The following is a 228,503-nucleotide window of genomic DNA, read 5'->3' as shown; positions in this document are numbered from 1 at the left end:
CCGGTATTCTGACGTTGGGCGGACTGGAGGTTCCGAACGAAGACTGGGATCGGATCTGGACGATCAATGTCATGTCCCATGTTTGGGCAGCGCGGCACTTGGTGCCACGTATGATTGCACGCGGCGGCGGATACTTCTTGATTACAGCATCAGCCGCCGGAGTGCTGAACCAACCCGGTGCTGCTCCTTACGGAGTTACCAAGCATGCCGCTGTCGGGTTCGCAGAATGGCTTTCCTTGACCTATGGCCACAAGGGATTGCGCGTTTCAGTTCTGTGTCCGCAAGCTGTGCGGTCTGAAATGACTCGCGACCATGAGACCTCGGTCGCAGCGATTGACGGTATGCTTGAACCCGAGGATGTTGCCGAAACCTGTGTTCAAGCCATCCGATCCGAACAGTTTTTAATACTTCCGCATCCGCAAGTTCTGGACTACATGCAACTCAAAGCTGGTGACTATGATCGCTGGCTGGCAGGAATACGAAAGTTAAATCAAAAGTTTATCGAAGATATCTAAGGTATCTTCCGCGCTTTGCGCATAAGGCCTTCTTGCGCTACAGATGCGATCAAAGTCCCGTCTTCGGCATAGATGGACCCGCGATTGAAATTGCGTCCCTGCCCGCTCCATGGCGAGTCCATCGAATACAGGTGCCAGTTTTCGAATTGAACCGGTGCGTGAAACCACAAAGCGTGGTCGAGGCTGGCACCATTGATCTCTCCGGTAAACCAACTTAGCCCATGCGGACGCATTCCTGACGACATCAGATACATGTCGGACGCGTAAGCCAGAATTAGGTGTTGCGTTATCGGGTTGGCGCCGGCCGCGCCTGGCATTCGGAACCAAATCTGGTTCCGATCATCTGATTTTGCGGGGTTGAATGGGTTCAGATGATCCACTTCACGCACTTCAATTGGCCTTTCGCGCATGAGCTCACCACGAAGTTTTTCCGGAACCTTATCCTTATATTTCTTCCGCAATTCTTCTCGTGCTGGATAGTGTTCCGGCGCTTTGGTCTGCGGCATGGCGTGGTGATGATCCCAGCCTTCATCCTTTACATGAAACGATGCCGACATGTTCAGGATTTGCTGTCCATGCTGAATCGCAACCACACGCCGCGTTGTCATGGAACCTCCATCTCGGGCTCTATCAACCTGATATATAACCGGAATAGACGGATCACCTGCACGGATAAAATAGGCATGCAGCGAATGACACAGCCGATCATCCACCGTGCGGTATGCTGCTGCCAAAGCCTGCGCGATGACCTGTCCACCAAAGATGCGCGTCGGTGTTTCCCCGCCAGAGCCCGTCCCGCGAAACAGATCAACCTCAAGCCTTTCGATGTTCAAAAGGTTCAGAAGAACACGTTCCGCTGCGGTCATGTTTTGGTCTCCGGGTTTGTATGAGAGATTTGGTATCAGCGCTCAACGCGTCATTCAATCATTGCCCCGAGGACAAGCGCCTTGAGTTCGGCGCGTGACGGGTATGAGCTGGACGGCGACAACTGCGTAAAAAAGACAGAAGTCATGTTATTGACCCGGTCGATCCAAAAAAATGTCGAAGCCATGCCGCCCCAACTAAAGTCACCCAAAGACCCCGGAACACGCACTAGACCCGGGTTAGTAACAATGGCACCTCCTAGTCCGAAACCTGTTCCTTCCATGGGTTGTTCAGCAAAGCTTTGCGGTCCCATTGAGGCAATTTCGCCTGGTAAGTGATTGATTAACATATATTCAATGGTTTTTGGGCTCAACAATCGGTGTCCATTGCCCTGCCCCCGGTTTCTAAGCATCTCAGCGAACTGGGAATAGTCGTCGATTGTTCCGACCAATCCGCCACCACCGGAAAACGTGGTCGTCTTTTCAAACGGAGATCTCCCAGCATGATCCACCAGTCGCAGCGTCTCAGTGCCGGTTTGCGCGGAATTCAAGGCCATCGCGTTTCCTTCCAACGGTGTGTAAAGCGAAGCAAACCGATCCCCTGCCCCTGATGGAACCGTGAAATCCGTCTCGTGCATTCCAAGCGGTTCCAAGACCTCTTGAGCAAGAAACTTGTCCAGAGATTTACCGGAGACGACCTCAATAACGCGCCCCACAACATCTATGCCAACCGAATACTCCCATCGTGAGCCAGGTTGGAACGCCAATGGCAGTGCAGCAAGGTCGTATACGCGATCAGCCAAAAGCCCCTGGTCAGGTTTGAACACCAGGTCTTGGGCATCCATCAGTTCGGGCAAAATTCCAGGGTTGAACGGGTAGCTGAAACCACTTGTGTGCGTTAGCAACTGATGCAGTGTCGGTGTTGGGGCCTTTTCCGTCTGATCTGCGCTCACGGCACCAGGAACCAAGGCCTGCATATCAGAGAATTCTGGAAGAAATTCAGATAGCTGCGCGTCGAGGTGAAACAAGCCGCGTTCCGCCAGCATCATCAACGCAACTGTGGTCACCGGTTTAGTCATTGAATAGATGCGGACGAGTGTATCGCGTCGGAATGGCAGATCGTTCTCAATGCTCCTTTTACCGTAGGCGTTGAAAAAAACTTCCTCTCCATTGTGTTTTATCAACAGGGAGCTGCCTGCGTATTTTCGCTCGTCCACGTAACGCTTCATCCAGTCGCTAATACGGTTCAGGCGCGACGGCTCGAACTTGGTCATCTTTGTTTGTCCCCCGTTTCTTGCGGCGATACTGCGTGCCTGCGGCCGGAGTTGAAAGCGAATTCCAAAAGATTTCTCCGCGAAGATTCAGCAGCCTGTTACACTCGGTTTGTAGCGGTTTCGCTTGTCACGAGTTGGAGCAGTAAAAATTGTCGCCATTTCGGAGGAGCATCATGACGCAGCATATCGATTTCGTGTATGATTTCTGTAGCCCCAACGCCTTTCTCGCGTACAAAACCCTGCCCGACGTTGCAGACAGGCATGGTGCTCGGGTGACCTACGCGCCGGTTCTGCTTTCGATAGTTTTCAAGGTTACCAACAACCAAAACCCGTTCCAGGCGTTTTCGGAAAATCGCCAAAAAACGGCGTATCTGAGCCACGATCTTCATCGGTTTGCGCGCATGCGCGGTTTAGGCTTTCACATGAGCCCTCACTTTCCAGTCAATACCAAGCTGGCCATGCGGGGTGCCGTTTTTGCCTCCGGTAAATCGTGGGAGAACAAATATATAAAGGCAGTATTTGAAGCAATTAGGGTGCACGGTCAGAAGGTTGACGATTTGGGTGTCCTGTCCGAAATTCTGCAAGAAAACGAACTGCCCGTGCGCAAGATACGCGAGGCAATGTTCAGTTCTGAGATCAAGCAGCACCTGAAGGATCAGACGAAAGCAGGGGTCAAGCGCGGCGTTTTTGGCGTGCCAAGTATGTTTGTCGGGTCCGAGATGTTTTTCGGGAAAAACAGCATGGCAGATTTGGCGTTGGAGCTATCGAAAACATCCTAGTGTTCTAACGCTTGCAGCCCATGCTTTGCGAACATCGGAACATATGACCCCAAGATCTTGGCGCGTTCTGGGTCAGAGGCATTACCATCTTCCGCGCGTTTAAAAACGCCTTGCAAAATGCTGCCCATACGAAAGAAATTGAAGGCAAGGTAAAAGCCAAAATTCTCAATTTCCGGCAAACGACGGCGCTGACAATATTGGTCGATAAAAGCCTGATCGGACGGCAAGCCTAGACTGGCGCGATCAATGCCGGCAAGCCCTCGACCCTCGGTGCCTGGTGGCATGCGCCACTGCATGATCACGGCTGCTAAATCGGCATAGGGATGCCCGATGGTTGAAAGTTCCCAATCCAACACGCCAATGCAGCGGGTTCCATCTTTTTCGAACATCAAGTTGTCGATCCGGTAGTCGCCGTGAACCAGTGTTCGTTGACCATCGTCCTGTGGCACCGAACCTTCAAGCGCGTCAATCAGGGCGTCCATCTCGGGGATATGAGTCGTTTCCGAAGCGCGGTACTGCTTAATCCAGCGCGTAATCTGACGCTCAAAGTAATTGCCGGGTGGTCCAAAATCGGACAGACCTACAGCCGCGATATCCACGTCGTGCAAATCGGCCAGGACACGATTCATTTCATCCAGAACTGCGGTGCGTGTTTCGTTGCTTTCGCCGCGCATTGTGGGTTCAAGAAATATCCGACCGTCAAGATGCTCCATCACGTAAAAATCCGAACCGATGACAGTTTTGTCTTCACACAGCAGGTACATCTTAGGCACAGGAACAGCAGTGTTGGCCAAGGCAGTCTGAACGCGAAACTCCCTGTCGACTGCATGAGCGGATTTAAGAAGTGTTCCCGGTGGCTTGCGTCGTAAAACGTATGTGCTTTTTGGGGTCGTCAAAAGGAAAGTCGGGTTCGACTGTCCTATTTCGAATTTGGTCGCTTCAATCGGCCCTTGATACCCGGGTAGATGGCGACTGAGATAGGTGTCAACCGCTGACAGATCCATTTGTGTACTGTTCATCTTTCACCTTCGTAATCACATGGCTTCGGCGAAGATATTGCCGGCTGTTTCTACGTTGATACCACCGGACACCGGAATAACCGCCCCGGTAACATAGCTGCCTCCTCGTCCGCACAGAAATAACATGCAGCCCGCAATATCCTCATCGCGTCCGACGCGCCCCAATGGCACCGTACTTCCCACCCGCTCTCGGGTCTCTTCGTCGGCGGTGGCAAAGGCGGTCATCTTTGAAACGAATGGTCCGGGTGCCAGAGCGTTTACGGTGATATGATGGGGCGAGAACTCTTTCGCCATGATTTTAGTCAGGTGCAGAACGGCCGCTTTTGAGGCTGCGTAACTATAGGCACCATCCCCCATTGGTACCTCTCCCATCACAGAGCCGACGTTCACGATGCGTGCCGGATCATCGGCCGAGCCCGATTTCATCAGCGTCGGAAGTAGTTTCTGCGTTAGCTCGAATAGCCCGGCCACATTTACGGACATCACATTGTCCCACGCATCATATGGGAACTGACCCATCGGGGCACCCCATGTCACGCCTGCATTATTCATAAGAATATCAAGATTTTCCGTCCGCTTGCTTACCTCAGATACGAGCGCGCCGACCCCGCTTTGCGTTGCGACATCACCGCCAAATCCTTCCGCGTGGCCCGAGGCGCCCAGTGCGTTCAGTTCAGAAGCAACCGCCTCGCAGGCCTCGACCTTGCGCGACGCAATCAGTACCCGCGCTCCCGCCCGCACCAGTGCCTCGGCCGCCATTCGGCCAATACCGGTCGCTCCTCCGGTGACAAGCGCTGTTTTGCCCTGCAATGAGAATAGCGTTTCAGGGGTCATGGTCTGCTCCTTGGTATTTGGATCGCTACCAGGCAGTTTGTCGTGGAAACCTTTGATTTCTTGACAACACCTGCTGTGACGACAAAGTTCGTTCTGACTGAATAACATGGACAACAGGGCGAATATGCAAGCTTTACTCAGCGTCGTACCAGGAGGTCCTGAAACTTTGGAGTTGAAGACCCTGCCCGATCCTACACCGGGTAAGGGGGAGCTTCTGGTTGGTATCAGGGCGGCAGGCGTGAACTTCCCGGATACATTGATCATAAAAGACCTCTATCAGATCAAGCCGCCGCGCCCTTTTTCACCGGGTGGAGAAATTGCGGGAGAAGTCCTGGCAATTGGTGAGGGCGTGACTGGTTTCACAATCGGAGACCGCGTTTTGGCGCTTACCGTTTATGGTGGGTTTGCCACGCACGTGACACTCCCCGCAGCAACAGCCGTTAAATTTCCGGAAACAATGTCCTTTGAAGATGCCGCTTGTTTCGTTTTTACATACGGTACGTCCTATCACGCCTTGAAAGACCGTGCTGCCTTGCAGTCTGGCGAAACACTTCTGGTGCTTGGTGCCGCCGGAGGGGTTGGCTCGGCAGCGATCGAGTTGGGCAAAGCGATGGGTGCACGGGTTATTGCGGCAGTATCCTCAGAGGACAAAGCTGCTTTTTGTCGAAACCTTGGCGCGGATGAAGCGATTATCTATGCAAATGAAATGGACAAGTCGGCGCAAAAGGCATTTTCGTCTGAAATCAAGGCTCTGGCGGGGCCTTCGGGCGTGAATGTAGTTTATGACGCCGTGGGGGGTGACTACGCCGAACCTGCGTTGCGCAGTATGGGTTGGGCCGGGCGATATCTGGTGGTTGGTTTCCCGGCCGGAATTCCCAGAATCCCGCTGAATCTGCCCCTTCTGAAAAGCTGTCAGATCGTCGGCGTTTTTTGGGGAGCCTCTGTCTTGCGCGACCCCAAAGGCCATGCTGAAAACGTAAAAGATTTGTTTCGGTTATATGTCGAAGCTCGTATAAAACCAAAGATTAGCGCTAGATTTCCACTAAATCGCGCGCCCGAAGCGTTGGCCCATCTCTCTAGCCGATCGGCGTTTGGGAAGATCGTAGTCATCATGCCCGACCAGTCGGAGCATGACTGAAACAGAATGTCATACTCGCCGTAAGCGAGAATTTGGCGGTGGACACTACCACCCATCCGCGTCTAAGAACCTGTAATGGGGACAGTGAAGTAATGCTAAAAACCTTGATTTTAAACGGCCCAAATCTGAATCTTTTAGGAACTAGGCAGCCCGAGGTTTACGGAAGCACAACGCTTGAGATGGTTGAAGACCTTTGTAGAACCCATGGATCTTCAATTGGTTTTGAGGTGACTTGTTTTCAATCCAACCTCGAAGGCGCGTTGATTGACGCCATTCATTCCGCGAAGGGCCAACAGGACGGGCTCATTCTGAACGCCGGCGCGTATACGCATACATCGATCGCCTTGATGGATGCGATTGCATCGGTCGAGCTGCCGGTGGTTGAGGTACATTTGTCAAACATCCACGCGCGCGAAGATTTTCGGCATGTGTCCTATATTGCGAAGGTTGCGATTGGACAGATTTGTGGCTTTGGCCCGCAAGGATACACGTTGGCTCTGGATGCTCTGTCCGCACATCTGAAAAACAGGCAAGCTCAATGAAACTGAGCGAATACCTGCACTTTCTGAGCTATACTAAAACCCTGGAAGAGCTTTGGGATGCCCATTGCCGTCAGATGGCGAAGTTCGGGTTCGATAGGCTAATTTATGGCCACACACAGTTTCGAACGGAAACCTCGCTGGGCGACCCCGAGGATTTCCTGGTTCTTACCAACCATGAAAAATCATATTTGGATGGGTTCCTGCGCGACGGGCGTTACTTTCATGCCCCCATGCTGAAGTGGGCGCTGAACAACGAAGGTGCAGCAAGTTGGAGTATGGCGCAGGAAATGGCAGCCAAAGGAAAGCTGACAAAAGAAGAGCTGGACGTTCTCAACTTCAACAGAATGCATGGTGTGTCATTTGGATATACGGTCAGTTTCACATCGGTGTCGATGCGGTCTAAGGGGGCAATTTCATTGTCCGCGGGTGAGGCAAACTCTCAGAAAGAGGTTGATGCGCTTTGGAAAGATTGCGGTGACGATATCTTGTTGATGAACAATGTCGCGCACCTGAAGATCCTTACCCTGCCCTATCACGCGCCGAACCGGGCCCTGACCAAGCGTCAGCGCGAAGCTTTGCAATGGGTCGGAGACGGAAAAACCACCCAGGATATCGCTTTACTGATGGGTCTGACCTCTGCGACGGTTGAGAAACATCTGAGGCTGGCGCGCGAGGCACTTTCAGTGGAAACAACGGCCCAAGCTGTACTGAAGGCTTCATTGCAAAATCAGATGTTCATTATGGAGGTGTAGACTGGATTTTGACGCCTTATTGCGTCAATTTACCTTAGGTAAGGAAATCATTACTTTCCGAATCTTGGCTATTAGTTGCAAAGTGATATCGTTCCGTGAGTGGTGGCTTTAGCCAGGGAACATTTGGTTGGATCTTTGCAATACCAAGGCGCTCCATCCGCTCTGACAACCAGGCGTCTATTTGTACGCGTCTGTGTGTCGGAATTTTGAGGGGCCCCGACCATCCCCATCTTGCGGGGTCCCTCAATTACCCCGCAAAAAAAGGGCGCCTTCGCGCCCTTTTCTATTTCTAGCGTCTTCGCCTGAAGTGACCCCCGCAGTACGCGGCTGGTTTTTTGAGTGCGCCCAGAATTTATTCATCTGGGCACATTCACTTAACCTTGGGCGGCCTTTGCGACTTCGGCTGCGAAGTCTTCTTTTTCGACAACGATGCCTTCGCCAACTTCCAGACGGATAAAGCCAGTGATGGTGGCGCCTGCCTCTTTTGCCGCTGCTTCAACGGTCAGGTCAGGGTTCACGACGAATTGCTGGTTCAGCAGAGTGGATTCGGCGACGAATTTCTTCATGCGTCCTTCGATCATCTTCTCGATCACCTGCTCCGGCTTTCCGGATTCGCGGGCGATGTCCATCTGAACCTGCTTTTCTTTCTCGACAACTGCCGGGTCCATGTCCGCCTCGGACAGAGCGGCCGGGTTCACAGCCGCAATGTGCATTGCAACCTGCTTGCCGATCGCTTCGTCGCCACCGGTCAGGGCAACCAGAACGCCGATTTTACCCATACCATTGGTCGCCGCGTTATGGACGTAAGACACGACGGTGTCGCCCGACAGTTTCGCCATACGGCGCACCGACATGTTCTCGCCGATGGTGGCGATCTTGTCGGTCAGGGTGTCGGCAACGCTTTTGCTGCCCAGATCAGCTGCCAGCAGCGCCTCGACATTGTCGACGTTTTTGGCAGCGGAGGCGATCTTGCCAACCATTTCCTGGAACTCGGCGTTCTTCGCAACGAAGTCGGTTTCCGAATTCACTTCGACCGCGACACCGTTGCCACCGTCGACATGGACAGCAACCAGACCTTCTGCTGCAGTACGGCCTGATTTCTTGGCCGCTTTAGCCAGACCTTTGGTGCGCAGCCAGTCAACGGCTTCGTCCATGTTGCCGCCGGTTTCAGTCAGCGCCTTTTTTGCGTCCATCATGCCTGCGCCGGTCGAGTCGCGCAGTTCTTTAACCATTGCTGCTGTGATTGCCATCTCTTGGCTCTCCTCAATTCAAACGGATTTGGGGCAGGTCGTACCCTGCCCCATATGTCATTTACGTGACGGGCAGCTTACGCTTCGGCTTTGGCTTCCGGAGCGGCTTCATCCGCCGGGGCTTCGTCAGCAACGGCTTCTTCAACCGGAGCTTCTTCGAATGCTCCAAGGTCAACGCCTGCTGCACCCATCTGAGCGGTCATGCCGTCCAGAGCGGCGCGCGAGGCCAGATCGCAGTACAATGAGATTGCGCGGGCTGCGTCGTCGTTGCCTGGAATGATATAGTCAACACCGTCGGGCGAGCAGTTGGTGTCAACTACAGCCACAACCGGGATACCCAACTTGTTGGCTTCGGCAATGGCCAGTGCTTCTTTCTTGACGTCGATGACGAACAGCAGGTCGGGAACGCCGCCCATTTCACGGATACCGCCCAGCGACGCCTGTAGCTTGGCTTGGTCACGTTCCATGCCCAAACGCTCTTTCTTGGTCAGACCTTCGGCGCCTGATTCCATGGCTTCGTCAATCTGGTTCAGACGGTTGATCGACTGTGAAACGGTTTTCCAGTTGGTCAGAGTGCCGCCCAGCCAGCGGTGGTTCATGTAATACTGAGCCGACTTTTCAGCTGCTTCGGCGATCGGGCCGGCGGCCTGACGCTTGGTACCAACGAACAGAACGCGGCCACCTTTTGCGACGGTGTCACGAACGGCCTGCAGAGCCTGATCCAGCATCGGAACGGTTTGGGTAAGGTCCATGATGTGGATACCATTGCGCGAGCCGTAGATGAACGGGCCCATGCGGGGATTCCAACGCTGTGTCTGGTGACCAAAGTGAACGCCAGCTTCCAACAGCTGACGCATGGAGAACTCGGGAAGAGCCATGCTATTTTCCTTTTCCGGTTTACGCCTTGGCAGGGGTGAAAGAAGCGGATGCTCCAACCGGCGGTCTTGATGAGGATGTCTCCCTCAAGAAGCCCAAACCCCGCCTGCGGGTTTGAATGGCGCGCGTATAAGGTAGGATTGAACGTTGCGCAAGGGGTATTCACCCTTATTTTTCAAGCCGTGCCAAGCTATGAGCGTGGCGCACCGCCTCTTCACAATGCGCGGCCAGTGCTTTGCGGTCTTCAAAGTCGCTAACCTTGGCCGGGGCGTGATAAATCAGCTCAACAACACCCTGTCGGCGCGCGCCCAGCGTTTTGATCAGATGTGGACCAAAATCCATCTCGCCCCACCAGCCATAGAACCTTTCTGGCTGGCCTTTGGGCGCGTGGAATACAACCGACACCGGCTGGACGTACATGAACTCTCGCAACTCATCTGCGAAGAACGCGGCAAAGAGCGTTGTTTTAAAAGGTAAAACGCGCAAACCATCTGTGGACGTCCCTTCCGGGAAAAACAGAAGTTTGTGGCCAGCCTTCAGGCGGGCTTCAAAGACTTTGGTTTGTTCCTTTGCCTTCTTTCGGTCGCGCACAATGAAGACCGTTCCGGTCGCGCGGGCCAACCAACCGATAACGGGCCATTTTGCAACCTCGGCTTTTGAAACGAAGTACACGCGTTTCTTGGCATTCAATGCGAAGATGTCCAACCAACTTGTGTGGTTGGCCACCACAGCCCCGCGCTGCTGCATCAATTCGCCGGATGTCATAAAACCGATACCCAGAATCCGGAACGCGTTGCGACAGACGAATTGCGGGATGAACGGAGTGATCGGACGGCGCACGCCAAACAGCGGGTACTCGAACAGGCGAATGAGGACAAGAACGGCCAGTCCACCGAACACCAGCAAAGCCAAAGGCACGCCACGTAAGACAACCAAAACCCAGCCCACCGGGCCAAGGTCAACCGATTCTGGCGCATCCTCGCTGTTCCAGATCGGCTCACTCACTGCGTTGGACCCCGCCATAGATGCGCCTTTGACGTGAGTTCATGCGGGCAGTGTCGAGGATCAGACAAACATCCGTTGTGTTGAATGCTTGGTCGATAAAGGCACCCTCACCAACGAACCCCCCAAGCCGCAGGTAGGCCTTGATAAGAGCCGGTACCTGCACCATTGCGGCCCGACGATCCAGATCTTGCGGCGCGACAAGATCCATTGATTCAAACTGTCCCGGTTGCGCCCTTACCCGAAGATCCGGGGGCGCCAGGTGGTTGTGATACAACATCGATAAGGGCTGCGCCAATTTCTGAACGTCGGTTCCATGAAAGCTGGCGACACCGAATAAAACCTCGATCTTGCGCTCGTTGACATAGGCCGCAAGCCCGTTCCAAAGATGGTACATTGCCGTGCCGCCGCGATAGTCGGGGTGCAGGCATGACCGTCCCAACTCCAACAGCTTCCGTCCACTTTGCTTGAGGACGCTAAGATCGTATTCGTCTTCTGAATAAAACTGCCCAAGTTTTGCAGCACATTCGCCGGGTAACAACCTGTAAACGCCGATAACTTCGCCCGTCAGGTTGTCAATCGCCAGCATGTGGTCAAAGTAAGGATCGAACTTGTCCTGCTCTAACCTGGCCTCGTGATCGACCATTTCTCCGCCACCGCCAAGTTCACGAACAAAAACGTCATATCGCAACCGCTGAGCCGCACGTAACTCGGCCTTGGTTTCCGCTAGTCTGACCGTAAAGGAAGAGCCCGCATCCGGCATTGGTGGTTCCGTTTTTGTTTGCGCGCTGATACCGCAATTTTCAGGGGTATGGCAACATAAGCAGATATGCGAGAAAGTTAACCTTTCCTAAACCAGTTTCACGGATCAAAGACTGGCATCAGGGCGATACGCGTTCCGTCAATCACCACTTTCCCTTGTTCGCGGAAGTTTACGGTGATTTTTCCACCGATGTTGGACTGTACCTGTCCAACGCCCCAATCGGGGAAATCGGGGTGGCGAACATACATGCCCGGTGCAAGAATGGCATTCAGGTCTGTCATCAGGGGCTCCCGGTCCGGCGGCAGATGCATCAGGAGGTACGCATGAGTGACACCACAGTCAACCTGGCGGAATTGATCGGTTCCAGAATATGTCACGATCTGATCAGCCCAATTGGCGCGATCACAAATGGGCTGGAACTGCTTGAGATGGTTGGTTCGATTCATGGCCCCGAGATGGAGTTGATCTCGGGCAGTGTTGGCAGTGCAGGCGCGCGCATACGGTTTTTTCGGGTCGCATTCGGTTCGGCCGGTAATCATCCGCTGGGGCGCGCCGAAGTATCAGAGTTGCTGAAGGATATCGAACGCGCAGGGCGCTTGCGCGTGAATTGGCACCTGACCGATGCAACTCCGCGCAACCAGGTCAAACTGGTCTTCCTCGCCTTGATGTGCTGCGAAAGCGCAATGCCGTTTGGCGGCGAGGTCACAGTGGAAAAAGTGGGTGAAGGTTGGACGATAACCGGTTCTGCTGACAAACTGAATGTAGAGGCGGACCTGTGGAAAAACCTGACGACGGGGCGGTTCGCAAACAAGCTAACGCCAGCGCGGGTGCAATTTCTTCTTCTGCCTGAGACTGCCGCGTCAATGGGGCGGCGGGTGGTGGCCGAAACCACCTCAACCCGTTTGGAAATCCGGTTTTAGGACCGTGTCGTTCCGTCTCCGCGAACAAGATATTTGAAGCTGGTCAACTGCGCAGCACCCACCGGACCGCGCGCATGCATCTTTCCTGTTGCGATCCCGATCTCGGCGCCCATACCAAATTCGCCACCATCGGCGAACTGCGTCGATGTGTTGTGCATCAGGATCGCACTGTCCAGCCGCTCAAAGAACCGTGCGGCGGCGTCTGCGTCTTCTGTCATGATACAGTCGGTGTGGTTTGAGCCATATTGACGGATATGGGCAATGGCCGCGTCGATATCGGTCACGGGTTTAGCAGCGATGATACTGTCGAGGTATTCTTTGCCCCAATCCTCATCGTTGGCAGCAACCGTTCCATCGATGGCCAGATCGCCCTCGGCATGCACTTCTACACCTGCAGCTTGCAAAGCGGCGATGACGTCCCTGCCCAGCGTTTCAGCCACGTCTTCGTGGATCAACAGACACTCCGCTGCACCGCAGATACCCGTACGCCGGGTTTTAGCGTTTAGAACGACATCCAGTGTTTTCTTAGGATCAGCAGCTTTGTCGATGTAGATATGCACAATGCCCTCAAGGTGGGCAAAGACGGGCACGCGGGCTTCTTGCTGAACCAGGCCAACCAGTCCCTTGCCCCCGCGCGGTACGATGACGTCAACGTAATCCGTTAAGGTTAGAAGCTCCTGAACGGCGGCACGGTCCCGGGTTGGGACTAACTGGATGGCGTCTTCGGGCAGATTGGCGGCTTTTAACCCGTCAACGAGACAGGCGTGAATAGCGCCTGAGGAATAAAAGCTTTCCGACCCGCCCCGCAGTATCACCGCGTTGCCGGATTTCAGGCACAGCGCACCTGCGTCCGCAGTGACATTTGGACGGCTTTCATAGATCACACCAATCACGCCTAAAGGAGTGCGCACGCGCTGGATGTTCAGGCCCGACGGCATATCCCACTCCGTAAGCACTTCGCCTACAGGGTCAGCCTGATCAGCGACAGTGCGAAGCCCGTCAACCATGCCCTGAATGCGGGTCTCGTCCAGCATCAAGCGATCCATCATAGCCGGGCTCAGCCCCTTTTCGCGCCCGAACTCAAGGTCTTTCTTGTTTGCCGCGATGATGTCGGCCCGGTTGGCCCAAACCGCATCCGCGGCAGCGACAAGCGCTGCGTGCTTACGTTCGGCGTTGGCAAAGGCCAATTCGGACGAGGCCGCCTTTGCGCGTTTTCCGAGATCGGCCATCAGTGTGGGAATGCTGTCCAAATCCTTCATCTCATGTGCCCTTCGATCATGTGCGTAGTGTTTCTTCATGGCGCTTCTACAGCGCCAAATCGTCTCGGTGGATCAGGACCGCCCGTCCTGGATAACCAAGAATGGCCTCAATTTCCGAAGACTTGCGCCCTTTAATTGCGTCGGCTTCTTGCGCGGTGTATCGGCTGAGACCTTGCGCCAAGCGGCGGGCTACCGGATCCAGAATAGCCACCGGATCACCGCGGCCAAAATCTCCGGTCACTTCAACGATGCCAGCGGGAAGCAGACTTTTCCCATTGCCAAGCGCGCGGGCGGCACCGGCGTCAACCACGATTTCACCGCGTGGCTTCATCGCAGAAATCCAGCGTTTCCGCGCCGCATGCGGGTCCAAGGTCGCCGTGAACCACGTGCAATTTGCCCCATTCTCAAGCGTCTTCAAGGGGTTCAGAGGCGATCCTTCAGTAATTGCCATATCACATCCCGCAGCCGTCGCCATCTTGGCCGCCAACAGCTTGGTCTTCATCCCGCCTTTGGACAAGCCTGATCCGGCATCCCCCGCCATGTTTTCAATCTCAGAGGTGATTTCTTCGATCACGTCGAAACGCGTGGCCGTGGCGTCATCATTCGGATTTCCAGTATAGAATCCGTCCACGTCCGACAACAGGATGAGCTGATCCGCGCCCACCGTGACCGCGATCTGCGCCGCCAACCGGTCATTGTCACCATAGCGGATCTCATCGGTCGCCACCGTGTCGTTTTCGTTAACAATCGGAACGACGCCCAAGCTGAGCAATGTTTCCAGCGTCGCGCGAGAGTTCAGGTATCTGCGACGGTCGGTGCTATCTTCGAGCGTGACCAGAACTTGCCCGGTCTTAATCTTATGTGGCGTCAGCGCCTCTTCATAAGCGCGCGCTAGCCGGATTTGTCCAACAGCAGCCGCGGCCTGAGATTTTTCGAGCGCCAATGTTTCCATCGGCAAACCCAGCACCCCGCGCCCTAGGGCAATTGAGCCGGATGAAACCAGAATGACATCCGTACTCTGCCCCTTTAGCCAAGCCACGTCCTTTGCCAATGAATGCAGCCACTCCGACCGCAACAAACCCGAGCTCCGATCCACCAGCAAAGCAGACCCGATTTTGACCACCAGTCGTTTGGCAGAGGTCAGGGTTGCCACGTCCTCGCCTCCTCAGCGGGCTTTTGCCGTAAGCGGTTCTCGTCAATCTGTGCCCGTAATGCGCGCAGTACGTCGGTTACACCCAGATGGGCCACACCTGACATGGTCATCACCGGGCCGCCCACCGCCTCTTCCAATTCAGTTTTGGCAAGATCGCGTTCTTCGCTGTCCAGCGCGTCGACCTTGTTCAGTACCGTAATCCGGGGCTTTTCGGCTAATTCACCGCCATAGGCCTCAAGCTCGTTAATGATTGTTCGGTAGTCTTCGGCAACCGTTTCGGACGTTCCATCAACAAGATGTAGCAGAACGGCGCAGCGTTCGACGTGGCCAAGAAACCGATCGCCGATACCCCTGCCCTCATGCGCGCCTTCGATCAGGCCGGGGATGTCGGCCACCACGAATTCGACATTGTCGACACCGACGACGCCGAGGTTGGGGTGCAGGGTGGTGAACGGATAATCGGCAATCTTCGGGCGTGCGTTCGAAGTGGCGGCTAGAAAGGTCGACTTGCCCGCGTTGGGCATGCCAAGAAGACCCACATCGGCAATCAGTTTCAGCCGCAGCCAGATCGTGCGCTCGACTCCAGCCTGCCCCGGATTGGCCCTACGCGGCGCCTGGTTGGTAGAGGACTTAAAGTGCAGGTTGCCAAAGCCGCCATTTCCACCTTGGGCCAGCAGAAACCTCTGGCCCACTTCTGTTAGATCGCAGATAACCGTTTCTTCGTCCTCGTCCAGAATTTCGGTGCCGACAGGCACGCGCAGAACGATGTCATCACCATCCTTGCCCGTGCGCTGTTGCCCGCGACCCGGCTGGCCGTTTTTGGCGAAGAAATGCTGCTGATAGCGGAAGTCGATCAGGGTATTCAGCCCATCCACGACCTCAACCCAGACCGAGCCACCTTTTCCGCCGTCCCCGCCATCGGGTCCGCCGTATTCGATGTATTTTTCGCGTCGGAAGCTGACGCAGCCGCTACCACCGGCCCCGGACCGGATGTAGACCTTTGCAAGATCGAGAAATTTCATGACTGTCCCCTACTGCAAAGGCCCCATCGGCCACAAGTCAGAGTTTTTTACTATACGTCCACGTGGGCACATTTGCATCGCGCGCCACGGAATAGCTTTCGGCATCGCCAAGATACTGGAACCCGCAATGGGTCAGCACACGGGCCGAGGCCGGATTATCCTGAAACACACTGGCGAACATGGTCGCATTCCCCAACGGATTTGCGTTGACCAACGTCTCCACTGCGAGCGACGCAATGCCCGTGTTCCAATAAAGCGGGGCCACCCAATAACCCACTTCGGTCTGATTGCGATCCAACCGCGTCAACGAAATCAGGCCGATCAGCTCAGGCCCGTCATCCTTGGTCGCGTCCATGGCCCAAACATCTTCTTCCCGGTCTTCAGCCATCGCGCGGGTGACAAAGGCCTCGCTCGACCCCGGCGGTAAAGGATGCGGGATCGACGTTGTCATGCGCGCCACGCGCTCATCACCGGCGTAATGTTCGATGAGACCCATATCCGACCGACGCAACGGGCGAAGGTCGAACCGTTCGGTTTCTATGACCGGTTGGTTAATGATTGTCTCCAGCTTCATCTGTGCGTTCCTCCTCCGAACACAACGTAAATTCTGACGCGACTCTAAATCTTATATGCGCCAACATTGGATATCCGTTCCCCGGCGATCATTAGCAGCGCGTGTAACCGGGCCGTTTAAACGGACAGGTATGTAGCTTGCTGAACAGGTCATCGGGGCGATTCATCAAAACTGCGTTAAAACGAGAAAAGGGACCGGCATCTTCTGCCGGTCCCCCATGAATTTTCAAAAACCTTCTGGGTTTCGGCTTACTCTGCGGCCTCCGCCACTGGCAGGACCGAAATAAAGGTGCGGTTCTTTAGTCCCTTGTGGAACTTCACGGCGCCATCAACAGTTGCAAAGATGGTATGATCTTTGCCCATGCCTACGCCTTCACCCGGCCAGAACTTAGTGCCGCGCTGACGTACGATGATGTTGCCTGCGATAGCCGCCTGACCACCATACAGTTTCACGCCAAGGCGACGACCTGCTGAGTCGCGACCGTTACGGGAGGAACCGCCAGCTTTTTTATGTGCCATTCTCTCTCTCCTTAGCCTTGAGCCAGTTCTTTGGCCTGCTCAACCCATTCGGGTTTCACTTTGATGGTGTCGATAGCAGCAATCTGGTCGTCCGACAAGGCGGCCAGAGCGGCAAAGCTCTCGATACCGGCCTCATTCAGCTTTTTGGCAGCGGCAGGACCGACACCGTTCAACAGAGTCAGATCGTCAGCGGCAGCAGCGACGGGTGCCTCTGCTTTGGCGTCTGCTTTCTTGGCAGGCTTTGCAGCAGGTGCCGCTTCGCCAGCCGGAGCAGACCCGGTTGCAGCTTTGATGCCCGACTTGTCAGCGCCCGACGACAGGATGTCGGTGATTTTGACCAGTGTCAGCTTCTGACGGTGGCCAACGGTACGCTTCGAGCTGTGCTTACGACGGCGCTTGACGAACTTGATGACCTTGTCACCTTTGATCTGTTCGATCACTTCGGCCTGAACGCCTGCGCCTTCAACGAAAGGTGCACCAACAACCGGGGCGTCGCCGCCCAGCATGAGAACATCGTTGAATTGAACTTTTTCACCTGCGTCGGCAGCCAGTTTTTCAACACGGAGCATATCGCCCGCCTGAACCTTGTACTGCTTGCCGCCAGTCTTGAGGACCGCAAACATGCGTCTTTCCTTTTTCAAACCGCGTTCTGTGGTCCCCGGCTGGGTGTTTTGGCTTTCGCCACCTCGAACAGCGCGCCCTTTTCGGGCTGTGTGAAGACCCAGGGGAAAGCCCGTTGGGTCAATAATAACGAGACCCGGCGCGGAGAAACCGGCCGGGATGCGCGCTTATCCATATTGTAGGAAGGAAAGTCAACAAAAAATGCGGGCCTAAAGATCTGATCCTTTGAGTACCTGTGCGACCGCCTCACCCAACTGAAAATAGATCGCATCGAACATCTGATCAAAGCTCTCAAAAAGGGCTGTATTGACGGCCTTTCCCGTCTCGGTCCGCGAAAACGCGATATTCTCGCGCATCTGGGCGTCGCTCAGCGGTTTGTAGGCCAACAGGAAAAAGGAATAAAGCCAGGTGCGGGTTTCTTCGGTGGTACTGTCCTTTTGTTCAAGAAGCTGCGTCAGCAGTTCCGCTTCGTTCTGACCTGCACCAATGCTCAGTCCGCGGAAAAAATTGTAGTCTGCGCTGATCGAATTTTGAACGTTCTCTTCGATCAGATTGTTGACTTGAATGTACTCATCCACCAGCCGATACAGATCCGCGTCACGGTCCGCGTTTTTGTAGTTATCCTGCGCCATCTCTTCGATCGTTTCGTCCGACAACGCCACACGGGCCGATAGTTCGAGTGACACAAGGGTCTGACCAAGCTCGCTTTCGAAGAACAGGATTGCTTGGTCCAGCTGTTTGTCAGAAAGCGTTTCATCAAACACCTCTTCGACATACAGGCGCATTTTGTCGGCGTCATAAATCCGGGCAACCTGATCAAGAAAGACCGGACCGCCCTTATTGTCCAGAAACGTTTCTTGCAGGTTTTGCCCCAGTATTTCACCTTCGTCGCGTAGGATGTCGATGACTTCGTCCAGTTGTAAAGCGTGCAACAACCGGTCAACTCTTTCCTCCGCCTGCAGCGGAAAGGCTGATACAAAAAATGTCAGTACGACCGCAATCAGGCGCATCAGATATCCTGAGCGGGATGTAAGTCCGCCATCCTCGCAGCGAGATCTTCGAATTTCATCGCCATAATCTCATACTGAACGGCGTTGAGCAGCTCATAGACTTCTTGCATCAATGGCTGCTCCAGGGCGTCAGCATATGCGACAACATCCGCGTCAGAAAAATCCTGATAGGTGTAGGCTGCTCCTGCAAGCGCAGACATCTGCAACGCTTGGCGCATGCCGGTTTCGTTCTGTCGCATCATTTCGCGTAGTTCATCTGCGCTCAATTGCAGATCGATTACGCCCGAAGCACTTGCGGCCAGCAGAAACCGCAATTGGATTTCCTGCAGTGCGCGCAGGGCTGTCCCGCTGGAATCAATTGCCGTGTTCATGCGTTTGAGGTTTTCAACCCGGCTTGAACCCTCTTTGATAAGATTGGCTACGATTTCCTGCCCCTCTTGTTGCTTGGCGTCTTCGTCCTCGCGCAAGTGGGACGCGTTTTCCGCCTCGACCAACCGCTGACCCAAATCCGAAGCATAAAACTCAACCGCATGGTTCAGCGCCTCATCTCTCAGCGTTTGTTCCAAAATCGATACGGCAGTTTCATGCATACCTTCGATGTTGAACACGTCTTCGGTAAGCCGCTTCCAATCGGAACCGAACCCGTCGGGGTCGATTCCCAGCATCTGTGGCGCTGATGCGGACGACAAAGCAATGCTCTCCAAAGCTACGTCAAACCCCGTTGTGGTCAGAAACGCTTCTATCCTGTCGCGTCCGGCGGCGAAGGTCTGCGCCGGCAACAAGGCGGACGTCAGAAGTATGAACGAAGTAATCAGGGCGGTGCGGCGAAGCAGATAGGTCATACCACAGAGCCTAGGTGATTTAATCCCTGTGGCAATGGAAAATCCCGTGATGATGAGATTCGGGAATTTTCTGCTTGCACCCCTGCGCGTTCCTCACTAAATCCCCCCCTCACAGACCCCCGCGGAGAGGTGCCGGAGTGGTCGAACGGGGCGGTCTCGAAAACCGTTGTGGGTGCAAGCCCACCCAGGGTTCGAATCCCTGTCTCTCCGCCACAAAGCCCCGTCTCAGTTGTGCACTTTTGCTTGAGCCAACTTTCTCCCGTATTTCCGGGGACTAACGGGACATCGTGCATCCAGAGACTGTTATTTGGCGCGGCATATGGGCCGTTTTCTCTAAAAGTCTCAGAGACCGGTTTCCAGAGTGGACTTAGCGATGCTGGTAAGGATCAGATTTGCGCGAGGATGCGCTCCTGCTCGGCCCAGGGCATGGGCAGGCCGTGACGTCGGAGCCAGTTGATTGTCAGCGCGGATGGCTGGCGACCTTCAAGAATGGCCCGGACGAGCTTGGGCGCGAGGAAGGCAAAGGACAGCATCTCGCCGAGATATTTGACGGTGATGCCGTCGCGGGCGGCGATGGAGGCGAGATCGTCCCCGTTGCAAAGGGCAGACCGCCATTGCTCTGCCCGCGCGATATTGGCGATCAGGATGTCATCTTTGGCGGGTTGGTTGGTGCCGATGATCAACCGGCTTTCCACGCCACGACGACGTTGGCTGAAGGGACGGCCGAACGACAAAACCTCTGATGCGATGCAGTTCGGCGCTATCGAGAGCAGATCGGCAACCTTGCCCGCATACAAATCGACTCTGAGCAAGCCGTTACCAAGCCGCACCGTGTCGACGCAATCCAGCACGCCATCGCCAAGGGCCTCGACATGGCTTCGAAGCCGCGCGATCGACCCTGCATCGGCTACACCAATGTTCCCGCGTTCGACACTTGTGATCAGGTGCTCTCGAACGGCGCGCCCGAGGTTGCGTTCCAGCCGGTCCGCCGGAAGTCGCCAACCGAGGCCGGCGTCGCCTCCACCCCCGGCGATAAGACGTCTGGAGATGTAGTACCGGTATCGCTTGCTAGCCTTCGAGGCATGCGAGGGTGTCAGTCGATCGCCGGTCTCGTCGAAGAGTTTGCCCGCCAGCGGTGAGGGATGGGTGGCTGCAGGTTTGCTTCGTGGCTTGGCCGACTTGTCCATCAGTTGGGCCTGGATAGTATCAAACCGCGTTGGGTCTATGATCGGGTCATGCTGGCCCTCGTGGACAAGGTCCTTGTGACGAATGCGCCCGGCATAAACCGGGTTGGAAAGAACATGATGAATCTGTCCTCGGCCCATGATCGACCCGCCGCGTTTCGTGCTATCTCGCCCCGCTCGACGTTTCGACCTGAGCCCAAGCTTGGCCGCCTGCCTTGTGACCGCCGTGACCGTTCCAAGCTGTTCATAGAGATCAAAGAGGGTTCTGACAGTTTCGGCTTCCTCAGGCACGATGCGCAGTGTCCTGTTCTCAGCCTCGTAGCCGAGCGGCACATTGCCGCCCATCCAGAGGCCCTTCGCCTTTGAGGCCGCGATTTTGTCTCGGATGCGCTCGGCCGTCACCTCACGTTCGAACTGGGCGAATGAGAGAAGAACGTTCAGCGTGAGACGCCCCATGCTGGTGGCTGTATTGAAGGACTGGGTGACCGAGACGAACGACGCCCCTGCCCCGTCAAGCCGCTCAACTAGCTTGGCAAAGTCAGTCAGAGACCGTGTCAGACGGTCGATCTTGTAGACAACAATCCGATTGACGCGCCCGGCCTCGACATCGTCCATGAGGCGTTGCAGTGCGAGACGGTCGAGATGACTGCCTGAGATGCCGCCATCATCGTAGCGCTCTTTCACCAATACCCAGCCCTCGTGTCGCTGGCTGGCAACATAGGACGCACAGGCCTCGTATTGTGCATCCAGCGAGTTGAAGTCCTGGTCCAGTCCCTCCTCGCTCGACTTGCGGGTATAGATGGCGCAGCGGGTTCTGCTCATGCCGAGCGCTTTCCTGTCAGCCCAAAGAACCGCGGCCCTGACCAGGCGGTGCCCGTGATCCGCTTCGCAATGGCCGATAACGAGGCATAGGTTGTACCATCTAGCACATAACCGGTTTCGGTGACTTCGACTCGGTAGGTCCGCCCATTCCAATCCCGAACGAGGTACGTGCCGGGGGATGCGACACCGGCATCCCTGCCCGCCTTCCCAGTTGCGACGGCCCGGAGCGTTCTGCGCTCCTGCGCTGTCAGGCCGCCAAGGGTGCGCGCTTGTGTCTCATAAGCCAGGAGCCGCCGTAGGGTCTCTGCCCGCAAGCGCGGCGGCACGGTGATCCCTGCCAGAGCCGCAAGCGCTTCTGCGCAGGCCGCGCGATCCATCGCCGCGATCTCCTCAAGGCGCTCCGGAAGAGCTTCAATGTCCACTGCTGTCATGACCCGCTGTCGATCCGGTAGGTGGGTGTCCGGACGCTCCGGTCGAGCGTCACGACCGCGCCCGCCTTACGCAGCCGTGAGATCGCGGCCCGCACCGTGTGCGGCTGCCAGCCAAGCCCATTCTCCAGCTGCTTCTGCGTCGCGCCCTTCGGGCGGCGCAGCATCGCTTCGAGGCGCGCAGACTTCGGTAGCTTCGCCGCAGCGCCTGTTCTCCTGGCGCTTCTCGGCTCGATGCTTGCGGTTGGTTGTTGGTCACTCATCTCGGTCTCCTTCGGTTCAGGGCACCGGACCATTCCAGCGCCTGTACCGACAAAAGCCCGGAGGTCCGGGCGGAGACCCGCGGCACATGTGCGCCGCGACACGGACACTGACGCTCGAACGCCGCGCGAAGTCCAGTGGAGAATGCCAATTTCAACACTGAAGGCGGCTACTTCGGCGCATCCCAACCGGCGCTAACCTCGAAACAGCGGCCGTTGGTACCCGACGCGGCGAATGTCTGCTCCGAGCCCAGAGCCGCCGGATTGAAGTCGCGGCTTTCGCTGATGCGGCAACAAAATCGACCAAAGCAAACAATTGCATCGCAGCAAGGAAAGCGGACCTTCGTCGTTGGTGCAGGGAAATCTATGGAGCCTACGACTGAGTTGCGGACTTTACCGACGTTCTCGATTTCGCTTAAATTTTTTGAGGTCTAGTCACTCAAACAGTGTTGACCTAATGCTCTCACCTTCGGTCATTCGACTATGAAGGTACTCATTCCAGTAGGGTGTCCAAGAAACAAGCGCCTTGCCTGTGCCCTCGTACAACCTGAGCCTTTGCTGGCCGGATATTAGGTTTCGGGGGAAGCTGGCTGGTCGAACCGACCTAAATTTCAGACCAGATGTACGACCTAGAACAAGGCGGCCTTGAACCTTTAATTCTCCGTTTGTAACGTGGACTTCCTCAACTGGCCCCGGGGCGTTAATCGCGACCTTACCCTTGCCACTTACCGTCGTTTTCCACGCGAAAAAACCATCTCCTGCCCAAAAGCTGGACATAAACGGATCACGGTGCAGACCTAAATCGACCGAAGCCTCGCTAGCCCAATATTCTCCCGGCTCAAGGATCCAGGTCTCGCCCAATTCGACGTCAAAAACGTGGAACCCCGCAACGGAGGGCTGCAGCAGTATAGACCCTGTGCCGGAATAGAATGGTCTTACCCGCGACTCACGTGCGAAAAAACTCCGGAACACATCGCCTAAAGCTGGCAGTGTTGGTGTGAAAGATATTGAACCTGAGAAGTTGGACAGAGCGCCCCTGGCCGCGCGTACGGTTTCATCATGCATATCGATCCGAACCTGCCGCATTCCCTCTATGTTTCGAACTTGAAAGTCAGCCATGTCAGAAGCGTTCTCCTTCAGGTTCGTCCCAGATCATTGCTCTGGCCCACAAAGTTTCGAATGGCTCCGGTGGAAGTGCGGCTTCGCCGCGCAGAGGGCGGTCGAGTGTGGTTATGACGAACAGGATAACACCCAGAAACAGTGCTGTAATGCTACCCAGCACGATATGTTGCAGTATGCGAATGCGCAGTATTGTCATCAGAAGGATACTGATCCCAGCCCCTACCAATACAGCTTGCCATAAGACAATGGGGATGGCGGTCACCACGCCCGCCAGACGCCGTTGCCTTGCATCCGCAAAATCATGAAACGACGAAATGACCTCTGTGTGAACAATCCTCTCGCCAGCCGTCTGCGGTTCGAACGTTGCCAAATTGCGCCGGATAGCTTCCGCGCGGCCATATCCGCCATCCAGAATTTCACCTTTTCTGTGGGCGGGCCATTCCTTGTAAATGGTAAAGAGCGTGTAATCTCGGAGCTGCCATTTTACATCGCTCCTGAATGGTTCCGGGTAGACGTTTAGCTGTGCGTACAGCGATCCCAGACTTGTTGCCTCATTTAAGATGCTTTCTTTGACGCGTTCAGAGTTCTGGTATGCTGCAACAGTAAGAAGGCCGAGCAACAATCCATAAAACAAGCTGAACCCTGACGTGACGTAGTTAATTGACGCATTAAAATTCGGACCCGTCCCGAGAAGTATTCTGAGTACCGGCTTGATAACAAATAATCCAACCAAGACCGCAAAAAGCGATACAATAACAAACCATATCGCCAGAGAGTTTGTTGGGATGTCATACACAAATTCAGGCATGGTGATCGTAGTCCGCTATGTCGGAAAGAGCGAGTATGGATCGGTAAAATGAAAAAGTACTTACAGAGCATCTTAGTCATACTTTGTCTTTGTTGTCAGCAACACGCAGCTGCACAACCGGTCACTTTATTCAGCATAGGCTCCGGCGACATATCGGGAAATTACTATCCAGTTGCCCAGTCTCTCTGCGAAGCTTTCAACCGGTTTGACGACTCCCGACGCCGGTGCAGCCCCGAGCCATCGACGGGCTCAATCTACAATCTAAAGGCATTGCGCGACGGCGCTTTGGAGTTTGCAATCGTTCAGTCGGATTGGCAAAGCGCCGCTTTCAGTGGAACTGGCCCATTTAAAGGCTTGCCGCCAATGAACGACCTAAGGGTTGTAACTGCGTTGTTCCCAGAGACCGTCACTATACTCGTTTCGCAGGAATCCGATATTTCAAGCGCAGTTGATCTATTGGGAAAAACCGTCGACATAGGCCGCCCTGCTTCAGGGAGGAATGCTACGGTAAAACACTTGATGGACGCGCTTGATTTCTCTTTGGATGAATTCGGAGATTTACAGGAACTACGCCCAGCGGCCGCGGTAGATGAACTTTGCGAGGGTACAATCGACGCGACAATTCTGGTCGTGGGACATCCCAGTGCGTTGGTTACAGATGCTATTCAGCGATGTGGAGCAAGGATCGTTAGCTTTGATGGACCGGTAATACGCGAGCTACTTGACCAAGGCGCCACATATCAAAGGGCCTTTATTGATCTCTCGCTGTATGGAACACCTAACAAGAAAGTCCCAAGCCTGTCTGTTGTTGCAACATTGGTCACACGAACAATCGTGGATGATGAGCTGGTTGAAGACTTTTTGTCGGCAATTGAGTCAACCGCACTGCAATTGAGCGATGATTTGCCAGTATTGAGAGACCTGCCCGAAACACTTGGCTTGAGGACGCCATTGGGGGTTCCTTTTCATGACGCCGGTGATAGCGACCGCTAGGCTAAGCCCCGAGTGTGATCCTAATTAGTTGTTAACTCCTTTAGGGAACCATCAATGCTTGCGAAATGACCTATGCCGTCATTCACCCAAGTTTTGCGAGTCAGTGCTTCGCAGAGAAGGCGCAACATCATGGGCAAGCGGATAACCTCTGGAGGGCTTTGTCAGAAAGATTCCGGTTGAGACGGTCACGGTTGCCCAATAGCGTCATGACATGACCAAATCTGACCCGTTTAAGGGCTTTCAAAGCAGCCCGGAAATCATTCGACTGGCGGTGATGCTGTACGTCCGGTTTCCCTTGTCGCTCCGCAACGTGGAAGATTTTTTGCACGAGCGAGGTGTCGAAATCAGCCATGAAACGGTTCGGTTTTGGTGGCGCCGTTTCGGTCCAATGTTTGCCTCGGAGATCCGGAAGCGCAGGATTGAAAGCATGCGATCCAGTCAATGGCGTTGGCATCTGGACGAAATGTTCGTGAAGATCAATGGCGAACGCCACTACCTGTGGCGGGCCGTCGATCATGAAGGCGAGGTGCTTGAAAGCTTCGTTACCAAGACGTGCGACAAGAAAGCGGCATTGAAATTTCTCAGGAAATTAGTGAAGCGGCATGGCCGTCCACACGTATTCGTCACGGACAAGTTGCGTTCCTACGGTGCGGCTCTGAAGGAAATCGGGGCGGCGGATCGTCAGGAAACCGGTCGCTGGCTGAACAACCGAGCAGAGAATTCGCACCTGCCGTTCCGACGAAGAGAGCGGGCGATGCTCCGCTTCCGGCGCATGCGAAGTTTGCAGAAATTCGCCTCAGTCCATTCCTCAGTGCACAACCATTTCAATCAGGAACGCCACCTTTACTCACGAGAAAACTTTAAGCTGAATCGAAGCGCCGCTCTTGCCGAGTGGCGCGAACTTGGCGCGGGATAAAGGACAGCGTTAATGGCCTAACAGAGACGAGTTCGAATCCGTCTGACAGTATCTTCACACAGCCTCGGCTCGGAGCCGTCGTTCGCCGCACTCTGGCGGAGTGTCCGCTTAGGCTGCGCAAGCCGTCACTCGGGAGCAGGTCGACCCTATTAACGCGTCATGAGGCCCCTTCCCTGCTCGGTTAGTTTTCTTCCCTGTTCTGCCGAATTATTTCTCTGTTCCTCGCAACAAATTCCCTGTTCTTTAAAGAGCAGGGAATTGCTCAATAACACGTTGTAATCGCTCTATAAAAATCGGAAAAATACTCAAGAAACAGGCCAAATCGACGAAAAACTGCAAATATACCCTTTAAATTCCCTGTTAGCAGGGAATTTCGACCTGAGACTGGTTCACTCTGGACTGCGTCCACCGCCACTTGCCAGGTAACGCAAGCTGACCTGACAATCCAAGAAGGTTCTCCGCATAACAGCCAAAGCGCTAGCGGCATGAAATCGCCGTCACTCGATGACGGATCGGCGCAGCATGGCCCAATCCAAGTTTCGAACAGAGTTTTCGGGATTTCTGAATAGGCAATCGCTAATTTTGGATCAGCTTTGAGACACATTTTCAAAGGAGAGAGTTATGTCGCGTACACTTCTCGTGATTGTAGTTATCGTCGCAACAGCTGCCGGGGTTTACTATTTCGCAGCACAACCTGAACCCACCCCAGCTGAGCAAGTCCAGGCCGCGACTGAGGATGCAGGCGAGGCAGTCAGCGAAACGGCCGACGCTGCTAGCGAAACCGCAGACGCCGTGGCTGAGGAAACAAATGAAGCCGCTTCTTCCATTACTGAACAGGCGACTGAAGCGGCGGACCAGGCCGGGCAAGCGGCCAGTGATTTGGTCAATCAGGCCGGAGAGGATGTCGCTGCACTGGCTAACCAGGGTCAAGACCTCTTGAATTCGTGGATTGAGGAAGGCGCGCTTACCCTCGAAAATTTTGACTACGACACCATCGTCGCGTCGGTTCAGGAAAGCAATTTGGCACAGGACCTGAAAACACAAGCCATTAAGATTCTGGATGACATACAGGCGTCGCCTGAGTTGATAGCGACCAAGATCCAAGAGCTTCGCGACCTTCTGACAGGACAGTAAAGCAAACGGGTTGTTCTTTTGGGCTGCCCGTCTTTTGTGACACTTTCAAAGCTCCATCAACGTCAGGCTGCCGGTCGATTGACGTGCCCCATAGCATTTGATTGGTTGCGAAGCAGTCGAGGGTAAACTCATACCTTCGCTAGCTATACTGTTGCCGCCGTGGTTTGCCCTGGTAAGGCTTCGCCGGCCAAGCTGATCTGCACAAGAACAAGGAACAAACATGACCACCCTGCCCAAAAGCATGTTCGCAACCGTGCTGCTACATGACGGTTTCACAGGGTCGCCCACCGGCCCATACATCGACGATGCTGCGGAGTGGTTGGCTGAGGCCGAGCTGCCGGTACCTGAACCCGGCCCCGGGCAGGTTCTGATCAAACTTCGCGCGGCTTCGGTCAACCCATCCGATATTCATTTCATCAAGGGTGAGTATGGACAACCACGCGTCAAAGGCGCTGCTGCCGGGTTTGAGGGCTGCGGTGATGTTGTGGTCACCGGCAAAGGGGCCGAGGCGTTGCAGGGTCAACGCGTCGCTTTCATCACCGCGGGTTCCGGTGCGTGGGCAGAGTACGTGCTGGCCCCGGCAATGATGTGCATCCCGCTTCGCCCCGAGATCTCCGACGAAGACGGCGCCGCACAGATCGTGAACCCGCTGACGGCAATGGCGATGGTCGATATAGCGCGAGCGTCCGGGGATGCTTTCGTTCTTTCGGCGGCCACCAGTCAATTGGGAAAGCTCATGTGCAGTCTTGGCCGCGATCTTGGCCTGAAGCCAATTGCGCTGGTCCGGCGACCGGAAACGAGGAAGACGTTGAAAGAGCTTGGGGCGGCAGAAGTGTTAGTGACAACGCACCCCAACATTGTGCAGGACTTCAGTCAGGTTTGCAAAGATCTGAAACCCCGTGTTTTTCTGGATGCCGTGGTTGATCAACTGTCTGAACAGGTGTTCTGCGCCATGCCTAACCGCGCGCGCTGGATCTGCTATGGAAAACTCAGCGCCGAGGCTCCAACCCTGACCCAGAGTGGACAATTGATCTTTATGGGCAAACAGATTGAAGGGTTCTGGCTGACCAACTGGGTTACATCCACGCCGCCGGAAGATCAGGCGCGCGTGGTAGCCGAGGTGCAAGCCCGCTTTGCCGATGGGCGATGGAAAACCGATATCTCTGAACGGCTTTCACTAAAGGCTTTGGTGCCAAATCTGGCGTCTGCGCTGAAAAAGAGCGGTGGGAAGGTGATTATTACTGCATAGAAGATCAACATCTCGCATATGGTGAGATTTTTTTAAAGCACTTTACGCCTGATTACACGAGGTCGGATCGGCTGTTCTTCAATTTGCCGCAAATCGAAGTCTTTATACTAGATCTGACCAATTATTTTCCTCTGGGTGAGCTTGGGTAAGCCTATTGCATGTTCAAGGCAAAAAGCGCGGCGCTGGCTCAGTTTGTGTCATCACAAGAATGTTATAGTTTTCTGGCATGAAGACTTTTCGAATCGAAAACCAATTAAAGTTGAAAAACTCTCAGGTGATTTCTCAGGGTAACCGTCAATTTGTTTATCAGCATCCGGACGACCCGAATACACTTCTAAAAGTACCACAGCCACATACGACGAATGGTCAGGCTAGCCTCGTGACGGACTCGTGGTTTGATCGCAAATTTCGGCGATCTACAGTTTATAAAGGTTTCCTGCGAGAGTTTCACGAATCATTTGACCTTATGGTTCGTTTTCAAAACAGGAGTGATCCCATTCCTGTTTGCGAGGTTAGAGGTGTAGTGCAAACCGATATCGGTATTGCCCTTGTATACGAACGGATTTCCGATCCCGACGGGCAATTGTCGCCCAGCCTTCAGGAGTTGGCCGAAAGCGGACGCCTCACGCCACATCATTTGGATTGTCTGGACAAACATTTTGATGAACTTATTGAGGAGAAAGTCCTCATCAGCAACAAAAATACCAGAAATATTGTTTTTCAGACTTTTCCTGACGAATCTGGCCGTTGGGTTTGGATCGACAGCTTTGGAAGCAAGCAGATATTCCCCGTTCGCCGCTGGTTTCAGTTTTTGAACCGGCGCAAGATCAATCAGATCAGAGAAAAATTCATGGGCGTCGCAGAGGACGCCTTGCGTAGGATTTCAGAGCGCGGATCTTAGTCTCCAGTTCTACGTATCAGTTATTAAATGAAAAACTGTAGACCAAAAGAAAACGGCCGCAATTCCTTGCGACCGTTTGAAATTCGAAACCCGTAGCGATCAACGCTTCGAGAACTGGAACGAACGACGCGCTTTGCGCTTACCGTATTTCTTGCGTTCCACAACGCGGCTATCGCGGGTCAGGAAGCCAGCGGCTTTCAGGGCGCCACGCAGGTTCGGATCGTACAGTTGCAGCGCTTTTGAGATGCCGTGCTTGACCGCACCGGCCTGACCGGTCAGGCCACCGCCTTTGACGGTTGCAACAACGTCGAACTCACCTTCAACACCAGCAACTTGGAACGGCTGGCGCAGGATTAGCTGCAGAACCGGACGCGCGAAGTACTTGTCCTGGTCTTTGCCGTTCACGGTGACCTTGCCGGATCCCGGCTTGATCCAAACGCGGGCAACAGCGTCTTTACGCTTGCCGGTGGCGTAGGAGCGGCCCAGTTCGTCGCGCACGGGTTCACGCGCGATGACTTCTTCGGCCACGGTTTCAACGCCTGCGACGGCGCTCAGCTCTTCGAGAGTATTGATCTGATCAGCCATCGGTCATTAGCTCCGGGTGTTTTTCTTGTTCATGGACTTAACATCCAGAACTTCGGGGGCCTGGGCTTCGTGCGGGTGCTCGGCACCGGCATATACGCGCAGGTTGGTCATTTGCTGACGCGCCAGACGGTTGCCCGGCAGCATGCGCTTGACCGCTTGGGTCACAACGCGTTCAGGATGGGCACCCTCAAGAATCTGCTGCTTTGTGCGCGATTTGATGCCGCCCGGGTGGCCAGTGTGCCAGTAGAAGTTTTCTTCGCGCTTCTTGCCGGTCATCTGGATTTTGTCAGCGTTGATCACGATGACGTTGTCGCCCATGTCCATGTTCGGGGTGAACGACGCTTTGTGCTTGCCACGCAGACGCATGGCGACGATCGAAGCAAGACGGCCCAGAACAACGCCCTCGGCGTCGATCAGGATCCATTTCTTGTCGATGTCTGCAGGAGTTGCAGAAAAGGTTTTCATGGCAGGATAGTCCTGTTTGATGTGAAAGACCGCCCCACGACAGAGCGGCCCGAATTCGATGAAGCGTATGTAGAGGCGCGCGCGATGCAGGTCAATAACGCTTGGCGCTTTAAAAATGTTCTATTTCAATAGCTTGCAAAATAGGTATTATTTTACCCCAACATCAGACACTGATTTGCTCTGGCGGGTTATCCAGCAACTTACGCAGTCGCTGCATCGCGTCTTCGAACCTGTCCAGTGATACATGCCCGTTCATTGCGATGCGTACTGCATTCGGCGCGCGCCCGTCGCGAAGGGCGAACTCATCGGCTGAACGTAGTTGGATCCCTTCACGCTCGGCTGCACGGCTGAAGGCGGCCGCGCGCCAACCGGATGGTAAATGAAGCCAAACAAAAGGAACGTCCGGCGCCCAGTTGAGTTCAAATCCCCCCAAAGCATTGACCGCGACACGGACGTATTCCCCCATCTTTGCACGAACGTCCTTTGCTATCTGGCGCGTTCTGGGGTCGGACAGCAACAGGCGGGTCAGCTCAGCCAACGGCTGGGCCAGCCCGAAATATCCGTATTCGGCGGAGCGCCGCAAATCTCCGCTTCTTTCCCGTGGCGCGATGGCGAACCCGACGCGCAATGCTGGCGTCAGTGTTTTGGAGATAGATGTCACATGCCACCCCCGCTCGGGCGCAAGGGCGCGATAGCTCGGCGCGCGCGCGCCGCCCATGCGATAACAATCGTCCTCGACAATCTGCAGATCAAAGCGGCGGGCCACCTGCACAATTTCTTGACGACGTTCAAGTGGCGTGTGCACCCCTGTGGGATTCTGCACCTCTGGTGAAACGCAGACAGCTTGAGCCTGAGTTTGGCGAAGAACGCGCTCCATATCGGTCGGATCGATGCCCCATCTATCCATTTTTACACCGACAACATCAGCGCGCATCAACTCACCGGCCCGGCGGAATCCGGCATACGACAGATCTTCGATCAGAATCAGGGGCTTGGTGCCGCGCAAGATGGTCTGAAAAACAAGGCACAACCCGTTTTGACCACCGTGGGTCAGAACGATGTCATCATGCGAGAGCGCACCCAGAGGAAGGTCTGACAGCCAGTCAACCACGGTCTGCCGCATCGGTTGATACGCGTCTCGGGTTGGATAGTTCAGGAATAGGCCAGGATCAGCTTTGGAAACCTTTTGCAAGCATTCGCGGATCAAAGCCACCTGCCCCACATCTGCCAAACGCGGACTGAACAGGCTGACATTGGCGTTGTACTTGTCATCGCGCAGGTGAAGCTGCCGGGCCCAGACATCATCCAAGATCGGAGATTTTGGCGGGGCTACGAATGTACCACGTCCAACCTCAGCTTGTAGCAATCCTTCGTCCGTCAGAATGGTATAAGCCCGCGCGACAGTTCCCGGAGTGATCTGCAACCGATACGCCAACTCTCGCACCGGAGGAAGCTTTGCTCCGACCTCCAGCATCTTGTTATCGATGGCCTTTCGGATGGTGTCAGCGACCAGTGTGTATTTCGGCCCTTTGGATGCCGGCAGTGCTTCGGGCCAAATTGTATCCATTACAATTCTTCCTTTGCTTTTGACACAATCCGGAATGTATCACGTTAATGTACTAAGCGTATTAGCTTTGTGTCAATACAATTTTGAAAGGATACCCATATGGCACGCGCAATGCAAAACCCCGCCCTCATGCTGCTTAACGACAGTCCTCGGCTGCCGCTGATCGCCGCGCTGGCTGTGCGGTTTGCTGCGGTCGTCACAAAATGGGAACGCCAACGCCGCAGTCGACTCAATTTGTCAAAACTGGATGACAGACTTTTGAAGGATGTTGGTCTGACGCGGGATAAGGCACGCAAAGAATACACCCGACCATTCTGGCAGGGCTGAGTTTCCCCAGTCCCACGATGGGACCTCTTCCTGGCCGGGCACTGCCCGGCCTTTTTTTATCCAAACGCAGCCGCGGCTGATCCTTCAGGTGGAAGCGAATACGTCATAGTGGCCCGCGCGACAGGCTTGTCGGACCCTTCGGAAAACATAAGCACGTCCCCAACGGCAAGACTGCGACCGAGTTTCAGCATGCGGCAATGGGCGATCATGTCCTTGCCACCCAAGGGCTTACGCAGAAAATCTAAAGAACTGTTGGTCGTTACAGCCAGAGAAAGCCGTCCTTTGCGCGCAAGGATCAATGCATACACGCTCACATCAGCCAAACCGAACATGGACGGGCCCGACACTGTCCCCCCTGGCCTCAGATGTCTGTCTTCGACAACCAGCCGCATCACGATTGAGTCTTCATGGAGCTCTTCAATGACAAAATCCCGATGCACCTGCGGAAATATCTGCGCCATATATTCCGTCAGATCGTTCCGACTCATTGCCAATGACATGCTTTCCCTCCTCGACTTGCCGACCTAGAGTTGGCCCAACATCGCAACGGAGAGCAAGATGGCAATTCTGGAACGTAACGACACTGGCGCGGTCGCCACTCTAAAGCTAAACGCGCCTGACCGGCTGAACGCGCTGAGCGACGAAATGCTCGCCGCTCTTCAGGCCGAGTTTGACGCTCTCAGCAGTGATTCCTCTGTACGGGCAGTGATCATAAAGGGGGAAGGTAAGGCGTTCTGCGCAGGCCATGACCTTAAACAAATGACGGCAGGTCGTCAGGCCGAGGACGGTGGCAAGGCCTATTTTCAGGATCTGTTCGGCAGATGCGCACGCATGATGCTGTCGATTCGATCCCTGCCCCAGCCGGTCATCGCGCAGGTCCATGGCATCGCGACGGCTGCGGGATGCCAATTGGTTGCCACGTGTGATCTGGCAGTCGCGGCTGAAGGGACGCGGTTTGGTGTGAATGGCGTGAATATTGGCCTGTTCTGCTCGACCCCGATGGTTGCGCTCAGTCGCAACATTCCTCGCAAACGAGCGTTCGAGATGCTGACAACTGGTGAGTTCATCTCAGCCGAAACCGCCGTCGAGCTAGGCTTGCTCAATCGCGTCGTGCCGGAAATGCTGCTGGAGCATGAAACTGTGACGCTTGCAAATCAGCTTGCGGACAAGCTGGGCTCTGCCGTCAAAATCGGGAAGCAGGCCTTTTATCAGCAATTAGAAATGCCGATTGAACAAGCCTACGATTACACCGGAGACGTAATGGCGCAGAATATGCTGCATCGAGATACCGAAGAAGGTATATCTGCATTTATCGAAAAAAGACCGCCAAACTGGCATCAATAAGGCGATTATTGTCAACAATTTTTAGCATTGTTCGCAATTTAGCACTTTTCAAAAGGGCGACACTGTGGCAATGCTGGGACAGAGCTTAGGCTCTGGAGACACTTTTGGGTCGCCGTGGGCGGAAGGTCCCTCCAAGCTGGTTTCTCTCACCGGCGTAGACATTCCCGCAGCGGCGACTCCAAGATCCCCTAAAATACTAACGCTATTTGGTCTTTGTTGCGTTGTGCTTTGGACTGCCCTATGTGGCAGCGCATGACACAGAAATTGTATATCGTGGGCGGCGGCATGGCCGGGTCCGAGGCCGCTTGGCAGGCGGCGGAAATGGGCGTGGACGTAGTGATCCACGAAATGCGGCCCAAAGTGGGCACTTTTGCACACCAAACTGGCAATCTGGCCGAGATGGTATGCTCAAACTCTTTCCGGTCCGATGACGACGAACAGAATGCGGTTGGTTTGCTGCATTGGGAAATGCGGGCGGCAAATGGGTTGATCATGAAGACAGCCGATGCGCACCGCCTTCCCGCCGGTGGCGCGCTGGCCGTCGATCGTGATCCCTTCGCCGAAGCCGTCACTGCGAAACTGCGCAGCCATCCAAGAATTGAGATCACTGGCGACGAGGTGACCACCCTACCCGACGATGGCCATTGGATTTTCGCAACGGGTCCTTTGACCTCGGCTACGTTGGGCGAAGCTATTCGTGCCGAGACCGGCGCCGAATCCCTGGCCTTCTTCGACGCAATCGCCCCCATCGTTTATGCCGACAGCATCGACATGAGCAAAGCCTGGATGCAATCACGTTATGATAAAGGCGAAACCGAGGAAGAACGGACCGCCTATTTGAACTGTCCGATGGACAAGGATCAGTATGAGGCATTCATCGATGCGTTGCTGGCCGCCGATAAGGCCGAATTCCATGAGGGCGAAACCGCGGGTTACTTTGACGGTTGTCTACCGATCGAGGTGATGTCTGAGCGAGGCCGCGAAACGCTGCGCCATGGCCCAATGAAACCGGTTGGTCTTACCAATCCGCACCAGCCGGACGTCAAACCACATGCCGTGGTACAGTTGCGCCGCGACAACGCTCTTGGGACGTTGTTCAACATCGTGGGTTTTCAAACCAAGATGAAATACGGTGCGCAGACCGAGGTTTTCCGAATGATCCCCGGGCTCGAAAACGCCAGTTTTGCACGGCTTGGCGGGATCCATCGCAATACTTTTATCAACTCGCCCACGCTTCTGGATGCGCAGATGCGTTTGAAATCCAAACCGAACATTCGGTTTGCTGGGCAGATCACCGGGGTTGAGGGCTATGTCGAAAGTGCGGCGATGGGTCTTTTGGCTGGCCGGCTGGCCGCGGCCGAAATTCTGGGTCTGGACCTGCCCGAGATACCGAAAGACAGCGCGATGGGTGCCCTGATCCACCATATTACCGGCGGAGCTGAGGCCAAGACTTTTCAACCTATGAACGTCAATTTCGGTCTATTCCGCCCCGTGGACGGCTTGAAAGGTGGACGTCGCGGTCGCAAGGACCGCTACAAGGCCTATACAGATCGGGCCAAAGCCGAGTGGACGCGCTGGTTGGAGCAAAGCTGACTGGACGCACCGGGGCTATCGCGCTTAACATCAGTCTATGAGCGATAAGTATCTCAAGGACACTTACGGCCTGGACACTCCGCAAGCCACGCACGCACATTATCAGAAATGGGCATCCTCCTATGATTCCGAGGTGGCCGCGCAAGGATATGCAACCCCCGGTCGCGTGGCCGAGGCATTGTGGTCAAAACTGCCCCAGCCGCAGACGCCCATTCTGGACTACGGATGCGGAACTGGCCTGTCAGGTGTAGCCTTAAGCGCAGTAGGTTTTGAGGTCATTGACGGCGTTGATCCATCCCCCAAGATGTTGGAGGGTGCGGCAGCTAAAGGCGTTTATCGCAAGCTCTCTTCTTTCGAGATCACGGACCCAAACCCTCTGGATCAAGATGCTTACAAGGCAATTGCCGCAATCGGCGTTATCGGCACCGGCGCAGCTCCGCCTGCGGTATTCGACGTATTGATGCGGGCCCTGCCCAAAGATGGACTGCTTGCGTTTTCCTTTAATGATCATACGCTTGACGACATCTCTTATACCTCTCGCCTAAATGACTGGCTGGACACAGGCGCGGCACGTTTGCTATTTCGCGAGTATGGCCCGCACCTTCCGGGGATGGACCTTAAGTCTGACGTATATGTTGTTCAAAAAACGTGATATTTAGAACCCGATTTGCACCTTCACCCAGTGGTCCTTTGCATTTGGGGCATGCTTACTCGGCGCTTTTGGCCCATGATCTGGCAGTGGCTGAGAACGGTCAATTCCTTCTGAGAATTGAAGATATTGACCGCGCGCGTTCTCGTTTAAGCTGGGAAGATCAAATCTACAGGGATTTGCGCTGGATTGGTCTCAACTGGCCTGAACCCGTGATGCGGCAATCCGACCGATTGGGCGTCTATACCGCAGCGCTTGACAGGTTATGGGGCCGCGGTTTGCTTTACCCGTGTACGTGCAACCGCAAAGATATTGCTTCAGCGGCCAGTGCGCCGCAAGAAGGCCGTCCGCTTCATGGGCCGGATGGCATCATTTATCCGGGTACGTGCCGAGATAAGTTCCGACCATCCGCAGCAGAGGGACCGCGCCCCAAGGACATTCCGCTTCGGTTGAATATGGCGGCTGCCTGCCGGGTGCTTTCCGGATCAAACGATCCTGGCGCTCAGATCGGTTCCTTTCTGGAAACCGGTGCCGGACCAAATGGTGAGACAGGATCGATCGCGTTTTCGATGGAAGAGTTGACGAACACGATCGGAGACGTGGTTCTGTCGCGTCGTGATATGGGAACGTCCTACCACTTGTCGGTAGTTCTGGATGACGCCGCGCAACAGATTTCCCATGTCGTGCGCGGACAGGACCTGTTCGAGGCCACGAGAATTCATGTCGTTTTGCAGCGCCTGTTGGGATTGCCAACACCATCGTACCTTCATCACCGGCTGATCCGCGACGAGGCCGGCAAGCGGTTGGCCAAACGCGATGACGCGCGTGCGCTTTCAAAATACCGGGCGGACGGTGCCGCCGCAGAGGATATCCGGGCCTTGGTCGGTTTGTGACAGGGTCAAACCATTGGTGGCATCAGCTCAACCTCTTTCCCGTCACGCACGGCAGTGTAGAAGCAGGTCCTGCGGTTCGTGTGGCAGGCGGGGCCGGTTTGACGGACCAGAACCAGCAAGCAATCGCGGTCGCAATCGTGCCGGAAATCCACAAGTTCCTGCACGTGACCTGACGTTTCACCCTTGATCCAGAATGACTGGCGAGACCGCGACCAATACGTGACGCGACCGGTTTCCAACGTTTTTTCTACGGCTTGCGCGTTCATCCAGGCCATCATCAGCACCTCGCCCGAGCTTTCGTCTTGGGCTATGGCAGGGATCAGACCGGCTTCGTTGTACTTCAAAGATGATGGATCAAACGCGACAGTCGTGGACATGAGAAAAACCTTTTGCATCCCCGTGGAGGCTGACTATGTATGGGGGACAGGCAAAGAGGTAAAGCCATGTCCGGTGAAAATGACCTTATCAAACTCTATTCTAGCCGCATCTTGTCGCTGGCAGCAGACATTCCGCATCTGGACCGGCTTGATCATCCTGATGCCACGGTAAAAAAGCGGTCACCTCTTTGTGGATCAACCATAACCGTTGATTTGAATGTTCAGGACGGCAAAGTCTCGGATTTTGGGCAGGACGTCAAAGCTTGTGCTTTGGGTCAGGCGTCTGCTTCGGTTGTTGGCAGCGCGATCATCGGCGCAACACGCGCGCAAGTGGAGACAGCGCGCGATCAACTGGCAGCCATGTTGAAAAAGGTTGGCCCTGCCCCGGATGCTCCGTTTAACGGTTTGGAAGTTCTGATTCCGGCACGAGATTACAAGAACCGCCATGCGTCGATTATGCTAGCGCTTGAGGCTACTGCCGAAGCCTTTGAAAAGGCTGAACAGGCTAATTGTGCTTAAAACACCTTTTTTTGTAATTCGTCAGCGCGCAAGACGTAGACCAGTTCAGACCAATTAAACTGATTCCTGTTTGAGGTTCTGGATCGGGATTGCCCTAAACTATTGATTACGTGTTTGCAGCGGTGCGCCAGAAAGCTGTTCGCTCTCCCGCGTTAATCAAGGCCGATTATCTAAAGGTATTGATTTATTTTCAATGACCTATCACTTAGGCACGTCGTTTACGTATCAAGATAATGTAGTGCCGTTAAGGCACTCTGTTGTTCTCTCTTCAGGCGCTCCAAGGTTGAAGCGAAGCTTGCGTGCATGCAAACTGGAAAGTTTTAAGAAAAAACCGCCGCGCCTTTCGGGCGGAAAGGGCGGCGGCAGGTTGTGCGTGTCTCGCGTAGGGTCCGGATAGCCGTACGAGGCCGAGGCAGGCCTCTCAAGAGGATTGGGACAGGTTGGTCACCCTTGACTGAAATGGGGATAACAGCACGGTAACGCCGGCACGAGATCGCAGGCAGAAAGGGTCAGAAAACTCCGGGAAGGTGTAGGGCAACCATCAACATAACCAACAAAGACAAGGCCCCTGCAACGTCTTGCAAAATCGTCGACTGCGATCGGCTCAAAGTTGTCTTGATCTGGGTCAGCATGGTCTCACCTCCGGATAGCATCCTTATGTTGATCTTTTGTTCTCATATTTCGGCGAGTCGGTAAAGAACTTTTTAGGAACAAATGTGAACAAATTGGAACTATAACTTTAACCCACTGAAATTAAACGGATTGCCTGATCCTGCTTCATGAGCCACAGAAGAACGCGCGCGGCCTGTCCCCGGTCAGACCGCAGCGACGGGTCAGCGGTCAACAATGCACGGGCATCGGTTTGGGCGGTAGCCATAAGTCCGGCCTGACGTTCAAGGTCTGCTATCCGAAACTTTGGCAACCCGGATTGGGCCGTTCCAATCAAATCGCCTGCACCACGCATCTGAAGGTCTGTCTCTGATATCCGAAATCCGTCTTCGGTTTCGCGTAAAACCTCTAACCTTTTTCGACCGCCCTCGCTGAGCGGAGGTTGATACATCATGAGGCAGGTCGAATCCGCCTGGCCACGCCCGACACGGCCACGCAGTTGGTGCAGTTGCGCTAGTCCGAAAATCTCGGCCCGTTCGATGACCATGATGGATGCGTTGGGAACATTGACCCCAACCTCGATCACGGTCGTGGCGACCAACACCTTTGTGTGACCCTCCTGAAAGGCTTTCATTGCAGCGTCTTTTTCAGCCGATGGCATCTGGCCGTGTACCAATCCAACCGCCCCTTCGCCAAGAATGGCCCGTAACCGCTTGAACCTTTCCTCAGCCGCCGTCAAATCTGAAACTTCCGACTCGTCGACCAGCGGGCAAACCCAATAGCATTGGCGTCCTTCAGCGATCGCGCGGCGCAGATGCGAAACAACCTCATCCATGCGTTCGGTGCTCACGATTGCCGTCTTGACGGGTTTTCGTCCGGGCGGCTTTTCGTCCAACACAGATACGTCCATATCGCCGTATTGCGCCAACGCTAGGCTGCGCGGGATCGGAGTGGCCGTCATCACCAAAACGTCCGCGCCCTGCCCTTTCTCGGACAGCTCCATCCGTTGACGCACGCCGAACCTGTGCTGTTCGTCAACAATTGCCAAACGCAGCGCTTTGAACTCCACATCATTTTGAAATACGGCATGTGTGCCGACCAGAATGTGAATGTCGCCGCTTTTCAAAGCCGCCAGTTTGGAGCGACGTTCCGCGCTTTTGTCGCGTCCAGTCAGGATTTCCAGAACAATGCCAGCGTCTTCGGCCAAGGGGCGCAGACCTTCCAAGTGTTGGCGTGCAAGAATTTCGGTTGGCGCCATCATGACACCCTGCCCGCCCGCTTCGACGGCGATAAGCAAGGCCATGAACGCCACGAATGTTTTTCCTGCGCCTACATCACCTTGCAACAAACGGTTCATACGAGCAGCCGACGCCATGTCGCTTGCGATGTCATCAATGGCCCGAAGTTGAGCGCCGGTTGGTTTGTACGGCAGACTGGCAAGAACTTTGCTTTGCAAAACACCTGTACCAACACTCACAATGCCACGCGCTTTCCGCTCGCGTTGCCGAGCTAGCGCCAGCGTCAATTGATGCGCGAAAAGCTCGTCATACGCCAACCGTTCCCGCGCCGGGGCATGGGCTGCTGCATCATCGGCCCCTTGCGGATTGTGCGCCGCAGCAACGGCCGCGGCCCAATCGGGCCACCCTTGTTTTGCGATCAAAGCCGCATCAATCCATTCATTTAGAACAGGCGCGCGCGCCAAGGCGCTGCGGGCGGCTTTGTAAGCCATCTTTTGCGTGATCCCCTGCGTCAAATGATATACGGGTTCAAACTCTGGGATGTCCTTGGCGTCTTCTAACGGCAGCATGTAATCAGGGTGGACCATCTGCGCCATCCCGTCGAACAGTTCAAGCTTGCCCGAGATGACACGACGCGCCCCCTGCGGAAGAACCTTTTTCAGGTACTCCCCGCGTGCATGGAAAAAGACCAATTGGAAATCTGCCTGGCTATCCTCGACGTGAACCCTGTAGGCTCCACCCTTGTTGCGGGGTGGCCGATGGACGCCGACAGTCACCTCGACCGTCAGCGTGGCAGGAAGATCAACATCCCGGATCGTGTCGCGACGGCGGCGGTCGATCACGGCGTATGGCAGGTTGAAGAGAACGTCACGTGGGGACTCCGTTCCCGCTTGTATCAAGATCTGGGCTGTCTTTGGCCCGACCCCATCCAGAGTTTCCAAGCTGGCAAACAGCGGGAACAAGCTTTCTGGGCGACCGCTCATGCAGAACCGATCAGCTGCAGCCAACCATCCTCGTCCAGTGTTTCAATGCCAAGATCAGCGGCTTTTTTCGCCTTTGAGCCTGCACCAGGACCCGCCACCAGAAGATCAGTCTTTTTGCTGACAGACCCCGACACCTTGGCGCCAAGCGCCTCAGCCCTGGCCTTGGCTTCGGCGCGGGTCATCTTTTCCAATGTCCCGGTGAAAACGACAGTCTTTCCGGCGACTGGGCTGCCAGCGGTATCTGGTCGTTTGGCGGCTTGCACGTCCAACTGAGCGACCAGAGCATCTATGCTGGCCCGCTCTGCGTCTTGCCCAAAAGCAGACACAAGCGCCCGGGCCATGACTTCACCAACTCCATCGACGCTGAGCAGGTCATCCCACTCTGGCCCATTAAAATCTGCCGCCGCAGTAATCGCACGTTCGAATTCGGGCCAGCCGCCATAATGGGTCGCGATTAGGTTAGACGCCGCCTCGCCCATATGCCGAATACCCAGCGCAAATAGCAGCCGACCAAACGGAATCTGGCGTTTTTCGTCAATCGCCTCCCAGAGATTCCTGGCACTCTGCGCACCCCAGCCTTTTCGATTGGCCAGTTTTGTCAAATTTGCACTGTCTCGGTCATGAAGGGTAAATATATCTACCGGAGTTTTAATCGGAAGATCAGGGTCGCTGTAGAACATTTCTATCTGCTTGGCACCCAGACCTTCGATGTCAAACGCCTTGCGAGAAACGAAATGTTTCAATTTTTCAATTGCTTGTGCAGGGCATATTACACCGCCCGTACAGCGGCGCACGGCGTCACCCTCTTCGCGGATGGCATCGCTGCCGCATTCAGGGCAGGTCGTGGGAAATTCGAAAGGCGTGGCACCTTCTGGCCGTTTTGAAATGTCCACATCCGAGATTTTAGGAATTACATCGCCCGCGCGGTAAACTTGAACCCAGTCGCCGACGCGAATGTCTTTGCCGTTTCGGATCGTGCCGCCCTTGGCGTCCCGGCCCGCGATATAGTCTTCATTGTGCAATGTGGCATTTGAAACCACGACCCCGCCTACCGTGACCGGATGCAACCGAGCAACCGGGCTTAGCGCACCTGTGCGCCCCACCTGAATGTCGATCGCTTCCAGACGGGTCCAGGCTAGCTGAGCCGGAAATTTATGCGCAATCGCCCAACGGGGGGTCGTGGAGCGGAACCCAAGCCGACCCTGCAAAGACAGGTCGTTCACCTTGTAAACAACTCCGTCAATGTCATAACCGAGCGTGGATCGCTGGACCTCGATATCGCGGTAGTGCTCAAGCATCTGAGCGGTTGTTTCGCAGAGCCTTGTCAGTGGATTCGTCGCAAACCCCAGATCATGCAGCCGCTCAATTGCGGCCATCTGTGTGTTTGCCAACGGTTCCGACAATTCACCCCAAGCATAGGCAAAGAATTTCAGTGGGCGTGCGCGTGTGACGGACGCATCCAGTTGGCGCAATGAACCCGCGGCCGCGTTTCTTGGATTGGCAAAGGTCTTTTCGCCGGCCTCTTCTTGCGATGCATTCAGCCTTTCGAAGTCTTCATGCGACATGTAGACCTCACCCCGGACTTCCAGCACTTTTGGCGCATTTTTCAGGACCTGAGGGATGTCTGAAATTGTCCGGGCGTTTGCTGTGACGTTTTCCCCCACCTCTCCGTCGCCGCGTGTGGCAGCCTGCACCAGCCTGCCATTTTCATATCGCAATGAAAGGGACAGGCCGTCGATCTTGGGTTCTGCAGTAAACGACAGCGGTGTTGCAGCATCCAGCCCAAGGTACTTTCGGACAGATCGGTCAAAATCCTGAATGTCTTCATCGTCGAACGCATTACCCAGCGACATCATTCGAACCGCATGGGTTACTTTTGAAAACCCTCCAGCGGGTCGCGCTCCGATCTGGTCCGAGGGACTGTCGGCGCGTTTCAGATTCGGAAACCTTGCCTCAATCTCAGCATTTCGACGCTTGAGCGCATCGTAGGCTGCATCAGATATCTCTGGCGCGTCTTCACCGTGATAGAGTTTATCTGCTCGCAACAATTGCGCTGCCAATTGCGCCAACTCTTCGCGGGCGGCCTCCTCAGTCAGGTCAGCTACCGGAATCAATTTACTCATGGCCTCGCCCTGTCACGTCATCTTGGGCCTCAGTGATAGGGCGAGGTCATGGCCAGGTCCAGATGCGCTGTATAGTCAGCGCGCAGGATCACCCCGGACTTTGGGCGACCGTGTTCTGTTCACGCCCCTACGGCCATCCGCGTTTCATCAACGGTTTTGCTTTGCGGATCACGCAGGACATATCCCCGGCCCCAAACAGTCTCGATATAGTTATCACCGCCTGTTGCGTTGCTTAGCTTCTTGCGTAGCTTGCAAATGAATACGTCGATGATCTTCAACTCGGGCTCATCCATGCCGCCATATAGATGGTTCAGGAACATCTCTTTAGTCAGCGTCGTACCTTTCCGCAGGCTTAGCAGTTCGAGCATCTGGTATTCTTTGCCTGTCAGATGAACCGTTTTTCCTTCCACTTCAACTGTCTTGGCGTCCAGGTTCACAGCGACCTGACCAGTGTGGATGATGGATTGCGAATGCCCCTTTGATCGCCGAATAATTGCGTGAATCCGGGCCACCAATTCCTCACGATGGAATGGTTTGGTCATGTAGTCATCTGCACCAAAGCCAAACCCTTTGATCTTGTTCTCGGTATCATCCGCGCCGGACAAAATCAGGATTGGCGTCTCGACACGGGCGATGCGCAGCTGACGCAGCACTTCGTGACCGTTCATGTCCGGAAGGTTCAAATCCAGCAGGATAAGATCATAGTCATAGAGTTTCGCAAGATCGATGCCTTCCTCACCCAGGTCCGTTGCGTAGACATTTAGGTTTGCATGCGTCAGCATCAATTCAATGCTTTTTGACGTGGTTGGATCATCCTCGACAAGAAGTATTCGCATTCACCGCTCCAATTCGGGTCAATTTACCAATTTCAAATTCACCCTGCTCAAAAATGGTTAATCTGACGTTACCGTTGAAACCCTTATTCACTTTCGCCTTTAAGTTGTCGATATTTTTTTAATGCGGTGACCTTCAAAGCGTCAGTTCCGTGTTCGGCGACCGCTTTAACCCATGAATTGAATTCTTCATCGCTTAATCCATATCGCTTTTTAGCGTCGGAGAGTGTTATCAGCCCGTATAAAACGCCGCGCACCACGATCACTTTCCGCGAAGCAACCCAGCGCGTCGTGTTTTCTGGCGGTAAATCTGCACGCGATAAAATTGAACCATCCGGAAGGGTTACAGATCTGGGACCCTCGACTTTCTGTAATAGCATTTTTTGACCCTCTTCGTGCTGCAGCAACGCTGACACCAGCGTACTTAATGACGAGTGAAACCGCCCCTTGAGAGTGTGTAGAATTTTCCTATATTCTGCCGGTCTTTCTTAACCCGTAATGGAATCGTCATGGCCCTGGATACCGAGACACCGCTGAACTCGCTTGGCTTTGCCAAACCCCCGTCGGAAACGCGTGTGGTTGTGGCTATGTCCGGTGGCGTGGACAGTTCTGTCGTAGCCGCTTATCTCGCGGATCAGGGCTATGATGTGGTGGGCGTGACGCTGCAACTTTACGATCACGGTGCAGCATTGGCCAAGAAAGGTGCCTGTTGCGCGGGCATCGATATTCACGATGCACGTCGCGTGGCTGAGGAGCGCGGGTTCCCTCACTACGTATTGGATTACGAGAACATCTTCAAGGACGCTGTGATAGATGAGTTTGCCGATAGCTATCTGGCGGGTGCGACGCCTGTGCCCTGCATCCGTTGCAACGAACGGGTAAAGTTCAAGGATCTGTTGGAGACCGCCAAGGATCTGGAGGCCGACTGCATGGCCACGGGTCACTATATTCAACGTAAGATGGGACCAAACGGGCCAGAACTGCACAGCGCCGAGGATGCAAATCGCGATCAGTCGTATTTTCTGTTCTCAACCACGCCCGAGCAGTTGGATTTTCTTCGGTTCCCGCTGGGCCACCTGCCCTCGAAGGATGCGACGCGCGAGATGGCCGAACAATACGGTTTGGCGGTGGCCGACAAACCCGACAGTCAGGACATTTGTTTTGTGCCCAACGGGAATTACGCCAGCGTGATTGAAAAGCTGCGCCCCGGCGCGGCTGAACCGGGTGAGATTGTCCACGCAGATGGACGCGTCTTGGCGCAACATGATGGTGTGATCCACTACACCATTGGGCAAAGACGCGGACTGGGTATTGGTGGCCTCAGTGAGCCCTTGTACGTCGTCAAGTTGGACGTCGACAAGAAACAGGTGGTTGTCGGACCTAAAGAGATGCTGGCCACCCGAACCGTCCCGGTCCGCGAAATCAATTGGTTGGGGGATGCGCCTTTTACCTCGCAAAAGGAATGGCATGTTTCGGTCAAGGTTCGATCAACGCGCCCACCGCAAGAGGCAATCATTCGTCCCCTAAGCGATACAACGGCCGAGGTTGAACTGCTGACGCCCGAGGAAGGTGTTTCACCGGGTCAAGCCTGTGTTTTCTATGCCTCTGAAGGCAGCCGCATTTTTGGCGGCGGTTGGATCTGGCGCGGATACTAGATTGCGTCCGTCCATGAGTTGCTGAGGATATACAGACCAACGCAAATCATCACATACGGCACAAGGCTTTCCAGTCGATTGGCGAAAGAGCCTCTCATAAACGGGACTTTTGATCCAAGTAGAGCGATCAAGGCAAGGCTGCATGTGGCAAGCCCTGCGCCAGCAACGCCTGCGGTGCGGTAACTCGGCACCGAGTCCGCCAGCAGGGGCGCCAGAATTGCAAAAGTGTCCACCGAGAGGCTGAGAAAAAGCAATGTGGTCATGAGGATCGGAGCGCCATTGTGAAGTTTTGGATTGTCCTCGGCATGGGTTCCACGCCTTTTTCGGATCAAGGTCAAAACACCCAAACCCAATGGGATCAGACCCAAATATCCCGCCCCTCGTGGCACCACATCTGCGACCCCAAAGGCAAGCAAGAGCGCTGCGCAGATTACGATCACCTGTGCCAATAGGAAGCCAAAGACTGACCGCTTCGCTCCGGCCACCAATGAAAGCGCAAGCAGTGCTGCAAGGTTGTCCAGATTGGTCAGAACCTGAGCTATAAAGACAGACAGGCCAAACGCCACGAAATCCAGCACTAGGACTTCATCCTTGCCAGAACTGCACGGGCTGCGCGCAGGCCGGGTGCCTCACCCCCGTGTCCCAACCGTTCCATCGTTGTCGCCATCGCCTTAAGTTGTGCATCCGGAGCAGCCGAGACCTGCTCCAGTGCCGCAGCAATCTTTTCCGGCTGGCAGTCATCCAGCAGACATTCAGGCACTGTCCGGGTTTCCGAAACAAGATTGACCAGAGTCACCGTATCCAGCTTGACCATCCGTTCGGCTATCTTCTGAGTCAGCCAACTTAGCCTGTAAGCAATCACCATCGGCGTGGCTTGTGCGGCCAGTTCCAACGAAACGGTTCCCGAGGCCGCCAACGCCAGTTCAGCCGCCGCAAAAGCCGCCCGTTTCTCTTTCACCGCCTGATCCGAAGCCATTTCGCGTGGGTCAAGAACGACTGGCTTCCCGGGCCAGGCGCGTACATGCTCAGCCACCGCATCGACCATATGCGCAACGGCGGGCACCACGACCCGAGTGTCGGGCCTGCTCTGCAGGTACAGCCGCAATGCGTCGCCAAAGACCCGTGCAAGGCGATCAATCTCTCCGCCGCGCGAACCCGGAAGGGCAAGGATAAGCGGCGCGGCCCCAAGGCTATAGGCGTCGCGAAACTCCTGGATGTCCGCTTCCGAGGCTACCGGCTCGCTGGCGACTGGATGGCCGACAAAATCACACTCCATGCCCGCACGTTCCATATAGGGTGGCTCGAACGGCAAGAGCGCCAGAACATGATCAATCACTTTCGCCATCTTGTCGGCGCGTCCAGGCCGCCAGGCCCACACGCTCGGGGCAACGTAGTGCACCGTTCTGATCTTGCTTTGCGCCTTAACGATCTTCGCAACGCGCAGAGAGAAATCAGGACTGTCAATTGTGATCAACACGTCGGGCTGCGAGCCCAGAACGGCTTGGGCCGTCTCGGCTATGCGACGTTTCAGGTGGAAATATTTCGGCAGGACCTCGACCAGACCCATTACCGAGAGTTCGGCCATCGGAAAGCGGCTGTCCAAGCCCTGTGCCTGCATCAATGGACCGCCAACCCCGTCAAACTGAATATCGGGGACCAAACTGCGCAGCCCTTCCATCAATGCACCGCCCAACCGATCGCCCGAAGGTTCGCCGGCGACCAGAAATACCCGCATCAACTGGCCCGCTCGCGTACGTGAAGGAACAGGCCTAGGCGGTTGCACTCATCAATAACCCGATCCCGCTGCAATACGATTACGCCGCCTTTTTCAACGATGACGCCAGCCAAACCGGCAGCCACGGCACTCGAAACAGTACCTGGTCCAATGGTAGGTAGATCAGCGCGTCGATCCTGATCGGGCTTTGGGGCTTTGAACAAAATACCTCCGCCTGCGTCGGGCCGTTGCGTCAAGGATTGCAACATCCAATCGGTCCCAAAGATGCTCTCAACAGCTAGTGCCTGCCCTTTTAACACTGCGCAGGCCTGTCCGATATCCGCCGCCCCCATGGCCCGCAGAATACTTGCCGCCCTGTCCGCATCGGACAGATCAGCTTCGGACGGTTGAGCCTCGCTCAGGCACCCCAGCGGAGGCAGCAAGGCCGGCGCGATCTGATGCGCGGCGCGTACGGTTAGACCGGAGTCTTCGAAAAGTCCAATTACCGCGCGCAATGCGCCGTCATCCCCAGACATCATCGCCTGTTGAAGCACAGGGACCAAAGGCATCGTGGCGGCGTCAATCCGCGCTGGGTCAATGGGCGGACGACGGACGGCGCCAGCCATACAAATCTCGGTAACACCCCGGGCTTTGAGGTCCGCAATAAAACTCCCCAAATGCTCCAACGGAAAGACGATATCCGTGCTTAAGCTGTCAGGTGCGAACCCCTCCATCGCGCAGATCAAGGGGCGCTCGGTGAGGCATTCAACCACCTCACCCGGCAATGCACCAGTTCCGGCAATCAGCGCCAGCATCGGCCTACTTCCTCGGTGTCAGAAACGAGCGGTCCGACTCACCAGTCACAAAATCTACGATCCGCTGGACATATTCGCTCTGGTTGTCTTGGCCGAGTCGATGGGCCCGCTCCATGAACGTACCTTCACCTTCAGACAATTCCCGGAAAGCCGCGCGCAATGCCGCGATATCCTCACGCGATACCCCTTTTCGTTTCAAACCGACAAGGTTCAGCCCGTCCAGTTCACCCCGTGGTGCCTGTACCAGACCGTATGGGATAACATCATTGGCCACCATGGTCAGCGCACCAATAATCGCGCCACGGCCCACGCGCACCCACTGGTGCAAGCCTGAAATGCCGCCGACAATTACGTCATCTTCGATAATGCAGTGCCCTGCGGCACCAGCGTGATTGACCATGATCACCCGGTTTCCAATCTGAACGTCGTGCGCCACATGCACACCCGCCATCAACAGGCAATCATCACCAATTCGGGTTACGCCGCCGCCGCCTTCTGTACCAGTGTTTACCGTGACATGCTCACGAATGCGGTTGCGCTTGCCAATCCGCAAACGTGTATCCTCACCGCCGAATTTCAGGTCCTGCGGAATTTCTCCGATCACTGAGAAATTGAAGATAACGGTTTCGTCACCGATTGACGTGTCGCCCGTCACCACGACATGAGATTTCAGCTCGACCCGATCGCCCAGTTTGACCTGTGGGCCGATATGGCAGAAAGGTCCGATGATGCAGCCCTCACCGATTTGCGCGCCTTCTTCAATGATTGCGCTTGGGTGAATGCCGCTCATGTTGTTTTTTCCATGTCCCAGTCGACATAGGCCGAGAATTCAGCCTCGGTCGCGACTTCACCATCTACCGTCGCACGACCGCTGAACTTAAAGATTTTACCACCCTTTTTGCCCCGCACGGTTTCTACGTGCATCTCAAGCACGTCACCCGGGATCACTTTTCTGCGGAATTTGCACTTGTCGATGTTCATGAAATAAATCAACAACTCGCTGTCGATGACATCCATGCCTACGCCCAGCATTACGCCTGCGGTCTGTGCCATCGCTTCGACAATGGTGACGCCCGGCATGATCGGAGTGCCCGGAAAGTGGCCTTGGAAATGCGGCTCGTTCATCGTGACGTTCTTGATGCCAACGGCCGACTGATAGCCCGAGATATCAACAACCTTGTCGACCAGCAGAAACGGATAGCGGTGCGGCAAGATCCGCTGTATCAGCTGAATATCGGCGCTCTTGGTTTCCGTGCTCATAGTGGTGTTGTCCCGTGCTGATTTTCTGTTTGCCGCGTGGTTAGCAATACCGCGCCCCAAGGGCAAGCAAACCTATTCACTAGCCCCGGATTCAACGGCGCGACCGTCGCCGATTACCGCATCTATCCGGGCAATTGCCGCATCCGTGATGTCAGTACGGTCCGAACTCAGGAAGACGCTCGAACGTTCAATGATGATCGCGGCCCCGGATTCGCGCAACAGATCGATCAAAACAGGCCGCACCAGCACGAGGAACCTTTGCCGGGCGTCCTCGCCGCGGCGGGCTAACGCGTCTAGTTTTGCCCTCTGGCCCTCTCGATGCGACTGGACCTTTTCGTCAAAAGCATCCGCCAGAGGGCGAAATTCCTCAGCCGTCATTGTCGCGCGCTGCTCTGTCAGAACCTTTTCCTCGTGGCTGAGTTCCGCCACGATGCGCTCGTTCTCTTCCCCTAGTAGTATGCCTTCAACTTCGATCTCACGCAGGACCCGCTTACCAAAGGCAGACTCGGCGAACAAACGTTCGCTCGACAGTGTTACGACACTGCTTTCGGGAACACCCAACTGCTGAGATACCGCAGTATCGGCGGCAAACAGGGCTAAAAAAACACACAGGGCCCGCAACGGGCCCTGCATTTTGATGACAACATCCTTCAACATGCAAAATTAGAACCGGGCCTGAACCGTCAGGTCAAAGTTCTGCTCTTTGTCGAAATCCTCTTTCTTCAGCGCATGCGAGAAGTTAAAGCGCAGCGGACCAAAGGGCGTTTCCCAAAGAACAGAGACACCGATCACGTGACGGATCGAACCATCCTCACCGACGATGTCGCCACCGGCCGTGTTGACGTCGTTGAGGTTGTAAAGGTTGCCGAAGTCATAGAACACCCCGCCGCGCAGGCCCAATTCCTCGGGCAGACCCAGCGGAAAGTCTGATTCAAGGCGTGCAACCCAGTAATAGTTGCCCCCGATCGCATCATCCTGGCCATTCGACAGGTCACGCGGACCGATACCCGCAGGCTCGAAGCCACGAAAGACACTCGGCCCCAGTACAAAACGGTCGATGGTCCGGCTGAAGTCATCGCCTCTCCAGTGCAAAGCGCCAACTTCGAGGGTAGCACGCAGTACAACCTCTTCGTTCCAGACACGGGTTTGCGCAATACCACGCGCAGTCGTCTTGTAGAACTCGTTGTCGCCGCCCAGTCCGGCTGCATCAATACCGGCCTCGAACAGAACACCTGCGTTGGGGTTCAGACCGCCAAGCCGGCTGTCATAGATGTATGAGATACCCAATGAGCTGGTCGTACGTTCGCCCTGCGCAATGTCCGAAGCAATGACCGCACCGTTGATCTCGTCATCTTGTTGCGTCATCTCGCTACGATCCCAGTTATAGCGCAGTCGCAGTGCTGACAACTCACCGATGGCATAGCTTAGCTGAGGACGGAAAAACAGTGTCTCGGTGTCGTAGCTGGCAAAGCTTGAATTTGTTGTCGACAGACCCAAGCCCAGATCGAACCGCAGCTTGCGACCCAACAGATAGGGTTCGGAAAAGTTCAGCGTATATTGCTCGGCGTCCTGTGCCGTCGAAAGACTGACGCCCACAGTTTGCCCACGTCCCAGGAAGTTGGATTCGCTCAGCCCAATGGCAACACCAAAACCGTCCGAGACCGAGTAACTACCACCTAGGCTCAACGAACCGGTGGGCTGCTCTTCCACGTCGACGTCAACGATAACCTGACTGGGCGACGACCCCTCGCGCGGTTCAACATCGGCGACCGCGAAGAAGCCTAAGGCGCGAATACGCTCAGCCGCCTGGCGAATTTCACGCGGGTTGAACGGGTCACCTTCGACCGTATCAAACTGACGACGGATCACACGGTCAAGCGTGGTTGTGTTGCCCTCGATGTCGATCCTTTCAACAAAGATTCGCGGACCCTTTGTCAGAACAAACTGAACATCCAGCGTCAGATCACGTGCATTGCGCGTCACGCGCGGTTCGACCCGCAGAAAGTCAACGCCCTGCTTGATTCCAAGACGTTCCATCCGGGCGATCGAGTTCTCAACCAGCGACGGCGTATAGGTTACACCCGGGCGGATTTTCAACGCATCTTGATACGCAGCTGGATCTACACCGGGGATTTCACTGACCGTGCTGATCTGGCCAAACGAAAACTTCTGACCCTCGGTGATGTTCATCACCAGGAAGAAAGCGTCACGCTCTTGGGTGAATTCAACATTCGCGCTGTTTACGCGGAAATCGACGTAGCCTCGGGACAGATAGAAATCGCGAATAACCTGTTTATCGAATTCGATCCGGTCAGCAATGAAGGTGTCACTGCTGATAAACGTCCGCAAAAAGTTAGCTTGCTTAGTCTCCAGAACCCGGCGCAAGCGGCGATCAGAAAATGCGCGGTTGCCTACAAAGCTGACTCGCTCGACCTCAATCGTTGTGCCTTCCGCAACCTCAAAAACCAGATCGACTCGGTTATCGCTCCGGCGAATGATGCGAGGAATGACCGTCGCTGACACCCGCCCCTGGGACGAGTAGATTTCGGCAATCAGGTCGGCGTCAGCCTCGGCCACTTGTGGAGTGAATACTCGGCGCGGTTCTGATGAGATTGCTTCAAGCAATACATCGTCTTTCACACGGCGATTTCCCTCGACGCTGATCTGGTTGATAGTCGGGTACTCTTCAACCGCAATCACCAGAGTATTGCCGCGTGGTGTCAATTCGACTGTTTCAAAAACACCACTGTCAAGCAAACGCTGATAGGCATCGTTCAATTCACCGGCAGTAACTGACTGGCCCGGTTCGATCCCTGTACGCGCGATAATAGTAGAGCTTTCGATGCGCTGATTTCCCTCGACATCAAACGAATTGATGACGAAGTTTTGCGCCCATGCGGCCTGTGGAACCGGTACAAAACCCACCAATGTCAGAAGAAATATTAATGTTAGTGACCGCCACAAAATCTTGTTTTCGGGCTTTTGTCCCCCGCAGGATGTGCCCGCGCCTCGCCTATCAGTCATTTTTTCACTACCCAATATTTTTGGACTTTAATGCTGAGTAGCGAGAATATTTATACTTGTCAAAAGACCAAAACAGAAAGCAGGCGCAAGGGGAGACGTAAGTCGCTTTTACGAAACGTAAAAAGAATCACATTGTGATCAGATAGGCCCAGCCGAACATCGCAATTGCGGTCGCACCGAAGAACAGTATTGTATCCCAGTTCAAAACGAACAGGCACCAAAAGCTGTTGGCAGATTTGCGCAGGGCCTTTGTCATCACAACCTCAGAAACGGATCAATTCTGGGCAAAAGCCTATGCAAGTATTGGGGCGAAATTGCGGCATTAAAGTGCCGCAATCTCCGCAATCAGCAGAACAGATCGTTGGACACCGAAAAGATCATGAGACCAAGGATTAGGGATACCCCTACCCCCATCAGAACGCGAAGAGCCCCATCACTGGGCGGTTTGCCGGCCACGGCCTCATACGCATAGAACACCAGATGTCCGCCATCCAGGGCCGGAATGGGAAATAGGTTCAACAACCCAACTGCGGTCGAGAGCACCGCAATGAAGAAGATAAAGTTCTGCGCCCCTTGGCTCGCCATTGCGCCCGAAGTTTCCGCGATGCCAATGGGACCCGATATATTGCAGGTGCTGATCGCCCCAGTAACCATGTGCCAGATACCAGAAAGCGACCCGTCAACTATGCGCAAGGTCTGTTGGACTCCACCTGAAAGCGAAGCCAGAACGCCTGCCGGTTCGGTCGCCGGGTCAATAACCATACCACCGACAATTCCGATACGCCAATGGGTTACAAACCCACCCTCAGGTTGTGGTTCGTCCGTGCGGCGCGGCGCGAGTGCGAATTCCAACTCCGCGCCGTCCCGCCAGACGTTGAGCAAAAGAACTTTTCCGTCAGAACCCTCAACATGCTCTTTCAACTGTTCAAACGCGTAAATCTGTTCACCGTTGACGGCGGTAATGACATCTCCGGGTTTCAGATCGATGTCCATCGCTGCACTGCGTGGAATAACCTGTTGGATCAGCGCGGGAAACAGCCAGGGGCCTGAGACGTCCAGCGTCTGCCCGTCGCGGACCACTGTGTAGTCCAACTCAGGTTCCACAGGCAGAGCATCGGTAAAGTCGGACCATGCCCCTTCCTGATCGAACTCTGGCACTGGAAGCCCCGCAATGGCTACGATCTCGTCACCGTCTTGCAACTCCTGAACCGCGCCCGGCATCGGGTGCAACTCACCAACTGTCAGAGGCTCCCGCGTCACACCCTGATACATGAAGATCAGGCCAAAAACGATTATGGACATTGCAAAATTGAAGACCGGGCCTGCGGCTACCGTAGCTGCTCTTGCCCATAAAGGTGCACCGTGCATGGTGCGGCGCAATTCTTCGGGGTTTCGTTCCGTGATCGTTTGCATCGCTGCAGCATCTTTGCCGGACGCAGCGTTAGAATCTCCCAGAAACTTGACATAGCCGCCAAACGGTAGTGCAGCGATTTGCCAGCGGGTTCCGCGCTTATCGGCACGACTCCAGAGCACTGGGCCGAACCCGACCGAGAATACCTCGGCATGTATGCCAGACCAGCGCCCCACGATGTAGTGGCCATATTCATGAACCGCCACGATGACAGACAGGGCAACCACAAAGGCAACAATGGTATAAAGTAAGTTGCCAAATTGAGGAATCAGAGAGAGTACGTCCAAGTTTCTATCCTGCTTTCTGAATTGCGGCTTCGCTGGCCCACTTACGTGCCAAATGGTCCGCTTGCAGTACGTTATCAAGGTTTAATTCGGCATCAAGAAGGCCATTTGACGTTTCAAACCTGTTCAAAACAGATTCAACAATCTCTGCCATCTCAAGAAAACCAACCTGCCGGTCGATGAAAAGGTCCAGCGCGCGTTCCTTGGCGGCGTTGAACACCGTACCGGAAAGGCCGCCGCGTTCCATGACATTGCGGGCAAGGCGCAGCGCCGGGTAACGATCTTCGTCCGGTTCCTGAAAGCTTAGCTGGCCGAGCTTGGCGAGGTTCAACCGCTCAATTGGCAACTCCTGCCGTTCCGGCCAATGTAGCGCATAGCCGATGGCATGACGCATATCTGGCGCGCCCATATGGGCCATGACGGCCCCGTCTTTGAATCCGACGAGCGAATGCACAATGGATTCAGGATGAACCAACACTTCGATTTGATCCGGAGAAGCCCCGAAGAACTCTTTAGTTTCAATAAGCTCTAACGCCTTGTTGAACATCGATGCACTGTCGATTGTAATGCGTTGCCCCATGTCCCAATTCGGATGACTTGAGGCTTGTTCAACAGTGGCATTGGCCAGATCACGCAGCGGCCAGTCGCGGAAGGCACCCCCGCTAGCTGTGATAATGATCCGCTCAACGGTCTCGATATCCTCGCCAACCAGAGCCTGAAATACGGCAGAATGTTCGCTGTCTACCGGCAAAAGGCGAGCGTTGTGCCTCTTGGCTGTTTCCAACACCAAAGCCCCGGCGCAAACTAATGTTTCCTTGTTCGCCAAGGCCAGCGTCGCACCTTGCTTCAATGCTTCTAGACCTGGCTGCAACCCGGCTGCCCCGACGATGGCTGACATGATCCAATCCGCAGGTCGCGTAGCAGCTTCGGTAAGCGCCGCCTGTCCCGCCGCAGCCTCAACACCGCTCCCGGACAGCGCTACACGCAGGTCGTCCAACCTATTTTCATAGGCGGTCACAGCCACATCCGCATTCAGACGACGCGCGTCTTTGGCCAGTTTCTCAATATTCGCCCCACCTGTCAGCGCAACGACGTTGTAGGCTGACGGTTGCCTGTCTATCAGGTCAATGGTGTTCTGCCCGATCGAGCCGGTCGCGCCAAAAATAGAGATTTTGCGCATTACATACCCCCGGGGGAATAGATCATACCCGCAATAAGAACAAACAGAGCGGCCCCCATCATACCGTCGAACCGATCAAGAAAACCGCCATGACCCGGGATCAGGTTCGAACTGTCCTTCACGCCGAATTTTCGCTTTGTCGCACTTTCGATAATGTCCCCCGCCTGGCTGGCCATGGATGCCATAACCGAGATGACGACGAACATGAACCCAAAGCCGGCATGAAGAGCGAATAAGGTTCCGACAATCGCTGCTGCGGCCCATCCACCTGCTGTGCCAGACCACGTTTTCTTTGGGCTGACTTTCGGCCAGAATTTTGGTCCACCAAACGTCTTGCCTACGAAATATCCTGCAACGTCTGTCGCAACCACAACCGAGATCAACCAGATCATCCAGCCAAAACCCATCGTCTCGCGGATTGAGATAAAGCCCAGGCCAGACGCGGCAATCCACATGGCAAACAGAGCGTATATCAGTTTCGCGCGACCGACCTGCCCCGCGCCGACCAAGGCAGGGGCCAGCAGGATCGGTATCTTGTAAATCGGAGGCACATGGTAGCTGAGCATAACCGCAACGCCGGTCAGAATCCCCAACTGAACCCGCACAGCGGTCTTGTCAGGGTCAACCATTCGCACCAATTCCCAGGTCATCAGGCCGCAGGCGATTGCGATGAAGGTTTCAAACCAAAACCCGCCCAACCAAACCTCGACCGAGCCGATGGCGACAAGCACGGCAGCAGAGAGGATGCGGGTGGTAAGATCAGACCATCGGCCGTCACTCATGCCGGAACCGCCCCATACCGGCGTTCGCGACCGCCGAAGTTTCGGCACAAACCTTCAAACTCGGCGGCAGTGAAATCCGGCCAAAGTGTGTCGACAAATTCGTATTCTGAATATGCCGATTGCCACAGCAGAAAATTGGAAATTCGCGCCTCACCACTCGTGCGGATAACCAAGTCCGGATCAGGAAGAACACGTGTATCCAGATACTTAGGTAGGGTTTCTTCATCCACATCGTCGGGGTGCAAACGGCCTTCTGCTACATCGCGCGCCAATCGCTTCGTTGCTCTGGCCACTTCGTCCCGTCCGCCATAGTTCAGCGCAACTGTTAGGTGGACCAGATCATTGTCCTTTGTTTCTTCTTCCAGCGTATCCATCAGGGCGATTAACTTGGCATCCAGCCGGACCCGATCTCCGATAAACCGAACGCGAATTCCGTTTTCCTTAAGGGTCTGGGTTTCTTTGATGATATAGCGCCGAAACAGGCTCATGAGTCCGGCAACCTCGGCCTGAGTCCGTTTCCAATTCTCAGTCGAAAAGGCGAAAACCGTCAGGTATTTGACCCCAAGACCTGGGCAGGCTTCAACCACTTCACGCACGCGCCGTGCGCCCGCGTGGTGTCCAAACAACCTTGGCCGACCGCGCGCCTGGGCCCAGCGACCGTTTCCGTCCATAATGATGGCGACGTGGCGCGGCCCGGCCAGGGTATGTGGAGGGTTGAACATAGTGCGACGTCAGACCTGCATGATCTCGGCCTGCTTGGTCTCAAGCGCGGCATCAACGGTTTTGATCATCTCATCGGTCAGATCCTGAACTTCGGTTTCCCAGAATTTCTGGTCGTCCTCGGACATTCCGTCGGCTTTTGCCTTCTTGATTTGATCCATTCCGTCACGACGCACATTGCGGATCGAAACGCGGGCGTGCTCGGCATATTGCCCTGCAACCTTGCCCAGTTCGCGGCGACGCTCTTCGTTCAGCTCCGGGATTGGCAGCATGATGATCGTGCCGTTCAACTGCGGGTTAATTCCCAAACCACTTTCACGAATTGCCTTCTCAACCTTGCCGACAAGACCCTTGTCCCAAACATTCACCGTGACCATACGAGGTTCGGGGACATTGACCGTTCCAACCTGATTGATCGGGGTCATCGCGCCGTAGGCGTCTACCATAACCGGTTCAAGCATCGAGGCTGATGCCCGCCCGGTCCGAAGCGAGGCGAATTCGGTTCTGAGGTTTGCCATGGCGCCTTCCATGCGCCGTTTAAGATCGTCGGTGTCCAGTTCAAAATCGTCAGACATGCTGCTCACTCCCCGTCTTCAGGTCCTGTTTGAATGGCTCATAAGCCATCGCAGTTGGGATGTATAGCAATGATGAAGTGGAAATGCGCCAATGACCAGAGGAGTTTCCGGCTTTTTCCGGACGTTTTCAAGGAGAAAAGACCGGTCAGCAGGCGGGCCAACCGGTCCGGTAGAACAGTTTTTTAATCAGGCGTTTACGTCGACAACAACGCGCCCCTTTACCTTACCCTTGAGAATATCCTCGCCCAATTGTGGCAGGTCTTTAAGGGTTGCTGGGTGCACCATCGCGTCCAACTTGTCCATCGGCAGGTCAGTTGCAATACGTTGCCACGCCCGCAGACGGTTTTCGTAAGGCTGCATCACGCTGTCGATGCCCAGCAAATTTACCCCGCGCAGCAAGAATGGGATAACGGTTGCAGGCAGTGCCGCACCACCCGCCAGACCAACCGCTGCGACAGACGCCCCATACTTCATCTGTCCCAGAACGCGCGCCAGCATCTCACCACCAACGGCGTCGACACATCCGGCCCAGGTTTCGCTTTCCAGAGGGCGCTTGGTTGTCTCGTTCAACTCCTCGCGGGGGACAATGGTCGTGGCGCCCAGAGATTTCAGATACTCCCCGGTTTCCGGCCGTCCGGTTACTGCTGCAACCTCATAGCCCAGATTGGCCAGAATAGCCGTCGCGACCGAGCCAACACCACCCGCAGCGCCAGTCACCAGAACCGGTCCGTGGTCGGTTTTCATCCCGTGATCCTCAAGCGCCATAACCGCCAGCATCGCGGTGAACCCGGCTGTTCCCACAGCCATCGCCTGCCGTGTATCAAGACCTTCCGGCAAAGGTACCAGCCACTCGGCCAGGGCATTGGCCTTCTGCGAATAGCCACCCCAATGAGCCTCACCTACACGCCAGCCCGTCAAGACCACCTTGTCACCCGCCTTGTAGCGATCATCCGACGACGCCTCGACCGTTCCGGCGTAGTCAATTCCGGGCACGTGCGGATATTTTCGTACCAGTCCACCGCCTTTCGGCGACAAACAAAGGCCGTCCTTGTAATTCACTGTCGAATACTCGACCGCGACGGTGACTTCACCATGGGGCAGATCATCCGAAGACAACTGCTTTATCGCCGGGTTGGCGAGTCCACTCTCTTCTTCTTTCTCCATAACCAATGCGTTAAACATCGCTTTTCCTCTCGTTTCCGTGCTCTTAGGCCTTATAGCTCATCCAGCGTTAACTTCTTGCATGATCTGCGAAGCGACACAGATACAGTTTCGTTCTGGCATCAGATCCAGAACCGTTCCTGTACAGTGGCGCTGCGCATGCCGTCTGGTGTTTCAACCTCAACCACTGTCCCGGCGTCCCAATGACTTAGCCTCAACATGCCGATCGAAACATTTATTTCGAAGTCCGGGGACCAAGCGGCAGATGTTACCTGCCCAACACGTTTTCCGTTCGCGAGCACGGGCCACGGCCGATCACAGGGTGGTACTGCATCGCCAGCGATTGCAATGGGACGAATCTGTTGGACAGGACCTTCTTTAGCCACGCGCAACAACGCATCCCGCCCGATGCAGCCAATGGCTGTGTGCGTATTGCAGAACTTACCCAGTCCACATTCATGCGGAGTGTTATTGTCCGTCATATCGTTGCCATAAGACAGCAGCCCACCCTCAATCCTTTCAATCAGATTGGGGCAGCCCGCACGCACCTGCAGGTCTTCGCCTGCCGCAAAGAGCGCGTTCCACAACGGCATACCAATATCCGAGCCTTCGACGTAAATCTCGAAGCCGCCTTGCTTCGAGTACCCTGATCGCGCCACCGCCAGATCCCGGCCTTCAAACTGGAACATATCAAACTTGAAAAACCTGATATCGCGCACCCTGTCTCCGAAAACCCGCGACATCAATTCATCCGCTTTTGGTCCTTGGACAGCGAGTGGTGATACGTCCGGTTCATCCACCAGAACATCCAAGCGATATCCGTTGGCAATTCCTTTAACCCAGAGCAGCAAGTCACTGTCTGCAATGGAAATCCACCAACGATCATCCGAAAGTTTGACGGCCACAGGGTCATTCAGCATACCACCCGTTTCATCAACAATCGGAACATAGAAGCACTGCCCCGGTAGCATACCCCGCAGATCGCGCGGGGTTAGCATTTGCATCAAACGAGCGGCGTCCGGACCGCGCAGTTCAACCTGACGTTCGCAGGACACATCCCACACCTGAACGTGGCTTTTGAGGTGGCGATAGTCCGCCTCAATACTTTCGAAAACGGTGGGCAGCAACATACGATTATATACCGTATATCCTTTTACGCCTGCGGCCTCGACCCCATCCGAAAACGGAGTGCGGCGCAATCGACGGGACAGGGAAATCTGTGCCATTCAAACCTCCAGAGGCAAAAATACCCAATTGCGAACAGGTGTTGTACGTCTTGTTCCGCTCAGTCTTTGATGTTGCCCGTCGCGCCAAGGATCTTGTCGGCCAAACACCGCGCTGTTTTTCAACGGTAGACGCAAACTGAATACTGTAAGATATCCGTCTAGTATCCTGTGTATAAACGGATTGTGCTGCACTGCGACCAGCTGGCCTACTCCAAAAATCATTACTTGGGACCATGCCAGTCAATCGGGCAAATCTCGGCCGATTTACCACCGAAATCCCACACACGGCCATAATCTCGCACCTTGGACTTGGTTCCCCGCGCAACGATGATGTCCGGACCCATCCAGTATTTCGAGTTTGAAACCATCACGGGGTGATCGGCATCTTTACCCGCCAGCATCTCGATCTCACCCTGAATCTTGCGCCCGATCACAATGCGACGCTTGGTGCCATCTCGCTCAATCTGAACGGGCGCGCGCTCGGCGCCCATGATCTCACTGACAAGCATGGTGAAGAGGCCCGTTGTACCGCCAGCTTGACCGCTGAAAATCTGCAACAGTCCGTTATATGCCTTGCCGCTGGCGCGTTCGTCCACATATGCGGCTACTTTCCACTGTCCTTCACCCATCCGTCCGGGAATATCGACCAGAAGCCCGACGTTCAGCCCAGACAGGTCTTCACCTTCAAAATGGCCCTCATCAATGATGATTCCCATCCATGCGTGGCAATGCCCTTCAGTCGGAGGATGTGCGCCTAGCGATACGACACATGGGCAAAACACATCGCAAGAGCAGTTCAGGATCAATTCGCCCTTGATGGCCCAGTCCGTCGGGCTCATCTCTCTGCGTTTGGGGTTCGGCATTCGGCTATCGATGCGCTGACTTATTGGCAGCTTGTCAGCGTCTGGTTTTCTGTTTTTTGCCATCGGGTTATCCTCCGAAAATAATGGGATGTATGAGCAGGACGAGCCCGCCTGCGATAAGAGCGAACCCCAACGGTCGCGTGATCACGTGCCCGATCTGGGGTAACTTTTCCAAAACCATAAAAAACGTCGCCAAGCCCATCCACAGCAGGCTCATGACTCCACCGACAAAACCAAGCGCCATGAAGCCCCAGCAACAGCCGACGCAGAACGCCCCCAGCCCGAGCCCCATGCGAAGACCGCCGACGAATCCGGTTCGCCAGTGTCCCAGGAAATATGTCATAGGAGCGTGGCAGACACCGTGGCACACCTCTTTCGCACGGGTGAACTGGAATGCACCAACAGCGATCATCAGTCCGCCCGCCACGACGCCGGATCTTGCGATCCCCAACATATCGACGACACCGCCAAACAGCAAAACCAGTTGAACGCCAGCAATCAGCGCCGCGAAACCGACCCAAACCGCCAGATACCCTCCCAAAACGCCAAGCCAGCCCGCGCGCGAGCCGTTTGCGCTTTGGATCAGGTCCTCATAGCTGCGCAAGGTTGGCACCACGGTAGGAAGCATCATCGCCGCCATCATGATCGCCCACATCCAAAACAATGGGCCAAATTCTGCCATGGGCATGTACATGTCCATGCGCGGGTCCATCGCTGCCATGGCCTGTCCCATTGGTCCCGGACGTCCGATCCAGTCCAGATCCATTTCGCGGCTCATGGTGAACATCATCCACCACGCCCATAGGATCAGGACATAAAATCCCAGCCACAATCCACTGCGTAGAACCGCGCGACTCACGTCTTCCTCCCGACTCAGTTCTTGCTTTTGAAATGTCAGACTTTTAAATGTCAGACAAATAAAAAGTCACGTGTGGTCGTCATATTATGAAAACTAACTCTCAGAGACCTGCGGATTTGTCCGCACAGATTGCGCAGGCCATTCGCGATGCAATTGTCTCGGGCGAGTTGATCGTAGACGAACGTTTGCCGTCAGAGGCCGAACTGTCGGAGCAGTTTCAAGTTTCGCGCCCTACTGTGCGCGAAGCATTGAAACGCTTGGCGGCGCAGTCCCTGATCCGAACGCAACGCGGTGCAAGTGGCGGTGCGTTTGTAAACCGCCTGAGTTTTGAGGGCGCGTATTCTCAACAAATCACAACCTCGACCCTGTTGTTGTCAATGAATGCAGTGAGTTTTGATACCGCGTGCGAGGCTCGGTTCGCTTTGGAGCGCGCGTGCGCACCCCTATCCGCGCAGCGCCGGTCGGCAGGACATCTGACGACGATGCGAGCGGAGATTCACCGCCAATCGCAACCGGACCTAACCGATGAGGCATTCTGCGCCTCTGACGTGGCGTTTCACCGGGCGCTCGTCGATGGAGCGGGCAATCCAGTGCTATCGTATCAACTGGCCGGGGCTGTTGAGGCCATGCAACCCTTGATGAACATGATCACTTTTTCTGCCCGTTCGCGCGAAGCGATTATCGCCCTGCACGACCAGATTGCGGATGCGTTGGAGGACGGACACGCGAACAACTTGGATGCTGCGTTGGTTGCGCTTGAAAACTATACCCGGCAGTTGGCGCGTGACGTCGCCAAGCAGCGGCGAAAACCTGAATAGGAATAGATGCATGACAAACGCCCTAAATGTGATGGCAGCACTCCTGACAGTGGGGTTCGGCATGTTCGGCTTTCTGGCGCCCAGCTTTACGGCGACCTCTTTGGATCTTGCCCCAACGAACAGCACCATGGGGCTAAGTGAGATGCGCGCCTCGGTCGGAGGGTTGTTTGTCGTCACCGGCCTTGCCGTTATCTGGCTGAATAATCCTGTGGCCTACGCAATGCTGGGCGTTGTCTATGCGGGCGCGGCGTTGGGGCGGTTTGTTTCGGTTGCCTTGGACAATCCCCCGCTGGTCAAAGCAATGACGTTCGGAGGAATAGAATTGGCCCTGGCGTTGTGGCTGATTCTGGCCAACTTTAACCGAGACGTGTAACCTACTGTTTTCAATAATGTGGGTGTTTGAAATTCGACAATTGCATCCGCGTGAGCGCTCACCTATATAGAAAGGGTCCCTCGGGACTATGGACATAAACGCGCTCGTAATAAGCGGATCGGACCCGGGGGCGGTACCCGGCGGCTCCACCAAAAATCCTTCGTTTGGGGATCATGGGGCCGAAATAGGATCGACGAACGTCTAAAGGGGTTAGCTTTGTCTCGGCTGTCTGCCACCGTTATCGGCGAAACTAGTACAATTGCAAACGACAATCGTGCTCCGGTTGCAGTTGCTGCGTAAGCAGTAGCAAGACCGAAATCTAAGCCCTTGCGCCTAGCCGCGTAAGGCGGGGTTCGCAGGTACCTGGCAACAGAAACCTGCATTTTCCCTGTAATGTCTGGTGTTTAACGATTTTTGTGTTCACGTTTATCGTTTTTTTACTCTCACGCCTCATCCTAACGCCTAGAGATAAAGGAGAGCGGGGATGCCACACGCGGATTTACTAAGGAACTGGTTTGCTGAGGTTTGGGAAAACGGAAACACTGACGTCATCGACCAATTCTTTGCTCCGGAGACGATGGCCCAAGGGTTGATCCCCGAAATGCAGGTTGGGGCGGATGATTTTAAGGATTTAGTCACGGCGTTCCGGCACGTTCTTGGGGACATCAAAGTTGAGCTTCCAAAAATTCTGGAAGACGGTGACTGGGTTTCTGCAATTGTCCACCTTAAGACGACACGCGCGGACAATGGTGCCCCTTTGCAAGCCACAGGCAGCGTTATCGCACGCGTCAGGGATAATCGCGTGGTTGAGGTATATAACCAGTTCGATTTCATATCCTTATTCGAACAGCTTGGGCAATTCCCCAAGGATACTCTGCCCGTTTGCATGACGGGTCAACGGCTGGATTGGGCCTGAGGGCAATCTTGACCCGTTCCGCGGTTGACCGTATGCAAACCCTGTGGGGTTAGATTGCGAAGGCCCCGTTCGGCTTGAGAAAAAGGTTCGCATGTATCCGTTGACACCACGAGACATGCTTTGCCTGCCGCCGACCTAATTGCTCAGAATCAATTGATCTACTTGGTCGGCGTACTGCGTGTTCCGAAGGGGATTGTTATTCCTCAGCGGGCGAAATCTGTTTCTGAAACGCAGTTCGTTTTCGCATGTGGAAGAAATTCACAGGTTGCTTGGACTACTGTATCCCCCGATAACACGGGTGCTTCAGAAAATCACAGGCCGTTGGCGAGTTCATTAGGTTTACCACTGCCAGAAAACGAGGAGCGCCTGAACCTGCGCAACAGTAGCCCTATGGGTCACTGCACGTTAGGTGAAATCAGAGACAGCGATCACTGTCCGGCGGTTCACCTGTCATGACACCAACAATCGCTGACCTTGTTCGAGTATTCGGCCGCATCGGCCTGCTGTCTTTTGGTGGACCAGCAGCGCAGATTTCACTGATGCATCAGGAATTGGTTGAGCGGCGCTCGTGGCTTGATGAACAGACCTATCTACGGGCGTTGTCGCTGTGCATGCTCCTACCTGGGCCAGAGGCTATGCAACTGGCAACCTATGCCGGATGGCGCCTGCGCGGCGTCAGCGGTGGGTTGATCGCGGGCACTTTGTTCGTGTTGCCGGGGGCGATGGTAATTGCGATCCTAGTCGCTCTTTACGCCGCTTACGGAGACCTTCCCTTGGTCCAAGCCGGCTTTTTGGGCGTAAAGGCGACTGTGATCGTCATTGTGTTGCAAGCCGTCAGAACGTTGTGCGGGAAAGCACTGACAGACGCATGGCACTGGGCCGTAGCGGCGCTGGCATTCATGGCTATCTTTTTTTTGAACCTGCCCTTCCCGCTGATCATTCTTGTCGCCGCGATTTGGGGATACGTCAGATTTGACGGCAAGGCGGGGATCGCCTATCGCCCCCCTGCTCCTAAGACTTCGGACATGTTGCGAACCGCCGCCCTGTGGCTGGTTCTGTGGTTGGGGCCACTTATGGCTTTGACTTTATCAGGCCAAAAGCTGCTCAGCGATTTAGGTTGGTTTTTCGCCCGCCTTGCAGTCGTTACTTTTGGCGGTGCTTACGCAGTACTTGCTTATCTGACACAGACCGTTGTGGACAAGTATCAATGGATCACAACAGATCAGATGATCGACGCGCTGGGCTTGGCTGAAACAACGCCGGGGCCACTGATTTTGGTGACACAGTTTGTCGCCATGTTGGCTGGTCAGATCAGCGGCGGTGCGTCATTGGCCATAGCCGCAGGCTTGGTCGCGCTGTGGGCGACCTTTGTTCCGTGCTTTCTTTGGATTTTCCTTGCGGCACCACATCTGGATCAATTGGCCTCCCGACCCCGTTTGTCTGCCGCACTCCACGGTATCACCGCAGCTGTCGTGGGTGTGATTCTCAACCTGTTCGTGTGGTTCGGTCTAAACGTTCTTTTCCAAGATATACCCGAATTAGTATGGGGGCCATTTACCATACCATGGCCTGATATCGCCAGCCTGAACCCCACCGCGCTGGTTCTCACGGTTCTTGCTGGGGTGCTGATTTTTAAGTTTAAATTCGGGATGGTCACTGCCTTGGCAATCACGACAGGGATCGGTCTAGGGCTGCATTTTCTTTAAACAATACTCGCATACCCGGTCTTTCGTTTCCGTCGAAATCCCCTATGCTGAGTGCAACCACTTTTGAGGATGACACATGTCGCAAGACATCGACTATGGGAACTTGATGCACACCGCGATGCGCGGGCTCATCAAGACGGTTTTGACCAGCGTTGCCAATAACGGCCTGCCGGGCGCACATCATTTCTTTATCACCTTCGACACCCGCGAAAACGGAGTGCAGCTGGCTGACTGGTTGCGCGATCGCTACCCCGAAGAAATGACGATCGTTATGCAGCATTGGTTCGAAAACCTTGAGGTCGGAGACGACGGGTTTGCAATCACACTGAACTTTGGTGACGCGCCGGAACCGCTGTATATCCCATACGCATCGATTAAGACCTTTGTAGATCCGTCGGTCGAATTCGGTTTGCGCTTTGAAAGCCCGGAAGAGGAAGAGGAAGTCGAAGCTGTTGTCGAAGAGGACTCGATCGAGGTTGAAGAAGAACCCGGACAACATGATGCTGAAGTCGTGTCGCTAGACAGCTTCCGTAAGTAGCAGTCGACTCAGTTTACTGTTTCTTTAAAAACGTTTCGACTGAGCGCGATTTAACTCCATTGCGGAACCGCGAAAACGACAGATTTAGCCCGCCCTCAGCCAGAGTGCGGTCGTACTGCTGCAATTCGTAACCCCCGGTCTCGTCGATAAAAAGCGAAAACACCGTCAGAGTACCACCGTCAATCCGACCCCACACAAAGGGCTCGCCCTGCATTGGGTCTAGTGGAACTTCATGCCCGAAGACGTTGAGTTTCATCGCGGCGGAAAAGACATCTGCCCGGTCGGATTCTTTGAAATCTATCGAAAATTTCTGATTTTTGATCCGGCCATCAGCTTTGTATGTGGTCGTCGTCCAGCTAACGTTAAAGCCGTTTTTCCGCTCTTGAATTGATACGCTCATATCTCGAGGTGTCTCGGTTCCGTCATTGTCGACCACATTTGCCGAGCCAATGTAATCACCGACAAAAGGTGAAATGTCAGCAGCATGGCTTGGACGTCCGATCAAAACGGCAAGAAAAAGAACGCCCATACAAAAGACGAAACATTTCAGGGGGTAAGTCCGAACCAAATTGCTCACCTTAGCCTCCATTAAAGTGATCTTTTTTATTGTAGCTTACACACAAGCGCGCACAATGCGATTCACGCGAAAAATTCACTGGTTCTTCCACCTATACCTCTGGCGCCCATAAGTTTATGGTGCGCGCAACTGGCCGATTGCACCTAAGCCCTGTTGCAGATAAACGGCATGCAACTGTATACACGACGGAGTGACAGATGTCTCAGACCCGCACCGAATCCGACAGCTTTGGCCCGTTGGAAGTCCCCTCAGACAAGTATTGGGGTGCGCAAACTCAGCGCTCGATCATGAATTTCCCGATTGGCTGGGAAAAACAGCCTGTCGCCATCGTGCGCGCGCTGGGCGTGATCAAAAAGGCGTGCGCGATGGAAAACAAGGCCACCGGGAAGCTGAATGCAAAGATCGCCGACGCAATCATTCAAGCCGCAAGTGAGGTGATCGAAGGCAAGTTTGACGACAACTTCCCTTTGGTCGTGTGGCAAACGGGTTCGGGCACGCAGTCAAACATGAACTCGAACGAGGTGATCGCCAACCGCGCGATTGAGATTCTGGGCGGCGTGATCGGCTCTAAGGACCCTGTTCATCCGAACGACCACTGTAACATGGGGCAATCATCGAACGATACATTCCCGACCGCGATGCACATCGCCACCGCGATGAGCGTGCGCGATGTGCTGATGCCGGGTCTCGAAAAATTCGCCTCGGCGCTGGAAGCCAAGGCAAAAGAGTTTGCTGGCATCATCAAGATAGGCCGGACCCACACCCAGGATGCAACGCCGCTGACGCTTGAACAGGAATTTGGCGGTTATGCCCACCAAATCCGACAAGGCATTGCCCGGGTTAAGGCGTGTATGCCTGGTATCTATGAATTGGCACAAGGCGGCACCGCCGTTGGTACTGGCCTTAACACCCACAACGGTTGGGACGAAGCTGTTGCCAATAACATGGCTGAGATCACTGACCTGCCTTTCGTCACCGCCCCCAACAAGTTCGAGGCTCTTGCGGCGCATGATGCCATGGTGTTCCTGTCTGGTGCTTTGGCGACGGTGGCCGGTTCTTGCTACAAGATCGCTAACGACATCCGGTTGCTGGGTTCGGGCCCGCGTTCGGGTTTGGGTGAGCTGATCTTGCCGGAAAACGAGCCCGGTTCTTCGATCATGCCCGGAAAGGTAAATCCGACGCAGGCTGAGGCGCTTACACAGGTGGCCGCGCATGTCATTGGCAACGACGCCGCGATAAAATTTGCCGGCTCGCAAGGTCACTTCCAGTTGAACGTCTATAACCCGATGATGTCTTACAACCTGTTGCAGTCCATCCAATTGCTGGGCGACGCGACCGACAGCTTTACCGAGCGGATGTTGATTGGCATCAAAGCCAACGAACCGCGCATCGACAAGCTGATGAAAGAATCTCTGATGCTTGTGACTGCGCTTGCACCGACCATCGGCTATGACAACGCTACGAAGGTCGCCAAAACTGCGCATAAGAACGGCACGACCCTCAAGGAAGAAGCCATCGCGCTGGGTTTTGTGGATGAGGCGACGTTTGACGCTGTTGTCCGCCCTGAACAAATGATCGGTCCCAAAGACTGATGGGAAAGCCGGTCAACCTGAACCGGTACAGAAAACAAAAAGCGCGGGCTCAGAAAAAAGCCCGCGCAGATCAAAACGCTGTCAAGTTCGGGCGAAGCAAGGTTCAGAGGATCGAGGAAGAATTCGATCAGAACAAACAGCGCTGTGATTTGGACAGTCATGAGTTGGACGAATGAGCGGTCGGCCGGTCAAACGTTCACTGACCCTGAAAGGGCATCGTACCTCTGTTTCCCTTGAGGACGAGTTTTGGCAGGCTTTCCGCGAAATTGCCGATCAAAAAAGTATGGCAATCAATGCCTTGGCCGCTGAAATTGACGTAGAGCGTGATCCAGATATTGGCTTGGCATCTGCGATCCGCGTGTTTGTCCTGAATTGGTATCGCGCCTAGCCATCGTCCTTCGCATTCCGCTCCTTTCGGAGCCTTAGGACGGCGCAAACTTCCGCAGCTGGATATTTGACGGTCTTTGCCTATCCTCAGCTCTTTTCGAGATGATTACTTGCCGGTAACACATTGTAAACACAAGCGAGTTACAATGACAAAGACCGAAAAACGCTCAGCGTCTATTGGACCGATGCGCGGAATATCTTGTCGATATTGTCCCCCAACGCGGCGTTAAATTCGCTATCCGATTGCTGTTTTGATAAACCTTCGGTTAGCGCACGCGAAAACGAGGCAATCATTTTGCTGTTCTGTCCCAGCAGGTCACAGGCTTGCTGCGTAGAATATCCACCGGAAAGTGCCACGACACGTAAGACACGCGGGTGATCAGCCACCTCATCAAAAAGGTTGGCTTTGCTTGGGATCGTCAACTTCAGCATGACCTCTTGGCCTTCGTCCAGTTGGTCGAGATTCTTCAAAATTTCGGCTTTCAGGATGTCTTCTGCTTCGGCCTTGGTGGCAGAATTGATATTCACTTCGGGCTCGATAATCGGAACCATGCCGGCTGCAACGACCTCGCGGGCCACGTCGAACTGCTGGGCGACCACTGCTGCGATACCGTCTGCATTTGCTTCGTGGATGACCGAGCGTTCCTTGGTGCCGAACACATCCTTTGCTGTTGCAAGGGTGTCGGCGAGGCCTGGAATCGGTTTCATCAACTGAACACCGTTAGCTTGTTCTTCCAAGCCTTTGTCGATCTTGAGGAAGGGAACGATACCCTTCTGCGACCATAGGTAGTCGGCGACCTTGCGGCCCTCAATCTCTTCTCCGAGTGTACGTTCGAACAGGATGGCGCCGATTACTTTGTCCTTGGTAAAGTCGTCAGCTAGAATGATACGCGCACGCATCTTCTGGATTTCATCAAACATCTCTTCGTCAGAGTTGTAATCAGACGCCTCAACCCCGTAGAGAGCCAGCGCCTTGGGTGTCGACCCACCGCTTTGATCCAGGGCTGCAATGAAACCCGCGCCATTGGACATTTGCTTGCGCTGTTCTGCTTTGGACATAACCATTTCCTGTTCAACAATGATTCCGCGTTTTTTATTCGCATACAGCAAGGTGACGGGCGATGGTAGGATGTTAGCGCTCAACCAAGCGCAACCAAATTCCGTCCTTCGAGCGCACGGTCAGATGCGCCACCGGAACCGGTGTCTGCCCCTCGACCAGTTCGAACCTAAAATTCCGTAAGAGCATCGAGAGCAGCAAGGGCCCTTCGACCATCGCAAACCCAGCGCCAGTGCAGACACGCGCACCGGCAGAAAACGGGATGTAAGCGTTCCGCTGACAGGTTTTTCCGTTTTCGGTGTCCCATCTGGTGGGATCAAAGTCGTCAGGTCGGTCCCACAATCGCTCATGCCGGTGCAGGTGCCATGGGCTGATTATGATTTGCGAGCCTTTGGCGACCTCCCGATCCCGGAACTGTTCCGGGCACGACGCCTCTCGCACCATCATCGGAACCGGTGGATAAAGCCGCAGAGCTTCTCGGAAAACATACCGGCTGAGTTTAAGTTTCGGCAGACTGCCAAAGCTGGGATCGTCCAAAACAGCGGCCTCAGAAAACAGACGGTCCTGCCATTCAGGGTAAAGCGCCATCAAGTACAGTGTCCAAGCCAGCGCGGATGCGCTTGTCTCATGACCGGCGAGAAAGAAGATGGCCACCTGATCCACCATCTCATTCGTATCAAAGCAACGCCCGGTTTTCGGGTCCGGCGTGGTCATGATCTTTGTGGCCAAATCATCCGGTGCTTGTCCTTCAGCGATTTGTTTTGCGCGTTCGGTCGTCATTCGGCTGATCAATGCCCGAATCTCACGCGCGTTTCGGCGCGTATTGCGCGCGTGTAATCTTGGTATCCATCGCGGAACGGGAATGAAGGCCGCCAGGTTCAGCAAAGGTTGTTGCCGCTGATACGCCCTGAACTTTTCAAAGACTTGTGCAGCCACTTGATGCTGGATAGGCACGGAAAAAAGCGTTCGGAAGATTACGTCCGCCGCAGCGTGGCTAGTGATTTCTTCGCATTCTACCACTTTGCCGCCCTGCCCCCTCAGGCGCGCGACGCAAGCTTGTGCCGCTTGTAGCATGGCCGGAAAGGTGTCTTTTAACCGCCCGCCCTCAAACGCAGGATCGATAATCCGACGCTGTCGTTTCCAAGTCTCTCCGTTGGTCAAAAAGACCGAATCCCCCAGCAATGGGCGCAACCCTTCGCTTATGCGGCCAGATTTGGGGAAATCGTCTGGGCGCTGTCTGAGGACCGTATCCACAAGTTCGGGCTGGTTAATCAGGTAGGACCGAAAGAAGGGCGTGCGAAACTCGGCCATCCATGCGCGATAGAGGCGCTGAGGTTGAGCCGACAGCAGGTCTTTGCGAAATAGCTTCAGATAGCGCCAGAGCGAGACGTTGTCCGATCGCGATGTCGGCTTTGGTGGCTTCATCCGCGCACCGACCGGTATTTCGAAACGGCATGATCAATGCGTGATTTCGACGGGTTACGCCCGCTGAATCGCTGGCCCAAAGTGAGTGGCCCGGCGGTGATGCGGAAGTAGTCATAATCGCCCGGTCGGTCGAACGCGCAAAGATACTGGAAATGCAGCTGAAAAAACCTCCAGCGCAGCTCCTGCCAACGCTCAGGCGACAGTGTCTGAGTAAAGGCCGCAGATAAAACCAACGGCCAACGTTTCTGTTCGGTTGCCACACCACTAACACTGACCGGATCGCACAACGCAAAGGCGCATCCATCACCGGGCGCAGAGATATCGACCCATGTCAGGGCGACTTGGGTTGAAAGAAATTGCAAATCGGTCCGCAGATCCTGAGCGTCAGGAAGGAATGAGACCATCGGAACAACCTGTCCCAGCGTCAGGAACGACAGCTTTGGCCCATCAGGTGGCAATCCTCGGTCGCGGATCAATTCTGCCAATGCGATCACCCCAAGATGCGCCCCCGAAGAATGCCCAACCACCAGAACTTCGTCCACATCGGCCTCAAGCGCCGCTCTGATATGACCCGTGAATTCGACAAGACGCTGCTTTAGCTCGGTAGGAACAGCACCTCGCAAGGCCGTCGAATAGGCGTAGTCATGCATAAGGTAGTAGGCGAAAAGGCGGTTGTCTTTTTTGCGAAACCAATACAACAGCGTCCATGCGGCGAAGATCGCTACAGCAATTCCTGGCCAGCCCATGACGGGCCAGAGCAGATTCGTAAGACCGAATGCTAAAGCAACGGCAATGCCGAGTTGCACGATCAGCATGACAACAGGATACAGCGCCGCAATCACCGGCCCCTTACGCAGGCTCATCAGAGACTTCAGCGCACCGGAGCCCGCATAAATCCACGCGGTCCGAAAAAGCTGCATATATGTTGCAGGGATCGAGGTTGCCATGCTGTCGCGCACGATATCGGACCAGACCAGAACCTGAACGTCCGCCTCAACGTCGAAACCGTCCTGAGAGGACTGAACATGCCAGCCGTAAGTCGTGTCGCTCGGCTTGGGTGAAATCGAAATCTTATACCCTGAGATCTTCGCCTGAGCCTGACTTTCTTTGCGGTACAACTCTCGGTATCGCCGCGGGTGAATGGGATCGTAGCCGGGAATGTAGAATACCCGACGCCTGCGCACCTGCGGCTGATTGTTTTGACTGCTCATGGCCTTACCTTCTGCTGCGAAGACTAGCGCAGCGTTGCCGACAAGGTAAGTCAGATCAGCAGATCACCCGAAATTGGCCAATGCTGGGAAGGTCTCGAGCAGCCACCAGCTAAATTCGGTAAACAGTCCCGTAATCAGCATGATACCAACGAACAGCAGTAGCCCGCCCATGACTTTTTCGATCGTCGCCATGTGTGGCTTGATACGGTTCATCACCGACATCGACCGGTTCAGGAACATTGCGGCCAGCAAAAACGGAATACCAAGACCGGCAGCATATACGCCCAACAGCAGCGTACCGCGTGCAACCGATGCTTCGGACGCTGCCAAAGATAGGATTGCACCGAGTTGGGGGCCAATGCACGGCGTCCAGCCAAAGGCAAAAGCCAGACCGAGAATGTATGCACCGAACACCGAACCACCCGAGTCTCCGGTCTCGATCCGTGCCTCACGATCAAGGAAGGGAATGCGGAAGACGTTCAGGAAGTGCAAACCAAAGACAATGACCACAGCGCCTGAAAGCTTGGCGAACAGCACCTGGTTCTGCAACACAAACGCCCCAAAGGCGGATGCGGTAAAGCCAAGCAGCAGAAATACGGTCGACAATCCAAGCACAAAGAACAAAGCCGTCAGTGTCGCTTTGCGCCTCGCTTGCGCCTGGTCCTTCATCTCGTTGATTGAAACGCCGCTCATATACGCAAGGTACGGCGGTACAATGGGCAGAACGCAGGGCGACAAAAAGCTGATCAGGCCGCCAAGCAGCGCGATGAGCATGGCAGGAAGCAAGCCTGCGTCTATGATATCTATTCCGAACATGTTTCAGCACATAGGGTATCAAATTCATTGCGTCACCGGGCCATTCGGTCACATCCTCGTGGTTGCGTGCTGGACACAAGGGAAAAGTGAAAATATCTGAGACACATGTCTAATCCTAACGAAACACTCGACGCGTTGGGCCTTTTGTGTCCTTTGCCCGTCCTGAAAGCCAGAAAACGCCTTAAATCCTTGCCTGCGGGGGCCGTTTTACGCGTGCTTGCGGATGATCCGGCCGCTATTGTGGACGTTCCGCATTTTTGTGCAGAAAGCGGGCATCAACTGCTTTCACAAGAAGATGCCGATGGACACCAAGTCTATCTGATACAGAAAGCAGGTTAGGTCGCAGAAGCGATCTGATCTAAAAAAGGCGGACCCTGAAGCCCGCCTTTGTTAGTCACTGTCCCAAGGACCACCATCCGCGCCGTTTTGGTTTGGCGGGTTCGTCGGGCTGTTCGGGCTCGTCCGCAACAACTTCGAGCACCGGAGCAGACGAGTCTTCTGGCTCCGTGTTGGCCTCCGCTACTTCTACATCGTCGGTGGTCGGTTCTACACCTTCGGTGACTGCCGTTTCTGTCACCTCTTCAACCTCGGTGCTGATTGACTGCGCGACAGTGTCCTCAACAGCTTGTGCTGGTTCAGGCTGTGCGTTTGCCGCGACTTGTTCGCCTTCGTCGGTGCTACTTTCAGCACCGACTTCTGCAAGTGGTTCCGCTACGACTTCATCAGCCTGAGGCTCAGGCGAATCCGTAGCTGGGGTTTCCTCAGAAACGTCCACCTGCTCGGAAGTTTTTTTGCGGCTGCGAGGAGCGCGGCGACGCTTCGGCTTTTCCGCTTTCTCATCAGAGACCGTTTCTTCAACCTTGGTATCTGACGGGGCTTCTTCTGCCTTGGCATCAGATACTGCATCATCTGCAGCTTCTGTAGCGGTCTCTCCGTCCTCTACGCTGGTGTCAGGCGTATCTGATGAACCATTGTTTTTCTTCCGCCGGCGCCGACGGCGCTTGCGCTTGGGTTTGGTGTCCTCTTCGGTCTGAACCGCGTCTTCCTCAGTGGCTTCGTCATCGTCCGAGTCGACCATATCCATCAAGGATGCGTCGACGGACACAACAGGCGCGCTTGCCTCGGGTACGACGCGGCTGGCGGTTTTGAACTTCTCCATTGAGAAATCAGGGCTGACCAAATGTATGTCACCCTCGATCCGAACTGACATACCATAGCGCGCTTCGATTTGCGCAATGTGTTCGCGCTTTTGGTTCATCAAGAAGTTTGAAATACCAACAGGGCAGCGCACCAGAACCTCGCGTGATCGGCGACGGGTGCCTTCTTCTTCGATCTGGCGCAGGATCGAAAGCGCCATGTTGTCGTCCGAGCGGATCAGCCCGGTACCGTGGCACGATGGGCAGGGCTGCGTCGTCGCCTCAAGCATACCGGGGCGCAGACGCTGGCGGCTCATCTCCATCAGGCCAAAACCGGAAATCCGACCTACCTGAATGCGTGCGCGATCGGTCTTTAGCTTTTCCTTCAACCGCTTTTCGACGGCTGAGTTGTTCTTGCGCTCGTCCATATCGATGAAATCGATGACGATCAGGCCCGCAAGGTCACGCAGTCGCAATTGCCGCGCCACCTCTTCCGCAGCTTCCAAGTTGGTCTTGAGCGCGGTTTCCTCGATCGAACCTTCTTTGGTCGCACGGCCCGAGTTCACATCAATCGCGACGAGCGCCTCGGTAACGCCAATTACAATATACCCACCGGATTTCAACTGTACCGTCGGGTTGAACATCGCGGCCAGATAGCTTTCGACCTGATAGCGCGCGAACAATGGCAAGGCGTCTTCGTACCGTTTCACATTCTTGGCGTGGGACGGCATGATCATTTTCATGAAGTCCTTGGCGATGCGGTAACCGCCCTCGCCCTCAACCAGAACCTCGTCAATTTCGCGATTATACAGGTCGCGGATCGACCGCTTAATCAGGTCGCCTTCTTCATAAATCTTCGCCGGTGCTATGGATTGCAACGTCAATTCGCGGATTTGTTCCCACATGCGCTGCAGATATTCATAGTCACGCTTGATCTCGGATTTGGTGCGCTTGGCACCTGCTGTTCGGATGATCAGGCCAGCGCCAGTCGGAACGTCGATTTCCGCCGCGATTTCTTTCAGTTTTTTCCGATCCGGCGCATTGGTGATCTTGCGGCTGATCCCGCCGCCCCGCGCCGTGTTGGGCATCAGCACGCAGTAGCGACCGGCCAGAGACAGATAAGTCGTGAGCGCTGCGCCCTTGTTGCCACGCTCTTCTTTCACGACCTGAACCAGCAGGACCTGACGAACCTTTATGACTTCCTGGATCTTGTACCGGCGCGGGCGCGGCTTGCGCGGAGGGCGGATATCCTCGCTATCATCATCGTCGGCCACCGATTCGATGCTGTCATCCTTGGCAGCCGCGTCCGAGCGGGAGACTGTTTCAGCATCGCCATTGCCATCGGCCTCTTCGCTGGCTTCATCAGCCGCGACATCCTCAGCCTCCGCAGCGGCGGTTTCAGACTCGTCGGGATCGTTTTGAGCCTGAACCTCCTCATCCGCGGCTTGTGGTGCCGGCTCAACCGGTGCCTCAGCTTCGTCTGCATCCACTGTTTCGACGTCAAGGTCCTCGCCCGTCGTCTCCGCCTCATCATCAGTGGGCTCTTCTACAGGCGTCTCGGCAACATAATCCATCGGTGAGGTGCCCTCGGGAACTGCCAAATCAGCACCCTCTTCACCTTCATCCAAATCAATCGTTTCCATCCCGGTCGGTTCTGCCGACACCTCGATAGTTTCGACCACGTCATCGGATTTTACGTCAGCTGCCTTGGTCCGTGATCGTGAGCGTCGCTTCTTGGGCTTGGAGTCTTCTGCCTCATCCCGTGCCTTCATAGCTTCGGCATAAGCGCGCTCTTCTTCCATAAGAGCTTCGCGGTCGGCAACAGGGATCTGGTAGTAATCCGGATGGATTTCCGAGAACGCAAGGAACCCGTGCCGATTTCCGCCGTAATCTACAAAGGCGGCCTGTAGCGAAGGTTCAACCCGTGTTACTTTTGCAAGGTAGATGTTACCTGCGAGTTGACGTTTATTTTCGGATTCAAAATCGAACTCTTCAACCTTGTTTCCGTCGACCACCACAACGCGGGTTTCCTCCGCGTGGGTGGCGTCGATAAGCATTTTTTTAGCCATGTGTCCTTGGTGCACCTCGCCAAATGCGTTGCCCTTACCCGTCCGGGGGGACAGGCGCTTTTGGGGTGGTGTCTTGTCAGGGCGATATCGGACGGCGCGCGGCAGGGTCTGGCGCTGTGGCCCCCTGCCCGTACACTCGATCGTTGCGCGCGCGTCATCGCGGTTCTTCTCCGACAGGTGCGGTATGCCGCGACCTGCCCATTTATTCCTTTCGCCCGCGTTTGCGGGCTCAGGCGTTCAACAGCCCCACTGGGGCATAATCGGTCTGCTTTACCTCGTGGGTTTCATCACCATCCGCGACAAAGCAGCGAAACTCAAAAAAGTCGGGGCTTAAGGGCATAAAAACGCCCGGCCCGTTTCGACACAATAAAGGCAGTCTTGTGGAAAAGACAATGGGCAAACTGCGTAGCAACCTCGTGGACGCCATTGCGACCCCATCCTTCGACTAATAATGTCGCGGCTAGCTTAAGCGCATAGGCTGGTGCGTTGCAGAGTGCTTCACTCTTCAACTTACAGGTAGTCCGACCTTTGCAGGCTGTACTTTGCCATCTTCTCGTTCAATGTACGCCGCGGTAGGCATAGCTCCTCCATCACAGAAGCGATCGAGCCTTTGTGACGGCGCATGGTGTTATCAATCAACATCCGCTCAAAAGCTTCGACATATTCCTTAAGCGGCTTACCCTCGGTTGTCATGACCGGTTGCATTTCCTCATGATCTGACATCAGCAGGGAAGCAATCGTTCCTGATCCACGCCGTGATTGCAGTACGGCGCGTTCGGCGATGTTGATCAATTGGCGCACGTTTCCTGGCCACGGAGCCTGCAGCAGTTGCGCCGCTTCCTGGGCGCTGACCTGCGGTGCGTCGCAGCCATATTCTTCTGCAAATTGCTCGCTGAGGCGCGTGAACAGGGTCAGGATATCCTCTCCGCGCTGGCGGAGCGGTGGCATAGTGATGCGCAGCGCGGCCAGACGATAGAACAGGTCGGGGCGAAGCACATCTTCGCTGGTCTTTCCTGCCTCTTGAAGGTTCGAAATCGCGACGATACGCGTCTCTGCCGGTGTACCTTGATCATTCATTACACTCAGCAAACGCGCTTGAAGCGTGTCGCTGAGCGCCTCAATGTCTTCCAATACCAAGGTACCGCCGCGCGCCTCTTCGATAGCGGGCAATTGCGCATCTTCGGGCATCATCGGCCCGAACAGGCGTTTGGAAAGCGCCTCTTCCTCAAGCGCGGCGCATGAGACCAGAACAAATTTCTTTCCGGCCCGGCTACCCACTGCGTGCAGCGCATGTGCAACCAGCGTTTTACCCGTGCCCGTTTCACCATCAATCAGAACGTGACCATCCGCCTGACCCAAATCCAGAATATCCTCGCGCAAGCGCTCCATCACTGGGCTGGCGCCGATCAGCTTATTCATGATCTGAGTTCCGCCAGACAGTTCACGCCGCAGCGCCCGGTTGTCCAGCGTCAGGCGACGCGCGTTGCTGGCGCGTTTCGCCAGTTCCGACATGCGATCTGGGTTGAATGGCTTTTCCAGAAAATCGAATGCGCCAACGCGCATTGCTTCGACAGCCATCGGCACATCGCCGTGCCCAGTTATCATGATCACCGGCAGCGTACTATCGGCGCCCATCAACTTTTTCAGAAGTTGAATGCCATCCATACCTGGCATTTTAATGTCGGATATCACGATGCCCGGGTATTCCGGCCCCAAGACTTTCAACGCGTCTTCGGCGCTTGAAAACGTTTCGGTGTCATATCCCGACAAGGCTAGCCACTGGCTGATCGACTGGCGCATGTCCTGTTCGTCATCCACAATGGCGATTTTCATGGCTTGTGCCATAGTCAATCCTCGTTACTCAGCGGCCGCGAGGCCGTCGCTTCCCAGTATCGGCAGCTGCATCTCGAACACGGCGCCGCCTTGCTGACTGTTGCGCGCGGTTAGCCGTCCACCGTGGTCGTTCACGATACCCGACGAAATGGCAAGACCCAACCCAACCCCGTCGCCGGGTTGCTTGGTGGTGTAGAACGGCTCGAAAAGGTTTTCGATATCTTCAATTCCGTAACCATTGTCGCGCACGGTCAGCACTGCCATGTCGCCCGCTGCCAGTATGATCTCAACATCTGGATCCGATACAGATTTGGTGGCGTCCAGCGCATTCCGCAAGAGATTGACCATCACCTGTTCGATCCGCATCCGATCCCCCATCACTATGACAGGTTCTTCCGGCAAAATCTGCGTTATTTTAACATGTCGCTGACGCAGCTGCGGCTCCATCATCGACAGGGACGAAGCCAATGCTTCGCCAAGGTTTACAGGGGAAAACGCATCCGCACCCTTGCGAGCGTAGGATTTAAGCTGGCGCGTGATTGCACCCATCCGCTCAATCAGGCCGTCAATGCGGCCAAAGCTGGCTAGCGCTTCTTCCGGCCGGTTTCTGCGCAGCAGCAACCGCGCTCCGGCCAGATAGGTTTTCATTGCAGCCAACGGTTGATTCAACTCGTGGCTTACAGCAGCCGACATCTCTCCCAAGGCGGCAAGTTTTGAGCTTTGTGCAAGCGTCTGCTCGGCAACTTCCAAGGTCTTTTCAACCCGTTCCCGCTCAGCAATTTCCCGCTGTAGCCGGGTGTTCAATGCGCGAAGCTCTGCCGACTCGCGCTGGAACAAAGTCATCCGGAACGTTGCCCGACGGCTAAGCGCATAGAAGGCCAGCGCCAGAAGAATCGCAAAACCCATTATTTCAAGCGCGAGAACGCTGTTCACCCTTTCGCGGATCGACGCATAAGTTGTGAAAGACGTCATTTGCCATCCTCGGAACGGTATGCGCGTTTCCATTCGCATCACGGCCTCGCCTTGCAAATAGGCGTCGGGTGGCAGCGCGGCCCAGTCGGTGGTTGCACGGATGGCACGCTGAATTGCACCTTCAGGCGGCTGTCGCAACAACGCCTCGTCTTCCTTGTGGCCGCGCCACTGAGGTTCGGTAGACAAAATGATGGTGCCGGTACTGTCCGCCACCATCACCGCATCTGAAATCCCTGCCCAGGCCAGTTCGAATTTGCGCAGATCGACTTCAACAACAATAACGCCAAGGATTTCAGCATTCGCGTCGATGCGGCGTGAATAGACAAAGCTGTAGCCGCCCGACTCCTTCTCAATCACCGTGAAGATGGTTGCGTTCGAACGTACGGCGTCAATGAAATAGGGCGAACTGCGGTGCGCCTCGCCCAACCGGTTGCGATCCGTGGACGCGACAGAGCGTCCATCCCTGTCCAAAAGCATCAACGATGCGGCACCGATCTCTTCGACAAAGGAAATCAGGCGTTGCGTCGACAGTGAAAAGTCACTGGATTGAAGCGCCGAAATCAACGTCGGATCGCGGGCGAGGAGTTGCGGCACAATCGAATTTCTACGCAACTCGCTAAGCAGGTTGCCCGAATATAGGGCCAGACGCAGTTCGGCCCGGTTTCGCGTCGACTCGGTAAACCTATCCGTCAAAAGCCTGTTCGTGATCCACACCGTTGCTACCGCAGCCACCAAAAGCGCGATAACAGCGAGACGCAGGCGCCACCCAAGGGGTGCGCCGCGGAAAGGATTTGTAAGATTAAACCCGCCTGAGCGTTCGTCGGAACTCATCCCCGAAAGTTACGCGGGGATTGATGTAACCTCAAGTCACGCAGGAGTAAGAACACCCGACAATGCGCGGAACAACGCCGTTCCGTCAGTCCCACCATGACCCTCATCCGCTGCGCGTTCGGGATGCGGCATCATACCCAGAACGCGGCGGTTTTCGGAAAGAATGCCAGCAATGTCGCCAACCGACCCGTTGGGGTTCTCGGTATAGGTGAAAGCGATCCTGTCCTGATCGCGAAGTGACGACAATGTTGCGTCATCTGCGAAATAGTTCCCATCATGGTGAGCAATCGGAATGCCCAACACATCACCAGCATTGTAGCCTTGGGTAAAGGCACTGTCGCTGGTTTCAACCTTCAGACCAACCGTCTTGCAGATGTACTTCAAACCTGCATTGCGCAAAAGCGCACCGGGCAGGATTCCGGTCTCGGTCAGGATCTGGAACCCGTTGCAGATACCCACGGCATAACCACCCCGCTTGGTGTGTTCTACAACCGCCTTGCAGATCGGAGATTGCGCGGCAATCGCGCCGCAACGCAGATAGTCACCGTAAGAAAACCCGCCAGGGACCCCCACGATATCAATGCCCTGCGGCAGCGCGGCATCCTTGTGCCAAACCATATCAACCTCAAACCCCGCCTCTTCAAAAGCGACGGCAAGGTCCCGGTCACAGTTAGAGCCTGGAAAAACGATGACAGCAGCGCGCATTGCGGAGCCTCCGGGTAAAGGGATCAGACCAGTTCGATCTCGTAACGCTCGATGACCGTGTTGGCCAATAGTTTTTCGCACATCTCGGTGATGTCAGCCTCGGTCGAACCGTCGGCCAGCTCAAGATCAATCACCTTGCCTTGGCGCACGCCCTCGACCTGATCAAAACCCATTGCGCCCAATGCATGCCGCACGGCCTCACCCTGCGGATCGAGGACCCCGTTCTTCAGCATCACATGCACCCGTGCTTTCATTCCTGCAACTCCAGCTAAGGGCCAAGGTTTCGGGCCCGTTCCGTTGCGCGGGGGATAACGTGCCAAACGTCGTTCGACAACCCTCGTCCTTGCATTGATCGTACTGGTTTTTGAACTCAGTTTCCGCCCGTCAGCCCAGGAAATCGCGTATCGATGGCATTGAAGGTGCCGGTCAGCACCATTTCAACAGCGACAGCGACAAGGATGATTGCCATTACGCGGGTGATCACATTGATCATGGTCGGACCCAGAAACCGAGAAATCGGGTCCGCGAACAATAAACCCGCTCCGACAATCGCGCAGGCTATAAGCACTGCCGAACCCAAGGTCACAATCTCGACCCCGTCTGAAAGCGTATGTGCAAAAACAATAGTCGTAGCGATGGTTCCCGGACCAATCGTCAACGGAATCGCCAACGGCACGACGGCGATATTGCTCTTCTTACTATGGCCATGCTCTGCAGCGTGCTGATCGCCTTTTGGCGGATCAGACGCGTTTAACATGGTCATCCCCACCCCAAGAATGATCAGCCCCCCGGCGATGCGGAACGAGGGGATGTCGATCCCAAAAATCGCCAAAACCTCTTCACCGACCAGAATCGATATCAAAGCAACGGTCACAACGGTCCCGGTCACGATCAACGCAACGCGCTTACGTTCGGTTGCCGAGTATCCTTCGGTCATGCTCAGGAAAATCGGAATTCCGTATAGCGGATTAAAAATCGCCAGTAGCGCTGCAAGAAACTTCAAAAAAACTGCCTGATCAAACAATTCGGCCATGTTGGAACTGCCGTAAGTTGCACCTGTCCTGACAATGCGAAGGTCCCACCGTCCTGTCAAACCAAGAGGGCAAAAGAAACGGGCGCCGTTTGCAAAAAACAGCGCCCCAAGCAGTTTGCGGTGGTTGATGGTCTAGTTGATCAGCGTCGGCTTTGATACGTTGCTTTTCGGCAAAACACCCAGGCGCCGCGCGACCTCGGAATAGGCGTCCGTCAGATTCCCCAGGTCGCGGCGGAACACGTCCTTGTCGAGTTTCTGACCAGTTTCGATATCCCACAGGCGGCAACTGTCCGGGCTGATCTCATCAGCGACGACCAAACGCTGATAGTCACCTTCATAAACGCGGCCAATTTCAATCTTGAAGTCGACCAAACGGATGCCAACCGAGTACATCACGCCGCTCATGAAATCATTCACACGCAATGCAAGGCTCAGGATATCATCCATATCCTGCTGGCTGGCCCAACCGAAAGCCGCGATATGCTCTTCTGAGACCAGAGGGTCCCCAAGCGCGTCATCCTTGTAGCAATACTCCACAATCGGGCGCGGAAGCTGCGTACCCTCGGCGATGCCCAGCCGTTTTGACATCGAACCGGCGGCATAGTTCCGCACGATCACTTCAAGGGGCACGATTTCACAACTGCGCACCAATTGTTCGCGCATGTTCAGGCGACGAATGAAGTGTGTTGGTACACCGATCTGGGCCAGACCTGTCATAAAGAATTCGCTCAGACGATTGTTCAGAACGCCCTTGCCATCAATCACATCTTTTTTCTCGGCGTTGAACGCAGTGGCATCATCTTTGAAATACTGCACGATGGTCCCGGGTTCCGGGCCTTCATACAGAATCTTGGCCTTACCTTCATAGATTTTCTTGCGACGCGCCATTAGCGACCCTTCCAGTCTGTCGAGAGGGAATGACTCCCTCCGCTTTGGCGTTCTCATAGTGCAAGCCCCCCTTTCCCGCAAGTTTACTGATCCAAGGGGCTTTGATGCAGCGCAAATCACTTGCGAACAGCTTGTCGTATGGTCATATCATCACCAAACAAGTTGTAACCCAAGAGGTCCCCTACCAATGACCACGTTTGACGAACGCGAAAACGCCTTTGAAGCCAAGTATGCGCATGACGAAGAGATGCAGTTCAAGGCGCAGGCCCGCTGCAACAAACTGCTTGGCCTGTGGGCCGCGGAAAAACTGGGCAAATCCGGTGATGATGCGGCAGAATACGCCAGGACGGTCGTCATTGCGGATTTCGAAGAGGCCGGCCACGAAGACGTGGTGCGCAAGGTCGCGGGTGATCTTGGGTCTTTGTCCTCGGCTGATGAAATCCGCGCCAAGATGGCCGAACTTCTACCCGTCGCCAAAGCTCAGGTCTTAAGCGAGACAGAATAAGGGCTTAACACCGACCTCATGATCTTCATGAGATTTATGAATTTGATTTGACGCCCCTGTCATGAGACACGGGGCGTCTCTTCTTTTGACGGGCCATTTGCGCCTTTTTTCGGAATACCCCAATGACAAATGCACTCAGCCAGCTTCTTGCGACAAACGATGTCATTCTCGCAGATGGGGCCACGGGCACCAATCTGTTCAATGTGGGGCTGCAGTCGGGTGACGCACCAGAACTTTGGAATGTGGATTCGCCAGACAAAATTCGGGCGCTGTATCAGGGTTGGGTTGATGCGGGCAGTGATTTGTTCCTGACCAATACGTTTGGCGGAACGGCTGCACGTCTAAAGTTGCATGACGCACAGAACCGGGTGGCCGAATTAAACCGCATCGGGGCGGAACTTGGCAGAGAAATTGCTGACAAGGCAGGTCGCACTATCGTTGTTGCTGGTTCGGTCGGCCCAACGGGTGAAATCATGGAACCGGTCGGAAGCCTGTCGCACGCGGATGCGGTTGAGATGTTCCACGAACAGGCCGAAGCGCTAAAAGAAGGTGGTGCAGACGTTCTGTGGGTCGAAACCATCAGCGCGCCCGAGGAATTTCGCGCTGCGACCGAGGCGTTTGCGATGGCCGATATGCCGTGGTGTGGAACGATGAGTTTTGACACCGCTGGTCGCACAATGATGGGCGTAACATCAGCAGATCTGGCCAAATTGGTCGAAACACTTCCGAACAAACCGCTGGCCTTCGGCGCGAATTGCGGTACGGGCTCATCTGACATCATGCGGACGGTTTTGGGCTTTGTGGCTCAGGGAACGGACCTGCCCTTGATTTCAAAAGGAAACGCCGGAATTCCAAAATATGTAGATGGTAGTATTCAGTATGACGGCACACCCGACCTGATGGCGCAATACGCCGTGATGGCACGCGATGCCGGGGCGACTATTATCGGCGGGTGCTGCGGAACGATGCCCGCGCATTTGCGGAAAATGCGCGAGGCGCTTGATAGCACTCCGCGCGGGTCCAGACCAACTTTGGATCAGATATCCGATGCACTGGGGCCGTTTACATCCGCCTCTGACGGCACAGGTGACACCACCGCCGCGCCCGAGCGGCGCTCACGCCGCCGCCGCCGCGCGTAGGCGTTTCAGCGCCCTTCGAATTTCGGGGGACGTTTTTCCATAAATGCCACGACACCTTCGGCGAAATCTCGGCTGCGCCCGCATTCGCCCTGCAAATTCGCCTCTAACGCCAATTGCTGAGGCAGAGTTTTTTCATAGGTTCCGCGAATGGCCTTTTTAATCGCACCAAACCCGGCTGTCGGGCCGTCCGCCAGATAGGCCGCACGCTTGCGCCAATGGGCGTCGAATTCAGCGTCAGGTACAGCTTCCCAGATCAGGCCCCATTGATCCGCCTCGCGCGCACTGATCTTGTCGGCAAACAAGGCCGCGCCCATGGCTTTGGCAAATCCCATCTGCCGCGGCATAAACCAAGTGCCGCCTGCGTCGGGCAACAGTCCAATCCGAGCAAATGCCTGCAAGAAATAGGCGCTTTCGGTTGCGATCACCACATCGGCGCACAGTGCAAGATTTGCCCCTGCCCCCGCCGCAGCCCCGTTCACGGCCGCGATTGTCGGCACCGGGCAGTTGTAGATCGCTTCCAACATGGGTTCGTATTCGTCACGCAGCGTGCGCTCCAGATCCACTTTGCCGGTGCTGGACGCGTCGCCGAGATCCTGCCCCGAGCAAAACGCCCCACCTGCCCCGGTCACAACAATCGCGCGCGCGTTCCGTGCGGCGTAGATCATGGCGTGTGTAACCTCGGCGCGCATTTGCACCGTCATCGCGTTCATCTTGTCCGGGCGGTTCAGGGTAACTACCGCCAAATCGTCCGTGATATCCAGCAGGATCGTTTCGTAGTCCATGAACCCCTCACCAAATCTGAGCTTTGGCGAACCTTGACCCAATTAGACAAGAAGGAAAAGATGAACCCTGGGTCAGTCTTTAAGAATTTGGCGCAAACGTTCTTTCTCAGCCTCACTAAGGGTATCTTTCTCACCCTCAGCCTGCACTTGTGAACGTTTTCGTAAAAAGCTCCAACCCATAACTGCCGCGATCAGCAGCATAATCGGGCCAGCCAACCACAGCATCAGATTTGAGCCTGTGACAGTTGGTTTCAACAGAACATATTCGCCATAGCGATCCACTATGAAGGCGATTGCCTCTTCATCCGTGTCCCCGGCAACCAAACGCTCACGTACCAAAAGGCGCAGGTCGCGGGCCAAGTCTGCATTGCTTTCATCGATGCTTTCGTTGCGGCAGACAAGGCAACGCAAACCGGTGCTAAGGTCGCGCGCCCTTTCTTCCAGCCCCGGATCATCAAGCACCTCGTCCGGCTGTACAGCGAATAATGGCGACGCAATCAGCGACAGGACTAAGACCAGACGCTTCATTCTGCTGGCACCCCGCGCGCTGGCGTCTTGCGCGCACCGGCTGCGACGCGGAAACGTCGATCCGACAGGCTGAGTAGTCCACCAAGGGACATCAGGATACATCCGGCCCAAATCCAATTGGCAAAGGGCTTGATATATGTCCGAACAACCCACCCTCCGTTCGCTTGCCGATCACCGATCACCACATAGAGATCACGCAGGAACCGATAGTCGATGGCGGCTTCGGTGGTGGGCATCTGCGCCACGGGGTAATCACGCTTTTCGGGATGCAGGGTGCCGATTATCCGTCCATCTTTTTCGACCAGCACGTCTGCTGTTGTAGAAAAATAGTTTGGCCCCTGTACACGCCGGACATCTTCCAGGGTCAGAGTAAATTGGCCAACCTTGAACGGCTGACCAGGCTGGGCGACGCGAATATCCTCGACCTCCCACGCAGTCAGGCCAGCGATGGCGAACATGGTCACTCCAAGTCCGGTATGCGCAACCGCTTTGCCCCAATCCGCACCTGGCAGACGGAAAAGGCGTCTAAAACTGCCATTCCGGCCCGTTCGGCTCCACAAATCGAAGGCCGCCCCGAACGTGATCCAGGCGCCAAGGAACAAGCCAACCGGCCCCAATGCGCTGCGACCTGTCTGCATTGCCCAGACAAGTAACGACACCGCAAGGGCCAGGATGAAGACATAGCGTAACGAATACGCGGTTTTCCCAAGCTTGCCACGTTTCCACGGCAGCATCGCACCAACAGGCAATACAATTCCCAACGCAACCATAAATGGGGTAAATGCCGCGTTAAAGAATGGAGGGCCAACCGATAGCTTTCGATCAAAGGCCATTTCGGCGACCATCGGCCACATCGTTCCAACAAAAACGACAAAGCAGCTAACGGCCAGCAGGATGTTGTTCAACACCAGTGCGCTTTCACGGCTGACCATGCCGAACACGCCCTTTGCCTCCATCGTCTGCGCACGGGCAGCGAATAACGTCAGCGCGCCTCCCATGAAGAACACAAGGATAAGCAGTATAAAGACGCCGCGTTCGGGATCGTTTGCGAATGCATGGACCGAGGTTAGCAAACCCGAACGCACGATGAACGTACCGATCAGTGAGAACCCAAATGCGATGATCGCCAACAGGATGGTCCAGCTTTTAAGTGCCTCTCGTTTTTCCACAACAATCGCTGAATGCAACAAGGCGGCCGCCAAGAGCCACGGCATAAAGGATGCGTTTTCAACTGGATCCCAGAACCAGAACCCGCCCCAGCCAAGCTCATAATATGCCCACCAAGAGCCCAGGGCGATACCGATTGTCAAAAACACCCAGGCCGCCAGGGTCCACGGACGTACCCAACGGCCCCAAGCCGCGTCGACGCGACCTTCAATCAGCGCAGCCACGGCAAAGCTGAACGCCATGCTCAGACCAACATAGCCCAAATACAAAAATGGCGGATGGAAGGCCAGGCCGGGGTCCTGCAACAGCGGGTTCAAATCGCGACCGTCAAAAGGTGCAACAACCAGCCGATCAAACGGGTTAGAGGTGAACAGGATGAAGGCAAAGAACGCAACTGCGATCGAGGCCTGCACCGCCAGAACTCGCGCTTTCAAGGTCGGCGGCAGACCACCTCCGAAAAACGCGGCCATCGCGCCGAACAGGGCCACGATAAGCACCCACAGCAACATGGACCCTTCATGGTTTCCCCAAGTTCCGCTGATCTTGTACAGCATCGGTTTGGCCGAGTGGCTATTCTCTACCACGATCCTTAGGGAAAAATCAGAATTCACAAACGCCCAGACCAGTGCGGCGAATGAGAAAGCAACTAACGAGAATTGGATAATCGCCGCGGACTCGGCGAAACTCATCCAGCTTGGCCATCGTTTGGCGGCACCTATCAGGGGAACCACCGTCTGTACGATGGCAACCAAAAAAGCGAGGATCAGGGCGAAGTGGCCAAGTTCTGTAAACATGGCCAACTGTATAATTCGGTTGGGCCGTGAGCTCCAATAACTTTCGCCTTTTTCAGACGACCATAGTGTCGCGGCTCAAGCGCGGCGCGAAAGTCGCCAATCATTCAGCGCGGGATTGCGATCTGGGCGGCTCGCCCGTTCAGCCAGTGCAACATCTGGTCCGGGATCTGCCGAACCGATTGCATCGCTGCGCATTAAGCTTATGGCGTGTAAGTTATCCATTACGTCTGGTGTGCGCCGCATCGTGGCCGAAATCTCGCGTTGAAGGTCCTGCATCTTGGCTTGATGGCGCGCGCCGAAATAGAAAGAAACGATGACGCCCAGCAGCCACCACAACGGCTCGGGCACCAATGCGATGCCCTGCATTCGCGCGGCAAACCATAGCGGATCGACCATCGCAGCAACAAAAAGACCCAACGTGCCAAGCGCCATCGCCGGGCGCGGAAGGCGGTTCAACCCATCCATGAACCGATCAAACAGGCTTTTCTGTTGTGCCTTGAACTCGTCACGGAACTGAAACATCGCTAGCTGTTGCAGGCCCAGATTCCGCTCGGCCCCTTTTTCAGAGTTTTCACGAAATATCTCAACGGTTTCACGCACGATGTTGCGGTTACTACCGAAGAGAAAAGACAATACGTCGACGATCAAACCCATGCTTCGACTCTCTTCTGAAATTCATCATGGCTCAGGTGATATTTGGACGAGATGAACTCCTCGGCCCTCCGTATCCAACCACCTTTGCCACCATCTTGGCGGCGCACATATTTGCGGGATGCAGGTCTATGATCAGCCAGACGAAAATAAAAATTGCGCCGTGCGACGCCGTACGCATCCCGAAGCGTGATCGGGTCGGGCCTTGCTGCGTTACGGCAAGCTTGTGCCGTATGGGCCCCGACGACCCCATCTACAGCAAGTTCATACCCCATCTCACGCAACAGAAGTTGTAGTATTTTGACAGCCTGTCCGCCAGCATTCACATACATATCGAAAACCGAAGGGCGGATCGCCGCTGGCAGTAGGTTCAGACGAGGCAACTCATAGTAGTGTTGGATAAATATCGCTATAGCCTCAGACTTGCTGAGCATCCGCACATCTGTCGTATCGATCACCCCGTCATTGGACAGGTCCAATCCCAAACGTCGCATCGTGTGAACGGTAACGCCATATTTCGTAGCACCGCCCGGGTCGTCAGGATCGTCGATAAACCCACCTTCACGCGCTACGATCTCGGTTGCTATGTGTCTGACCGTCTTCAATTCACCCTCCTTTAGTTATTGGGTGAACGCTGCTTCATTCCGGTTAAGTGTCCGAAAAAAGAAAGGGCGCTGCTTGTGCAACGCCCTCTCAAAAAAACGATGAAGGTGGTTAACTACCGCCAGTTTCTTTGTAGACGCCCTGTTCCTTCAGGGCATCCACTACCTCTTTTGGCATGTATGTTTCGTCGTGTTTCGCAAGGATTTCAGTGGCTTCAAAAACGCCGTTCACGTATGAACCAGTACCTACCATACCTTGATTTTCCGAAAAAAGATCCGGCAGAACACCGGTAAACGCCACTGGTACGCTTTCACCGCCATCGGTAACGACAAAGCGCACCGTCTCGCCCTGCCCCCGCACGATCGAGCCTTCCTCTACCAGCCCGCCAATGCGGAACACTTCGGTCGGCAAGGGTGGTTCAGCAATCACTTGGCTGGGTGAGCGGAAAAAGTTGATGCCATCCCGCATCGCGTACCCAATCAATCCCGTCGACAAACCCAAGGCCACAACGGCCAGCATTATAACCTGGATACGACGACGTTTCCTGAGCGTTTTCATACCGTCCTCACGGGAATAAGGGGGCCATCATCAAACCCGTTGTTTCACTCTCATCTAACATCAGGTTCGCGTTCTGCAAGGCTTGTCCACTGCTACCTTTTGTCAGGTTATCCAGCGCGCCAATTACGATTGCACGACGTTCGATACGGTCGCTGACGACGCCAATATGGCAGAAATTCGATCCTCGTACATGATGTGTGGAAGGTGTCTCGCCAAATGGCAACATCTGGATGAATGGTTCGTTTTCATAAGCGGTGACGAGTGTTTCATACACGCTGGCCGGATCGCCTTTTACGTAGGTCGTTGCCAGAATGCCCCTGTTGGCCGGCATAAGGTGCGGTGTGAACTGCACATGCACCGTGCGTCCGGCTAGTGCCGAAAACTCCTGATCAAACTCTCCCAGGTGCCGATGCGTTCCGCCGACGGCATAGGCGTTGTACCCCTCGCTTAATTCCGAATGCAGCAGATTTTCCTTTAGCGAGCGGCCAGCCCCCGAAACGGCACACTTCAGATCCAGAACGATGTCATCCAAGTCAATAACGCCGCCTGAAACTAGCGGCCGCAGCACGTATTGCCCCGTCGCAGCATTACAGCCGGTCCCTGCGACCAGTCGCGCGTTTTTAATTTCATCGCGGTAGAACTCGGTCAGGCCGTAAACGGCCTCATCCTGCATTTCCAACGCCGCATGTGGATTGCCGTACCATTTTTCATATTCGCCAGCATCCCGAAGCCGGAAATCGGCGGACAAGTCGATTATCCTCAGGTCTTTCGGCAAATCCCGAATGACTTCCTGACTGGTTTTATGCGGCAATGCGCAAAAACACAGGTCAATATGCGAAAAATCAATCTCAGAGATTTTGCACAGGTCGGGCAGTGTCATGTGGCGCAGATGCGGGAAAACCTGTGCCATCGACATGCCCGCTTTGCGTTCGGCTGCCAAGGCAGTAATTTCCATGTTCGGATGCTCGGCGATCAGCCTCACGAGTTCGGCCCCGGTGTAACCGGAAGCACCGAGGATTGCGATTTTATGGGTCATGTCAGACCTCTTACTTCATAGTGTCATGTGTCACGACCGCCGACGCGACGGTTTTTGAGTAATCGAAAGAGCGCAGCGGGGTCCTTGACCTGCGTCAGGCTGCCTGGAACTTTATCTGCCGTCGGAGGAACTGGGTCGCGCGGTCACTCACGAAATTCGGTTTACCCGTCGTCAGAAATCCACCCGCAGAGTTGCCCTGCATTTTTGGATGGCGCTGCAGGTAATCAGCAAGGCTTTCGGCCACAAGCACACCCTGGCTAAAAACCTGCACCGTTGGCCCAAGCGCGGTTTGAAATGCGTCGGCCATCAACGGGTAATGCGTACACCCCAGTATAGCCGCCTGTGGCTTCGGCATTTTGCGTTTCAGCGCATCCACATGGCTGCGCACCAGTGCCTCGGCAAGGATCATGTCACCATCTTCGATCGCATCAACCACGCCACCACAGGCCTGTGCCTCGACATCCACGCCAATTGCCCGAAATGCCAATTCCCGCTGAAATGCTCGGCTGGAAACAGTCGCGGGTGTCGCAAACAAGGCCACATGCTTGATGGCAACTTCACGCGGAGGGCTGTTGTCGCCCCATTGACGTTCGGTCAGGGCTTCGATCAGAGGTACGAACACACCTAAAACGCGCTTACCCTCTGGCACGCCTTCCTCCTGCATCCGGCGTAACGCCGCAGCGCTGGCGGTGTTGCAGGCCAGAATCACCAGATCACAGCCACGATTCCAAAGATCGCTTACGGCGTGCCGCGTCAGTTGATAGATGTTTTCGGCGTCGCGTACGCCATACGGCGCATGCGCGCTGTCCGCGTAGTATAGAAAATCCACGTCCGGAAGACGTTTCTGAACAGCGTCCAAGACGGTCAGACCGCCCAAACCAGAATCAAAGATGCCTACTGCCATTTGCCCCTTTAGGCGCGATGCCGTTCCTCAAATTCATAGCCGTAGTCATAAGACTTTAACGGCGTCGGAGACAGCTCATACGTGGCTTTGCGCAAGAAATCCATCATCTTGCGCGTATCCCTGGCCAAAGGATTCAAAACTTCCCTACCGATGGGGTCGCCAATAACCACTCTGACAGGAGCATCCACCCGTTTTTTGAACTCTTTGATCAACAAACCCATGCGCAGAGTGTTATGCAAATGACTGGCGATCTGGAACAGGCGCGAGGTGTGGCCGTCAAAGAAAACAGGCACCACCGTGGCGTTCGATTTCGCAACCATCCGTGCCGTGAAGCCGCGCCAGCCCGGATCCATTGGGTGCGAGAAGGGTTTAACCGCCGTGCTTACCGTACCACCCGGAAATATCCCGATGGCCCCGCCAGAGCCCAAGTAATTCAAGGCTGTTTTTCGCGTCTCAAGGTTCAGCTTCATCGCGTCTTTCGTTTCATCAAACGAAATCGGAAGTATGATGCGGTTCAGATCTTCGGCCTTTCGGAATACCCGATTGGCCAATATACGGAAATCGCCGCGTGTCTGAGACAAAATATGCCCCATCATCATGCCATCCAGAATCCCATAAGGGTGGTTGGCAATCAGAATCAATGGCCCTGTCTTGGGGATATTTGCCAGCGAGCCGCCAACCACATCCAGCGATAGACCGTAGCGGTCCACCATGACCGACCAGAAATCACGCCCGTTCGCGACCTCTTTCTCATATCCATCCGCGCGCTTGATCAGTCGCAGTCTGCCGGTGGTGTTTTCCATAAGTTTAATGACCATGCGGCCGCCTTTTGTTTCGGCGGAATGGGCATAGGAAATGTCCCGAGCGACATGACGGCGTGAGGGCATTCGAGTCTCCGAAGGTTGCTGCCGGCTAAATAGGATCAAGCAACAATTTTGCCTAGGTTTCGTGACAACCCTGTGACGATTTATTCAGCAGCAGCGCGCAGCTCTGGACCTCCGCCCTTGATGATACTCAGCAATTCTTCGCGCCTTTTGGCGGCCTTTGCCTCATTTGCACGCAAAACCGGACCGAACCCCCGGATATCCAGCGGAAGTTGCGCCAAAGCGATCACCGCGTCGCGGGTTTGCGCATTAATCAAGGGCTCCACCTCTTTGAAATCACGTTCGTATTGCTTGATCAGATCACGCTCCATGCGTCGTTCTTCGCTATAGCTGAAGATATCCAGCGGCGTGCCGCGCAGGACTTTAAGCTTAGCCAGGAGTTTCATTGGCGTCAGCATCCACTCACCAAATGCGCGCTTTTGGGGGCGTCCATCCGGACCTTTCCCGCCCAGAATGGGAGGAGCCAGATGGAACGTCATTTTAAAGTCACCATCAAATTCGGCTGCCGCCTTGTTACGACTGTCAAGCATCAGCCGGGCAACTTCGTATTCATCTTTGTAAGACAGAAGCTTATGATACCCTTTTGCCACGGCTTCCCGGACCTGAGTATCGTCAAACCTTTCCACCAACGCGCGATAGCGTTTGGCCAAACGGTTGCTTTGATACGCAATCAGGTGCGCAGCGCGATAATCGATCTTTTGATCCAGTGTTTTCGGCATTTCCGCCACATTGGGCTTTAGAATTGCTTCCACTTCGGATGGATGCAAAACCGCCCAACGCCCGATGTCAAACGCGCGCTTGTTCCGTTCAACAGCGGTGCCGTTCAATTCGATAGCCTGCATCATGGCGCTTTTGCTGATCGGCAGCAAACCCCGCTGCCACGCCGCACCAAAAACCATCATGTTAGAATAAATCGAGTCTCCCATCACCGCGCGCGCCAGTTCAGTCGCATCGAACAAAGAAACGCCTTCTTTCAACCGTGCCTGTAAGGCCAGTTCCAGCCGATCTCCGGGAATGCGGAAATTGGTATCGCGGGTGAAGTCACCTGTTACTGTTTCATGGTTGTTGACCACCGCGCCGGTTTGTCCTGCATGTGTCAGCCCCAGTGTTTTCGCACCGGCCGAAACAACCAAATCACCGCCGATCAATGCGTGCGCCTCACCGGTCGCAACGCGAATGGCGCTGATGTCTTCGGGTTTATTTGCAAGTCGGCAATGGATATGTACGGCACCACCCTTTTGGGCCAGTCCCGCCATCTCCATCATACTTGCGCCCTTGCCGTCTATCTGCGCCGCCTGTGCCAGGACCGCACCCAACGTCACCACACCGGTGCCACCAACCCCGGTGATAACCACGTTATGTGTTCCTTCGATTTCCGGCAGCACGGGATCAGGCAGGTGAGGTAGATCAATCTCAGTCGTGGCTTCTTTACGGATTTTTGCGCCTTCCAACGTTACAAACGACGGGCAAAACCCTTTGAGGCAAGAAAAATCCTTGTTGCAGCTTGATTGGTCGATCGCACGCTTGCGCCCCAATTCGGTTTCTTTTGGAACAATCGAAACACAGTTCGACTGCACCCCACAATCACCGCAGCCTTCGCAAATATCGGTGTTGATAAACACGCGCTTGTCTGGATCAGGGAAAGTACCACGCTTACGACGGCGGCGTTTTTCGGCAGCGCACGTTTGCACGTATACGATAACAGAGACGCCCGCGATTTCGCGGAAACGCTCCTGAACCCGCATCAACTCAGCGCGTTCTGCCGTCTCGACACTTGAGGGCAGAGCCTTGAAGTTCACGTCTTCTTTTTCATCGTACACCACTGCCACGTGCTGTACGCCCATTGCTGTGACTTCGGCAACGATCCGCTCGGCGGTCAAATCACCTTCGTTCTCTTGCCCTCCGGTCATTGCGACGGCGTCGTTATACAGGATTTTAAAGGTGATGTTCGTACCCGCGGCAAGCGCGGCACGGATTGCTTGCACGCCCGAGTGGTTATACGTGCCGTCGCCAAGGTTCTGGAACACGTGTTTGGTGGTCGAAAACGGCGCTTCACCAATCCAGTTGGCTCCTTCGCCGCCCATCTGGGTGAACCCGGTTGTTTCCCGGTCCATCCACTGTACCATGTAGTGACAGCCAATACCGGCATAGGCACGGCTGCCATCCGGCACTTTGGTCGAGGTATTATGGGGGCACCCCGAGCAGAAATACGGCAATCGCGTCGCGATTTCTTCGGCGTTGTCGGCACGGCGCGCCTCGTACAGCTTGGCTAAACCTGCGCGAACGCCATCCGTATCGCGGCCCTCTTCGATCAGGATTTCGCCCAGCTTCTCGGCGATCATGTTTGGGTCAAGCGCGCCACGTGTTGGGAACAGCTCCTCGCGGTGCAAGGTCCCGGCCCCGCCTTTGTACCACCCGTAGACACGACGCCCCCGACGATCATCAAAGATGGCCTCTTTAACCTGAACCTCGATCAGCTTGCGCTTTTCTTCTACGATAACAACTAGATCAAGCCCTTCCGCCCAGTCATGGAAACCGGACATATCCAATGGGAAAGTCTGGCCGATCTTGTACGTGGTAACCCCCAACCGCTCGGCTTCTTCGGCATCGATATTCAGCAGAGACATGGCGTGCATAAGGTCAAGCCAGTTTTTACCTGCCGCAACAAAGCCTATCTTGGCACCGGGTTTACCCCAGACACGCTTGTCCATCTTGTTCGCGTGCGAAAACGTTTCAGCCGCAAAACGTTTATAGTCGATAATGCGCGCTTCTTGCAGATGCGGTGTATCGCCCAACCGGATGTTCAATCCGCCTTCGGGCATGCTGAAATCGGGTACAACCAGGTTCATCCGGTTAACGCTTCCATCCACAACCGACGTTACCTCGATCGTGTCTTTCATCGTTTTTAGACCAACCCAGACTCCTGCGAACCGGCTGAGCGCAAAGCCGTAGATGCCATAATCCAGAATTTCCTGTACACCAGCGGGGCTGACGATCGGCATGTACATATCGACCAGCGACCATTCGGACTGGTGTAGAACGGTCGAGCTTTCGCCCGTATGGTCATCCCCCATCGCCATCAGCACGCCACCGTTCTTGGCCGTGCCCGCCATATTGGCATGGCGCATCACGTCGCCGGACCGATCAACTCCGGGGCCTTTGCCGTACCAAAGACCGAACACGCCATCAAACCGGCCATCTCCGCGCAGCCCTGCCTGCTGGCTTCCCCAAAGCGCGGTTGCGGCAAGGTCCTCGTTCAGCCCGTATTGAAAGGTGACGTCGTTTTCCGCCAGCCATTTTTGCGCCCGCGTCATTTGCGTATCGACGGCGCCAAGCGGTGAGCCACGATATCCAGTCACCAGACCAGCCGTGTTTAGGCCCGCCTGTGTATCCCGTGCCTTCTGCATCAGCATCAGACGCACAAGCGCTTGCGTGCCGTTCAGAAGAACGGGGCTTTTATCCAAATCAAATCTGTCGTTCAGCGATATTTGTGGCTGACTCATCAGACGTCTCCCCTCGTCAGATCAGTGTGCTCCATTTCCGTCTATTTTAGGTCATAATATCTGACCTGTATAGTATTTATCCTCAGTATCCCAAGGATTTCAGAGTTTGAATGTAGAAGTTGTTACCTATTTCATATAGGCCTTCCGAAGGATAACGAAAGTTGCGGTGATGGATTGGGACAAGCTTAGGATATTTCACGCAGTTGCGGATGCAGGCAGCCTGACTCATGCGGGTGATAAGCTGAATCTGTCTCAATCAGCGGTCAGCCGACAGATCAGAGCGTTGGAGGAGTCGCTTGATTCGACCCTGTTCCACCGCCACGCGCGGGGGCTGATCCTGACCGAGCAAGGCGAGCTGCTGTTTGATGCGACTTCGGCCATGTCGAAGCGTCTGGATGCGGCCGCAGCACGCATCCGTGACAGTGAGGAAGAGGTGTTCGGCGTCCTGCGCGTGACGACGACATTTGGCTTCGGCACCCTTTGGCTGGCCCCGCGCCTTCCGAAACTTTATGAGCAATATCCCGATCTGAACATCGACCTGATGCTGGAAGAACGTGTGTTAGACTTGCCGATGCGCGAGGCTGACGTCGCCATTCGCATGAAAGAACCCAGCCAGGCGGATCTGGTCCGCAAGCGACTAATGACGGTACAAATGCAGCTTTACGCGACACAGGAATATCTCGACACACGTGGAGGTTTGCCCACCTCGCTGGAAGACATCGAGCACCACCGTTTGATCTGCCAGACACCCGCGGCCCCGCAAGTTGGTGCCAGCGCAGCCATGGTTCGGCATTTGATGACCTACAACCCGGGCTCACTGCTGACGGTCAACAACTACTTCGGAGTCTTGCAAGGCGTATTGCACCATCTGGGTATCGGCGTATTGCCCGACTATGTCACCCATGGGCTGCCCAATGTCGTTCCCATCCTGCCCGATATCGAAAGCGCAGATGTACCTGTTTATCTTGCCTATCCGGAGGAGCTGCGCCATTCAAAACGCGTCGCAGCCTTTCGCGATTTCGTTCAGGATGAGATCATTGAGCAGCGCAAACAATTGAAGCAAATGGGAAAACTCTAGCTATGCACAGATGGCATAGCGGACATGACCAGCGATCAAACTGAAATGTCTTGATCGTTAACAAACTGATCCCTAAATGAGCATTCGAAGGCGATGATGCCGAAACGCTCATCATCTTCATACCTCCCTGTTGGACTACGGCCGAGCTTAGTGCTCGGCCTTTTTTTTGCCTTTGGGCGACGCATACTGCGTTCAAAGGGCAAAACATCTATGATTCTCGGACACTTATTCTTATGATCACGCAAAATTTATAAAGTTGTGTGTTCGAGGACAGATTCGATGCTTACTGCTGTTCGCCTTTTTGTGGCGATCTTTTCAATTTGTTGCCTTTGCCATCCCGTGTCTGCGCAGGAAAATGAGGCGCCCAGCCCCACGGGCACGGTCAGCATTCCCCAAGACCTGACGCCGGAACAAGTCGATGACCTAGTCGCGCGCATGTCCGATGACCAAGTCCGCGCCATTCTGCTTGAGCGTTTGGACGCAGTTGCCGAACAAAACCAAGCCGAAGAGGCAGAGGAAGAAGATCCAATCACTGAGATTAACGAGATATGGGCCGAAATGGTCGCCTCGTGGACTCATGTGGCCGTCACTGTGCCGAATTTGTTTACCGCGCAGATGCAGGCGATCCGCAACTTTGTCGGAACCTTCGAGGCAAATGGTGTATTTGTCCTATTTGGATTAGTGCTGGGCGTTCTCGTTGCCGGAATCATCGCAGAAAAACTGTTCGGTATGTTTGCCCGGAATTGGCACAACAGAGCCGAACCGGCTGATGAAAACGACCTTTGGGGGGCGGTCAGCTACTTATTCACTCGCTTTTGCCACGAAATCGCCGGTTTAGTTGTATTCTATGTCGTCATCCGAGCACTGGGCCGCGGATTGTTGACGCCCGAGCAACTTACCTTCGCCGGGCCATTTGTGTTTTATTTGATTTGGATTCCTCGCCTCGGTGCAGCCGCCTCACGCTTTATTCTGGCCCCGTCCAAACCTCATTTCCGTTTGGTGAATATCGAAGATCATTGGGCGAAGTACCTGTATCGCAATTTGGTCGGACTTCTGATTCTGATCGGATTTACGCTGTTTATCCTGCGTTTTAACGCTTTGAACGGAATCACGGGCGACGATACGCGCATCGGTTTCTGGCTGAATGCTGCAATCCACATCTACATTGGCGTCATTGCGTGGACTGCGCGCGAAGGCCTGTCACAGATGATGCTGGGCACAGATCCAGACCATACAAAATTCGACGAAGAAGTGGCCCATTATTACCCATATTTCGCCATCGGGGTCTCGGCAGCCTTCTGGTTTCTTGTTGAATTTCTGGCTGCGCAGCGCGATCCGGCGAAAATGGCCCTGCTGGTTCAGGGGGCCCATTTCATCACCATGTTCTGGCTGTTGATCGCGCCTGCGCTAGACACCCTGATACGGGGGTTGGTGCGCCATCTGCAACCTCCGATGCAAGGTGAAGGCCGTGTGGCTGAAAGAGCCTACAAATCCACCAAGCGTAGCTATATCCGAATTGGTCGGGTCCTTGCGGGCATTGTGATCATTCTTATGATTGCAAGGGCGTGGGATTTTGACCTCGAAGAAATCGCAGGCGGCAGAGAAGAAGCTGGCGGAAGGTTAATTCAGTTCTTCATTATTATCGCTGTCGGGTACATCCTGAATGAGCTTGTCTCTCTCTGGATCAATCGCCGCCTGGCAAAAGAGCAAACCGAAGCCGAGCAGAGCCCCGACGCAGAAGCCGGAGAAGGCGGTGGCTCGGGCGGTTCACGCCTTGCGACCGTTTTGCCCCTTCTGCGCGTAACGGCCCAAGTTGCCATCGCAGTGATCTTTGTTCTTCTGGCGCTTGGGGCGTTGGGTATCAATATCACGCCGCTGCTTGCCGGTGCCGGTGTACTGGGTCTGGCTATCGGCTTTGGCGCACAAAAGCTGGTTGCCGATATCGTTGGCGGGATTTTCTTTCTTGTCGATGATGCGTTCCGGGTGGGTGAATATGTCGATGTTGGCGGCACCACTGGCACGGTTGAAAAAATCTCGATCCGTTCAATGCAACTGCGCCACCATCGCGGTCCGGTTCACACCATTCCGTACGGTGAAATCCAAAAGCTGACGAATTACAGCCGCGACTGGGTCATCATGAAGCTGAAATTCACCGTACCCTTCGACACCGACCCCAACAAAGTGAAGAAGATTTTCAAGAAGATCGGGGCCGAGATGATGGCGGACGAAGCCTTCAAGGACGGTTTCCTTCAGCCCTTTAAGTCTCAGGGTGTGTTTGACTTCGACGACGTCGGCATGATCATCCGGGGCAAATTCATGGCCAAGCCCGGCAAACAGTTCACGCTGCGCAAAGAAATTTTCAACCGCGTTAAGGCCGCGTTCAATGAAAACGGGATTGATTTTGCGCGGCGCGAAGTTCGCGTTGCGATCCCCGGTTTGGACGACGCCGACCACCTGAGCGAAGAGCAAAAGGCCGCGATCGGGGCTGCAGCGGGCGAAGTTGTCAATCAACAAGTTGAGCAGCAAGCGCAGAAACCCGGCTCGGAACACGGCGCGCCGAAGTAACCTGCGGGCCATTGCAAATAGTCAAAAGGCCGTCCCGAAGGCGGCCTTTTTCATCGGATTGCCGCACGAAACCCGATGCGGTTGGTCTTAACCCTTTCCACCGACGCGGCCTTGCCCTAAAACGCGCGCAATCTCGGCCACCTTGAGAACAGGACAGACGATGCAAGAGCCCGCCATCACACCGGATCTGATTGCCGCCCACGGATTGAAGCCCGAAGAATACGACATGATCCTTGAGATCATCGGGCGCGAACCGACCTTCACAGAACTGGGCATTTTTTCCGCCATGTGGAATGAGCACTGCTCTTACAAATCCTCGAAGAAATGGCTCCGCACCTTGCCGACCTCTGGCCCTCAGGTAATCTGTGGGCCGGGTGAAAACGCCGGCGTTGTCGATATTGGGGATGGACAAGCCGTTGTTTTCAAGATGGAAAGCCACAATCACCCCTCGTACATCGAACCTTATCAGGGTGCCGCGACCGGTGTCGGGGGTATTCTGCGCGATGTGTTCACCATGGGCGCGCGTCCAATTGCTTCGATGAATGCCCTCTCGTTTGGTGAGCCTGACCATCACAAGACACGCCAGCTCGTCAATGGCGTGGTCGAAGGCATCGGTGGGTATGGCAATTGCTTCGGCGTGCCTTGCGTTGGCGGTGAGGTGCGATTCCATCCCGCATACAACGGCAACTGCCTTGTGAATGCCTTTGCCGCAGGTCTGGCTGACAGTGACAAGATTTTCTATTCGGCAGCGTCCGGCGTCGGTATGCCGGTGGTTTACCTGGGCGCCAAAACCGGTCGCGATGGCGTGGGCGGAGCAACGATGGCATCGGCTGAATTCGACGACACGATTGAAGAAAAGCGCCCGACCGTACAGGTTGGCGACCCGTTCACTGAAAAACGCCTGATGGAAGCCACACTAGAGCTGATGCAGACCGGCGCCGTGATTTCGATTCAGGACATGGGCGCCGCTGGCCTGACCTGTTCTGCTGTTGAAATGGGCGACAAGGGTGGTCTGGGTGTTCGTCTTGATCTGGAGAATGTACCCCAGCGCGAAGAGAACATGACAGCGTACGAGATGATGCTGTCGGAATCGCAGGAACGCATGCTCATGGTGCTGAAGCCCGAGCTTGAAGCCGAGGCTCGCGCTGTCTTCGAAAAATGGGATCTGGATTTCGCCATAGTTGGCGAAACCATTGCCGAAGACCGCTTTTTGATTGTCCACAACGGAGAAGTCAAAGCGGATCTTGTCCTGTCTAAGCTGTCCTCCACCGCGCCGGAATATGACCGCCCGTGGGTTCCGACACCGGCGGCTGAGGAGCTGGCCGAAGTGCCTCAGATCGACCCAATTGATGGCCTGCGCGCCCTGCTCTCTTCCCCCAACTATGCTAGCAAACAGTGGGTGTACGAACAGTATGATACGATGGTCATGGCCGACACTGCCCGCACGCCCGGTTTGGGTGCTGGCATGGTCCGCGTTCACGGAACCGACAAGGCGTTGGCTTTCACTAGCGACGTGACCCCGCGCTATGTTCGGGCAAACCCGGTTGAGGGTGGCAAACAGGCGGTGGCCGAAGCCTATCGAAACCTGACTGCCGTTGGGGCCAAACCGCTGGCGACCACCGATAACCTGAACTTCGGCAATCCTGAAAAGCCCGAAATCATGGGTCAGTTCGTCGGTGCGATCAAGGGGATCGGCGAGGCCGTCGCAGCACTGGATATGCCAATCGTTTCGGGCAATGTCTCGCTCTACAACGAAACTGACGGTCAGGCGATCCTGCCGACACCAACCATCGGCGCAGTAGGTTTGTTGCACCATACGGATGAGATTATCGGCGCCGAAGTCCGCGAAGGGCACGTCGCGCTGGTAATCGGAGATACTCACGGCCATCTTGGTCAATCCGCCCTGCTTGCTGAGGTGTTCAACCGCGAAGACGGGGATGCTCCGCATGTTGATCTGGACGCTGAAAAGCGCAATGGCGACTTTGTCCGTGAAAACCGCAAGTTGATCAAAGCATGTACTGATCTTGGCGATGGCGGCCTTGCCCTGGCGGCGTTTGAACTGGCCGAAGCTACCGGTGTCGGCATCCATCTGGACGAGGCGTCGACCGAGTTCCTGTTTGGCGAAGATCAGGCCCGCTATCTGGTCGCCTGTAATTTTGATCAGGCAGAGGCTTTGATGATCGCAGCAGGTCAGGCCGGTGTCCCGCTGGTGTCTGTTGGACGCTTCACTGGTGACACTGTCAAGATCGGGAACTCCGAAGCTCCGCTGACCGACCTTGCGGATACCTTCCGCAGCAGTTTTGCCGCAGCCGTAGCATAAGATCACATCGCAACCGCATCACGAAATCTGCGCACCAATTGCGTGGGTTTTGTGATTTTTAGCCCTCCATCACACCCTTGCGCGCCTCGACCGGGCGCTCTACATCTTGGGAAAGACTTTCAGGAGTTACCTACATGCCGATGAGCGCCCACGAAATCGAACACCTGCTGCGCGAAGCCTTCCCTGATGCTGAGATTCAGGTCGGCGGGCATGACGGTGTTCATATGTCTGCCATGGTGGTGGATGAAAGCTTTCGCGGCAAAAACCGGGTTCAGCAACAGCGTGCAGTCTATGCCGCCTTGAAGGGAAAAATGGATGGCCCGGACGGGGAGTTACATGCGCTGGCACTGACTACGAAAGCGCCAGAATAGTATGGAACTTGGACTAGGCACCGCGCGATCGGCTTCGAAGTCGCTATTGCCAAAACCGCGCTGTTAAATTGGAGCCGATCTAAAAATGATCCCAAGTCCAAGCAAGGTTCCCTTTCTGAAATTGGATGACGCACACTACAAGCAAACATTGACCTTGGCGGGTCCGAAGGTGGGCACTTCACTTACTAAAGTGACTCAGAGTCCCGCAAGATAATGCCAAAGCGATGATGCCTAAGAGCAAAGGAAACGCGAAATGACTGATGTGAAGACCCAAATTGACGATACGGTCAAAGCCAACGATGTCGTGCTGTATATGAAAGGCACGAAAGAGATGCCTCAATGCGGGTTCTCGTCGCGCGTGGCAGGTGTTTTGAACTACATGGGTGTCGAATACACCGACGTAAACGTGCTTGCCGATGAGAATATTCGCCAGGGTATCAAAGACTATTCCGATTGGCCGACCGTTCCCCAGCTTTATGTAAAGGGCGAATTCGTAGGAGGCTGCGACATCATCACCGAGATGACCTTGTCTGGTGAGCTGGACACGCTGTTTGACGATAACGGTGTTGGCTACAACAAGGACGCAGCCGACAAGATCCGCGAAGCGAACGCCTGATCAGCGGCTTTCACAGCCTTCCAAAACAACCTGTTCACTGGCGGCATCTGAACCTGTCGCCAGAAAACTGACGGTCGCGTCCCAGCCCTTCGACCGCAAAATGTATGTGCCAACGCTGCCATCTGATTGATAGCGGATGCCCGAGCCGCTCGGGACTTGACGCAGAGTGACCAACTGATTGTCCACCACCATCGCCGCTGCACTCGACCCGTCCGTCGTGTTGAAATAGGCAACTTTTAGTTCGACACCGTTCTGACAGGTGAACGTGACCGGCAGAATATCGATGTCAGCCGATGCCACCGTTGGCGGCAAAGCGAACAGCGCAACAACAACCGCCGGTTTCAGTGCGCTCATCCGCCGGACCTCTCCTCGATCACCGATGCAATCGCCTCCGCCCGAGCGGCAACTTCGGCCAGCGTATCCGTTACCGATGGTGGCACCACGGCCACCTCGAACCGCTCTGGTTCTGGTTGCGGCATGTTCTTTACAGCTTGCAATTCGGCCTCGACCTCAGCCAGCTTGGCCTCAAGCGCTTTGATCCTGTCATCCGTCCCGGCGACTTTATCGGCCAGCATCAGACCTGCCATCAGCAGCATGCGCGATTCAGGCATACGCCCGATCTGATCGGACAAGATCTGCGCCTCATCATCCAGCATCTTGGCTGCAGAATACAGGAACGCCTCTTCACCTTCCTGGCACGAGACGTCAAAGCCGCGCCCACCAATTTGAATGGTCACCTCGGGCATTATTCAACCTCTCCTTCCGCCAGTTTCGCTTTGGACAGCAATGGTTCAAGCCGGGCAAGAACCGCGTGTGCTTCGGCCGCATCCGTCGCCTGCGCGGCGCGGGTTGCCTCAAGCTCAGCAACCGTTGCACGGTTTAGCAGATCAGCATCCGGCACGCCGTCTTCGGCGGCTGCCCGCAACTCGTCAATCGACCGTCGTAGCTGTTCGTTCGCCTTGCGCATCCGCTGCAAATCGTCATCCAGCCGCGACATCGCTGCGCCGTGGCTTGACCGCTCGGCGCGCAGCATATCCAATTCGGCGCTCAGCTCAGTCACGCGCACACTGTCTGCCAATTCGGCCCGTAGACGCGCGTTCTCTGCCTTCGTCTCCTGAGCCGAGGCGGCAACGGCTTTCAACTGCTCATTCTCGGTTTTCAAAGCCTCAAGCTCATCTTGGTTTTCAAGCGCCGCCTTGGCCTCAGCAAGTTCGGCGCGCGCGGCTTCGACTGCAGCGAGTTTTGTATGCGCTTCAGCCAGTTGTTCTCGCAACGCGGCGCTCTCAGGGTCGTCCGCCGGCGTCGTTCGCAGGCTTTCTAGTTCTGCGCGCATCGCGTCAGCTTCCTGCTCATGGCGTTCTTTCAGAACTTTTAGCCGCTCTTCCAGTTGCGCATTGGCAACGCGCTCATCCTCCAGCGCTGCGCGAAGGACGTCATCGCCGCCACTGTCAGCCGGAGCCGTATCCAGCGAAGCATCTAATAACGTGTCGACGCCGGTCCCGATCCGATCCATCGCGGCAACGATACGGCGCTGTAATTCTTCGATCTGGCTCATGCCCCTGCCACCTCTTACCCAAGGTTCGTTTCTATTGCGGGTTTATCCGAATCATTTTCGGCCGCAACTTGCCCTAGTGTATCCTAACGGTACTGAAAATACCCACTGTTTGCTTTCAACGACTTGGGCTGTTTTCTTGAACCATACTGTCATTAAAACGCGGGGTTCTGCTTGCACTTTGGGGGGTGAATGGTATTCAGCGGCCCATCTGCCTGTAATCCAAAGGAACAACGCCCGTGGACCTGACTGCGCTGCGCAATGCAAATCCTGAACACTGGGACAAAGCTGCGGCCATCCGCACCCTGACCCTTGACGCCGTCGCTGCTGCCAATTCCGGCCATTCTGGTATGCCAATGGGCATGGCCGACGTAGCGACCGTACTGTTCGAAAAGCACCTGAAGTTCGACGCCTCTGCCCCGAACTGGCCCGACCGCGACCGGTTTATTCTGTCGGCGGGCCACGGCTCAATGCTGGTTTATTCGCTGCTATATCTGACAGGTCATGCGGATGTGACACTGGAAGAGATCAAGAATTTCAGGCAGTTGGGTGCAAAGACTGCGGGCCATCCTGAAAACTTCCTGATCAACGGCATTGAAACCACAACCGGACCGCTGGGCCAGGGCATTGCGAATGCTGTCGGTTTTGCAATGGCTGAGGAAATCCAGCGCGCGCATTACGGCAAAAAGGTCGTCGACCACTACACCTACGTGATCGCTGGCGACGGCTGCCTTATGGAAGGCGTCAGCCAAGAGGCCATCACCCTGGCCGGTCGACACGAGCTGAGCAAGCTGATCGTCTTTTGGGACAACAACAACATCACTATCGACGGCACAGTAGATATCGCTGATCGCACCGATCAGGTGCGCCGTTTCACGGCCTCGGGTTGGCATGTGATTGAGATCGACGGTCATGATCCGAAAGCGATCGATGCGGCCATCGTGCAGGCCAAAAAATCGAACAAACCAACAATGATCGCGTGTGAAACCCACATAGCTCTGGGTCACGCGGCACAGGACACGTCGAAAGGCCATGGCGCCCTGACCGACAAGGACCAGTTGAAAGCGGCTAAAGATGGCTATGGCTGGCCGCATGGCCCGTTCGAAATTCCTGCCTCGGTCAAGTCCGCATGGGAGTCCATCGGTGCCCGTGGTGCAACCGAGCGGGCAGCATGGGAAGAGCGGTTCGCCGAGCTGTCTGAACGTAAGCAGGCGGAATTCAACCGCGCATACGCGTTCGAAGCGCCCAAAAAGCTCGCCGGAGCGATCCGCGCATTCAAAAAGCAGTTGTCGGAAGAGCAGCCGAAACTGGCCACGCGCGCCTCGTCCGAGAAGGTTCTGAATGTTGTGAACCCGATCATGACCGAGACCGTAGGCGGCTCGGCCGACCTGACCGGTTCGAACAACACCAAATCCGCAGACATGGGCGTATTCCTGCCGGAGAATCGCAAGGGTCGCTACATCCACTACGGTATCCGCGAACACGGCATGGCCGCTGCAATGAACGGCATGGCCTTGCACGGTGGTATCCGTCCCTATGGTGGAACGTTCATGGCGTTCACCGACTATGCGCGCCCGGCGATGCGCTTGTCGGCACTTATGAAGATCCCGTCGGTTTTCGTGATGACCCATGACTCGATTGGCCTAGGTGAAGATGGCCCGACCCACCAACCGGTCGAACATCTGGCCATCTCGCGTGCAACGCCGAACACCTATGTGTTCCGCCCCGCGGATACCATTGAAACCGCCGAAGCCTGGGAATTGGCACTGAGCTTCAAGAACAGCCCCTCGGTCCTGTCACTGACGCGTCAGGGTGTGCCGACCGTGCGCACCCAGCACAAGACCAAGAACATGGTTGCGCAAGGCGCTTACGTGCTGGCAGAAGCGGAAGCCAAGCGTCAGGCCATCCTGATCGCCACGGGCTCTGAGGTTTCGCTGGCGATGGAAGCCAAAGCGATGCTTGAAGCCGAAGGTATCGGCACCCGCGTCGTCTCCATGCCCTGCATGGAACTGTTCGCCGAGCAAGACGAAGCCTACCGCAAACGCGTTCTGCCAGCAGGCCCTGTGCGAGTGGGCATCGAAGCCGCTGTTCGCGCCGGTGGCTGGGACCGTTGGCTGCTGGGTGAGCGTGGCCGTGAAGCAAAAGCCGGGTTTATCGGCATGTCGAGCTTTGGTGCTTCAGCCCCTGCAGGTGAACTGTACAAGCATTTCGGCATAACGGCCGAGGCAACAGTGGCCAAGGTCAAGGACTTGCTTGGGCTTTAAGCCCGTTCAGAAAACAAGCAAAGGGCGGCATTGGTCGCCCTATTGATTTGGAACCTAGTGCGCTTTGGGTGTCTTGGACAGCATCGGTCCGATTACCTTGGTTGCTACCGGGATCAAGACAAATCCCCACGCCAAACCAAACACGCCATCCATTGTGGCCTTTGATATCCACTCAACTGCCCCGACCCATTGTTCCGAGACCGAGTGTCCAATGGCGTAGGCCCAGTCATGAATGTGGTGCCCAAGCCAGGTAAAGCCTAGAACCTCCATCCCGTGGATGATGATCGACCCACCGACCCACAGCATTGCCGCCGTGCCGACAATCGAAAGGGTCTTCATTACGCTCGGCATCGCCCTGACTAAACCGCGCCCGAACCCCTTCCCGACAGGCGTCAGGGCATTCTGGGCCAAGTATAGCCCGACATCATCCATCTTAACGATCAGCGCTACCGATCCATAAACGGCAATCGTCACGCCAAGCCCAACAACTGCCAAGGTAGCCGCTTGCATCAAAAGGTTCGGTGCCTCAATGGCGGCAAGAGCGATAGTCATGATTTCCGCGGACAGAATGAAATCGGTCTTGATTGCACCTTTGACCTTTTGTTCCTCAAGATGGCCCGGATCCTTCACGCTCATGTCTTCTTCGATTGCCTGACTGCCGTGCGGGAAAAGGACATGGAATATCTTTTCTGCCCCCTCGAAACACAAATACGAGCCTCCAATCATCAGCAGTGGCGTAATCAGCCAAGGGGCAAAATTTGCCAGCAACAGCGCTACCGGCAGCAGCAGAACGATTTTGTTGAACACCGACCCGCGGGCGATGCGCCAGATGATTGGTAGTTCGCGCGCTGGCGCAAAACCTTGCACGTATTTCGGCGTGACCGCCGCATCGTCGATGATGACCCCAGCCGTTTTTGTGCCTGCCTTGCCCGCCGCTGCAACCACGTCGTCCACCGAAGCTGCCGCCACTTTGGCAATGCCCGCCACGTCATCCAATAGGGCCAGTAGACCGCTCATCGCGCATCCTTTCGTTTCACCTGCCGCACCCGGACCCTACCCGATCTCACAGCTAGCGCAAGCGTTAGCGCAATCGCGTGAGGTTTGCGCTAACACCTTAAAAATATGCCGTTTTTAGTCTTTTGGGATTCAGAAATCACCGCTATATGGCCTGCAACGCAAGCGCATTTGGAGACGTCACATGACCATCAAGGTCGGGATCAACGGATTTGGCCGCATCGGCCGCTGCACCCTGTCGCACATCGCCGCGTCAGGACGTAACGACATCGAAGTGATCAAGGTCAACGCAACCGGCCCGCTGGAAACCTCGGCGCATCTTTTGAAATACGACAGCATCCACGGTCGCTTTCCGCGCGACATCGCCGTCAACGGCAATACGATGGATCTGGGGCGCGGCCCGATGGAGATGTTTTCGACCTACGACATGGCTGAATTGGACTGGGAGGGCTGCGACGTTGTTCTGGAATGCACGGGCAAGTTCAATGACGGCAACAAGGCGAAAACCCATCTAGAGCGCGGTGCAGCCAAGGTTCTGCTGTCGGCGCCCGGAAAGAATGTCGAAAAAACCATCGTGTTTGGCGTGAACCACAACACTCTGACCGCGAACGATAATATGGTTTCGAACGGTTCCTGCACCACGAACTGCCTTGCTCCGCTTGCCAAGGTTCTGGATGAAGGTATCGGCATCGAGAACGGTATAATGACGACAATCCACGCCTACACGGGAGACCAGCCGACCCTGGACCGTCGCCACAGCGATCTGTACCGCGCCCGTGCGGCCGCTATGTCGATGATCCCGACCTCGACGGGCGCTGCGAAGGCTTTGGGCGAGGTTCTGCCCAATCTGAAAGGTCGTTTGGACGGCTCAGCCATCCGTGTGCCAACCCCGAATGTGTCGGCGGTGGACCTGACCTTCCGCGCTGCGCGCGATGTAACGGTTGACGAGGTCAACGAAATCGTGCGCCACGCCGCACAAGGCCCGATGCAGCGTGTATTGGGTTATGAACCTGCCCCGCTGGTTTCGACAGACTTTAACCATACCGAGGAAAGCTCGATCTTTGCGCCGGATCAAACGCGTGTTGTCGACAAACGCATGGTACGCGTTCTGGCGTGGTATGACAACGAATGGGGTTTTTCGGTTCGTATGGCCGATGTCGCCGTCGCGATGGGTCGGCTTAACTAACAGCGATTTGATTTCTTGAACCTTTTTGCCCGCTCAGGTTATCTGGGCGGGCATTTTCGTTTGGGGCCGCAATGACCAACCAAATCGCTATCTGGCTTGGCCTTTTGATTCTTGGTGGAATTATTTTAGACTTATCCATCTTTGGACCCGAGCATCTGGTCTTCCTTGGCAAGAAGCTTTTTGCCTTTTTGGACTGGCTCGCATTCTGGCGCTGATAGATGTTTTACTTGACATTTCTGCCCATCTGGATTTGTTAGCGCTAACTCGTCAACAACCGATATTCGGACGGAGCAGAACATGACATTAAAGCTGGCAATCAACGGATTTGGACGGATCGGACGCGGAGTTCTTCGCGCAGTGATGGAGAACAAGCGTACTGATCTGGAAGTCGTCGCCATCAACGACCTTGGCAAACCCGAAATGAACGCACACCTGTTTGAGTTTGACAGCGTTCATGGCCGTTACCCTCATAAGGTTACGCTGACCGAGGCGGGTTTGGACGTTGGCGCCGGCCCGATCCGTCTGACCAGCGAACGCGACCCCGAAGCGCTGAATTGGTCGGATGTAGATGTCGTTCTGGAATGCACCGGCGTGTTTCGCACGCGTGAAGCTGCGGAACGCCACCTGAAAAACGGCGCGAAAAAGGTTTTGATCTCGGCACCTGCACGCGGAGATGCCGCAGTAAAAACGATTGTTTTTGGTGTGAACGATCACGAGCTGACGGCCGAAGACACCGTCGTTTCAAATGCGTCCTGCACAACCAACTGCTTGTCACCTGTCGCAGCTGTTCTTGACGAGGGCCTTGGCATTGTACACGGCAACATGACAACCGTACACGCCTACACCGCCAGCCAGCCAGTTCATGACACAGTAGGCAAAGACCCTTATCTTTCCCGCGCGGCGGCCCTGTCGATGATTCCAACCACCACCGGCGCCGCTGCTGCAGTTGGTCTGGTTCTGCCACAACTGGTGGGTAAGCTGACGGGTCAGGCCATTCGCGTTCCCACACCGAACGTGTCAGTTGTTGATCTGGTGGCAGAGGTTTCGCGCCCGACCACGGATGAGGAGGTGAACGCGCTGTTCGTTGAGGCGGCTGCTAAAATCCCCGGTGTTCTGGCCGCCGAAAATCGCCCGCTGGTGTCGATTGATTTCAATCATGATTCACACAGCTCGACCGTGTCGCTGGCTGAAACCAAAGTCACCGATGGAACGCTGGTGCGTGTGTTGGCCTGGTACGACAATGAGTGGGGATTTGCGAACCGCATGCTGGACACAGCGGCCGCAATGGGTGCCCTAGCCTAATCTCTCTCGCAGGGCTTCATTAACCTGGGGCGTGACGAATTTCGACACGTCCCCGCCAAGACGAGCGATCTCTTTCACAAGTTTTGAGGCGATGGCCTGGTGCCGCGCCTCAGCCATCAAAAAGACAGTCTCGATCGAGTCATCCAGCGCCCGGTTCATGCCAACCATCTGGAATTCATACTCGAAATCCGCCACGGCCCGCAGCCCGCGTACGATAATTTGAGCGCCCACATCACGGGCGCAATCGATCAGCAGGTTTTCAAATGGGTGGGCAATAATCTCGGTTCCGGTCTGCTGCGAAAGATACGCGCATTCTGCCTCGATCATGGCCACACGTTCCTCCAATGAGAACAACGGCCCTTTATCGCGGTTAATGGCGACACCGATAACCAGTTTGTCCACCAAGGCCGAGGCGCGGCGAATGATATCTATATGGCCCAGAGTAATCGGGTCAAATGTTCCTGGGTACAGAGCAACCCGCATCGCACTCTCCTGCGTCCTGGAAATTACGCGTCAGCAAACACAACTTTGCTGACAGCGCAAGAGGTCGCAAAGAAACCGGGCCTGTTAGTGCCCCATAATCATGCCCTGAAGGGCGTCTTTTTCCATAGCCAGCTCGGTCAGTTGCGCTTTGACTACGTCACCAATGGTTACGATGCCAATCAGCTTTCCTTCCTCGACAATTGGCATGTGGCGAAAACGGCCTTCGGTCATGCGGGTCATAATGTCCTGCACGCTTTCTTGTTGCGTAGCAGTCATCAACTCGCGCGTCATGTAAGATTCGACCGGTTGGTTCAGACACCCGCTGCCGCTGGCGGCCAATTCGCGCACGATATCTCTTTCGGACAGGATGCCGATGGCTGTTTTGCCTTCATCCTCTGACACGACAACTGTACCGATCCGTTTTTGGGCCAGAATCTTAGCGGCCTCAGAAACCGTCGCTGTCGGGGCAACCGTAACCACCCCGTCCGTCGCCTTGGATGTAAGAATAGCCTGAACAAGCATATAAAAACCTCCGGAAAATAACGTACTATTTTCCAAAGCGTTGCCGGAATGGCCAACACTGTCAAGCGTCGGCTTCGGCTTCAAGTCGCGCAATCTCTTCCCGGATGCCCTGCATCAACGCGTCGGCAAAGCGGTTCAACCTTTCGTTGCGCTGATCCCCCTGATGCCGGACAAGGTAAAAACTTCGCGTCAAACTCACTTGATCCGTCAGGATTTTCCGCAGTGCCGGATGGAACGGCAAGGTAAAGTCGTGCGCCACACAGACACCGGTACCCAGCGAAACTTGTCGCAGCTGAACCGAAACCGAATTTGATGCAAGGGCGACACGGTCAATGCCTATGTCGCTGAGATAGTCCAGCTCTCGGTCAAAGATCATATCCGGGATGTACCCGATCAGGCGATGTTCTTTCAGGTCCTCGACTGACCGAATTGGATCGTGACGATCCAGGTAGTTTTGCGTTGCCACCAAATGCAGCCTGTAGTCGCTGATTTTCTTGATCAGTAACTTGCCAGCGGTCGGTGCACTAACGGTGACAGCCATGTCCGCCTCTCGTCGGGAGAGGTTGATGATTCGCGGCAGGGCGAGGATTTGGATATCCAGATCCGGGTTGGCATCGCTGATTTTCGCGCAAACCTGAGGTAGTAAGTAGTTCGCGCTGCCGTCCGGGGCGCCGATCCGTATCTGACCACTAAGTGATTTGGCAGAACCTGCAACGGCCCCCGCCGCCGCGCGCATCGCTTCTTCCGCATGCAAGCCGTGATCCAGTAGACGTTCACCCGAGGCGGTCAACACGTATCCCTGCTGTGACTTCGTAAATAAAGTTGTGTCCAAAGATGCCTCAAGCCGGGCAATCCGCCGCCCGACCGTGGCCGGGTCTATCTTTAGAATACGCCCTGCGGAAGACAGGCTTTCCTCGCGTGCGACAGCCAGAAAAATCCGCATGTCATCCCAATTCGGAGTCATGGTTGTCCTTTTTGCATTTTTGCAAAGCAATTTTGAAAGATTGCCTCTGTTCGCACGATTTATGCAAGCCTATTCTGGGCGCAAATTATCGGAGGAGTTTTCGATGCAAGACCTGACACATTTCCTGAATGGCGAATACGTCGCTGGCACCTCGGGCCGGTTCGACGACGTCTTCAACCCTGCCACGGGTGAAGTACAATATAAATGTCCGATGGCAAGCGCGGCTGAAACCACCGCGGCGATTGAACAGGCGGCGATCGCACAGCCCGCATGGGGCGCGACCAATCCGCAGAAACGCGCGCGCGTCATGATGGCGATGGTCAACCTGATGAACCGCGACATGGACAAGCTGGCCGAAGCGTTAAGCCGCGAGCATGGCAAAACCCTGCCGGATGCAAAAGGCGATTTGCAGCGTGGGTTGGAAGTGATCGAATACTGCATCGGTGCGCCTCAGATGCTGAAGGGAGAGTTCACTGACAGCGCGGGCCCTGGTATCGATATGTATTCGATGCGTCAGCCTCTGGGTGTCGTTGCTTCGATCATGCCGTTCAACTTTCCCGCCATGATGCCATTGTGGCACGTGGGTCCGGCATTGGCCTGTGGTAACGCGGTTGTCCTGAAACCGTCTGAACGTGATCCCTCGGTTCCGCTGATGTTGGCTGAATTGTTCGTCGAAGCTGGCCTACCAAAAGGTGTCTTCCAAGTCGTAAATGGCGACAAAGAGGCCGTGGATACCTTGCTGGACAGCGAGATCATTCAAGGCGTTTCCTTTGTCGGTTCAACGCCGATCGCGCAGTACATCTATTCCCGCGCAACGGCGAACGGTAAGCGCGCGCAGTGTTTCGGTGGCGCAAAGAACCACATGATTGTCATGCCGGATGCAGACATGGATCAGGCCGCTGACGCTTTGGTCGGTGCTGGGTTCGGTGCTGCGGGCGAACGCTGCATGGCCGTATCCGTCGCTGTGCCCGTGGGCGAGGAAACAGCAGATGCACTGATTGAAAAGCTGGTGCCGCGGATCGAAAAGCTGAATGTTGCCCCCTACACCGCCGGCGATGACGTTGACATGGGTCCCGTTGTGACCAAGGCCGCGAAAGAGCGTATTCTCGGGCTGATCAACTCGGGCGTCGAGCAAGGTGCAAAACTGGTAGTCGATAACCGCAATTTCAGCTTGCAAGGGTATGAGGACGGCTTCTTTGTCGGACCCCATTTGTTCGACCACGTGACACCGGATATGGACATCTACAAACAGGAGATCTTTGGCCCTGTCCTCAGCACCGTCCGCGCCGGATCGTATGAAGAAGCGCTGAAACTGGCCATGGATCACGAGTATGGCAACGGAACAGCGATCTTTACCCGCGATGGTGACACTGCGCGCGATTTCGCCAGCCGTGTAAATATTGGTATGGTCGGTATCAACGTTCCGATCCCAGTGCCGTTGGCCTATCACACTTTCGGCGGCTGGAAAAAATCCATGTTTGGCGATCTGAACCAGCACGGACCGGATAGTTTCAAGTTCTACACGCGCACGAAAACGGTCACATCTCGGTGGCCCTCGGGCATCAAGGAAGGTGGCGAATTTAATTTCAAAGCGATGGACTGATTCAGGCGCTTAGCACAAAAGATAAACCCGGCCTTAAAACGGTCGGGTTTATTTTTGGAGATCAGCCCTAAAACAAGCAGATTCACAAAAATTTCAGACTGCGAACTCTGGAAAATCGATGCGATAACTTATATTTTACCGAGTTATTAACACTTGAGCAGTTCCTAGACCGGAGGCCAATTTGTCAAACCATCGAATGACTCGCCGCTCTGCTTTGTTGGGCGCTGCATCTCTTGTTGCAACGCCCGCAATTGTGCGTGCACAAAGCACCGATGCATTTCCGCAGAGTGAAGAAGCTATTAGTACGCAGTTACCTGTGCGTCGAAACGTATCCTCGTTCTCCCATCAGAACTGGCAGGATCACTTCAGCGAGATTGGCGTCGGTTGCTTGCTGGCAGATATCACAAGCCGCGCGGTGCATTACTGGGGTTCGGACGGGACATACAAGTTGTATCCCAGTTCAGTGCCAATGAGTGAAGAACTGACAAAGCGCGGCTATACCAAAGTTGTGCGCAAGACAGAATACCCAAGCTGGACTCCAACTGCGTCCATGCGCGAACGTGATCCATCCCTGCCCGTTCGCATGGAAGGAGGCGAGCCTGGAAACCCACTGGGTACACGCGCGATGTATCTGGACTGGCCTGCTTACCTTGTGCATGGAACCCATGACACGCGTAAGATCGGTCGCCAAAGCTCTTCTGGATGCATAGGCCTGTATAATCAGCATGTTGAGGAGTTGTATCCTCTGGTGCAGATCGGAACTCAGGTCAGATTGGTCTGACAGAAAAAGCCCCGGCCAAATGGACCGGGGCTTTTTGTTTCGGCAGGAATTACTCTGGCAGGATCACAGCGTCGACCACGTGGATCACACCGTTGCTGGCCTCAATGTCGGCTTGTACCACTTCGGCGTCATTGACCTTGACGCCGCGCTTCGCATTAACGCTCAGACGGTCGCCCTGCACTGTAAGAACCTTTGCGCGCTTACCTGCGATGTCGCTCGACATCACTTTGGCCGGAACGACGTGATATGTCAGGATTTCAACTAATTGATCCTTGTTCTCGGGCAAAAGCAACGTTTCTACCGTGCCCTCAGGCAGCGCGGCGAATGCTTCGTCCGTTGGGGCGAATACGGTAAACGGGCCATCCCCCTTCAGCGTATCAACCAGACCGGCAGCCTGAACAGCAGCGACCAAAGTATTGAACGACCCGGCCGATACGGCGGTATCCACGATATCAGCGTCTTGGGCCTGTGCAGGCAGTGCAAGGGCAAGTGCGGCTGCGGCACCCATGAATGTGCGACGGAACATTGCTGTTGTCTCCTTTCCAGCTTGTTACAGAAGGGAGTACGGGAATTTTGCCGCAGTGGATCACTAATTGATCAATTTTCCTTTACCTGAAACCAGAGACTCTGCGCGCGACCTTCGTTGAGGAACGGCAAAGCCTTGGCAGCATCGGGCCGGTTTTGTTGCAGATAATATCCCGGCCACAGCATTGAATAGAAATCGGATTGCAACAAGGCGTGCAGAACATACTGCTCGCCCCACCCTGGACAATCATAGAAGAAACGCTTGGGGTATTCGTAGGGCAGGAAAACATCGTGGACATGGACAACGACACCCGGTTTCAACGATGGAATGATGCGGCAGAAAAGATGCGCAACATCGTTGCTGATCCGAACCACGTGGCTGGAGTCAATGAACAGCACGTCGCCTGCCTCAAGCTGTTCGAATACGGCCGGATCAACGTCCTCTAGCCGTTTTTGTTCGAATTGATCGACGACATGGGCGATATCAGCCCGTGGATGAGGATCAATCGCAGTAATCTTGGTGTCTAGCGCACCGTCAATAATCGCCTGCCGGGTCACACGGGTTGAGTTGCCACAGCCAACCTCGATCACCCGTTTAGGTTCAAACCGACGTATCATAAGATACAGCGCGTCAGAATCCGGACTGTCGTAGTACCCGTTTCCCGGACGATAGCCTGTCTGATTTCGCGCAGGGTCTTTAAGCGCCGTCAATGCATCAGAATGGCGCGTATACTCAGCAACGATCTGGCTGATATCAAACCCCTCCATCCCCGGCGACAGGGCATAGGCCGGGCGAGTCAATCCGCCCGCTTTCTCAAACGCCTCAAGCCTAGCGCGTTCTTCCCGCTCAACGGCATTGTCAACCAGCTTAACCCCCAGTTCATCAAGGGCGTCGTTGATCTTGGGAAATTTTCTGGGTTTCACGGGCGGCTCCACTTTTCAGTACGCCTTTTCCTTACCGTTGCTTGACCGGGCTCTGCAAGAAGTGCGGCGCCAAACGCTTGGCAAAACAGAAATTTGCGTATTCACTGGTTGGAACGGAAAAAATCGAGGGCAGCCATGCAGCAGGAATTCACATTGGGTATCGAGGAAGAGTATCTGCTGGTCGATCGCGACAGCCTTGAACTCGCCGAAGCGCCTGAGGCCTTGATGGAAGCCTGTCAGTCAGATTTTGAAGGACAGGTCAGTCCTGAGTTTTTGCAGTGCCAGATCGAAGTCGGCACCCGGCCCCATACTACTGTGAACTCAGCCCGCGAAGACTTGAAGCGCCTGCGGTTTTGCGTGGCAGAAAGGGCGGCTGAATTCAATCTTGCCCCAATTGCCGTGTCCTGCCATCCATTCGCAGACTGGAAGAAACAGCATCATACCCGGAAAGATCGTTACGACGCGCTACATCATGCCCTTGGAGGCGTTGCACGGCGCATGTTGATCTGCGGCATGCATGTTCACGTCGGTGTCGAGGACCCTGCCCTGCGCGCTGACCTAATGCCTCAGCTATCGTATTTTCTGCCGCATCTGTTGGCGCTGTCCACGTCCTCACCTTTTTGGAACGGAGAGGATTCGGGCCTGTCATCCTATCGCCTGACCGTCTTCGATAACCTTCCGCGTACCGGGTTACCTCCGGTTCTGGCCAGTTGGGCGGATTATGAACGCACCACTGGTATACTGGTCGATCTCGGCGTGATTGAGGACACTACGAAAATCTGGTGGGATCTGCGGCCGTCTCATCGTTTTCCAACGCTGGAAACGCGCATCATGGATGTACAGCCAAGGTTAGAGGACGCCCTGTCCCTGGCGGCAATGGTTCAGGCGCTGACACGTATGCTGTGCCGTTTGAAAGATCGCAACCTCCGCTGGCGGCACTATGATCGATTTCTTATCGGTGAAAATCGCTGGCGGGCGCAACGATATGGGGTTGGTGAAGGTTTGATCGATTTTGGCGACCGTTCGATCAAGCCAATGCCCGAGTTAATGGGAGAATTGATGGGCTTGCTGGCCGAAGATGCCGAAGCCCTGGGTACCATGACAGAATTGGCACGCCTGCAGCAGATTGCGCAGAACGGAACCTCGGCAACTCGACAACGCCGCGCCTATGCCGAAGCCGCAGCACGGGATGAAGACCCAGGAAAGGCCGTCGTAAAGCATCTGATAGACGAGTATCATCATGACCTTTAAGCCCCATGTGCCAATGATTGCCGGACCTGCAAAATTTCTGTAAGGATTGCGAAATAAACACTCGTTCAATTCATCCGGCAGCGTGGGAGGCAAGCCTTGGATTTTGCACTGACAGAAGAGCAAACCGCAATCTTCGACATGGCGTATGATTTCGGACAGGACAATATCGCCCCATTCGCTCGCCAGTGGGAGGCCGATGGAACCATCCCCAAGGAGCTTTGGCCGCAGATTGGCGAACTGGGTTTTGGCGCGCTTTATGTGTCAGAAGACAGTGGCGGTTCCGGCTTAAGCCGTCTTGACGCTACCTTGGTGTTTGAGGCTCTTTCGATGGCCTGCCCCTCGGTCGCGGCGTTTTTGTCGATCCACAATATGTGCGCCAAGATGCTGGACAGTTTCGCCAGCGACGCGCTGAAATCTCGCATCATGCCGGACGTTCTGAGCCTGAATACAGTGCTTAGCTATTGCTTGACCGAGCCGGGCTCGGGCTCAGACGCTGCTGCGCTGAAAACTCGCGCGGACCGTACCAATGAAGGCTATACCCTGAACGGGACCAAGGCGTTCATCTCAGGTGGCGGGTATTCCGACGCCTATGTTTGCATGGTTCGCACCGGTCAGGACGGGCCGAAAGGTATCTCAACCGTATATGTCGAGGATGGCACACCGGGTCTAAGCTTTGGGGCATTGGAACAAAAGATGGGTTGGAAAAGCCAGCCCACGGCGCAGGTGCAATTCGATGACTGTCACATTCCATCTGGAAACCTGGTCGGCACCGAGGGCGACGGGTTCAAGTATGCGATGATGGGTCTTGATGGCGGGCGGCTGAACATCGCCTCATGCTCGTTGGGTGCCGCGCAAGCTGGGCTGAACATGACGCTGCAGTATATGTCTGAACGCAAGGCCTTTGGGCAGTCTATCGACCAATTTCAGGCGCTTCAATTCCGACTGGCCGACATGGAGATTGAGCTTCAGGCCGCCCGCACGTTTCTGCGGCAGGCCGCGTGGAAACTGGATCAGGGCGCACCAGACGCCACAAAGTTCTGCGCTATGGCCAAGAAATTCGTAACCGAGACTGGTTCAAAAGTCGTCGATCAGTGTCTTCAGTTGCATGGCGGCTATGGGTATCTGGCTGATTACGGTATCGAAAAACTTGTCCGCGATCTGCGCGTCCATCAGATCCTTGAAGGTACAAATGAAATCATGCGGGTTATCGTAGCCCGACAAATGCTCGCTGACCGCTGAGGACACTATGCCCGATATCGAAATATGCACCACTGGTCGCGCAGGACGTATCACTCTGACGCGTCCAAAGGCATTGAACGCGTTGACCTATGAAATGTGCATGGCGATCGACACGGCTCTGCGCAACTGGCGTGAAGACGACGCTGTGGATCTGGTGATCATGGACGCCGAAGGTGACAAGGCTTTTTGCGCTGGTGGAGATATTGCTGAGCTTTACGAAACGGGCATCAAGGGCGACTACGATTTTGGTCGAAAGTTCTGGCGTGACGAATACCGTCTGAACGCGATGATTTTTGAGTATCCCAAACCGGTGATCAGCTTCCTTCAAGGTTTCACAATGGGTGGGGGTGTTGGCATAGGGTGTCATGGCAGCCACCGTGTTGTTGGCGAAAGCTCAAAGATCGCACTGCCTGAATGCTCGATCGGACTGGTTCCTGACGTGGGCAGCACACTGATGCTGGCCCTAGCCCCCGGGCGTTTGGGTGAATACTTGGGCACCACGGGCTATCGCATGGGACCAGGAGACGCCATTTTCGCAGGGTTCGCCGATCACTTCATCCCCATCGCAAAATGGTCTGACCTGATCGAAATGCTTGAGGCCTCAGGCAACGCGGAACTGATCAAAACACACGCCAAAACGCCGCCTAAAAGCGAACTTAAAGATCAACAGCTCGAAATTGACTCCTATTTTGCTGGGGAAAGCCTGGGTGATATCCTAAACACCCTATCGCATTCGGAACATGAAACGCCGGCTGAAATACTGAGGTTGATGGGACGCAATTCGCCGCTGTCCATGGCCTGCATCGTGGAGATGCTGCACCGACTGCGCGGCCCAAGCCTAACACAGCGCAAAGCGTTAGAGCTTGAATACCGATTCACATACCGCGCAATGGAGCACGGAGATTTTCTGGAAGGCATTCGCGCTCAGATCATTGACAAGGACCGCAGCCCGCGCTGGCAGTTTTCGGATCAGTCCGTGCCCGCAGTGGCGGTGTCAAAAATGCTCCAACCATTGGGCCAGAATATGCTGACATTTGAGGAGACCTAAGAGATGAAGATCGGGTTTATCGGCCTAGGTAACATGGGCAATCCGATGGCCACCAACCTTGCCAAAGCCGGGCATGACGTGACCGGTTTCGACATGGCAGATGTCGCCGTTGACGGTGTCACCTTGGTTGGATCAGGCGCAGAAGCCGCTGTCGACGCCGAGGTTGTTATCACCATGCTGCCAAACGGGAAAATCCTGCGCGCGGTCGCAGATGAGATCATCCCCGCGATGCAGCCCGGCGCGGTTTGGGTTGATTGCTCGACAGTAGACGTCGATAGCGCCCGCACAGTTGCGGATCAGGCTCAGAACGCTGGCGTCCTTGCGGTTGATGCACCGGTTTCGGGTGGAATTGGCGGTGCGGCCGCGGGTACGCTGACCTTTATGGCCGGTGGCAGCGAAGATGCTTTTGCCAAAGCCGCCCCCTTGTTCGACATAATGGGTCAAAAGGCAGTTCATTGCGGCGAGTCCGGGGCCGGCCAAGCCGCTAAGATATGCAACAACATGATTCTGGGCGTCACCATGATCGCCACATGCGAGGCTTTCGCCCTTGCTGACAAGCTAGGCTTAGACCGGCAGAAGATGTTCGACGTGGTCAGCACCTCGTCAGGCTATAGCTGGACAATGAACGCCTATTGCCCCGCCCCGGGTGTTGGCCCGCAAAGCCCTGCGGACAACGACTACAAGCCCGGATTTGCCGCCGAACTGATGCTGAAGGACCTGCGACTAAGCCAGCAGGCCGCTGAAAGCTCGGACGCCGATACGCCGATGGGACAGGTCGCGACTGCGCTATATGAGCAATTTGTGGAATCTGAGGGCGGTGCAGGCAAGGACTTTTCTGCAATGCTGCCACGGTTTGAAAAGCGCAGACGAGGTTAGGCAACCTGCGTGAGCGGCCTCTTGCCCACGGGGTTGACCACACAGGAATCTACAGCCATCTATCTTAGTCACGACGCTTTAGCAGAGGAAAGTTTGATGTCGCGTGTGCTGACGATTTCCACGGCAATTCTGGCGCTTGCGCTCGGCTCTGGCATTGCCGCGGCTGGCAACGGCAAAGGTAAAGCGGGGCATTGCCCTCCTGGGCTGGCAAAGAAAGCTGTTCCGTGTGTACCGCCTGGCCAGGTAAAAAACCTGTATCGTGCAGGGGACTACATCAACCGCGACTATCGCTGGATCAATGATCCGTACCGATATGGTCTGAACCGTGGTAGCTACATCCGTGCCGGCGACTACGTCTATCGCGTCGACCCCGACACACGCAAAGTTCTGAACTTGATCGGCGCGGTGGCTGACATCCTCAACTGAGGATTATTCACCTATTCGGCAGCAACCCGCGCGCCCTCAAGCATCTGTTTCAGATATCGTCCAGTGTGGCTGCGATCTACTCGCGCGACCTTTTCGGGCGTCCCGGTAGCCACGATCTCACCACCGCCATCACCACCCTCGGGCCCGATATCAATGATGTGGTCCGCCGTTTTCACAACGTCTAGGTTATGCTCGATCACGACAACCGTATTGCCCTGATCAACCAACTCGTGAAGCACCTCCAGCAGCTTACGCACATCTTCAAAATGCAGCCCGGTTGTCGGTTCGTCCAAAATATACAAGGTCCGTCCGGTCGAGCGTTTCGACAGCTCTTTGGATAGCTTCACCCGCTGCGCTTCACCGCCTGACAAGGTCGTCGCTTGCTGACCAACCTTGATATAACCCAGACCGACCCTTGCCAGAGCGTCCATCTTGTCCCGGATCGAAGGTACGGCCCTAAAGAACTCCTGCGCGTCTTCTACCGTCATATCAAGCACATCCGCGATGGACTTGCCCTTGAACTTTATTTCAAGCGTTTCGCGGTTGTACCGCGCACCTTTGCAGGTTTCACAGGTGACATAGACGTCAGGCAGGAAGTGCATCTCGATTTTAATGACGCCATCGCCCTGGCACGCCTCACATCGACCACCTTTGACGTTGAAGCTAAAGCGGCCAGGCTTGTAACCGCGCGTTTTGGCTTCGGGTAAACCGGCGAACCAGTCGCGGATTGGCGTGAAAGCCCCGGTGTAAGTCGCTGGATTTGAACGCGGAGTTCGGCCGATGGGCCGCTGGTCGATATCAATCACCTTGTCCAGATGTTCCAGACCTTTGATCGTTTCACAAGGTGCCGGAGTTTGCCGCGCCCCGTTCAAGCGCATCGACGCTGTTTTGAACAACGTTTCGATCGTCAGGGTCGATTTTCCACCGCCAGACACACCGGTCACGCAGACAAACTTACCAAGAGGGAAATCGGCAGTGACGTTTTTTAGGTTGTTTCCTGTCGCCTTAACGACCGAGACTTTTTTCCCATTCCCCTTGCGCCGCTCGGTCGGAATGGGAATTTCACGCGTACCCGCCAAATACTGACCAGTCAACGAGGCCGCGTCGGATGCGATCTCCGTGGGTGTACCTTTGCTGACCACCTGACCACCATGTACGCCCGCCCCGGGACCAATATCAAAAACGTAATCAGCCTCGCGGATGGCTTCCTCATCGTGCTCCACTACGATCACGGTGTTGCCCTGATCACGGAGATTTTTCAGAGTGCCAAGCAGGCGGTCGTTATCGCGTTGGTGCAACCCGATTGAGGGCTCGTCCAGTACGTACAAAACGCCGGTCAGGCCCGACCCGATCTGACTTGCCAAGCGGATGCGCTGGCTTTCCCCACCGGACAACGTGCCACTTGAACGTGACAGTGTAAGATATTCCAACCCCACATTATTCAGAAAGCCGAGCCTTTCGCGGATTTCTTTCAGAATAGCTCGCGCAATTTCGTTCTTTTGAACGCTCAGATGGTTTGGCGCATCTTCGACCCAGGCCAAAGCCTCTTTGATCGACATTTGAACCACCTGCCCCACGTGAAGCCCGGCTATCATTACAGCCAACGCCTCGGGCCGAAGCCGGTAGCCGTGGCAGGTACCGCAAGGGCGATTGTTTTGATAGCGCTCAAATTCCTCACGAATCCAGGCGCTGTCCGTCTCACGGTAACGGCGCTCCATGTTCGGAATGACGCCTTCAAAGCTGCGCGTGACCTGATAGACCCGGCCACCTTCATCATAGCGAAACTGGATTTCCTCATCGCCAGAGCCACGCAGGAATACCTGCTGCACCTTCTCGGGCAGGTCTTTCCACGGGGTGTTCTTGTCAAATTCGTAGTGGCGCGCAATAGCTTCAATGGTTTGCAGGAAATACGGCGACTTTCCCTTGCGCCACGGTGCCAATGCCCCATCGTAGAGCTTCAACGTTTGGTCAGGGACTACAAGCCGTTCGTCAAAAAACAGTTCGACCCCCAACCCGTCGCAGTCCGGGCACGCACCAAAAGGGGCGTTAAACGAAAACAGGCGGGGTTCAATCTCGGGGATCGTGAAGCCGCTGACGGGGCAGGCAAAATTCTCGCTGAACGTGATACGCTCTGGGTCACCTTCACGCGGTGCAGTCTCCAGAACCGCAATGCCATCCGCAAGGTCCAGAGCGGTGCGCAGGCTGTCGGCCAGCCGCGTCTCCATCCCGTCGCGAACGACAAGCCTGTCGACCACAACATCAATATCGTGGCGGAATTTCTTGTCTAACGTTGGCGGTTCGTCAAGTTCGTAGAACTCACCATCCACTTTCACGCGCTGGAAACCCTGCTTGCGCAGTTCTAGGAATTCCTTTTTGTATTCGCCCTTACGGTCGCGCACGATGGGCGCCAAAAGATAGCCACGCGTGCCCTCCTCCATGGTCATGATCCGATCGACCATGTCTTGCACTTGCTGTGCCTCGATCGGCAAACCGGTCGCTGGGCTGTAGGGCGTGCCGGCACGTGCGAACAAAAGACGTAAATAGTCGTAAATCTCGGTTACTGTCCCAACCGTCGAACGCGGGTTTTTTGAGGTTGTTTTCTGCTCAATCGAAATCGCCGGGGACAAGCCGCTGATATGATCCACATCTGGCTTTTCCATCATATCAAGAAACTGGCGTGCATAGGCCGACAAGCTTTCGACATAGCGACGCTGGCCTTCCGCGTAAATCGTATCGAATGCCAGTGAAGACTTGCCCGAGCCCGACAGCCCGGTGATCACCACCAACTGATCGCGCGGAATATCCACGTCGATGCCTTTGAGGTTATGTTCACGCGCGCCGCGCACTTCGATATTCTTCAGCTCAGCCATTTTGGCCCCCAAGACACAAGTGTCTTAGAAATAGGCGAGCAGCAACGAGTCTCCAACAGAAAAGTTAGAACAAAGTGTGAACGAACGAATTATTGCCGACATCTCCTGACAACGTGATCCATATCCGATCAGGTTCCCCGAAGGAGGGGTTAATATTTGATCATACCTGAAGAACGTGGCGCGGTTGACGGGGCTCGAACCCGCGACCCCCGGCGTGACAGGCCGGTACTCTAACCAACTGAGCTACAACCGCGCATTAGGGTCTATGTCTGATCCATTGGCCCGGATCAAAGGCTGACAGCGATGGCGCGGTTGACGGGGCTCGAACCCGCGACCCCCGGCGTGACAGGCCGGTACTCTAACCAACTGAGCTACAACCGCCCGCTGCCCGTTCGTTGCTGAACGTTGGGGTGTATTATGGCTACGGTTGCACATCGTCAAGCGGCGTTTTGAAGTTTTTTTGAAGAACACAAAAAATGTTTCTCAACTTGTGCACTGTCTTCTTGGAAACTTGTTGCTGCCTGAACGGCTGTGCAGCCACCTGCAGGGTTTGGAGCCTGCAGTGCCTTGGCTCAGAAAACTCTGAGTGCGCGCTGCCCCGGTTCGCAGGCTAGACCGCAAGCGATGGTGGCTTAACGTGCAAAACCTTTAAAGCATTTGTTGGCCAGATTGCGTGAGCATGAGACGACACCATTCCTCGCAGCCAAAGATATCGTGCAATTTACTTGCACCAGAAAGCTTCGCCGTGGAACAATCTGAACAAAAAAGAGCTGTGGTTTCCAAATTTGTTACGAAACCCGAAGCGTCAACAAGCAACGCTGCCCCTTCGCTGTGTTTTAACGGATGGAATTGAAAGAATGTCAGTTGTTAACGAGCTTTATCCGGGTGCCAATTTTACCGGCTACGAGTACCTGGACGGAATAATCTGGGGAACCTCATGGAACATCGGAACAAATGTGGGGGGGCCAGCCGGCACTATCACCTATTCTTTTTCGGATTCTTCAGTTCAGGGTTTCGCAGATTTTTTTGAGTATGAGAAACAAGCCTTCCGCGAAGCAGTCGCGGTCATTGAAACGTTCATCCCAATTGACTTTGTCGAGGTTGGTTTCCTTGCTCCTCAAGGGACACCCTACTACGAGAACATCTCGTGGGGTTTGGTGACCACCGATGACCTTGGTGGCGCGGCGGGCTTTCACCAGATTCCGGGCGACACGCCCCCGTATCAACAGGACTTTGGTATCGACACCCTGTTCGGGTTGTTCGCATATGACTCACCTTTCTTTAGTCGGGAAGCGCTCGCCAAAGGCGGTGAAGGGTTCGCAATCATCCTGCACGAAATCATGCACGGCCTTGGCCTGGCACACCCGCATGACGCAGGCGGCAGTTCAACGATTTACGATGGTGTAACCCAACCCTTCAATGACTACGGAACGGATGGTCAGAACCAGGCCGTGTACACAATCATGTCGTATAATTCAGGCTATCCGCAGAAAGTCCCCCTGCCGTCGTTCAAGTTTGGCGGCGTGGCGTCACCCATGGCGCTGGACATCGCGGCGCTTCAGGCGATTTACGGAACTGCTGAGAACAATACCGGCGATAATGTGTATTCTCTGAAAGGTTCCAATGCGCCTGGCACTTACTGGAAAGCAATCTGGGATACAGGTGGAACAGATGCAATTTCGGCCAGCGGCTTGTCGAAAAGCGTTCTGATCAGCTTGAAAGCAGCTGATCTGGAAGGCCATGATGCCGGGGGATCGCCTTCGTATGCCTTTGGTGTCAGCGGTGGTTTCACGATCGCCAACGGGGTTGTCATCGAAAACGCCATCGGAGGAAACGCCGGTGACTTCCTGTACGGCAATGATGTTGCGAATTTGATGATTGGCAATTCGGGCAATGACACGGTTGCTGGCGGCGACGGAAACGACACCATAAAAGGCGGTCAGGGAAACGACTATCTGATTGGTGGTCAAGGCGATGACACGATTACGGGCGGTGCTGGATGGGACAATTTCGTCGTCAAAGACAGTGATGGCAACGACACCATAACAGGCGGCGAAGATATTGATACGCTCTCGTTCAACGGTTCTGTCGGCGCAAACGTCGACCTATCTGTCACGACGGCTCAGAACACCGGCTACGGCATTGATACAATCAATTTGGTTGAAAATGTCACTGGTACTGCTCAAGACGATCAACTCTCAGGCGATGATCAGGCAAATACCCTTATCGGAAGCGACGGATACGACACACTTGTTGGTCGCAAAGGCGCGGATCTGCTGAAGGGAGGCGCTGGTAAGGATACCGTTACGGGCGACAACGGCTGGGATACCCTAAGGGGCGGTAAAGGCGCTGACACCATTGACGGCGGAAACGGCAATGACACAATCTTCGGCGGCATGGGGATCGACCTGATCACTGGTGGCGCTGACGTGGATACGATGACCGGTGGCGCTGGCACGGACACCTTCGTTTTCAACGACATCACTGACAGTGGCGAAAGAGGGGCCTTGGCCGACAAGATCACGGACTTCACTCGGGGCGAGGACAAAATCAATCTAAGCGCAATCGACGCCAGCAGTGTTCTTGGTGGCAATGAAGCCTTTATTTTTAATGGAGAAACTCCGATCAGCTCATCGGATGAAGGCGAAATCTACTACGTAAAGCAGGATTATGCAAATAACGACTTGGATCAAACGCTGGTCTATGTCGATACTGATGGCGACAGCGACGCGGAAATGGTTATCAAGCTGGCAGGTCTGCATGACCTGACCGAAAACGATTTCATTCTCTAGAACCAGACCCGTATGCGAGAGGCAGCAGTTTCGCACCGCTCGTTGTCTGGTTTGAGCCACTTGAAGAATTGGGCTTTTGGCGCTCTTGCAAGCCCTCCAAACTCTATGTATTACGCGTCCTTACGGGTGATTAGCTCAGTGGTAGAGCGCTTCGTTCACATCGAAGATGTCAGGAGTTCAAATCTCTTATCACCCACCATTTTTCCGGTATTCGCTATCTGGACGCACCTACAGTTCGGTTAGGCCACACCGCCTAACTTCTCTGCGATTTCCAGATAGTTGAACGATCACTTCCGCATTTGGTCGGTTGATACGAAACTTGTTCTGCAAACACGCGATCGAACACATTACGTTTCCGACCGCCAAGTGTAGTAGCGGAAAGAGCTCAAGAACACAGAAACGAAACAGATCGCGAGCTTTCGGGAACAAAAAAGGCGGGGATGAACCCGCCTTTACTTTGTGTCAATGTGCTGTCTGAGACGGCCCTGAGTTCTCCGCCGATTTGGCTGCGGCTGCGGCAGCCTCTTCCGCCGCCTCGTCCCATTCGACAGGCTCTGGTACACTCACCAAGGCGTGCTTGAGAACCTCGGAAACGTGGGTGACAGGGATGATTTCCAGCCCTTCTTTCACGTTGTCCGGTATCTCGGCCAGGTCCTTTTCGTTTTCCTCTGGTATCAGCACTGTTTTGATACCACCACGAAGGGCCGCCAGCAGTTTCTCTTTCAATCCGCCAATCGGCATCGCATTGCCACGCAAGGACACCTCGCCAGTCATAGCGATGTCTTTTCGCACCGGAATGCCGGTCAGCACGGATACTATCGAGGTTACCATCGCCAACCCGGCAGAGGGGCCATCCTTGGGCGTTGCTCCATCCGGCACGTGGACATGGATATCCAAAGAATCGAATTTCGGCGGTTTCACCCCGATCTGGGGCGAGATCGACCGAACATAAGACGACGCGGCGTCAATGGACTCCTTCATAACATCGCCCAGCTTACCGGTGGTCTTCATCCGGCCCTTACCGGGCAGCTTCAGCGCTTCGATATGCAGTAGGTCGCCGCCCACGGATGTGTAGGCCAGACCGGTAACAACGCCAACCTGATCATCCTGCTCGGCCAAGCCGTACCGGTACTTTGGAACGCCCAGGAACTCATCAAGGTTTTCGGGGGTTACCGTTATGGACTCAGCCTCTTTCTTGATGATCTTGGTCAGCGATTTACGGGCCACCTTGGCGATCTCGCGCTCAAGGTTCCGTACACCTGCTTCGCGCGTGTAAGTGCGGATGATCTTCTGCAACGCCTCGTCTGTGAGTTCAAATTCCTTGGCCTTCAGACCATGGTTCTTGACCTGCTTGCTGATCAGGTGCTGTTTCGCGATCTCACTCTTTTCCTCTTCGGTATAACCGGCGAGCGGAATGATCTCCATCCGGTCCAGCAGTGGCCCGGGCATGTTATAGCTGTTTGACGTCGTCAGGAACATCACGTTGGACAGGTCATATTCGACCTCAAGGTAGTGGTCCATGAACGTGCTGTTCTGTTCGGGGTCCAACACTTCAAGCATAGCCGAGGCGGGGTCACCACGGAAATCCTGACCCATCTTGTCGATCTCATCGAGCAGGATAAGCGGGTTCGTGGTTTTTGCCTTTTTCAACGATTGGATGATCTTGCCCGGCATCGAGCCGATATAGGTCCGGCGGTGGCCCCTAATCTCGGATTCATCACGTACGCCGCCAAGCGAGATACGAATAAACTCGCGTCCCGTTGCCTTTGCCACCGACTTGCCCAAGCTGGTTTTACCCACACCCGGCGGGCCGACAAGGCACAAGATCGGGCCTTTCAGCTTTTTGGAACGCTGCTGGACAGCCAGATATTCAACGATCCGTTCCTTGACTTTTTCAAGGCCATAGTGATCGGCATCCAGAATATCCTGCGCGCGGCCAAGATCTTTTTTAACGCGGGATTTATTGCCCCACGGCAGCGACAGGATCCAATCCAGATAGTTGCGCACAACCGTCGCCTCGGCGGACATCGGGCTCATGTTGCGCAGCTTTTTCAGCTCACCTTCTGCCTTTTCGCGCGCCTCTTTCGACAGCTTGGTTTCAGCGATCTTAGCTTCCAGCTCGGCCACTTCGTTCGAGCCGTCCTCGCCATCGCCCAGCTCTTTCTGAATGGCCTTCATTTGCTCATTCAGATAGTACTCGCGCTGCGTTTTCTCCATTTGGGATTTTACGCGCGTTTTGATCTTTTTCTCGACCTGCAGAACCGACATTTCGCCCTGCATCAAGCCATAGACCTTTTCAAGCCGCTCGCTAACGCTGAGGGTTTCCAGAAGTTCCTGCTTTTGCTCGACCTCAATACCCAAGTGGCCCGAGACGAGATCAGCCAATTTCGCCGGTTCTGTCGTTTCTCCGACAGCGGACAAGGCCTCCTCAGGGATGTTCTTGCGCACTTTGGCATAGCGCTCGAACTCATCGGCAACTGTGCGCAGCAACGCTTCGGTTGTCGTAACGTCGCCTGGAATTTCAGTCAGATACTCTGCACGAGCTTCGAAAAACTCGTCGTTTTCCAAAAACTCGGTGATCTGAACGCGCGCCTGTCCTTCAACAAGGACCTTCACGGTACCATCGGGCAATTTCAGCAGTTGCAGGACGTTCGCCAAAACCCCGGCGCGGAAGATGCCGTCGGTCGTCGGGTCATCGTCGCCCGGATCAATTTGGCTGGACAGCAAAATTTGCTTGTCGTCCTGCATCACTTCTTCCAGCGCGCGGACGGATTTTTCCCGACCCACGAACAGCGGCACGATCATATGCGGGAAAACCACGATATCGCGCAGCGGAAGTACGGGGTACGAAGAGTTAAGGGGCTCTTGCATGCTCAATCCTTATCGTTGGCAAGATGGCTCTGGTCCCTTCTGAGGCAACCTTTGGCCATCTCCTGTCTTGGACGATAAAGGTGGGGCCGCGATGCCCTTTTTCAACCTTACCGCCAATTGTCAGGAGTCAGAATGACCCGAGCTTTTCCGGACTGCAAGGCATCCGGTGCATATATCCACCGAATTTAGCAAAATGGGTCAACTACTCGCGGTAAAAAAATGTCGTGACAATCTCGGTTTGCTTGTTCGCGTCCATATTCGATGTTTCGAAAAGGAATTCACCTGATTTGGCGGGTTCATTTTGCGTGTAAACCCGCAGGCAGTTTGATGGCTTAAAGGAAAAACCAAGGCCGAAACGAGCATCCCGTCACAGCGGCTCAATATCGCCCTGCGCCCTCTGCGCATGGAACTCTGCTTGCCATGCCTCAAAAGTCCCAGCTGCAATTGCGTCGCGCATGCCCTGCATGATTTCTTGGAAATAGTGCAGGTTGTGCCAAGTAAGTAACATTCCTGAGATCATCTCGTTCGAACGGAACACGTGATGCAAGTAGGCGCGCGAATAGTTCGAACATGCCGGACACGAGCAGTTTTCGTCCAACGGTCGCGGATCGTCCGCATGGCGAGCGTTCTTGATATTCACCACACCGTGTCGAGTGAATGCTTGCCCAGTGCGGCCTGAGCGCGACGGCAGAACACAATCCATCATGTCGATCCCGCGTGCGACTGCGCCGACGATGTCATCCGGTTTGCCAACTCCCATGAGGTATCTGGGCTTATCAACCGGAAGGAAATCTGGTGCGTAATCGAGGCAACCGAACATGGCCTCCTGCCCCTCACCCACAGCCAGACCACCAACGGCGTAACCTTCAAAACCGATCTTCCGAAGCGCCTCAGCGCTTGCTTCGCGCAGGTCTTGCTCTAGCCCGCCCTGCATGATGCCAAACAGTGCGTGGCCCGGACGATCCCCGAACGCTTCGCGCGACCGCTCGGCCCATCGCATCGACAGGCGCATCGACTCGGCAATTCGTTCCCGGTCAGCGGGTAAGGCAGGACATTCATCGAAACACATCACGATGTCCGAACCCAACAGCCGCTGAATCTCCATCGATCGTTCGGGTGTCAGTTCGTGTTTTGACCCGTCGATATGTGATTTGAACGTCACGCCCTTTTCAGTGAGCTTTCGCAACCCCGCCAGCGACATGACCTGAAACCCGCCCGAGTCTGTCAATATGGGACGTTCCCAGTTCATGAATTTATGCAGACCACCCAGCCGGTCGATCCGCTCGGCCGTTGGCCGCAACATCAGGTGATAGGTATTGCCCAACAGAATATCAGCGCCCGTTGCGCGAACGCTTTCGGGCATCATCGCTTTGACCGTCGCCGCAGTGCCGACGGGCATGAAAGCCGGTGTGCGTACTTCGCCGCGTGGCGTGTTGATAACGCCCGTTCTGGCCTTGCCGTCGGTGGCTTTCAGGTCAAAGGAAAAACGCTTGGTCATCTGGATGCCTCGGGGTCACTGAACCGGGCAGCATTTGCCTGATCTGCTAGGTTATTGCAACCCAACGGTCCGGGCAGCGCCGCATTCGATTTACCTGTGCCTTATCTCTGCCGCCATTGTGTTTCAAACCATTTGAACCCGAGCGCAAAACGGGATGCAAAGCAGTCACAATCGTGAACTTCCGCTGTGTATCTACCGCGTCAATGACTTGTATTTACGCCCGTTTCCCTCATACCGAAGTTGAATTTGTGCGACTCAACTCCTAAATGTATACAACAGTACACAAAAAATGAGGGCAGACATGACCGAAGATCAGATTGTTGGATTGCTGACGTCAAACATCATTTACTTGCTGGCAGCGGTCCTGATCGTCATTGTCATCTTCAAAGGTGTGAAGATTGTTCCGCAATCTGAAAAATTCGTGGTCGAGCGGTTCGGGCGCCTGCACTCGGTGCTTGGCCCCGGTATCAATTTTATCGTTCCTTTTCTGGATGTTGCGCGTCATCAGATATCGATTCTAGAGCGCCAGCTACCCAACGCAACGCAGGACGCAATCACTAAGGACAACGTTCTGGTCCAGATCGACACATCCGTGTTTTACCGCATTCTCGAACCGGAAAAGACAGTGTATCGTATCCGTGACGTAGATGGTGCCATTGCAACGACGGTCGCAGGCATCGTGCGGGCGGAGATAGGTAAAATGGATCTGGACGAGGTCCAGTCGAACCGGTCGCAGTTAATCGCTCGAATCCAGGAAAGTGTGGAAACTGCGGTCGACGATTGGGGTATTGAAGTCACCCGCGCCGAGATTCTGGACGTCAATCTGGATCAGGCCACCCGCGATGCGATGCTGCAACAACTGAACGCAGAGCGCGCCCGCCGTGCACAGGTTACCGAAGCGGAAGGACAAAAACGTGCTGTCGAATTGCAGGCCGATGCCGAGCTTTATGCGGCTGAACAATCGGCCAAGGCCCGCCGCATACAAGCGGACGCAGAAGCTTATGCAACGGGAGTTGTTGCCAAGGCCATTCAGGACAATGGCATGGAGGCCGCGCAATACCAGGTTGCGCTGAAACAGGTCGAGGCGCTGAATGCACTAGGTAATGGTACCGGATCGCAAACGATCGTCGTGCCCGCCAACGCGCTAGAAGCCTTTGGCGATGCCTTCAAGATGCTGAAAGGAGGTAAATAATGGCTGATCTCTTCTGGATGACCTGGTGGATCTGGCTAGCTGGGGCGCTGTTGTTAGCCATACTCGAGATCGCCCTGCCCGGCTTTATCTTTCTAGGCTTTGCAATTGGCGCTGCTGTGACTGGTTTGCTGCTTCTCATACCTGGAATTTCACCGTCACTGCCCGTTTTGTTGATGATTTTTGCGGCGCTGTCGTTGGTCGCCTGGTTGCTCTTGCGGCGCGTATACGCCCTGCCTCGCGGTCAGGTGAAAACTTTTCGGCATGACATAAACGACTAATCGCATCAGATGCTGTTCGATAGCGATATTGCACCACTGGACGTTGCCAAAATCCTTTACTATATAACTCAGGAAACAGATCTGAGGCACGAATGACTCATCCGAGTGAACAATTGGAAGGCACGCCGCTGATCGCGCCCTCTAGCGTTGAGCACCCCCTGTACGACTCAGTGGTAGAAGCCTGCCGTTCGGTTTTCGACCCTGAAATACCGGTGAACATTTATGATTTGGGTCTGATCTACACGATCGACATCACCTCTGAGAACGCGGTGAAAGTCATCATGACACTGACAGCGCCCGGCTGTCCGGTTGCAGGCGAAATGCCAGGATGGATCGTAGAAGCGATTGAACCCGTCGCGGGTGTCAAAGAGGTTGACGTTGAACTGACGTGGGAGCCGCCCTGGGGAATGGACATGATGTCTGATGAGGCGCGTCTGGAACTGGGCTTTATGTAAACTAACCAGCACGAGTGAAGGTTTTGCAGTATGTCTGCTGTTGCCAGCATGGTCCGCGCCTAAATATCGAATGTTAGCGCTTAAAAAATTGAAAGTTGTTCGTAAAAACAGCTTACTGCACGCCGCACTTGGTCTTTATTTCTGACGCACGTTCATCCAAAGCCTTAACATAGTCGCCTGATAGCATGGACAGACGCTTTTGTTCAGTTCCAGTCACCAAACCCAATAGCGCACCCGCTGGCGTAATTGCGACCACACTTTCAACCTGCTGATCCTCGGCATGCTTTTTTAGCTGCTATCGCCCTCAGATCTCCTTCGGCAGTGGCGCAGTTGACAGGATGTACTTTTTGAGCACTTTCAGCAAAAGCCCTACTTGCAGTCAGTGTAACAACTGTCAAAACCAATGACACGTTATTGTTTGTAAACGTAATTTTTTGATTTTTCATATCTGAGCACCAACCCATTTCGTAAGAATTTTTTGTGCATTCAGCTAAGGTCAGGGCGGAAAAAAACGCAACACCTTTCCCCTCAGCACAGCAAAAGAGAACAGAGCGCCCCAGCTATGCCTTGAGCCTTCGCGGCGTCGATACTAGATTAAAAGCAACGCGCGACAACGGAGATCAAAATGTTCGGCATTCCCGGCAAACAGGCCGTAACCATTACGCCCAAGGCGGCAGAGCAGATTGCCCGGCTGATGAAGTCAGGCAACCATGCGGGCTTGCGTATTGGTGTCAAGAAAGGCGGCTGTGCCGGCATGGAATACACCATGGACTACGTTGACGAACCCGACCCCAATGACGAGGTTGTCGAGCAGGATGGAGCCAAAATCATCATTGCACCAATGGCGCAGATGTTCCTGTTCGGGACTGAAATCGACTATGAGGTCTCGCTGTTAGAATCGGGCTTCAAGTTCCGCAACCCGAATGTCGTCGACGCCTGTGGCTGTGGCGAGTCGATCAAGTTCGATGAAGGGCTCTCCTCCCAACTTTAAGACACCTGCAGGTGCAGATACGTTTCATTGAAACGGCGTGTAAGGTGTTCGCCTGCCAAAACTCTTTCACCCGATCCGGGCGGTGCGACATTGGTGTCGTAGGACGGGTTGAAGAATAGCGGTACGGACAGCCGCTCCTCGACCCCGCCAACCACCCGGTGCAACGTGGCTTTGACTTGGCCACCCGTCCAGAACTCTAACATTTCACCGAAGTTTACGACGAATACCCCAGGCTCGGCTTCAACCGCTTCCCATCTGCCGTCGGGCATTCGAACCTCTAAACCTGCGGTTCCATCCGTGGCCAACAAAGTGAGGCAACCATAATCCGTATGCGCGCCGATCCCGAAATCGAGTGCTCCGGCCCAAATCGGACGTTTCGGATAATAGTTTCCTCGCAGCAGTGCCATCGGTGCGTCAAACGCGTTGTCAAAACTGTCAGCCTCGCGCCCCAGTGCCACGGCGATAGCTCGTAACACCCGCATGGCCACTGCGCTGGCGTCCTTGAAATAGGTCTGTATCGTCTCTTTGAATCCGGGTGGCGATTGCGGCCAAAGGTTGGGGGCATAAACGCTCAGATCGGAATAAGGGCTACCCGCAGGCAGTTCATTGCCACAGTCGAACACTTCCTTAAAGTCCGGATTGGCGTCCGGATCGACCTGTTCGGACCGCGGCGCGCCCCAACCACGGTTGGCCCCGGTTACCGACATATCGACCTTCTGCTTTTCCACTTCGGGCAAATGGAAAAAATCACTGTAGGCCGTAAGAACCTGGCGTACGCGATCACCATCCAATCCAGTATTCGAGACCGTCAGGAAACCTACCCCAGCCACAGCGTGCAGTAGCTTTCGTAACTCGTCAGGATCGCGCTGATCCAACTTCCTCAGATCAAGGTTGTTGATCATTTTTTTCCAGCCAAACTTTCGCGCGGATACTGCCGATTTGGCACTCACTGTGCAACCACAATTGTCAGGCGTTACTGGCGGTGCTATCCGGTTCCACGACATACGAAATTCACGGAGATCGGGATATGAGGCGCAAGCTTGCGGCTGGAAACTGGAAGATGAATGGCACCTCAGCGGCGCTGAGTGAGCTGGAGGTTTTGGCCCGGAATTTCCCCTCGTCGGATATCGACATATTGATTTGCCCGCCGGCCACACTGCTGCATCGCGCCGCAGGTATTGTTCGGGAAACGAGCGTTTCAGTTGGTGGGCAGGATTGCCACACAGCGGTTTCGGGCGCGCATACGGGAGATATCAGCGCTGACATGCTGGTCGACGCAGGGGCAAGCGCAGTCATCGTGGGCCACTCTGAGAGGCGAGAGGATCACGGTGAACAAAATGAAACCGTTCGTGCCAAGGCTAGCTCGGCTATGGGTGCAGGGATAAAGGCGATTGTCTGCGTCGGCGAAAGCCTGGAGCAACGCGAGACCGCCAAGACACTGGACGTTATTGCCGATCAAATAGCTGGCTCGGTTCCGGACCAATCAACAGGTGATAACCTAGTAGTCGCGTATGAACCAATCTGGGCAATCGGCACAGGCAAGGTTCCATCACTGAGCGACATCCAAGAAGCTCACGATTTCATTCGCGCCCTGTTGGACCAACGTTTCGGCAAAGAAACCGCCCAATCTGTGCCTCTGCTTTATGGCGGATCAGTCAAACCAGACAATGCGTCGGATATTTTTGGCGTGCCGAATGTGGATGGTGCGTTGGTCGGTGGGGCCAGCCTGAAAGCGTCTAATTTTTCGGACATCGTCAAAGCTCTGGAAGCAGCCTGATTTTTTGGTCCCGACACCACGCAGGAAAATAAGGCTTTTGCTTGATTGATCCCAGTCGTCGCAGTGACGGCTGGGTTTGTTTTTGTGTCTATGCGAGTTTCATGGCCACCAAACCTGTTACAATCAGGGTGGCTGCAAGGATGCGCTGCGGCGTTACAGCCTCACCCAAAAAGATTGCCCCGACCAGGAACGCTCCGACTGCACCGATGCCGGTCCAGATAACATACGCAGTGCCAAGCGGAAGTGTGCGCATCGCCATCGCCAGCAATCCGAACGATCCGAGCATTGATACGCCCATGATGGTAGTCGGCCAAATTCGCGTGAAACCGGCGGATTGCTTCGTGGCAACTGCCCAAACAATCTCCAGAAGGCCGGCAAACAACAACAATATCCAGGACATGAGAACACCTGATTATCTTTCGGGTCGTCCCGAATGATTGCCCGTTATGGGGAGGTCGTCCTCAGCGCTCAAGGTAAGCACTCATCGCGCGGCTTCAATGACGTGTCGCCAATTGCGTTGGGAAACTGTCTGACAATAGAGGCTGCGCGCGGGGTTGTTTCAACGGCCATAGAGATGAATAAGGCCGAGCCCTTTTTAGGACCCGGCCTCGTCTTTAACCGGTCAAGCCCGCTAGTTCGTTATGATTTCCGGCCCCATGAAGGTATTGGGCAAGAAGGTCGAAATCCACGGTATGTATGTCACCATGATCAGGAAAACGAAGAGCACGGCCAGGAACGGCAACGCCGCCTTGACGACGCTCATCATCGGCATGCCCGCCACGCCCGATGTCACGAACAGGTTCAGACCAACCGGCGGTGTGATCATCCCAATCTCCATGTTCACAACCATGATGATACCCAAATGGATCGGGTCGATTCCCAGTTCGATCGCGATCGGGAACACCAGCGGCGCTACGATGACCAACAAGCCCGAAGGCTCCATGAACTGGCCGCCGATCAGAAGGATCACGTTCACCACGATCAGGAAGGTAATCGGTCCCAATCCAGCTGACAGCATGGCACTGGCGATATGCTGGGGCACCTGCTCATCGGTCAGCACGTGTTTCAGGATAAGCGCGTTGGCGATGACGAACAGAAGCGTGACGGTCAGTTTGCCCGCCTCGAACAGTGTATGCTTCGTATCCGGGTGGAAAAAGGCTGTGATCAACGCGTAGGGCTTTTTCATCAGGGACAGGTTAGCTGCGCCATCCTCGGTGCTAAGCGGCCCCATGTCCTTGTAGACAAAGCTTGCTATGAAAAAGGCGTAAACAGCAGCCACCGCTGCGGCCTCGGTCGGGGTGAAAATCCCGCCATAGATACCGCCCAGAATGATGACAATCAGGAACAGACCCCAACCGGCTTCTCGTGCCGAGACAAATATCTCACTCCACCCCTTCCAGTCACCTTTCGGCAAGTCCTTGACCTTTGCCATGACGTAAATGGTGATCATCAGCATAAGCCCCGCCATCAGGCCCGGGATGACGCCAGCAAGGAACATGCGCCCAACCGAGACCTCAACGGCGGCTGCGTACACAACCATCACGATCGATGGCGGGATCAGGATACCCAAAGTACCTGCATTGCAGATCACGCCCGCCGCGAACTCCTTTGAATACCCAACCTGCCGCATCCCAGCGATCACGATGGAGCCAATGGCCACAACAGTCGCCGGAGAAGACCCGGACAGCGCCGCAAACAGCATACATGCAAACACACCGGCAATTGCCAGGCCACCCGGCAGGTGCCCCACGCAGGCAATCGAGAATCGGATGATCCGCCGCGCCACACCGCCCGTCGTCATGAAAGACGAGGCCAGAATGAAGAACGGGATCGCCAGCAGGGTGAAGTGCCCTTCGAACGCTTCGAACAGCGTACCCGCGACGGATGCCAGAGAGCTGTCAGAATAGATCAGCAGGAACAGGGTCGAGCTGAGGCCCAGAGCCACCGCAATCGGAACACCGATCAGCAACAGGCCGATGACCATCGAGAAAAGAAGTATCACGTCCATCAGTCATGCTCCCCTTGCTGAGCGCGCACTTCTTCGATTTCGTCCTCAACCTCGTGGCTGGCCACCAGCCGATCCGTCTCGCCCCGCCATATCTGAACGGCGACCTGTGCAAACCGGATCACCAGCAGCAGCATCGACAACGGCAGGATGAAATAGGGAACGACCTTTGGAAGTTTCTCGTAGGATTCGCCGTAGTTGATCATGTCCTCAAGAAACCGCAGCGGTGCGACCATGGGGATGTCATCAACCTCGTAAAAGCTCTGACTACGTGCGTCGAGATTAAAGCCCGTCGGGAACCAGCGGCCTGATGTTGGCGGAAGGTCGGCAAACACCGCCCAGTAGTCATAGGCGCCCTTCAACATCAGCAACGAGAATACGAGACAACAGCCAACCGCGATCAGCGCCAAGATACGTCTCGGCACTGGGGCCAGCATGTTCAGGATTGCATCAACGCCCAGATGCGCGTGTTTTTTTACCGCGTAGGAAGCCCCTAACAACACCAGCCATCCAAATGTGAACACTGTAAGCTCAAGCGCCCACAGGATATTCGAGTTGAATACGAACCGTGCGATCACATTGGCAAACGTTACAGCCGTCATAAGGCCCAACAACAACGCAATCAGGGTTTCTTCGATATGGTCGACCAGCCCGCCTTGGCCGGATTTCGCACCAGACATCCCTCTGTCCCCGCATTTTTATTGTGAGAATAATAGCGGGCGGACCATTACCTGGCCCGCCCGGCCAGCGCGTCGATAACTCCCCAGTCTGGGACGCGCGGCCTGAGCCGGGGGTTTAGAACCCGGCGTTGATCGCTTGTGCCGCGTCGATCTTATCCTGACCAACGTCGTCGGCGAACTTTTCCCAAACCGGCTTCATCGCATCCACCCAAGCCTGACGTTGCTCTGGCGTCAGTTCACGAATGACGCCGCCTGCTTCGGTGATCGAGGCTTTGGCCGCTTCGTTCACTGAGAAGGACTCTTTGTTCCGCATCTCGGTCACTTCGCCAAGAATGGTGAGGAATTGTTCGCGAACCTCCGGGTCAAGGCTGTCCAGCCAGTCAACCGAGGTCACGACAAGATAGTCGATGATGCCGTGGTTGGTTTCGGTGATGCCGTCCTGCACCTCAAAGAACTTCTTGCCGTAAATGTTCGACCAAGTGTTCTCCTGCCCGTCCACAACGCCCTGCTGGAGTGCGCCATATACTTCCGAGAACGCCATTTTCTGCGGGCTGCCGCCGATGGCCTCCATCTGCGCCACCAGCACGTCCGAGGATTGAACGCGGAATTTCAGGCCATTTGCATCAGACGGATCAACCAGCGGCTTGTTGGCCGACATCTGCTTCATCCCATTGTGCCAGAAGGCCAACCCTTGCAGGCCGCGGCGCTGCATGCTGTCTTTCATGGCTTGCCCTTCGGCTGACGCCTGGAACGCGTCCACAGCGTCAATGTTCTTGAACATGAATGGCAGGTCAAAGAGGCGAAATTGCTTCGTGAACTTCTCGAATTTCGACAGCGAAGGCGCAGCCAGTTGCACATCACCCTGCAACATCGCCTCCAGCACCTTGTCGTCGTTGTAGAGCGTGGAGTTCGGATAGACCTCCATGCACATCACGCCGTTCATTTCGTCGTTAACGCGCTGTTCCAGCAGTGAGGCCGCAATGCCTTTGGGGTGTTTGTCGGTGTTCGTCACATGCGCGAACTTTACGACAATTTCACCATCGTCACAGGCCGCGATACCTGCGGTCGCCGTTACAGTCAGAGCAACTGCTGTTGCAGCCGTTGATAGGAATTTCATCTGTCTTTTCCTCCCAGACTTCCAAATCTGTCATTCGACGCATGCTTGCGCCGTATGCCGGGAAGTGAACCGAATCAAACGTCACGGCTCAATGATTTGTTTCACCGTCCAACGCTATTGTTTTTATCTTTTTAAAGTAATGCGTTATTTGCCATTTCTCAGGTTCTTCCAAACCTAATGAGAAGCCTTGTGCGAAAATCCGCACAGGTGAGGAGGCACTTGTGCGGTATTTCGCACTCTTCCCGAATCATTCACACGGAATCACTTTTTTCTTTGATGCACGACCGCAGGCCGCGTTAGCGGGCTGCCACGCCCAACACGTTTTGCCGCATGATAATGCGGCAAAACGTGGCGGGAGAGGTTCTGATCACCTTCGATAGTCTTCGGGGCGGATCTGATACCGCGCCAATTTATCATAGAATGTCTTGCGCGGCAGTTTGAGCGCCGTGGCCGCATCCGAAGCTTTCCCATTATGACGCCCCAACGCTGCAATCAGTAAAGACCTCTCAACCCGTGCCATCTGCTCGTTCAAACCCAGATCAGCCGCTTGCGCCACCTCTTCCGGCATTCCCAAAACAAACCGCATCGCAGCAGACATCAGCGAGCGTGCATTGCCTGGCCAGTCGCTGGCCATAAGCAACGCAAGATGATCGGAGGTTATCTCTGGCTCCGAGATACCGGATTGTTCTGCCGCTTGCGCAACATAGTGACGAAACAGAACCGGTATATCCTCCGGCCTTTCAGCCAAAGATGGGATGCGAACTCGCATAACGTCCAACCGATAGAACAAGTCCGCGTGAAACCGTCCTTCGGCAGACATTACGGACAAGTCGGCCGTTGTACCCGCCAGAATACGCGCACCCACGCCCTGCTCGACCAACTCCAGCGCTGCATATTGCGTTGCCTCGGGCATAGCAGAGATTTCGTCCAGAAAGAGTGAGCCCCCTGCAGCGTCTTCACAGATCTGCACCAGTTCCTTGGCCGTCAGTCCGGACGAGGGTCGCTTTACAAACGGTCCCAGCCCCTGAGGAGACATCAGATGAATGACCTCAGCCACTTTTGAAATCCCACTCCCCGCGGGGCCAGTTACCAGAACTTCGGCTCCGGTGGGGGCAACAGTGCGGACACGGTCCCGCAACGCCTCTGCCTGCGGCGACAGGCCGAACAACATGCGCGCGGCGGGGTCTCCGCGTTCAAGCTCATGTTTCAGGGCGCGTTGCTCAAGAACCTGCGCCCGCGCCGAGAAGGCCTTGCCTAGGACATCAAGCAGGTCAGCCGCAGCGCATGGTTTCTCAAGGAAATCAAACGCCCCCTGCCCCATGGCGCGCACGGCCATTGGGATATCGCCCTCACCAGTCAGCAAGATAACCGGAAGTTCAGGGTCCACCTCATTTGCATAAGTCAAAAGGTGAAATCCATCCCGTCCGGGCATGCGAATATCCGATACGATAACACCGGGGAAATCCGCACGAATGTGATCCTTGGCCGCCACGAAAGACCCAGCCGTCACCGGATCGTAGTCGGCCAGCTCCAGCGTCTGCGCCAAAGCCTCACGCACAGCAGCGTCGTCATCGACCAAAAGAACCTTGCGCGTCATGCCGCTTCATCTTCCTGATAGCTCTCAAGCTCTACGGTGAATTCAGCCCCTGTCTGGGCGTTGGCGCCGCGAATCTTGCCGCCAAAACTTTGCACCAGTCCATACGAGATCGATAGGCCCAGCCCCATCCCCTCGGACGATCCAACGGCCTTGGTCGTGTAAAACGGTTCGAACAGCTTTTCCGTGTTTTCAATACCCGGACCGATGTCGCGTACCGTGACAGCCAGTTTTTTACCGTTGTTTACTGAAATGCTGATAAGACGTTCGTCCTGCTGGCTCATCGCGTCTGCGGCATTGTTGATCAGATTAACAAAAACCTGCACAAGGCGCACCTCTCCGCCCCAGGCGAACACTGGGTTGTTCGGGGGATGCCAGTCCATCTTTACACCCTCGGACTTCAACCGCGCCTCTGTCAGCTCGACCGCCGTATCAATGACCTGTACCAGATCGACCTTGCCCATAGGTTCGCTTTCATTCCGCGCGAAAGCACGCAGGTTTTTAATAATCCTGGCCATCCGGGCTGCCATATCAGAAATGCGCTTCAGGTTTTCCGAGGCCTTTTCATCGCGACCACGCGCCAGAAACGCGGCCCCGTTGTCAGCAAATTGCCGGATCGCCATCAACGGTTGGTTCAGTTCATGACTGATCCCTGCCGACATCTGACCCAAGGCGCTCAACTTACCTGCCTGGATCAGTTCCTCTTGCGCATGTTTCAGCGCAGCCTCAGCTTCTTGCCGCTCATGAACCTCGCGGCGCAATGCGGTGTTTGCAGCGGTTAAGGCGCGGGTGCGTTTCGTGACCCTGCTCTCCAGGACAGCATTCGCCTCGGCCAGTGTCCGTCGCCTCTCGGTCGCCAGAAATAGCAGCGCACCAAAAGCCAGACAGATCGCGGCTACAGTGGCAGCTTGCAGGCCCGCCAACCGACGTGCCGGCGCGACATCCACAAGCACCTCGGCCGTCATGTCAATGACGGGTAGCTCTAGCATCAGATGCAGCGCGCGTTTGGGTAAGTACCGGCCCCAGTTCAGCTTCCACAACTCGTGCGGCCCCACCCAGGTCGAGGCGAAGTCGACATCGGCGCCCTCTGTTGGCACAAGACCTTGTTGGCTTTCGACCCGCCGCCAGAACAAAAGGTCTGACCGGTTTGAGATGAAAACAACCCCTTCGCCATCAATAAAGAACACCGCCTCGGTACTGCCCCGCCAGGTCTGTTCGACGTCCTGCACATCGGCAATCACCATCACCGCGCCATCCACGCGCCCTACCGCGTCAAATGTCGGTGCTGCATAAGAGTAAATCCTGTCACCGCTGACCGGCAGGACGCCGTGCGCGCTGCCCAGTGCCCCTTGCATGGCACGCTGAAACGCCAGGTCCTCGGCCATATTTAGTGTGTTCGTAGGTTGCGCCGATGCCAGCACCTGCCCGTTGCGGTCCAGATACATCATGTTCACCGCCGCCGTTTTGTCGGCGACATCCAAAAGGATCGCTTGCGCCCGCCGGCGTTGCTGCGGTGTTTCAAGGTTTTGCAAGACCGGATGGCTTGCCATCAACACTGCCAGTTCCTGATAAACCTGCATTTGTGTGGTCAAACGGTCTGCGGCCAGTTCAAGGTCTGCCTCGGCCTTTTCGCTTAGCTGAGACAAGGCCTGTCGATACCCATAAGACCACACACCGACGGACAACAGCCCGACAGCACCCAAAAAACCCAGGATCACCAAAACCCTCTGCATACCCTAGGGTCTTGCATTCGACGCGCTGCGTGGCAAGTCTGCCTTTCATGAAGACAGTGCTTCAATCCCCGGTCGATCTGAAATTCGTCCAAGATCCCTATCCATTTTACCATTCGGCTCGCGCGCACGGGGATCTTGTGTATTGGGAGGACTACCGGAAAGTCGCCGCTGTTTCCTACAAGGCCGTACAGGCCCTGCTCAAAGATCGCCGCTTTGGTCGAGAGGTCCCTGTTGAATTTCAGCGACCCGCAGCCGCGCACCTTGCCCCCTGGCTGAACGTCGAGGCACATTCTCTGCTTGAAGCCGAGCCGCCCCGCCACACCCGGCTACGCGCATTGGTTATGCGCGCCTTCACGTCACGCGGAATTGCAGCATTGGAGCCGTCTGTTCTCGACCTATGCAACACCCTGATCGATCGCTTTCCAAGCGCCCCTTTCGATCTGCTGGACGCGTATTGCACGCATATCCCAGTGATCACGATCTGCCGGCTGTTGGGGGTTCCGGAACAGCAATCACCCGACCTGCTAAGGTGGTCCCATGCGATGGTGGCGATGTATCAGGCCAGCCGCACGCGCCAGACTGAGGACGAAGCCGCCAATGCGGCGCAGGAGTTCACAACCTTTCTAAGCGACTACATCGAGAAACGCCGCTCTGACCCACAGGACGACTTGATTACCCGCCTGATCGAAGCTGAAGAAGAAGGTGAAAAACTGTCGCGCGATGAACTGGTGGCCACTTGCATCCTGCTTTTGAATGCGGGGCATGAGGCAACAGTTCATTCCTTGGGTAACGGTGTGAAAACGCTTCTGCAACTGGGGCTTGATCCCCGCGCCTATGACATTGATGAGTTGGTCGAGGAAATCCTGCGTTTTGACCCTCCGCTGCATATGTTCACACGCTATGCATATGAAGACGTCGAAATCTTTGGTCACAGGTTCAAACGCGGAGATGAGGTCGCCTTGATGCTGGGCGCCGCCAACCGCGATCCGTCAGTCTGGAATGAACCGGATGTGTTTGATCCAGCTCGCCCGGTCGTCACAAATACCAGCTTCGGGGGCGGATTGCATTTCTGCGTCGGTGCCCCTTTGGCGCGGCTAGAGATGCGCTTAGCCTTGAAGGTTCTTTTTCAGCGGTGTCCGAACATCCACCTGAGTGCTGAGCCGAACTATTCGAAGACCTATCACTTTCGCGGGCTAACGCGCCTGACGGTTAAGGCGTGACTGGCTTCAGTTATCGCTGAGCGCATTCAGCGGCAGCATGGTGGTGGACTTTATCTCTTCCATCGACAGCAGGGCCGTTACGTTATGAACCCGCACCTCAGAAATTAGAGTTTGGTAAAACTCGTCATAGGCCCTCGCATTCTTGACCCGCACTTTGAGGATGTAATCAATGTCCCCCGCCAGCCGGTGTGCCTCTTGCACCTCGGGTCTATCTTGCAAGGCTTTGAGAAACTTGCGCTGCCACTCCGCCTCATGCTCTGACGTCCGGATCAGAACGAAGAATGTGGCTTCGAATCCCAGTGCCTCGGCATCCAGCAAAACCGTTTGCTGACCAATCACCCCGGCCCCTTTGAGCTTGCGAATTCGATTCCAGACCGGGGTCTTGGAACTACCAACTCGGGCTGCTATTTCGTCCAGCGATTGGCTGGCGTCGCGCTGAAGCTCGACCAGAATTTTCCGATCTGTGTCATCAATCCGCACCGACATTCCAAATTTCCCTTCGTTTCGAAACCTTCGTCCTTCAGACGCGGCGCAACAGAACATTTGTTCTTTTTTATGCGCTCATATGGCGTTTAGGCGGGAATATTTCCTATATTGCGAGTTAAGTCAAACAACGTGGAACGAAACATGCAGGTCACGCAATCACATGATGTCACAGGGCACGTCGACTTTGTCGGCGCGGGACCGGGTGATCCGGAATTGCTGACACTCAAAGCTATAAAAGCGTTCGAACGCGCCGATGTCGTTCTGCATGATCGCCTAATCAGTGCAGAGATCCTGAGATTGGCTGGAAAAACGGCAGTTCTGGTCGATGTTGGAAAAGCAGGATTTGGACCGTCCTGGAAACAGGAAGACATCGACGCCCTGCTGGTTGATTACGCCACAAAAGGTCAGCGTGTCGTGCGCTTGAAATCAGGCGATCCGACTGTGTTTGGGCGCTTGGACGAAGAGATCGAAGCGGTCGAGGCCGCTGGTATCCCCTGGCAGATCGTTCCCGGCATCACCGCGGCGTCTGCCGCTGTTGCCAGTATTGGTCAAAGCCTGACGCAGCGCGGCCGAAATTCTTCGGTGCGTTTTCTGACCGGGCATGACATGAAAGGTTTCGCCGATCACGATTGGAACGCCTTGGCACGTCCCGGCGCGGTTGCAGCGATTTACATGGGCAAGAAATCCGCGCGGTTCATCCAGGGTCGCCTTATCATGCACGGTGCGGATCGCGCCACGCCCATAACCCTGGTTGAAAACGCCTCTCGCCCTGATCAACGCATCCTGGCCACTGATCTGGACAGGTTGCCCAATGACCTGAGCGCCGCCGAGATGGATGGCCCCACCCTAACGTTTTTTGGTCTCGCACCGCGCCACGCGGTTCAGGCCCTGACTGAATTCAAGAAGGAGCACGCCTGATGCCCCGCACATTTACCCCCAAGGTGGTCACCGCCAGCGATCTGCTGGAAGGTGACGTAATTTACCTGACAAGTGAAGACCGCTGGACGCGCGACCTTTCTGAGGCCGAACTGATCACGGATGAGGCCCATGCGCAGGTTCGCCTTTTGGATGCACAGCGCCAGACCAACATCATTGTTGGTGCCTACCTCGCTGACGCTGTGGCCAGCGAAAACGGCCCCGAACCCACTCATTTCCGCGAGGACTTCCGCCGCACTGGCCCGTCCAACTATGCCCACGGCAAGCAGGAAAAAGCAACGCAGCCCCGGGCCTGACCTAAGGCCCCCATTCTCCTCTTCAAGGCCCCAAGGTTTCGGGGCTGCAACTAAGGACAGCTAGACATGTATCGCTACTCCGAGTTCGACAAAGCCTTTCTGGAAGAGCGCAACAAACAGTTCCGCGCACAGGTCGAGCGCCGCATTGACGGCTCGCTCACGGAAGATGAATTCAAGCCCCTGCGCCTGATGAACGGCCTGTATCTGCAGCTGCACGCTTACATGCTGCGGGTCGCAATCCCCTATGGCACGCTGTCCAGTGCGCAGATGCGCCAACTGGCTCTGCTGGCCGAGAAGTGGGACAAGGGCTATGGCCATTTCACCACCCGTCAGAACATCCAGTACAACTGGCCAAGGCTGAAAGACGTGCCGGATATGTTGGACGCGCTGGCCGAGGTTGGCATGCACGCCATTCAGACCTCGGGTAACACGATCCGCAACGTGACCGCCGACCATTTTGCCGGTGCCGCCGCGGATGAGGTCGCAGACCCCCGGCCCTATGCCGAACTGCTGCGCCAATGGTCGACCGACCACCCGGAATTCCAGTTCATGCCGCGGAAGTTCAAGATCGCCATCACCGGCTCGGAAAACGACCGCGCCGTGATCAAGGCCCATGACATCGGTCTGCAACTGATCGAACGCGACGGCGTTCTGGGCGCCCGCGTTGTCGTGGGTGGCGGTCTGGGTCGTACACCCATGATCGGCAAAGAGTTGTCCGAGTTTGTCGCCTTTGACGACCTGCTGGCTTACCTGGAAGCAACGGTTTCAGTCTGGAACCAGATTGGTCGCCGTGACAACAAATACAAGGCCCGGATCAAGATCACCGTCCACGAAAATGGCATCGACACCATCCGCGCCAAGGTGAATGAGCGTTTCCTTCAGGTGCGTCCGCAGTTCAAAGGCGCCGACATGGCCCTGCTGGAAGAAATCAAGAGCCACTTCGCCCCGCCTGCCTTCCGCGAAGGTTCGGTTGCGTCGTTCGAAAGCGCTTACACCAACGATCCGGTGTTCCGCTCGTGGGTCGACACCAACATCGCGCCGCACAAAAATGCCGACCACGCGATTGTCACGATCTCAATCAAAAAGCACGGCGCGACGCCGGGCGATGCGACGGCTGAGCAGATGCGCGTGATGGCAGACTTGGCCGAAGAATTCGCCTATGACGAATTGCGCATCAGCCACGAACAGAACGTGATCCTGCCGCATGTCCACAAATCGGACCTGCCCGCGATCCACTCGAAACTGAAAGAGCATGGATTGGCCACCGCCAATATCGGCCTGATCAGCGACATTATCGCATGCCCTGGCATGGATTATTGCGCGCTGGCCACGGCGCGTTCAATCCCGGTGGCGCAGCAGATCGCGACCCGTTTTGACGAGTTGAAGCTGGAACACGATATCGGTCACCTGAAGATCAAGATCTCGGGCTGCATTAACGCATGTGGTCACCACCACGTGGGTCATATCGGAATTCTTGGTCTGGATCGCGCTGGAGTCGAGAACTATCAGATCACGCTGGGCGGTGACGGCACCGAGACGGCTGCTATTGGCGACCGCACAGGTCCCGGGTTTGCGTACGACGAAATCGTCCCAGCTGTTGAGCGCATTGTCGACGCCTATCTGGAACAACGCGAAAGCAGTGAGGAGACATTCCTGCAAACCTATCGCCGTGTAGGCATGGCGCCGTTCAAGGCGGCGCTGTACCCCGAGGCGCACGCCAATGCCGCTTGACCTGATCCAGACGGAACTTGGCAAAGACCGAAGTGAACTAACCAAAAGGGTCGAGGCGCTCAACGCCAAGTTCCGCCACCATAGCGCCCATGATGTCATGCATGGCGCACTGGACGAGATCGAGCAGCTTGCCCTAGTCTCAAGCTTTGGAGCCGAGTCGGTCGTACTGCTGCACATGGCTGCGGTGGTCGACAAGATGACGCCGGTGTTGTTCGTGGACACCCAGATGCTGTTCACCGAAACGCTGGAATACCAGCAGGAGGTCAGCGAACGTCTGGGATTGAAAAACATCCACATCATCCGCGCCGAAGATGAGGACATTCAGCGGGATGACCCAAACGGTGCTTTGCGACTGCGAGATACTGATGCGTGCTGCAACCTGCGTAAGACGTTCCCGTTGCAGCGTGCATTGGCGGGATACGACGGATGGATTACAGGTCGCAAACGGTTTCAGGCTGGCACACGCGCCGCGCTGGAATTCTTTGAGGTAGAAGACGGCACCGGCCGGATCAAGGTTAACCCGCTGACGCATTGGGCACCCGAGGACGTGCGCGCCTATATGGACGAGAACAACCTGCCCAGGCATCCGCTGGTGGCCAAAGGATATCCCTCGATCGGCTGTGCGCCCTGCACCTCGCCGGTCAAAGAAGGCGAAGACCCCCGCGCCGGACGTTGGCGCGACCAGAACAAGGAAGAGTGCGGCATCCATTTTGTTGATGGCAAGATGGTGCGCGCCGGAGAGAGAACATGAATGTAATCGTATCGGATGACGGGTTTGCTCCCGATGACTGGACCGATGGCTTTGTAACACTGGATGACGCCGCGAATGATTTGGTGGCGTTGGATGTGACCTCGGATACCGACCCTGATGAGCTGGTTGACCGTTTAGGTAATGCGAAAATGGTCCGCGTGGATTTTCCGTCATCGGCAGATGGGCGCGGTTTTACCATCGCCCGTATCCTGCGCCTAAAAGGATATACTGGCCGTCTGCGCGCCAAAGGCCACATTCTGGCCGATCAGTACGCAATGGCCCGTCGTAGTGGTTTTGACGAGGTCGAAATCGACAGTGAACTGGCCACACGTCAGCCAGAAGAACAGTGGTTGGCGCGTGCGAATTGGAAAGACCACAGCTATCAGGCCCGCCTGCGCGGCTAAGACCGCGTCTGCCAGCTTGCAAGGCAAAGTGGGGGCATATGCCCCCTTTTCCTGACTTGGATCAAAGTTTAAACGGAGATGTCGGTTTACCCAACTGGCAGTGAAACGATGACAGAGATGAAGCCCGTGACCGAAGCAACCGCCGTAAAGGCCCCCGTCCTACCGGACGCTCAGACCGTTACCGACGTGAAACACTGGACCGACAGCCTGTTCTCGTTTCGTGTCACGCGCCCTGCAAGCCTTCGGTTTCGCTCGGGTGAGTTCGTTATGATTGGTCTGCTGGGCGATAACGGCAAACCGCTGCTGCGCGCCTATTCCATCGCGTCCCCGTCCTGGGACGAAGAATTGGAGTTCTACTCGATCAAGGTGCAAGACGGTCCGTTGACCTCGAAACTGCAACACATCGAACCGGGTGACCAGATTATCCTTCGGCCCAAGCCCGTGGGAACGTTGGTGCATGACGCCCTGCTGCCCGGCAAGCGTCTGTGGTTCTTTGCAACTGGCACTGGCTTTGCTCCTTTTGCCTCGTTGCTGCGTGAACCGCAAACCTATGAGGACTACGATGAAGTCATCATCACCCATACCTGCCGGGAAGTGGCCGAGCTGGAATATGGTAAGCAACTGATCGAAAACATCCGTCAGGACGAATTGCTGGCCGAGTTGATGGGTGAAGGCTTTGCCGACAAGATCCGCTATTACCCAACGACCACGCGGGAACAAAGCCCCAAGATGGGCCGCATCACCAATCTGCTGAAAGACGGCACTGTATTCACCGATCTCGGTATCGAAGGCGGCATCACGCCAGAAACCGACCGGGCAATGGTCTGTGGCTCATTGGCCTTCAATCTGGACATCAAGGAAATCCTCGAAGAGTTCGGCCTGCGTGAGGGCGCAAACTCTGAACCCAAGGAATTCGTGATTGAAAAGGCCTTTGTTGGCTGATCCGTTCGCCCGGGCCGCCAAATTGATCGCGGCCCGCGCATAAACCCGCTGCGAAACCTTAGATTTCCTCTGTTTAGACGCGGATGACGCTTGAAACAGGACGCGGGGCAGTCTAGGTTTCGGGCTCGAAATTCTGCAATCATCAAAGGAATGAACCCATAGCTCGCAGACCCCACAACGCGCCGCCGCAGAGAGACACCGGACCGCGCGTCAATGAAAAAATCCGTGCCCCCGAGATTCGCCTGATAGGCGCTGATGGTGAAAATGTCGGGGTGGTTCATCCCGCCAAAGCCATGCAACTTGCCGCAGATGCGGGGCTTGACCTGGTTGAGATTTCGCCCAACGCGAACCCGCCGGTCTGCAAGATCATGGATTTCGGCAAGTTCAAGTATGAACAGCAAAAGCGTGAAAGCGAAGCACGCAAAAAGCAAAAAGTCATCGAGGTGAAAGAGGTCAAATTTAGGCCCAACACGGACACCCATGACTATGATGTCAAAATGCGGAACGTGTTCAAGTTTTTGGAGAACGGTGACAAAGTCAAAGTTACCCTGCGCTTCCGCGGCCGTGAGATGGCACACCAGAACCTGGGTCGTGAGCTGCTGGAACGCGTGGCCGAAGACATCAAGGATCTGGGCAAGGTTGAAAACATGCCCAAGATGGAAGGCCGGCAGATGATCATGATGATCGGGCCGCTGCCTCAGAAGTAACTTTCTGACCGACCTGTTTTTTCAAAGCCCCCTATTTGAGGGGGCTTTTTTTGTGACCAAACCGGGTGCCGTTAGATAACGGCTGTTATTGCCTTGTTCAGTTTCCCAACCATCTCATCAACCTGTTCGTCTTCGATAATGAATGGCGGCGCCAGCAGGATGTGATCGCCCAACCGTCCATCGCGCGTGCCCGACATCGGATAGCAAATCAGCCCTTCGGCCAATGCGGCCTTTTTGATCTTTCCTGCTACGCCGAGCGCAGGATCAAACGGTTGCTTGGTGTCACGATCCGCAACAAGTTCAATACCGCGGAACAAGCCCCGCCCCCGAATGTCTCCGACATTCGGATGTTGCCCCAATGCGGCCTCTAGCGCGGATTGAACCCTGTCCCCTATAACACCTGCCCGGGCAGGCAGATCATGCGCGGTCAGTTCACGTACCACGGCCAATGCCGCCGCCGTTGCAACCGGATGCCCGATATAGGTGTGGCCGTGCTGAAAAAATCCTGAGCCGTCGCGGATCGCATCAAAAATCCGGTTTGTACACATCATCGCACCGATGGGCTGATACCCGGCCCCCAAGCCTTTGGCGATGCAAAGTATATCCGGCGCCACCTGATCATGATTGCAGGCAAACAGGTGCCCCGTCCGGCCCATGCCGCACATCACCTCATCTAAAATCAAAAGAACCCCGTACTGGTCGCAGATTTCACGAATACGCTTATAGTACCCCTCAACCGCAGGGACCGCGCCCAAAGTCGCACCAACAACGGGTTCCGCCATAAACGCCATCACAGTGTCAGGACCTAGCCGCAGGATTTCGGTTTCAAGTTCATTGGCTACGCGCTGACCATAGTCAAAGCTGCTTTCACCGTTCGGCTTCTCTGCATATTCATAGCATGGCGCGATGTGAGTCATTTCTATCAGCATCGGCGCGAATTGCGCCCGCCGCCACGCGTTCCCTCCGGCGGACAAAGCGCCCAGAGTGTTGCCGTGATAGCTCTGCCGCCTTGCGATCACATGTCGCCGCTCGGGCTGACCAATCTCAAGAAAGTACTGCCGCGCCAGCTTTATCGCCGCCTCGGTCGCCTCAGACCCACCTGAGACGAAATACACCCGGTCCAGATCACCGGGGGCGTGTTCAATCAGCAAGTCGGCCAGTGCCTCGGCCGGCTCCGAGGTCATAAAGCCGGTATGGGCAAAAGCGATTTTTTCGACTTGCTCCTGCACGGCGCGGATGACCGATGGGTTCGAGTGACCAAGGCACGAAACCGCTGCATCACCGCAATCAAGATAGCGGCGACCCTGTGCGTCGATCAGGTAACACCCATCTCCGCCCGCGGCGACCGGTAACACTGATTTCGTGTGGCGTGGAAATACGTGACTCATTTGACTGCCCTTTCTAACTTGGCAACAAGCGCCGACACCGACGCAGCATTGTCCTTCCAAAAATTTCCATTTTCATCAGTCAGGCTGTTTTCGAACCCGACGCGAACGTCGCCGCCCTGCTTGGCCGCATATGTCAAACACGCATGTTCTTGCGGGCCAAAAGCGCACACCATCCATGGCGACTGGCCTTTGGGGAATTGATCCAATTCTTGCGGGGACGATTGTTGACCAGCCGCGTAGCGCCCCAAGACGAAGATACGCTGGACCTGTTCTTCGCGCACAATCCCGGCCTTTGTCCATTCCGCCAGCAAGGCGGCATCTTCTGAATCGTACAGGATATGCTGAACTCGTGTTCCTTGCGCAGCACACAGGCCATAGACATGATCGGCGAGTTCCGGTGACCGCGCGACCTCTCTTACGGAAACCGAGGCCCAATCAGGGCATACCTTCTCAAGACACTCGATTTGGGCGGGTACGTCGTATACTCCGGCAGCCTCGGTCGTGATTTGCAGGTCCAGTTCGGGAACGGCCCGCCGTAACGCGGCGACAGTTTCAACGTACCGCCCGGGATCCAAGGAATGCCGCCCCTCTGCATCGCGAATGTGCAAGTGCAGCCCGTTTGCGCCAGCCTGAAAACAAGCGCGCCCAGTTTCGACAATCTGATCAATGGAAACAGGAAGCGCCGGGTGATCTGACCGGCCGCGCCGCGCACCTGTCGGAGCGACCATAACATAAGAGCGCCTAGCGGATTGTTTTTCTGATCGCGAGTCCGACATTCAAATTCCTCTGGTCAACTCTGCCCCATCTAGCGCGCCTTACGTTGTTTTTTACTTGCTAATCACAGAACATATGTTTTTCTTTGAGTATGGATATCACCCCGAATGAAGTAACTGATCGTCTGCGGCGCAACATCGAAGACATGCCCACAGCCCTGCAGGCGGCTGCAAAATACGTTATCGACCATCCCGGCGATTTCGGCCTGAACCCGATCCGGACGACTGCGACCCGGATCGGGGTCAGCTCAAACGTTCTGGTCCGACTTGCGCAACGTATGGGGTTTGACGGGTTCGAAGCCTTCCGTTCGCCCTTTCGTAATGCGCTGGTGACGGATCGGGAAAACAGCTTGGGTCAGGATTGGCTGAGCGCCCTTCAGTCCGAAGACAGCTTCGGTGCTGCACAAGCCAAATTAGTACAAAACGAACAAAACGTGGTCACACGATCCCTTCGCCTTATGAAGCCTGAAAAAGTGCGATTGGCTACTGAGCACATTCTGACGTCAACACGGTGTTTCGTGACGGCAACGCGCGCCAGCTATGCGCTTGCCTATTACTTTTCTTACACGGGTCGCATGGCCCATCCGGGTATCCAATTGGTGCCGCGCCACATGGGCTCTGCAACAGATGATCTGTTGGATGCTGACCAGCAGGACTGCCTTATTGCTATCACCGTACACCCCTATTCTGCGGACACCATTCAGTCGATGCGTTTCGCGAAACAACGGGGACTGTACCTGATTCTGATTTCAGACAGCGACCTTATCGCGCCCGGCGTCGCGCCCGACATTGCCTTTACGGTCAGCACCCGCGCCTTGCATTCGTTTTCCTGCTTTACCGGCGCTATGGCCGTTCTGGAGTGCTTGCTTGGGCATCTTTTCGACGCCGGAGGCGACGCGGCGCGACAACGGATCGACGCCTATCAAAAAGCGCGAGAGGATACCGGCGCATATTGGCAACCCGCCAAGCCTCCAAGGTTGCGCCACACAAAAAAAAGCCCCGGTTCGTGACCGGGGCTTAGAACCTTTTAATGGTTCACATGCACGCTTGGACCGCGCGTTTTGTCATCACATTAACAAGATGCGCACGATAGTCTTTGCTGCCGTGCAAATCACCGATCATGTTGGCCGGATTGATGCGCAGGTCCATCAAGGCATCCGGGCGAAACTCTTTCGTCAATGCCTGCTCGGCCTCGGCCCAGCGGAAAACACCATCTTCACTGGCCCCTGTCACGGCAACGCGAACCCCGTCCGCGAACCGTGCCAAATACACACCGACCAGCGCAAACCGTGACGCGGGCTGCAGGAATTTCTGATAGCTTGCCGCTTGCGGAACTGGGAACCTTACTGACGTAATGATCTCCCCCTCGTCCAGCGCGGTTGAGAACATCCCCTCAAAGAAATCATCCGCCGCAATCTCGCGCGTGTTAGTGACGATAGTTGCGCCTGACCCCAATACCCCCGCCGGATAACAAGCCGCCGGATCATTGTTGGCTATTGAGCCGCCAATCGTGCCGCGGTTCCGAACCGCCGGATCACCAATCTGACCAGCCAGCGCCGCCAGTGCCGGATAGCTGCCCGCTGCTTCTGACGCGACGGTGGCATGGGTCGTCGCTCCGCCGACTGACACCGAACCATCGTCATTCACGCAAACACCCTTCATCTCTGCAATCCCGCTGAGCGAGATCAAGGCCGAGGGTGCAGCCAACCGTTGTTTCAACGTTGGGATCAAGGTCTGCCCACCCCCTAACGCCTGAGCATCCTCGGCCCCCAATGCGGCAACCGCATCAGCAATGGTCGAGGGCTTTTCAAACTCGAAACTGTACATTTCGTTTTTCCTTCCCGAAAGACGCGGGTCCGTCCTTCATCTGGCTAAAAATATCCCGGGGGTCCGGGGGCTGGCCCCCGGTCCTCCCTCTCTACTCAGCTGTTCATTGCCGCCCAGACGCGCGACGGGCTAACCGGCATATCAATGTGATCCACTGCTTTGCCACCCGAGTTCAACGCATCCAGTACCGCATTGACCACCGCAGGCGGTGAGCCTATTGCCCCGGCCTCGCCACAGCCCTTAACCCCCAGCGGGTTATGGGTACACGGCGTCTGGCTTGAGTGATCGACCTCGTAGAATGGAACATCATCGGCGCGCGGCATCGCGTAATCCATGAAGGACGCGCTGAGCAATTGCCCGTTCTCGTCATACGCGCAATTCTCCAACAGCGCCTGGCCGATCCCTTGGCCGATACCGCCATGCACCTGACCGTCAACAATCATCGGGTTGATGATGTTGCCGAAGTCATCCGCCGCAGTGAACTTTTCGATGGTGACCCGTCCTGTTTCCGGGTCAACCTCGACCTCACAGGAATAGGCACCTGCGGGGAAGGTAAAGTTCGCAGGGTCGTAAAACGCGGTTTCCTCAAGCCCCGGTTCAACTTCCAAAGGATAGTTGTGGGGGACATAAGCAGTAAGGGTCACATCGCCCCAAGCCACCGATTTGTCGGTGCCCGCAACGCTGAACTGACCATCTTTCAGTTCGATATCCGCCTCTGACGCCTCCAGCAAATGCGCCGCGATCTTCTTGGCCTTGTCGATCACCTTCTCGGTCGCCTTGACCATGGCCGAGCCGCAAACCGCGAGGCTACGCGACCCATAGGTGCCCATACCAAACGGGATTTTCGAGGTGTCGCCGTGCACGATCTCAACCATTGCTTCGTCGATACCAATCATGTCGGCCACCACTTGTGGAAAAGCGGTCTCGTGCCCTTGCCCGTGGCTATGCGCGCCGACCATGACGCTGATCGAACCGGTGGCGTTCACCCGCACTGTCGCAGCATCATACAGACCCGCACGGGCGCCGAGCATACCAACAATGTTCGAAGGCGCGATACCGCAAGCCTCAATATAGCAGTTGATGCCAAGCCCACGCAGCTTGCCCTTCGCCTCGCTTTCCGTGCGACGCGCAGCAAAGCCTGCCAGATCGGCGGCAACTTCAAGCTTGTCCATCGTCCCGTTATAGTCCCCGGTGTCGTAGGTCAGTGCGACCGGCGTGTCATAGGGGAACTGGGTAATGAAGTTCTGACGGCGCAGTGCAATCGGATCGACCCCAAGCTCACGCGCGGCTTTGTCTACAACACGCTCAAGCTGAAAGGTCGCCTCGGGCCGTCCGGCACCGCGATAGGCATCAACCGGGACCGTATTGGTAAACATCGCCTTTACGTTCACCTGAATCACCGGTGTTTTATAGTTACCCGCCATAAGCGTACCATGCAGCCAGGTCGGAACCGAGCTGGAGAAGGTCGACAGATACGCGCCAAGGTTGGCATAGGTATTGGTGCGCAAACCGATAAAGTTATTGTCCGCATCCAGCGCCAGTTCGATTGTGCTGACATGGTCGCGACCTTGTGCGTCCGACATGAACGCCTCGGACCGGCTGGCGGTCCATTTTACCGGACGCCCACAGGCTTTGGCCGCGAAAGTGCAAAACGCTTCTTCGGCATAGTGGAAAATCTTCGTGCCAAAACCACCACCCACATCAGGCGCGACAACACGAACCTTATGCTCAGGCAGACCCAGAACAAAGGCGCACATCAACAACCGGATCACGTGCGGGTTCTGAGACGTCGTGTAAAGCGTGTAGTCTTCGGTTCCCCGATTATACTCGGCCACCGCCACACGCGGCTCCATCGGGTTGGCGACCAGACGGTTATTGACCAAATCCAAAGTGGTTACATGCGCGGCGTTGGCAAAGACCTCATTGACCTTTGCGTCGTCCGCCTCGCCCAACTGCCAATCATAACAGATGTTGTTCTTCAGATCGTCATGAACCAGCGTCGCGCCATCCTGCGCAGCGGCCTTCATGTCCAGCACGGCTGGCAGTTCTTCGATATCCAGCTCAATTGCTTCGGCCGCGTCGCGGGCCTGTTCAAGGCTATCGGCCACAACGGCAGCGATGGGATCGCCCACATGGCGCACTTTTCCTTGCGCCAGTATGGGGTGCGGTGGTTCCTGCATCGGCGCGCCGTGCTTGTCGGTCACTTCCCAACCGCAGGGCATTCCGCCTACGCCTTCGAAGTCTTTGCCGGTGAATACCTTGACCACCCCGGGCATGGCTTCGGCTGCGGACGTATCAATTGACTTGATCCGGCCATGCGCGATGTCAGACCGCAGGAAATGCACATAGGCTTGGCCATGTACATTGATGTCGTCGGTGTAATTGCCTGCTCCGGTCAGAAAGCGCACGTCCTCGCGGCGCTTGGAACTGGCTCCGATGCCACTGTCTTTGGGCATTGCTTGTTCTCCTCCGATAAACGGATGCTCATGCACCCTATGTCATTCCACGGGCATTTTCTACTACGCCCGCAGTGGCATCATTCGGCTGCGATTTTGCCTGCGTCCTGACCGGATGCGGCCATGATCGCCTTAACGATATTGTGATACCCGGTGCAGCGGCACAGGTTGCCTTCAAGGTACTTGCGAATTTCGGCTTCGGTCGGGCGCGGATTTTCTTTCAGCAGGGCTGCGGCGCTCATCACCATGCCCGGTGTGCAAAATCCGCATTGCAGACCGTGATGATCCTGAAACGCCTGTTGTATGACGTTCAGCGATCCGTCTGGATTGGCCTGCCCTTCGATGGTGCCCACAATGGCCCCGTCAGCCTCCAACGCCAGCATATTGCATGACTTTACCGCCTCGCCATTCACATGCACCACACACGCGCCACATTGCGCGGTGTCACATCCCACATGCGTGCCCGTCAGCGACAGGTGATCGCGCAGAAAGCTGGACAGCAGTGTCCGGCCTTCGACGTCACCGCTCACGGATTTGCCGTTCACGGTCATTGAGACCTGTGTCATTCGTTCCTCCTAAAATGAAGTTCTCCCTTGCCCGAGTTAAACACGGGAATTTTCGTTTGAGAACAAAAATATTTAGGGATTGCTTTGACTGCTTGCAGGCTTGACGTCTAAAGGTAACGCGGAGGCAGACAAAAGCAAATTATCGCCGCGACGCGCGCGGTTGCGGCCTGGTCGGAATCTCTTTCAGAAGACCGCCTACCCCCATCGCGGCGATGTCTGCACCAGTTGTGTCGATCCCACAGGCGACACGCGACAGCACCCAATCAGCCCCGTTCAACGCCGGGGACCGCGCGCAGCCCGGCAACCCAATCACCGGTCGCTGCCCAAGCGACCCAAGAAAGAGCAGATTGCCCGGATCGACCGGCATGCCAAAACGGTCCACATGCCCACCTGCGACTCGCACCGCCTGAGGCGCAACATCCGATACATCCGAGGTTGCGGAGCCCGTCAGGATCATCACCACGTCGCCCTGAGTTTCGGTGACCGCGTTTGCAAGTGCATCGGTCACATGGGGCACGATGCGCACATCGCTCATCTCCATTCCCAAGGCTTCGATCCGGCCACGGATCGCCGCGATACCCTTTTCGTTAGACGGCCCGCCAGGAATATCGGTCACGATCAGCCCTGCCTTTTTGTAGACCGGAGTAGCAAGGCGAATGGCGCCCTGCGCAAGACCAGCGGCTTTGAGCACATCCCCCTCCGGGACGGCGTAAGAAATAACCTTGATCGTCGCGACCATGCCGCCGGTGGTCATCTGTTGGTACTGCGGCACCGTGGCAACCGTGATCATCGGGTTGACCCGGTTGAACGCTTCAAGCGCGGAAACGTCCAGAACCGCCACACCCGGTCCCTCTGCCAGCAGGTTAACACGGCCCGTGAACGGCTTCGTCACCTTCAAGGCAGCACCCTTTGGGTCTGGCACCAACGCATCAGCCAGCATTCCGGCCGCCTTGTCTTCGTGACAATCACTTGGGTCAAGCTGTGCAACTATTACAGTTTCATATCCCGATGCAGTCAGAAGTGCCTGATGTTCAGGCGTCAGAACAATCCCCTTGCGCAGCTTCGTGTCCCCGGCTTTCACGGAATGGGCCAAAATGGCCCCGCCAGACTGATCAATGGGAACAGGGCCGAACTTCACGCTTTGCCTCGCAGCACGGCAGTCATCTGTGCCAGAATGGCGACCGCGATCTCTGATGGATCTGCAGCCCCGATATCCAACCCAATGGGGCCATGAATACGCGCGATTTGGGTGTCGTTGAAGCCGGCTTCTTTCATCCGCGCGACCCGTTTTGCATGCGTTCGTGTCGATCCCAAGGCACCGATATAGAACACGCCCGCCTCAAGCGCGGATTGCAAAGCGGGATCATCAAGCTTCGGATCATGCGTCAACAACACCACGGCAGTACGCGCGTCCATGCCAAGTTTGGCGACCGCTTCATCGGGCCAATCCGTCAGAATCGTCTCGCCGGGAAAACGGCTGCTCGATGCGAAAGCTTCGCGTGGGTCAACGATAAACGGATCATAGCCCGCGATTCGCGCCATCGGCACTAACGCCTGCGCAATGTGCACTGCACCGACGACAATTAACCGGAGCGGAGGGTTATGGACGGCAACGAAAGTTTGACCATCTTCCTCGAAACCCGAACGATCCATGCGCAGACGATCCGGATAGGCATTCTGACGCAACGCCCGGTGGCCGGTTTCGATGTGCACCTCATAAGCCACAGGCTCACGCCGGGCGCGGGCCTCGACCAATTCGCGCAGCATGGGCTCGGGCATTACCTTGCCGACCGGTTCTACCAAAACACGGATCGTACCCCCACAGGCCAGCCCCACGGCAAAGGCGTCCTCATCGCTGACACCAAATTCCAGCAGACGTGCTTCCCCTTCATCGATCGCTTCAAGTGCTTCAACCACGACAGCGCCTTCAACACAGCCCCCCGAGACTGAGCCTTCCATACGGCCATCCCCGCCGACCACCAGCTGAGCGCCAACACGGCGCGGCGCGCTGCCCCAGGTCTCAACAACCGTAGCCAGCGCAACCGGCTTGCCGTCGCAGTGCCAAGTCAAAGCGGTTTCAGGGCCATTGTCGAATCTGTCCATTGCACCCTCCCGAAGCGTTCAGGTCCAACATAAGCAGGTTTGGCCGGATGAAAAGGAACCCTGGCTTTCAACTGTTTGCATGGGCTCAAAAAATCCAAAGTCTAGGCGCTTTTCAGCTTAGATTTTCTTCGTTCTCGCAAAGTATTGATTGCCAGATCATGCGATTCTAGCCTTCATACGATCATCAGTAATTCTCGTATTCAAATACTAATTTCAAAACAAGGAGACAGAGACTTGAAACGTGTGTTTACACTCGGAATGGCAATCGGCCTGCTGGCCTCAAGCGCGGCGAGCGCGGATACGTTCCTGCGTTACGGCGAAGTAGAAGGTTGGAAGGTCTTCGTGGACCAAGACAAGAAAACCTGCTTGATCGAAGCCGTAGACGATTCTGAAAACGTGGTTCAGATGGGTTTGACCGAAGATCGAAGCGTTGGATATGTGGGCGTCTTTACCAAGGCCGAGACCGACATCAAACGTGGCGAGACCGAGGCCGTAGCGATTCTTTTGGGTGACAATGTCTATGTCGGTGAAGCAACCGGCATGAGGGGCAATATCACTAAAGGATACTCCGGCGGTTATGTTCTGTCTGACGATCCTCAATTCGCGGATGATATCGCCAAGCAGAAGGTCATGGTCGTGTTCCCCGAAAAAGAGTTCGCCTTCACCGTCGATCTCACCGGTACGTTCAAAGCCATGGAAATGGCGCGTAAGTGCAACGAAGAACAGCTAAGCTGATGTTCCCCCCGAAAGCGCGGTCATGAGCCGCGCTTTCTCACCCATGTCATCAGGTTTCGAGATGACGGCGGCCAGACCTTCCAATGAAGCAATAGAGTGCCCCGCGCGAAAACTGTCGACATGCGGCAACATCGCAGCAACACCCTGAGCCTTTGGCGCAAACCCATCCCAACGCAACAGCGGGTTGAGCCAGATCAGGCGCCGCGCGGAGAGGTGCAAGCGCTCCATCTCTTTCCCAAGCGCATCGGGGTCGCCACGATCCAAACCGTCCGAGATCAGCAGCACGACTGCACCCTGCCCCATGACCCGGCGCGACCAGTCGCGATTGAACGCATGCAGACACTCCCCGATCCGTGTTCCCCCTTCCCAATCCTGCGCCTCGGCACCGGCTGCAGCCAGGGCTGCGTCAACATCGCGCTGCTGCAGGTGGCGGGTGATGTTGGTCAGACGGGTGCCGAAGGTGAACGCATGTACCTTGGCCCAGCCTGCACCTTTCGCGTTCGAGACGGTATGCAGGAAATGCAGGATCATCCGACTGTATTGGCTCATCGACCCAGAGATATCGCAAAGAACCACAAGGTTCGGCCATCGTGGCTTCGGCTTAAGGCGCGCGATATCGCGAAGCTCACCACCTTGACGCATCGCCGCGCGCAGGGTGCGGGCACGATCAATCCTATGACCCAAATGGCTGGCCTGACCGCGCCGCGACTCGATAGGTTTCACCGGCAGCGTTAGACGCGCCAGCATCCGCTTGGCCTGCGCGATCTCGGCCGTGCTCATCTGTTCGAAATCCAGACTGCGCAGGCGCTCTTCGGACGAGGCGGTCTGCGAGGCATCAATCTCTAATTCGGTTTCATCTTCCTGCTCGGACGCTTCTGGCAGGTCGCGTTCGACACCTTCAAGCAACGCCTCGGCCGCGCGTTTTTCTGCGGCGTCAGCTTTTCGGTCTTCCTGCACACCGCGGATGGCGGGCAGCATCATGGACATCATATGCTCAAGATACCTTGGGTCGCGCCAATAAAGGCGGAACACTTGCGCAAACACAGTGCGGTATTCCGGACGGTTCACGAAACAAGCGTGCAGGGTCCAGTAGAAATCCGTCTTTTTGGTGAAACCTGCCGCTTGAACTGCGCGGATTGCGTCAACAACCCGTCCGGTTCCAATCGGTAGGCCAGCCTTCCGCAAAGCGCGAGCAAAATGCGTAATATTCTGCGCCAGCTTTGGGTCGTCAGGGATATCCAGCGCAAGCTGTTCAGCCATCAAACCGGTTCCAAGTCAGCTTTCGCCTGATCCAGAATCCGTTTCGCCTCGGACCCTTGCAGTTTCTGAATGTCATCCTGGTACTTCAGGATCGCACCCAGCGTATCGCCAATCACTTCGGGGCTGAGGTTGATCACATCCAGCGCCAACAGGCATTTCGCCCAGTCGATCGTTTCGGCGACACCGGGCTTTTTGAACAGATCCTCAGTCCGCAGGCGTTGGACGAATGCAACCACCTCTCGGCTAAGCGCCTCGGCAGCTTCAGGCGCGCGGGCGTGGAGGATTTCGATCTCACGGTCGAAATCGGGGTAGTCGACCCAATGATAAAGACAACGGCGTTTCAGCGCATCGTGCACCTCACGCGTACGGTTCGACGTCACGATCACGATAGGCGGTTCAGGCGCTTTGACGGTGCCCAGTTCGGGAATGGTGACCTGAAAATCACTGAGGGCTTCCAGCAGGAAAGCCTCGAACGGTTCATCGGTTCGATCAAGCTCATCTATCAACAGGACAGGTGCGCCATTTTCATCCGGTCGCATGGCTTGCAAAAGCGGGCGTTCGACAAGGTATTCGTCGGAAAACAGCTCGGACTGTAGCGCACCGCGATCGGCCCCGCCTGCGGCCTCGGCAGTTCGGATCGCCACCATTTGCGCAGGGAAATTCCATTCGTACACTGCCGAGGATGCATCAAGCCCTTCGTAGCACTGCAATCGGATAAGGCGCCGGTCTAACCCCGCAGCCAGCGCCTTGGCGATCTCGGTTTTGCCGACACCAGCCTCACCCTCCAGAAACAGCGGACGCCCTAATTTCAGCGAGAGGAACACGACGGTCGCCAAGGCCCGACCGCAAACGTACCCCTGCGACCCAAGCATTTCCTGAACTGCGTTAATAGAATCTGGATGTATCATGTCATGTCTCTCCCTCGGCACAAAAGGTCACGGCAACACGCGTGCGTCAAGACCACCCTCTTTCCGGGACTTACGGTGATCCAGCCCGACGACAAGGGGTTTTCGGAACACGGCCACTGTGCTAGCGGATGCGGCATGACCGATAGCATCACGATCCGCCGCCCCGATGACTGGCACTTGCACCTGCGCGATGGCGCGATGTTGCAGGCCGTCCTGCCCGAAACCGCACGCCATTTTGCCCGCGCAATCATTATGCCGAACCTCGTTCCGCCCGTCGTGCGTGGCGATCAGGCGGCGGCCTACCGGGATCGAATCATGGCGACCCTGCCCGCCGACATGACGTTCGAGCCGCTGATGACACTCTATCTGACCGAAGACACGGACGCCGCAGACGTGGCCGCCGCCCATGCGAGCGGTTTGGTCAAGGCGGTAAAGCTCTATCCAGCAGGGGCAACCACCAACTCAAATTCAGGTGTACGTGATTTCGACAAAGTCCGTTCGGTGCTGGATAAGATGGCAGAGATTGGTCTGCCTCTGTGCGTTCACGGTGAAGTCACGGACCCTGAAATCGACATATTCGACCGTGAAGCTGTGTTCATCGACCGCGTGCTTGACCCTATCCGCAGGTCCACACCGGGTCTGCGTGTTGTGATGGAGCACATCACAACCAGCAATGGCGTCGAGTATGTCAAAGCCAACGAAACGGATCTTGGCGCAACCATTACCGCGCATCACCTGATCATCAACCGCAACCACATTCTGGTGGGCGGCATCAAACCGCATTACTACTGCCTGCCTGTTGCGAAGCGAGAGGATCACCGCCTGGCGCTGGTGGCTGCCGCGACCTCGGGTGACAAACGGTACTTCATGGGCACCGACAGTGCGCCGCATACGGACGATAACAAAGAAATGGCGTGTGGGTGCGCAGGTTGTTTCACCGCGACCAACACCATGTCACTGGTGGCCGAAATGTTTGACCGTGAAAGCGCGATGGACAAGCTGGAAGGGTTCGTTTCGTTGAACGGTCCTGCGTTTTACGGTCTGCCGGTAAACAAGGAAACGATCACGTTGACCAAAGGCGAACCTGTGGAGTACCCCTGCAAGATCGAAACAGGCGATGGTCCGGTCACGGTGTTTGAGCCCGGCTTCCCCTTGCATTGGCGCGTCGTTTAATCCGCCAGCATTTTTGCCAGATCGCGGGCGCCGCCACCGGTACGCAACATCGACCAGATCGCATCCGCCTTCTCGGCACCGACCAATTTGGACGCTTTTAACCGAACCCTATCCTCACGATCTGACAGCGCCACCGGAGCCAGCAGATCATGCGTCTCGTCAAGCCGGGCACCATCGCGACGTAACAGGGTTACTTGGGCCTGTGTTTCCGACAGGGTATCGTCAGCCTCAACCGAAACCCGGTCGCGCAACGACGTCAGGCGGGGATCGGCACAGACCCTTTCCGAGTAACTGGCAGGCACCCCCGTATCGTAACCAAGCGCTTGCATCGCGATGACGGTCCGGTAGGAAAACTTGGCACCTAATCCTGTGGTCGGCGCCATTTGGTTGCATACGCTCATCCACCTTGGGTGGGTCTTTATCTTGATTTCGGCCACTTCCGGTTCGGCAATGTCCAGATCGCGGGCAGCCTCAAGCGCTGCGTGCAAGCCGTGACAGCACGCGTGGAATTTGTGGCTTACGTTTTCGAACAGCCACTCATCGCCTAACCCTTCAAGCGCCATCTTTGCGTCACCCTCACCCCGATGCGTCGCGCCGAAACCGTATTGCCCTTCGAGTGCCTCCCTTTTGGGTTCGAAACCCCCGGCAATCAGCAAAGCAGCTTCGACCCCGTTCGAGGCTGCAAGCCCCGCATTATAAGGTTTGCCCATCGTCCCAAATTGCACCTTTAGGCCAGATGCGCGAGTTGCGGTCAGGCCCAGAACCTTTTGCATCTGATCCGCGTCGAATCCCAGAATGCGCCCGGCCGCAACGGCCGCCCCAAAGGCACCCGCCGTTGCGGTCTGATGAAACCCGGCCTGATAGTGATTGCGCCCAAGCCAAAGACCCATACGGATTGAGACCTCCATTCCCACCAACGCGGCGTCAAGGAAATCAACAAGGATGCGATCATCCCATTCGCTCAGCGCCATTACGGCAGGCAGAATGGCCACCGATGGATGCCCGATATGTGCAAAATGCGTATCGTCGTAATCCAACGCATGAGACACGGTTCCGTTGACCAAAGCCGCCCCTCGCAGTGGTGCTGCTCCACCGCCGAACAGATGCGCGTGCGCGGCACCTTCCTCGGCTAGCACAAGATTTCGAACAGCTTTCGAAACCGGCTCAGTAACGCCGGCCCGACCCACTGCGATCCAGTCAAGAACGGACAACGAGGTAACGATCCGCGTTTGCAGCGTTGTCTCAACAGCGCCAGCGGCAAAAGTGGCAAGAGATAGGGAAAAATCGGTCATGAGCGCAGTCTAGCGCCCGGCAAACACGGGTAAAGCCCTAGCGGTACAAATCCGCCGCACGGGTCTCAAATGCATGAACGATCCGGTGCATGGCTTCGTTAAACACAACGCCGATAATGCCCTGAAGGATGGCGTTCTTAAATTCGAAATCGACATGGAATGAGACGTTGCAGCCACCCTCGGGTGCGTCTTCAAACTGCCAATCAGATTTCATGTATTTGAATGGACCGTCAAGGTATTCGGTGTCGATCTTCATTTGATCGGGATAAAGCGTCACCCGGCTGCCAAATCTTTCGCGAAATACCTTGAATGAGATGATCAAGTCCGCTTCCAGGACGTGCGCCTCACCCGCGGCATATGTTCTCCTGATACGCGCAGCGGCGCACCAAGGCAAAAACTCGGGATACTTCGCCACATCCGCAATCAAATCGTACATCTGCTGAGCTGTATAAGGCAGGTGGCGCGTTTCCGAATGAGTAGGCATGGCTTCCGGTATTTGCAGGTGACAATAGCGCGTCATGTCGTATGTTGCGCGCCAAAGATCAAGGGGGCTGCGATGACGGACCGCGCATATGTGATAGATGAGATGATCTCGGCCAAGGCCATCGCCGCCCGAATAGAAGAGCTGTGCCGCGAGATCAGCGCCGACTTCGCCGAAACGGACAAATTGGTCGTGGTCGGTTTGCTTCGTGGCAGCTTTGTCTTCATTGCTGACCTCGTCCGCGAACTGGACCTGCCGATTGAGGTCGATTTCCTTGAGGCATCTTCCTACGGAGATTCGATGGAAAGCAGTCGTGAGGTTCGTATACTCAAGGACTTACGTGGCGCAATTGAAGGGCGCGACGTTTTGGTGGTCGAAGATATTGTCGACACCGGCCACACGCTGAACCACGTGACGAAGCTGCTGCGCAGCCGGAAACCGGCTCGGTTGAAATCCATCGCGCTGCTGGACAAACCCAGCCGGCGCGAGGTTGATTTCCGCTCAGACTGGATCGGGTTCGAAATCCCGGACGAGTTCGTTGTGGGCTATGGCATCGACTACGCGCAGCGCAATCGCAACCTGCCGTTTATCGGCAAGGTGCGCTTTACCGGGGACTAAGCTGTCCCAGCACCTGCCGAATGGCCGCAAGGAATATCCCGGTTCCAATCGGGATCAAGGCATCAGGAAAATCGTAATCCGGGTTGTGCAGTTGCGGGTGGTCCACCCCTGCCCCCAACCAGAACTTTGCTGCCTTTGCCTCTTTCCCAAACTGCCCAAAATCTTCAGAGAATTTCTGCGGGTTGGACGTCAGCACACATGGCACATCCGTTGCAGCGCATGCTTGTCGCAGAACGTCGACAGCTTCGGGCGCGTTTACACAAGCCTCAAAGACATCTTCATAGGTGATCTCATACTCAAGACCCTGACCCGAGGCGGTATGTGCAACAAGCGCCTCAGCCTCTGCCATCAGGTTTTGCATACGCGCATCAGCAACGGTGCGAAGCGTCACCCATAGTTCAGCCTGACCGGGCGCTATGCCAAAAGTTGGCTCACCAAGGGTCGCATGGGTCACGGTGGTAAGCGCAAAGTCTGCGTCCAAACGCCCGCCCTTTCCCAAATCGGCCAGTTTCGGCATCAACAACGCCAAGGCCGCCGCCGGGGACACACCATCTTGCGGTGCCGCGGCATGTGACGTTTTTCCAGTCAGCGCCACTTTCATCCCACGAGACGCGCAATTCGCCGGACCCGCGCACAGCTCGACCTCACCCAATGCCAAACCCGGCAGGTTATGGAGCGAAAACACATAATCCGGCGCGATCTGGGGAAACTTTGGATCCTTGCGATAGGCGATAGCGCCCTGCCCGGTTTCCTCGGCTGGCTGGAAAATCAGAATGACCCGGCCTTTCGTGGGGCGATTTCGACCAAGCTGCTCCGCGACGGCCAGAACAATTGCCATATGTCCGTCGTGCCCACACAAATGCCCCTTGCCCGCAACGCGTGAGCGATATGTCAAGTTGGACAGTTCCTGAATCGGCAAACCGTCAAGTTCGCACCGGATGGCAACGGTTGGTCCGTCTTTTCCACTTTCATAAAGACCTGCCACGCCGTGACCGCCGATGGATGTCAGCACCTGATCGGCATGACTCGCACGCAATTCTGCCGCGACCTTTGCGGCCGTTTCTTTTTCTTGCCCCGAAATCTCAGGAAATTGGTGAAGGTCGTGGCGCAGTCGTATCAACCGCTCCGCTGCTTCCGAGTTCACCCTTGGTCTAATTTCTTCTGACGCGCTTCACGCAAACGCGCAAAGTCATCTCCGGCGTGATAGGATGAACGGGTCAGAGGTGTTGCGGACACCATCAGGAAGCCCTTGCCGTAAGCCGCTTTTTCGTAAGAAGCAAACTCTTCGGGCGTCACAAAACGGTCAACTCCATGGTGTTTCGGAGTTGGCTGCAAGTACTGACCGATCGTCAGGAAATCAATGTCTGCTGCGCGCATATCATCCATAACCTGCCGAACCTGTTGTTCGTCTTCACCCAACCCGACCATGATACCGGATTTGGTGAATATCGACGGGTCCAACTCTTTCACCCGTTGTAGCAACCGCAGCGAGTGGAAATAGCGCGCGCCGGGGCGTACCGCGGGGTACAGACCGGGCACTGTTTCAAGGTTGTGGTTGAAAACGTCCGGCTTTGCTTCGACGACAACCTCCAAAACCGCAGGATCGCATTTCAAGAAGTCCGGAGTCAGAATCTCGATCGTCGTCTTTGGTGAACGGTGGCGCACCGCGCGAATGGTCTGCGCGAAATGGTCGGCGCCGCCATCATCCAGATCATCCCGGTCAACCGACGTGATGACGACATGATTCAAGCCAAGCTTTTGCACAGCATGCGCCACGCGACCAGGTTCAAAAACATCCAACGAATCCGGACGGCCAGTCGCGATATTGCAGAATGTGCAGCCACGAGTACAAATCTCGCCCATGATCATCATGGTGGCGTGACCCTGACTCCAACATTCGCCTACATTCGGGCACCCGGCCTCTTCGCAGACGGTGACCAAATTGTTTTCCCGCATGATCTTGTGCGTTTCGGCATAACCCTTCCCACCGGGCGCCTTCACACGGATCCATTTCGGCTTCTTCGGCTGCGCATTGTCCTGACGATGCGCCTTTTCCGGATGACGTTGTTCGGGGATCTTCAGATCACGCACAGTTGGCTATCCTGACTTAGGGTCGTTTTGCTTTGACATAGTATAATCCGCAGCCATTAGCTACACCACCCGTGCATACCTGCCATAACAGCGCAGTTCGCAGTTGCGGCATATCTCTATCAAAATGGGCATAATTATTTGCAGATAATCATATTTATATATGCTGAATTTCATTCGCACTTGCAGCATTATTCACGTTGAAGCCAGTTTAGAACTCTTTTAAACGGCGGGGCGAAAACTAGTGAATCACAGGAACATGAATATGAAATCCGGTACCAAACTGCCCGACGTAACCTTTCACACCCGTGTCCGTGATGAGGCCATCGAAGGCCCGAATCCGTTCCGTTGGGAAGACAAGACCACCGCGGATTACTTTGCCGGCAAACGCGTCATTCTGTTTTCGCTGCCAGGCGCATTCACTCCTACATGCTCGACCTATCAGCTTCCGGGGTTTGAAAACGGCTATGCCGAGTTCAAGGAAAAAGGCATTGACGAAATCTACTGCATGTCCGTCAATGACAGCTTCGTCATGAACAAATGGGCAAAGGATCAGGGTCTTGAAAACGTCAAGGTCATCCCGGACGGTTCAGGCGAGTTCACCCGCAAGATGGGTATGCTGGTCGACAAAGACAATCTGGGCTTTGGCATGCGCTCTTGGCGCTACGCAGCCATCGTGAATGACGGTGTCGTCGAAGCTTGGTTCGAAGAGCCGGGTCTGATGGATAACTGCCCCGAGGACCCCTATGGCGTGTCCTCACCGGACAATCTGAAAAAGCACCTGGACGAAGCCAACGAGCCGGCTTTGGCCTAAGCTTGTAGCCGACCTGATGCTAAAGACCCGCCGCTGGCGGGTCTTTTCGTGTTAAGGCCTGCGCGGCGGCAACAAAACCTTCACTAACTTGTCTGATAACTTCAGGTATCAAAAAAAGATCAAAGCCCCTGAACGCGATCAAGCAGATCACCCAATCATTCGGTTTCTTTCCGACTGGCTTTCGTAGTGCCGCTTGAGCCTTTGTAGTGCGATCCGGAGCACGATCTTGCCCGAACGCGCTGACCAGCCCATACGCTTTTCAGCAAGCTCCAACCCTTCAAGATAGCAACAGCACCGCAGCGCCACGTCGCTTAGCCCTGGACCAAGATCCGACAAAGCGTGCTCAACGCGTTTACGTGCATCTGAGGCCCCTTGCCCGCCGTGAGACTCGAGCCCGAAGCTGCCGCGCCCGCCTGCGGTCAGGAAGTGATCCCAGTTCTGTGCGACCTGAGGGCCGATCTGCGCTAGCTCGAAATCCTCGCGCAACCGTTCACCTGCGGCCACAAGCGTTTCGTCCAGAAAGGGTTTGCCATCGCGATCGCGCCTGCGAGCCAATCCGATCAACGGGCTTTCCGCTGCATAGTAGCGGATGCGTCTTGACCGCTGTGACTTTGCTGTCACGCTGTTGCCTTGCGCAAATTGCGACTGAAACGGTGTTTGTACCTCGGACATGCCGAACTCATTGCGTGCACGCGCTTTGTTTTCGTCATCCGCAATCAATTGGCTGAGCGCGGAACGCCCCGATGACGAAATCCGATACCTTGAGATACGACCGGGATTGTCACAGGAAATCCAGTCCTTCAGGGCCAAAGCCTGCGCGATCCTGCAATCTACTATCGCCGTTTTGGCTGTACCCCCCTCGCCCAAGTCGCGTACGACCACAGCCTTGTCCATTTCTTCGGCGACTGCCAGGACCGCCCCAGTTTCGCACAAACGGCGCAGAATCCGCAGCGCCTCGCGGTTGAATTCTTCGTCCTTTGCAGCGGCGGTTTCTTCCTGTGTCACATGAAAGGTGCTGTCTGCTGCGGCTGGCGTTTCAGCAAAATGTGCCTGGGCCAGAGACTGCAGCGCGGCATCCACCAACGGATCGTCTCGGCGTGTTTCTATGCGCCTGATCTGCCTTAGTATGGTCGAAGCATGGCACCCTGCTGATCGCGCAATATCGCGGATCGATTGACCGGTTTCCGTATGGGCAAGATATCTTTGCGCCCCCTCTGGTACCCAAGCCGGAATGGTGAAAGCCTCGTTGTTTTGCATGATTACTTGCCCTTGTCGACCCAACAATCTGTTCTCAATCGCCCCCGGTAAATTTGTTAACCAATTCTAACTAGAGTCGCTTTCGTTACTTGTTCGTTAACCTGCAGAGACAAGTGCCAGATTTGTCTCAAATTCATAAACACTCATGAAGCCAGAGTGCGGCGCGACCCCGATCAAGGCAACACCCGCTTAGGTTGTGCAACATATATGGCAAAGTTCACTCTGACTAAGGAACCCCGAAATGCAGGACCTGATGACAATGATTACGACCCTTCGCCGCCCCCGCCTGTTGGCACGGGCCGCAAACATAGGGGCGCAGGACTATGATCGGGATCGGTACCTACAACGCATTCTCGGATACGGGTCCATGCCCTCTACCGGTGCGGCGCTGGTACGACTGTTGGAAATGGAACGAGAGGTCAACGCACAGCGTCTTGAGGAGGATGCAGCCTATTCGCTGGTCCGTCATCTTGATCTGCTAATCGCGTTGCTGGGCGAGGCGCAGCTGTTTCAGGCCAGCCGCGCCGCGCAGTATCAATGATCAGGTGAAGGCATCCGGCATGGATGCTTTCTTTTCCGCCACGTATTCGTTCAATGCGGCATTGATGGCCGGGTCGATTTGCGGCTGCTGATAATTGGCCAGCAGACGCTCGACCCGCGCGGCGGCCAGTTGCCGCGTGTCGCGCGCGCCTTCATCTTCCCAGGTTTCATAGGGCTTGTAGTCCAGCAAGTCTGTTTTCCAGAATGCTTCCTTGAAGTTCGCCTGAGTGTGGGCGCAACCAAGATAGTGACCGCCCGGACCAACCTCGCGGATCGCATCCATTGCCTGCGCGTTTTCGTCATAGGTCACGCCTTTGGCCAGTCCATGCAGAACACCCAACTGGTCGGCATCCATGACAAACTTCTCGAAATCGGCAACCAGACCGCCTTCGAGCCATCCGCACGAGTGCAGCATAAAGTTGACACCAGCCATCAACCCCATGTTCAGTGAGTTCGCCGTTTCATAAGCGGCCTGCGCGTCGGGCAGCTTTGAACCACAGAACGAACCGGCCGAACGGAATGGCAGGTTCAGGCGACGCGCCAGTTGACCTGCGCCATAGGTGATGTGCGAGGCTTCGGGTGTGCCAAAGGTTGGCGCGCCGGAATTCATATCGATTGAGGTCACGAACGCACCGAAGATCGCAGGCGCGCCCGGACGAATGATCTGGCTATAGGAAATGCCCGCCAGTACCTCGGCCAGAACCTGCGTCAGCGTTCCCGCAACTGAAACCGGCGCCATTGCACCACCGACGATAAACGGTGAGATGATGCAGGCCTGGTTGTTTTTCGCATAGACCTCAAGCGCACCCATCATCACGTCGTCGAAGGTCATCGGAGAGTTGATGTTAACCAGCGAAGTCATCACCGTGTTTTCCTGAACGAACTCTTTTCCGAACAGGATTTCACACATCTCGACCGAATCCTGCGCCCGGCTGGGATCTGTGACCGACCCCATGAACGGCTTGTCCGACAAGGTCATGTGCGCCATCAGCATATCCAGGTGACGCTTGTTCACGGGTATGTCTGTAGGCTCGCAAACGGTTCCGCCCGAATGGTGCAGCCATTTGGACATATACGCCAGTTTCACGAACTTGTTGAAATCGTCCATGGTCGCATATCGACGACCGCCATGAATATCGCGCACGAAGGGCGGACCGTAGACCGGTGCCAGAACAAGGTTGCGGCCACCGATAACAACGGATTTCTCCGGGTTGCGGGCGTGCTGGGTGAACTGACTGGGGGCGGTTTTGATCAGCTCGCGCGCCAGCCCGCGCGGGATGCGCACACGCTCACCATCAACATCGGCCCCGGCATCTTTCCACCGCTTAAGGGCATCCGGATTGTCGACGAAGTTAACGCCCACCTCGGCCAGAATGGTCTCTGCGTTGGTTTCAATAATTTCCAGGGCTTCTTCGTTCAGAACTTCGAAATTTGGAATGTTCCGTTCGATGTACTTCGCCGTTTCGATGCGAACTGCGGTGCGCTCGGCGCGGCGGGCGGCGCCACCGCCGCCTCTGGCCCTGCGCCGGGTGTTAGCCTCTGCCATGAGAAAATCCCATCTGATACTTCGTTTGGAGGTTGTGTTACAGGACTGCGCCACGCGCCAGCATATGATTTACGGCGCTCTGGGGGGAAAAGCGACATGGGCGCAGCATCTCCAAAAACTTTGACCGCCATAACCACTACGGGCATGATAATGCAATGAAGACCCAGGATCAGGCCACATCGCCATCTGAAACTGCGCGCACGACCCTCACCGCGGCCGAGATCGGAGCTGTCGCACATCTGTACCGCGGAGAGGTGTACCGGAGCACATTGTGGCGCACTCGACTGGACACAACGACGAATTGGGCCGTTGTTACGCTGGGGGTCGCGCTGTCGATCTCGTTTTCGTCCCCTGAGGCTTCGCCGCTGCCGTTAGTGTTGGTGGGCGTTTTAATCATCCTGTTTCTGATGCTTGAGGCGCGGCGCTATCGATACTTCAACGTCTGGCGTGCGCGTACCCGGTGGATGGAGACACATTTCTATGCACCCATGTTGATGGATGGCGATCTGCACATGGAAGAAAACTGGCAAAAGGTGCTTGCTCAGGACTACTTGCATCCAAAGTATCACGTCGGGTTCTGGGTCGCCGCCGGACGGCGCATTCGCAGAAACTACCTGTGGATTCTCGTTATTCAGGCATTGGCGCACATTGGCAAACTGGTAGTTCATCCAACTCCGGTAGGGAGTTTCCGCAACTTCATTGATCGCGCGGATATCGGGCCAATTCCGGGCGAGGCCATCATCGGCATCGGTACACTTTACGTAGGATCGTGGAGCGCCCTTGCCATCTGGAGCTATCGCGTCGACCTGCGCCGCGCCGCAGAGCGCGGAACGTCGAGTTCGGATTCTATGGGTTGAACCCGGTCAAAGGTCTTTTCGCATCGCGACCGAATTTTTGTAAATCCCCGTCTCAACCCAACCAAGATGCGCATAGATCGCACGCGTGTCCTGCATCAGACAATGGGTGCGCAGTTCCATGTGACTGCAATCACAGTCTTTTGCCATCTCCTCAACTTTCGCCAGAAGCTGTGCGGCAATCCCCTGACCTTGCGCCTTTGGCGAGACGGCCAAATTAGTGACTTTCATCGCCGTGTTTTTTCTTGCGAATATCACCACGCCTACCAATCGCTCACCTATGCGGGCCAGAAGCACGTGGTGATCCGCAATGTCCTGCGCGATGCCTGCCGTCACATCGGGCAGATCATCTATAGTTTCCCGCGCCTTGGCATAGGCAACGCTGATGCAGTCAACTATCGCCTCGACGTCGTTCTGCGTTGCATCCATGAAACGAATGGCCGACATTCTTCACTCTCCCTCAGCATTGCGCTGAAAACGCCCTCATAACGCTTGCACATACCCGCCACGCGACCTAAGAGCCAGTCATGAGCCAGACATCCCATGACCGCCTTCTCATCATCGACTTCGGCAGCCAGGTGACGCAGTTGATTGCACGTCGCCTGCGCGAGTTAAACGTCTACTGCGAAATCCACCCATATCAGAATGTCACGATGGACTTTGTGCGCGACATGGCGCCCAAGGCTGTGATTTTCTCGGGTGGACCGGACAGCGTCACGCGCGAAGGATTCCCGCGTGCTCCGCAAGAGATTTTTGATTATGGGGTGCCGATTCTAGGCATCTGCTATGGCCAACAGGTGATGATGCACCAATTGGGCGGCAAGGTCGAAAGTGGCCACGGCACGGCTGAGTTCGGTCGGGCATTTGTCACTCCCACCGGTGATCTGGACATCCTGAACGGTTGGTTCGCCGACGGAAATGAACAAGTCTGGATGAGCCACGGTGATCATGTCAGCCAAATCGCTCCGGGGTTCGAGGTGTTCGGCACCTCGCCAAATGCGCCTTTTGCAATCACTGCCGACACGGATCGCCATTTCTATGCAGTCCAGTTCCACCCCGAGGTGCACCACACACCCAAGGGCGCGAAGCTGTACGAAAACTTTGTCAAACTCGCCGGGTTTAGCGGTGACTGGACCATGGGTGCTTATCGCGACGAAATGATCCGCAAGATTCGCGAGCAGGTCGGTGACAAAAAGGTCATTTGCGGCCTGTCCGGCGGCGTCGACAGCTCGGTCGCGGCGATCCTTATTCACGAGGCGATTGGCGATCAGCTCACCTGCGTATTCGTGGACCACGGCCTGTTGCGCAAGAACGAGGCGCAGGAAGTCGTCGGCATGTTCCGCGACAACTACAACATTCAGTTGATTCACGCAGATGAAAGCGAGTTGTTTCTGGGCGAGCTGGACGGCCAGTGCGACCCTGAAACCAAGCGCAAGATCATCGGCAAGCTGTTCATCGACGTGTTCCAGAAACATGCCGACACGATCGAGGGGGCCGAGTTTCTGGCCCAAGGCACGCTCTACCCGGACGTAATCGAGTCTGTATCGTTCTCAGGTGGTCCTTCGGTCACTATCAAGTCACACCACAATGTTGGCGGCTTGCCCGAGAAGATGGGTCTGAAGCTTGTTGAACCCCTGCGCGAGCTGTTCAAGGACGAAGTGCGTGCCTTGGGACGCGAGCTTGGCCTGCCCGACAGCTTTATTGGCCGCCACCCCTTCCCCGGACCGGGGCTGGCGATCCGCTGCCCAGGCGAGATCACGCGTGAAAAACTGGACATTCTGCGAGAGGCGGACGCGATCTATATCGACCAAATTCGCAAACATGGTCTTTATGACGAGATTTGGCAGGCTTTCGTGGCGATTCTTCCGGTCAGAACCGTTGGCGTGATGGGCGACGGTCGCACTTATGACTATGCCTGCGCCCTGCGTGCAGTTACGTCCGTCGATGGCATGACCGCCGACTACTACCCGTTCAGCCATGAATTCCTTGGCGAGACGGCCACGCGCATCATTAATGAGGTCAAGGGCATCAACCGATGCACATATGACATCACATCGAAACCTCCGGGCACGATCGAATGGGAATAACGCTGGCGCGGCTTCGTCGCGACTTAGTTTGTTTAAGTCCCGCCAGAAACCCATAGATTGCACTTCGGAATCCCACGATTCCTGCAGGCAGAAAGATGGACAGCAGCAAACCGCAGATTGGCAAGGCCGCGCTTTGGATGACCGGGGCGATTGCCTCGTTCTCCTCGATGGCCGTTGCTGGCCGGGAGCTCAGCGTGACGCATGACACGTTCGAAATCATGTTCTACCGCAGCCTGGTGGGCATATGTGTCGTAGCATTCATCCTGACGCTGACACGGAAATGGAATCAGGTCTCGACACACAGGCTGGGGCTACACGGTATCCGAAACCTGATTCACTTCACGGGCCAGAACCTCTGGTTCTATGCCGTATCCGTGATTCCACTGGCGCAGGTTTTTGCGCTGGAATTTACTCAGCCGATCTGGGTTGTTCTGCTGTCTCCGCTATTGCTGGGCGAACGACTGACTCCCGTGCGCGCGCTGTCCGCACTGATCGGCTTTGTCGGTATTCTGATTGTCGCCCGACCGGGTGCCGTTCCTTTGAATGCCGGTGTACTGGCTGCCGCACTTTCGGCAGTTTTCTTTGCCCTTACAACGATTTCCACGAAAAAGTTGACGCAGTTCGCCAGTATCGGCTGCATCATGTTTTGGTTAACGGTTATGCAGGCGGTGCTTGGGCTGATCGCCTCGGGTATCGACGGACAGATTGCTCTGCCGACACTCAATACAGCACCCTTCCTTATACTGGTCGGACTTGCGGGCCTGTTGGCGCATTACTGTATCGCGAACGCTCTGGCCATCGCCCCGGCAACCGTGGTTGTCCCGTTCGACTTTGCCCGCCTGCCCACAATCGCGGTGGTCGGCATGATTCTGTATCAAGAACCGCTGGATCACTGGACGCTTTTGGGGGCTGCGGTGATCTTTTCGGGTATCTTTCTGAACGTCCGCGCCGAGAATCGTAGCAGATTGGCAACAGATTAAGGCCACACTCACCGCTGATAACGTACCGTCACTAGTTGACGGTAAGGTAAAGCTTGAGAAATATCGGGCACGAAGGACAGGGTCGATCATCACCACTCGGATAATCGGGCCTTACTTGCAGGACAAATTTAGGGAGGACATAATGAGAAAAGCGCTATTGCAGGCGTGCGCGCTGAGCGTTGGGGCAACAGGGGCGTATGCTGGCGGGCTAGACCGCAGTGGTCAGGGCGTCAATATTCTGTTTGAAGAAGGAAGTGTCGTTCAATTGCGTTTAGGTTACGTAAACCCGGACGTGAGCGGTGAGCAGAACGGCGTATCGTCAGGCAACGTGACAAACGACTTTTTCTCACCTGGCTTGGCTTACAAGCATTCGTTTAGTGAGCGTGTAGACTTTGCTTTGATCTACGACCAACCGTTCGGCGCAGATATTGAGTATCCTACCGACTATCCTCTGTCCATCAACCCAGTTCCGCCTGCCATCGGCGGTCGTACCGGCGTCTTGGCCGCGACAGCAGACGTCGATGCCATTACCGCTCTCTTGCGTTATAAATTCGACGGTGGCTTCAGTGCCATCGGGGGTATTCGTGCTCAACGTGCATCCGCAAACGTTACTGTACCTATTGTGGCAGGGTACGAGTTTGACGCCGACGCTGAGACGGATTTCGGTTATGTCGTAGGGGTCGCTTGGGAACGGCCCGAGATCGCCGCACGCGTTTCGCTTACATATAACTCAAAGATTACGCACAAATTTTCGTCTACGGAATCATTCAACCAGGCTCCTCCGGTCCCGGCTGCCCTGGTAACAATAGAAGACGAAACCGAGGTCGAAACACCCCAGTCGGTTAATCTTGATTTCCAAACCGGAGTCGCACCAAAGACACTGCTATTTGGTTCGATCCGCTGGGTGGACTGGCCTCAGACGGTACTGGCACCGGATGCCTATGTAGGTATTGTGGGTGACAACTTGGTCGACTACGAAGACGAAACCTTCACCTACACTTTGGGCTTGGGTTACCAGTTCTCGGAAGAATTCTCTGGTGCGGTATCAGTAGGCTATGAAAGAGATACCAGTTCGATCGTTTCAAACCTTGGCCCGACCAATGGTTTCTGGAGCCTTGGAGTTGGCGGCACATACTCGATCGAAAACGCCCAGATATCAGGCGGTGTACGCTACACCGATGTTGGCGACGCGACCACCACTACTGGTGGCGAATTCAGCGGCAACAGCGCGTGGAGCGTTGGTTTCCAGATCACCTATTCTCTGGGCTGAACCAAATCCAAGTAAACCGTCAAACCCCGCCCATCAGGCGGGGTTTTCTTTTAGCAAGTTCCGGGTCGAACAGTTGTGCCAACAATGCAAAAACGGGGCATGGCTGCACAAAAACACCTATCTCCACGCGCTTGGGCCGAGCTTCTTCTACTCGGAGTGATTTGGGGCGCGTCGTTCGTGTCGATCCGGATCGCGCTGGATACGATTCCGGTGATGACATCGGTGTTACACCGCGTCTTCTGGGCCATGCTTGTGCTTTGGCTGATTGTAATTGCTAAACGGTTGACGATTCCACGCAGCCCACGCGTTTGGGCGGCTTTTTTGGTTATGGGGCTTCTGAATAACGCGATTCCGTTTTCTTTGATGGCATGGGGGCAGCTTTACATCGAAGTTGGCCTGACCTCGATCCTCAACGCGATGACTGCCATTTTTGGGGTCGTGACCGCAGCGTTTTTTTTCAAGGATGAACAACTGACCCGATCACGAGCGATAGGTGTAGCCCTTGGATTTCTCGGGGTTGTGATTGCGATTGGGCTGCGCAATTTCGTGTCGTTCGACCTGCAGAGCATGGCTCAGCTTGCCATAATTGTTGGTACCATATCCTATGCGCTGGCCGGAGCGTGGGCGCGGGTAACCCTGTCTGATCTGCCACCTGTGGTGGCTGCGGCCGGGATGTTGACCGGATCGACCATTTTGATCCTACCGCTTGCCTTGATTGTTGATGGTGTACCCAGACTGGACCTGCCCCTGACCACATGGTCGGCGATTGGCTACTATGCCCTTTTCGCAACTGCTGGCGCCTACCTGCTGTATTATCGGGTTCTCAAAATGGCCGGAGCGGGCAATCTGTTGCTGGTCACACTGATTATTCCACCCGTTTCCATCGTTTTGGGCGCAGTTCTGAGGGATGAGACCCTTCCCCTGCAAGCCTATCTGGGTTTTGCAATCCTCGCGCTGGGTCTGCTGATCCTAAACCGTTCAGGTGCCCGAGATTGACCTCGCCCGCTGCCCGTTTTAGCTAGGTCGGAAAAAGGGATAGCGGACGATGATCTACAGTTCGGCAAAAGACTGGCGCGATGCGCCGCGTAAGAAAGTTCTTTTCTTTGGGATGTCGGGTCTGGGCAAAACCTATGTGTCGAACGTGCTGCGCGACTCGGGCGATTGGTTCCACTACTCGATCGACTACCGTATCGGCACCCGTTACATGGGTGAGTACATCGCAGACAATGCCAAAGCCGAAGCGATGAAAGTCCCCTTTCTGCGCGACCTCTTGCTGACGGATTCGATCTTTATCGGCTCGAACATCTCGTTCGAAAACCTGACACCGGTAGCAGCCTATCTGGGCAAGCCCGGAAACCCGGAGCTGGGTGGGCTTGAAATCTCGGAATATCGCCGCAGGCAAGAACAGTTCCGGCAGGCAGAAATTCACGCCCTGTTGGATACCGAGTACTTTATCGACCGGGCGAAACGCCTTTACCAGTATCCGCACTTCATCTGCGATACGGGTGGGTCGATCTGCGAATGGGTTGAGCCGACAAACCCCTCGGATCATGTTCTGTCTGAACTATCCAGCCGAACCCTAATGATCTGGTTACAGGGGGATGATGCGCACACGGCTGAATTAATCCGCCGCTTTGACAAGGCACCTAAACCGATGTCCTATCAGCCCGAGTTCCTGACCAAGGCATGGAACGATTACCTGACGCAGAATGCCTGCCGGGCCGAAGATGTTGACCCTGACGCATTTATCCGCTGGACCTATGCGAAGGCGCTGGCACATCGTCAGCCGCGCTATCGGGCGATGGCGGACAATTGGGGTGTGACGGTTTCTGCGGACGACATGCATAAGGTTCGCGATGCCGCTGATTTCGATGAGTTGATCGAACGCACCCTTGAGACCCGGAGAAACCGCGCTTAACTAACGCTCCTGTATCGTAACATCAAAGGCTTGCTACCTGATGCCAATCAAGATCCCATCCGACCTACCCGCATTTGACGTACTCTCAAAAGAGGGTGTCATGGTCATGGCTGAGGATCAGGCAATGCGTCAGGATATTCGCCCGCTGCGGATCGGATTGCTGAATCTGATGCCCAAGAAAATCCAGACTGAAAACCAGTTTGCTCGCCTGATTGGGGCGACGCCGCTACAGATTGATCTGTCCCTGATCCGCATGACCGAACACCGCACCAAGAACACCGCGGCCGAGCATATGGCCGAATTCTATCGCTCCTTTCAGGAGGTGAAGACCGAGAAATTTGACGGCCTGATCATAACCGGCGCGCCGATTGAGCATTTGAAGTTCAACGACGTCACCTATTGGGACGAAATGTGTGAAGTGTTCGAATGGACGCAGACCAATGTCCATTCAACCTTTGGCGTCTGCTGGGGCGGCATGGCGATGATCAATCACTTCCACGGCGTCAAGAAACACAAGCTGGATGCCAAGGCATTTGGATGCTTTCGTCATGCGAACCTGAACCCTGCCTCGCCGTTCCTGCGCGGGTTTTCGGATGACTGCGTAATCCCTGTCAGTCGCTGGACCGAGATGCGACAGGACGAGATCGATGCCGCAGATGGTTTGGCAACACTGCTGGGCAGCGACGATGTCGGGCCTTGCCTCGTCGAAGACCCGGCGCACCGTGCGCTCTATATCTTTAATCACTTCGAGTATGACAGTGACACACTGAAACAGGAGTATGATCGCGACATCGCGAATGGCACGCCCATTAACGTGCCGATCAACTACTACCCAGATGATGATCCAAGCAAGACACCGCAGAACCGGTGGCGCAGCCACGCCCATCTGCTCTATGGCAACTGGATCAGTGAAATTTACGAGACTACGCCTTATGACATCAGCCGGATCGGCGTCGAAAAAACTGATCTGAGAGCCTGACGCAGTGATACGCGCCGGCGTCATAGTTCTAACGCTTTTGGTTTTGCTATGGGTCGTTGCCGTCTGGCGCGCCTCACGGAATGAAGACCGCGCTGAGTCGGCCTTTCCACCCGAAGGTCAGATCGTTGACGTGGATGGTATCGCGGTGCACGCGGTGGTGATGGGCGCAGGGCCGGATGTCGTTCTGATTCACGGATCCAGCGGCAATACTCGCGACATGACATTTGCGCTGGCGCCTATATTGGCTGAGCGCTTCCGCGTGATCGTATTCGACCGACCCGGATTAGGTTATAGTTCCGGCTTTAACCCCGATGGGGAAACCATTGGTCAGCAAGCCGATATCTTACAAAAGGCAGCCGCAATCCTAGGGGCGGAAAAACCCGTCGTTGCTGGGCAAAGCTATGGCGGCTCTGTCGCGCTTGCGTGGGCTGTGACACGGCCTGACAATATCTCTGGACTTGTCCTGATCGCACCCGCGGCAATCCCGTGGGAAACGCCGCTGGACCGGTTCAACTCGTTGGCATCAACGACGACCGGGCGCATAGCCGCCCTCCCCCTGATCACCGCGTTTGTGCCCGATTGGTACGTGTCCAAAGCCTTGGACCAAGTGTTCGCTCCCCAAGCTGCGCCTGACGGTTATGCCAGCCATTTTGGTCCGGGCCTATCCATACGACGCGCTTCGATGCACGCCAATGCCAAACAGCGCGTCAATCTATTGGAAGAAGTTCGCGCCTTGCAACCTCGGTACAAAGAAATTGATGTCCCGACCGAGATCGTCCACGGGACAGCCGATGACACTGTTGGTCTGGGCTGGCACTCTCATCGTCTGATTGACGAGATACCCGGCGCCGAACTTATTGAGCTGCAAGGGATCGGGCACATGCCGCAAGTCGTTGCAGCACCCGAGGTTGCTGCCGCGATCGAGCGTGCCGCACAACGGGCGGGTTTGCGTTAACCCCGCCCCTAATCCATAGTAGTACTTGGATTTTATGGCGAGGTGACACATGGCCCGTTCCGAAAAAGGTTCCATCGAAAAGTATTACAAAAAACACGCGCCGAAAGAGGTGCGCCTAGCCATTGATAAGTCATCGAAAGACGACATTCTGAATCCTACATATCCTTACAAAGAGAGAATGAAGCGCAAGGACTACGAAAAACAGATGGAGCGTCTTCAGATCGAACTGGTCAAGATGCAATCCTGGGCTAAAGAGACCGATCAGCGCATTGCCATTATATTCGAAGGCCGGGATGCCGCTGGAAAAGGCGGTACGATCAAACGATTCCGGGAAAACCTGAACCCACGTGGCGCGCCGGACGTGGCGCTTAGCAAACCGTCGGATACTGAGCGAAGCCAATGGTATTTCCAAAGATACATCCCACATCTGCCAGCTGCCGGCGAAATCGTGTTCTTCGATCGCAGTTGGTACAATCGTGGCGTCGTTGAAAACGTTTTTGGGTTTTGCACTGAAAAAGAGCGTGAACGGTTCTTCCGGCAGGTCCTTCCACTGGAAACAGGTCTGGTGAATGACGGGATCAAACTGTTCAAGTTCTGGCTGAATGTTGGTCGGGCGGAGCAGTTAAACCGTTTTCTGGCGCGCGAAACTGACCCGTTAAAGCAGTGGAAGCTAAGCCCGATAGATGTGAAGGGATTGTACAAGTGGGACGAATACAGCCAGTCGATCGCGGAAACTCTTACCCGCACGCACTCGGCTTTTTGTCCGTGGACCATTGTCCGCTCTGACGACAAGAAACGCGCGCGGTTAGCGGCCATTCGCACAGTTTTGCATGCCTTGGATTATGACGAAAAAGACGAACACGCGATTGGCCCGGTCGACCCCAAAATCTGCGGCGGGCCAGAGATGTGGGATGCATGACTGGGAGTGGACGATCAGCTCTGCACAAATTATGTCCGGACTCCCGAAGACTTAAACAACAAGGGCACCTGAAACAGGAATGACAAAACGCGGGTATCACCACGGGAACCTGAAACAGGCCCTGATCGAGGCGGCCCTGTCTCTGATCGAAGAAAAAGGCCCAACCGGCTTTACCTTGTCGGAAGCGGCGAAAACAGCTGGTGTAACTCCTGCCGCAGTCTATCGTCATTTTCACGGACGCGAGGACCTGATAGCCGAGGCTGCGCGCCAAGGTTTTGAAATGTTCGCGGACCTGATGCAATACGCCTATGACAAAGGGCAGCCCTCGGCCTTGGCCGCGTTCGAGGCGACAGGCCGCGCCTATCTGGCATTTGCCCGAAAGCACCCCGGCCATTACATCGCCATGTTCGAAAGTGGTATTTCGGTGAACCGTACGCCCGAATTGTCACTTGCGGCAAACCGGGCGAAATCCGTTCTGGAGAAGGCCGCTGCCGACTTGTCGCAACACATCCCGCCCGAAAAACGCCCACCAGCCTCGATGTTCAGCGCCCACATCTGGGCCATGAGTCACGGCGTGGTTGAATTGTATGCCCGCAACACCGGCGCGAGTTCTCCCTTTCCACCCGAAGATTTACTGGAATCCGGCATCGGCATTTACTTGCGTGGTTTAGGGCTGGTACCGCAAGACGACTGAGGATCAGAACCTGCTTTTTCGCATCGGCACACTCAGACCCGAAGAGACATTAATCAGGTTCATCTCACCCATGCCCTTGATATCCACACGCCCGATGTCCGAGACCTGAAACTCGTCAATCAGCGCGTATTTCATTTCTTCCGGGGCCACGATATGCATTGGGTTTGCAAAGACTTGCAATCGCGCGGCAATGTTCACTGCGGGGCCGAAGACGTCATAGACATATTTCTGTATCCCTACGACTGATCCCACGGCAGCACCCATGCCCAAACCGATCCGCGCTTGCCACTTGTGAGGGTGACTTTCATTCCTGCGCTCAAGATATCGAAGAAACCGCACAGCACAATGCGCCACCGCCGTGGCATGGTCCGGTGTCGGATCCGGCATTCCAGACACAGCCAGATAAGCGTCACCAATTGTCTTGATCCGCTCACACCCGAACTGTTCAACGATACGGTCGAAAGCAGTAAAGATGTCATTCAGTTCACTCAGAGTGACTGTCGGATCCGTTTTGGCTGCAAAATCCGTGAAACCAACAAAATCCAGCATCACCACAGACACTTGGTCAAATAACTGCGGGGTGACAACACCAAATGTTTTAAATTCTTCATATACGGCGCGCGGCATCAGGTTCAACAACAGGCGTTCTACGCGCTCTTTCTCGCGCTCCAGCTCACGCGTGTTGCGTTCAACCATTGTCGAATAGCTATCGATCATGCTTTCCAACTCGCGGATACGGGTGATGTTTTGGCATTCAATAACCAGTACCTGCTCGGATAAACCGCTCGCCAGCGAGACAGTCGTCGCCAGGATAAGGGTTCTCCGCTTTGGTTTGATCTGCAATTCAACCGAGTACCGAAGCCCGGATTGCTTCACGTCATCCAGCTCTCGCGAATCCAGAGATGGTAGCAGGTCCAAAAGCGTTTGCCCCTTTTCCGGGGTTCCGAACCAATCACTGAAAGGCCCGTTTTGAAAAACAAAGCTAAAATCCGAGGCCCTCACAACTGCAACCCCGACCCCTATCGCGCGAAGCAATTGCTCGTTTATCGCAAGAATACTCATGCCGCGTCGCGAGTGACAATGATCGAGCGTTTTGACTCGATTGCGTTCAGTGCGGTCTTGATATCTGGGTCTTCCATCCCGTGAATGGACAAAGCTTCGGTAAAAAGCTCAACCATTTCGTCAAAATCCGCATGCGAGATGTTCAGATTTCGATGGACCACCTCAATCCTTTCGTCGCTGAAAGACGCAGGCCCCCCAACCAAAGAAGAGACGAACTTGGTCTGGTGATCTATTAGGCGCGGAATGTCGATATCTTCGAAATGGCCGCCGATCTGATCCGAATCCAAGGCCATTTCGTAGAATGTCATCACGATCCGGCTAATCGCTTTGAACCCGCCGTATTTTTCATAAATTGTCCGACCCACACCGCACACCCATGTGTTAATCTTAAACAACACGTTGAGTTTATATCAAAAGCGCAAATTTGTTAACGCTTGCACGCAGTTTAGCTGCAAATAGCCTAGTTGTACTCCAAACGGTTGGGATGACTAGTTCAAACGCCTAAATCATCGGCGCAGGGAATAAACCCGATAAAACCGCCTTGTTCTTTCAAACGAGACTCGCCACCAGCGCGCCAATACAGCTTGCGTCGGGCGGCCCGCAACTCGCGCCAAATTCGGAACCACATGGGTCCTTTGTCCAAGCCACTATTGGTTTTTTGGTCTTGCGACCTCTCGCTGATCTTGACGGGCTCTGCTGTTTGGTCCTGCTGCTTCGACCAAATCACCTGCACCCCAATAGCCGGGAAACACTGATAAATTTTCCAATTTTGGCGCGGCAGAGAAATAAAGTCGTCAAGGTGGTCCGAATATCTCTCTGACCATGACAACAGTTTGCGACACGCCGCTTGCGTCACAATGTAAGCAGCCGAACTGGGCGCCATTTCAAGCATCGGCCGAACCGGAACATCCGCGATGCTCTGCAACGGCCCGAACCGCATAGATCGGGGCGAGTAGTCCAGCTTGATCAGATCGAAGCCTTTTCCGTGGTTTAACAGCGCGGCGATCACCTTCCCAGAGTCGGCAGACATTTCCACGTCATCTTCAAAAATGGCAACAGCGTTCAACCCCTGATCCACTACGGTTTGCCATAGGGCGCGATGACTTTCGAAACAGGCGACTTCGCTTTGCGTCAGGCCCCAACGTGTGCCGGTTCCCGGAACGTACCCGTTGCCGTCCAATGCGCCGGTCTGCTGCCCGTCAACTGCGCTGTAACGCTGCGCGCCGACTAATCCGGTTAGAGTGAACTGATCCTGCATAAATGCGGCCCGCGCAGGGACCCGATCCAGGTTGATAAAATACACACCTGTTTGCGATGGCAGATCGTATTGTCCCACGGCACGTCCTTTCAAACACTGTCGTCAGATACACATCGCTAAACCTGACAATCAACCCCACCAAAGGCGAAGTCAGCCCTGATTCATAAGATCGCGGACCAAGGCTGACTAACTATCTACCGGTTAGATCAGGCACTGATCGTGTTATGTTCGGGTCCATAGGGGAACCTAGTGATATTCTCTGCGCCATTTTCGTGCACAACAAGAATGTCATGCTCTCGATAGCCACCAGCACCGGGTTCGCCCTCGGGGATCCACAACATCGGCTCGATTGAGACGACCATGCCGGGCTCAAGAACCGTGTCGATATCCTCGCGCAGTTCCAGCCCAGCCTCGCGACCGTAGTAGTGACTTAGAATTCCGAAGGAGTGACCATAGCCGAACGAACGGTATTGCAGCAGGCCCTCCTCCGCGAAAAACCGGTTGATCGCGGTGCAGATCCCCGAACAGGTTGCACCTGGTTTAATCAGGCTCAGACCCAGCTCATGTGCAGCGATATTGGCCTTCCAAATGCGCAGGCTTTCCGCGTCGGGTTCGCCCAAGAACAGAGTCCGTTCCAGAGCCGTGTAGTAGCCCGAGATCATGGGAAACGTGTTCAGCGACAGGATATCGCCCTTTTGCAGCGCGCGCTTTGTTACCGGGTTATGCGCGCCGTCAGTATTCAGACCGGACTGGAACCAAACCCATGTGTCCCGATACTCAGCATTCGGATAGGCGCGCGCAATTTCCGCCTCCATCGCGTCGCGCCCGGCCATGGCGACCTCAATTTCTGTAGCCCCCTCACGAATAGCGGCGTGAATGGCCGCGCCGCCAATATCCGCGGTATTGGCACCGCCCTTGATCAGATTAATCTCTTCCGTTGATTTCACCATGCGTGAGGTCATCGTGTCGGGTGCAATATCTACCAGTTCCGGGCTGCCCAACATGTCCAGCGCGGTGTCGCGCATAGCCAATGACATATGGTCGGCCTCGATCCCGATGCGTCGAGCCGACCCCAATAGGCTCCCAACAGCACGCCAGTAATTTTTCCGCTGCCAGTCGGTATAAATCACGTTTTCCCCGACCGAGCGCCGCCACGGCTGGCCCGCGTCGATATTCGCGGACACCGTGGTGCAGCTGTCCTGTGTCACGACACATCCATAGGGTCGGCCAAACGCGCAATACAAAAAGCCCGAGTAGTAAGCGATGTTGTGCATCGATGTTAGCAACACCGCCGGGATATCGCGTGCCGCCATCGTAGCGCGCAGGTTAGCGAGACGCCGTGCGTATTCCGCTTTGCTGAAAGGCAATGGTGCTTTGTCGCCATTGTGGCGGGTGAAAAATTCCGGGCGTCTGTTCAGGTCGATCATCTGGTCTCTCCTCAATGCCGGACAGGCACCGCCCGGCCACAAGTCCCGGCGTTCAGGACAAGCGGCCTCGGGAACCGAGAGCCATGCACCCCGCCTTGTGCCACGACGCCATCGTGACCGGAATGCATGGAGAAATCGCTAGATCACGTTGCGAGTCGCGTCAAGCCGGGCTGAGACCACGCAGACGTTCTGACCGCCGCCGCAGCAATTCAACCGTCGTCAGCAGCGCAATCGAGATCACCACAAGGATAGTTGCTACGGCCAGAATGGTCGGGCTGATCTGTTCACGAAGGCCGGTAAACATCTGCCAAGGCAGTGTTTTTTGGCTAGCAGACCCAACAAACAGAACCACCACAACCTCATCAAACGAAGTGATAAAGGCGAACAGGCCGCCCGAGATTACACCCGGCAAAATCAGAGGCATCTGGATTTTGAAGAACGTACGAACCGGTCCTGCGCCCATATTGGCAGCAGCCCGTGTCAGCGATTGATCGAAACCGACAAGCGTGGCGGTCACAGTGATGATAACAAACGGAATGCCAAGAACAGCGTGTGCAAGAATAACTTTGACGTATCCGACAAAGTTCTTGTCCATCCCTAGCGTTCCTTCAAGAAAACGCCCGATGTCACTGTAGAAAAAGAACATACCTGTGGCCGAGATAATCAGCGGAACGATCATGGGCGAGATTAGGATACCCATGATTGCCCGACGCCCCGGTACGTGCGACTGGCTTAGGCCAATGGCTGCCAGCGTTCCCAGAGACACGGAAATGACTGTCGCAATCGGCGCAATGATCAGTGAGTTCTTGAAACTCCGCTGCCATTCGTTGTTGGTAAAGAAATCCTCGTAATGCTTGAGCGAATACCCTTCTGGGTCAAGGCGCAGCATTTCGGGCGTAAAGGTAAAAAAGTCCTGTGCGTTGAAGGACAGCGGCAGAACGACAAGGATCGGCGTTATCAGGAATACAAAAATCGCTCCGCATACAACGCGAAACAAATAATGTCCAAAAACCTGACGACCAGTCAAATATGGCAGCAGCTTCTGGCGATAGCGGCCCTCGTACAGCCAAAAGATAAAGAACGCAAAGAACCAGCCGACCAGCAGCCCAATGACCAATCCTGTGAATCCGGCAAAGAAATATCCAGCCGCGGTCAATCCAAGGATCGTAATCAGGCGTGCAACGCGTTCATTGTCGAGCACTGCGATGTAGAGCCACGCAAGGCCTGCCATCAGAACCGCGCCCAATAGGATGCCCAGCAGAACATTGCCCTGCCCGGCTCCGACGAACATGCCAACGAACCCTCCGGCGATGGCAACTGAAGGCAGGACCATAGACAGCGGCTTGCGGGATATTGGTGTGAGTGCAGCCATGATCTTTACCCTAGTTTAACGTTATCAATGCCGACAATCTTGTCGTAACACCAGTAAAGCAAGAGAACGACCGCCAGCAGGATTGTCCCCAAAGCCGCCGCCAATCCCCAGTTCAGTGAAGACGAGATGTGGTAGGCGATCCGGTTCGAGATAAAGACACCCTTGGTGCCGCCCACGATTTCGGGCGTGATGTAGTAACCAATGGCCAAAATAAACACGAGGATCGACCCTGCGCCTATTCCAGGTATGGATTGCGGGAAATAGATCCTCCAGAACGTCGTCCAGTTGGTTGCGCCCATCGATTTGGCCGCGCGGGTGTAGGATGGCGGGATCGTCTGCATCACAGAATACATCGGAAGGATCATGAACGGTAGCAGGATATGCGTCATCGCGATAATCGTGCCGAACTGGTTGTTGATGATCACAAGCCGCGCATCATCTGCAACAAAGCCTAGCCAGACTAGCGTTTCGTTGATCACCCCTTGTTGCTGCAGCATTACTTTCCAAGCAGATGTTCGCACCAGAAGCGAGGTCCAGAAGGGCAACAGAACCAGGATCATCAACAGGTTCGAAACCCGCATCGGCAACGTCGCCAATAGATACGAGACCGGATAGGCCAGCAAGATACAGGCACCAGTAATGACAAGAGACATAAACAGTGTACGGCCAAATAGTTTGACCAGAATCTGCTTGTCTTCGGGCTGCGCCCTCGGTCCCTCAGGCGTGCGGCGCATATCAATGGCATTCAGGAAATAACCGTTGGTAATCGGGACCGCGTGCGTTTTTATTGTACGCCAAGTCTCGACCTCGCCCCATCCTTCATGAATATCTATTAGCTTTTCTTTGAACGGCGCATCAGCTTCTGGGTCCAAACGCTTGATATTTCGCCCAGATTTACGGAACATCGAAGACATACCCGTTTCTTCGTAGTTCAAACGTGAACCAAGCCGTGTATGTTCTTTTGCCTCAACAGCGGCAATCATGTCTTTTACGAAAGCCGCGTACAGTGCTTCGTCCGGTAACTCTCCGCTGTCGGCATCCCAGTTTCTAAGCTCCACCACTGTCAGTGGGAGTGTCTCGGAAACGATACTATTCTCAACCGAGCGGAACAGCATCGACACGATCGGGATCACGAACGAGAGCAAGACAAACAGTAACAGGGGCGCAATCAGGGCCAGAGCCCGAACTTTGCGACGTCGCAATGAACGCGCCAGCGATTTTTTCAGAGGCGTTCCATCCGCGGCCAACATCGGGCCGGATTGAGTAGCGTCAGTCATCTGCGTCCCTTGGTTTTTGGTGGGTCGGGGCCAAGACTGGCCCCAACCGTGAGTTTCGATACAGGTTTACTGTGCCAGCCACGCCTGGAATTTGGCGTCAATATCGTCGCGATAGTCCGCCCAGAACTCGTAGTTGTAGAGGAACGTGTTCTTCGCGTTGTTGGGATCGGTCGGCATATGCGGAGCCATGTCGATACCAAGCTCAGCGTGCTGACCTACCAATGGTGCCGACGACGCACGTGCCGGACCATACGAGATGAACTTGGCCTGATCCGCCAGACGCTGAGTGTCGGTTGCGAACTTAACGAACTCTTTGACACGCGCCAAACGCTCGTCGCTCAGACCGGCTGGAATGATCCAACCGTCAAGATCGAACACCTGCGCGTCCCAGAGCATTTCGAACGGCTGGTCTTGCTCTTCAATCGCCGAGAACCAACGGCCATTGTAGGACGTGCCCATAACAACTTCGCCATCGGCCAGAAGCTGCGGCGGCTCAGCAGCAGCGCCCCACCATACAACCTGATCTTTGATTGTTCCCAGCTTGTCCAGCGCGCGCTGTTGGCCCTCTTCGGTCGACAGAACGTCATAGACATCGTCCTTTGCCACGCCGTCACAGATCAGCGCCCATTCCATGTTGTTAATTGGGCGCTTTTCCAACGTCCGCTTACCTGGATAGGTTTCCATGTCGAACATGGCACAGATCGAGTCAGGCGCCGGTGCCCCATCCGGAAGCAGGTCGGGACGGTAGGCCGCCGTTGTCGAATACACGATCTGCGGAATGAAACAGTCGCTGACCAGAAGATCGCCGAAGTCTTCTGATGCCGGAGTACCATCCGGTGCCGCTGCCAGCAGCTCGTCCGGGTCGTATTCCATCGCCAGACCTTCGTCACACAGGCGGATCGCATCAGCGGCAACAACGTCCACCAAATCCCAGGTGATGTTGCCAGCTTCGTTCATTGCGCGCAGCTTGGCGACCGCTTCGGGCGAGCTTTCGTCCCATACGATCGTCAATCCCGGGTTCATCTCCATAAAGGGTTCAGCGTAAGCCTTTGTTTGCGAGCTTTGATATGCGCCGCCCCAGGAAACTAGCGTCATCTCCTCGGCCATTGCACTGCCTGCAATCGCAGCAACCGCACTGGCTAGAAGAGTGGATTTAGTTACTTTCATAGTAAACTCCCTATTACACCCGTTAATTTTAACCAAAAGACCGGAGCACGAGGCAACCCGATCATCAGATTATCCCACACGTGCGGGCAGAGCGTGCGGGTGAGTCTTGGCTCAGGCGTCCAGCGCCCGGCAGTCCTTGGCCAGCCAGCCGATCTCGACCTCCTGACCTGGGCTCAGTTTGATCGCATCCGGAGCGTTGCGGGTTTTGATGATGAAATCATCATTTCCTGCAACTGAAAGACGAAAGCGGAACACATCGCCCATATAGATGAACTCTTTCACCGTTGCTTTCAGTGTATGCGCATCGGCGTGCAGACGGTCCTTGTTGAATTCCACACGTTCGGGCCGGATCGAAACCTTGGTTCGTTCACCCGCAGCATGAACGTTCACCGGCTTGGCATCAATCTCAGAGCCATCATCAAGCTTCACAACGCAGGTATCGCCATCGATCGACTTAATAACCCCATCCAACGTGTTGTTTTCGCCAATAAACTGCGCCACGAAACTGTTATCTGGCTCTTCATACAGAAGGTCCGGCGGTGCCAATTGCTGAATTCGACCGTCATCGAATACGGCAACACGATCTGACATGGTCAGCGCTTCGGTCTGGTCATGCGTCACGTAGACGGTTGTGATCCCAAGCTCATGCGCCAGACGCGTAATCTCAAACTGCATGTGTTCACGCAGTTGCTTGTCCAATGCGCCAAGCGGTTCGTCCATCAACACAAGCTCGGGCTCAAACACCAGTGCGCGGGCAAGTGCAATCCGCTGCTGCTGACCACCGGACAGTTGCGCCGGGCGACGGCTGCCAAAAGCACCCATCTGCACCATGTCCAATGCACGTTTGACCTTTTCTTCGCGCTGATCCTTGCCAATCTTCCGAACTTCCAACGGGAATGAGAGGTTCTCGGCCACGGTCATATGCGGAAACAGGGCATAGTTCTGGAACACCATCCCAATCCCGCGTTTGTGCGGAGGAATGTTGTTGATCGGTCGCCCGCCCAACATGATCTCTCCGTACGTGGCTGTTTCGAAGCCCGCCAGCATCATGAGGCAAGTCGTCTTGCCGGACCCTGACGGGCCAAGCATGGTCAGAAACTCGCCTTTCGGCATCGAAAGGTTAAGATCTTTTACAACGAGAACTTCACCATCATAGGATTTTTGGACACGCTGAAACTCGACGAACGCTGCGTCATTGGTCATATACCGACTTGGCTCCCTGTGCGGTCTCTTTGGTGTCCGGTGTACCCGAATCTCAAGACCCATTGGCGTTATTCAATGGCATGCAGGGTGTGACCTGCAACCAATATTTAATAGTAGGGTTACAGATTAGGCAGCCGAAATGCAAATCGAGGCAGTAACCGCCTCTTCACTTTGCTGAGTTCAGTTGCCGCATATGCCACGCAAGGCTTTGATTGCTGGACAAAACAGGCTTTCCAAGCCGTTCCTGAACCTCAGGAATGACATCAAAAGTTCTTAAATTCGTACAGCTTATAAAAACAGCTTCAACTTGTGAGTCCGCCCCAAGTTTAAGCGCTGCGTCTACAACGGATTGCCGTGAAATACGCACGACCTTCGATTCCTCGGCCTCTCCGAACGAGCCAAAAACATCCATCGAAACGCCGTTTTCCGCGAAAGCCTGTCGAAGGGGTTCGTTCACTTCTTCGATATACGGCGAGAGCAGCGCAAATCGCGCAACGCCCAAGTGGGCTGCATTTGCAGATGCCGCCCGCAGTGGATTGGTAACAACAGCCGCGTTGCACGTGGATTGAACCATGCGTTCGACCTGATCTGACCCAATCACCGAACTGGCAGAGGTACACCCATAGCCAACAACTCTGTAAGGGCGCACCTTCGGCAAAAGGTCTGCAGCCGCTGGTAAAGCCATCTTCATTTCTGACAGGGAATCCGTAGTAACACTTTCCCCGCTTGGTATTCGTGAGACGTAGATTGGGTAGGCCATATCCGAAAAATGGGCGCTTAACTCAGGCTCGATTGTTTCGTCGGTTTGCAGAACGATCAAACCCATCGGCGTCGCGTTTGGATCATCCTCGTCCAGTATGTAGGGCAGATAGCTCATATCTGTGGCAGCTCCGGACCTGCGCGGGGGGTGATATAACGGGGCGCCCCATCGCTGATAACGATGTTTTCTTCGTGGACCAGGATTTTGTCGCCGACTGCAATGCCGGGCTCTAACGTCAGGACCATACCAGGTTCCAAAACCGTATGATCTGAGGGGATCAAGGAGGGCCACTCGGTAAGTGACATTCCCAATCCATGACCCAAGCGCCCCCCCCCGGTATCGCCGCTGTTGCGAGACAGGATCGCGCCCATGACATTGAAAAGATCGGCAGCCGTCGCCCCCGGGCGTGCCGCTTCAAAAGCCGCGTCAGATGCTTCGATGAGCGTGGCATAGGCGTCCCGGACCTGCCTTGTCGCCTGACCGACGGACCAGTTGCGGTCGAAATCGCAAAAATAGCCGTCCCAAACCAAGCCCGTGTCCAGCATCAGAACATCCCCCGACCTTAAACCGGTTGCACGGGCCGGAGAGATCACATCGGTGTAACCACCCTGTTCCGCACCGCCCGCAAGGTAGGGCACCCAATCGGCACCCTCGTCGAGGCACAGCATCTGGAACCCGCGGAACACCTCATCCAGCCCTACACCCTCGCCAGCTATTTCTGGCACGCGCTGAAAGGCCCGCCCCGCGATAGCACATGCGGTTTCGATTTTGGCTATCTCCGCAGGGGATTTGACCATTCTGAGGGCGCGAACAATGCCTTGATCACTTCCCAAACGCCGAGTGCCCAACCCCTGCTGCAACCGATGAACATCTCCCAACGGCATTCGAACATGGGTTTCGTGCCCGTCCGGAAGGCCGATCACAGCGTCCGCCGGGCAAATCTCAGCCAGGGTGTCGACTAAAAGGCTGACGCCGTCGTCCGTTAGATCAGGCGCGCTCCAGGTGCGGATATCCTGAACCCAGGTTCGCGCCATCAACGCGGCACCGATGGACGGAATGACGGCAATAGGTTTGCCGGTTGCGGGCACGATCAGAAACCAAGGCCGCGTCGGACTTTCCCAGAACCGGGTCAGATACCCGGTAAAGTAGCGAACCTCTGGCTCTGTCGTCAATAAAAGCGCCGAAAGCCCTGCCTGAACCATCCGGCTTTGCGCGCGTTCGGTCCGTTCTTGAAATTCGGACGCCTCAAACCCCCTCATTCCGCGGTCTCCGACAAAAAGCACAGCACACGAGAATTCGGGCCGATGCCCAGTGCTTTGCGCGCGTCCAGGTTCATGATGGCGGCAACCCCTGCCCCACCCGACGCGGTGGTTGCGATGCCCGCTGACGCCATGGCTGGCAGGTGTTCGGTCACGTTTTCATCGGACAGGGTCAGGAAACTGTCGGCGTCCCGCGCCAAACCGTTCAACGCAATGTGCGACGGTTCTTTACAATCAAGCCGCCCCATGACGCTGTCAGGTCCGTCGGCAAAAATGCATGCACCAGCCTCAATGCTCGCTTGCAGCGCGGGGGCCGCATCGGGTTCGAAAACTGTGATCTGTGGCGCATCGCCCCAGACCGTCCGCACATAGGCCGCAACTGCCCCGGCCAAACCACCGACACCGGCCTGTAACATGATATGGGTGGGTACCTGCGGACATTGATTGCACGCCTCGGCGGCCATTTGCAGATAACCCTCCATTAGCGTGTGCGGCAGATCATAGTACCCCTCCCACGAGCTATCCGAAAGCAAGGTCCAGCCATTGACTTCTGCGGCTTTGCTAGCGGCTTCCATGCTGGCGGCGTAGTCTGCACCCTGTCGGACGACCTGAGCATTCTGGGCGCGCAAGCGATCAGCAAAGCTCTCGGGTACCGTATTTGCGATGTACACCACGGCATTTGCCCCGAAAATTCGCGCACCTGCAGCGACGCTCATCCCGTGATTGCCCGCACTGGCCGTGACATAGGTGCGCCCTGTAAGAGTGGTTTCGTTCGGGCTCTCACTCCGGTCAGCCGCATGGCGGGCAATGACATAAGCCGCCCCAAGTGCCTTGAAGGACCCCAAGTTCATGCGGCCACGTTCATCCTTGACCCAAAGCGCGCCCACATCGGCCAGGCCGTCGATAGAAAGCAAGGGCGTCTCTGCCGCTGCCGGGCATTTCTTGAGCAGATCAGCGACACGTCCCGCGTTAGTCGAAGGGTAAGGTGCTGCCTCAATCAGTTTCTGGCCGCCACGGTGTGGATTGGATACGATTTTCAAGTGAACGTCTTTCCCCTGTTGCCCAATGACGTGACCGCATCCGTCAAGTTCTGTCAACACAACACGTTCAACTACCGGAGCAGCCTGCGGTCCACGCCAACCCGGCCTTCACGCATCAGAATACGACCGCAGATTGACAAAGACGCGGGCCGCCATGGCCGCCGCCGGGCTGGATGCGCTGTTTGTCGACGATCCGTTAGACATGACTTGGCTGAGCGGGTATGACGGCTGGTCTTTCTATGTTCATCAAGGCGTTCTGGTGCTGTACGACCATGACCCAATCTGGTGGGGTCGTAACCAAGACGCCAACGGCGCCCGCCGTACAATGTGGATGCCGGATGATCGGATTCGCGGCTATGCCGATTACTACGTGCAATCCACCGTTTGCCACCCGATGTAGGATCTCGCAGCCTTGATCCGCGTCTGCGGGTTGGAAACGGGCCGTATCGGTGTTGAGCTGGACAACTACTATTACACGGCCAAGGCTCATCTGACGTTGATGGCAAAGCTGCTCGTATCTCGGAACATGTGATCGACGGGGATTTGGAGCGGATTGAACCGGGGCTGCGAAAGAATGAGTTGGTCGCGCAGATTTACCATAATGCCATTCAGGCGTGGGCGAAGCTTGGGGGACTACACCGCCGTCGTGCCTTTGTTGCCTTCGGGACCAGATGCTACCGCCCTGTTGGAGCGCGGCGCGCATTGCGGATACCCGATTGGCCTCAGCTACCCTCCGGACTGGGGCGAGCGCACCATTTTCTTGCGCCCCGAAGACCGCACCGTTTTGGAACCCGGCATGACATTTCACTTCATGCCCGGCCTCTGGATGGATGACTGAGGCCTTGAGATCACCGAGTCGATTCGGATCACCGAAACTGGAGCTGCCGATTGTTTTTGCAACCGACCCCGTAAATTGTTCGTGAAACCATGTGCCTGTCCAGAACCACGGAAATCCTGGCTGACCTGATCGCCTTTCAAACGGTATCAGCAGACAGCAACCTTGAGATCATCCGCTACCTGACTGAATGGCTTGAGGCGCGGTGCGTTCTGACACGGGATGAAACCGGGGCGAAAGCCAATGTTTTTGCACGCTGGGACCGAACATGCCCGGTGTCATCTTGCTTTCAGGCCAGTCCGATATGGGTCCCGTGACCCATCAGGATTGGACGGCAGACCCGTTTCAGATGACCGAATGGGGCAAAAAACTCTTTGGGCGCGGCATCTGTGAGATGAAAGGCTTCATTACCGCCGCGCGGGCATTTACCGAGCCGCTGGATATCGCCCTACTTACCCATCCGCTGCATTTTTCGCTTATCTAGTGCGAAGAAGCAGGCTGCCGGATTACGCAAAGCCTCGTTAACGATCTGGCTTAACGCGGTATCCTCCCGGATATTGCTATAGTAGGTGCACCCCGTAAGATGTGGGTACTCGAGGTGCACAAGGGCTTTTTCGAGTACACCACCCGTTTCATTGGTCCCGAACGGCACAGCTCAACCCCTGATGATTGTAAAAACGCCGCGCGCGGCCATGGTCGATCCTGCAGGCCCACAAGGCGGATGAGTATATTGAGATCGAACAGCTCTACCTGTGTCGCCAAATGCTCAACCGCCTTGGTCGTCGTCTGATCGCCTAACTGGTACCGTGCGAGCGATCGTAAGCCGAGCGCGCCGGTTGTACATGCGCCGCGCGCGCTTCCTCTCCGGGGTCATAGACCTCCATCACAAGCGGATAACAGGCTGCCGCATCCGACGAATGTTCGGACGAGCAATCGCCACCGGGACAAGCGGACAAACCTACGATCAGGTCAATCTCGGCGTAGAACTCAAGATAGTCACCGGGTCGAACCGGGCTGGCCTTCATGAAATACTGCCCGGTGTCGCGGGTAAAGCCGGTGCACATGAATACGTTCAGAACGTCATGTACAAGCATCTCAGCTTCGTGCAGCGGCAGATCGCAATGGCTTGACAACGCACGCGTCAGGTTCGAGTGGCAGCAATAGTGGTAATCATCGCCCGATAGCAGCCGCCCCGTATAGGGATCGCATCGCGTGCCGATCACATCATGGACCGAGCCGCCGAATTCATCGAACCCGTACCAGTCCAGCGTATCATCCACTACGGTCGCCATCGGGCGCATGTTTGGAAAACTCGACCACATGCGATCTCCGGACGACAGATGCGTCCCGTGAAGCGCGCGGGTTTTACCGGAATAGAAACGTTCGGTCAGGTCGTGCGTGTGCCACATGTTCAGATCACCGACCTGCGGGCCATCCACTGATACAACCCTGATGAATGCACCCGCTGGGACATCTATACACGCGGCATCCCGTGGGGCCACTGTGACCTCAGCAGTCTTTCGCGCACCCTTCCGCAGGTTGGAGAGTGCACCCAGATCCGGTTTCGCCAACGTCTCGGGCGGGTAGCAAACAACCGGTGGGATCGCCTTTCGAGCATCGGCATCCGTAGGGTTCGTAAAATTCGGTTTTTCTAGTTTCATCAGCGCAACCTTGTTTTTGCAAAGGCTTAGCGCATCGAAATCGGATTCGCTATCGGCTCTCGCGTGGTGTTGATACGGAGCGTCTGATTTGGGTTCTCAAGGCTCTGCAAGAAAAGAGGCGCCACTAAAGTCTGATTCAGACAAGTCGATGTCGCATCTGAGCATACCCAAAGGCTACAAATTATTGGATCGTGTCGAAAAAGGTCCGATTCATGCGATATTCCGGCTTCCGAGTCATCAAAGAGGCGCTCACCGGCCACAAAGGTTGGAAACCGGTCTGGCGTGAGCCCGAACCCAAGGCGCACTACGACATCGTTGTTATTGGCGGCGGTGGGCACGGCTTGGCGACGGCGCACTACCTTTCCAAGGTGTACGGTCAACGAAATGTGGCTGTGGTTGAAAAGGGCTGGATCGGTGGCGGCAATGTCGGGCGGAACACGACGATTGTCCGCTCAAACTACATGCTGGATGGCAATGAACCGTTCTATGAGTTCTCCATGAAGCTTTGGGAAGGCCTTGAGCAGGACCTGAACTACAACGCGATGATGAGCCAGCGCGGGATTATCAACCTTTTCCACTCCGACGGTCAGCGCGATGCCTATATCCGTCGCGGCAATGCGATGATCCTGAACGGTGCCGATGCTGAGCTTTTGGACGCTGACCAAGTCCGTAAGGAGCACCCATATCTGAATTTCGACGACGCTCGATTTCCGATCAAAGGCGGGTTGGTTCAGCGGCGGGCCGGCACTGCGCGACATGACGCGGTGGCCTGGGGATTTGCGCGCTCTGCGGATATGCACGGCGTCGACATCATCCAAAATTGTGAAGTGACTGGTTTGCGGGTCGAGAACGGCAAATGCCTTGGCGTTGAGACCACAAAAGGCTTTATCGGCGCCAACAAGGTCGGCTGCGCAGTCGCTGGAAGCTCAGGGCGCGTGATGAGCATGGCCGGAATGCGATTGCCCATCGAAAGCCACGTACTTCAGGCCTTTGTGTCCGAAGGTCTAAAGCCGGTTCTGCCCAGTGTCATCACCTATGGCGCGGGCCATTTCTATGTCAGTCAGTCCGACAAGGGCGGGCTGGTTTTTGGCGGCGATATTGACGGCTATAACACCTATGCACAGCGTGGGAACCTGCCGGTGGTCGAGGATGTCTGCGAAGGCGGCATGGCGCTGATGCCGATGATCGGTCGCGCCCGCTTGCTGCGAATGTGGGGCGGCGTGATGGACATGTCGATGGATGGCTCGCCCATAATCGACCGCACCCCGGTCGAGGGGCTCTACTTCAATGGCGGCTGGTGTTACGGCGGGTTCAAGGCGACCCCAGCCTCGGGCCATTGCTTCGCGCATTTGCTGGCGCGAAATGAGCCGCACCCGGTTGCCACGGCCTATCGCCTTGATCGGTTTCGCACCGGGCGGATGATCGACGAAAAAGGTGTGGGCAATCAGCCCAACCTGCACTGAGGGGGACCGAACAATGATAATCAACCACCCCCTTTTGGGTCCTCGGGACGCCTCGGAATTCACCTATCTGGGCGACGCATCCCTGATCGACCGCCCCGACTGGCAGGTCGAAAACGCGTCTGAGGCGTTCTACGAATACGGCTATCTGCGTGACAACCCAGCCGGTGAGCATCAAGAGCTTTGGTATCATGAGGCCGGTGATCGATCCTGGTTGGTTGTCACGCGCAACACGCTGACGCATGACATTTCCAAGGTGGAACTGGCCCGCGATGTGGCCCGCGCACGGGGGCGATCCAAATGACGCAGAGCAACAGGCTTGGTGGTGGTCAGATCGACCGCAACACCTCTCTGACTTTTCAGTTCGATAATCGCAGCTACACCGCGCATCCTGGCGATACGTTAGCCTCGGCCCTGCTGGCCAACGACGTGAGGCTGATAGGGCGGTCCTTCAAATACCACCGCCCAAGGGGTGTGCTGACCGCAGGGTCCGAAGAACCTAATGGCATGGTCGAACTCCGCACCGGTGCCCGGATGGAGCCGAATACCCGTGCCACGACAATCGAAATGTTCGACGGGTTAGAGGCGCGATCACAGAACCGCTGGCCCAGTCTGAAATTCGACGCTTTGGCCGTTAACGATCTGTTCTCGAACTTCCTTTCGGCTGGTTTCTACTACAAGACCTTCATGTGGCCCGCCGCGTTTTGGGAAAAGCTGTACGAGCCAATAATCCGTCGCGCGGCTGGCCTTGGATCGCTTTCGATGGAGGATGACCCAGACGAGTACGACAAAGGGTTCCGTCATTGCGACCTGCTGATCATTGGTGCCGGACCTGCCGGACTTATGGCGGCTTTGACCGCCGGGCGCGCTGGGGCAGATGTCATTCTGGCAGATGAGGACTTTGCCCTTGGTGGGCGTCTGAACAGCGAAAGCTTCGCGGTTGGTGATCACAGCGCCACTGACTGGGCGGCACAGGCCGTGGCCGAGTTGTCTTCAATGCCGAACGTCCGGCTGATGCCGCGTACCACGGTGATCGGCGCGTTTGATCACGGGATCTATGGCGCGGTTGAGCGAACCGGAGATCACCTGCCCACCCTGCCCGATGGTAAACCACGGCAAATCCTGTGGCGCATTTACACCCACAAAGCTTTGCTCTGTGCTGGGGCAACGGAACGCCCAATTGCATTTGAGAATAACGACCGGCCCGGCATCATGATGGCAAGCGCGATACGGACCTATGTCAATCAGTTTGCAGTCACGCCGTCGCAGCGAGTGGCAATATTCACCAACAATGACGACGGGCACCGCACTGCCTCGGACTTACACGCCAAGGGTGTTAAGATCGCCGCTGTCGTGGATGTGCGTGAAGACGCGCCCGGCAGCTATGACTACGAGGTTCTGAAAGGCGCGCAAGTTACTGATACCAAGGGACGTTTGGGACTGACGTTTGTTGAAGTAGCCTTGTCCGACGGCTCGACCCGCATGTTGGATTGCGGCGCGCTGGGCGTGTCCGGTGGATGGAACCCAAACGTCCACCTGACCTGCCACCAACGCGGACGCCCGGTCTGGAACGACGACCTGGCAGCTTTTTTACCTGGCGCCGACCTTCCCGTTGGCCTTTCGGTCGCTGGCGCGGCAAACGGGGTAATGACGACACATGGCGCGCTGAAATCCGGCGCGGAAGGCGCAGCGGACGCGCTGGAACTCAGAGGTGCCCTGCCCGATCTGCCAGAGGCCGAGGATGCTCCGGTCAAACAAATGCCTTTCTGGTACGTTGAGGGGTGCAAACGCGCCTGGGTGGATCAACAGAACGACGTGACCGTCAAGGATGTGAAGCTAAGCTACCAAGAGGGTTTCCGCTCGGTAGAGCACCTGAAACGCTATACCACGCTGGGCATGGCAACGGATCAGGGCAAAACATCGAACATCACCGGTCTCGCAATCATGGCCGAGGTCGCGGGTAAGTCGATCCCCGAAGTGGGTACTACTATTTTCCGTCCGCCCTATACGCCGGTTCCGATTGCCACGTTTGCCGGTCGGATGAAGGGGCAAGAGTTCCACCCCACCCGCCTGACGCCGTCGCATTATTGGGCCAAGGAACGCGGTGCTGTGTTTGTCGAGGCTGGCAATTGGCTGCGGGCGCAGTGGTTCCCCATGCCCGGCGAGACTCATTGGCGGCAGTCGGTCGATCGCGAGGTGCGCGAAACCCGGGCTTCGGTTGGGGTTTGCGACTGCACGACGCTGGGTAAGATCGACGTGCAGGGCACCGACGCGGCCGAGTTCCTGAACCGCATCTATGCCAACGGCTTTGCTAAGCTGCCCGTCGGTAAAACCCGCTATGGCCTAATGCTGCGCGAAGACGGCATGGTGATGGATGACGGCACCGCCGCTCGCATGGCCGAGGATCACTTTGTCGTCACGACAACCACAGCGAACGCGGTAAGCGTTTATCGCCACATGGAATTTGTGCGGCAATGCCTGTATCCGGACATGGACGTGCAGCTGATATCAACCACCGAAGCCTGGGCGCAATACGCTGTCGCCGGACCCAACGCGCGCAAGCTGCTGCAAAAAATCGTGGACCCTGAGTTTGATCTTTCAAACGAGGGATTCCCGTTCATGGCCTGCGGCAACATTACGGTTTGCGGTGGCCTGCGGGCGCGGCTGTTCCGTATCTCGTTCTCGGGCGAACTGGCCTATGAGATCGCCGTGCCGTCGCGCTATGGCGACGCGCTGATGCGTCGTCTAATGGCCGAAGGCGAAGAGTTCAACGTCGTGCCGTACGGCACAGAGGCATTGGGCGTAATGCGCGTGGAAAAAGGGCATGCGGCCGGGAATGAGCTGAATGGCACCACCACGGCGCTGAACCTTGGGCTGAGTAAGATGGTGTCAAAGAAAAAGGACAGCATCGGTTTGATCTTGTCCGAACGTGAGGCCCTGGTCGAACCGGATGTGCTGAGGCTGGTGGGGATCAAGCCTGTGCAGCCCGAGGACAAGATTACTGCGGGCGGGCATCTGATGAATGCAGATGGCCCCGTTGATGCGGCCAATGATCAGGGCTATGTCACCTCGGCAGTCTATTCGCCAATCCTCAACAGCAATATCGGTTTGGGCCTTGTGAAGAACGGAGCCGAGCGGCTGGGCGAAAAGATGCGCCTCGTCTCGCCGCTAACTGATCTGACGGTTGAGGTGGAACTTGTCTCGGCCCATTTCGTCGATCCTGAAGGAGAGCGTCTGCGTGCATGATCTTGTTGCGATAACCGCCCTTGGCGGAACCGAGCCGCGCGTCGACACCATCGGAAGTGTCACATGCACCGAAGTACCGGGCGTGGCCCTTGCCTCGGTCGCGTCACGAATGGGAAAAGAAGACAAGTCTGCCAAGGCCTTGGCAAAGCTGATTGATGCGCCAGCGCCAGAGGTTGGCCGTTGGGCCGGGGCGTCGATTTGTGCGTTCTGGGCTGGGGTCGATCAATGGATGCTTGAGGCTTCGTTTGAAACGCACGAAGACCTTGCGGATCAAGCAACGAAAGCTTTAGGTAATGCCGCGTCGGTCACTGAGCAGACGGACGGTTGGACACGGTTCGATCTGACCGGGCACGATATCCAATCGGTTCTAGAGCTGCTTTGCCAGCTTGACCTGCGCAAAATGACCGACCGCAGCGCAGCGCGGTGTTCAATCCACCATATCGGCTGCTTTGTCCTGTGTCGGACATCTGAGAGCTACAGCATCTATGGCCCGCGATCCTCGGCCGGGTCGCTGCATCATGCGGTCATGACAGCGATGCGCTCAGTTTTGTGAGCCGCGGATAAGGCTGACAGTAAAAGCGCATCAACTTCAACTCGCAAGTCACTGTGTCCACAACAATTCGCGCTGGACATTAGCGCAAATTTCTCGCGGTACATGACTACCAAGTCGGCAATAGTTAGGCCATTGACGATTGAGGTCACTGAAAGCTTACGAACCAACACAAGTTGCAATGGTACGGGCTGAGCAGACCGAAAGATAATCCACAACAGATCTGCTTTCGTTAGGGTTTTGCCAATTAGCCTAAAGCTGGAACGCTCTGGACATACGCGCCCTGCGACGCGCGATTGACTTGTGAAAAGCCCACTTGCTGAACAATGCAAGCGGGAACATCACACGTTCCCCAAGCCCGTCGATCACGACCAGCTTTCCACCCCGTTCCTGCGCGCGCACGATATTTTCAAAACCCATGTCACCAACGACGATCTGTCCCCGTTCGAGGTCATCCATCAGTTCCAAAAACTCGTCGCGCAGGCGTTGAGTCGCCGCCTTATCTTTTCGAACAGCGAGTTTCTCAGCATGCAAAGTCGTCGCAAGCTCTCCATCCGGGCCGGTCAGCTTCTCCACTACAAGGGCCGGACCAGATGAGGTTGGCGCATATCCCATAAATCGCGCCAATCTCTCGATTTCAGGGCACCCACGGTGCAACGCGGCTAGATATTCGTTCGCCTCACGGTTCCACTGCCGCAGATTGCCATAGCGCCACTCGGCATAACGCGGCACCGTGTGTTTTCGAATAGACTCGTCCACCCGAACCTTCAGCAACGCGCCTTCGATCTCAGGATGTTGAAAAATCTTGTAATTGCGGCTTTCGCGCAGGGGCGTCAGGCCACTCAGGTCAATCATGTCGGTCAAGTTCCATTCTCACAAAGCTGCGCCCGTCGGCGTGCCAGATGCTGAAATCAGACGTTTCTTAGATCGTTCTTATTTCTGTTACAAATAACATTTCTTGTAGGGCAAACCACACCCTGAAAAGCCGCCGCCTGACATGAAACCCACGCTATAGCTTAATCGGACGAAAACTGATTCAAAATGCAGGACCACCTCTGAATATTTGGTCATCGTGGTGGAATGGCGCATGCGCAAACATAAAATAGTTCCAAGAGATTTTATGGATTACATCTGTTCAATCAAAAATTGCATCATATTAGCCCGCGTCGGGTTCAGTCTGGCACCGACCATTACTTGAATAGATTGGCTTCTGGGAACTCGTGCTCACGACACTAGTGCGTGTTGTGATTTGCATCAGCAGTGGAAGGTTTATCCGTAAAGCAGTCTTCGACCTGGCTTATGCGAACATCGGCCTTCTGGCGTAAGCAGTTGGCCGCGAAACAAGGGGTGTGTCCGCTTCGCGGTAAAAAGCACATGCTTGGCCCGGTCATAAATCTCAATGAAATTGAAACTCAGCCTTGCAAAAATGAGCTTTACTTCCGCAAGGTACGTAGCTTTCTTCTTTTTAGCCGACCAGGTCATTCGGGCAGCAACGCTGCCCGAACGTTTCGCTGGTTTAATGCACTAGGTCGAAGCGATCGGCGTTCATCACCTTGGTCCAAGCAGCCACGAAGTCGCGTACGAATTTGTCGGCGTTGTCGTCTTGGGCATACACCTCGGCATACGCTCGGAGGATCGAGTTTGAACCAAAGACAAGGTCCGTACTGGTTGCCGTCCATTTCACGGCTCCGGTTGCACGGTCACGTATCTCATAGGTGCCATCTTCAACCGGATGCCAACTGTAACGCATGTCCGTCAGGTTGACGAAAAAGTCATTGGTCAACTGGCCTTCACGGTCGGTGAACACCCCGTGCTTGGAGCCGCCATGGTTTACCCCCAGCATACGCATGCCACCAATCAATACAGTCATTTCTGCGGCTGTGAGCCCTAGGAGCTGAGCCTTGTCAAGCAACAGCTCTTCAGGTGCAACCGCGTATTTTTCTTTCTGCCAGTTGCGGAACCCGCAGGCGAGCGGCTCAAGCACATCAAAGCTTTCGGCGTCTGTCTGCTCATCAGACGCATCGCCGCGTCCTGGCGAGAAAGGGACATCTACATCATGGCCAGCCGCCTTGATTGCGTGTTCAAGACCCACGTTGCCGGCGAGCACGATGACATCGGCCATCGATGCACCAGTCTCGGCCGCGATCGGCTCCAGAACATCCAGAACTTTTGCGAGGCGCTCGGGCTCATTGGCCACCCAGTCTTTCTGAGGTGCCAGCCTGATGCGGGCGCCATTTGCGCCACCACGCTTGTCAGACCCACGGAAAGTCCGGGCGCTGTCCCAAGCAGTCGCGATCATGTCAGCTGCCGAAAGGCCGCTCGCTTCGATCTTGGCCTTCACGGCATCCGTGTCGTAGGACGTGGAACCAGCCGGAATTGGATCTTGCCAAATCAGATCCTCCGCCGGAACATCCGGACCGTAGTAGTTCGCCTTAGGTCCCATGTCCCGGTGGGTTAACTTGAACCAGGCACGACTAAATGCGTCTGCGAAATATTCCGGATCAGCGCGAAACTTCTGGCAGATCTCGTTATAGATTGGATCAACCTTCATCGCCATGTCGGCATCGGTCATCATCGGCATCCGGCGAACAGAGGGGTCTGTCGGGTCGATCGGCATTTCGTCTTCGGGCATGTCGACCGGCTTCCACTGGTTGGCTCCGGCGGGCGATTTGGTCAACTCCCATTCGTAGTCAAACAGATAGTCAAAATAGCCCATGTCCCATTGGGTCGGGTGCTTGGTCCAGGCACCTTCGATCCCTGAAGTAAAGGCGTTTGTCGCTTTCCCCTCCATTCCGGGGTTGTCCCAGCCGAATCCTTGGGCATGAACCGGACAACCTTCAGGCTCTGCGCCGATATGGGCGTGATCACCTCCCCCATGCGCTTTGCCGACGGTGTGACCGCCGCAAGTTAGCGCTGCGGTTTCCTCATCGTTCATCGCCATGCGACCAAAAGTTTCACGCACATGCAGGGCGGTACGGGCTGGATCAGGGTTGCCGTTAACTCCCTCGGGGTTCACGTAGATCAGACCCATGTGAACCGCGGCAAGTGGATTGTACAGTGTCGAGGTGTCATCCAGATCGCCATAGCGGTTTTCAGACGGCGCGAGCCATTCGTTTTCCACGCCCCAGTTCACGTCCTGCTCCGGGCCCCAGATATCTTCGCGGCCAAAAGCAAAGCCGAAAGTTTTTAACCCCATGGATTCGTAGGCCATGTTGCCGGCCAGGATAATCAGGTCAGCCCAGCTGAGTGCGTTTCCATATTTCTTCTTTACCGGCCAGAGCAGTCGCCGCGCTTTATCAAGACTCGCGTTGTCCGGCCATGAGTTCAGAGGCGCGAAGCGTATATTGCCCGACCCGGCACCGCCGCGACCATCACCCATTCGATATGTACCAGCGGAATGCCATGCGAGCCGGATCATCAGCCCGCCATAGTGTCCCCAATCCGCAGGCCACCAGCTCTGGCTGTCTGTCAACAGGGCTTCCACGTCGGCTTTCACGCCTTCATAGTCTAACGCTTTTACGGCTTCGCGATGGTCGTAGCCCGGGTCCATCGGGTTCGTGCGCGCACCGTGCTGATGCAAAATGTCCAGATTCAGTGTCTTGGGCCACCATTTGGTGACACTGTTGCCGAGCTCGGTATTGCCACCGTGCATGACAGGACATCCGCCGGCAGGATCAATATTGTTGCCGTCCATAGTTCTCTCCCTGGAGTTAATTTGCGTGGAGCGCAGAGTTTGGTCTTCAACTAGAACAATTCTAACTACGACTTGCAATAAACTCCAATTGGATATTCAAAAGGTTCTGATAAGCTGAACTCATGATAGCGGTGACCCTAAAACAGCTTTGGTACTTTGACGCCTTGGCAAAACAACGAAACTTTGGTCGGGCTGCGAAAGCCTGTTCTATATCGCAACCTGCATTGTCCCTTCAGATCAAGGAGTTGGAAGCCTTGTTCGGCGCTCCGCTGGTCGAGCGACTGCCCCGCGACATCCGCCTCACTCCGCTGGGCGAAGATTTGCTCGAAAAGGCGCGGCAAATTCTGTTTTCGGTGGACGAGTTGGAAGACCTTGTCCGCGCATCGAAGGACCCGTTGGCAGGACGATTGCGACTTGGAATCATACCTACGGTCGCCCCCTATTTTCTGCCGACCATAATCGCCGCTTTGAAAAGCAAGTTTCCAAAGCTTGACCTTCGTCTTCGCGAAGCGATGACGGCAACCCTGATTGAGGAAATCCAAGAGGGCGGCATTGATCTTGCGGTTGTGGCCCTTCCGATCTCGGAACCGGCGCTTACGGAGTATGCCCTTTTCGAAGAGGAATTCGTGCTTGTCCGCATGCCGATGGATGCAGATAAACCCGTCCCAAGCCCAGAGACACTGCGAACGATGCGCCTGCTATTATTGGGGGAAGGCCACTGCTTTCGCGATCAAGCGCTTTCGTTCTGCCACTTTGGTGAAAACAAACCCAGTGAATTGATGGAGGGAAGTTCCCTGTCAACGCTGGTTCAGATGGTCGGCGCTGGCATGGGCGTTACGCTGATCCCGGAAATGGCAGTTGAGTTAGAGACACGGTCGGCCGATGTGTCGGTTGCTCGGTTCCCGCGCGCGCGCCCGTCTAGAAAAATCGGCTTGGTTTGGAGGCGGACAAACCCTCTGTCTGATCAACTCATGCAAGTTGGTGCTGTGATACGCGCGTCAAGGGATGGTGAAGTCTGAAGCGCTCGGCAGATGGGGTCTGGCGACACCGGGCACCGATATATGGTTTTTGCATAGTCCGCCCTGCGAACGAGGGCTGTTTGCCGGGGTCCAACCCATTTCTAAATCGGCGACCCTTTTGTCAATCGATCTCCCTCAACAACCATTCTGCCCGCTTTACGCTCTCTTGCGCCGTGCCGAGTTTTCGAACCAACCGGGATTTTCTATCACTGTTTTTTTCTGCATCAATTTCAGCCTCAAGATCCGCTGCCTTTTTGCGCAACTTCTTAAGCACTTTTTGAACATGACTGGATTTAATTTTCTCTGCTTTGCCAGCCTCAAGGCGCGAGTTGTAATCCGCCAGTTTTTCGGCAAGTTTTTTTAGTGCCATCTGAATACTCCTCGCAGATCGCCCACGCCTGCAGAATGCTACTTGCTTTCTACGACTTTCCTGTGACGCTTTTCGGAACTGGCCTCATTTGATGGCTTGTCATTCTCCGATCTACTCTCACCAAGTTCTTCTTCTTCCAAGGCCAGTAGCCGTTCGACCTCGGCCATTGCGTTGTCTCGCTCTATGTAGAAGGTTCTGGCGGCTTCGATCAGCTTTCGCATTGCGCTATAGGCATAGTCCGAGTCGTTGAGAAATGAAGTTGCCGCACCAGGAGTAAGCTGGCCTTTCCGAATAAACTCTTCGACACGGCGCGCAGCAGTCTGGGCGTCTTCTTCTATTTGTGCACGTTCCTGATCAAGCCACAGAGTACTTCGTTCCTCAGGTTTCGTCTCTTCTAGCTTCTGAATTTCGACCAGTATCCTCGCTATTTCGGTGCGCAGGCCATCATACAAGTCGGTTGCGCTACCGGTAGACCTTACCGTGTAGCGCAGGACGTTCTTTCGCAAGTGTTTGACGGATTTGACGGCCTGCACGATGTCGCCGGAAACATCGCGCAGTGCATAGACCCGTTCCGCTACATCTGGCTCGACACGTTTTTCGCCTACCCGCGTCGAGAACTCTACAATTGCGGAATAGAGGGTCTTGATCTTGCGCTGGTAACTTTCCTCAATATCCATGTCAGTCGGGGTTCGGCTGTTTCGAACCACCTCTGCAACGCTTTTCGCGCCGAGAACATCCTGCCGATGAAGGTTCAGGCCATGGAGGATTACCGTCATTGCGTTGTCGTAGAGGTGCAAAACTTCTTTTCGAAGCGCGATTTCAAGCGTCTGCGGGAAGTCGTCGACTGCATCGTTCAGGTAACGCGGCTGACTGACGTCCGGGGTTGGCTCGACAATACTTTTCTCAAGAAAAGTGATCAGCCTTTGCATCAAAGGCAGCATAAGCAAGACGCCGAGTACGTTGAATATCGTATGGAACACCGCCAACTTCAGAGTGTAGTCCTCGCCACCGATACCGACGGCACCACTTATCAGGTCAACCAACTCACGCAGCGGAACGATGCAAACCAAAGCGACCAGCGCCGTGGCTGTATTGAAGATCAAGTGCGCCAATGCGAGGCGCTTGCCCTGAAAATTGGCACTGATCGAGCCTATGATCGCCGTAATCGTGGTGCCAATATTTGCCCCGATCGCCAGGGCCAGTGCATTGTCATAGCTTATTTGCGAGGCGGCGAGCGCAGTAAGCGTCAGCACCATCGTTGCGTGGCTCGACTGCATTATCACTGTCGCGACAGTACCCAACAGACAATAGACCAGCAGCCCCCAAAATCCCGGCAAGGCAAATCGGATAAGGTCCACTTGGTCCTTGAACGCGTCGAAACCCTCTTTCATGTAGTGAATACCCAGGAACAAAAAGCCCAGACCACCAAAAACGTAGCCAATCCCGCGCAGGACCTTCGACTTCTGGAAGACAAGGATTATGCTGAGACCTATAATCGGCATCGCATAGCTGGCGATATTCAACTTCAAGCCCAGACCAGCGACCAACCACGCACCCGTTGTCGTCCCGATGTTGGCCCCGAAAATGATCCCTACCCCACCGATTAGAGAAATGAGGCCAGCACTTAAAAATGATATCGTAATGACCGAAACCAATGAGCTGGATTGCAACAGAGAAGTAGAGACGAAACCGAATAAAAGAGATCGCGAAACGGATTTTGTCGCACGCTGAAGCATCCGTTCCAGCGTGCCGCCGCCAAGTAGCTTGAACCCGTCTTCCAGCATCAGCATGCCGAACAAAAAAATGGCAATGCCGGCTGCAATTACCTGCACGTCAGGACTGGCCCAAAAGGCAATCAGTATCGCGCCAATTACGACCGGAAGATAGTACTTGATCATTCAATCAGTCCAAAAAGCTTGGATCACTATAACTCCCACGCGCAAGATTGACGACCGACATGCCTCATTGGTTCAAACTATGGCGTAAAATCTCTGCTTGACCAAATTGTTTGAAGTGCTCTTCTGCTTTAATTCGATCTAAAGCGTTTCAGCCAAAACCTGAAATGCAAAGCATTCCGAATGCAGCTTGGATGTGTTTCATCCTGACCGCCAGGATGGATCATATCAGCACCTTTGCCATCAGCGTTTCGGGCGCAGACTCAGAAGTATATTGAAGAAGGGTAAAGTGGGCGTACGGCGGCGTTGCGTTTACGGTTGTCCGGGCAGCCGACGTGCACAACGGCAGGCCCCTTGGTGAGATCGCCGCAGCAACGGTGCACGCAGAATTCTAAATTCACAGCCGGTCGCCGTTGGCGCTCCTGTCGCCCGCGATCCGATGTACGATTTTAGAAGTGCGTCAGCCAACGCCCCTTTTTGAACGGATTACCCGAAAACCGGTGCTGCTCGCCTAGGGTGCCAAGCCGGGGGTAAGGGTTCGAAAGCGGTTTATGACATCCCTGATCCCACCGGAGCGTACCCTGTTTGAACTGAAGATTTTCTTGATAACAACAAAAGTGCTCCCCGCTATCTTGCGCTGGAAATTCCCGCGCAACTTATTGACGAGTTGAGATTCAGGGCGATAAATCAATATAAACGCGGGATTCTGAAGGATTTCCCTGATATTTTCCCACCGGCAGGGAAATTTGACCGCAACCAAAGCGCGTAGTGCGGCCGACAGAGACAATACGGGTGAGTTGCACGAGAACGGGGGGTCGATCGTCTCTCGGACAGATGGCATTGCTCAGGCGCCCGGGAAATCGGGAAAGACTACTTAAGCAAGACTGTGCTAGTTGTTTCCGGTATGGCTCGCGGTGCTGTCAGGCAAACTCGAACCAGACTCAGCTAGGCCAGTAGAGCGGTCGGCTACGCCGCGCCAAGCGCATGCCACTCAGCAAGAGCGGTGGACCGGTTTAGCTAGAAAGTGTCTCGGCTGATAAGTGATTTTTCCTGGCTGAAGTGTTTGTTGGCAAAGAAATAGACAGCGGCGAACTTCTGCACACATCGCATCCGCCGGAACCGCTGCATTGTGCGTTCTCTTCGTCGGAATGGGAGCTGGGAGTTTTCAATTCAGTTGTTGAGCCACCTACCCGTCTGTTATTTTCGGCAGCTCAAAGCGCTCTGAGCGCGGCCCGACAGGATGCGATGCGATCCGTAACGACTTTTCCGCCGCACCATGGCGCCTCGCTGATTTCTAGAGAAATCTCAATGCTGCCAGCCCGTTTCGACGTTTTGTGACCACAGCTTCGAGCACCTCGTTTTCATGATCGACGGCCCGCTACAAGTAGTGCCGCCTGTCATTGATCCTCACGTACACTTCGTCGACATGCCTTTTCTATTTTGAGTATGCCCGCAACGGTTGGACCCGTTTTCTCTGGATTTCTGATGCGAACATCGGAGCGAAATGGTTCCTCCAGCACCGCACTGCCTCGTGGCTGATGTCGATGCCCCGCTGATGCAACAGGTTCCGGGCGTATCGACGCAACAGAGGAAACTGACGTAAAGTATCACGGCAAGAAGAAGTATCTCTCGACGTGCCTTGAATTCCCAGACGGGCGATCGTTTAGTCGTTGACTGAGGCTACGAAAGCCACCTGCCCGCCGCAGTCTGATTTCTTCCGACAAGAGCTGTAGAACAGCTCGAACATTTTGTTTATAATATAGAAACAAACAGTCGCTAACAGAGTTCATTGATTGCGTTAAAGCATCAAAATGACGCCAATAACCGAGATTCACTGGGGTGTTCGCGATATGTGCTGCCTCAATCGGTTAATGTAGTTTCAGTTTTTTCGATATTTTTCACACTCGGATATTCAGATACTAAAAATGGAAAACAACATTAGGAAATTCGGTTTTCGATTTATGTCATTGGTCGTCTCTCAACCAGTGTTTTCAAACACTAAATTAGTCAGAGAAAGCAAACTGAAGGCCGCTGAGCAGAAGCACATTGCTGACGCTCTTCAAGAGATCGCCAAATCCAAGAGGAATACGCCTCCATGGTGTTTTGTACCAACGGCTAAAAATTTGGCCGAAAACCGCAGGAACCAGAGCCGAAAGAGGCACCGCAGTCCTAAGTGGGCACACTTAGTTGAAACGACCCGTCGGCCCACAATCCATTCCAATGAGTTGCCCAAAAGCTCGGAAGGCTAACCAAGCAAGTCGATGGTACAGACCGGCACAGGGGCTGGTTTTCCGCTAGGGTCGCACAAGCGGCCGCCGTCTGTATTTGCAAAAGTGCCAATCCTGAAGACTAAACCACTACTGGCTGACGTCGGTAGGATCGGCGGTTTGGTTTTCGATGTATTAAGAACGCCCCCTGCCCCAGAACCGACGCCCCCAACAGCACCTGAGCAGCTTAGGACAATCCTGTTGCGCATTGTGTGACGTAAGGAACTGACGAATGATGTCCCTCACCCGCAGGCAAACGCCACCGATCAGCACTATTTTGCGATACTTCGTCAACAAGACGATGTGATAGCGGTGATAGAAAGCACAATGCTTGCTTGTATCATACTTGTATCAATTGCACTTATCCGGCGCTTGAAATACAAAAATCGTGATTTATCGCTCGAATTATTTGACGCTATCCTGGGTGCGAAACTCAAGTTATTTGCGAACCGGATCAGATCAGCAGCGACGGGATTGCAATTATCCGCCGCGGATCACATTGCATGCAAACAGATCGACGCGCCATCGGGTGTCAATGGGCAGTTTTACCGGAAGGGAACGTTTTGTCGGACTTGTCATCCACTTCTTCAGCGCAAAATGCCTGAACGACGTAGAAGAAGGCTCCTGTGACGTTGCACTGTAGGCGGTGCGCCCATCACACTTGCGGGGTGTAAGTCCAGGGCAGTAGGACGTTGATATCGGATTGCTTCTATCCATTGGCCGTGGCGCTCAGGATTTGGGAGAGCCAGGCGTAGGGATCACCGCGACGTGAAACACATTCTTACAAAGAGTGATTTCTAAGGCTGCAAACTCTGACATAATCCTTTCCTCCAAGTTTGTTTGAAGAAGAGGATGACCTACTTGGTCTTTCTCCGGAAAGGGCGGACCACCCCATTACTTCTAAGCTCTCTACGTCGTCATGCCTGCATTAACTGTGTGCGGCGGGAGTTGGGCGTCTCTTAGCGCCGCGCCTGCCGCACGCTCGGGCAGCACCGGTCCACGCAGCGCAAAGTGCCACAAAGGCACGCCGATGAAGAGCGTCTGACGGACGACATCATCGAATTGTCGGACAAGCAAGGGCGCTATGGGTCTCGACTGGTCACCGGTTTGTTCAACAGTGCAGGCTGGCACGTGAACCGCAAGCGGGTCGAACGCATCTAGCGGTAGGAAGCGCTGAAAGTGCAATGAGCAACCAAAGAAAGGACAGCGCTGGATGAACGATTGGTCGTGTGTTCGGCTGCGGCCGAAGCATCAAAACCACGTTTGGAGCTATGACTTCGCGCAGGATCGCACCGATGACGAAAAACCAAGACCTTGGAGCGCAACGGTACAGCTTGTATCGAGATGTTTGAAGCTATGGAGGTGTCCCATTTCTTTGCTTTCCACCCACACATGAAAGGTCAGATCAAGATCATCGAGTAGCGTGCCGAAGAAGCACAACAGATGCCTCGGCAGGGGTTACCAACGAAGGAGAGCAGACATCTGATAGGTCCGCAGCAATATGTCGATTTTGGAAATTATGCGAGGATTCGCATGATTTTGTTAAATTCCTGCTGTCGCGCAATAAAACCACTGCTCAAGCCCTAAAGCCCAACGAGAGAATTCAATAATTTCAAGAAAAATATTAACGCATTCACCTACGGTGGCTGACAGAAAGCGATGTCTCAAGCGCTTGGAAAGTCATTTCGCGGGCTTGTTCGACAAACATTTCAACGAACACAGAATCCAGATTGCTGGTGCTAACGGTCAGACGTGATCGATTGTTGAATGGTTGCCAAACCCGACATTGAGTTCAACCACCCTCCTCCGGCAACAAAAAAACGGAACCTTCGGTCAGATAGCCCTGTTGACCGGGTACATTCCAGAGCACCTTTTACCGAAAGCTGATCGAGGAATACCTGCATTGCAACTATTTACCGATGCTTACCTGCTAACTCAGCAAGGCAAGCCTGAATTTGTTGCAGTAGCAGACTTTGTTTAAATTGCACGTGACATTAGCTGTGGGCATTGTTCAAACGTTCACTAAAGTTTCGCGAATGACTACTATGCGGACATGGCAATCGGTTTCAAGTTAACATAAAAAAGCGCCGCTTTGGGGACGTTATGCGATTGATTTACCGGCAGGATTTTTTTGTTATGCCTGTAAGTAGTCTTGAACAGAGCTTCGCCACGATCATCAAAGGTCAAATCCGCGGCGATCCTTGGCTTCCCCTGTGCTTAACTGGATTTATTACTGACGGCTGTGTGTTTTTCCCAGCCGTCGGTTCAATATTCTTTTCTTGTTAGACTGTTTGTCGGGCCTCTTGCTCACGGCACGACTTTTGCGCCCGTTCAGCGCCTTGGCAAGGGCCGCGGTAAGATCAGTGTCTTCGGGATCAAGTTTCACTGCAGCTTCGGAAACAGCCACGGCCTGATTGGCTATATTAAGCTTGGACAGAATCCGCGCAATGTGCCGCAAAAGGGTCGATGCGTCATATAGTGAATCCAGCCCACCGTTGCTATGTCGTCCTGCTTGCCTTGATTGCGCTTGTCGCGCGATCAAAGAACGTCCCAACCGAAGCCAAAGCTTGGGCGATTCCGGATTGCGTTGCAACGCTTTTAGGAAAACCCGAGACGCGATGTCATGATTGCCAAGCTGGGCAAGCGTGTAGCCATAAAAATAAAGAACATTGGGTTGGTTCGGATCCGATTTCAGAATCTGAGAACACCCACGCTTAGCGGCCGCAAGATCGCCCTCTCGGTAAAGCCTGAGTGTGTTCTTCCAGACGTATCGAAGGCAGCCTCGTTCCAGCTTATCCCCCATGTTCCGGCCAGATTTGGTTACAATAATCAGCGACCTGAGATGTCGCTCTTCGGAGCAGAAGGAGTACTTGTATGGTTCGTTCCCGCGCAAGAAATCATACTGCTGCATGCCTTGGGAAATTGCGTGCCGGATGGCATAGGCATGTGTAACAAGACCCGGTGAGAGCGGGCCTTTGAACGAGGTGTCACGACCGCCGATATGGAAATTGTAGGTCTTTTTCTCGTGATCCACAAAGATACCAAGCGCGCAAAGCGGGTTGTCATTTTGCCAGAGAACGGGGAAGAAAAGCGTGTCTATAAAAAAGGCTGAACGCAGTATCCGACGCGTCGTGTGCTGAATGTTAGGCAGTTCGTCGCCTTTGCTCTCTCCCCACCGTTCGGTCCATAGCCGGTTCAATATTTTAATGTCCCGCTCAAGCGTTTCAGCAGTCGTTTGTGTGAAATAAAAGTTTTCTGATCCTTCCACTTGGCGCAAATAGCGTCTGATCTTTTGGCGGGTGTTTGACCTGACGTTCTTTGCTAGATACTCATCCCAATCATCGCGGAGCATCGTGTTGGGGCAAATTCCAAGGTTGATGCCGTTTTCATCAAACATCCGATGTGACTTGAGCTCAAGAATCTCACCGGAAAAGGCGTTCAGGAAGATTTGTAGTCTGCGTTTCGAGGCTGGGGTGTAGCGAAGTCGAAAACGCCGCCAATTCATCCTGTTCAGCATGTCCGCAAAAGCCACAATGGCTTTCTCTTCATACTCCGGATTGCAGATGAAGCCGTGATAATCCGAGACCCCGGCTCCGATCAGGTCCACCTCATTGTAAAACCCGTTTTCATCGTTCTTGGTATACAGTCGGACAGGTAGAAACGCGACAAAATCGGAACTTTCGTCGGCTTCTCGAACACCGATGACAAAGCCGCCGCGCCCAATGCTTTCTTTGGTTCCGAACAGCCATTCATGTGACAGGAAGTAGCAGGCCTCTGGGTCTGCCTTGTACACGGAGTGCCATTGCGTCTTCAGATTGACAATTGCTTGCCAGTTTTTGATCAACTCTACCTTCATTGCTTACCCCCAAGAGCTTGCGTCGAAAACAAAGGGGGGCGAAAAGAGGTCTCCATCAAACGCACGAGGGTTTGGAATTTCATCCAGCTATCAAGATGGTCAAAACAAGCTTTCAGGGGTCGGTGCGAGGCAAGTTTACGGACTTGCCCAAAGCTGGCCCAACGGAGCTTTTCACTGAAATCAACCAGTTCAAAAGCTTCAATTCTGATTGCGGGTGCAAAGTTCACCGCGATCCGTTGCTTCATCTCGTTACCCAAAGACGCGGCTGCGGCAAAAACATTTACATTCAAACAATTAAATTTCGGCGCTTCTTTAAGGCAAAAATGTGGCGCAGATGACGATAGAATGCTGGTATTATTTCCGAATTATGCTCGATTTTGGGAATGGGCTTGCTATTGTTTACCTAAAGCAAAAAGTACAAGCATTGGTAGAGTTCGATACGAAACTTTAAACAAGAGTTTGGTTTGTCCCCATCGGGTGGTTCGGGTCAGTTGCGAGTGCATGGATGGCCTGCGCTGCTCCCAAACCTTGGATCACTGAGGAATCTGATGTCCGGTTTTAAGCGGCTCAAGTAGCGGCACTACAGGCGTCAAGGGCCTCGAGGCGGTGATATCAGATTGTTAAGGCTGAGCGGCGGCAAGCTGGGACATTGAAGCAACTCCGAACGACTGAATAGGTAGCCACAAACCTTTGCAACCCTCCTGGAGAGCGATGACTTTGCATTGTCTTTTCTTGCCTCAGGAAACGGAGATGACTGTTTTCAGTTCGATTGGTGAGACCTTTGCACGTCCTATGGTCCAACCCCGGCGCGACAACTCGCTTGGCAGCGCCATATGAACGCATTTTGTCCGTGATGAACCGCTTGGGACTGAAACCAAGTCGCTTTATCAGGCGATACAACAACCTCTCTGCCGCCCGTCTGTCTTGTTTCGATTGGAGGATTTCGTCCAGTACGACGCCACGCTAATCGACCGCGCGCCAAAGCCAATACTTGCGACCTGAGATACTCACGGCGACTTCATCCAGATGCCAGATATCACCTGGACGACCGTGCCTCTGCCGCAAGTTTTGAGCTATGGCCGACCCGAACTTGATGACCCGACGCTGTACAGTTTCGCAAAACACATCGATCCCGCGCCGCAGCAACAACGCCTCAACTTCCCGAAGGCTCAGATTAAAGCGAACGTGTAGCCACGCCGCGCGCGCGATAATCTGAGGAGGAAGCCGATGGCGCTTGTAAGACGATGACTTCATCGATGTCACCTACGCCCAACTGCGGGCATAAGCAACCGAACGAAAGTTAATGTGACAATACCCTTCCAGTCAAACGGTTTTGCGCGGAATGATTGATCCACCAATGCGGTGTAGCATGACCTCCAACGCTCGCGGCTGCGCATCCTCGCCATTGATAGGCAAAAGATCCATCGGGCAGCAGGAAATCACCACCACGGCATCCAATTCCGCACGGAATAGCACATGATCGCCAGCGGCAGAGACTGGGGCCCGCCACTCCATCGCACCACCTTCGACGACCGGCGTGTTCATCCAGAGGTTCAGCGGGCACGGCACCGATGACGGGCGCAAACCGATTGCCGCCAGCGCCATGCGCAGATTGTCAGTGCAATTGTCGTGATATCCCTGATGCCCAAGTTGGGCATACCGGTGAATATCGCAAGACGCGACAAGCGTGTCGTGAACACCGGGCGAGGTGTCCTCAACCAAAGTCAGGATCGGGCGGCGCCGGTTGGTCACCAGCGCATCGCCGGGGTGTGGCGAGATGCAACGCAGCGTGGGGCGCAAGTGTTCCATCGACAGATATTCGTTGCAATCACCTTCGACAAAGGCCCAGAAATCGCCGATCTGGCTGCCGTCGCGATTAATGACCGACAATAGCTCTCCTTTTTGCACGCGAATTGCCCGCCCCTGACGGGCTGGGATCGTATAGGTTTTTTCCGGGCTTAGACGGCCATCAGGCGCCAGCGTTTCATGAGCGCTGGGGTTTTCACCATCGGGCCGCGCGGCATCAAAAGGCGGATAGGCGATATCCATCATTCTTTCTCCTGCAGGACGGGATGACCGTAGGGGGCTGCCGGTTCACGGTGCGGCTGCCATGACCCTTCGGCTTCCAGCTTTGCAACATGGGCTGCGATCTCTTCCAATGGCGCAAACCACACGTCACGGTGCGCCAGCACATCTTCGAGCCACCGCTCTACCACACGCCAGCGAGCCAGCCGCCCGGTCAGGAACGGATGCCAGATGCCGATCCAGAGCCCTCCGGCCTCGTATTGTGCCTCAAACTCGTCGAACGACGCTTCCAACCCGCGGCGCGGCGACATCACCGGCATCTTGTAGCCGATCTCGTCGAAATGCGCGAAAGGCGGCCAGTCATCGCTGCCCCAATGCACCGGTAATTCGAACAGAGATCCGTTTGCGGTGTCGATCCGATAAGGCAGATCGTCCGCCATCATCGAACTTTCGTAGGTCAATCCATGCTGCACGGCGAGCGACAGCACCTCGGGCGTGACGTTGTAGACCGGGGCGCGATAGCCGCGCGGGGTGTTGCCAGTCATCTTGCGGTGAACGTCAAGCGCACGTTCGAACCAATAGGTCTGTTCATCGGCGCTCTGCTCGGCGGGGTCTTCGTGCAGATACCCGTGGTGGCCGATCTCATGCCCGCCTGCAAGTATCTCCTCGACCGTTTCGGGATATTGTTCCATGACCCAGCCGGGCATGAAGAAGGATTGTTTAAGCCCCAGCCGCCAGTAGGTTTCAAGAATACGCGGCACGCCGGCATTCGGGCCATAGCGGCCCATGCTGATTGGGTAGAGACGGCGGTGCCCGTCATCTGGACGGGCGATGTGGATCAGGCTGTCGGCATCCACGTCGAAAGTAATCGCACAGGCACAGCGAGCACCATTCGGCCACTGGATCGGGTTGCGGATCATGTCAGGGTTTCCTTTTGCATCAGCAGTGTTTCGACCATGGCCGCAGTGGCCAGCAATCGGCGGTCGCTGTCTGGCGGACCGACCAACTGCAATCCCACCCAGCAGCCATTACAAGTTTTTCCGCCTGGCAGAGAAATTGACGGTAAATCCAGTAAGCTGGCTGGCATGGTCAGGCGAAGGGCCGCAGCATTTGCTGCGGCAAAAGCATCGGGGGTTTCCAGCAGCGGTGCTAATCGTGGGGCTTCGATGGCAACCGTGGGTAGAAGGTAGATGGCATCAGAGGCACGGACGGTTTCCCGCAGCTCTCTGGCGCCCCGTTGTACGCCTGCGATCCTGTCCGGATCCAGGCTGGTAGAAGCACGCAGCCGCGCCGCAACAAAAGGGTCAAGGCGAAGGGTGTCAGGGGTTTCAAGCAGGTGCCCGTGGGTCTGGACAGCCTCGAACGCTCCGGGCCAGCCACCCGAGCCGATGAGCGTTAACGCCTCATCCATGGGCGAATGTCGAGTGTGCTCGATCAAGATGTTGGTTTGTTCGAGGTCTGTCACGACCTCTTCGCATCGCTGAGAGATCGGCGCGGCAACATCGCCCCTATTAAGTACATCGATGACAACAGAAAGACGGCCAACAGCATCTGGGCTGGCCGTATCGCCGGACAGAATGGTATCCAATTCAATGACATCGGCAACCGAGCGGGCAAAGGTGCCGACCGTATCATAGCTGGGCGCGAGCGGCCTCACGCCTCCCATCGGATATCGTCCGCGTGTGGGTCGAAAACCAACCACTCCCTGAAACGCCGCAGGAACCCGGCAGGAGCCTGCTGTATCGGTGCCCACAGCCACACGTGTAATCCCGCGCGCGACAGAGGCCGCAGCCCCAGAGGACGAACCGCCCGGAACCCGCCCCTGAGTCAACGGTGTTCCGTAATGCGGATTGTATCCGATCCCGGAAAAAGCCAGTTCCGATTGATTGGTCGTGCCAATGCTGACCAGACCTGCCTTGCTGGCCCGTCTTACCACCTCTGCATCCGCGCTGGCGGGCGCATCCTCTTGCCTGCGCGCGGACCCGGCGGTCGTTGTGACGCCTTTGACGGCGATCATGTCTTTCCAGGAAACCGTGGCCCCGTCCAGCGGTCCACGGTTCTGTTTCCGTTTGTCACTGTAACGAGCTTCTGCGCGGGCACGGTCCGGGAGAAGGGACAGGAAAACCTCCTGCTCCCGCCCGGCCCGGTGCAAAGCGTCCGAGGTATCCTCGAGAACCGACCTCATGCAGCCCTCACCCTGGGGCTCGATCCCGATTGTCGCGTACTTTCCAACAGAAAACCGTCGTCGGGGTGCCAAGACGCATAGACCCGCGCCCCGATGCTTGCGTCCAACTGCTCCAGATCCCGCTGCTGAAGTTGCGCCACAAGGCTGTGACCCGACGCGGTTTCAAGGTGCAAATTGACGACAGCCCCGGCAAATTCCTCTGAGATCAGAGTGCAGGCGATTTCGTTTTCGCCCCAGCCCGGTTCAACCGTAACGGAGATCCTGTCCGCCCGAACGGCCAGATCCGCCGTGGCGCCTTTAGCCAGCCCGGCGCCGTGGGCAAGCCGGACTTTGCCGTCCGGTGTATCGAGAAAGCGTTTGCCATCCTCTTTGTCTGAAACACGGCCTTCCAGCAGGCTGATCCCGCCGACGAATTGCGCGACAAACTTACTGCGGGGGCGTAAGAAGATATCCTGCGGGCTTCCGATTTGTTCAACCTGACCGGCGTTCATGATGACCACGCGGTCGGCGAGCGAGAAGGCCTCGGAATGGCTGTGGGTGACATAGACAAAGGTGATGCCAAGCTCGCGTTGCAGCTTTTTCAACTCGCCCTGCATCTTGATCGCCATATGGGCGTCAAGGGCCGAGAGCGGTTCGTCCAGGAGCAGCACTTTGGGCTCCAGCACAAGGCTGCGGGCCAGGGCGACGCGTTGGCGCTGACCACCTGACAGACGCGCGACATTGCGATCCGCATAGCTGGAAATGCCCAGCCGCTCCAGCCAGTCATCGGCGCGACGTCGGCGTTCTGCCCGGGAAACCCCGCGCATCTTCAGTCCGAATTCGACGTTCTCACGCACGGTCATGAAAGGAAACAGCGCCAGACTCTGCCAGACCAGAGGTGTTTCCCGCTCCCACACGGGCAACTGGTCGATCCGAGTACCCGCAAGCGTGATCTGGCCGCGGTTTGCGGTTTCAAGTCCGGCAAGCATGCGCAGGGTGGTGGTTTTGCCACAGCCTGACGGACCCATGATTGCAATGAACTCCCCCTCGGATATATCCAGCGAAAATTCTTCGACGGCGATGAAGCGGCCGTAGGACTTGGCAAGCCCGTCCAATTTCAGGTGCGCGTTGGTCATTGTGTCTCCTCCTTGGACATGGCACCGCCGCTCTGGCTCAGGACCACGGCAAGTGCGATCAGAACCAGTGTCAGCGTCACAGAAAAACTCATTGTGCCGATAACGTGGATGGTTGGGTCGACCTGACCCTGAAGCGTGTTGAGAACCGCAACCGGAATGGTCTGGTTCAACCCGCCCGTGAACCATGAGATCACGTATTCGTCGAACGACACGGCAAACGTGATGAGGAAGGCGGCGAGAATAGCGGGCAGCGTATGCGGCAGCACGATGCGGATGAGCGCGGAATACGGCTGCGCGCCGAGGTTTTGTGCTGCAATTTCAAGCGTCTCATCCAGCTGCGCCAACCGCAGCCGGCATATCGCCATCGCAAAGGGTGCGGCAATCACGACATGGGCGGCGACCACAGCCATCAGCGTGCCTGCGATACCGATACGAGAGAAAAAGGCCAGCATGGCCAGCCCGAGGATGACCAGCGGTACCGTCGGCGGAAGCAAAGCCAGGGCCAACACGGCTTTCTGACCAAAGAATCGGAAGCGGTAGTCCGCATAGGCTGCGGCGAATCCCAGTGCCGTGGCGATCAATGCGGTTAGCCCGGCAACCGTCAGGCTGTTCCAAAGGGCCTCCAGCATGGCGCGGTCTGTTAGGACTTGCGTATACCATTGGGTACTGAAACCGGACATATTAAGGCTAGGGAAGCGGTCGGCGCTGAAGGAGAACAAGACCGCTGAAAGGATCGGCGCGTAGAGCAGCAGGAAGACCACTGCGAGCCCGGCGATCCAGAAGGCTTTTGGCAAGGAATGTTTCAGATGCGGTGGCATATCTTATCCTTTCTCGCGGTACGCCCAGAGGACGGTTACGAAAGCGGTGACCAGCAGGCTGGCGATCATCAGCAGCGATACAACAGCAGCGCGTGGCCATTGCTGACCGGCCCGGACAAGGTCCGTCACGAGGATCGGCAGTGTCTGAAAAGTGCCGCCGCCCAGGTAGGCTGCGCTGACGAACTCTGCATATGACAGCAGAAAGGCAAACAGCAGCCCCAGTGTCAGACCGGGCCGGGCAGCCGGCAGAATGACGCGGAACAGGATCGCGCCCGGTCGCGCACCAAGGTTGGCCGCAGCAGAGATTTCGGTCCGGTCCACATTGGCAAGCGCGATGGTTTGCAGGATGAGAACGACCGGCAAGGCCAGCGTCGCGTGGCCGATAAACAACGCGAAATAGGTGTTGAGAAGGCTTTCCCCATTACCGCCAAACGCCTGAACAATGGAAGAGATCACGCCGCCTTCGGCAAGGAACACCTGCCAGGAATAGATACGGACAAGATAGCTGGTAAAAAACGGTGCAATCGCAAATCCCAAGAGGATCAGTCGCTGGCGCGGAGTGGCAACAAAGGCCATCGCGTAGGACGCTGGAAAGGCCAACAGCGAAATCGCGACCGCGCTGGACAGCGACAGCCCGTAGCTGCGCCAGAAGCTGGCCCAGAGGAAATCCAGACCCAGAACATAGCGCCATGCCGACAGCGTTGCGTCCGGTGTCAGCCGGTAATTCACTACCGACCAGAAGGAAATCGCCACCAGCAAGCCGAGCGGCACTGCAAAAAACAAAAGCAGCCAGACGGGCAGCGGCAACACCCACAGGGCCTGCCAAGCGCGCTGGAACAGGGATTGGTACCGGCGCCCCAAATTACGGGCCGGGATAGCAGGGAAAGTCATGTCGGTATCTCCGATAGGGCTGCGGCCCCCGCTACAAAGCAGGGGCCAGACCTGCATCAGGCGTTTTTGTAGCGCGTCCAGGCGTCGTTCCAGGTTTCCAGCGATTGCTGCACCGGAAGTTCCCGCAAACGGATACGCCCGGCGCGGATTTCATCCAGCGCGTTCGGCCCGTTTAACAACATGTTCTGGCGCTGTGCCTCGCCCGGTTGTTCATCGTTCAACCGGGACCAACCCGCCTTTGTGGGAATCATGGCCGGATAGGCCTTGAGCGTAGCGGTTTTCACCTGTCCTTCTGGAGACATCATGTACTGGATAAAGGTCCGGGCCAGATCCTGGTTTTTGGAGCCTGCGCCAATCGACAGCGACTCGGTCCATTGCAGGCCGCCTTCTTCGGGGATGGTCGTAGTGACATCGGCTCCATCGCGGGCCAGCACACCGGTGATCCAGTCGCCGATTCCGGGGATCGCGGCAACCTCACCTGAGCGCAGCGCTGACAGCATGCCGCCGTAATCATAGAACCCGCGCACCTGAGGCCGGAGCGACATCATCGTATCGGTCAGTTCCGCCCAGTGTTGTTCGTCGAGGTCAAACGGCGACGCGTTGCCATTGAGAAGGCTCAACGCGCCCAGGTTGGGCAAATGCCAGTCGAAATGGCCGATCCGTCCCTCATGCTGGCTGTCCCACATACTGCGGTAGCTGCGTGCCTCAGCTTCACTCATCGCGGCGCGGTTGTGGGAAAGCCCCAGGAAACCGAACCGTAGGAAAACCGCATAGGGTTCGCCGTCGAACCAGTGGCCGCGGAAATTCTGGAACTCCGGAAAGAAGTCATCAAACGGGTAGTCCTCGGCGGCCAGCGGCTCGATGAAGCCCGCCTGTTGCAATTGCACTACATATTCCGCATCCGCCAGGACCACGTCGTAAGTTCCCGTTGGAGACTGTGCAATTTGTGCCAGCATCTGGTCACCGCCAACATACTCTTTGGCGCGGATGCGAACATTGTGCGCTTCTTCGAATGCGCCGATCACGTCGGGGTCGGCATGGCCGGCCCAGGTGAGCATCGACAACTCGCGTTGACCCTGTGCGCGCAGAACGGCTGGGCTGGCGAGCACTGCCGCGGCAGCAAGCCCCCCCTTGATCAACCGCCTCCGTGAGGTGATAATGCTGTGTGTCATCTCTTCCTCCTTTTTCATCTCACGAGTTTCAGAAAGAGCGGGCAAGAAAACAAATGACCATTCCTCAGGCCATGCTGAGATATTTTTTCGCAAACGAGAGATGCCATGCGTAAGCTACCGCCGCTAAACGCAATTCGCGCCTTCGAGGCAGTCGCTCGGAGGCTTAGCTTTGCCGAAGCCGCGGAAGAGTTGGGCGTTACCGCCACCGCCGTCAGCCACCAGATCAGGCACTTGGAAGCCTACCTCGGGTTCCAGCTGGTCGAGCGTCGCCCCCGCCAGATCGCGCTCACCCCCGCCGGGCAGGAGTTGTTCCCCAAGCTGCAGATGGCTTTTGATACCTTGGGTGAGGCTTTCGCTATGCTCGACAAGGGCGTCGAGCAATCGCTGGTCCGGGTCACGACCACATCTGCCTTTGCTGAACGCTGGCTGGTTCCGCGCTTGGCAGATTTCTTCGACAAGCACGGCGAGGTCAGGGTCGAGGTCGAAACCGATGATGAGGTTCTGGACTTGCGGGCTGACCGGTTGGATTTGGCGATCCGATATGGTCCGAAGGGCGCCGCAAACGAAGAAGCGGAAGTTTTGTTCTATGACCACTATGTCCCCGTCGGCCTGGCGGAGTTCCCGGACATGGGTTTACAAGACAGTCGGCTCTTGGGGTATCGCTGGCGCAATCCGGACATGTGCGGCCCAACCTGGGAACAATGGTTCAAGGAAGCCGGGGAACCGTTCCCGTCGGACCGCATTACCCGTTTCAGCGATGAAAGCTCGGCATTTAACGCGCTGGATCAGGGGCTGGGGCTGCTGTTGTCCAGCAGCGCACTTGTGGATGAAGGTCTGAGCTCAGGCCGCTACCGGCAAATTCCCGGTCCTATGCTGCGTGGATTTGCCTACAGTCTTGTGCTCAATCCGCTGACGCGTAACAAACTCGGCGTTAGGAAATTCACCGATTGGGTTAGGCAAGCCGCCAAACCGATATAAGCCCAATGGGCCTAAGCAATGATCTCACGGGATAGCGAAAGCCCTTCAAGGACACCATATTGCTTGGAATTTTCATGGGATTGACATTACGGCTCAAGCCCGACGTACAACTTGGCAATACCCTCCAGGCGCTTATCTGATTTCGTTGCTGGCTTAGATCGAAGAGGGTGAACTGTCGCTAAGGTTAATGCTGTCAAGGATCTCCGATGCTACGTAGATTTAGTGAAACAGGAAGAGATTTGCGTCCTCAGTTTACCCTTCTAATCGATTATCGGATTGAACGTTTCAGAATGAGGTGAGCTATAGGATAAACTTCTCTTGTCTTGCCTCTTTGTGACAAAGCTCTTCAGGACTTTACCTTCGTGATCCAAAGCTCGCCACAGATAGTGCCATTCACCGTTGATTTTCCTGAACATCTCGTCGGGATGCCAGCGCCACTACTTCAATCGCACGCCCGCAATCCGTCGTTTTCGAATTTTCGATGCGAACATCGGCCCGAACCGATACCACTAACATCGGACGTCTTCGAGGCGCACGCCGATGCCGCGTTCGTGCAGCAGATCTTCGACATCGCGGAGCGATAGCGGGAAGTGCGCGTACAGCATCACCGCCAGGCAAATGGCTTCGGGGCTGGTTTTGAAATAGCGAAATGGTGATAGGTTGGTTTTACCAAGACGCTACGAAACTGCCCTCCCCGTCTCACGCAAGTTTCTTCGGACAAAACCCTATCAGATATAGTTACGCAGTATCGCGAATTTCACTGCTAGCGAAAGACCGACAATCCACCGAAGCGCATTCCCATTAAAATGCCTTTGCTGCGTTTGCCCGATCCTTTCCCCGAAAAGAGCGCCGGTTGCGCGAAGGATCTGGCCGCTGGCAGTGCGTTTCCGGCATTATCCACATTGATCGACCGGCTCCACAGAGGGGTAACGCTCAAAAGAGGACCAGGCCGTACTTGCAATGCGGACAGGATAGCGTACTCGCGACGCATCTGAGGTCTCCTTACCGCGAGTCCGACATAGGCCACGAACCCATTTTCGCCCTCGTCACGAGCGATCGTGATTGGGCTGGTAAATTCGGCATGCGTGGCGTGTTTTCGCATATCCGGTTCCAAGCAGTCCAAGGGCGCCAAGCTAAGGTCTGGCGCGATGACACCCTCACGGTAAGAAGCGTTGGCGAACAGGTGCATCATTATTCTGTTCGAAACAACAAGCGTATCACTTACCGGGTCGAGTGCCGGTGCAGCGGTCACCTTTGCGTCTCCTTTTTCCCTCAGAATACAATGCCACTGATGGGTAAGGGCATCCCCTTCATCTCGTATGGCACTAAGCTGAAAGGCATCCGGCATTCCGTGGCTGTTCCGCAGGTTTGACGGGTATTCGTTGGTGAAGATCACGAGTTTCCCGTCCTCACGAACACGCGCGCAAGGAGAACCACCAACCCTGCGATCACCGACAGAGCCAACAACGACATATGTCGGAATATCGTCTTCCGATACGAAACTAGGCAAGCGTTCCACAGCGCCGTTCGCAACCCGCGAAACTTTCAGACGAAACAGGGCAGTAGGAAGTGCTTCGGGTGACCCGACCTCGGTCTCTGGCGAAAACTTTGCCTGAAGGTAGGCGTGATCGCCATGAACAATTATCGACTGCCGAACATCAAACCGCCCCTCAACAACCTTTCCTTCATGGAGCACTTTTGTTTTTAGGTCCACGACGTCAATCGTTTGACCGGACAGAGGATCAAGTTTCACCAAATAGCCGTTACGCGTTCCGTACAACAATTTGTTGTCTGTTGTGTAGCGCAGGCAACGTGGTGTTCCATGGCCGCGCGCGGTCGAGCCCAATTCGCTCACGATATCGGCAGTTTCACGTTTCCAGATTGTCTTGCCGTTTAAATCAAGACACCTGATCTCAGCGCGGTTGCCTACAAAAATGCAGCGCAGCGTACGCCCGTTCGAGAACTTGAGCTTTGCAAGCAGCGCACCGCCGATGAAACGCCCATGCAACCCATCTTTGATGGCCGGAAAGTCACCTAGGTCAGATTGCCAAATGACCTTGCCGGTCTCGAGGTCGATTGCTTCTAACGGCACCTCGTGTGGGCTGTCGAACACTGCAAGGGCATAATCCGTGGCAGTGTACGCCCCAAAATTTCCCCCGCCACATTTTGGGGCTGGCTTGGTTTCAATGTCCCGAATTTCCCTCAGCGGCGTCAACGGAACGTAAGAACTATCCAACAGATTTCCGTGCGCCATAGGAAAGCCCTGACCGTCCGGCTCAATGGCTACCAAGGGTCCCCAGCTCCCATTGAATCCCTGCGGGAGTTCCGGCGCGGGAATGGGATCGTCTGCATAACCGAACCGTCGCGCCAGATTGACAACGGCCGGTGCAAAGCCTTCTCCATCGCCTCGCCATGGAAGACGCGCAGTCAGTGGCGCTCTTGGCGGTGAGAAAGGTCGCAGAGTAGGATCCGCCAGGAAACCCGGATCATTTCCGAGCCTCGCGTTCGGCGGACCTTCATTGGCGAAAGGAGAACGCTCAGGATGCAACATCGCTTCGATTGCAAGGTCGGAGTCGTCGATGCCGAGCCAATTGGCGATCTGTTTTAAAACGGGTCCGGGTTTGGCCAGCAAGTCCTCTCCCCTGACCGTTCGATAGCTTTCGCTGGGAAGCGACGCAAACAATCTGTCGATCCGATCGTGTACATCAAGCCAATGGAATTGCGGGTCAAGAGTCGGCGGGCTTGTGCGCCGATCCCACCCGCTCGACCCCCAAGCTTTCAACCCCTCAAGATACCATTCTGTCGCGACGATGGACTTGCCGTTCGAGTACGGATGTCGAGCGATGCGAATGTATCTGGCGTTCGGAGCGATCCGCCTCAAACGGCTGAGACAGGCATCTGTAGTCGAATGTAGAGGGCTCTTGTCGACGATTTGGCGAGGTCCTAGAAGGCTTTCCACGTGTTCATACACGTCCTGGGTGGACATGCCTGAGCGCGACCGAAGCCAAACATCAACCTCGTTTACCGAGTCAACCGTTTGTTCACCGTGATGCAAATGTGCCAGAAGGCGAAGGACACCAGCCGGAAACGCATCCATGCCTGGAAGTATCTGATACCACCTTTCAACCGTATCAGCCGTCGCAAGATTGGTTTCGGGAAGACCGAAAAGCTCGGGATGTTGGCCAATCATCGACCCGATCACAGAGGTGAATGACCGCCCGGGCCCAAGAATGAAAATCGGTTCACGCATTCACGTCATTCGCACCTCTTTATATATCCGATCAACGCGCAGCCGTGGTAAGAGAACACTGATCAGCGACTGCCGAAAGACAATAAGGCTCTGGTGGATCATCTGTACTTGTCAAAGAAGCGGATCATTGCGCTGCCACCATCAATATCGGTGCGGGCTGGTCCCAGCCCCCTATTCTCACCGAAGCGCGTAGGCTTGGCGCCAGGCCAGTAGTGGCCTTGTCCGGGGTAAACACAGAACAGTGTCTCGCTGGCACGTCTGCAACCGGAATAGCGCGTACAATTCGCCCCCTGAACCAAGCTACTGCTTTGCTTGTGTTCGCAATTGCCGAGGCGAACCCAGTAGTCAATATTCTGAAGCACCGAGGATCGTTTCCCAGCAGTCTCGATCACACTTTCGCCACCCCTGAGAGGTGCAACAGCGTCCAACTCGCCATGCAGATGGAGCAATGGCACGGTGTGCGCCGGATTACAGCTGGACTTGTTCATAGTGTAAGCACCGGCGTAAACGGAAAAAGCTGTAATGCGGTCCGGTGCTGAGCAAGCTATCCGATAAGCCATCAGAGCACCGTTCGAATACCCGGCCAGAAAGACTTTACCGTTGAGCGGGATTTGTTTGCCGATTGCATCTACCAGCGAGAGAATGTAGCCGACATCGTTGATTTGCCTTCTTTGAGCCGCCGCACAGCATTCACCAGCATTCCAGCTGCGGCGGACTCCATCCGGATACACGACTACGTAGTTGCTGGAACCGTCTTGGGCATGCAGGCGGCTTGTTTTCGCCATGATTTCGCCAGTTGCAAAGCCCGGGTGCAACGCAACGATGATCGGCCAACCTGCTTGTGGTGACGAGCCGTCCGGAATATAAGCCTTAGCCGTCCGCGTGACCCCATCGACCTTCAGCTTGAAACCTAATTGGCGTGCCGATGCTTGCGTAGCCAAAAGCGCAAGCGCAAGCGCTAACGCTATTAGCGCCAACGCAAAACGCGGGAATGCATCTCGAAGTCTGGCGCTTGATGACAGCTTGCTAATCTGTTTCATATCATCAACTCCAATACACCAGCTTACCGACAAAACGTCCGATTGATGTACTCGATGCAGCTCGGGTGCCTGTCGGAATTATACCCGATCAAATGCGGACACTTCTGGTTTGGACCCTGATTCAGCCTAGAAGCAGATTTGAGAGCACAGCTGCCACCGATGCTAAAAAAATCAATTCTCCGGGCCCAGGTCGCCTTCGATAATCTGATCCTCGAACCCGCGAATGTTGTCATCATTCGCGCCATTTTGGGCTGCACGCGCACGAAATCCTGTTTGGGCGCTGACAAATCGTGGCGCTCCAAAATGTCCACCGCCCTGATTGGCGTCCTGTTGCCTGCCAAACTCTGCCGCAGAACCTGGTCCTTGCGGCCCACCAAATCCAGCTCTCGCGTTGGCGCCGGCGCGTCTGCGCGACATCATCCAAAGAAAGAATGCACGTCGTCTTCCCGGGCCGCTATTGCCCTGTTGCAGCCCGACCCAGTCGTCACCACCTCGACCAGCCGGAGTATTTTGCTCGCCAAAGCCGCCGCCCGCGCCTTGGAAACCACCACCCTGAGGTTGCCTGCCGCCAAAACCGCCTGCTCCCACGCCCGGGCCAAAACCACGTCCGCCAAAGCTACCGCCCGCGCCTTGGAAACCACCACCCTGGGGTTGCCTGCCGCCAAAACCGCCTGCTCCCGCGCCCGGGCCAAAACCACGTCCGCCAAAGCCGCCGCCCGC

At 55.4% G+C, this 228,503-nt stretch carries 218 protein-coding genes, 4 tRNA genes, 1 other RNA gene and 5 pseudogenes (1 of these 228 running past the window's edge); 89 read left to right on the top strand and 139 right to left on the bottom strand.

Annotated elements, in window-relative coordinates; all coding sequences use genetic code 11:
* Positions 1-515, top strand: partial view of an SDR family oxidoreductase gene (locus AC2FIT_RS07610; RefSeq protein WP_496828174.1) — the 3' portion only. The gene continues 253 nt to the left of window position 1, outside the view; the window shows 515 of its 768 coding nt (coding positions 254-768); its start codon lies beyond the left edge, outside the window; its stop codon occupies positions 513-515.
* Here the strand turns inward: AC2FIT_RS07610 and AC2FIT_RS07605 are convergent.
* Both AC2FIT_RS07605 and AC2FIT_RS07600 read right to left on the bottom strand, forming a co-directional pair.
* The gene (locus AC2FIT_RS07605; protein ID WP_496828172.1) at positions 512-1,381 is read right to left on the bottom strand and encodes an acyl-CoA thioesterase; all 870 of its coding nucleotides are present in this window, start codon (positions 1,379-1,381) and stop codon (positions 512-514) included. The genes AC2FIT_RS07610 and AC2FIT_RS07605 overlap by 4 nt on opposite strands.
* 50 nt (positions 1,382-1,431) lie before the next feature.
* On the bottom strand, positions 1,432-2,652 hold the full coding sequence (locus AC2FIT_RS07600; RefSeq protein ID WP_496828170.1) for a serine hydrolase domain-containing protein: 1,221 nt from the start codon (positions 2,650-2,652) through the stop codon (positions 1,432-1,434).
* Between the two features lie 173 nt (positions 2,653-2,825).
* Here AC2FIT_RS07600 and AC2FIT_RS07595 point away from each other — a divergent pair, with 173 nt between their 5' ends.
* A complete protein-coding gene (locus AC2FIT_RS07595) occupies positions 2,826-3,431 on the top strand; it encodes a 2-hydroxychromene-2-carboxylate isomerase (protein WP_496828168.1) in 606 nt (201 codons plus the stop codon).
* Here the strand turns inward: AC2FIT_RS07595 and AC2FIT_RS07590 are convergent.
* Positions 3,428-4,450, bottom strand: coding sequence for a phosphotransferase family protein (locus AC2FIT_RS07590; protein WP_496828166.1), 1,023 nt, complete (start codon positions 4,448-4,450; stop codon positions 3,428-3,430). The genes AC2FIT_RS07595 and AC2FIT_RS07590 overlap by 4 nt on opposite strands.
* Positions 4,451-4,465: 15 nt before the next feature.
* Entirely contained in the window at positions 4,466-5,284 is an 819-nt protein-coding gene (locus tag AC2FIT_RS07585; protein WP_496828164.1) for an SDR family NAD(P)-dependent oxidoreductase, read from the bottom strand.
* 124 nt (positions 5,285-5,408) lie between these two features.
* Between AC2FIT_RS07585 and AC2FIT_RS07580 the strand changes: the two genes are divergently transcribed.
* The 3 genes from AC2FIT_RS07580 to AC2FIT_RS07570 all read left to right on the top strand — a co-directional run bounded on the left by AC2FIT_RS07580 (position 5,409) and on the right by AC2FIT_RS07570 (position 7,716).
* Positions 5,409-6,422 (top strand): NADPH:quinone oxidoreductase family protein, encoded by a 1,014-nt coding sequence (locus AC2FIT_RS07580; protein WP_496828162.1) that lies wholly within the window; start codon positions 5,409-5,411, stop codon positions 6,420-6,422.
* Between the two features lie 92 nt (positions 6,423-6,514).
* Positions 6,515-6,964: a type II 3-dehydroquinate dehydratase gene (aroQ, locus tag AC2FIT_RS07575; protein WP_496828160.1), complete on the top strand. Its 450-nt coding sequence runs from the start codon at positions 6,515-6,517 to the stop codon at positions 6,962-6,964.
* On the top strand, positions 6,961-7,716 hold the full coding sequence (locus AC2FIT_RS07570) for a helix-turn-helix transcriptional regulator (RefSeq protein ID WP_496828158.1): 756 nt from the start codon (positions 6,961-6,963) through the stop codon (positions 7,714-7,716). Before aroQ ends, AC2FIT_RS07570 begins: the two co-directional genes overlap by 4 nt.
* Positions 7,717-8,090: 374 nt before the next feature.
* Here the strand turns inward: AC2FIT_RS07570 and tsf are convergent, their stop codons facing one another.
* The 5 genes from tsf to AC2FIT_RS07545 form a co-directional block, all read right to left on the bottom strand.
* Positions 8,091-8,966: a translation elongation factor Ts gene (gene tsf, locus AC2FIT_RS07565; RefSeq protein ID WP_496828156.1), complete on the bottom strand. Its 876-nt coding sequence runs from the start codon at positions 8,964-8,966 to the stop codon at positions 8,091-8,093.
* A gap of 77 nt (positions 8,967-9,043) precedes the next feature.
* On the bottom strand, positions 9,044-9,844 hold the full coding sequence (rpsB, locus tag AC2FIT_RS07560; RefSeq protein ID WP_496828154.1) for a 30S ribosomal protein S2: 801 nt from the start codon (positions 9,842-9,844) through the stop codon (positions 9,044-9,046).
* Positions 9,845-10,010: 166 nt separating this feature from the next.
* Entirely contained in the window at positions 10,011-10,865 is an 855-nt protein-coding gene (olsA, locus tag AC2FIT_RS07555) for a lyso-ornithine lipid O-acyltransferase (protein ID WP_496828152.1), read from the bottom strand.
* Entirely contained in the window at positions 10,840-11,607 is a 768-nt protein-coding gene (olsB, locus tag AC2FIT_RS07550) for an L-ornithine N(alpha)-acyltransferase (protein WP_496828150.1), read from the bottom strand. Before olsB ends, olsA begins: the two co-directional genes overlap by 26 nt.
* Positions 11,608-11,705: 98 nt before the next feature.
* Positions 11,706-11,888, bottom strand: a complete 183-nt coding sequence (locus AC2FIT_RS07545; protein WP_010440107.1) for a DUF3553 domain-containing protein — start codon at positions 11,886-11,888, stop codon at positions 11,706-11,708.
* Positions 11,889-11,930: 42 nt separating this feature from the next.
* Between AC2FIT_RS07545 and AC2FIT_RS07540 the strand changes: the two genes are divergently transcribed.
* Positions 11,931-12,527 (top strand): histidine phosphotransferase family protein, encoded by a 597-nt coding sequence (locus tag AC2FIT_RS07540; RefSeq protein WP_496828148.1) that lies wholly within the window; start codon positions 11,931-11,933, stop codon positions 12,525-12,527.
* On the opposite strand, the gene AC2FIT_RS07535 is transcribed toward AC2FIT_RS07540, so the two are convergent.
* The 8 genes from AC2FIT_RS07535 to AC2FIT_RS07500 all read right to left on the bottom strand — a co-directional run bounded on the left by AC2FIT_RS07535 (position 12,524) and on the right by AC2FIT_RS07500 (position 19,526).
* Positions 12,524-13,786, bottom strand: coding sequence for a glutamate-5-semialdehyde dehydrogenase (locus AC2FIT_RS07535; RefSeq protein ID WP_496828371.1), 1,263 nt, complete (start codon positions 13,784-13,786; stop codon positions 12,524-12,526). The two genes, AC2FIT_RS07540 and AC2FIT_RS07535, sit on opposite strands and share 4 nt — an antisense overlap.
* A gap of 46 nt (positions 13,787-13,832) precedes the next feature.
* A complete protein-coding gene (gene proB / locus AC2FIT_RS07530; protein ID WP_496828146.1) occupies positions 13,833-14,939 on the bottom strand; it encodes a glutamate 5-kinase in 1,107 nt (368 codons plus the stop codon).
* Complete coding sequence (obgE, locus tag AC2FIT_RS07525) at positions 14,927-15,961, bottom strand: GTPase ObgE (protein ID WP_496828144.1); 1,035 nt, start codon at positions 15,959-15,961, stop codon at positions 14,927-14,929. Before obgE ends, proB begins: the two co-directional genes overlap by 13 nt.
* 37 nt (positions 15,962-15,998) lie before the next feature.
* Positions 15,999-16,535, bottom strand: a complete 537-nt coding sequence (locus AC2FIT_RS07520; RefSeq protein WP_496828142.1) for a GNAT family N-acetyltransferase — start codon at positions 16,533-16,535, stop codon at positions 15,999-16,001.
* A 248-nt stretch (positions 16,536-16,783) separates the two neighbouring features.
* Positions 16,784-17,053, bottom strand: coding sequence for a 50S ribosomal protein L27 (gene rpmA / locus AC2FIT_RS07515; protein ID WP_010440093.1), 270 nt, complete (start codon positions 17,051-17,053; stop codon positions 16,784-16,786).
* A gap of 11 nt (positions 17,054-17,064) precedes the next feature.
* Positions 17,065-17,676, bottom strand: coding sequence for a 50S ribosomal protein L21 (locus AC2FIT_RS07510; RefSeq protein WP_496828140.1), 612 nt, complete (start codon positions 17,674-17,676; stop codon positions 17,065-17,067).
* A gap of 207 nt (positions 17,677-17,883) precedes the next feature.
* Positions 17,884-18,684, bottom strand: coding sequence for a DUF2059 domain-containing protein (locus AC2FIT_RS07505; protein WP_496828138.1), 801 nt, complete (start codon positions 18,682-18,684; stop codon positions 17,884-17,886).
* Positions 18,684-19,526 (bottom strand): DUF2059 domain-containing protein, encoded by an 843-nt coding sequence (locus AC2FIT_RS07500; protein WP_496828136.1) that lies wholly within the window; start codon positions 19,524-19,526, stop codon positions 18,684-18,686. The genes AC2FIT_RS07505 and AC2FIT_RS07500 overlap by 1 nt, the downstream gene beginning before the upstream one ends.
* Before the next feature lie 123 nt (positions 19,527-19,649).
* Between AC2FIT_RS07500 and AC2FIT_RS07495 the strand changes: the two genes are divergently transcribed.
* Positions 19,650-19,739 (top strand) — tRNA-Ser (locus tag AC2FIT_RS07495).
* A gap of 173 nt (positions 19,740-19,912) precedes the next feature.
* On the opposite strand, the gene AC2FIT_RS07490 is transcribed toward AC2FIT_RS07495, so the two are convergent.
* From AC2FIT_RS07490 to AC2FIT_RS07470, 5 genes are all read right to left on the bottom strand, one after another.
* Positions 19,913-21,532 (bottom strand): recombinase family protein, encoded by a 1,620-nt coding sequence (locus AC2FIT_RS07490; protein ID WP_496828134.1) that lies wholly within the window; start codon positions 21,530-21,532, stop codon positions 19,913-19,915.
* Positions 21,529-21,963, bottom strand: a complete 435-nt coding sequence (locus tag AC2FIT_RS07485) for a DUF2924 domain-containing protein (protein ID WP_496828132.1) — start codon at positions 21,961-21,963, stop codon at positions 21,529-21,531. Before AC2FIT_RS07485 ends, AC2FIT_RS07490 begins: the two co-directional genes overlap by 4 nt.
* Positions 21,960-22,223, bottom strand: coding sequence for a DUF3489 domain-containing protein (locus tag AC2FIT_RS07480; protein WP_496828130.1), 264 nt, complete (start codon positions 22,221-22,223; stop codon positions 21,960-21,962). The genes AC2FIT_RS07485 and AC2FIT_RS07480 overlap by 4 nt, the downstream gene beginning before the upstream one ends.
* A 432-nt stretch (positions 22,224-22,655) precedes the next feature.
* Complete coding sequence (locus tag AC2FIT_RS07475) at positions 22,656-23,339, bottom strand: AIM24 family protein (protein WP_496828128.1); 684 nt, start codon at positions 23,337-23,339, stop codon at positions 22,656-22,658.
* A gap of 1 nt (position 23,340) precedes the next feature.
* Complete coding sequence (locus AC2FIT_RS07470; RefSeq protein ID WP_496828126.1) at positions 23,341-24,150, bottom strand: bestrophin-like domain; 810 nt, start codon at positions 24,148-24,150, stop codon at positions 23,341-23,343.
* 48 nt (positions 24,151-24,198) lie between these two features.
* Between AC2FIT_RS07470 and AC2FIT_RS07465 the strand changes: the two genes are divergently transcribed.
* The 5 genes from AC2FIT_RS07465 (at position 24,199) to AC2FIT_RS07445 (ending at position 29,343) form a co-directional block, all read left to right on the top strand.
* Positions 24,199-25,143, top strand: a complete 945-nt coding sequence (locus AC2FIT_RS07465) for a TAXI family TRAP transporter solute-binding subunit (protein ID WP_496828124.1) — start codon at positions 24,199-24,201, stop codon at positions 25,141-25,143.
* A 211-nt stretch (positions 25,144-25,354) separates the two neighbouring features.
* Positions 25,355-26,059: an IS6 family transposase gene (locus AC2FIT_RS07460; RefSeq protein ID WP_496828122.1), complete on the top strand. Its 705-nt coding sequence runs from the start codon at positions 25,355-25,357 to the stop codon at positions 26,057-26,059.
* Between the two features lie 621 nt (positions 26,060-26,680).
* The gene (locus AC2FIT_RS07455; protein ID WP_496828120.1) at positions 26,681-27,193 is read left to right on the top strand and encodes a hypothetical protein; all 513 of its coding nucleotides are present in this window, start codon (positions 26,681-26,683) and stop codon (positions 27,191-27,193) included.
* 220 nt (positions 27,194-27,413) lie between these two features.
* Positions 27,414-28,442, top strand: a complete 1,029-nt coding sequence (locus AC2FIT_RS07450; RefSeq protein WP_496828118.1) for an alcohol dehydrogenase catalytic domain-containing protein — start codon at positions 27,414-27,416, stop codon at positions 28,440-28,442.
* 226 nt (positions 28,443-28,668) lie between these two features.
* Positions 28,669-29,343 (top strand): YrbL family protein, encoded by a 675-nt coding sequence (locus AC2FIT_RS07445; RefSeq protein ID WP_496828116.1) that lies wholly within the window; start codon positions 28,669-28,671, stop codon positions 29,341-29,343.
* 99 nt (positions 29,344-29,442) lie between these two features.
* On the opposite strand, the gene rpsI is transcribed toward AC2FIT_RS07445, so the two are convergent.
* The 3 genes from rpsI to AC2FIT_RS07430 all read right to left on the bottom strand — a co-directional run bounded on the left by rpsI (position 29,443) and on the right by AC2FIT_RS07430 (position 31,960).
* Positions 29,443-29,928, bottom strand: a complete 486-nt coding sequence (gene rpsI, locus AC2FIT_RS07440; RefSeq protein WP_496828114.1) for a 30S ribosomal protein S9 — start codon at positions 29,926-29,928, stop codon at positions 29,443-29,445.
* 6 nt (positions 29,929-29,934) lie between these two features.
* Positions 29,935-30,393 (bottom strand): 50S ribosomal protein L13, encoded by a 459-nt coding sequence (gene rplM, locus AC2FIT_RS07435; RefSeq protein ID WP_039536983.1) that lies wholly within the window; start codon positions 30,391-30,393, stop codon positions 29,935-29,937.
* 163 nt (positions 30,394-30,556) lie between these two features.
* Entirely contained in the window at positions 30,557-31,960 is a 1,404-nt protein-coding gene (locus AC2FIT_RS07430; protein WP_496828113.1) for an aminotransferase-like domain-containing protein, read from the bottom strand.
* A 99-nt stretch (positions 31,961-32,059) separates the two neighbouring features.
* Here AC2FIT_RS07430 and AC2FIT_RS07425 point away from each other — a divergent pair, with 99 nt between their 5' ends.
* A complete protein-coding gene (locus AC2FIT_RS07425; protein ID WP_496828112.1) occupies positions 32,060-32,287 on the top strand; it encodes a DUF1127 domain-containing protein in 228 nt (75 codons plus the stop codon).
* A 56-nt stretch (positions 32,288-32,343) separates the two neighbouring features.
* Here AC2FIT_RS07425 and AC2FIT_RS07420 read toward each other — a convergent pair whose 3' ends face one another.
* Positions 32,344-32,787 (bottom strand): PaaI family thioesterase, encoded by a 444-nt coding sequence (locus tag AC2FIT_RS07420; RefSeq protein WP_496828110.1) that lies wholly within the window; start codon positions 32,785-32,787, stop codon positions 32,344-32,346.
* A gap of 58 nt (positions 32,788-32,845) precedes the next feature.
* On the opposite strand from AC2FIT_RS07420, the gene AC2FIT_RS07415 reads away from it, so the two are divergent.
* From AC2FIT_RS07415 to gluQRS, 4 genes are all read left to right on the top strand, one after another.
* Positions 32,846-33,631, top strand: coding sequence for an enoyl-CoA hydratase (locus tag AC2FIT_RS07415; RefSeq protein WP_496828108.1), 786 nt, complete (start codon positions 32,846-32,848; stop codon positions 33,629-33,631).
* A 252-nt stretch (positions 33,632-33,883) separates the two neighbouring features.
* On the top strand, positions 33,884-35,224 hold the full coding sequence (gene trmFO / locus AC2FIT_RS07410; protein ID WP_496828106.1) for a methylenetetrahydrofolate--tRNA-(uracil(54)-C(5))-methyltransferase (FADH(2)-oxidizing) TrmFO: 1,341 nt from the start codon (positions 33,884-33,886) through the stop codon (positions 35,222-35,224).
* A gap of 37 nt (positions 35,225-35,261) precedes the next feature.
* Entirely contained in the window at positions 35,262-35,876 is a 615-nt protein-coding gene (locus AC2FIT_RS07405) for a class I SAM-dependent DNA methyltransferase (RefSeq protein ID WP_496828104.1), read from the top strand.
* Entirely contained in the window at positions 35,873-36,766 is an 894-nt protein-coding gene (gluQRS, locus tag AC2FIT_RS07400) for a tRNA glutamyl-Q(34) synthetase GluQRS (protein WP_496828102.1), read from the top strand. The genes AC2FIT_RS07405 and gluQRS overlap by 4 nt, the downstream gene beginning before the upstream one ends.
* A 5-nt stretch (positions 36,767-36,771) precedes the next feature.
* On the opposite strand, the gene hisI is transcribed toward gluQRS, so the two are convergent.
* Positions 36,772-37,161: a phosphoribosyl-AMP cyclohydrolase gene (hisI, locus tag AC2FIT_RS07395; RefSeq protein WP_496828100.1), complete on the bottom strand. Its 390-nt coding sequence runs from the start codon at positions 37,159-37,161 to the stop codon at positions 36,772-36,774.
* A gap of 48 nt (positions 37,162-37,209) precedes the next feature.
* Between hisI and AC2FIT_RS07390 the strand changes: the two genes are divergently transcribed.
* The gene (locus tag AC2FIT_RS07390; RefSeq protein ID WP_496828098.1) at positions 37,210-37,662 is read left to right on the top strand and encodes an iron-sulfur cluster assembly scaffold protein; all 453 of its coding nucleotides are present in this window, start codon (positions 37,210-37,212) and stop codon (positions 37,660-37,662) included.
* 739 nt (positions 37,663-38,401) lie between these two features.
* Here the strand turns inward: AC2FIT_RS07390 and recG are convergent.
* The 4 genes from recG to sciP all read right to left on the bottom strand — a co-directional run bounded on the left by recG (position 38,402) and on the right by sciP (position 43,828).
* Positions 38,402-40,492: an ATP-dependent DNA helicase RecG gene (recG, locus tag AC2FIT_RS07385; protein ID WP_496828096.1), complete on the bottom strand. Its 2,091-nt coding sequence runs from the start codon at positions 40,490-40,492 to the stop codon at positions 38,402-38,404.
* Entirely contained in the window at positions 40,489-42,615 is a 2,127-nt protein-coding gene (ligA, locus tag AC2FIT_RS07380; RefSeq protein ID WP_496828094.1) for an NAD-dependent DNA ligase LigA, read from the bottom strand. Before ligA ends, recG begins: the two co-directional genes overlap by 4 nt.
* Positions 42,616-42,734: 119 nt before the next feature.
* Positions 42,735-43,451, bottom strand: a complete 717-nt coding sequence (gene ctrA / locus AC2FIT_RS07375) for a response regulator transcription factor CtrA (RefSeq protein WP_496828092.1) — start codon at positions 43,449-43,451, stop codon at positions 42,735-42,737.
* Positions 43,452-43,534: 83 nt separating this feature from the next.
* A complete protein-coding gene (gene sciP / locus AC2FIT_RS07370; protein ID WP_068332545.1) occupies positions 43,535-43,828 on the bottom strand; it encodes a CtrA inhibitor SciP in 294 nt (97 codons plus the stop codon).
* Positions 43,829-43,957: 129 nt separating this feature from the next.
* Here sciP and mnmA point away from each other — a divergent pair, with 129 nt between their 5' ends.
* A complete protein-coding gene (gene mnmA, locus AC2FIT_RS07365; protein ID WP_496828090.1) occupies positions 43,958-45,103 on the top strand; it encodes a tRNA 2-thiouridine(34) synthase MnmA in 1,146 nt (381 codons plus the stop codon).
* On the opposite strand, the gene AC2FIT_RS07360 is transcribed toward mnmA, so the two are convergent.
* The 17 genes from AC2FIT_RS07360 to AC2FIT_RS07280 all read right to left on the bottom strand — a co-directional run bounded on the left by AC2FIT_RS07360 (position 45,100) and on the right by AC2FIT_RS07280 (position 60,977).
* Positions 45,100-45,681 carry a cadmium resistance transporter gene (locus AC2FIT_RS07360; protein ID WP_496828088.1) on the bottom strand — a complete coding sequence of 194 codons (582 nt, stop codon included), beginning with the start codon at positions 45,679-45,681 and terminating at the stop codon, positions 45,100-45,102. The genes mnmA and AC2FIT_RS07360 overlap by 4 nt on opposite strands.
* Positions 45,681-46,838, bottom strand: a complete 1,158-nt coding sequence (gene lpxB, locus AC2FIT_RS07355) for a lipid-A-disaccharide synthase (RefSeq protein ID WP_496828086.1) — start codon at positions 46,836-46,838, stop codon at positions 45,681-45,683. The genes AC2FIT_RS07360 and lpxB overlap by 1 nt, the downstream gene beginning before the upstream one ends.
* Positions 46,838-47,632, bottom strand: coding sequence for an LpxI family protein (locus AC2FIT_RS07350; RefSeq protein ID WP_496828084.1), 795 nt, complete (start codon positions 47,630-47,632; stop codon positions 46,838-46,840). The genes lpxB and AC2FIT_RS07350 overlap by 1 nt, the downstream gene beginning before the upstream one ends.
* Positions 47,633-47,636: 4 nt before the next feature.
* Positions 47,637-48,422: an acyl-ACP--UDP-N-acetylglucosamine O-acyltransferase gene (gene lpxA / locus AC2FIT_RS07345; protein ID WP_496828082.1), complete on the bottom strand. Its 786-nt coding sequence runs from the start codon at positions 48,420-48,422 to the stop codon at positions 47,637-47,639.
* On the bottom strand, positions 48,419-48,892 hold the full coding sequence (fabZ, locus tag AC2FIT_RS07340; protein WP_068331160.1) for a 3-hydroxyacyl-ACP dehydratase FabZ: 474 nt from the start codon (positions 48,890-48,892) through the stop codon (positions 48,419-48,421). Before fabZ ends, lpxA begins: the two co-directional genes overlap by 4 nt.
* Before the next feature lie 72 nt (positions 48,893-48,964).
* Entirely contained in the window at positions 48,965-49,549 is a 585-nt protein-coding gene (locus tag AC2FIT_RS07335) for an OmpH family outer membrane protein (protein WP_082677353.1), read from the bottom strand.
* 6 nt (positions 49,550-49,555) lie between these two features.
* Positions 49,556-51,916 (bottom strand): outer membrane protein assembly factor BamA, encoded by a 2,361-nt coding sequence (gene bamA / locus AC2FIT_RS07330; RefSeq protein ID WP_496828079.1) that lies wholly within the window; start codon positions 51,914-51,916, stop codon positions 49,556-49,558.
* A 127-nt stretch (positions 51,917-52,043) separates the two neighbouring features.
* Positions 52,044-52,172: a hypothetical protein gene (locus AC2FIT_RS07325; protein ID WP_496828077.1), complete on the bottom strand. Its 129-nt coding sequence runs from the start codon at positions 52,170-52,172 to the stop codon at positions 52,044-52,046.
* Positions 52,173-52,261: 89 nt separating this feature from the next.
* Entirely contained in the window at positions 52,262-53,614 is a 1,353-nt protein-coding gene (rseP, locus tag AC2FIT_RS07320) for an RIP metalloprotease RseP (protein ID WP_496828075.1), read from the bottom strand.
* 4 nt (positions 53,615-53,618) lie between these two features.
* Positions 53,619-54,791 (bottom strand): 1-deoxy-D-xylulose-5-phosphate reductoisomerase, encoded by a 1,173-nt coding sequence (dxr, locus tag AC2FIT_RS07315; protein WP_496828073.1) that lies wholly within the window; start codon positions 54,789-54,791, stop codon positions 53,619-53,621.
* Complete coding sequence (locus AC2FIT_RS07310; protein ID WP_496828071.1) at positions 54,791-55,573, bottom strand: phosphatidate cytidylyltransferase; 783 nt, start codon at positions 55,571-55,573, stop codon at positions 54,791-54,793. The genes dxr and AC2FIT_RS07310 overlap by 1 nt, the downstream gene beginning before the upstream one ends.
* Entirely contained in the window at positions 55,570-56,295 is a 726-nt protein-coding gene (gene uppS, locus AC2FIT_RS07305) for a polyprenyl diphosphate synthase (protein WP_496828069.1), read from the bottom strand. The genes AC2FIT_RS07310 and uppS overlap by 4 nt, the downstream gene beginning before the upstream one ends.
* A gap of 9 nt (positions 56,296-56,304) precedes the next feature.
* A complete protein-coding gene (frr, locus tag AC2FIT_RS07300; RefSeq protein WP_068331148.1) occupies positions 56,305-56,868 on the bottom strand; it encodes a ribosome recycling factor in 564 nt (187 codons plus the stop codon).
* A gap of 186 nt (positions 56,869-57,054) precedes the next feature.
* Positions 57,055-58,050 carry an acryloyl-CoA reductase gene (acuI, locus tag AC2FIT_RS07295; RefSeq protein ID WP_496828067.1) on the bottom strand — a complete coding sequence of 332 codons (996 nt, stop codon included), beginning with the start codon at positions 58,048-58,050 and terminating at the stop codon, positions 57,055-57,057.
* Between the two features lie 101 nt (positions 58,051-58,151).
* Positions 58,152-59,255 (bottom strand): dimethylsulfoniopropionate demethylase, encoded by a 1,104-nt coding sequence (locus AC2FIT_RS07290; RefSeq protein ID WP_496828065.1) that lies wholly within the window; start codon positions 59,253-59,255, stop codon positions 58,152-58,154.
* A 221-nt stretch (positions 59,256-59,476) separates the two neighbouring features.
* Positions 59,477-60,181 (bottom strand): DUF1326 domain-containing protein, encoded by a 705-nt coding sequence (locus tag AC2FIT_RS07285; protein ID WP_496828063.1) that lies wholly within the window; start codon positions 60,179-60,181, stop codon positions 59,477-59,479.
* Between the two features lie 4 nt (positions 60,182-60,185).
* Positions 60,186-60,977 (bottom strand): DUF2182 domain-containing protein, encoded by a 792-nt coding sequence (locus AC2FIT_RS07280; RefSeq protein ID WP_496828061.1) that lies wholly within the window; start codon positions 60,975-60,977, stop codon positions 60,186-60,188.
* Between the two features lie 86 nt (positions 60,978-61,063).
* On the opposite strand from AC2FIT_RS07280, the gene AC2FIT_RS07275 reads away from it, so the two are divergent.
* The 6 genes from AC2FIT_RS07275 to AC2FIT_RS07250 all read left to right on the top strand — a co-directional run bounded on the left by AC2FIT_RS07275 (position 61,064) and on the right by AC2FIT_RS07250 (position 65,328).
* Entirely contained in the window at positions 61,064-61,795 is a 732-nt protein-coding gene (locus AC2FIT_RS07275) for a FadR/GntR family transcriptional regulator (protein ID WP_496828059.1), read from the top strand.
* A 10-nt stretch (positions 61,796-61,805) separates the two neighbouring features.
* Entirely contained in the window at positions 61,806-62,168 is a 363-nt protein-coding gene (locus tag AC2FIT_RS07270; protein ID WP_496828057.1) for a DUF4345 family protein, read from the top strand.
* Positions 62,169-62,204: 36 nt separating this feature from the next.
* Positions 62,205-62,552, top strand: a transfer-messenger RNA (tmRNA) gene (ssrA, locus tag AC2FIT_RS07265).
* A gap of 100 nt (positions 62,553-62,652) precedes the next feature.
* A complete protein-coding gene (locus AC2FIT_RS07260; RefSeq protein WP_496828055.1) occupies positions 62,653-63,084 on the top strand; it encodes an ester cyclase in 432 nt (143 codons plus the stop codon).
* A 452-nt stretch (positions 63,085-63,536) separates the two neighbouring features.
* Entirely contained in the window at positions 63,537-64,790 is a 1,254-nt protein-coding gene (gene chrA / locus AC2FIT_RS07255) for a chromate efflux transporter (protein WP_496828053.1), read from the top strand.
* Positions 64,791-64,866: 76 nt separating this feature from the next.
* Positions 64,867-65,328, top strand: a complete 462-nt coding sequence (locus tag AC2FIT_RS07250; RefSeq protein ID WP_496828051.1) for an SspB family protein — start codon at positions 64,867-64,869, stop codon at positions 65,326-65,328.
* Between the two features lie 13 nt (positions 65,329-65,341).
* Here the strand turns inward: AC2FIT_RS07250 and AC2FIT_RS07245 are convergent, their stop codons facing one another.
* Positions 65,342-65,857, bottom strand: coding sequence for a hypothetical protein (locus AC2FIT_RS07245; RefSeq protein WP_496828369.1), 516 nt, complete (start codon positions 65,855-65,857; stop codon positions 65,342-65,344).
* A 245-nt stretch (positions 65,858-66,102) separates the two neighbouring features.
* Between AC2FIT_RS07245 and fumC the strand changes: the two genes are divergently transcribed.
* From fumC to AC2FIT_RS07230, 3 genes are read left to right on the top strand one after another with little or no spacing between them, the layout of a single operon-like run.
* Positions 66,103-67,497, top strand: coding sequence for a class II fumarate hydratase (gene fumC, locus AC2FIT_RS07240; protein WP_496828049.1), 1,395 nt, complete (start codon positions 66,103-66,105; stop codon positions 67,495-67,497).
* Complete coding sequence (locus tag AC2FIT_RS07235; RefSeq protein WP_496828046.1) at positions 67,497-67,673, top strand: DUF4169 family protein; 177 nt, start codon at positions 67,497-67,499, stop codon at positions 67,671-67,673. The genes fumC and AC2FIT_RS07235 overlap by 1 nt, the downstream gene beginning before the upstream one ends.
* Positions 67,670-67,885, top strand: a complete 216-nt coding sequence (locus AC2FIT_RS07230) for a ribbon-helix-helix domain-containing protein (protein ID WP_496828045.1) — start codon at positions 67,670-67,672, stop codon at positions 67,883-67,885. The genes AC2FIT_RS07235 and AC2FIT_RS07230 overlap by 4 nt, the downstream gene beginning before the upstream one ends.
* Positions 67,886-68,058: 173 nt before the next feature.
* Here AC2FIT_RS07230 and AC2FIT_RS07225 read toward each other — a convergent pair whose 3' ends face one another.
* The 4 genes from AC2FIT_RS07225 to AC2FIT_RS07210 all read right to left on the bottom strand — a co-directional run bounded on the left by AC2FIT_RS07225 (position 68,059) and on the right by AC2FIT_RS07210 (position 72,393).
* Positions 68,059-68,943, bottom strand: a complete 885-nt coding sequence (locus AC2FIT_RS07225; protein ID WP_496828043.1) for a fructose bisphosphate aldolase — start codon at positions 68,941-68,943, stop codon at positions 68,059-68,061.
* 73 nt (positions 68,944-69,016) lie between these two features.
* Positions 69,017-70,366 (bottom strand): cytochrome P450, encoded by a 1,350-nt coding sequence (locus AC2FIT_RS07220; protein ID WP_496828041.1) that lies wholly within the window; start codon positions 70,364-70,366, stop codon positions 69,017-69,019.
* Positions 70,363-71,577, bottom strand: coding sequence for a hypothetical protein (locus AC2FIT_RS07215; protein WP_496828039.1), 1,215 nt, complete (start codon positions 71,575-71,577; stop codon positions 70,363-70,365). Before AC2FIT_RS07215 ends, AC2FIT_RS07220 begins: the two co-directional genes overlap by 4 nt.
* Positions 71,578-71,640: 63 nt before the next feature.
* A complete protein-coding gene (locus tag AC2FIT_RS07210) occupies positions 71,641-72,393 on the bottom strand; it encodes a cytochrome c biogenesis CcdA family protein (RefSeq protein ID WP_496828037.1) in 753 nt (250 codons plus the stop codon).
* Positions 72,394-72,498: 105 nt separating this feature from the next.
* Between AC2FIT_RS07210 and AC2FIT_RS07205 the strand changes: the two genes are divergently transcribed.
* A complete protein-coding gene (locus tag AC2FIT_RS07205) occupies positions 72,499-72,732 on the top strand; it encodes a sulfurtransferase TusA family protein (protein ID WP_068331112.1) in 234 nt (77 codons plus the stop codon).
* A gap of 55 nt (positions 72,733-72,787) precedes the next feature.
* On the opposite strand, the gene AC2FIT_RS07200 is transcribed toward AC2FIT_RS07205, so the two are convergent.
* From AC2FIT_RS07200 to purC, 7 genes are all read right to left on the bottom strand, one after another.
* A complete protein-coding gene (locus tag AC2FIT_RS07200; RefSeq protein ID WP_496828034.1) occupies positions 72,788-75,598 on the bottom strand; it encodes an Rne/Rng family ribonuclease in 2,811 nt (936 codons plus the stop codon).
* A 510-nt stretch (positions 75,599-76,108) separates the two neighbouring features.
* On the bottom strand, positions 76,109-77,443 hold the full coding sequence (locus AC2FIT_RS07195) for a sigma-54-dependent transcriptional regulator (RefSeq protein ID WP_068331107.1): 1,335 nt from the start codon (positions 77,441-77,443) through the stop codon (positions 76,109-76,111).
* Positions 77,444-77,455: 12 nt separating this feature from the next.
* The gene (locus AC2FIT_RS07190) at positions 77,456-79,234 is read right to left on the bottom strand and encodes a sensor histidine kinase (protein WP_496828032.1); all 1,779 of its coding nucleotides are present in this window, start codon (positions 79,232-79,234) and stop codon (positions 77,456-77,458) included.
* Between the two features lie 36 nt (positions 79,235-79,270).
* Entirely contained in the window at positions 79,271-79,939 is a 669-nt protein-coding gene (purQ, locus tag AC2FIT_RS07185; protein ID WP_496828030.1) for a phosphoribosylformylglycinamidine synthase subunit PurQ, read from the bottom strand.
* Between the two features lie 23 nt (positions 79,940-79,962).
* Entirely contained in the window at positions 79,963-80,193 is a 231-nt protein-coding gene (gene purS, locus AC2FIT_RS07180; RefSeq protein WP_068331101.1) for a phosphoribosylformylglycinamidine synthase subunit PurS, read from the bottom strand.
* Between the two features lie 116 nt (positions 80,194-80,309).
* Positions 80,310-81,032: a MarC family protein gene (locus tag AC2FIT_RS07175; protein ID WP_496828028.1), complete on the bottom strand. Its 723-nt coding sequence runs from the start codon at positions 81,030-81,032 to the stop codon at positions 80,310-80,312.
* 72 nt (positions 81,033-81,104) lie between these two features.
* Positions 81,105-81,860, bottom strand: coding sequence for a phosphoribosylaminoimidazolesuccinocarboxamide synthase (purC, locus tag AC2FIT_RS07170; protein WP_496828026.1), 756 nt, complete (start codon positions 81,858-81,860; stop codon positions 81,105-81,107).
* A 187-nt stretch (positions 81,861-82,047) separates the two neighbouring features.
* On the opposite strand from purC, the gene AC2FIT_RS07165 reads away from it, so the two are divergent.
* Positions 82,048-82,365: a DUF1476 domain-containing protein gene (locus AC2FIT_RS07165; RefSeq protein WP_224888895.1), complete on the top strand. Its 318-nt coding sequence runs from the start codon at positions 82,048-82,050 to the stop codon at positions 82,363-82,365.
* Between the two features lie 122 nt (positions 82,366-82,487).
* A complete protein-coding gene (gene bmt, locus AC2FIT_RS07160) occupies positions 82,488-83,504 on the top strand; it encodes a betaine--homocysteine S-methyltransferase (protein ID WP_496828024.1) in 1,017 nt (338 codons plus the stop codon).
* A 5-nt stretch (positions 83,505-83,509) separates the two neighbouring features.
* Here bmt and AC2FIT_RS07155 read toward each other — a convergent pair whose 3' ends face one another.
* From AC2FIT_RS07155 to AC2FIT_RS07110, 10 genes are all read right to left on the bottom strand, one after another.
* Positions 83,510-84,286, bottom strand: coding sequence for an enoyl-CoA hydratase-related protein (locus AC2FIT_RS07155; protein WP_496828022.1), 777 nt, complete (start codon positions 84,284-84,286; stop codon positions 83,510-83,512).
* 72 nt (positions 84,287-84,358) lie between these two features.
* Positions 84,359-84,814, bottom strand: coding sequence for a cytochrome c-type biogenesis protein (locus AC2FIT_RS07150; protein ID WP_496828020.1), 456 nt, complete (start codon positions 84,812-84,814; stop codon positions 84,359-84,361).
* On the bottom strand, positions 84,811-86,775 hold the full coding sequence (locus AC2FIT_RS07145; RefSeq protein ID WP_496828018.1) for a heme lyase CcmF/NrfE family subunit: 1,965 nt from the start codon (positions 86,773-86,775) through the stop codon (positions 84,811-84,813). The genes AC2FIT_RS07150 and AC2FIT_RS07145 overlap by 4 nt, the downstream gene beginning before the upstream one ends.
* Positions 86,776-86,850: 75 nt before the next feature.
* Entirely contained in the window at positions 86,851-87,429 is a 579-nt protein-coding gene (locus AC2FIT_RS07140; protein ID WP_496828016.1) for a holin family protein, read from the bottom strand.
* Entirely contained in the window at positions 87,420-88,031 is a 612-nt protein-coding gene (locus AC2FIT_RS07135; RefSeq protein ID WP_496828014.1) for a holin-associated N-acetylmuramidase, read from the bottom strand. Before AC2FIT_RS07135 ends, AC2FIT_RS07140 begins: the two co-directional genes overlap by 10 nt.
* 109 nt (positions 88,032-88,140) lie before the next feature.
* A complete protein-coding gene (gene ccmE, locus AC2FIT_RS07130; protein ID WP_496828012.1) occupies positions 88,141-88,587 on the bottom strand; it encodes a cytochrome c maturation protein CcmE in 447 nt (148 codons plus the stop codon).
* 7 nt (positions 88,588-88,594) lie between these two features.
* Positions 88,595-89,623, bottom strand: coding sequence for an N-acetyl-gamma-glutamyl-phosphate reductase (argC, locus tag AC2FIT_RS07125; protein ID WP_496828010.1), 1,029 nt, complete (start codon positions 89,621-89,623; stop codon positions 88,595-88,597).
* A gap of 94 nt (positions 89,624-89,717) precedes the next feature.
* A complete protein-coding gene (gene murI, locus AC2FIT_RS07120) occupies positions 89,718-90,527 on the bottom strand; it encodes a glutamate racemase (protein WP_496828008.1) in 810 nt (269 codons plus the stop codon).
* Positions 90,528-90,535: 8 nt separating this feature from the next.
* Positions 90,536-91,414 carry a lysophospholipid acyltransferase family protein gene (locus AC2FIT_RS07115; protein ID WP_496828006.1) on the bottom strand — a complete coding sequence of 293 codons (879 nt, stop codon included), beginning with the start codon at positions 91,412-91,414 and terminating at the stop codon, positions 90,536-90,538.
* 80 nt (positions 91,415-91,494) lie between these two features.
* Positions 91,495-94,914: an indolepyruvate ferredoxin oxidoreductase family protein gene (locus tag AC2FIT_RS07110; RefSeq protein WP_496828004.1), complete on the bottom strand. Its 3,420-nt coding sequence runs from the start codon at positions 94,912-94,914 to the stop codon at positions 91,495-91,497.
* A gap of 169 nt (positions 94,915-95,083) precedes the next feature.
* On the opposite strand from AC2FIT_RS07110, the gene AC2FIT_RS07105 reads away from it, so the two are divergent.
* The 5 genes from AC2FIT_RS07105 (at position 95,084) to grxD (ending at position 101,864) form a co-directional block, all read left to right on the top strand.
* The gene (locus AC2FIT_RS07105; protein ID WP_496828002.1) at positions 95,084-95,992 is read left to right on the top strand and encodes a LysR family transcriptional regulator; all 909 of its coding nucleotides are present in this window, start codon (positions 95,084-95,086) and stop codon (positions 95,990-95,992) included.
* A 279-nt stretch (positions 95,993-96,271) separates the two neighbouring features.
* On the top strand, positions 96,272-98,557 hold the full coding sequence (locus AC2FIT_RS07100; RefSeq protein ID WP_496828000.1) for a mechanosensitive ion channel family protein: 2,286 nt from the start codon (positions 96,272-96,274) through the stop codon (positions 98,555-98,557).
* Between the two features lie 160 nt (positions 98,558-98,717).
* Positions 98,718-100,877, top strand: a complete 2,160-nt coding sequence (purL, locus tag AC2FIT_RS07095) for a phosphoribosylformylglycinamidine synthase subunit PurL (RefSeq protein ID WP_496827998.1) — start codon at positions 98,718-98,720, stop codon at positions 100,875-100,877.
* Positions 100,878-101,011: 134 nt separating this feature from the next.
* Positions 101,012-101,248 (top strand): BolA/IbaG family iron-sulfur metabolism protein, encoded by a 237-nt coding sequence (locus AC2FIT_RS07090; RefSeq protein WP_068331068.1) that lies wholly within the window; start codon positions 101,012-101,014, stop codon positions 101,246-101,248.
* A 253-nt stretch (positions 101,249-101,501) separates the two neighbouring features.
* A complete protein-coding gene (gene grxD, locus AC2FIT_RS07085) occupies positions 101,502-101,864 on the top strand; it encodes a Grx4 family monothiol glutaredoxin (protein WP_224888881.1) in 363 nt (120 codons plus the stop codon).
* Here the strand turns inward: grxD and AC2FIT_RS07080 are convergent, their stop codons facing one another.
* From AC2FIT_RS07080 to AC2FIT_RS07070, 3 genes are read right to left on the bottom strand one after another with little or no spacing between them, the layout of a single operon-like run.
* Positions 101,865-102,218, bottom strand: coding sequence for an MliC family protein (locus AC2FIT_RS07080; RefSeq protein WP_496827995.1), 354 nt, complete (start codon positions 102,216-102,218; stop codon positions 101,865-101,867). It abuts the gene before it with no gap.
* Positions 102,215-102,610 carry a cell division protein ZapA gene (locus AC2FIT_RS07075; RefSeq protein WP_068331062.1) on the bottom strand — a complete coding sequence of 132 codons (396 nt, stop codon included), beginning with the start codon at positions 102,608-102,610 and terminating at the stop codon, positions 102,215-102,217. The genes AC2FIT_RS07080 and AC2FIT_RS07075 overlap by 4 nt, the downstream gene beginning before the upstream one ends.
* Positions 102,610-103,419 (bottom strand): hypothetical protein, encoded by an 810-nt coding sequence (locus AC2FIT_RS07070; RefSeq protein ID WP_496827993.1) that lies wholly within the window; start codon positions 103,417-103,419, stop codon positions 102,610-102,612. Before AC2FIT_RS07070 ends, AC2FIT_RS07075 begins: the two co-directional genes overlap by 1 nt.
* Before the next feature lie 236 nt (positions 103,420-103,655).
* Here AC2FIT_RS07070 and tkt point away from each other — a divergent pair, with 236 nt between their 5' ends.
* Positions 103,656-105,680, top strand: coding sequence for a transketolase (gene tkt / locus AC2FIT_RS07065; protein ID WP_496827991.1), 2,025 nt, complete (start codon positions 103,656-103,658; stop codon positions 105,678-105,680).
* Between the two features lie 54 nt (positions 105,681-105,734).
* Here the strand turns inward: tkt and AC2FIT_RS07060 are convergent, their stop codons facing one another.
* Complete coding sequence (locus AC2FIT_RS07060; RefSeq protein WP_496827989.1) at positions 105,735-106,697, bottom strand: DUF808 domain-containing protein; 963 nt, start codon at positions 106,695-106,697, stop codon at positions 105,735-105,737.
* Between the two features lie 181 nt (positions 106,698-106,878).
* On the opposite strand from AC2FIT_RS07060, the gene gap (AC2FIT_RS07055) reads away from it, so the two are divergent.
* The 3 genes from gap (AC2FIT_RS07055) to gap (AC2FIT_RS07045) all read left to right on the top strand — a co-directional run bounded on the left by gap (AC2FIT_RS07055) (position 106,879) and on the right by gap (AC2FIT_RS07045) (position 109,182).
* On the top strand, positions 106,879-107,880 hold the full coding sequence (gene gap / locus AC2FIT_RS07055; RefSeq protein ID WP_496827987.1) for a type I glyceraldehyde-3-phosphate dehydrogenase: 1,002 nt from the start codon (positions 106,879-106,881) through the stop codon (positions 107,878-107,880).
* Between the two features lie 71 nt (positions 107,881-107,951).
* Positions 107,952-108,095, top strand: a complete 144-nt coding sequence (locus AC2FIT_RS07050) for a hypothetical protein (RefSeq protein ID WP_496827985.1) — start codon at positions 107,952-107,954, stop codon at positions 108,093-108,095.
* Between the two features lie 82 nt (positions 108,096-108,177).
* Complete coding sequence (gene gap, locus AC2FIT_RS07045) at positions 108,178-109,182, top strand: type I glyceraldehyde-3-phosphate dehydrogenase (protein WP_496827983.1); 1,005 nt, start codon at positions 108,178-108,180, stop codon at positions 109,180-109,182.
* Here gap (AC2FIT_RS07045) and coaD read toward each other — a convergent pair.
* The 3 genes from coaD to AC2FIT_RS07030 all read right to left on the bottom strand — a co-directional run bounded on the left by coaD (position 109,174) and on the right by AC2FIT_RS07030 (position 111,151).
* Positions 109,174-109,665, bottom strand: a complete 492-nt coding sequence (gene coaD / locus AC2FIT_RS07040; protein ID WP_224888875.1) for a pantetheine-phosphate adenylyltransferase — start codon at positions 109,663-109,665, stop codon at positions 109,174-109,176. The two genes, gap (AC2FIT_RS07045) and coaD, sit on opposite strands and share 9 nt — an antisense overlap.
* An 84-nt stretch (positions 109,666-109,749) precedes the next feature.
* A complete protein-coding gene (locus AC2FIT_RS07035; protein WP_496827981.1) occupies positions 109,750-110,187 on the bottom strand; it encodes a CBS domain-containing protein in 438 nt (145 codons plus the stop codon).
* Positions 110,188-110,248: 61 nt separating this feature from the next.
* Positions 110,249-111,151, bottom strand: a complete 903-nt coding sequence (locus AC2FIT_RS07030; protein ID WP_496827979.1) for a LysR family transcriptional regulator — start codon at positions 111,149-111,151, stop codon at positions 110,249-110,251.
* Positions 111,152-111,254: 103 nt separating this feature from the next.
* Here AC2FIT_RS07030 and AC2FIT_RS07025 point away from each other — a divergent pair, with 103 nt between their 5' ends.
* Both AC2FIT_RS07025 and AC2FIT_RS07020 read left to right on the top strand, forming a co-directional pair.
* The gene (locus tag AC2FIT_RS07025) at positions 111,255-112,754 is read left to right on the top strand and encodes a CoA-acylating methylmalonate-semialdehyde dehydrogenase (RefSeq protein ID WP_496827977.1); all 1,500 of its coding nucleotides are present in this window, start codon (positions 111,255-111,257) and stop codon (positions 112,752-112,754) included.
* A 196-nt stretch (positions 112,755-112,950) separates the two neighbouring features.
* Positions 112,951-113,535 (top strand): L,D-transpeptidase, encoded by a 585-nt coding sequence (locus tag AC2FIT_RS07020; protein WP_496827975.1) that lies wholly within the window; start codon positions 112,951-112,953, stop codon positions 113,533-113,535.
* 49 nt (positions 113,536-113,584) lie between these two features.
* On the opposite strand, the gene AC2FIT_RS07015 is transcribed toward AC2FIT_RS07020, so the two are convergent.
* Positions 113,585-114,061, bottom strand: a complete 477-nt coding sequence (locus AC2FIT_RS07015; protein ID WP_496827973.1) for a fasciclin domain-containing protein — start codon at positions 114,059-114,061, stop codon at positions 113,585-113,587.
* Positions 114,062-114,132: 71 nt separating this feature from the next.
* Positions 114,133-114,984 carry a class I SAM-dependent methyltransferase gene (locus tag AC2FIT_RS07010; protein ID WP_496827971.1) on the bottom strand — a complete coding sequence of 284 codons (852 nt, stop codon included), beginning with the start codon at positions 114,982-114,984 and terminating at the stop codon, positions 114,133-114,135.
* Between the two features lie 135 nt (positions 114,985-115,119).
* Between AC2FIT_RS07010 and AC2FIT_RS07005 the strand changes: the two genes are divergently transcribed.
* The 5 genes from AC2FIT_RS07005 to AC2FIT_RS06985 all read left to right on the top strand — a co-directional run bounded on the left by AC2FIT_RS07005 (position 115,120) and on the right by AC2FIT_RS06985 (position 119,824).
* The gene (locus AC2FIT_RS07005; protein ID WP_496827969.1) at positions 115,120-116,235 is read left to right on the top strand and encodes a carboxylate-amine ligase; all 1,116 of its coding nucleotides are present in this window, start codon (positions 115,120-115,122) and stop codon (positions 116,233-116,235) included.
* Between the two features lie 96 nt (positions 116,236-116,331).
* The gene (locus AC2FIT_RS07000; protein ID WP_068331035.1) at positions 116,332-117,474 is read left to right on the top strand and encodes an acyl-CoA dehydrogenase family protein; all 1,143 of its coding nucleotides are present in this window, start codon (positions 116,332-116,334) and stop codon (positions 117,472-117,474) included.
* Positions 117,475-117,481: 7 nt separating this feature from the next.
* Entirely contained in the window at positions 117,482-118,522 is a 1,041-nt protein-coding gene (locus AC2FIT_RS06995; protein WP_496827967.1) for an enoyl-CoA hydratase/isomerase family protein, read from the top strand.
* A gap of 3 nt (positions 118,523-118,525) precedes the next feature.
* Complete coding sequence (gene mmsB / locus AC2FIT_RS06990; protein WP_496827965.1) at positions 118,526-119,398, top strand: 3-hydroxyisobutyrate dehydrogenase; 873 nt, start codon at positions 118,526-118,528, stop codon at positions 119,396-119,398.
* Between the two features lie 96 nt (positions 119,399-119,494).
* Entirely contained in the window at positions 119,495-119,824 is a 330-nt protein-coding gene (locus AC2FIT_RS06985) for a hypothetical protein (RefSeq protein WP_496827963.1), read from the top strand.
* Positions 119,825-119,835: 11 nt separating this feature from the next.
* Here the strand turns inward: AC2FIT_RS06985 and uvrA are convergent, their stop codons facing one another.
* From uvrA to AC2FIT_RS06970, 3 genes are all read right to left on the bottom strand, one after another.
* Positions 119,836-122,694 carry an excinuclease ABC subunit UvrA gene (gene uvrA, locus AC2FIT_RS06980; RefSeq protein ID WP_496827961.1) on the bottom strand — a complete coding sequence of 953 codons (2,859 nt, stop codon included), beginning with the start codon at positions 122,692-122,694 and terminating at the stop codon, positions 119,836-119,838.
* A gap of 176 nt (positions 122,695-122,870) precedes the next feature.
* Positions 122,871-122,947 (bottom strand) — tRNA-Asp (locus AC2FIT_RS06975).
* Positions 122,948-122,998: 51 nt separating this feature from the next.
* Positions 122,999-123,075: transfer RNA gene (locus tag AC2FIT_RS06970), tRNA-Asp, on the bottom strand.
* A gap of 476 nt (positions 123,076-123,551) precedes the next feature.
* Here AC2FIT_RS06970 and AC2FIT_RS06965 point away from each other — a divergent pair.
* Positions 123,552-125,486 carry a M10 family metallopeptidase gene (locus AC2FIT_RS06965; RefSeq protein ID WP_496827959.1) on the top strand — a complete coding sequence of 645 codons (1,935 nt, stop codon included), beginning with the start codon at positions 123,552-123,554 and terminating at the stop codon, positions 125,484-125,486.
* 124 nt (positions 125,487-125,610) lie between these two features.
* Positions 125,611-125,685 (top strand) — tRNA-Val (locus AC2FIT_RS06960).
* 263 nt (positions 125,686-125,948) lie between these two features.
* On the opposite strand, the gene lon is transcribed toward AC2FIT_RS06960, so the two are convergent.
* Complete coding sequence (gene lon / locus AC2FIT_RS06955; protein WP_496827957.1) at positions 125,949-128,357, bottom strand: endopeptidase La; 2,409 nt, start codon at positions 128,355-128,357, stop codon at positions 125,949-125,951.
* Positions 128,358-128,724: 367 nt separating this feature from the next.
* Entirely contained in the window at positions 128,725-129,855 is a 1,131-nt protein-coding gene (gene tgt / locus AC2FIT_RS06950) for a tRNA guanosine(34) transglycosylase Tgt (protein WP_496827955.1), read from the bottom strand.
* Positions 129,856-130,156: 301 nt separating this feature from the next.
* Here tgt and AC2FIT_RS06945 point away from each other — a divergent pair, with 301 nt between their 5' ends.
* The 3 genes from AC2FIT_RS06945 to AC2FIT_RS06935 all read left to right on the top strand — a co-directional run bounded on the left by AC2FIT_RS06945 (position 130,157) and on the right by AC2FIT_RS06935 (position 131,780).
* The gene (locus tag AC2FIT_RS06945) at positions 130,157-131,047 is read left to right on the top strand and encodes an SPFH domain-containing protein (protein WP_068331024.1); all 891 of its coding nucleotides are present in this window, start codon (positions 130,157-130,159) and stop codon (positions 131,045-131,047) included.
* Positions 131,047-131,325, top strand: a complete 279-nt coding sequence (locus AC2FIT_RS06940; RefSeq protein ID WP_068331022.1) for an NfeD family protein — start codon at positions 131,047-131,049, stop codon at positions 131,323-131,325. The genes AC2FIT_RS06945 and AC2FIT_RS06940 overlap by 1 nt, the downstream gene beginning before the upstream one ends.
* Before the next feature lie 92 nt (positions 131,326-131,417).
* Positions 131,418-131,780: an SUF system Fe-S cluster assembly protein gene (locus tag AC2FIT_RS06935; RefSeq protein WP_068335235.1), complete on the top strand. Its 363-nt coding sequence runs from the start codon at positions 131,418-131,420 to the stop codon at positions 131,778-131,780.
* A 260-nt stretch (positions 131,781-132,040) separates the two neighbouring features.
* Here AC2FIT_RS06935 and AC2FIT_RS06930 read toward each other — a convergent pair whose 3' ends face one another.
* A complete protein-coding gene (locus AC2FIT_RS06930; RefSeq protein ID WP_496827952.1) occupies positions 132,041-132,226 on the bottom strand; it encodes a hypothetical protein in 186 nt (61 codons plus the stop codon).
* A gap of 179 nt (positions 132,227-132,405) precedes the next feature.
* Here AC2FIT_RS06930 and AC2FIT_RS06925 point away from each other — a divergent pair, with 179 nt between their 5' ends.
* Positions 132,406-132,771 carry a HesB/IscA family protein gene (locus AC2FIT_RS06925; RefSeq protein ID WP_068335233.1) on the top strand — a complete coding sequence of 122 codons (366 nt, stop codon included), beginning with the start codon at positions 132,406-132,408 and terminating at the stop codon, positions 132,769-132,771.
* On the opposite strand, the gene AC2FIT_RS06920 is transcribed toward AC2FIT_RS06925, so the two are convergent.
* Positions 132,768-133,673: an isopenicillin N synthase family dioxygenase gene (locus AC2FIT_RS06920; protein WP_496827949.1), complete on the bottom strand. Its 906-nt coding sequence runs from the start codon at positions 133,671-133,673 to the stop codon at positions 132,768-132,770. The two genes, AC2FIT_RS06925 and AC2FIT_RS06920, sit on opposite strands and share 4 nt — an antisense overlap.
* Before the next feature lie 125 nt (positions 133,674-133,798).
* Here AC2FIT_RS06920 and tpiA point away from each other — a divergent pair, with 125 nt between their 5' ends.
* Positions 133,799-134,548 carry a triose-phosphate isomerase gene (tpiA, locus tag AC2FIT_RS06915; RefSeq protein ID WP_496827947.1) on the top strand — a complete coding sequence of 250 codons (750 nt, stop codon included), beginning with the start codon at positions 133,799-133,801 and terminating at the stop codon, positions 134,546-134,548.
* Between the two features lie 88 nt (positions 134,549-134,636).
* Here tpiA and AC2FIT_RS06910 read toward each other — a convergent pair whose 3' ends face one another.
* The 6 genes from AC2FIT_RS06910 to AC2FIT_RS06885 all read right to left on the bottom strand — a co-directional run bounded on the left by AC2FIT_RS06910 (position 134,637) and on the right by AC2FIT_RS06885 (position 141,677).
* Positions 134,637-134,948, bottom strand: coding sequence for a DMT family transporter (locus AC2FIT_RS06910; protein WP_496827945.1), 312 nt, complete (start codon positions 134,946-134,948; stop codon positions 134,637-134,639).
* 231 nt (positions 134,949-135,179) lie between these two features.
* The gene (locus tag AC2FIT_RS06905; RefSeq protein ID WP_496827943.1) at positions 135,180-136,556 is read right to left on the bottom strand and encodes a TRAP transporter large permease; all 1,377 of its coding nucleotides are present in this window, start codon (positions 136,554-136,556) and stop codon (positions 135,180-135,182) included.
* Positions 136,556-137,233 carry a TRAP transporter small permease gene (locus tag AC2FIT_RS06900; protein WP_496827941.1) on the bottom strand — a complete coding sequence of 226 codons (678 nt, stop codon included), beginning with the start codon at positions 137,231-137,233 and terminating at the stop codon, positions 136,556-136,558. The genes AC2FIT_RS06905 and AC2FIT_RS06900 overlap by 1 nt, the downstream gene beginning before the upstream one ends.
* Positions 137,234-137,348: 115 nt before the next feature.
* A complete protein-coding gene (locus AC2FIT_RS06895; protein ID WP_496827939.1) occupies positions 137,349-138,350 on the bottom strand; it encodes a DctP family TRAP transporter solute-binding subunit in 1,002 nt (333 codons plus the stop codon).
* Between the two features lie 367 nt (positions 138,351-138,717).
* The gene (locus AC2FIT_RS06890) at positions 138,718-139,947 is read right to left on the bottom strand and encodes a sigma-54-dependent transcriptional regulator (RefSeq protein ID WP_496827937.1); all 1,230 of its coding nucleotides are present in this window, start codon (positions 139,945-139,947) and stop codon (positions 138,718-138,720) included.
* Positions 139,944-141,677 carry a sensor histidine kinase gene (locus AC2FIT_RS06885; protein WP_496827935.1) on the bottom strand — a complete coding sequence of 578 codons (1,734 nt, stop codon included), beginning with the start codon at positions 141,675-141,677 and terminating at the stop codon, positions 139,944-139,946. The genes AC2FIT_RS06890 and AC2FIT_RS06885 overlap by 4 nt, the downstream gene beginning before the upstream one ends.
* A gap of 47 nt (positions 141,678-141,724) precedes the next feature.
* Between AC2FIT_RS06885 and AC2FIT_RS06880 the strand changes: the two genes are divergently transcribed.
* Positions 141,725-142,897: a cytochrome P450 gene (locus AC2FIT_RS06880; protein WP_496827933.1), complete on the top strand. Its 1,173-nt coding sequence runs from the start codon at positions 141,725-141,727 to the stop codon at positions 142,895-142,897.
* A gap of 6 nt (positions 142,898-142,903) precedes the next feature.
* Here AC2FIT_RS06880 and AC2FIT_RS06875 read toward each other — a convergent pair whose 3' ends face one another.
* Positions 142,904-143,383, bottom strand: a complete 480-nt coding sequence (locus AC2FIT_RS06875) for an Lrp/AsnC family transcriptional regulator (protein WP_496827931.1) — start codon at positions 143,381-143,383, stop codon at positions 142,904-142,906.
* A 141-nt stretch (positions 143,384-143,524) separates the two neighbouring features.
* Between AC2FIT_RS06875 and cobA the strand changes: the two genes are divergently transcribed.
* From cobA to infC, 7 genes are all read left to right on the top strand, one after another.
* On the top strand, positions 143,525-144,301 hold the full coding sequence (gene cobA, locus AC2FIT_RS06870; protein ID WP_496827929.1) for a uroporphyrinogen-III C-methyltransferase: 777 nt from the start codon (positions 143,525-143,527) through the stop codon (positions 144,299-144,301).
* Entirely contained in the window at positions 144,301-144,615 is a 315-nt protein-coding gene (locus AC2FIT_RS06865) for a DUF2849 domain-containing protein (RefSeq protein WP_496827927.1), read from the top strand. The genes cobA and AC2FIT_RS06865 overlap by 1 nt, the downstream gene beginning before the upstream one ends.
* Before the next feature lie 66 nt (positions 144,616-144,681).
* Positions 144,682-146,346 (top strand): nitrite/sulfite reductase, encoded by a 1,665-nt coding sequence (locus AC2FIT_RS06860; RefSeq protein WP_496827925.1) that lies wholly within the window; start codon positions 144,682-144,684, stop codon positions 146,344-146,346.
* Positions 146,336-147,097, top strand: coding sequence for a phosphoadenylyl-sulfate reductase (locus AC2FIT_RS06855; RefSeq protein ID WP_496827923.1), 762 nt, complete (start codon positions 146,336-146,338; stop codon positions 147,095-147,097). The genes AC2FIT_RS06860 and AC2FIT_RS06855 overlap by 11 nt, the downstream gene beginning before the upstream one ends.
* On the top strand, positions 147,094-147,501 hold the full coding sequence (locus AC2FIT_RS06850; protein WP_068335200.1) for a DUF934 domain-containing protein: 408 nt from the start codon (positions 147,094-147,096) through the stop codon (positions 147,499-147,501). The genes AC2FIT_RS06855 and AC2FIT_RS06850 overlap by 4 nt, the downstream gene beginning before the upstream one ends.
* A 108-nt stretch (positions 147,502-147,609) precedes the next feature.
* Positions 147,610-148,443, top strand: coding sequence for a ferredoxin--NADP reductase (locus tag AC2FIT_RS06845; protein ID WP_496827921.1), 834 nt, complete (start codon positions 147,610-147,612; stop codon positions 148,441-148,443).
* Positions 148,444-148,601: 158 nt separating this feature from the next.
* Positions 148,602-149,150 (top strand): translation initiation factor IF-3, encoded by a 549-nt coding sequence (infC, locus tag AC2FIT_RS06840; RefSeq protein WP_496828367.1) that lies wholly within the window; start codon positions 148,602-148,604, stop codon positions 149,148-149,150.
* 71 nt (positions 149,151-149,221) lie between these two features.
* On the opposite strand, the gene AC2FIT_RS06835 is transcribed toward infC, so the two are convergent.
* The gene (locus tag AC2FIT_RS06835; RefSeq protein ID WP_496827919.1) at positions 149,222-150,538 is read right to left on the bottom strand and encodes an aspartate aminotransferase family protein; all 1,317 of its coding nucleotides are present in this window, start codon (positions 150,536-150,538) and stop codon (positions 149,222-149,224) included.
* Positions 150,535-151,266 (bottom strand): beta-keto acid cleavage family enzyme, encoded by a 732-nt coding sequence (locus AC2FIT_RS06830; RefSeq protein ID WP_496827917.1) that lies wholly within the window; start codon positions 151,264-151,266, stop codon positions 150,535-150,537. Before AC2FIT_RS06830 ends, AC2FIT_RS06835 begins: the two co-directional genes overlap by 4 nt.
* A 137-nt stretch (positions 151,267-151,403) precedes the next feature.
* Here AC2FIT_RS06830 and AC2FIT_RS06825 point away from each other — a divergent pair, with 137 nt between their 5' ends.
* Positions 151,404-152,321, top strand: coding sequence for a MurR/RpiR family transcriptional regulator (locus tag AC2FIT_RS06825; RefSeq protein WP_496827915.1), 918 nt, complete (start codon positions 151,404-151,406; stop codon positions 152,319-152,321).
* Positions 152,322-152,346: 25 nt separating this feature from the next.
* On the opposite strand, the gene AC2FIT_RS06820 is transcribed toward AC2FIT_RS06825, so the two are convergent.
* The 5 genes from AC2FIT_RS06820 to AC2FIT_RS06800 all read right to left on the bottom strand — a co-directional run bounded on the left by AC2FIT_RS06820 (position 152,347) and on the right by AC2FIT_RS06800 (position 158,263).
* Positions 152,347-153,138 carry an FAD binding domain-containing protein gene (locus tag AC2FIT_RS06820; RefSeq protein WP_496827913.1) on the bottom strand — a complete coding sequence of 264 codons (792 nt, stop codon included), beginning with the start codon at positions 153,136-153,138 and terminating at the stop codon, positions 152,347-152,349.
* Between the two features lie 95 nt (positions 153,139-153,233).
* Positions 153,234-155,594, bottom strand: a complete 2,361-nt coding sequence (locus AC2FIT_RS06815) for a xanthine dehydrogenase family protein molybdopterin-binding subunit (RefSeq protein WP_496827911.1) — start codon at positions 155,592-155,594, stop codon at positions 153,234-153,236.
* 80 nt (positions 155,595-155,674) lie between these two features.
* Positions 155,675-156,160, bottom strand: coding sequence for a (2Fe-2S)-binding protein (locus tag AC2FIT_RS06810; protein WP_496827909.1), 486 nt, complete (start codon positions 156,158-156,160; stop codon positions 155,675-155,677).
* Positions 156,161-156,299: 139 nt separating this feature from the next.
* On the bottom strand, positions 156,300-157,298 hold the full coding sequence (locus AC2FIT_RS06805) for a molybdopterin-binding protein (protein WP_496827907.1): 999 nt from the start codon (positions 157,296-157,298) through the stop codon (positions 156,300-156,302).
* Positions 157,295-158,263, bottom strand: a complete 969-nt coding sequence (locus AC2FIT_RS06800; protein ID WP_496827905.1) for an XdhC family protein — start codon at positions 158,261-158,263, stop codon at positions 157,295-157,297. The genes AC2FIT_RS06805 and AC2FIT_RS06800 overlap by 4 nt, the downstream gene beginning before the upstream one ends.
* Positions 158,264-158,506: 243 nt before the next feature.
* Here AC2FIT_RS06800 and AC2FIT_RS06795 point away from each other — a divergent pair, with 243 nt between their 5' ends.
* On the top strand, positions 158,507-158,998 hold the full coding sequence (locus AC2FIT_RS06795; protein ID WP_496828365.1) for a hypothetical protein: 492 nt from the start codon (positions 158,507-158,509) through the stop codon (positions 158,996-158,998).
* Here the strand turns inward: AC2FIT_RS06795 and AC2FIT_RS06790 are convergent.
* Both AC2FIT_RS06790 and AC2FIT_RS06785 read right to left on the bottom strand, forming a co-directional pair.
* On the bottom strand, positions 158,990-160,258 hold the full coding sequence (locus AC2FIT_RS06790) for a vWA domain-containing protein (RefSeq protein WP_496827903.1): 1,269 nt from the start codon (positions 160,256-160,258) through the stop codon (positions 158,990-158,992). The genes AC2FIT_RS06795 and AC2FIT_RS06790 overlap by 9 nt on opposite strands.
* A complete protein-coding gene (locus AC2FIT_RS06785) occupies positions 160,258-161,166 on the bottom strand; it encodes an AAA family ATPase (RefSeq protein ID WP_496827901.1) in 909 nt (302 codons plus the stop codon). The genes AC2FIT_RS06790 and AC2FIT_RS06785 overlap by 1 nt, the downstream gene beginning before the upstream one ends.
* A gap of 135 nt (positions 161,167-161,301) precedes the next feature.
* Between AC2FIT_RS06785 and pyrC the strand changes: the two genes are divergently transcribed.
* Positions 161,302-162,339: a dihydroorotase gene (gene pyrC / locus AC2FIT_RS06780; protein WP_496827899.1), complete on the top strand. Its 1,038-nt coding sequence runs from the start codon at positions 161,302-161,304 to the stop codon at positions 162,337-162,339.
* Here the strand turns inward: pyrC and AC2FIT_RS06775 are convergent.
* Both AC2FIT_RS06775 and AC2FIT_RS06770 read right to left on the bottom strand, forming a co-directional pair.
* Positions 162,336-163,631 (bottom strand): MmgE/PrpD family protein, encoded by a 1,296-nt coding sequence (locus AC2FIT_RS06775; protein ID WP_496827897.1) that lies wholly within the window; start codon positions 163,629-163,631, stop codon positions 162,336-162,338. The two genes, pyrC and AC2FIT_RS06775, sit on opposite strands and share 4 nt — an antisense overlap.
* Before the next feature lie 37 nt (positions 163,632-163,668).
* Positions 163,669-164,115, bottom strand: a complete 447-nt coding sequence (locus AC2FIT_RS06770) for a type II toxin-antitoxin system RatA family toxin (RefSeq protein WP_496828363.1) — start codon at positions 164,113-164,115, stop codon at positions 163,669-163,671.
* Positions 164,116-164,187: 72 nt separating this feature from the next.
* On the opposite strand from AC2FIT_RS06770, the gene hpt reads away from it, so the two are divergent.
* Positions 164,188-164,730 (top strand): hypoxanthine phosphoribosyltransferase, encoded by a 543-nt coding sequence (hpt, locus tag AC2FIT_RS06765; protein WP_496827895.1) that lies wholly within the window; start codon positions 164,188-164,190, stop codon positions 164,728-164,730.
* On the opposite strand, the gene AC2FIT_RS06760 is transcribed toward hpt, so the two are convergent.
* On the bottom strand, positions 164,717-165,874 hold the full coding sequence (locus tag AC2FIT_RS06760; RefSeq protein ID WP_496827893.1) for an amidohydrolase: 1,158 nt from the start codon (positions 165,872-165,874) through the stop codon (positions 164,717-164,719). The genes hpt and AC2FIT_RS06760 overlap by 14 nt on opposite strands.
* Positions 165,871-166,821 (bottom strand): lipoyl synthase, encoded by a 951-nt coding sequence (lipA, locus tag AC2FIT_RS06755; RefSeq protein WP_496827891.1) that lies wholly within the window; start codon positions 166,819-166,821, stop codon positions 165,871-165,873. The genes AC2FIT_RS06760 and lipA overlap by 4 nt, the downstream gene beginning before the upstream one ends.
* 262 nt (positions 166,822-167,083) lie before the next feature.
* Between lipA and AC2FIT_RS06750 the strand changes: the two genes are divergently transcribed.
* A complete protein-coding gene (locus AC2FIT_RS06750) occupies positions 167,084-167,632 on the top strand; it encodes a peroxiredoxin (RefSeq protein ID WP_068335137.1) in 549 nt (182 codons plus the stop codon).
* Between the two features lie 147 nt (positions 167,633-167,779).
* On the opposite strand, the gene AC2FIT_RS06745 is transcribed toward AC2FIT_RS06750, so the two are convergent.
* Positions 167,780-168,889 (bottom strand): DUF6456 domain-containing protein, encoded by a 1,110-nt coding sequence (locus AC2FIT_RS06745; RefSeq protein ID WP_496827888.1) that lies wholly within the window; start codon positions 168,887-168,889, stop codon positions 167,780-167,782.
* Positions 168,890-169,130: 241 nt separating this feature from the next.
* Between AC2FIT_RS06745 and AC2FIT_RS06740 the strand changes: the two genes are divergently transcribed.
* A complete protein-coding gene (locus AC2FIT_RS06740) occupies positions 169,131-169,430 on the top strand; it encodes a DUF6477 family protein (RefSeq protein WP_496827886.1) in 300 nt (99 codons plus the stop codon).
* Here AC2FIT_RS06740 and AC2FIT_RS06735 read toward each other — a convergent pair whose 3' ends face one another.
* On the bottom strand, positions 169,431-170,975 hold the full coding sequence (locus tag AC2FIT_RS06735; RefSeq protein WP_496827884.1) for a trimethylamine methyltransferase family protein: 1,545 nt from the start codon (positions 170,973-170,975) through the stop codon (positions 169,431-169,433).
* Positions 170,976-171,130: 155 nt separating this feature from the next.
* On the opposite strand from AC2FIT_RS06735, the gene AC2FIT_RS06730 reads away from it, so the two are divergent.
* Positions 171,131-171,832, top strand: a complete 702-nt coding sequence (locus tag AC2FIT_RS06730; RefSeq protein ID WP_496827882.1) for a DUF2270 domain-containing protein — start codon at positions 171,131-171,133, stop codon at positions 171,830-171,832.
* A 6-nt stretch (positions 171,833-171,838) separates the two neighbouring features.
* Here the strand turns inward: AC2FIT_RS06730 and AC2FIT_RS06725 are convergent, their stop codons facing one another.
* A complete protein-coding gene (locus AC2FIT_RS06725) occupies positions 171,839-172,276 on the bottom strand; it encodes a GNAT family N-acetyltransferase (protein ID WP_496827879.1) in 438 nt (145 codons plus the stop codon).
* An 80-nt stretch (positions 172,277-172,356) separates the two neighbouring features.
* On the opposite strand from AC2FIT_RS06725, the gene guaA reads away from it, so the two are divergent.
* From guaA to AC2FIT_RS06680, 9 genes are all read left to right on the top strand, one after another.
* Positions 172,357-173,916, top strand: a complete 1,560-nt coding sequence (guaA, locus tag AC2FIT_RS06720; RefSeq protein ID WP_496827877.1) for a glutamine-hydrolyzing GMP synthase — start codon at positions 172,357-172,359, stop codon at positions 173,914-173,916.
* A gap of 95 nt (positions 173,917-174,011) precedes the next feature.
* The gene (locus AC2FIT_RS06715) at positions 174,012-174,896 is read left to right on the top strand and encodes a DMT family transporter (protein ID WP_496827875.1); all 885 of its coding nucleotides are present in this window, start codon (positions 174,012-174,014) and stop codon (positions 174,894-174,896) included.
* Between the two features lie 142 nt (positions 174,897-175,038).
* Positions 175,039-176,166 carry an OmpP1/FadL family transporter gene (locus AC2FIT_RS06710; RefSeq protein ID WP_496827873.1) on the top strand — a complete coding sequence of 376 codons (1,128 nt, stop codon included), beginning with the start codon at positions 175,039-175,041 and terminating at the stop codon, positions 176,164-176,166.
* Between the two features lie 99 nt (positions 176,167-176,265).
* A complete protein-coding gene (locus tag AC2FIT_RS06705) occupies positions 176,266-177,162 on the top strand; it encodes a DMT family transporter (RefSeq protein ID WP_496827871.1) in 897 nt (298 codons plus the stop codon).
* Positions 177,163-177,211: 49 nt separating this feature from the next.
* On the top strand, positions 177,212-178,084 hold the full coding sequence (locus AC2FIT_RS06700; RefSeq protein WP_496827869.1) for an ATPase: 873 nt from the start codon (positions 177,212-177,214) through the stop codon (positions 178,082-178,084).
* Between the two features lie 40 nt (positions 178,085-178,124).
* On the top strand, positions 178,125-179,063 hold the full coding sequence (gene metA / locus AC2FIT_RS06695) for a homoserine O-acetyltransferase MetA (protein ID WP_496827867.1): 939 nt from the start codon (positions 178,125-178,127) through the stop codon (positions 179,061-179,063).
* 4 nt (positions 179,064-179,067) lie between these two features.
* A complete protein-coding gene (locus AC2FIT_RS06690; protein WP_496827865.1) occupies positions 179,068-180,018 on the top strand; it encodes an alpha/beta fold hydrolase in 951 nt (316 codons plus the stop codon).
* A 49-nt stretch (positions 180,019-180,067) separates the two neighbouring features.
* Entirely contained in the window at positions 180,068-180,937 is an 870-nt protein-coding gene (gene ppk2 / locus AC2FIT_RS06685) for a polyphosphate kinase 2 (protein WP_496827863.1), read from the top strand.
* A gap of 79 nt (positions 180,938-181,016) precedes the next feature.
* Positions 181,017-181,631 (top strand): TetR/AcrR family transcriptional regulator, encoded by a 615-nt coding sequence (locus tag AC2FIT_RS06680; protein WP_058281071.1) that lies wholly within the window; start codon positions 181,017-181,019, stop codon positions 181,629-181,631.
* A 3-nt stretch (positions 181,632-181,634) separates the two neighbouring features.
* On the opposite strand, the gene AC2FIT_RS06675 is transcribed toward AC2FIT_RS06680, so the two are convergent.
* From AC2FIT_RS06675 to AC2FIT_RS06625, 11 genes are all read right to left on the bottom strand, one after another.
* Positions 181,635-182,693 (bottom strand): adenylate/guanylate cyclase domain-containing protein, encoded by a 1,059-nt coding sequence (locus AC2FIT_RS06675; RefSeq protein ID WP_496827861.1) that lies wholly within the window; start codon positions 182,691-182,693, stop codon positions 181,635-181,637.
* Entirely contained in the window at positions 182,690-183,058 is a 369-nt protein-coding gene (locus AC2FIT_RS06670) for a group I truncated hemoglobin (RefSeq protein ID WP_496827859.1), read from the bottom strand. The genes AC2FIT_RS06675 and AC2FIT_RS06670 overlap by 4 nt, the downstream gene beginning before the upstream one ends.
* Positions 183,059-183,186: 128 nt before the next feature.
* A complete protein-coding gene (locus AC2FIT_RS06665) occupies positions 183,187-184,029 on the bottom strand; it encodes a glycosyltransferase family 25 protein (protein WP_496827857.1) in 843 nt (280 codons plus the stop codon).
* Positions 184,030-184,157: 128 nt separating this feature from the next.
* Complete coding sequence (locus AC2FIT_RS06660) at positions 184,158-185,378, bottom strand: aminopeptidase P family protein (protein WP_496827855.1); 1,221 nt, start codon at positions 185,376-185,378, stop codon at positions 184,158-184,160.
* Positions 185,379-185,538: 160 nt separating this feature from the next.
* A complete protein-coding gene (locus tag AC2FIT_RS06655) occupies positions 185,539-186,750 on the bottom strand; it encodes an ABC transporter permease (protein WP_496827853.1) in 1,212 nt (403 codons plus the stop codon).
* Positions 186,751-186,755: 5 nt separating this feature from the next.
* Complete coding sequence (locus AC2FIT_RS06650; RefSeq protein ID WP_496827851.1) at positions 186,756-188,027, bottom strand: ABC transporter permease; 1,272 nt, start codon at positions 188,025-188,027, stop codon at positions 186,756-186,758.
* Between the two features lie 66 nt (positions 188,028-188,093).
* Positions 188,094-189,194, bottom strand: a complete 1,101-nt coding sequence (locus tag AC2FIT_RS06645; protein ID WP_496827849.1) for an extracellular solute-binding protein — start codon at positions 189,192-189,194, stop codon at positions 188,094-188,096.
* A 111-nt stretch (positions 189,195-189,305) separates the two neighbouring features.
* A complete protein-coding gene (locus tag AC2FIT_RS06640; RefSeq protein ID WP_496827847.1) occupies positions 189,306-190,397 on the bottom strand; it encodes an ABC transporter ATP-binding protein in 1,092 nt (363 codons plus the stop codon).
* Positions 190,398-190,563: 166 nt separating this feature from the next.
* Complete coding sequence (locus AC2FIT_RS06635) at positions 190,564-191,274, bottom strand: maleate cis-trans isomerase family protein (protein ID WP_496827845.1); 711 nt, start codon at positions 191,272-191,274, stop codon at positions 190,564-190,566.
* Complete coding sequence (locus AC2FIT_RS06630; protein ID WP_496827843.1) at positions 191,271-192,416, bottom strand: M24 family metallopeptidase; 1,146 nt, start codon at positions 192,414-192,416, stop codon at positions 191,271-191,273. The genes AC2FIT_RS06635 and AC2FIT_RS06630 overlap by 4 nt, the downstream gene beginning before the upstream one ends.
* Positions 192,413-193,456 carry a pyridoxal-phosphate dependent enzyme gene (locus tag AC2FIT_RS06625; protein ID WP_496827841.1) on the bottom strand — a complete coding sequence of 348 codons (1,044 nt, stop codon included), beginning with the start codon at positions 193,454-193,456 and terminating at the stop codon, positions 192,413-192,415. The genes AC2FIT_RS06630 and AC2FIT_RS06625 overlap by 4 nt, the downstream gene beginning before the upstream one ends.
* A 133-nt stretch (positions 193,457-193,589) precedes the next feature.
* On the opposite strand from AC2FIT_RS06625, the pseudogene AC2FIT_RS06620 reads away from it, so the two are divergent.
* The 3 genes and pseudogenes from AC2FIT_RS06620 to AC2FIT_RS06610 all read left to right on the top strand — a co-directional run bounded on the left by AC2FIT_RS06620 (position 193,590) and on the right by AC2FIT_RS06610 (position 194,775).
* Positions 193,590-194,423 (top strand): annotated as a pseudogene (locus AC2FIT_RS06620) (aminopeptidase P family N-terminal domain-containing protein).
* Positions 194,384-194,608, top strand: a complete 225-nt coding sequence (locus tag AC2FIT_RS06615) for a hypothetical protein (protein WP_496828379.1) — start codon at positions 194,384-194,386, stop codon at positions 194,606-194,608. The pseudogene AC2FIT_RS06620 and the gene AC2FIT_RS06615 overlap by 40 nt, the downstream one beginning before the upstream one ends.
* On the top strand, positions 194,560-194,775 hold the full coding sequence (locus AC2FIT_RS06610) for a hypothetical protein (protein WP_496827839.1): 216 nt from the start codon (positions 194,560-194,562) through the stop codon (positions 194,773-194,775). Before AC2FIT_RS06615 ends, AC2FIT_RS06610 begins: the two co-directional genes overlap by 49 nt.
* A 310-nt stretch (positions 194,776-195,085) precedes the next feature.
* Here AC2FIT_RS06610 and AC2FIT_RS06605 read toward each other — a convergent pair whose 3' ends face one another.
* The gene (locus AC2FIT_RS06605; RefSeq protein WP_496827837.1) at positions 195,086-195,952 is read right to left on the bottom strand and encodes an urea carboxylase-associated family protein; all 867 of its coding nucleotides are present in this window, start codon (positions 195,950-195,952) and stop codon (positions 195,086-195,088) included.
* 212 nt (positions 195,953-196,164) lie between these two features.
* Here AC2FIT_RS06605 and AC2FIT_RS06600 point away from each other — a divergent pair, with 212 nt between their 5' ends.
* Genes AC2FIT_RS06600 through AC2FIT_RS06585 form a run of 4 tightly spaced genes read left to right on the top strand, consistent with a single transcriptional unit; the run spans position 196,165 to position 201,211 of the window.
* Positions 196,165-197,415: a sarcosine oxidase subunit beta family protein gene (locus tag AC2FIT_RS06600; RefSeq protein WP_496827835.1), complete on the top strand. Its 1,251-nt coding sequence runs from the start codon at positions 196,165-196,167 to the stop codon at positions 197,413-197,415.
* A gap of 13 nt (positions 197,416-197,428) precedes the next feature.
* Entirely contained in the window at positions 197,429-197,716 is a 288-nt protein-coding gene (locus AC2FIT_RS06595) for a sarcosine oxidase subunit delta (protein WP_496827833.1), read from the top strand.
* Positions 197,713-200,658: a sarcosine oxidase subunit alpha family protein gene (locus AC2FIT_RS06590; RefSeq protein WP_496827831.1), complete on the top strand. Its 2,946-nt coding sequence runs from the start codon at positions 197,713-197,715 to the stop codon at positions 200,656-200,658. The genes AC2FIT_RS06595 and AC2FIT_RS06590 overlap by 4 nt, the downstream gene beginning before the upstream one ends.
* Positions 200,651-201,211 carry a sarcosine oxidase subunit gamma gene (locus tag AC2FIT_RS06585; RefSeq protein WP_496827829.1) on the top strand — a complete coding sequence of 187 codons (561 nt, stop codon included), beginning with the start codon at positions 200,651-200,653 and terminating at the stop codon, positions 201,209-201,211. The genes AC2FIT_RS06590 and AC2FIT_RS06585 overlap by 8 nt, the downstream gene beginning before the upstream one ends.
* 249 nt (positions 201,212-201,460) lie before the next feature.
* Here the strand turns inward: AC2FIT_RS06585 and AC2FIT_RS06580 are convergent, their stop codons facing one another.
* Together AC2FIT_RS06580 and katG are read right to left on the bottom strand one after the other, a co-directional pair.
* On the bottom strand, positions 201,461-202,063 hold the full coding sequence (locus AC2FIT_RS06580) for a YrbL family protein (protein WP_496827827.1): 603 nt from the start codon (positions 202,061-202,063) through the stop codon (positions 201,461-201,463).
* 661 nt (positions 202,064-202,724) lie between these two features.
* Complete coding sequence (katG, locus tag AC2FIT_RS06575) at positions 202,725-204,902, bottom strand: catalase/peroxidase HPI (protein WP_496827825.1); 2,178 nt, start codon at positions 204,900-204,902, stop codon at positions 202,725-202,727.
* A gap of 122 nt (positions 204,903-205,024) precedes the next feature.
* On the opposite strand from katG, the gene AC2FIT_RS06570 reads away from it, so the two are divergent.
* The gene (locus AC2FIT_RS06570; RefSeq protein WP_496827823.1) at positions 205,025-205,921 is read left to right on the top strand and encodes a hydrogen peroxide-inducible genes activator; all 897 of its coding nucleotides are present in this window, start codon (positions 205,025-205,027) and stop codon (positions 205,919-205,921) included.
* Positions 205,922-206,042: 121 nt separating this feature from the next.
* Here AC2FIT_RS06570 and AC2FIT_RS06565 read toward each other — a convergent pair whose 3' ends face one another.
* From AC2FIT_RS06565 to AC2FIT_RS06555, 3 genes and pseudogenes are all read right to left on the bottom strand, one after another.
* Positions 206,043-206,291: a hypothetical protein gene (locus AC2FIT_RS06565; protein WP_496827821.1), complete on the bottom strand. Its 249-nt coding sequence runs from the start codon at positions 206,289-206,291 to the stop codon at positions 206,043-206,045.
* Between the two features lie 38 nt (positions 206,292-206,329).
* Positions 206,330-208,189 (bottom strand): Na/Pi cotransporter family protein, encoded by a 1,860-nt coding sequence (locus AC2FIT_RS06560; protein WP_496827819.1) that lies wholly within the window; start codon positions 208,187-208,189, stop codon positions 206,330-206,332.
* Positions 208,190-209,203: 1,014 nt separating this feature from the next.
* Positions 209,204-209,812 (bottom strand): annotated as a pseudogene (locus tag AC2FIT_RS06555) (IS6 family transposase).
* Positions 209,813-211,350: 1,538 nt separating this feature from the next.
* Between AC2FIT_RS06555 and AC2FIT_RS06550 the strand changes: the two are divergent.
* Together AC2FIT_RS06550 and AC2FIT_RS06545 are read left to right on the top strand one after the other, a co-directional pair.
* Positions 211,351-211,753, top strand: a pseudogene (locus tag AC2FIT_RS06550) (IS3 family transposase); the annotation flags it as partial.
* Positions 211,754-212,239: 486 nt separating this feature from the next.
* Positions 212,240-212,434: a hypothetical protein gene (locus tag AC2FIT_RS06545; protein ID WP_496827817.1), complete on the top strand. Its 195-nt coding sequence runs from the start codon at positions 212,240-212,242 to the stop codon at positions 212,432-212,434.
* A gap of 249 nt (positions 212,435-212,683) precedes the next feature.
* Here the strand turns inward: AC2FIT_RS06545 and AC2FIT_RS06540 are convergent, their stop codons facing one another.
* The 9 genes and pseudogenes from AC2FIT_RS06540 to AC2FIT_RS06500 all read right to left on the bottom strand — a co-directional run bounded on the left by AC2FIT_RS06540 (position 212,684) and on the right by AC2FIT_RS06500 (position 222,515).
* A complete protein-coding gene (locus AC2FIT_RS06540) occupies positions 212,684-214,309 on the bottom strand; it encodes a GNAT family N-acetyltransferase (RefSeq protein WP_496827815.1) in 1,626 nt (541 codons plus the stop codon).
* A 612-nt stretch (positions 214,310-214,921) separates the two neighbouring features.
* Positions 214,922-215,563 (bottom strand): annotated as a pseudogene (locus AC2FIT_RS06535) (IS6 family transposase).
* Between the two features lie 69 nt (positions 215,564-215,632).
* Positions 215,633-216,361 carry a DUF1989 domain-containing protein gene (locus AC2FIT_RS06530; protein ID WP_496827813.1) on the bottom strand — a complete coding sequence of 243 codons (729 nt, stop codon included), beginning with the start codon at positions 216,359-216,361 and terminating at the stop codon, positions 215,633-215,635.
* Positions 216,358-217,254 (bottom strand): polysaccharide deacetylase family protein, encoded by an 897-nt coding sequence (locus tag AC2FIT_RS06525; RefSeq protein WP_496827811.1) that lies wholly within the window; start codon positions 217,252-217,254, stop codon positions 216,358-216,360. The genes AC2FIT_RS06530 and AC2FIT_RS06525 overlap by 4 nt, the downstream gene beginning before the upstream one ends.
* Complete coding sequence (locus AC2FIT_RS06520) at positions 217,251-218,519, bottom strand: amidase family protein (RefSeq protein ID WP_496827809.1); 1,269 nt, start codon at positions 218,517-218,519, stop codon at positions 217,251-217,253. Before AC2FIT_RS06520 ends, AC2FIT_RS06525 begins: the two co-directional genes overlap by 4 nt.
* Positions 218,516-219,634 (bottom strand): ABC transporter ATP-binding protein, encoded by a 1,119-nt coding sequence (locus tag AC2FIT_RS06515; protein ID WP_496827808.1) that lies wholly within the window; start codon positions 219,632-219,634, stop codon positions 218,516-218,518. The genes AC2FIT_RS06520 and AC2FIT_RS06515 overlap by 4 nt, the downstream gene beginning before the upstream one ends.
* Entirely contained in the window at positions 219,631-220,452 is an 822-nt protein-coding gene (locus tag AC2FIT_RS06510) for an ABC transporter permease (RefSeq protein ID WP_496827807.1), read from the bottom strand. The genes AC2FIT_RS06515 and AC2FIT_RS06510 overlap by 4 nt, the downstream gene beginning before the upstream one ends.
* Positions 220,453-220,455: 3 nt before the next feature.
* Positions 220,456-221,343, bottom strand: coding sequence for an ABC transporter permease (locus tag AC2FIT_RS06505; protein ID WP_496827805.1), 888 nt, complete (start codon positions 221,341-221,343; stop codon positions 220,456-220,458).
* A 56-nt stretch (positions 221,344-221,399) separates the two neighbouring features.
* Positions 221,400-222,515 carry a polyamine ABC transporter substrate-binding protein gene (locus AC2FIT_RS06500; RefSeq protein ID WP_496827803.1) on the bottom strand — a complete coding sequence of 372 codons (1,116 nt, stop codon included), beginning with the start codon at positions 222,513-222,515 and terminating at the stop codon, positions 221,400-221,402.
* 105 nt (positions 222,516-222,620) lie between these two features.
* Here AC2FIT_RS06500 and AC2FIT_RS06495 point away from each other — a divergent pair, with 105 nt between their 5' ends.
* Positions 222,621-223,493, top strand: coding sequence for a LysR substrate-binding domain-containing protein (locus AC2FIT_RS06495; RefSeq protein WP_496827801.1), 873 nt, complete (start codon positions 222,621-222,623; stop codon positions 223,491-223,493).
* A gap of 311 nt (positions 223,494-223,804) precedes the next feature.
* On the opposite strand, the pseudogene AC2FIT_RS06490 reads toward AC2FIT_RS06495, so the two are convergent.
* The 4 genes and pseudogenes from AC2FIT_RS06490 to AC2FIT_RS06475 all read right to left on the bottom strand — a co-directional run.
* Positions 223,805-224,113: pseudogene (locus AC2FIT_RS06490) on the bottom strand (DDE-type integrase/transposase/recombinase); the annotation flags it as partial.
* A gap of 143 nt (positions 224,114-224,256) precedes the next feature.
* Positions 224,257-226,743, bottom strand: coding sequence for a sulfotransferase family protein (locus tag AC2FIT_RS06485; RefSeq protein ID WP_496827799.1), 2,487 nt, complete (start codon positions 226,741-226,743; stop codon positions 224,257-224,259).
* 98 nt (positions 226,744-226,841) lie between these two features.
* Complete coding sequence (locus AC2FIT_RS06480) at positions 226,842-227,783, bottom strand: CE1 family esterase (RefSeq protein WP_496827797.1); 942 nt, start codon at positions 227,781-227,783, stop codon at positions 226,842-226,844.
* A gap of 416 nt (positions 227,784-228,199) precedes the next feature.
* On the bottom strand, positions 228,200-228,503 hold a 304-nt coding region (locus tag AC2FIT_RS06475; RefSeq protein ID WP_496827795.1), incomplete at its 5' end, for a hypothetical protein.

It is taken from the genome of Ruegeria sp. YTSA135 (genome assembly GCF_059610165.1).
Note: the sequence above shows the minus strand (reverse complement) of the source record. Positions and strands in the feature narration are given on the sequence as shown.

Bases quoted from the DNA above. Each gene is read 5' to 3' on its own strand.
- AC2FIT_RS07605 (WP_496828172.1), bottom strand. From the start codon at position 1,381: ATGACCGCAGCGGAACGTGTTCTTCTGAACCTTTTGAACATCGAAAGG.
- AC2FIT_RS07600 (WP_496828170.1), bottom strand. From the start codon at position 2,652: ATGACCAAGTTCGAGCCGTCGCGCCTGAACCGTATTAGCGACTGGATG.
- AC2FIT_RS07595 (WP_496828168.1), top strand. From the start codon at position 2,826: ATGACGCAGCATATCGATTTCGTGTATGATTTCTGTAGCCCCAACGCC.
- AC2FIT_RS07590 (WP_496828166.1), bottom strand. From the start codon at position 4,450: ATGAACAGTACACAAATGGATCTGTCAGCGGTTGACACCTATCTCAGT.
- AC2FIT_RS07585 (WP_496828164.1), bottom strand. From the start codon at position 5,284: ATGACCCCTGAAACGCTATTCTCATTGCAGGGCAAAACAGCGCTTGTC.
- AC2FIT_RS07580 (WP_496828162.1), top strand. From the start codon at position 5,409: ATGCAAGCTTTACTCAGCGTCGTACCAGGAGGTCCTGAAACTTTGGAG.
- aroQ (WP_496828160.1), top strand. From the start codon at position 6,515: ATGCTAAAAACCTTGATTTTAAACGGCCCAAATCTGAATCTTTTAGGA.
- AC2FIT_RS07570 (WP_496828158.1), top strand. From the start codon at position 6,961: ATGAAACTGAGCGAATACCTGCACTTTCTGAGCTATACTAAAACCCTG.
- tsf (WP_496828156.1), bottom strand. From the start codon at position 8,966: ATGGCAATCACAGCAGCAATGGTTAAAGAACTGCGCGACTCGACCGGC.
- rpsB (WP_496828154.1), bottom strand. From the start codon at position 9,844: ATGGCTCTTCCCGAGTTCTCCATGCGTCAGCTGTTGGAAGCTGGCGTT.
- olsA (WP_496828152.1), bottom strand. From the start codon at position 10,865: ATGGCGGGGTCCAACGCAGTGAGTGAGCCGATCTGGAACAGCGAGGAT.
- olsB (WP_496828150.1), bottom strand. From the start codon at position 11,607: ATGCCGGATGCGGGCTCTTCCTTTACGGTCAGACTAGCGGAAACCAAG.
- AC2FIT_RS07545 (WP_010440107.1), bottom strand. From the start codon at position 11,888: ATGACAGACCTGAATGCCATTCTTGCACCGGGCATGTATGTTCGCCAC.
- AC2FIT_RS07540 (WP_496828148.1), top strand. From the start codon at position 11,931: ATGAGTGACACCACAGTCAACCTGGCGGAATTGATCGGTTCCAGAATA.
- AC2FIT_RS07535 (WP_496828371.1), bottom strand. From the start codon at position 13,786: ATGAAGGATTTGGACAGCATTCCCACACTGATGGCCGATCTCGGAAAA.
- obgE (WP_496828144.1), bottom strand. From the start codon at position 15,961: ATGAAATTTCTCGATCTTGCAAAGGTCTACATCCGGTCCGGGGCCGGT.
- AC2FIT_RS07520 (WP_496828142.1), bottom strand. From the start codon at position 16,535: ATGAAGCTGGAGACAATCATTAACCAACCGGTCATAGAAACCGAACGG.
- rpmA (WP_010440093.1), bottom strand. From the start codon at position 17,053: ATGGCACATAAAAAAGCTGGCGGTTCCTCCCGTAACGGTCGCGACTCA.
- AC2FIT_RS07510 (WP_496828140.1), bottom strand. From the start codon at position 17,676: ATGTTTGCGGTCCTCAAGACTGGCGGCAAGCAGTACAAGGTTCAGGCG.
- AC2FIT_RS07505 (WP_496828138.1), bottom strand. From the start codon at position 18,684: ATGCGCCTGATTGCGGTCGTACTGACATTTTTTGTATCAGCCTTTCCG.
- AC2FIT_RS07500 (WP_496828136.1), bottom strand. From the start codon at position 19,526: ATGACCTATCTGCTTCGCCGCACCGCCCTGATTACTTCGTTCATACTT.
- AC2FIT_RS07490 (WP_496828134.1), bottom strand. From the start codon at position 21,532: ATGAGCAGAACCCGCTGCGCCATCTATACCCGCAAGTCGAGCGAGGAG.
- AC2FIT_RS07485 (WP_496828132.1), bottom strand. From the start codon at position 21,963: ATGACAGCAGTGGACATTGAAGCTCTTCCGGAGCGCCTTGAGGAGATC.
- AC2FIT_RS07480 (WP_496828130.1), bottom strand. From the start codon at position 22,223: ATGAGTGACCAACAACCAACCGCAAGCATCGAGCCGAGAAGCGCCAGG.
- AC2FIT_RS07475 (WP_496828128.1), bottom strand. From the start codon at position 23,339: ATGGCTGACTTTCAAGTTCGAAACATAGAGGGAATGCGGCAGGTTCGG.
- AC2FIT_RS07470 (WP_496828126.1), bottom strand. From the start codon at position 24,150: ATGCCTGAATTTGTGTATGACATCCCAACAAACTCTCTGGCGATATGG.
- AC2FIT_RS07465 (WP_496828124.1), top strand. From the start codon at position 24,199: ATGAAAAAGTACTTACAGAGCATCTTAGTCATACTTTGTCTTTGTTGT.
- AC2FIT_RS07460 (WP_496828122.1), top strand. From the start codon at position 25,355: ATGACCAAATCTGACCCGTTTAAGGGCTTTCAAAGCAGCCCGGAAATC.
- AC2FIT_RS07455 (WP_496828120.1), top strand. From the start codon at position 26,681: ATGTCGCGTACACTTCTCGTGATTGTAGTTATCGTCGCAACAGCTGCC.
- AC2FIT_RS07450 (WP_496828118.1), top strand. From the start codon at position 27,414: ATGACCACCCTGCCCAAAAGCATGTTCGCAACCGTGCTGCTACATGAC.
- AC2FIT_RS07445 (WP_496828116.1), top strand. From the start codon at position 28,669: ATGAAGACTTTTCGAATCGAAAACCAATTAAAGTTGAAAAACTCTCAG.
- rpsI (WP_496828114.1), bottom strand. From the start codon at position 29,928: ATGGCTGATCAGATCAATACTCTCGAAGAGCTGAGCGCCGTCGCAGGC.
- rplM (WP_039536983.1), bottom strand. From the start codon at position 30,393: ATGAAAACCTTTTCTGCAACTCCTGCAGACATCGACAAGAAATGGATC.
- AC2FIT_RS07430 (WP_496828113.1), bottom strand. From the start codon at position 31,960: ATGGATACAATTTGGCCCGAAGCACTGCCGGCATCCAAAGGGCCGAAA.
- AC2FIT_RS07425 (WP_496828112.1), top strand. From the start codon at position 32,060: ATGGCACGCGCAATGCAAAACCCCGCCCTCATGCTGCTTAACGACAGT.
- AC2FIT_RS07420 (WP_496828110.1), bottom strand. From the start codon at position 32,787: ATGTCATTGGCAATGAGTCGGAACGATCTGACGGAATATATGGCGCAG.
- AC2FIT_RS07415 (WP_496828108.1), top strand. From the start codon at position 32,846: ATGGCAATTCTGGAACGTAACGACACTGGCGCGGTCGCCACTCTAAAG.
- trmFO (WP_496828106.1), top strand. From the start codon at position 33,884: ATGACACAGAAATTGTATATCGTGGGCGGCGGCATGGCCGGGTCCGAG.
- AC2FIT_RS07405 (WP_496828104.1), top strand. From the start codon at position 35,262: ATGAGCGATAAGTATCTCAAGGACACTTACGGCCTGGACACTCCGCAA.
- hisI (WP_496828100.1), bottom strand. From the start codon at position 37,161: ATGCAAAAGGTTTTTCTCATGTCCACGACTGTCGCGTTTGATCCATCA.
- AC2FIT_RS07390 (WP_496828098.1), top strand. From the start codon at position 37,210: ATGTCCGGTGAAAATGACCTTATCAAACTCTATTCTAGCCGCATCTTG.
- recG (WP_496828096.1), bottom strand. From the start codon at position 40,492: ATGAGCGGTCGCCCAGAAAGCTTGTTCCCGCTGTTTGCCAGCTTGGAA.
- ligA (WP_496828094.1), bottom strand. From the start codon at position 42,615: ATGAGTAAATTGATTCCGGTAGCTGACCTGACTGAGGAGGCCGCCCGC.
- ctrA (WP_496828092.1), bottom strand. From the start codon at position 43,451: ATGCGAATACTTCTTGTCGAGGATGATCCAACCACGTCAAAAAGCATT.
- sciP (WP_068332545.1), bottom strand. From the start codon at position 43,828: ATGCTATTACAGAAAGTCGAGGGTCCCAGATCTGTAACCCTTCCGGAT.
- mnmA (WP_496828090.1), top strand. From the start codon at position 43,958: ATGGCCCTGGATACCGAGACACCGCTGAACTCGCTTGGCTTTGCCAAA.
- lpxB (WP_496828086.1), bottom strand. From the start codon at position 46,838: ATGCGGGTATTTCTGGTCGCCGGCGAACCTTCGGGCGATCGGTTGGGC.
- AC2FIT_RS07350 (WP_496828084.1), bottom strand. From the start codon at position 47,632: ATGCTGGCGCTGATTGCCGGAACTGGTGCATTGCCGGGTGAGGTGGTT.
- lpxA (WP_496828082.1), bottom strand. From the start codon at position 48,422: ATGAGCGGCATTCACCCAAGCGCAATCATTGAAGAAGGCGCGCAAATC.
- fabZ (WP_068331160.1), bottom strand. From the start codon at position 48,892: ATGAGCACGGAAACCAAGAGCGCCGATATTCAGCTGATACAGCGGATC.
- AC2FIT_RS07335 (WP_082677353.1), bottom strand. From the start codon at position 49,549: ATGTTGAAGGATGTTGTCATCAAAATGCAGGGCCCGTTGCGGGCCCTG.
- bamA (WP_496828079.1), bottom strand. From the start codon at position 51,916: ATGACTGATAGGCGAGGCGCGGGCACATCCTGCGGGGGACAAAAGCCC.
- AC2FIT_RS07325 (WP_496828077.1), bottom strand. From the start codon at position 52,172: ATGACAAAGGCCCTGCGCAAATCTGCCAACAGCTTTTGGTGCCTGTTC.
- dxr (WP_496828073.1), bottom strand. From the start codon at position 54,791: ATGCGCAAAATCTCTATTTTTGGCGCGACCGGCTCGATCGGGCAGAAC.
- AC2FIT_RS07310 (WP_496828071.1), bottom strand. From the start codon at position 55,573: ATGAGTGACGGCCGATGGTCTGATCTTACCACCCGCATCCTCTCTGCT.
- uppS (WP_496828069.1), bottom strand. From the start codon at position 56,295: ATGTTCAACCCTCCACATACCCTGGCCGGGCCGCGCCACGTCGCCATC.
- frr (WP_068331148.1), bottom strand. From the start codon at position 56,868: ATGTCTGACGATTTTGAACTGGACACCGACGATCTTAAACGGCGCATG.
- acuI (WP_496828067.1), bottom strand. From the start codon at position 58,050: ATGTTTAACGCATTGGTTATGGAGAAAGAAGAAGAGAGTGGACTCGCC.
- AC2FIT_RS07290 (WP_496828065.1), bottom strand. From the start codon at position 59,255: ATGGCACAGATTTCCCTGTCCCGTCGATTGCGCCGCACTCCGTTTTCG.
- AC2FIT_RS07285 (WP_496828063.1), bottom strand. From the start codon at position 60,181: ATGGCAAAAAACAGAAAACCAGACGCTGACAAGCTGCCAATAAGTCAG.
- AC2FIT_RS07275 (WP_496828059.1), top strand. From the start codon at position 61,064: ATGAAAACTAACTCTCAGAGACCTGCGGATTTGTCCGCACAGATTGCG.
- AC2FIT_RS07270 (WP_496828057.1), top strand. From the start codon at position 61,806: ATGACAAACGCCCTAAATGTGATGGCAGCACTCCTGACAGTGGGGTTC.
- AC2FIT_RS07260 (WP_496828055.1), top strand. From the start codon at position 62,653: ATGCCACACGCGGATTTACTAAGGAACTGGTTTGCTGAGGTTTGGGAA.
- chrA (WP_496828053.1), top strand. From the start codon at position 63,537: ATGACACCAACAATCGCTGACCTTGTTCGAGTATTCGGCCGCATCGGC.
- AC2FIT_RS07250 (WP_496828051.1), top strand. From the start codon at position 64,867: ATGTCGCAAGACATCGACTATGGGAACTTGATGCACACCGCGATGCGC.
- AC2FIT_RS07245 (WP_496828369.1), bottom strand. From the start codon at position 65,857: ATGGGCGTTCTTTTTCTTGCCGTTTTGATCGGACGTCCAAGCCATGCT.
- fumC (WP_496828049.1), top strand. From the start codon at position 66,103: ATGTCTCAGACCCGCACCGAATCCGACAGCTTTGGCCCGTTGGAAGTC.
- AC2FIT_RS07235 (WP_496828046.1), top strand. From the start codon at position 67,497: ATGGGAAAGCCGGTCAACCTGAACCGGTACAGAAAACAAAAAGCGCGG.
- AC2FIT_RS07230 (WP_496828045.1), top strand. From the start codon at position 67,670: ATGAGCGGTCGGCCGGTCAAACGTTCACTGACCCTGAAAGGGCATCGT.
- AC2FIT_RS07225 (WP_496828043.1), bottom strand. From the start codon at position 68,943: ATGTCCAAAGCAGAACAGCGCAAGCAAATGTCCAATGGCGCGGGTTTC.
- AC2FIT_RS07220 (WP_496828041.1), bottom strand. From the start codon at position 70,366: ATGAAGCCACCAAAGCCGACATCGCGATCGGACAACGTCTCGCTCTGG.
- AC2FIT_RS07215 (WP_496828039.1), bottom strand. From the start codon at position 71,577: ATGAGCAGTCAAAACAATCAGCCGCAGGTGCGCAGGCGTCGGGTATTC.
- AC2FIT_RS07210 (WP_496828037.1), bottom strand. From the start codon at position 72,393: ATGTTCGGAATAGATATCATAGACGCAGGCTTGCTTCCTGCCATGCTC.
- AC2FIT_RS07205 (WP_068331112.1), top strand. From the start codon at position 72,499: ATGTCTAATCCTAACGAAACACTCGACGCGTTGGGCCTTTTGTGTCCT.
- AC2FIT_RS07200 (WP_496828034.1), bottom strand. From the start codon at position 75,598: ATGGCTAAAAAAATGCTTATCGACGCCACCCACGCGGAGGAAACCCGC.
- AC2FIT_RS07195 (WP_068331107.1), bottom strand. From the start codon at position 77,443: ATGGCACAAGCCATGAAAATCGCCATTGTGGATGACGAACAGGACATG.
- AC2FIT_RS07190 (WP_496828032.1), bottom strand. From the start codon at position 79,234: ATGAGTTCCGACGAACGCTCAGGCGGGTTTAATCTTACAAATCCTTTC.
- purQ (WP_496828030.1), bottom strand. From the start codon at position 79,939: ATGCGCGCTGCTGTCATCGTTTTTCCAGGCTCTAACTGTGACCGGGAC.
- purS (WP_068331101.1), bottom strand. From the start codon at position 80,193: ATGAAAGCACGGGTGCATGTGATGCTGAAGAACGGGGTCCTCGATCCG.
- purC (WP_496828026.1), bottom strand. From the start codon at position 81,860: ATGGCGCGTCGCAAGAAAATCTATGAAGGTAAGGCCAAGATTCTGTAT.
- AC2FIT_RS07165 (WP_224888895.1), top strand. From the start codon at position 82,048: ATGACCACGTTTGACGAACGCGAAAACGCCTTTGAAGCCAAGTATGCG.
- bmt (WP_496828024.1), top strand. From the start codon at position 82,488: ATGACAAATGCACTCAGCCAGCTTCTTGCGACAAACGATGTCATTCTC.
- AC2FIT_RS07155 (WP_496828022.1), bottom strand. From the start codon at position 84,286: ATGGACTACGAAACGATCCTGCTGGATATCACGGACGATTTGGCGGTA.
- AC2FIT_RS07150 (WP_496828020.1), bottom strand. From the start codon at position 84,814: ATGAAGCGTCTGGTCTTAGTCCTGTCGCTGATTGCGTCGCCATTATTC.
- AC2FIT_RS07145 (WP_496828018.1), bottom strand. From the start codon at position 86,775: ATGTTTACAGAACTTGGCCACTTCGCCCTGATCCTCGCTTTTTTGGTT.
- AC2FIT_RS07140 (WP_496828016.1), bottom strand. From the start codon at position 87,429: ATGGGTTTGATCGTCGACGTATTGTCTTTTCTCTTCGGTAGTAACCGC.
- ccmE (WP_496828012.1), bottom strand. From the start codon at position 88,587: ATGAAAACGCTCAGGAAACGTCGTCGTATCCAGGTTATAATGCTGGCC.
- argC (WP_496828010.1), bottom strand. From the start codon at position 89,623: ATGACCCATAAAATCGCAATCCTCGGTGCTTCCGGTTACACCGGGGCC.
- murI (WP_496828008.1), bottom strand. From the start codon at position 90,527: ATGGCAGTAGGCATCTTTGATTCTGGTTTGGGCGGTCTGACCGTCTTG.
- AC2FIT_RS07115 (WP_496828006.1), bottom strand. From the start codon at position 91,414: ATGCCCTCACGCCGTCATGTCGCTCGGGACATTTCCTATGCCCATTCC.
- AC2FIT_RS07110 (WP_496828004.1), bottom strand. From the start codon at position 94,914: ATGAGTCAGCCACAAATATCGCTGAACGACAGATTTGATTTGGATAAA.
- AC2FIT_RS07105 (WP_496828002.1), top strand. From the start codon at position 95,084: ATGGATTGGGACAAGCTTAGGATATTTCACGCAGTTGCGGATGCAGGC.
- AC2FIT_RS07100 (WP_496828000.1), top strand. From the start codon at position 96,272: ATGCTTACTGCTGTTCGCCTTTTTGTGGCGATCTTTTCAATTTGTTGC.
- purL (WP_496827998.1), top strand. From the start codon at position 98,718: ATGCAAGAGCCCGCCATCACACCGGATCTGATTGCCGCCCACGGATTG.
- AC2FIT_RS07090 (WP_068331068.1), top strand. From the start codon at position 101,012: ATGCCGATGAGCGCCCACGAAATCGAACACCTGCTGCGCGAAGCCTTC.
- grxD (WP_224888881.1), top strand. From the start codon at position 101,502: ATGACTGATGTGAAGACCCAAATTGACGATACGGTCAAAGCCAACGAT.
- AC2FIT_RS07080 (WP_496827995.1), bottom strand. From the start codon at position 102,218: ATGAGCGCACTGAAACCGGCGGTTGTTGTTGCGCTGTTCGCTTTGCCG.
- AC2FIT_RS07075 (WP_068331062.1), bottom strand. From the start codon at position 102,610: ATGCCCGAGGTGACCATTCAAATTGGTGGGCGCGGCTTTGACGTCTCG.
- AC2FIT_RS07070 (WP_496827993.1), bottom strand. From the start codon at position 103,419: ATGAGCCAGATCGAAGAATTACAGCGCCGTATCGTTGCCGCGATGGAT.
- AC2FIT_RS07060 (WP_496827989.1), bottom strand. From the start codon at position 106,697: ATGAGCGGTCTACTGGCCCTATTGGATGACGTGGCGGGCATTGCCAAA.
- gap (WP_496827987.1), top strand. From the start codon at position 106,879: ATGACCATCAAGGTCGGGATCAACGGATTTGGCCGCATCGGCCGCTGC.
- AC2FIT_RS07050 (WP_496827985.1), top strand. From the start codon at position 107,952: ATGACCAACCAAATCGCTATCTGGCTTGGCCTTTTGATTCTTGGTGGA.
- gap (WP_496827983.1), top strand. From the start codon at position 108,178: ATGACATTAAAGCTGGCAATCAACGGATTTGGACGGATCGGACGCGGA.
- coaD (WP_224888875.1), bottom strand. From the start codon at position 109,665: ATGCGGGTTGCTCTGTACCCAGGAACATTTGACCCGATTACTCTGGGC.
- AC2FIT_RS07035 (WP_496827981.1), bottom strand. From the start codon at position 110,187: ATGCTTGTTCAGGCTATTCTTACATCCAAGGCGACGGACGGGGTGGTT.
- AC2FIT_RS07030 (WP_496827979.1), bottom strand. From the start codon at position 111,151: ATGACTCCGAATTGGGATGACATGCGGATTTTTCTGGCTGTCGCACGC.
- AC2FIT_RS07025 (WP_496827977.1), top strand. From the start codon at position 111,255: ATGCAAGACCTGACACATTTCCTGAATGGCGAATACGTCGCTGGCACC.
- AC2FIT_RS07020 (WP_496827975.1), top strand. From the start codon at position 112,951: ATGACTCGCCGCTCTGCTTTGTTGGGCGCTGCATCTCTTGTTGCAACG.
- AC2FIT_RS07015 (WP_496827973.1), bottom strand. From the start codon at position 114,061: ATGTTCCGTCGCACATTCATGGGTGCCGCAGCCGCACTTGCCCTTGCA.
- AC2FIT_RS07005 (WP_496827969.1), top strand. From the start codon at position 115,120: ATGCAGCAGGAATTCACATTGGGTATCGAGGAAGAGTATCTGCTGGTC.
- AC2FIT_RS06995 (WP_496827967.1), top strand. From the start codon at position 117,482: ATGCCCGATATCGAAATATGCACCACTGGTCGCGCAGGACGTATCACT.
- mmsB (WP_496827965.1), top strand. From the start codon at position 118,526: ATGAAGATCGGGTTTATCGGCCTAGGTAACATGGGCAATCCGATGGCC.
- AC2FIT_RS06985 (WP_496827963.1), top strand. From the start codon at position 119,495: ATGTCGCGTGTGCTGACGATTTCCACGGCAATTCTGGCGCTTGCGCTC.
- uvrA (WP_496827961.1), bottom strand. From the start codon at position 122,694: ATGGCTGAGCTGAAGAATATCGAAGTGCGCGGCGCGCGTGAACATAAC.
- AC2FIT_RS06965 (WP_496827959.1), top strand. From the start codon at position 123,552: ATGTCAGTTGTTAACGAGCTTTATCCGGGTGCCAATTTTACCGGCTAC.
- lon (WP_496827957.1), bottom strand. From the start codon at position 128,357: ATGCAAGAGCCCCTTAACTCTTCGTACCCCGTACTTCCGCTGCGCGAT.
- tgt (WP_496827955.1), bottom strand. From the start codon at position 129,855: ATGACCAAGCGTTTTTCCTTTGACCTGAAAGCCACCGACGGCAAGGCC.
- AC2FIT_RS06945 (WP_068331024.1), top strand. From the start codon at position 130,157: ATGACCGAAGATCAGATTGTTGGATTGCTGACGTCAAACATCATTTAC.
- AC2FIT_RS06940 (WP_068331022.1), top strand. From the start codon at position 131,047: ATGGCTGATCTCTTCTGGATGACCTGGTGGATCTGGCTAGCTGGGGCG.
- AC2FIT_RS06935 (WP_068335235.1), top strand. From the start codon at position 131,418: ATGACTCATCCGAGTGAACAATTGGAAGGCACGCCGCTGATCGCGCCC.
- AC2FIT_RS06930 (WP_496827952.1), bottom strand. From the start codon at position 132,226: ATGAAAAATCAAAAAATTACGTTTACAAACAATAACGTGTCATTGGTT.
- AC2FIT_RS06925 (WP_068335233.1), top strand. From the start codon at position 132,406: ATGTTCGGCATTCCCGGCAAACAGGCCGTAACCATTACGCCCAAGGCG.
- AC2FIT_RS06920 (WP_496827949.1), bottom strand. From the start codon at position 133,673: ATGATCAACAACCTTGATCTGAGGAAGTTGGATCAGCGCGATCCTGAC.
- tpiA (WP_496827947.1), top strand. From the start codon at position 133,799: ATGAGGCGCAAGCTTGCGGCTGGAAACTGGAAGATGAATGGCACCTCA.
- AC2FIT_RS06910 (WP_496827945.1), bottom strand. From the start codon at position 134,948: ATGTCCTGGATATTGTTGTTGTTTGCCGGCCTTCTGGAGATTGTTTGG.
- AC2FIT_RS06905 (WP_496827943.1), bottom strand. From the start codon at position 136,556: ATGGACGTGATACTTCTTTTCTCGATGGTCATCGGCCTGTTGCTGATC.
- AC2FIT_RS06900 (WP_496827941.1), bottom strand. From the start codon at position 137,233: ATGTCTGGTGCGAAATCCGGCCAAGGCGGGCTGGTCGACCATATCGAA.
- AC2FIT_RS06895 (WP_496827939.1), bottom strand. From the start codon at position 138,350: ATGAAATTCCTATCAACGGCTGCAACAGCAGTTGCTCTGACTGTAACG.
- AC2FIT_RS06890 (WP_496827937.1), bottom strand. From the start codon at position 139,947: ATGACGCGCAAGGTTCTTTTGGTCGATGACGACGCTGCTGTGCGTGAG.
- AC2FIT_RS06885 (WP_496827935.1), bottom strand. From the start codon at position 141,677: ATGCAGAGGGTTTTGGTGATCCTGGGTTTTTTGGGTGCTGTCGGGCTG.
- AC2FIT_RS06880 (WP_496827933.1), top strand. From the start codon at position 141,725: ATGAAGACAGTGCTTCAATCCCCGGTCGATCTGAAATTCGTCCAAGAT.
- AC2FIT_RS06875 (WP_496827931.1), bottom strand. From the start codon at position 143,383: ATGTCGGTGCGGATTGATGACACAGATCGGAAAATTCTGGTCGAGCTT.
- cobA (WP_496827929.1), top strand. From the start codon at position 143,525: ATGCAGGTCACGCAATCACATGATGTCACAGGGCACGTCGACTTTGTC.
- AC2FIT_RS06865 (WP_496827927.1), top strand. From the start codon at position 144,301: ATGCCCCGCACATTTACCCCCAAGGTGGTCACCGCCAGCGATCTGCTG.
- AC2FIT_RS06860 (WP_496827925.1), top strand. From the start codon at position 144,682: ATGTATCGCTACTCCGAGTTCGACAAAGCCTTTCTGGAAGAGCGCAAC.
- AC2FIT_RS06855 (WP_496827923.1), top strand. From the start codon at position 146,336: ATGCCGCTTGACCTGATCCAGACGGAACTTGGCAAAGACCGAAGTGAA.
- AC2FIT_RS06850 (WP_068335200.1), top strand. From the start codon at position 147,094: ATGAATGTAATCGTATCGGATGACGGGTTTGCTCCCGATGACTGGACC.
- AC2FIT_RS06845 (WP_496827921.1), top strand. From the start codon at position 147,610: ATGACAGAGATGAAGCCCGTGACCGAAGCAACCGCCGTAAAGGCCCCC.
- AC2FIT_RS06835 (WP_496827919.1), bottom strand. From the start codon at position 150,538: ATGAGTCACGTATTTCCACGCCACACGAAATCAGTGTTACCGGTCGCC.
- AC2FIT_RS06830 (WP_496827917.1), bottom strand. From the start codon at position 151,266: ATGGTCGCTCCGACAGGTGCGCGGCGCGGCCGGTCAGATCACCCGGCG.
- AC2FIT_RS06825 (WP_496827915.1), top strand. From the start codon at position 151,404: ATGGATATCACCCCGAATGAAGTAACTGATCGTCTGCGGCGCAACATC.
- AC2FIT_RS06820 (WP_496827913.1), bottom strand. From the start codon at position 153,138: ATGTACAGTTTCGAGTTTGAAAAGCCCTCGACCATTGCTGATGCGGTT.
- AC2FIT_RS06815 (WP_496827911.1), bottom strand. From the start codon at position 155,594: ATGCCCAAAGACAGTGGCATCGGAGCCAGTTCCAAGCGCCGCGAGGAC.
- AC2FIT_RS06810 (WP_496827909.1), bottom strand. From the start codon at position 156,160: ATGACACAGGTCTCAATGACCGTGAACGGCAAATCCGTGAGCGGTGAC.
- AC2FIT_RS06800 (WP_496827905.1), bottom strand. From the start codon at position 158,263: ATGGACAGATTCGACAATGGCCCTGAAACCGCTTTGACTTGGCACTGC.
- AC2FIT_RS06790 (WP_496827903.1), bottom strand. From the start codon at position 160,258: ATGGCTGAACAGCTTGCGCTGGATATCCCTGACGACCCAAAGCTGGCG.
- AC2FIT_RS06785 (WP_496827901.1), bottom strand. From the start codon at position 161,166: ATGATACATCCAGATTCTATTAACGCAGTTCAGGAAATGCTTGGGTCG.
- pyrC (WP_496827899.1), top strand. From the start codon at position 161,302: ATGACCGATAGCATCACGATCCGCCGCCCCGATGACTGGCACTTGCAC.
- AC2FIT_RS06775 (WP_496827897.1), bottom strand. From the start codon at position 163,631: ATGACCGATTTTTCCCTATCTCTTGCCACTTTTGCCGCTGGCGCTGTT.
- AC2FIT_RS06770 (WP_496828363.1), bottom strand. From the start codon at position 164,115: ATGCCTACTCATTCGGAAACGCGCCACCTGCCTTATACAGCTCAGCAG.
- hpt (WP_496827895.1), top strand. From the start codon at position 164,188: ATGACGGACCGCGCATATGTGATAGATGAGATGATCTCGGCCAAGGCC.
- AC2FIT_RS06750 (WP_068335137.1), top strand. From the start codon at position 167,084: ATGAAATCCGGTACCAAACTGCCCGACGTAACCTTTCACACCCGTGTC.
- AC2FIT_RS06745 (WP_496827888.1), bottom strand. From the start codon at position 168,889: ATGCAAAACAACGAGGCTTTCACCATTCCGGCTTGGGTACCAGAGGGG.
- AC2FIT_RS06740 (WP_496827886.1), top strand. From the start codon at position 169,131: ATGCAGGACCTGATGACAATGATTACGACCCTTCGCCGCCCCCGCCTG.
- AC2FIT_RS06735 (WP_496827884.1), bottom strand. From the start codon at position 170,975: ATGGCAGAGGCTAACACCCGGCGCAGGGCCAGAGGCGGCGGTGGCGCC.
- AC2FIT_RS06730 (WP_496827882.1), top strand. From the start codon at position 171,131: ATGAAGACCCAGGATCAGGCCACATCGCCATCTGAAACTGCGCGCACG.
- AC2FIT_RS06725 (WP_496827879.1), bottom strand. From the start codon at position 172,276: ATGTCGGCCATTCGTTTCATGGATGCAACGCAGAACGACGTCGAGGCG.
- guaA (WP_496827877.1), top strand. From the start codon at position 172,357: ATGAGCCAGACATCCCATGACCGCCTTCTCATCATCGACTTCGGCAGC.
- AC2FIT_RS06715 (WP_496827875.1), top strand. From the start codon at position 174,012: ATGGACAGCAGCAAACCGCAGATTGGCAAGGCCGCGCTTTGGATGACC.
- AC2FIT_RS06710 (WP_496827873.1), top strand. From the start codon at position 175,039: ATGAGAAAAGCGCTATTGCAGGCGTGCGCGCTGAGCGTTGGGGCAACA.
- AC2FIT_RS06705 (WP_496827871.1), top strand. From the start codon at position 176,266: ATGGCTGCACAAAAACACCTATCTCCACGCGCTTGGGCCGAGCTTCTT.
- AC2FIT_RS06700 (WP_496827869.1), top strand. From the start codon at position 177,212: ATGATCTACAGTTCGGCAAAAGACTGGCGCGATGCGCCGCGTAAGAAA.
- metA (WP_496827867.1), top strand. From the start codon at position 178,125: ATGCCAATCAAGATCCCATCCGACCTACCCGCATTTGACGTACTCTCA.
- ppk2 (WP_496827863.1), top strand. From the start codon at position 180,068: ATGGCCCGTTCCGAAAAAGGTTCCATCGAAAAGTATTACAAAAAACAC.
- AC2FIT_RS06680 (WP_058281071.1), top strand. From the start codon at position 181,017: ATGACAAAACGCGGGTATCACCACGGGAACCTGAAACAGGCCCTGATC.
- AC2FIT_RS06675 (WP_496827861.1), bottom strand. From the start codon at position 182,693: ATGAGTATTCTTGCGATAAACGAGCAATTGCTTCGCGCGATAGGGGTC.
- AC2FIT_RS06660 (WP_496827855.1), bottom strand. From the start codon at position 185,378: ATGATCGACCTGAACAGACGCCCGGAATTTTTCACCCGCCACAATGGC.
- AC2FIT_RS06655 (WP_496827853.1), bottom strand. From the start codon at position 186,750: ATGGCTGCACTCACACCAATATCCCGCAAGCCGCTGTCTATGGTCCTG.
- AC2FIT_RS06650 (WP_496827851.1), bottom strand. From the start codon at position 188,027: ATGACTGACGCTACTCAATCCGGCCCGATGTTGGCCGCGGATGGAACG.
- AC2FIT_RS06645 (WP_496827849.1), bottom strand. From the start codon at position 189,194: ATGAAAGTAACTAAATCCACTCTTCTAGCCAGTGCGGTTGCTGCGATT.
- AC2FIT_RS06640 (WP_496827847.1), bottom strand. From the start codon at position 190,397: ATGACCAATGACGCAGCGTTCGTCGAGTTTCAGCGTGTCCAAAAATCC.
- AC2FIT_RS06635 (WP_496827845.1), bottom strand. From the start codon at position 191,274: ATGAGCTATCTGCCCTACATACTGGACGAGGATGATCCAAACGCGACG.
- AC2FIT_RS06630 (WP_496827843.1), bottom strand. From the start codon at position 192,416: ATGAGGGGGTTTGAGGCGTCCGAATTTCAAGAACGGACCGAACGCGCG.
- AC2FIT_RS06615 (WP_496828379.1), top strand. From the start codon at position 194,384: ATGTGCCTGTCCAGAACCACGGAAATCCTGGCTGACCTGATCGCCTTT.
- AC2FIT_RS06610 (WP_496827839.1), top strand. From the start codon at position 194,560: ATGCCCGGTGTCATCTTGCTTTCAGGCCAGTCCGATATGGGTCCCGTG.
- AC2FIT_RS06605 (WP_496827837.1), bottom strand. From the start codon at position 195,952: ATGAAACTAGAAAAACCGAATTTTACGAACCCTACGGATGCCGATGCT.
- AC2FIT_RS06600 (WP_496827835.1), top strand. From the start codon at position 196,165: ATGCGATATTCCGGCTTCCGAGTCATCAAAGAGGCGCTCACCGGCCAC.
- AC2FIT_RS06595 (WP_496827833.1), top strand. From the start codon at position 197,429: ATGATAATCAACCACCCCCTTTTGGGTCCTCGGGACGCCTCGGAATTC.
- AC2FIT_RS06590 (WP_496827831.1), top strand. From the start codon at position 197,713: ATGACGCAGAGCAACAGGCTTGGTGGTGGTCAGATCGACCGCAACACC.
- AC2FIT_RS06580 (WP_496827827.1), bottom strand. From the start codon at position 202,063: ATGATTGACCTGAGTGGCCTGACGCCCCTGCGCGAAAGCCGCAATTAC.
- katG (WP_496827825.1), bottom strand. From the start codon at position 204,902: ATGGACGGCAACAATATTGATCCTGCCGGCGGATGTCCTGTCATGCAC.
- AC2FIT_RS06570 (WP_496827823.1), top strand. From the start codon at position 205,025: ATGATAGCGGTGACCCTAAAACAGCTTTGGTACTTTGACGCCTTGGCA.
- AC2FIT_RS06565 (WP_496827821.1), bottom strand. From the start codon at position 206,291: ATGGCACTAAAAAAACTTGCCGAAAAACTGGCGGATTACAACTCGCGC.
- AC2FIT_RS06560 (WP_496827819.1), bottom strand. From the start codon at position 208,189: ATGATCAAGTACTATCTTCCGGTCGTAATTGGCGCGATACTGATTGCC.
- AC2FIT_RS06540 (WP_496827815.1), bottom strand. From the start codon at position 214,309: ATGAAGGTAGAGTTGATCAAAAACTGGCAAGCAATTGTCAATCTGAAG.
- AC2FIT_RS06530 (WP_496827813.1), bottom strand. From the start codon at position 216,361: ATGATGGATATCGCCTATCCGCCTTTTGATGCCGCGCGGCCCGATGGT.
- AC2FIT_RS06525 (WP_496827811.1), bottom strand. From the start codon at position 217,254: ATGATCCGCAACCCGATCCAGTGGCCGAATGGTGCTCGCTGTGCCTGT.
- AC2FIT_RS06520 (WP_496827809.1), bottom strand. From the start codon at position 218,519: ATGAGGTCGGTTCTCGAGGATACCTCGGACGCTTTGCACCGGGCCGGG.
- AC2FIT_RS06515 (WP_496827808.1), bottom strand. From the start codon at position 219,634: ATGACCAACGCGCACCTGAAATTGGACGGGCTTGCCAAGTCCTACGGC.
- AC2FIT_RS06510 (WP_496827807.1), bottom strand. From the start codon at position 220,452: ATGCCACCGCATCTGAAACATTCCTTGCCAAAAGCCTTCTGGATCGCC.
- AC2FIT_RS06505 (WP_496827805.1), bottom strand. From the start codon at position 221,343: ATGACTTTCCCTGCTATCCCGGCCCGTAATTTGGGGCGCCGGTACCAA.
- AC2FIT_RS06500 (WP_496827803.1), bottom strand. From the start codon at position 222,515: ATGACACACAGCATTATCACCTCACGGAGGCGGTTGATCAAGGGGGGG.
- AC2FIT_RS06495 (WP_496827801.1), top strand. From the start codon at position 222,621: ATGCGTAAGCTACCGCCGCTAAACGCAATTCGCGCCTTCGAGGCAGTC.
- AC2FIT_RS06485 (WP_496827799.1), bottom strand. From the start codon at position 226,743: ATGCGTGAACCGATTTTCATTCTTGGGCCCGGGCGGTCATTCACCTCT.
- AC2FIT_RS06480 (WP_496827797.1), bottom strand. From the start codon at position 227,783: ATGAAACAGATTAGCAAGCTGTCATCAAGCGCCAGACTTCGAGATGCA.